The sequence below is a fragment of the Pandoraea apista genome (genome assembly GCF_001465595.2).
GTDB classification, from domain to species: Bacteria; Pseudomonadota; Gammaproteobacteria; order Burkholderiales; family Burkholderiaceae; genus Pandoraea; species Pandoraea apista.
Window position 1 is genome coordinate 5,282,575 of record NZ_CP013481.2, and the last position, 211,393, is coordinate 5,493,967.

General features: G+C 63.5%; 169 protein-coding genes, 2 tRNA genes and 5 pseudogenes (1 of these 176 cut by a window edge). 84 read left to right on the forward strand and 92 right to left on the reverse strand.

The window, feature by feature from the left end:
• The 13 genes from AT395_RS23930 to gatC all read right to left on the reverse strand — a co-directional run.
• Nucleotides 1-498: the 5' end (the start) of a GspE/PulE family protein gene (locus tag AT395_RS23930; RefSeq protein ID WP_042113908.1), read on the reverse strand. The gene continues 1,221 nt to the left of window position 1, outside the view; 498 of the gene's 1,719 nt are visible here — the first part of the coding sequence; it begins with the start codon at nt 496-498; its stop codon lies beyond the left edge, outside the window.
• 4 nt (nt 499-502) lie between these two features.
• A complete protein-coding gene (locus AT395_RS23935; RefSeq protein WP_042113906.1) occupies nt 503-946 on the reverse strand; it encodes a hypothetical protein in 444 nt (147 codons plus the stop codon).
• Nucleotides 936-2,291 carry a type 4b pilus protein PilO2 gene (gene pilO2, locus AT395_RS23940; protein WP_048628497.1) on the reverse strand — a complete coding sequence of 452 codons (1,356 nt, stop codon included), beginning with the start codon at nt 2,289-2,291 and terminating at the stop codon, nt 936-938. Before pilO2 ends, AT395_RS23935 begins: the two co-directional genes overlap by 11 nt.
• Nucleotide 2,292: 1 nt before the next feature.
• On the reverse strand, nt 2,293-4,053 hold the full coding sequence (locus AT395_RS23945; RefSeq protein ID WP_048628496.1) for a secretin N-terminal domain-containing protein: 1,761 nt from the start codon (nt 4,051-4,053) through the stop codon (nt 2,293-2,295).
• Nucleotides 4,054-4,105: 52 nt separating this feature from the next.
• On the reverse strand, nt 4,106-4,624 hold the full coding sequence (locus AT395_RS23950) for a toxin co-regulated pilus biosynthesis Q family protein (RefSeq protein WP_167370752.1): 519 nt from the start codon (nt 4,622-4,624) through the stop codon (nt 4,106-4,108).
• Between the two features lie 86 nt (nt 4,625-4,710).
• Nucleotides 4,711-5,358, reverse strand: coding sequence for a type 4 pilus major pilin (locus AT395_RS23955; protein WP_162597708.1), 648 nt, complete (start codon nt 5,356-5,358; stop codon nt 4,711-4,713).
• Nucleotides 5,359-5,833: 475 nt separating this feature from the next.
• Nucleotides 5,834-8,992, reverse strand: a complete 3,159-nt coding sequence (locus tag AT395_RS23960; RefSeq protein WP_082117736.1) for an efflux RND transporter permease subunit — start codon at nt 8,990-8,992, stop codon at nt 5,834-5,836.
• On the reverse strand, nt 8,989-10,221 hold the full coding sequence (locus tag AT395_RS23965; RefSeq protein ID WP_072632907.1) for an efflux RND transporter periplasmic adaptor subunit: 1,233 nt from the start codon (nt 10,219-10,221) through the stop codon (nt 8,989-8,991). Before AT395_RS23965 ends, AT395_RS23960 begins: the two co-directional genes overlap by 4 nt.
• A gap of 147 nt (nt 10,222-10,368) precedes the next feature.
• Nucleotides 10,369-11,175, reverse strand: coding sequence for a polyphosphate kinase 2 family protein (locus AT395_RS23970; RefSeq protein ID WP_042113903.1), 807 nt, complete (start codon nt 11,173-11,175; stop codon nt 10,369-10,371).
• A 139-nt stretch (nt 11,176-11,314) separates the two neighbouring features.
• Nucleotides 11,315-12,787 carry an Asp-tRNA(Asn)/Glu-tRNA(Gln) amidotransferase subunit GatB gene (gatB, locus tag AT395_RS23975; RefSeq protein ID WP_172417089.1) on the reverse strand — a complete coding sequence of 491 codons (1,473 nt, stop codon included), beginning with the start codon at nt 12,785-12,787 and terminating at the stop codon, nt 11,315-11,317.
• 116 nt (nt 12,788-12,903) lie between these two features.
• Entirely contained in the window at nt 12,904-13,386 is a 483-nt protein-coding gene (locus AT395_RS23980) for a hypothetical protein (RefSeq protein ID WP_042117665.1), read from the reverse strand.
• Between the two features lie 23 nt (nt 13,387-13,409).
• Nucleotides 13,410-14,900 (reverse strand): Asp-tRNA(Asn)/Glu-tRNA(Gln) amidotransferase subunit GatA, encoded by a 1,491-nt coding sequence (gene gatA, locus AT395_RS23985; protein ID WP_094067910.1) that lies wholly within the window; start codon nt 14,898-14,900, stop codon nt 13,410-13,412.
• Nucleotides 14,901-15,003: 103 nt separating this feature from the next.
• Nucleotides 15,004-15,303 (reverse strand): Asp-tRNA(Asn)/Glu-tRNA(Gln) amidotransferase subunit GatC, encoded by a 300-nt coding sequence (gene gatC / locus AT395_RS23990; RefSeq protein ID WP_042113901.1) that lies wholly within the window; start codon nt 15,301-15,303, stop codon nt 15,004-15,006.
• A gap of 550 nt (nt 15,304-15,853) precedes the next feature.
• Here gatC and AT395_RS23995 point away from each other — a divergent pair.
• From AT395_RS23995 to rodA, 5 genes are all read left to right on the forward strand, one after another.
• Nucleotides 15,854-16,897 carry a rod shape-determining protein gene (locus AT395_RS23995; RefSeq protein ID WP_010805637.1) on the forward strand — a complete coding sequence of 348 codons (1,044 nt, stop codon included), beginning with the start codon at nt 15,854-15,856 and terminating at the stop codon, nt 16,895-16,897.
• 184 nt (nt 16,898-17,081) lie between these two features.
• Entirely contained in the window at nt 17,082-18,050 is a 969-nt protein-coding gene (gene mreC, locus AT395_RS24000; protein WP_042113900.1) for a rod shape-determining protein MreC, read from the forward strand.
• A 9-nt stretch (nt 18,051-18,059) separates the two neighbouring features.
• Nucleotides 18,060-18,572: a rod shape-determining protein MreD gene (mreD, locus tag AT395_RS24005; RefSeq protein ID WP_010805639.1), complete on the forward strand. Its 513-nt coding sequence runs from the start codon at nt 18,060-18,062 to the stop codon at nt 18,570-18,572.
• A 52-nt stretch (nt 18,573-18,624) separates the two neighbouring features.
• Nucleotides 18,625-20,826 (forward strand): penicillin-binding protein 2, encoded by a 2,202-nt coding sequence (mrdA, locus tag AT395_RS24010; RefSeq protein WP_048628494.1) that lies wholly within the window; start codon nt 18,625-18,627, stop codon nt 20,824-20,826.
• Nucleotides 20,826-21,974, forward strand: a complete 1,149-nt coding sequence (gene rodA, locus AT395_RS24015; RefSeq protein WP_042113896.1) for a rod shape-determining protein RodA — start codon at nt 20,826-20,828, stop codon at nt 21,972-21,974. The genes mrdA and rodA overlap by 1 nt, the downstream gene beginning before the upstream one ends.
• 96 nt (nt 21,975-22,070) lie before the next feature.
• Here rodA and AT395_RS24020 read toward each other — a convergent pair whose 3' ends face one another.
• From AT395_RS24020 to def, 15 genes and pseudogenes are all read right to left on the reverse strand, one after another.
• Entirely contained in the window at nt 22,071-22,790 is a 720-nt protein-coding gene (locus tag AT395_RS24020; protein ID WP_042113893.1) for a tetratricopeptide repeat protein, read from the reverse strand.
• A gap of 147 nt (nt 22,791-22,937) precedes the next feature.
• Nucleotides 22,938-23,360, reverse strand: a complete 423-nt coding sequence (locus AT395_RS24025; RefSeq protein WP_042113892.1) for a DsrE family protein — start codon at nt 23,358-23,360, stop codon at nt 22,938-22,940.
• A 364-nt stretch (nt 23,361-23,724) separates the two neighbouring features.
• Entirely contained in the window at nt 23,725-24,168 is a 444-nt protein-coding gene (gene queD, locus AT395_RS24030; protein WP_042113890.1) for a 6-carboxytetrahydropterin synthase QueD, read from the reverse strand.
• Nucleotides 24,169-24,177: 9 nt separating this feature from the next.
• Nucleotides 24,178-24,813 (reverse strand): 7-carboxy-7-deazaguanine synthase, encoded by a 636-nt coding sequence (gene queE, locus AT395_RS24035; protein WP_042113888.1) that lies wholly within the window; start codon nt 24,811-24,813, stop codon nt 24,178-24,180.
• Nucleotides 24,814-24,835: 22 nt separating this feature from the next.
• Entirely contained in the window at nt 24,836-25,573 is a 738-nt protein-coding gene (gene queC / locus AT395_RS24040; RefSeq protein ID WP_042113886.1) for a 7-cyano-7-deazaguanine synthase QueC, read from the reverse strand.
• 210 nt (nt 25,574-25,783) lie between these two features.
• A tRNA-Phe gene (locus tag AT395_RS24045) sits at nt 25,784-25,859 on the reverse strand.
• Between the two features lie 107 nt (nt 25,860-25,966).
• Nucleotides 25,967-26,155 (reverse strand): annotated as a pseudogene (esaR, locus tag AT395_RS26415) (response regulator transcription factor EsaR); the annotation flags it as partial.
• A gap of 185 nt (nt 26,156-26,340) precedes the next feature.
• A pseudogene (gene esaR, locus AT395_RS26420) lies at nt 26,341-26,707 on the reverse strand (response regulator transcription factor EsaR); the annotation flags it as partial.
• Nucleotides 26,708-28,999, reverse strand: a complete 2,292-nt coding sequence (locus AT395_RS24055; RefSeq protein ID WP_269147747.1) for a sensor histidine kinase — start codon at nt 28,997-28,999, stop codon at nt 26,708-26,710.
• Between the two features lie 298 nt (nt 29,000-29,297).
• Nucleotides 29,298-29,885 (reverse strand): annotated as a pseudogene (locus AT395_RS24060) (DUF4390 domain-containing protein); the annotation flags it as partial.
• Complete coding sequence (gene rsmB, locus AT395_RS24065) at nt 29,882-31,195, reverse strand: 16S rRNA (cytosine(967)-C(5))-methyltransferase RsmB (RefSeq protein WP_052765465.1); 1,314 nt, start codon at nt 31,193-31,195, stop codon at nt 29,882-29,884. The pseudogene AT395_RS24060 and the gene rsmB, both read right to left, overlap by 4 nt.
• A 173-nt stretch (nt 31,196-31,368) precedes the next feature.
• Nucleotides 31,369-32,229 (reverse strand): zinc metalloprotease HtpX, encoded by an 861-nt coding sequence (htpX, locus tag AT395_RS24070; protein ID WP_042113882.1) that lies wholly within the window; start codon nt 32,227-32,229, stop codon nt 31,369-31,371.
• A gap of 210 nt (nt 32,230-32,439) precedes the next feature.
• The gene (fmt, locus tag AT395_RS24075) at nt 32,440-33,423 is read right to left on the reverse strand and encodes a methionyl-tRNA formyltransferase (RefSeq protein ID WP_048628493.1); all 984 of its coding nucleotides are present in this window, start codon (nt 33,421-33,423) and stop codon (nt 32,440-32,442) included.
• A 30-nt stretch (nt 33,424-33,453) separates the two neighbouring features.
• Nucleotides 33,454-35,214, reverse strand: coding sequence for an ArnT family glycosyltransferase (locus AT395_RS24080; protein ID WP_048628492.1), 1,761 nt, complete (start codon nt 35,212-35,214; stop codon nt 33,454-33,456).
• A 142-nt stretch (nt 35,215-35,356) separates the two neighbouring features.
• Complete coding sequence (gene def, locus AT395_RS24085; protein WP_039370642.1) at nt 35,357-35,860, reverse strand: peptide deformylase; 504 nt, start codon at nt 35,858-35,860, stop codon at nt 35,357-35,359.
• Between the two features lie 129 nt (nt 35,861-35,989).
• Between def and dprA the strand changes: the two genes are divergently transcribed.
• The 3 genes from dprA to AT395_RS24100 all read left to right on the forward strand — a co-directional run bounded on the left by dprA (nt 35,990) and on the right by AT395_RS24100 (nt 40,909).
• Nucleotides 35,990-37,483, forward strand: a complete 1,494-nt coding sequence (dprA, locus tag AT395_RS24090) for a DNA-processing protein DprA (protein WP_231606095.1) — start codon at nt 35,990-35,992, stop codon at nt 37,481-37,483.
• A 101-nt stretch (nt 37,484-37,584) separates the two neighbouring features.
• The gene (locus AT395_RS24095; RefSeq protein ID WP_042113880.1) at nt 37,585-37,974 is read left to right on the forward strand and encodes a thioredoxin family protein; all 390 of its coding nucleotides are present in this window, start codon (nt 37,585-37,587) and stop codon (nt 37,972-37,974) included.
• 226 nt (nt 37,975-38,200) lie between these two features.
• Nucleotides 38,201-40,909: a DNA topoisomerase III gene (locus tag AT395_RS24100; protein WP_042113879.1), complete on the forward strand. Its 2,709-nt coding sequence runs from the start codon at nt 38,201-38,203 to the stop codon at nt 40,907-40,909.
• A 100-nt stretch (nt 40,910-41,009) separates the two neighbouring features.
• Here the strand turns inward: AT395_RS24100 and AT395_RS24105 are convergent, their stop codons facing one another.
• Nucleotides 41,010-41,978: a LysR family transcriptional regulator gene (locus tag AT395_RS24105; protein WP_052765462.1), complete on the reverse strand. Its 969-nt coding sequence runs from the start codon at nt 41,976-41,978 to the stop codon at nt 41,010-41,012.
• Here AT395_RS24105 and AT395_RS25760 point away from each other — a divergent pair.
• Both AT395_RS25760 and hemN read left to right on the forward strand, forming a co-directional pair.
• Nucleotides 41,977-42,153: a hypothetical protein gene (locus tag AT395_RS25760; RefSeq protein ID WP_156181587.1), complete on the forward strand. Its 177-nt coding sequence runs from the start codon at nt 41,977-41,979 to the stop codon at nt 42,151-42,153. The two genes, AT395_RS24105 and AT395_RS25760, sit on opposite strands and share 2 nt — an antisense overlap.
• A gap of 248 nt (nt 42,154-42,401) precedes the next feature.
• Nucleotides 42,402-43,946, forward strand: a complete 1,545-nt coding sequence (hemN, locus tag AT395_RS24110) for an oxygen-independent coproporphyrinogen III oxidase (RefSeq protein ID WP_231586168.1) — start codon at nt 42,402-42,404, stop codon at nt 43,944-43,946.
• A gap of 95 nt (nt 43,947-44,041) precedes the next feature.
• On the opposite strand, the gene AT395_RS24115 is transcribed toward hemN, so the two are convergent.
• Together AT395_RS24115 and AT395_RS24120 are read right to left on the reverse strand one after the other, a co-directional pair.
• Entirely contained in the window at nt 44,042-44,239 is a 198-nt protein-coding gene (locus AT395_RS24115; protein WP_048628483.1) for a YbdD/YjiX family protein, read from the reverse strand.
• A gap of 16 nt (nt 44,240-44,255) precedes the next feature.
• The gene (locus AT395_RS24120) at nt 44,256-46,322 is read right to left on the reverse strand and encodes a carbon starvation CstA family protein (protein WP_042113878.1); all 2,067 of its coding nucleotides are present in this window, start codon (nt 46,320-46,322) and stop codon (nt 44,256-44,258) included.
• Nucleotides 46,323-46,707: 385 nt separating this feature from the next.
• On the opposite strand from AT395_RS24120, the gene AT395_RS24125 reads away from it, so the two are divergent.
• A complete protein-coding gene (locus AT395_RS24125; protein WP_042113876.1) occupies nt 46,708-48,093 on the forward strand; it encodes a cache domain-containing protein in 1,386 nt (461 codons plus the stop codon).
• Nucleotides 48,090-48,722: a response regulator gene (locus tag AT395_RS24130; protein ID WP_042113874.1), complete on the forward strand. Its 633-nt coding sequence runs from the start codon at nt 48,090-48,092 to the stop codon at nt 48,720-48,722. Before AT395_RS24125 ends, AT395_RS24130 begins: the two co-directional genes overlap by 4 nt.
• A gap of 30 nt (nt 48,723-48,752) precedes the next feature.
• Here the strand turns inward: AT395_RS24130 and AT395_RS25765 are convergent, their stop codons facing one another.
• Nucleotides 48,753-48,932 (reverse strand): hypothetical protein, encoded by a 180-nt coding sequence (locus tag AT395_RS25765; RefSeq protein ID WP_048628482.1) that lies wholly within the window; start codon nt 48,930-48,932, stop codon nt 48,753-48,755.
• 260 nt (nt 48,933-49,192) lie between these two features.
• A complete protein-coding gene (locus AT395_RS24135; RefSeq protein ID WP_231606094.1) occupies nt 49,193-51,079 on the reverse strand; it encodes a phosphoenolpyruvate carboxykinase (GTP) in 1,887 nt (628 codons plus the stop codon).
• 559 nt (nt 51,080-51,638) lie between these two features.
• Here AT395_RS24135 and AT395_RS24140 point away from each other — a divergent pair.
• Complete coding sequence (locus tag AT395_RS24140; protein ID WP_042113870.1) at nt 51,639-52,649, forward strand: D-2-hydroxyacid dehydrogenase family protein; 1,011 nt, start codon at nt 51,639-51,641, stop codon at nt 52,647-52,649.
• Nucleotides 52,650-52,679: 30 nt separating this feature from the next.
• Here AT395_RS24140 and AT395_RS24145 read toward each other — a convergent pair whose 3' ends face one another.
• The 3 genes from AT395_RS24145 to AT395_RS24155 form a co-directional block, all read right to left on the reverse strand.
• A complete protein-coding gene (locus AT395_RS24145) occupies nt 52,680-53,549 on the reverse strand; it encodes a patatin-like phospholipase family protein (protein WP_048628481.1) in 870 nt (289 codons plus the stop codon).
• Nucleotides 53,550-53,604: 55 nt separating this feature from the next.
• Nucleotides 53,605-54,006, reverse strand: coding sequence for a PaaI family thioesterase (locus AT395_RS24150; protein WP_042113866.1), 402 nt, complete (start codon nt 54,004-54,006; stop codon nt 53,605-53,607).
• Between the two features lie 111 nt (nt 54,007-54,117).
• Nucleotides 54,118-54,705: a hypothetical protein gene (locus AT395_RS24155; RefSeq protein ID WP_042113864.1), complete on the reverse strand. Its 588-nt coding sequence runs from the start codon at nt 54,703-54,705 to the stop codon at nt 54,118-54,120.
• Nucleotides 54,706-55,090: 385 nt separating this feature from the next.
• Here AT395_RS24155 and AT395_RS24160 point away from each other — a divergent pair, with 385 nt between their 5' ends.
• Nucleotides 55,091-55,498 (forward strand): DoxX family protein, encoded by a 408-nt coding sequence (locus AT395_RS24160; RefSeq protein ID WP_042113861.1) that lies wholly within the window; start codon nt 55,091-55,093, stop codon nt 55,496-55,498.
• A 230-nt stretch (nt 55,499-55,728) separates the two neighbouring features.
• Nucleotides 55,729-56,289 carry a Spy/CpxP family protein refolding chaperone gene (locus tag AT395_RS24165; RefSeq protein ID WP_042113858.1) on the forward strand — a complete coding sequence of 187 codons (561 nt, stop codon included), beginning with the start codon at nt 55,729-55,731 and terminating at the stop codon, nt 56,287-56,289.
• Nucleotides 56,290-56,413: 124 nt separating this feature from the next.
• On the opposite strand, the gene AT395_RS24170 is transcribed toward AT395_RS24165, so the two are convergent.
• Entirely contained in the window at nt 56,414-57,100 is a 687-nt protein-coding gene (locus AT395_RS24170) for a Fe2+-dependent dioxygenase (protein WP_042117652.1), read from the reverse strand.
• A 151-nt stretch (nt 57,101-57,251) separates the two neighbouring features.
• Nucleotides 57,252-59,486: a TonB-dependent receptor gene (locus AT395_RS24175; RefSeq protein WP_048628480.1), complete on the reverse strand. Its 2,235-nt coding sequence runs from the start codon at nt 59,484-59,486 to the stop codon at nt 57,252-57,254.
• Nucleotides 59,487-60,188: 702 nt separating this feature from the next.
• Between AT395_RS24175 and AT395_RS24180 the strand changes: the two genes are divergently transcribed.
• The 4 genes from AT395_RS24180 to AT395_RS24195 all read left to right on the forward strand — a co-directional run bounded on the left by AT395_RS24180 (nt 60,189) and on the right by AT395_RS24195 (nt 67,095).
• Nucleotides 60,189-61,145, forward strand: a complete 957-nt coding sequence (locus tag AT395_RS24180) for an aliphatic sulfonate ABC transporter substrate-binding protein (protein ID WP_042113853.1) — start codon at nt 60,189-60,191, stop codon at nt 61,143-61,145.
• Between the two features lie 343 nt (nt 61,146-61,488).
• On the forward strand, nt 61,489-65,250 hold the full coding sequence (locus AT395_RS24185) for a BTAD domain-containing putative transcriptional regulator (RefSeq protein ID WP_042113850.1): 3,762 nt from the start codon (nt 61,489-61,491) through the stop codon (nt 65,248-65,250).
• 141 nt (nt 65,251-65,391) lie between these two features.
• On the forward strand, nt 65,392-65,961 hold the full coding sequence (locus AT395_RS24190; protein ID WP_048628479.1) for a molybdopterin-dependent oxidoreductase: 570 nt from the start codon (nt 65,392-65,394) through the stop codon (nt 65,959-65,961).
• A gap of 63 nt (nt 65,962-66,024) precedes the next feature.
• Nucleotides 66,025-67,095 (forward strand): agmatine deiminase family protein, encoded by a 1,071-nt coding sequence (locus AT395_RS24195; protein WP_072632909.1) that lies wholly within the window; start codon nt 66,025-66,027, stop codon nt 67,093-67,095.
• Nucleotides 67,096-67,396: 301 nt separating this feature from the next.
• Here the strand turns inward: AT395_RS24195 and AT395_RS24200 are convergent.
• A pseudogene (locus AT395_RS24200) lies at nt 67,397-68,209 on the reverse strand (FadR/GntR family transcriptional regulator); the annotation flags it as partial.
• 274 nt (nt 68,210-68,483) lie between these two features.
• Here AT395_RS24200 and AT395_RS24205 point away from each other — a divergent pair.
• From AT395_RS24205 to AT395_RS24235, 7 genes are all read left to right on the forward strand, one after another.
• Nucleotides 68,484-69,689 (forward strand): ABC transporter substrate-binding protein, encoded by a 1,206-nt coding sequence (locus tag AT395_RS24205; protein ID WP_042113846.1) that lies wholly within the window; start codon nt 68,484-68,486, stop codon nt 69,687-69,689.
• Between the two features lie 140 nt (nt 69,690-69,829).
• Nucleotides 69,830-70,687, forward strand: coding sequence for a branched-chain amino acid ABC transporter permease (locus AT395_RS24210; RefSeq protein ID WP_010806700.1), 858 nt, complete (start codon nt 69,830-69,832; stop codon nt 70,685-70,687).
• Nucleotides 70,687-71,676: a branched-chain amino acid ABC transporter permease gene (locus AT395_RS24215; protein ID WP_125347457.1), complete on the forward strand. Its 990-nt coding sequence runs from the start codon at nt 70,687-70,689 to the stop codon at nt 71,674-71,676. Before AT395_RS24210 ends, AT395_RS24215 begins: the two co-directional genes overlap by 1 nt.
• Complete coding sequence (locus tag AT395_RS24220; RefSeq protein ID WP_042113842.1) at nt 71,673-72,449, forward strand: ABC transporter ATP-binding protein; 777 nt, start codon at nt 71,673-71,675, stop codon at nt 72,447-72,449. Before AT395_RS24215 ends, AT395_RS24220 begins: the two co-directional genes overlap by 4 nt.
• Nucleotides 72,446-73,147 carry an ABC transporter ATP-binding protein gene (locus AT395_RS24225; protein WP_042113840.1) on the forward strand — a complete coding sequence of 234 codons (702 nt, stop codon included), beginning with the start codon at nt 72,446-72,448 and terminating at the stop codon, nt 73,145-73,147. Before AT395_RS24220 ends, AT395_RS24225 begins: the two co-directional genes overlap by 4 nt.
• Before the next feature lie 118 nt (nt 73,148-73,265).
• The gene (locus AT395_RS24230; RefSeq protein WP_042113838.1) at nt 73,266-74,528 is read left to right on the forward strand and encodes a Zn-dependent hydrolase; all 1,263 of its coding nucleotides are present in this window, start codon (nt 73,266-73,268) and stop codon (nt 74,526-74,528) included.
• Entirely contained in the window at nt 74,525-76,030 is a 1,506-nt protein-coding gene (locus AT395_RS24235) for a M81 family metallopeptidase (RefSeq protein WP_048628475.1), read from the forward strand. Before AT395_RS24230 ends, AT395_RS24235 begins: the two co-directional genes overlap by 4 nt.
• A 62-nt stretch (nt 76,031-76,092) precedes the next feature.
• On the opposite strand, the gene AT395_RS24240 is transcribed toward AT395_RS24235, so the two are convergent.
• Complete coding sequence (locus AT395_RS24240) at nt 76,093-77,403, reverse strand: MFS transporter (RefSeq protein ID WP_197088111.1); 1,311 nt, start codon at nt 77,401-77,403, stop codon at nt 76,093-76,095.
• Entirely contained in the window at nt 77,400-78,590 is a 1,191-nt protein-coding gene (locus AT395_RS24245) for a M20 aminoacylase family protein (RefSeq protein WP_042113835.1), read from the reverse strand. Before AT395_RS24245 ends, AT395_RS24240 begins: the two co-directional genes overlap by 4 nt.
• A 266-nt stretch (nt 78,591-78,856) precedes the next feature.
• Here AT395_RS24245 and AT395_RS24250 point away from each other — a divergent pair, with 266 nt between their 5' ends.
• The 3 genes from AT395_RS24250 to AT395_RS24260 all read left to right on the forward strand — a co-directional run bounded on the left by AT395_RS24250 (nt 78,857) and on the right by AT395_RS24260 (nt 82,007).
• A complete protein-coding gene (locus tag AT395_RS24250; protein ID WP_042113834.1) occupies nt 78,857-79,777 on the forward strand; it encodes a LysR family transcriptional regulator in 921 nt (306 codons plus the stop codon).
• An 87-nt stretch (nt 79,778-79,864) separates the two neighbouring features.
• Entirely contained in the window at nt 79,865-81,277 is a 1,413-nt protein-coding gene (locus AT395_RS24255; RefSeq protein WP_042113833.1) for a TAXI family TRAP transporter solute-binding subunit, read from the forward strand.
• A 133-nt stretch (nt 81,278-81,410) separates the two neighbouring features.
• Nucleotides 81,411-82,007: a GNAT family N-acetyltransferase gene (locus AT395_RS24260; RefSeq protein ID WP_082117731.1), complete on the forward strand. Its 597-nt coding sequence runs from the start codon at nt 81,411-81,413 to the stop codon at nt 82,005-82,007.
• Between the two features lie 13 nt (nt 82,008-82,020).
• On the opposite strand, the gene AT395_RS24265 is transcribed toward AT395_RS24260, so the two are convergent.
• The 10 genes from AT395_RS24265 to AT395_RS24310 form a co-directional block, all read right to left on the reverse strand.
• Nucleotides 82,021-82,758, reverse strand: coding sequence for a glutathione S-transferase (locus tag AT395_RS24265; protein WP_048628474.1), 738 nt, complete (start codon nt 82,756-82,758; stop codon nt 82,021-82,023).
• Nucleotides 82,759-82,773: 15 nt separating this feature from the next.
• On the reverse strand, nt 82,774-83,817 hold the full coding sequence (locus AT395_RS24270) for a response regulator (protein ID WP_042113828.1): 1,044 nt from the start codon (nt 83,815-83,817) through the stop codon (nt 82,774-82,776).
• A gap of 13 nt (nt 83,818-83,830) precedes the next feature.
• Nucleotides 83,831-84,838, reverse strand: coding sequence for a chemotaxis response regulator protein-glutamate methylesterase (cheB, locus tag AT395_RS24275; protein ID WP_042113827.1), 1,008 nt, complete (start codon nt 84,836-84,838; stop codon nt 83,831-83,833).
• Nucleotides 84,835-87,213 (reverse strand): hybrid sensor histidine kinase/response regulator, encoded by a 2,379-nt coding sequence (locus AT395_RS24280; RefSeq protein ID WP_048628473.1) that lies wholly within the window; start codon nt 87,211-87,213, stop codon nt 84,835-84,837. Before AT395_RS24280 ends, cheB begins: the two co-directional genes overlap by 4 nt.
• Nucleotides 87,210-87,863 (reverse strand): chemotaxis protein CheW, encoded by a 654-nt coding sequence (locus AT395_RS24285; RefSeq protein WP_048628472.1) that lies wholly within the window; start codon nt 87,861-87,863, stop codon nt 87,210-87,212. Before AT395_RS24285 ends, AT395_RS24280 begins: the two co-directional genes overlap by 4 nt.
• Nucleotides 87,860-89,314, reverse strand: coding sequence for a CheR family methyltransferase (locus AT395_RS24290; RefSeq protein WP_058375262.1), 1,455 nt, complete (start codon nt 89,312-89,314; stop codon nt 87,860-87,862). Before AT395_RS24290 ends, AT395_RS24285 begins: the two co-directional genes overlap by 4 nt.
• Nucleotides 89,311-89,799, reverse strand: a complete 489-nt coding sequence (locus AT395_RS24295; RefSeq protein ID WP_042113820.1) for a chemotaxis protein CheW — start codon at nt 89,797-89,799, stop codon at nt 89,311-89,313. Before AT395_RS24295 ends, AT395_RS24290 begins: the two co-directional genes overlap by 4 nt.
• 38 nt (nt 89,800-89,837) lie before the next feature.
• Nucleotides 89,838-91,487, reverse strand: coding sequence for a methyl-accepting chemotaxis protein (locus tag AT395_RS24300; RefSeq protein WP_048628490.1), 1,650 nt, complete (start codon nt 91,485-91,487; stop codon nt 89,838-89,840).
• A 175-nt stretch (nt 91,488-91,662) separates the two neighbouring features.
• Nucleotides 91,663-92,505, reverse strand: coding sequence for a beta-keto acid cleavage family enzyme (locus AT395_RS24305; protein ID WP_048628470.1), 843 nt, complete (start codon nt 92,503-92,505; stop codon nt 91,663-91,665).
• Nucleotides 92,502-93,845, reverse strand: coding sequence for an aspartate aminotransferase family protein (locus tag AT395_RS24310; protein WP_048628469.1), 1,344 nt, complete (start codon nt 93,843-93,845; stop codon nt 92,502-92,504). Before AT395_RS24310 ends, AT395_RS24305 begins: the two co-directional genes overlap by 4 nt.
• A gap of 261 nt (nt 93,846-94,106) precedes the next feature.
• On the opposite strand from AT395_RS24310, the gene AT395_RS24315 reads away from it, so the two are divergent.
• Both AT395_RS24315 and AT395_RS24320 read left to right on the forward strand, forming a co-directional pair.
• Complete coding sequence (locus AT395_RS24315; protein ID WP_042117641.1) at nt 94,107-95,027, forward strand: MurR/RpiR family transcriptional regulator; 921 nt, start codon at nt 94,107-94,109, stop codon at nt 95,025-95,027.
• Nucleotides 95,028-95,213: 186 nt separating this feature from the next.
• Nucleotides 95,214-95,627: a hypothetical protein gene (locus tag AT395_RS24320; RefSeq protein WP_042113817.1), complete on the forward strand. Its 414-nt coding sequence runs from the start codon at nt 95,214-95,216 to the stop codon at nt 95,625-95,627.
• 106 nt (nt 95,628-95,733) lie between these two features.
• Here the strand turns inward: AT395_RS24320 and AT395_RS24325 are convergent, their stop codons facing one another.
• Nucleotides 95,734-96,966, reverse strand: a complete 1,233-nt coding sequence (locus tag AT395_RS24325) for an MFS transporter (RefSeq protein ID WP_042113815.1) — start codon at nt 96,964-96,966, stop codon at nt 95,734-95,736.
• Nucleotides 96,967-97,374: 408 nt separating this feature from the next.
• Here AT395_RS24325 and AT395_RS24330 point away from each other — a divergent pair, with 408 nt between their 5' ends.
• The 3 genes from AT395_RS24330 to AT395_RS24340 all read left to right on the forward strand — a co-directional run bounded on the left by AT395_RS24330 (nt 97,375) and on the right by AT395_RS24340 (nt 100,479).
• Nucleotides 97,375-99,015 carry an EAL domain-containing protein gene (locus AT395_RS24330; RefSeq protein ID WP_042113813.1) on the forward strand — a complete coding sequence of 547 codons (1,641 nt, stop codon included), beginning with the start codon at nt 97,375-97,377 and terminating at the stop codon, nt 99,013-99,015.
• A gap of 79 nt (nt 99,016-99,094) precedes the next feature.
• Nucleotides 99,095-99,439 (forward strand): hypothetical protein, encoded by a 345-nt coding sequence (locus tag AT395_RS25770; protein WP_125338789.1) that lies wholly within the window; start codon nt 99,095-99,097, stop codon nt 99,437-99,439.
• A gap of 236 nt (nt 99,440-99,675) precedes the next feature.
• Complete coding sequence (locus AT395_RS24340; RefSeq protein WP_224787324.1) at nt 99,676-100,479, forward strand: TOBE domain-containing protein; 804 nt, start codon at nt 99,676-99,678, stop codon at nt 100,477-100,479.
• Nucleotides 100,480-100,539: 60 nt separating this feature from the next.
• Here AT395_RS24340 and AT395_RS24345 read toward each other — a convergent pair whose 3' ends face one another.
• Nucleotides 100,540-101,733: an MFS transporter gene (locus AT395_RS24345; protein ID WP_048628467.1), complete on the reverse strand. Its 1,194-nt coding sequence runs from the start codon at nt 101,731-101,733 to the stop codon at nt 100,540-100,542.
• Nucleotides 101,734-101,912: 179 nt separating this feature from the next.
• Here AT395_RS24345 and AT395_RS24350 point away from each other — a divergent pair, with 179 nt between their 5' ends.
• A complete protein-coding gene (locus AT395_RS24350) occupies nt 101,913-102,821 on the forward strand; it encodes a LysR family transcriptional regulator (RefSeq protein ID WP_042113805.1) in 909 nt (302 codons plus the stop codon).
• A gap of 22 nt (nt 102,822-102,843) precedes the next feature.
• Here the strand turns inward: AT395_RS24350 and AT395_RS24355 are convergent, their stop codons facing one another.
• Nucleotides 102,844-104,196, reverse strand: coding sequence for an MFS transporter (locus tag AT395_RS24355; protein ID WP_082164725.1), 1,353 nt, complete (start codon nt 104,194-104,196; stop codon nt 102,844-102,846).
• A gap of 238 nt (nt 104,197-104,434) precedes the next feature.
• On the opposite strand from AT395_RS24355, the gene AT395_RS24360 reads away from it, so the two are divergent.
• Nucleotides 104,435-105,328: a LysR family transcriptional regulator gene (locus tag AT395_RS24360; RefSeq protein ID WP_042113804.1), complete on the forward strand. Its 894-nt coding sequence runs from the start codon at nt 104,435-104,437 to the stop codon at nt 105,326-105,328.
• Between the two features lie 49 nt (nt 105,329-105,377).
• The gene (locus AT395_RS24365) at nt 105,378-105,752 is read left to right on the forward strand and encodes a hypothetical protein (protein WP_042113802.1); all 375 of its coding nucleotides are present in this window, start codon (nt 105,378-105,380) and stop codon (nt 105,750-105,752) included.
• Between the two features lie 71 nt (nt 105,753-105,823).
• Here the strand turns inward: AT395_RS24365 and AT395_RS24370 are convergent, their stop codons facing one another.
• A complete protein-coding gene (locus AT395_RS24370) occupies nt 105,824-106,177 on the reverse strand; it encodes a DUF2288 domain-containing protein (protein ID WP_042113800.1) in 354 nt (117 codons plus the stop codon).
• 192 nt (nt 106,178-106,369) lie between these two features.
• On the opposite strand from AT395_RS24370, the gene AT395_RS24375 reads away from it, so the two are divergent.
• On the forward strand, nt 106,370-106,792 hold the full coding sequence (locus tag AT395_RS24375) for a hypothetical protein (RefSeq protein WP_042113799.1): 423 nt from the start codon (nt 106,370-106,372) through the stop codon (nt 106,790-106,792).
• A gap of 107 nt (nt 106,793-106,899) precedes the next feature.
• On the opposite strand, the gene AT395_RS24380 is transcribed toward AT395_RS24375, so the two are convergent.
• From AT395_RS24380 to pepE, 3 genes are all read right to left on the reverse strand, one after another.
• Nucleotides 106,900-107,811, reverse strand: coding sequence for a DMT family transporter (locus AT395_RS24380; RefSeq protein ID WP_048628466.1), 912 nt, complete (start codon nt 107,809-107,811; stop codon nt 106,900-106,902).
• Nucleotides 107,812-107,850: 39 nt separating this feature from the next.
• A complete protein-coding gene (locus AT395_RS24385; RefSeq protein ID WP_048628465.1) occupies nt 107,851-108,825 on the reverse strand; it encodes a fatty acid desaturase family protein in 975 nt (324 codons plus the stop codon).
• Between the two features lie 232 nt (nt 108,826-109,057).
• The gene (gene pepE, locus AT395_RS24390; protein ID WP_048628464.1) at nt 109,058-109,771 is read right to left on the reverse strand and encodes a dipeptidase PepE; all 714 of its coding nucleotides are present in this window, start codon (nt 109,769-109,771) and stop codon (nt 109,058-109,060) included.
• Between the two features lie 461 nt (nt 109,772-110,232).
• Between pepE and AT395_RS24395 the strand changes: the two genes are divergently transcribed.
• The 4 genes from AT395_RS24395 to AT395_RS24410 all read left to right on the forward strand — a co-directional run bounded on the left by AT395_RS24395 (nt 110,233) and on the right by AT395_RS24410 (nt 116,381).
• On the forward strand, nt 110,233-112,413 hold the full coding sequence (locus tag AT395_RS24395; protein ID WP_048628463.1) for a malate synthase G: 2,181 nt from the start codon (nt 110,233-110,235) through the stop codon (nt 112,411-112,413).
• Between the two features lie 123 nt (nt 112,414-112,536).
• A complete protein-coding gene (locus AT395_RS24400) occupies nt 112,537-113,814 on the forward strand; it encodes a DUF445 domain-containing protein (protein WP_048628462.1) in 1,278 nt (425 codons plus the stop codon).
• 254 nt (nt 113,815-114,068) lie between these two features.
• A complete protein-coding gene (locus AT395_RS24405) occupies nt 114,069-115,199 on the forward strand; it encodes a porin (RefSeq protein WP_042113791.1) in 1,131 nt (376 codons plus the stop codon).
• Between the two features lie 51 nt (nt 115,200-115,250).
• The gene (locus AT395_RS24410) at nt 115,251-116,381 is read left to right on the forward strand and encodes a nucleoside hydrolase (RefSeq protein ID WP_042117636.1); all 1,131 of its coding nucleotides are present in this window, start codon (nt 115,251-115,253) and stop codon (nt 116,379-116,381) included.
• Between the two features lie 143 nt (nt 116,382-116,524).
• Here the strand turns inward: AT395_RS24410 and AT395_RS24415 are convergent, their stop codons facing one another.
• Complete coding sequence (locus AT395_RS24415) at nt 116,525-117,577, reverse strand: LysR family transcriptional regulator (protein ID WP_082164724.1); 1,053 nt, start codon at nt 117,575-117,577, stop codon at nt 116,525-116,527.
• Nucleotides 117,578-117,831: 254 nt separating this feature from the next.
• Between AT395_RS24415 and AT395_RS24420 the strand changes: the two genes are divergently transcribed.
• Together AT395_RS24420 and AT395_RS24425 are read left to right on the forward strand one after the other, a co-directional pair.
• Nucleotides 117,832-119,187, forward strand: a complete 1,356-nt coding sequence (locus AT395_RS24420) for an NCS2 family permease (protein ID WP_042117633.1) — start codon at nt 117,832-117,834, stop codon at nt 119,185-119,187.
• A gap of 64 nt (nt 119,188-119,251) precedes the next feature.
• Nucleotides 119,252-120,361, forward strand: coding sequence for an adenosine deaminase family protein (locus tag AT395_RS24425; protein WP_048628461.1), 1,110 nt, complete (start codon nt 119,252-119,254; stop codon nt 120,359-120,361).
• A 158-nt stretch (nt 120,362-120,519) separates the two neighbouring features.
• Here the strand turns inward: AT395_RS24425 and AT395_RS24430 are convergent, their stop codons facing one another.
• On the reverse strand, nt 120,520-120,834 hold the full coding sequence (locus AT395_RS24430; RefSeq protein WP_042113787.1) for a DUF4148 domain-containing protein: 315 nt from the start codon (nt 120,832-120,834) through the stop codon (nt 120,520-120,522).
• A 787-nt stretch (nt 120,835-121,621) separates the two neighbouring features.
• Between AT395_RS24430 and AT395_RS24435 the strand changes: the two genes are divergently transcribed.
• Nucleotides 121,622-121,867, forward strand: a complete 246-nt coding sequence (locus AT395_RS24435) for a hypothetical protein (protein WP_042113785.1) — start codon at nt 121,622-121,624, stop codon at nt 121,865-121,867.
• 453 nt (nt 121,868-122,320) lie between these two features.
• On the opposite strand, the gene psrA is transcribed toward AT395_RS24435, so the two are convergent.
• A complete protein-coding gene (psrA, locus tag AT395_RS24445; RefSeq protein WP_048628460.1) occupies nt 122,321-123,418 on the reverse strand; it encodes an iron-containing alcohol dehydrogenase PsrA in 1,098 nt (365 codons plus the stop codon).
• A 149-nt stretch (nt 123,419-123,567) separates the two neighbouring features.
• Between psrA and AT395_RS24450 the strand changes: the two genes are divergently transcribed.
• Nucleotides 123,568-124,431, forward strand: a complete 864-nt coding sequence (locus AT395_RS24450) for a LysR substrate-binding domain-containing protein (protein ID WP_048628459.1) — start codon at nt 123,568-123,570, stop codon at nt 124,429-124,431.
• Between the two features lie 119 nt (nt 124,432-124,550).
• Here AT395_RS24450 and AT395_RS24455 read toward each other — a convergent pair whose 3' ends face one another.
• Nucleotides 124,551-125,402, reverse strand: coding sequence for an undecaprenyl-diphosphate phosphatase (locus AT395_RS24455; protein WP_042113782.1), 852 nt, complete (start codon nt 125,400-125,402; stop codon nt 124,551-124,553).
• A gap of 159 nt (nt 125,403-125,561) precedes the next feature.
• The gene (locus tag AT395_RS24460; protein ID WP_048628488.1) at nt 125,562-126,896 is read right to left on the reverse strand and encodes an O-acetylhomoserine aminocarboxypropyltransferase/cysteine synthase family protein; all 1,335 of its coding nucleotides are present in this window, start codon (nt 126,894-126,896) and stop codon (nt 125,562-125,564) included.
• Nucleotides 126,897-127,130: 234 nt separating this feature from the next.
• Between AT395_RS24460 and AT395_RS24465 the strand changes: the two genes are divergently transcribed.
• Nucleotides 127,131-128,105 (forward strand): dienelactone hydrolase family protein, encoded by a 975-nt coding sequence (locus AT395_RS24465; RefSeq protein WP_082164727.1) that lies wholly within the window; start codon nt 127,131-127,133, stop codon nt 128,103-128,105.
• Nucleotides 128,106-128,561: 456 nt separating this feature from the next.
• On the opposite strand, the gene AT395_RS24470 is transcribed toward AT395_RS24465, so the two are convergent.
• The gene (locus AT395_RS24470; protein ID WP_072632911.1) at nt 128,562-128,864 is read right to left on the reverse strand and encodes a DUF4148 domain-containing protein; all 303 of its coding nucleotides are present in this window, start codon (nt 128,862-128,864) and stop codon (nt 128,562-128,564) included.
• A 351-nt stretch (nt 128,865-129,215) separates the two neighbouring features.
• Entirely contained in the window at nt 129,216-135,146 is a 5,931-nt protein-coding gene (uvrA, locus tag AT395_RS24475) for an excinuclease ABC subunit UvrA (protein ID WP_048628458.1), read from the reverse strand.
• Nucleotides 135,147-135,497: 351 nt separating this feature from the next.
• On the opposite strand from uvrA, the gene AT395_RS24480 reads away from it, so the two are divergent.
• From AT395_RS24480 to AT395_RS24495, 4 genes are all read left to right on the forward strand, one after another.
• On the forward strand, nt 135,498-136,031 hold the full coding sequence (locus AT395_RS24480) for a sigma-70 family RNA polymerase sigma factor (RefSeq protein WP_048628486.1): 534 nt from the start codon (nt 135,498-135,500) through the stop codon (nt 136,029-136,031).
• The gene (locus tag AT395_RS24485; RefSeq protein ID WP_048628457.1) at nt 136,028-137,140 is read left to right on the forward strand and encodes a FecR domain-containing protein; all 1,113 of its coding nucleotides are present in this window, start codon (nt 136,028-136,030) and stop codon (nt 137,138-137,140) included. The genes AT395_RS24480 and AT395_RS24485 overlap by 4 nt, the downstream gene beginning before the upstream one ends.
• A gap of 114 nt (nt 137,141-137,254) precedes the next feature.
• Nucleotides 137,255-139,753, forward strand: coding sequence for a TonB-dependent siderophore receptor (locus AT395_RS24490; protein ID WP_048628456.1), 2,499 nt, complete (start codon nt 137,255-137,257; stop codon nt 139,751-139,753).
• Between the two features lie 103 nt (nt 139,754-139,856).
• Nucleotides 139,857-141,527: an SH3 domain-containing C40 family peptidase gene (locus AT395_RS24495; RefSeq protein ID WP_053086340.1), complete on the forward strand. Its 1,671-nt coding sequence runs from the start codon at nt 139,857-139,859 to the stop codon at nt 141,525-141,527.
• 22 nt (nt 141,528-141,549) lie between these two features.
• Here the strand turns inward: AT395_RS24495 and AT395_RS24500 are convergent, their stop codons facing one another.
• From AT395_RS24500 to AT395_RS24510, 3 genes are all read right to left on the reverse strand, one after another.
• Nucleotides 141,550-142,782 (reverse strand): NAD(P)/FAD-dependent oxidoreductase, encoded by a 1,233-nt coding sequence (locus tag AT395_RS24500; RefSeq protein WP_048628455.1) that lies wholly within the window; start codon nt 142,780-142,782, stop codon nt 141,550-141,552.
• A gap of 136 nt (nt 142,783-142,918) precedes the next feature.
• A complete protein-coding gene (locus tag AT395_RS24505; protein WP_042113777.1) occupies nt 142,919-143,272 on the reverse strand; it encodes a RidA family protein in 354 nt (117 codons plus the stop codon).
• 87 nt (nt 143,273-143,359) lie between these two features.
• A complete protein-coding gene (locus tag AT395_RS24510; RefSeq protein WP_048628454.1) occupies nt 143,360-144,019 on the reverse strand; it encodes a TetR/AcrR family transcriptional regulator in 660 nt (219 codons plus the stop codon).
• A 156-nt stretch (nt 144,020-144,175) separates the two neighbouring features.
• Between AT395_RS24510 and AT395_RS24515 the strand changes: the two genes are divergently transcribed.
• From AT395_RS24515 to AT395_RS24530, 4 genes are all read left to right on the forward strand, one after another.
• Nucleotides 144,176-145,468 carry an NAD(P)/FAD-dependent oxidoreductase gene (locus AT395_RS24515; RefSeq protein WP_048628453.1) on the forward strand — a complete coding sequence of 431 codons (1,293 nt, stop codon included), beginning with the start codon at nt 144,176-144,178 and terminating at the stop codon, nt 145,466-145,468.
• Between the two features lie 101 nt (nt 145,469-145,569).
• Entirely contained in the window at nt 145,570-145,938 is a 369-nt protein-coding gene (locus AT395_RS24520) for a DUF3331 domain-containing protein (RefSeq protein ID WP_162597706.1), read from the forward strand.
• 299 nt (nt 145,939-146,237) lie between these two features.
• A complete protein-coding gene (blaPNC, locus tag AT395_RS24525; protein WP_053086338.1) occupies nt 146,238-147,467 on the forward strand; it encodes a PNC family class C beta-lactamase in 1,230 nt (409 codons plus the stop codon).
• A gap of 117 nt (nt 147,468-147,584) precedes the next feature.
• Nucleotides 147,585-148,499 carry an alpha/beta hydrolase gene (locus AT395_RS24530; protein ID WP_197090686.1) on the forward strand — a complete coding sequence of 305 codons (915 nt, stop codon included), beginning with the start codon at nt 147,585-147,587 and terminating at the stop codon, nt 148,497-148,499.
• A gap of 59 nt (nt 148,500-148,558) precedes the next feature.
• On the opposite strand, the gene metC is transcribed toward AT395_RS24530, so the two are convergent.
• The 7 genes from metC to AT395_RS24565 all read right to left on the reverse strand — a co-directional run bounded on the left by metC (nt 148,559) and on the right by AT395_RS24565 (nt 155,327).
• Nucleotides 148,559-149,749 (reverse strand): cystathionine beta-lyase, encoded by a 1,191-nt coding sequence (metC, locus tag AT395_RS24535; RefSeq protein ID WP_048628451.1) that lies wholly within the window; start codon nt 149,747-149,749, stop codon nt 148,559-148,561.
• An 89-nt stretch (nt 149,750-149,838) separates the two neighbouring features.
• Nucleotides 149,839-151,440, reverse strand: a complete 1,602-nt coding sequence (locus tag AT395_RS24540) for a rhodanese-like domain-containing protein (RefSeq protein ID WP_048628426.1) — start codon at nt 151,438-151,440, stop codon at nt 149,839-149,841.
• A gap of 157 nt (nt 151,441-151,597) precedes the next feature.
• Nucleotides 151,598-152,194 (reverse strand): cysteine dioxygenase family protein, encoded by a 597-nt coding sequence (locus AT395_RS24545; RefSeq protein ID WP_042113767.1) that lies wholly within the window; start codon nt 152,192-152,194, stop codon nt 151,598-151,600.
• 100 nt (nt 152,195-152,294) lie between these two features.
• A complete protein-coding gene (locus tag AT395_RS24550) occupies nt 152,295-153,062 on the reverse strand; it encodes an amino acid ABC transporter ATP-binding protein (RefSeq protein WP_042117619.1) in 768 nt (255 codons plus the stop codon).
• Nucleotides 153,063-153,097: 35 nt separating this feature from the next.
• Nucleotides 153,098-153,790, reverse strand: coding sequence for an amino acid ABC transporter permease (locus AT395_RS24555; protein WP_042113765.1), 693 nt, complete (start codon nt 153,788-153,790; stop codon nt 153,098-153,100).
• 4 nt (nt 153,791-153,794) lie between these two features.
• Entirely contained in the window at nt 153,795-154,487 is a 693-nt protein-coding gene (locus tag AT395_RS24560) for an amino acid ABC transporter permease (RefSeq protein ID WP_042113763.1), read from the reverse strand.
• Between the two features lie 15 nt (nt 154,488-154,502).
• A complete protein-coding gene (locus AT395_RS24565; protein WP_042113762.1) occupies nt 154,503-155,327 on the reverse strand; it encodes a transporter substrate-binding domain-containing protein in 825 nt (274 codons plus the stop codon).
• A 199-nt stretch (nt 155,328-155,526) separates the two neighbouring features.
• Between AT395_RS24565 and AT395_RS24570 the strand changes: the two genes are divergently transcribed.
• A complete protein-coding gene (locus AT395_RS24570; RefSeq protein ID WP_042113761.1) occupies nt 155,527-156,405 on the forward strand; it encodes a LysR substrate-binding domain-containing protein in 879 nt (292 codons plus the stop codon).
• A gap of 83 nt (nt 156,406-156,488) precedes the next feature.
• Here the strand turns inward: AT395_RS24570 and AT395_RS24575 are convergent, their stop codons facing one another.
• From AT395_RS24575 to AT395_RS24585, 3 genes are all read right to left on the reverse strand, one after another.
• Nucleotides 156,489-157,061, reverse strand: coding sequence for a DUF1993 domain-containing protein (locus AT395_RS24575; protein WP_042113760.1), 573 nt, complete (start codon nt 157,059-157,061; stop codon nt 156,489-156,491).
• Between the two features lie 89 nt (nt 157,062-157,150).
• A complete protein-coding gene (locus AT395_RS24580) occupies nt 157,151-158,011 on the reverse strand; it encodes a class I SAM-dependent methyltransferase (protein WP_048628450.1) in 861 nt (286 codons plus the stop codon).
• A 186-nt stretch (nt 158,012-158,197) separates the two neighbouring features.
• Complete coding sequence (locus AT395_RS24585) at nt 158,198-159,061, reverse strand: nickel/cobalt efflux protein RcnA (protein WP_048628425.1); 864 nt, start codon at nt 159,059-159,061, stop codon at nt 158,198-158,200.
• A 109-nt stretch (nt 159,062-159,170) separates the two neighbouring features.
• Between AT395_RS24585 and AT395_RS24590 the strand changes: the two genes are divergently transcribed.
• The 7 genes from AT395_RS24590 (at nt 159,171) to AT395_RS24620 (ending at nt 165,735) form a co-directional block, all read left to right on the forward strand.
• Nucleotides 159,171-159,440 carry a metal/formaldehyde-sensitive transcriptional repressor gene (locus AT395_RS24590; protein WP_048628424.1) on the forward strand — a complete coding sequence of 90 codons (270 nt, stop codon included), beginning with the start codon at nt 159,171-159,173 and terminating at the stop codon, nt 159,438-159,440.
• A gap of 32 nt (nt 159,441-159,472) precedes the next feature.
• A complete protein-coding gene (locus AT395_RS24595; RefSeq protein ID WP_042113756.1) occupies nt 159,473-160,675 on the forward strand; it encodes a hypothetical protein in 1,203 nt (400 codons plus the stop codon).
• A gap of 13 nt (nt 160,676-160,688) precedes the next feature.
• Nucleotides 160,689-161,318, forward strand: a complete 630-nt coding sequence (locus AT395_RS24600; RefSeq protein ID WP_048628423.1) for an ABC transporter ATP-binding protein — start codon at nt 160,689-160,691, stop codon at nt 161,316-161,318.
• A gap of 77 nt (nt 161,319-161,395) precedes the next feature.
• On the forward strand, nt 161,396-161,860 hold the full coding sequence (locus AT395_RS24605) for a low affinity iron permease family protein (protein ID WP_042113753.1): 465 nt from the start codon (nt 161,396-161,398) through the stop codon (nt 161,858-161,860).
• 130 nt (nt 161,861-161,990) lie between these two features.
• Nucleotides 161,991-163,403: an MFS transporter gene (locus AT395_RS24610; protein ID WP_082164718.1), complete on the forward strand. Its 1,413-nt coding sequence runs from the start codon at nt 161,991-161,993 to the stop codon at nt 163,401-163,403.
• A 237-nt stretch (nt 163,404-163,640) separates the two neighbouring features.
• Nucleotides 163,641-165,527, forward strand: a complete 1,887-nt coding sequence (locus AT395_RS24615; RefSeq protein WP_042113752.1) for a methyl-accepting chemotaxis protein — start codon at nt 163,641-163,643, stop codon at nt 165,525-165,527.
• A gap of 123 nt (nt 165,528-165,650) precedes the next feature.
• A tRNA-Leu gene (locus AT395_RS24620) sits at nt 165,651-165,735 on the forward strand.
• A gap of 152 nt (nt 165,736-165,887) precedes the next feature.
• Here the strand turns inward: AT395_RS24620 and AT395_RS24625 are convergent.
• The gene (locus AT395_RS24625) at nt 165,888-166,742 is read right to left on the reverse strand and encodes a GNAT family N-acetyltransferase (protein WP_048628422.1); all 855 of its coding nucleotides are present in this window, start codon (nt 166,740-166,742) and stop codon (nt 165,888-165,890) included.
• Between the two features lie 300 nt (nt 166,743-167,042).
• Between AT395_RS24625 and AT395_RS24630 the strand changes: the two genes are divergently transcribed.
• The 4 genes from AT395_RS24630 to AT395_RS24645 all read left to right on the forward strand — a co-directional run bounded on the left by AT395_RS24630 (nt 167,043) and on the right by AT395_RS24645 (nt 170,486).
• On the forward strand, nt 167,043-167,699 hold the full coding sequence (locus AT395_RS24630) for a hypothetical protein (RefSeq protein ID WP_072632912.1): 657 nt from the start codon (nt 167,043-167,045) through the stop codon (nt 167,697-167,699).
• Between the two features lie 512 nt (nt 167,700-168,211).
• The gene (locus AT395_RS24635) at nt 168,212-168,679 is read left to right on the forward strand and encodes a hypothetical protein (protein ID WP_042113747.1); all 468 of its coding nucleotides are present in this window, start codon (nt 168,212-168,214) and stop codon (nt 168,677-168,679) included.
• 150 nt (nt 168,680-168,829) lie between these two features.
• The gene (locus AT395_RS24640; protein ID WP_082164717.1) at nt 168,830-169,825 is read left to right on the forward strand and encodes an amidohydrolase family protein; all 996 of its coding nucleotides are present in this window, start codon (nt 168,830-168,832) and stop codon (nt 169,823-169,825) included.
• A gap of 271 nt (nt 169,826-170,096) precedes the next feature.
• Nucleotides 170,097-170,486 carry a single-stranded DNA-binding protein gene (locus AT395_RS24645; RefSeq protein WP_048628420.1) on the forward strand — a complete coding sequence of 130 codons (390 nt, stop codon included), beginning with the start codon at nt 170,097-170,099 and terminating at the stop codon, nt 170,484-170,486.
• Nucleotides 170,487-170,493: 7 nt separating this feature from the next.
• On the opposite strand, the gene AT395_RS24650 is transcribed toward AT395_RS24645, so the two are convergent.
• The 4 genes from AT395_RS24650 to AT395_RS24665 are packed head-to-tail and all read right to left on the reverse strand — an operon-like array spanning nt 170,494 to nt 176,811.
• Nucleotides 170,494-172,134: a gamma-glutamyltransferase family protein gene (locus AT395_RS24650; protein ID WP_048628419.1), complete on the reverse strand. Its 1,641-nt coding sequence runs from the start codon at nt 172,132-172,134 to the stop codon at nt 170,494-170,496.
• Nucleotides 172,131-174,728, reverse strand: coding sequence for a branched-chain amino acid ABC transporter ATP-binding protein/permease (locus AT395_RS24655; RefSeq protein WP_048628418.1), 2,598 nt, complete (start codon nt 174,726-174,728; stop codon nt 172,131-172,133). The genes AT395_RS24650 and AT395_RS24655 overlap by 4 nt, the downstream gene beginning before the upstream one ends.
• Nucleotides 174,725-175,603 (reverse strand): branched-chain amino acid ABC transporter permease, encoded by an 879-nt coding sequence (locus tag AT395_RS24660; RefSeq protein ID WP_048628417.1) that lies wholly within the window; start codon nt 175,601-175,603, stop codon nt 174,725-174,727. The genes AT395_RS24655 and AT395_RS24660 overlap by 4 nt, the downstream gene beginning before the upstream one ends.
• Before the next feature lie 56 nt (nt 175,604-175,659).
• Complete coding sequence (locus AT395_RS24665) at nt 175,660-176,811, reverse strand: ABC transporter substrate-binding protein (protein WP_042117615.1); 1,152 nt, start codon at nt 176,809-176,811, stop codon at nt 175,660-175,662.
• A gap of 475 nt (nt 176,812-177,286) precedes the next feature.
• Here AT395_RS24665 and AT395_RS24670 point away from each other — a divergent pair, with 475 nt between their 5' ends.
• From AT395_RS24670 to AT395_RS24680, 3 genes are all read left to right on the forward strand, one after another.
• Nucleotides 177,287-178,264: a polysaccharide deacetylase family protein gene (locus tag AT395_RS24670; protein ID WP_048628416.1), complete on the forward strand. Its 978-nt coding sequence runs from the start codon at nt 177,287-177,289 to the stop codon at nt 178,262-178,264.
• Between the two features lie 239 nt (nt 178,265-178,503).
• On the forward strand, nt 178,504-179,238 hold the full coding sequence (locus tag AT395_RS24675; RefSeq protein ID WP_048628448.1) for a GntR family transcriptional regulator: 735 nt from the start codon (nt 178,504-178,506) through the stop codon (nt 179,236-179,238).
• A gap of 9 nt (nt 179,239-179,247) precedes the next feature.
• On the forward strand, nt 179,248-179,883 hold the full coding sequence (locus AT395_RS24680) for a flavin reductase family protein (protein ID WP_042113738.1): 636 nt from the start codon (nt 179,248-179,250) through the stop codon (nt 179,881-179,883).
• Nucleotides 179,884-180,150: 267 nt separating this feature from the next.
• On the opposite strand, the gene AT395_RS24685 is transcribed toward AT395_RS24680, so the two are convergent.
• Both AT395_RS24685 and AT395_RS24690 read right to left on the reverse strand, forming a co-directional pair.
• Entirely contained in the window at nt 180,151-181,485 is a 1,335-nt protein-coding gene (locus tag AT395_RS24685; RefSeq protein ID WP_082117717.1) for an MFS transporter, read from the reverse strand.
• A 130-nt stretch (nt 181,486-181,615) separates the two neighbouring features.
• A complete protein-coding gene (locus tag AT395_RS24690) occupies nt 181,616-182,497 on the reverse strand; it encodes an isocitrate lyase/PEP mutase family protein (RefSeq protein ID WP_042113736.1) in 882 nt (293 codons plus the stop codon).
• A 255-nt stretch (nt 182,498-182,752) separates the two neighbouring features.
• Here AT395_RS24690 and prpR point away from each other — a divergent pair, with 255 nt between their 5' ends.
• Complete coding sequence (prpR, locus tag AT395_RS24695) at nt 182,753-184,765, forward strand: propionate catabolism operon regulatory protein PrpR (protein ID WP_048628415.1); 2,013 nt, start codon at nt 182,753-182,755, stop codon at nt 184,763-184,765.
• 32 nt (nt 184,766-184,797) lie between these two features.
• Here prpR and gdhA read toward each other — a convergent pair whose 3' ends face one another.
• A complete protein-coding gene (gdhA, locus tag AT395_RS24700) occupies nt 184,798-186,141 on the reverse strand; it encodes an NADP-specific glutamate dehydrogenase (protein WP_042113733.1) in 1,344 nt (447 codons plus the stop codon).
• Nucleotides 186,142-186,552: 411 nt separating this feature from the next.
• On the opposite strand from gdhA, the gene AT395_RS24705 reads away from it, so the two are divergent.
• The 7 genes from AT395_RS24705 (at nt 186,553) to AT395_RS24735 (ending at nt 193,633) form a co-directional block, all read left to right on the forward strand.
• Nucleotides 186,553-187,848 (forward strand): MFS transporter, encoded by a 1,296-nt coding sequence (locus tag AT395_RS24705; RefSeq protein WP_042113730.1) that lies wholly within the window; start codon nt 186,553-186,555, stop codon nt 187,846-187,848.
• Between the two features lie 219 nt (nt 187,849-188,067).
• Entirely contained in the window at nt 188,068-188,979 is a 912-nt protein-coding gene (locus tag AT395_RS24710; protein WP_048628414.1) for a LysR substrate-binding domain-containing protein, read from the forward strand.
• Nucleotides 188,980-189,047: 68 nt separating this feature from the next.
• A complete protein-coding gene (locus AT395_RS24715) occupies nt 189,048-190,376 on the forward strand; it encodes an LLM class flavin-dependent oxidoreductase (RefSeq protein ID WP_048628413.1) in 1,329 nt (442 codons plus the stop codon).
• 78 nt (nt 190,377-190,454) lie between these two features.
• The gene (locus tag AT395_RS24720; protein ID WP_048628412.1) at nt 190,455-190,955 is read left to right on the forward strand and encodes a flavin reductase family protein; all 501 of its coding nucleotides are present in this window, start codon (nt 190,455-190,457) and stop codon (nt 190,953-190,955) included.
• 178 nt (nt 190,956-191,133) lie between these two features.
• Nucleotides 191,134-191,832 carry a helix-turn-helix domain-containing protein gene (locus tag AT395_RS24725; RefSeq protein ID WP_082164715.1) on the forward strand — a complete coding sequence of 233 codons (699 nt, stop codon included), beginning with the start codon at nt 191,134-191,136 and terminating at the stop codon, nt 191,830-191,832.
• Nucleotides 191,833-191,892: 60 nt separating this feature from the next.
• Nucleotides 191,893-193,164 carry an NAD(P)/FAD-dependent oxidoreductase gene (locus AT395_RS24730; protein ID WP_042113724.1) on the forward strand — a complete coding sequence of 424 codons (1,272 nt, stop codon included), beginning with the start codon at nt 191,893-191,895 and terminating at the stop codon, nt 193,162-193,164.
• 103 nt (nt 193,165-193,267) lie between these two features.
• On the forward strand, nt 193,268-193,633 hold the full coding sequence (locus AT395_RS24735; protein ID WP_048628410.1) for a cupin domain-containing protein: 366 nt from the start codon (nt 193,268-193,270) through the stop codon (nt 193,631-193,633).
• 130 nt (nt 193,634-193,763) lie between these two features.
• On the opposite strand, the gene AT395_RS24740 is transcribed toward AT395_RS24735, so the two are convergent.
• Nucleotides 193,764-194,774 carry a quinone oxidoreductase family protein gene (locus tag AT395_RS24740; RefSeq protein ID WP_048628409.1) on the reverse strand — a complete coding sequence of 337 codons (1,011 nt, stop codon included), beginning with the start codon at nt 194,772-194,774 and terminating at the stop codon, nt 193,764-193,766.
• A gap of 78 nt (nt 194,775-194,852) precedes the next feature.
• On the opposite strand from AT395_RS24740, the gene AT395_RS24745 reads away from it, so the two are divergent.
• On the forward strand, nt 194,853-195,785 hold the full coding sequence (locus AT395_RS24745; protein ID WP_082164713.1) for a LysR family transcriptional regulator: 933 nt from the start codon (nt 194,853-194,855) through the stop codon (nt 195,783-195,785).
• Here AT395_RS24745 and AT395_RS24750 read toward each other — a convergent pair.
• Nucleotides 195,782-197,395 carry an amino acid permease gene (locus tag AT395_RS24750; RefSeq protein ID WP_376738406.1) on the reverse strand — a complete coding sequence of 538 codons (1,614 nt, stop codon included), beginning with the start codon at nt 197,393-197,395 and terminating at the stop codon, nt 195,782-195,784. The genes AT395_RS24745 and AT395_RS24750 overlap by 4 nt on opposite strands.
• Before the next feature lie 194 nt (nt 197,396-197,589).
• On the reverse strand, nt 197,590-198,363 hold the full coding sequence (locus tag AT395_RS24755; RefSeq protein WP_042113714.1) for an IclR family transcriptional regulator: 774 nt from the start codon (nt 198,361-198,363) through the stop codon (nt 197,590-197,592).
• Nucleotides 198,364-198,593: 230 nt separating this feature from the next.
• Between AT395_RS24755 and AT395_RS24760 the strand changes: the two genes are divergently transcribed.
• The 5 genes and pseudogenes from AT395_RS24760 to AT395_RS24780 all read left to right on the forward strand — a co-directional run bounded on the left by AT395_RS24760 (nt 198,594) and on the right by AT395_RS24780 (nt 205,528).
• Nucleotides 198,594-200,615, forward strand: coding sequence for a hydantoinase/oxoprolinase family protein (locus AT395_RS24760; RefSeq protein ID WP_048628447.1), 2,022 nt, complete (start codon nt 198,594-198,596; stop codon nt 200,613-200,615).
• 2 nt (nt 200,616-200,617) lie between these two features.
• Nucleotides 200,618-202,246 carry a hydantoinase B/oxoprolinase family protein gene (locus tag AT395_RS24765; RefSeq protein WP_048628406.1) on the forward strand — a complete coding sequence of 543 codons (1,629 nt, stop codon included), beginning with the start codon at nt 200,618-200,620 and terminating at the stop codon, nt 202,244-202,246.
• A 26-nt stretch (nt 202,247-202,272) separates the two neighbouring features.
• Nucleotides 202,273-203,529: an ABC transporter substrate-binding protein gene (locus tag AT395_RS24770; RefSeq protein ID WP_048628405.1), complete on the forward strand. Its 1,257-nt coding sequence runs from the start codon at nt 202,273-202,275 to the stop codon at nt 203,527-203,529.
• A 127-nt stretch (nt 203,530-203,656) separates the two neighbouring features.
• Nucleotides 203,657-204,088, forward strand: a pseudogene (locus AT395_RS24775) (ATP-binding cassette domain-containing protein); the annotation flags it as partial.
• Nucleotides 204,089-204,148: 60 nt separating this feature from the next.
• Entirely contained in the window at nt 204,149-205,528 is a 1,380-nt protein-coding gene (locus AT395_RS24780; RefSeq protein ID WP_082164712.1) for an NAD(P)/FAD-dependent oxidoreductase, read from the forward strand.
• Between the two features lie 301 nt (nt 205,529-205,829).
• Here the strand turns inward: AT395_RS24780 and gyrB are convergent, their stop codons facing one another.
• The 3 genes from gyrB to dnaA form a co-directional block, all read right to left on the reverse strand.
• Complete coding sequence (gyrB, locus tag AT395_RS24785) at nt 205,830-208,307, reverse strand: DNA topoisomerase (ATP-hydrolyzing) subunit B (protein WP_048628404.1); 2,478 nt, start codon at nt 208,305-208,307, stop codon at nt 205,830-205,832.
• 179 nt (nt 208,308-208,486) lie between these two features.
• Nucleotides 208,487-209,593 (reverse strand): DNA polymerase III subunit beta, encoded by a 1,107-nt coding sequence (gene dnaN, locus AT395_RS24790; RefSeq protein WP_042113692.1) that lies wholly within the window; start codon nt 209,591-209,593, stop codon nt 208,487-208,489.
• 240 nt (nt 209,594-209,833) lie between these two features.
• Complete coding sequence (dnaA, locus tag AT395_RS24795) at nt 209,834-211,393, reverse strand: chromosomal replication initiator protein DnaA (RefSeq protein WP_042113690.1); 1,560 nt, start codon at nt 211,391-211,393, stop codon at nt 209,834-209,836.

A 211,393-nucleotide genomic window follows, 5' to 3' on the forward strand; every position in this document is an offset into this window, starting at 1 on the left:
CATGCGCACATGCACATGCTGCCCCTCACGAAATTCGAAGTGAACGTCGGAAGCCTTCGCATCGATCGCGCGCTCGATGATCAGATCGAAGTTCCGATATGCCCCGGTACGTTGCTCGTCGGTCCGGGTGCCGGTGCCGGTCTGCTGTTGCAAGCGCGACTGCATGAGCAGAATCTCTTCCGTCGTGCCGACGTAAATTCCTTCAAGATCCAGCCGATGCGTCGCGCGCACCGCCTGCTCGAACCGCACCAGAAGATCGGAGCCCTGCATGCGCACGAATGTCGTGTGTTCGAGCAAGACCAGAAAGAGCCGCGGTTTCGGAGCAACGAGTACGAGCGAACCGTTTTCCGCGCCAGCCAGCGTGATGCCGAGATCCTGACGCCATCCCTGCATCTGAATATCGTCGACGCGAAGGTCCGAGATAGGCCGCGCCACCGTCCCGCTGCGAGAATTGACCCGCGAGAGCGCCGCCTGGAAATGGTCAGAGATCTTCGCCATTGCATCACCCCGGTGAACCGGGTCTCGGGCGGCCCGCCTGCGCGCCACCCGACGTCGACGCACCCATCGCGTTGGGCAACAGCAGGCGCTGCGATTTGCCGCTTCGCGACACGTCCACAAAATCGCTGCCGATCTTCACCACCCGCCAATCGCCGAACTGGTCGCCGTCGCTCACGCTGTAGCCAAAGCGGCCATCGACACGCAGATAGGCCACGGTGGTGTTCTCAACGCCGTGGATGAACATCAATTCCGGTAACACGTCGGGCGCGGCGCTGATCGTGGCAGCCGACGCCGGGGTGTCGGAGGCAATCGCCGCCTGCGACGACTTGAGATGCGCACGGGCAAACGCGTCGATCGTTTCTGCGGCATGCCCGGGCGTGACCAACATTGATGACGACGCCACCACGGCCGTCGCAATCCATGCCGTCCGGCGGAGCTTAATGGACATAGTAGGTTCCTTGAGCGGAGAAGACGGGTTTGGTGTCGTCGATCACGACTGTCAACTCGTGCAACGACATGTTGCCTGCGCGCATCATCAGACCGGCCACCGAATCGACGAACGCCAGATGACCGGCAATCTTCCATTCCCCTTTCGCAATCGGCGGCGGCACGTCGCTGCGCGCAGTCACCGCCTGCGGTGCCTGAACCAGCGGCTTGGGCATCGACAACGAAATGTCCATGCCATAGTCGCCAAGCGATTGCAGCCGCGCCCCCGCCGTGCGAAGGAACTGTGTGCGCGGCACAGGTGTCACGCGAGCGTCGCCGTCATCGGTCTCGTCTTCGTTGTCGGCGAGTCCGCCTGTGTTCGCCGCAACGAGCATCGCTTCCGCCGGTGCCGGTTCCGGCGGAACGGTGTCGGCGGGTGTCATGTCTTCGCGTGCATGATCGAGATCGACGATCTGGGCGTTCGGCCGTTGCGAGAGCAGCAAATCGAACGTACCGCCCTCCAGACGACGCCACTGGATTTCGCAACGATTGTCTCTGCACTCGATGGACACCGGACGCCATCCACCCGCGCTCGCGGGCAGCGACTGCACCGCGTGTTGCACACGCCGGGCGTACGACGCCCCCGTCGAGAAAGGCTCGGCAGCAATAGCGCGGGCGAGTGCAAGCCGGTAAGCCTCCACCGGGTCGACCTGGTTGGCCGCCGCGAGCTTGGCTTGCTGCCGCTCCTCATACCAATCCCATCCCCACCAACCGGCCATGAAGATGAGCGAGAGCGTGACAAACACGATCGCGGCAATCTTCAGTTTCCGTGCCGGTAACGGCTTGCGTACGACTTGCAAACGCGCGTCGCTCGGCGACTCCTTATGAGCGTGCGCCGCGATATCGTTGAGCGTAAGCGTCACATCGGCGCCGCTGCCATTCAGTGGCGCCACGCCTGCGATCTGAATCCCGCCCTCGATCTCCGCAGCCCATTGCTCCAGTCTGACCCCCAACTCCACCGTGGGTACGATCAGATCCAGTTCTGGTCGACGATCGCGCAACGTGACGAAGACCATGGCGGTCGAGTCATCGGGATCGGGATGCACGAAAGCCACGTTCGGCGCGTCGATCATCTCCCCGAGCAGCGCGCCCAGCGCATATAACTCGGGGGCGCTCTGCCCGTTGATCGAGGGGGCCAGCGAGAACAACCCCACGGTGCGTGTGCCGGCAGCATCGTCGGCCACAGCGTAGTACGAGGCGTCGCGGCTCCGGGCGAGCCCGCGAATCTCCGTGGGTTCCTTCTGCAAGCCGATCAATGTCTCCCACTGCGCGCCGACGACAAGCCGGTTGGACAATATGCGTGTCATATCACACGCCCTCGGTCAGTTCCGGCGAAATCAGGATGACGACTTCCTTAACCTGCTGGCGCGCCTCCTTGGTACCGCCCTGGTAATTGAAGAGGCCATCGCGATCGGTCGAATTGTCGCGCCGGCGGAAGCCGCTCAGCACCAGCGTATCGCCCGACTTGAGCGACGCCCGCTGCATGGTCTGTATCGACGCCGTGATCGGCAACTGCATGAACGTGCCGACGCCGAGCCCGTCATCGGAACCCGATCGTTCGTCCTTTTTGCCCACGCCGACCTTCACGCCATCGGCGCCGAGTTCCGCCTTTACATCCGGGCCACCGCCGCTTCCTTCCCCGTTAGTGCCGCTCGGCGCTTCCTTGCCGGTGCGCAGATTGATCTTGTCGAGCTTCTTCAGGTCGGACATATCGATCTGTACCTGCAACATCACGCTCCGATTGTCCATCAGCGTGGGCAGCAGGTTCATCACGAAACCCGTGGTCAGCACCGATTGCTCGGCAGTCACGAGCGCTTGCCCGCCGTAGTTGCCGGGCGTCATCTTCGTTTGCGCGACAAAGCCCTGATTCTGGGTGACGGCGACCGGCGCCGGTTGATTGTTCAGCGTGACCACCGTAGTGTCGATCACCGTGCTTACACGGCCTTGCTGACTGAGTGCGCGGATGAATGCAGCGGACCCCCGGAATCTGCCGCTTTCGATCTTGCTGAGTTGCAAGCCGCCTTTACGGGTCATGAGCGCACCACCCGCCGCAGGACCGGCCATGCCCAACGTGATACCGCTCGCCGCCTGATACACCAGATCCCAGTCGACACCCGCGGCAGAATTCTCTTCCAGCGCCACGGAGTACACCTGCACCCGCAACTTGACCTGGCGGCCGAGTACAGCGTTTTCCGCGTCGATGTAGCTCGCCACGCGCTCGATGACATCGGCCGTATCGCTGACGACCAGCGAACTCGTCACCACGGACGGCGTCACGCGCCCCCCTTCGGAGAGCATGTCTTTCACCGTGAGAACGAGGTCCGACCAGTAGTCGAGTTCGGACTCCACACTCACGTTGGCGTCGGCATTAAAGCTCAGGTCGACACCCCCCGCCGAACTGCCTGCCCCGCCGCCGCCTGCCGCACCTCGGTTGGCCTTCATCTGCGAGGCCTTGCCCACCGACGCCGAATACGACGAACTGCCCGGCATCATCTTGATCTGGAACGTGCGTGTGACGTAGCGCGCGAAATGCACCACACCGTCGCGATAGCTCCAGTGCGTGCCGGAGCGGTGAGCAATGGTGTCGAGCAGCCCGGAGAGCGTGCCCGAGTATTGCAGCGGCACGGTCGGCTCGCCCGTGTCGGAACAGTTCAACTGGAAGAGGTTGGCGGGACCGCGGCTGCGACCGGGGCCGGGGCTGCCGCCACTCCCGCCTGCGCCGGCCACGCACGACACGTCCGACGCCATGCGCACCGTCAGGCCATTGGCGCGTGCCACTTGAGCGAGCACGATGGACATCGGCAACGGCGCGCCGGTGGCGAATCGCACGTTGCGCTTGAAAAATTCGGGCAACGCTATCGACGCGTTGATGGGTACGGAGCGCTTCGCGAGCCACGCGCCATCCACATGCTCGATGGCGCGAATCGGTGCTGCCGAATAGGTGTCGAACGCCGACTGGCCTTCCGTCTGCGCATTCGATACGTTGGCATCGGTCTGGCTCAGCATGCCTGGCGTGCCGCACGCCGTCAGAAACGTTGTGGCGCACAACACGCCAAGTCGCTTTCTCATGGATTACCGCTTCCGTCATGGTGGCCGCGCCCGGGGGGATGCGCAGCGCTCGTTATTGTGTTGCGTGAACGACGCGCAACACGCGATTGGCCTCGTAGACTTTCACGCGAATGGGCGCATCGGTGTTCTGCAGCGAGACGACGATCTGCTCGACGATACCGAGAAAGTCGCCCCTGAAGGTGGCCGGATACTCGATAGGAAAGTCACGTTCGATTTCCCACGCGAGTTGCCAGCCGTGCCCTTCCAGATAGCGCTGAAGCGCCACGGAAACGCGGCCATCGCCAGGCGACACGAACAACTCGAGAAGGTCTCGAACCGCTTCCTGCGCAGGCGCTTCCGCTGGCAGTGCCGCTTGCGACAGCGCCTCCGGCGTCGTCACGTCGACCGGCGTTAGCGGTTCCAGCGCACTCGCAGGATCCTGTGGCTGTGGCGTTGCGGCCGCGGCAGCCACGGCACCGCCGGACATCAACGGCTTATGCCTGACGAAGGCGACCTCGATGTCCGACGACCGGTCTGGCGCCTGCGCCTTCTCCAGCGAGAAAGCCGGACTCGACCAAACGGTTGACACCACGGCCGCCGTTAGCATCCTTTTGATGCGCATCTTTTCCTCACGTCGAATTCAATGCCGAATTGCCGGATGGGGGTTCGATCACGGGATCAGGCGCCGCCGATGGTGAACTCGATATTCGCCTTGGTCATGTCGTTCTGCCCGGGGGCACCATCAGCCGCGCTGACCGCTGCTGACGACCGGCACGCGGTTGCCAGATTGTTCATGTCAAAGGGCGTTTTCATGGTTTTCAACTCGGTGCTGTTCACCTTGACCGTGGCGAAGCTTGGATGCATCGAGGAAAGGAGCTTCTGACATTGCTCGCTAGGCAAATCCGTTGATTTGACCCTGATCCCGAATGTCGGCATGTCTGTCCCGCCGCTCTTAATCACCTCTGGAGTGACCGTTCCGCCGAATCGATTGAGATAGGTGTCAGTGACCCCGATTCTCTGCATCGAACCGAAGATCCCAAGATCGTGCATATTCGCTATCTGGGTCTGGGAATTTAACTGCCCCGACATCACCGCGTTTTGCACCGAAACCACCGCCATCTGCCAGTCCTTGATTTCCTGATTCACTCGCACCGAGTTCATTAGTCGCGGCACCCCGACCATCGCACCGGCCATGATCAGGCCCATCACGGCAACGGCCACAGACAGTTCCACCAGCGTCACGCCGCGCTGACGGCGCTTGTTCAAACGACTGACCATTCCGTTTTTCATCTGCACGAGTGCACCCCCGCTGACTTGCATATCCATATCCCTCATCCTGAGCAATTCGTTTGAAAAGTTCGCACGGCGAAGTGAAGTCTCCCCAAAGCCGCGACAGGGGCGATTTATGCCTGAACAATCGGCACCCCGGTATCGAGTGCTATCCGTGCTTTTCGCAAATTGACAATTGCGAGGGGCATGAAACCACCCATTGGCACGCCAATTCCGACAAAGGGTTATGTATTGCCAAAGTGCGGTTCGATGCGCGCAATGACCTGCCGAACAAGGGGGGATGCGGATCACCGAGAATCGGTGCCGTCATGCGGATCGTTGCGATCATAGGACTCAGCCTAACCGCAACGAGGGTATTCACAACGTCGTTGGCCGACGCCTCTATTCAGCGATTTCACAAGGCACATTGCATGCCTTTCGTACGCGGATTGGATGGCCGCGTGCAACCCCGAAGGCAGGAGCGGCGCGAATCGATCGCCCCGCCTGCCTCCGGTGTCAGACCATCAAAACGTCAGTGCGCCGTCCCCGTTTGAGGGCCGTCAACACGTGCAGCGCCGTGCCCGCCGGCGCCACTGCGATCCGTCTCGGGGCTGTCGTTCGCCGCCTTGTCCCCGGGCAGCACGAGCGGTCCCTTGCCGGCGAAGCGGTCAAGGTAGAGATAGATCACCGGCGTGATGTAGAGCGTGATGACCTGCGAGAACAGCAAGCCGCCGACCACCGCCAGACCGAGCGGTTGACGCAACTCCGCGCCTGCGCCGAGACCCAGCGCAATCGGCAACGCACCCATGAGTGCCGCAAGCGTCGTCATCATGATCGGACGGAAGCGCAACGCGCATGCCTGACGAATGGCCTCGGTGGGTGTCATGCCGCCGTTGCGCTGGGCGTCGAGCGCGAAGTCGATCATCATGATCGCGTTCTTCTTCACGATCCCGATAAGCATCAGCACGCCGATCACGGCAATCAGCGACAGATCCATGCCGAACAGACGCAGCGTAATCAGCGCCCCGACCGCCGCCGACGGCAAACCCGCGAGAATCGTGATCGGATGGATGTAGCTCTCGTACAGCACCCCAAGCAGCACGTAGATCACGAGCAACGCGCCGACCAGCAGCACGATCTGGCTCGACTGCGACTTCTGGAATGCGGCTGCATCACCGCCCCAGCTCGTGATAATGCTCGCCGGGAAACCCAGTTGCTGCTGGAAACCCACGATCTTTTGCGACGCGTCGCCCAGTGCTGCGCCCGGCGCAAGGTTGAACGACAGCGTCACCGCTTGCAACTGGCCCTGATGGTTCACCGACACCGGCCCCATCTTGCGCTCGACGGTCGCCACCGCCGAGAGCGGCACCAGTGCGCCGCCCTTGCCGCGAACGTAGATCTTGTCGAACGCGCCTTCGTCGCGGCGGTCGTTGTCGTCGGCCTGCAAAATGACCTGATAGCTGTCGCTCGGCGTGTAGATCGTCGACACCTGACGCTCGCCGAACGCGCTGTACAACGCGCTGCGAATATCGCCAATGGCCACGCCAAGCGTATTCGCCTTGTCGCGGTCGATGGTGAGTTGCGCTTGCAGCCCTTTCATCTGCGCGTCGGTCGTCACGTCGCGGAAAATCGGGTCGGCGCGCATGAGGTTCATCAGCCGGTCGGACCATAACTGCATCTCACCCGGCTTCACGCTCTGCATCACGTACTGATAACGACTCTTGCTCTGCTTGCCGCCCAGTTGCAGGTTCTGCACCGGATTGAAGTAGACGTTGAGCCCGGGCACCTGCTTCACGTCGCGGCGCAGCACTTCGAGCACTTCGCTCATGTGCGGGCGCTCGCCGTGTGGCTTCAGGTTGATGAACATGCGGCCCTGATTGCTGTCGCTGGCCGACACGATCACTGTCTCCACCGCCGGGTTCGCGCGGATGATGTCTCCCGCCTGACGCAGCAGCGCAGACATGGCCGTGAACGAAATATCCTGCGCGCCTTCGGCCGTGACCTGCACCTGCCCGATGTCTTCGCTCGGGAAGAAGCCCTTCGGAATCGTGGCAAACAGCACGCCCGTGGCGACAAACGTGGCGGCCGCCGCGCCCATCACCCATTGGCGATGCGCGAGGCACCAATCGACACTGCGCACGTAGCCGTTCTGCACCCACACGAAACCGTCTTCGAACCACTGCGTGGCGCGCATTCCCAGTCCTTCGTCCTGCTCGTGCCGGAGATAGCGGCTGCACAGCATGGGAATCAACGTGAGCGAGACGGCCGCCGATACCAGAATCGCCAGCGACACCACCACGGCGAACTCGTGGAACATCAACCCGATGACCCCTGGCATGAAGAAGATCGGGATGAACACGGCCACCAGCGAAATCGAGATCGACAGAATGGTGAAGCCCATTTCACGTGATCCGACCAGCGCCGCGCGCAAAGGCGGCACGCCGTTCTCGATGTGACGCACGATGTTCTCGAGCATCACGATGGCGTCGTCCACGACCAGCCCTACCGCGAGCGTAATGCCCAGCAGCGAGATATTGTCGATGGAGTACCCCATGCCCTTCATGAGCGCGACCGTGCCGATCAGCGACACCGGCAGCGACATCACCGGAATCAGCGTGGCCGCCAGACGGCGCAGGAACAGAAAGATCACCAGCGTGACGAGAATCACCGTGAGACCGAGCGTGAATTGCACGTCGTCGATCGATTCGCGAATCGACACCGAGCGGTCGTTAAGCAGCTTGACCTGAATCGACTGCGGCATCTGCTCCGCCAGACGCGGCAGCGCCGCCTTGACCTGATCCACGGTGGCCACGGTGTTCGCGTTGGGCTGACGCAGCACCGCGAGCACGATCGAGCGCTCGCCGTTGACCCAACTGCCGGTCTTGACCGACTCCACGCTGTCTTGCACCTCGGCCACGTCGCGCAGATACACCGGGTTGCCGTTCACGCTCGCAATGATGAGATTCGCGAACTGCTCGGCCTTCGTCATCTGGCGATTGGCCTCGATGGTCAGCGTCTGACGATTGCCGTCGAGTGTGCCGACCGGGCTGTTGGCATTCGCCGAAGCCAGTGCACGCGCCACGTCGTCGAGCGTGAGCTTGCGGGCGGCCAGCGCGTCGGGACGCGCCTTCACGCGCACCGCAAAGCGCTTCTGCCCGAAGATCAGCACCTGCGCCACGCCGGGCAGCGTGGAAAGCGTGGGAGACACGAGGTTTTCCGCGTAGTCGTCGAGTTCGGCCAGCGACATCGACGGCGAATTCATCGCGAGGAACAGAATCGGCGCGTCGGCCGGGTTCACCTTGCGGTATGACGGCGGCGTGGTCATCTCCACTGGCAGCTTGCGCTGTGCGCGGAACAACGCGGCCTGCACGTCGACGGCGGCCGCATCGATATCCCGGTCGCTGTCGAATTCGATGATGATCGACGTGGTGCCCTGCGTATTGGTCGAGCTGATGACCGCCACGCCGGCAATCGTCGAGAACTGCTTTTCCATCGGCGCGGCCACCGACGCCGCCATCGTCTCCGGACTCGCGCCCGGCAAGGTGGCGGTGACCTGAATCACCGGCGAGTTGTAGCTGGGCAGGGCGGAAATCGGAATCTGGCCGTAGGCGATCAAGCCGGCAACGACTGCCGCCACGCACAGCAGGATCGTCATGACCGGCCGGCGGATACAGAGTTCTGAGAGGTTCATGGCGCTTTCCCCGCGGCGCCGTCGCGCGCCGCCACGACCGTCACCGCGTTGCCCGGACGCAGGTTCTCCGCGCCTTCCTGCACCACGCGCGCGCCTGCGGGCACGCCTTCGACGACCGCGAGCCTGGCTTCCACATAGCCGACCTTCACGGGCTTCGCGCTCACTCGGCCGTCGGCACCGATGACATAGACGAACTTGCCGTCGGGGCCGGTCTGCACCGCCTGCGGCGGCACTACGCTGGCCTGCTTGAGTACGCGGCCGATCACCGCGACGTTCAGATACATGCCGGGCCACAGCTTCGCATCGCGGTTGTCGTAAGCGGCTTTCAGGCGAATCGTGCCCGTTTGCGAGTCCACGGCGTTATCGATGAAGCTGAGTTGGCCCGTGGCCGTCATGCCGGTTGTGCCGAGCGTGGCCGTCACGGCAACCGGGCCGCCCGCGCGCGCAGCCTGCAACTCGGCCAGTGCACCTTCCGGCAACGTGAAGCTGATATCGATCGGATCGAGTTGGGTAATGCTCACGAGCGCCGCCCCGCCCGGCGTGACGAGACTGCCGGGATGAACGTTGATCGCTCCGGTACGGCCGTCGATGCCGGCCCGAATCTGGTTGTAGTCGACCGCGACCTGACTGGCCGAAATCGCGGCCCGGTCCGCGGCGACCTGTGCGCTCAGACTGTCTACGCTGCTTTGCGCGGTATCGAGCGCACTTTGCGAGACGAAATGCTCGGCGATCAGCTGCCGGGTGCGCGCGAGCGTGCGACGAGCGTTGGCGAGATCGGCTTCGTCCTTCGCCAGTTGCGCCTGCACCTTCTTGAGGTTGGCTTCGTCCATACGCGCATCGAGCGAGAACAGCAACTGCCCGGCTTTGACGAAATCGCCTTCCTTGATATGCACCTGTCGGATCGTGCTGGAAATCTGCGGACGCACCTCGATGGTCTGACGCGCCGTGACCGTGCCGTTGGCGATGAGCCGCACAGGCACGTCGCGCACCTCGACGGTGGCGGCCGTTACCGAGGGAGCCACCGTCGCCTTCGCCGGCTTCTCTGCCCCGCGAGAGCGCAGCCACACGCCAGCCCCGGCAACCACCGCGACTGCCAGCACGGCGGTGATCCAGCGGCGCGAGCGCGCCGTACCCCGTGGTGTTCCGTCTGCGCCACTCTGGGTGGCCGTCTGATGCCCGCGGGCGGCAGCGTCCCCCGGCGTATGCCGGCGGGCGTTCTCGTCACTCATCTTCTTCCCCGTTTCCCCATGCGACGCCCGTTGCCCGGCAAACCCCCGTTCGCCCGGCCGCGCCTGTTTCTTCTGTCAAAACGGCCGTGGATACCCACGGCCGTTCACGTCATGCTCTTTTTTCTTCGAATGCCATGCGGCACTGCGTCATTCCACCTTCATGCCCGCGAGTTCGGGCCTGCCGGGCGGATACGACAGCTTCAGTTCGCTCAGCGCCTGCACCAGCAACTCGGCCACCATCAGATTACGGTGGCGTTTTGAGTCGGAAGGCACGATATACCACGGCGCATCTTCCGTCGAGGTGGCCGATAACGCCGCCTCGTAGGCCTTCGTGTATTGCGGCCAGAAACTGCGTTCCTTGAGATCGTTCAGCTCGAATTTCCAGTGTTTGTTCGGATCGTCGATACGTTCCTGAAGCCGTTTGCGCTGCTCCTCCGCCGAGATATGGAGGAAGCACTTGATGATGTGCGTGTTGTTGTCCGCCAGCAGGCGTTCGAAGTTGTTGATGTGCGCGTAGCGGCGCTTGCATTCGTCGTCGTCGATCCAGTCGTGCACGCGCGTAATGAGCACGTCTTCGTAATGGCTGCGATTGAAGATGACCAGCTCGCCTGCCGCGGGCACCACCATGTGCACACGCCACAGAAAGTCGCGCGCCAGCTCCATGGGCGTGGGCGACTTGAAGTTGGCCACGCGAATGCCCAACGGGTCAACGTTCTGGAACACCGCGCGAATGGTGCCGTCCTTGCCGCTGGTATCCATGCCCTGCAACACGAGCAGGACCCGATGCTTGCTGTTGGCGTGCAGAATGGTCTGCAACTCGTCGAGCTTGAGCGCCAGTTCGGCCATGCGCGCCTTGTCGTCGTCCTTGCTGTCGCCGGAAAATGGCTTGTCGGCCGGATCGTAGTCCGACAGGTCGAGCTTCTTGCCCAGCGGTACCCGGTATTTCTCGAACATCGCAACTCCTCGTGGCAGGCTATGCGGCAGTATCGCGCAATTTGCGGGGAGGGCAAAAAAAGCGCGGCGCCGAACCGGCTACCGCGCTTTTTGTTTGATACTTCGGGAGTGCCGCGATGCGCGGCAGTCTCCACCCTCGTCAGGCGCCGAGCTTCTTCTTGAGCAACTCGTTGACCTGCGCCGGGTTGGCCTTACCCTTGGTTGCCTTCATCGCCTGACCGACCAGTGCGTTGAACGCTTTCTCCTTGCCGGCGCGGAACTCTTCGACGGACTTGGCGTTGGCGGCCAGTACTTCGTCGATGATCTTCTCGATCGCGCCCGTGTCGGTGATCTGCCTGAGCCCCTTCGCTTCGATGATGCGGTCTGCCGCGCCGTCGTCGGTGGCACGCTCTTCCCACATCAATTGGAAGACTTCCTTCGCAATCTTGTTGGAAATCGTGTTGTCGGCGATACGCGCCAGCAGACCCGCAAGCTGGGCGCTCGATACCGGGCTTTCGGCAATGCCGATGTCTTCGCGGTTGAGCAGCGACGACAGTTCGCCCATGATCCAGTTGGCGGCCGGCTTGGCGCTTGCCTTGCCCGCCTTCGCGACCACGGCTTCGAAGTACGCGGCCTGAGCTTTCGACTGCGTGAGCACGGCGGCGTCGTACTCGGACAGCCCGTACGACTCGACAAAGCGCGCCTGCATGCCGGCGGGCAGTTCGGGCAGCGCGGCGCGCACGCGCTCGACCCACTCGCTGTCGATCACAAGCGGCATCAGATCCGGATCCGGGAAGTAACGGTAGTCGTGCGCATCTTCCTTGCTGCGCATCGAACGCGTTTCCTTCTTGTCCGGATCGTACAAACGGGTTTCCTGCACCACTGTGCCGCCGTCTTCGATCAGTTCGATCTGACGGCGCACTTCGTACTGAATCGCCTCTTCGAGGAAGCGGAACGAGTTCAGGTTCTTGATCTCGGCGCGCGTGCCGAATTCCTTCTGACCGACCGGACGCACGGACACGTTGGCGTCGCACCGGAACGAGCCTTCCTGCATGTTGCCGTCGCAAATGCCAAGCCACACCACCAGCCCGTGCAAAGCCTTCGCGTAGGCCACGGCCTCGGCCGCGCTACGCATGTCGGGTTCGGTCACGATCTCGAGCAGCGGCGTGCCGGCGCGGTTCAGGTCGATGCCGGTCATGCCAGCGAAGTCTTCGTGCAGCGACTTGCCTGCGTCTTCCTCAAGGTGGGCACGCGTGAGCGTAACGACCTTTTCATACGCTTCGCGGCCGGTGCGGGCATCCGCTTCGACCTGAATCTTCAGCGTGCCGCCCTGCACCACCGGAATTTCGTACTGACTGATCTGATAGCCCTTCGGCAGATCAGGGTAGAAGTAATTCTTGCGCGCGAAGATGCTGCGCGGCGCAATCGTTGCCCCGATGGCCAGACCAAACTCGATCGCGCGCTCGACCGCACCGCGATTGAGCACCGGCAACACGCCCGGCAGCGCCAGATCCACGGGACAGGCCTGCGTGTTGGGGGCCGCGCCGAACTGCGTCGATGCGCCCGAGAAAATCTTGGAAGCGGTGGAGAGCTGTGTGTGCGTCTCCAGACCAATAACGACTTCCCATTGCATAAGGTTCACCCTGTCTCAACTTGTCGGCATGGCGTATTCGCCCTGCCCTTGCCGCCGGTCGCCCCCCGCTGGGGTGACGCTCCGGCCTGTTCCTGTTCGCCCGAATGTTCCGGCGCTTATCTGCGTGTGTCCGCCGCGCAAATGCCCGAGTGCGGATCGAAACTCACCGGCCAGGCGTTCTCGTAGATGCCCGGCGTGCAATACGCCTCGCAGTTCGCATGCCCGATAGTCACGTTGCCCGGGTCCTGCCAGATGAGCAGCTTGCAACTCCCGCTGTTCGCCCGCAGCTCAATGCTCGGGCGCCACTGCGTCTGGTGAAAATCCGCCAGATTGAAGTGGCAGCTCCCGCGCTGGCCGACCCACAAACGCCAGTCAAGCGTCTGCACCTGATTGGCCGACACCTTGAGCGTAGCCTGTTCGCGAAAACCGTCCTCATCCGTCTGCGAGCAATAGCCCGACAGATTGATCTCGCGGTACGCGATCGGCGTAGGCCGCCCGAACGGCAGACTGCACGACGCCAACGTGAGCACCATGCCGGCAAGCGCCAGCCCCCTGAAGGTCAGGGCAGCCATGCGCGAGCCACCGGGGGCGAGAGACATCACCACGCGCGGGCGGCTCATGATCAGACGCCCGACGGCGCGCGCTGATGCCAGTCGGTCGCACGCTGGAACGCGTCGGCCACTTGCAGCAGGCGGGCTTCGTCGAAATAGTTGCCGATCAGTTGCAAGCCGACCGGACGCGCATCGCGGCCCGGCCCGACCGGCAGGCTCATGCCCGGCAGACCGGCCAGACTGACCGACAGCGTATAGATATCCGCGAGATACATCTGCACCGGATCGGCGCTCTTCTCGCCAAGGTTCCACGCGACCGACGGGGCCACCGGGCCCATGATCACGTCGCATTGCGAGAACGCGTTCTGGAAGTCCTGTGCAATCAGGCGGCGAATCTTTTGTGCTTGCAGATAGTAGGCGTCGTAGTAACCGTGCGAAAGCACGTACGTACCCACGAGAATGCGGCGCTTGACCTCGGTGCCGAAGCCTTCGGCACGCGACTTCTTGTACATGTCGAGCAGATCGCGATACTCGGCGGCGCGGTGACCGAAACGCACGCCGTCGAAACGCGACAGGTTCGACGAGGCTTCGGCCGGGGCCAGCACGTAGTACACCGGGATCGACAGTTCCGTCTTGGGCAGCGACACCGGCACACGCACCGCGCCAAGCTTTTCGAACTCGCGCAAGGCGTTGTCGACAGCTTCGCGCACATCGGCGTCGAGACCTTCGCCGAAGTATTCGGCCGGCAGACCGATGCGCAGACCGGCCAGCGGCTTGTCTGCCGTGGCGCCGTCGAGCGGCTTGCCCAGACCGCGTGCGAAGTCTTCGTCGGCGCGCTCGAGGCTGGTCGAGTCGCGCGCGTCGAAGCCCGCCATACCGTTCAGCATCCACGCGCAATCCGCCGCGCTGTGACCGAACGGGCCGCCCTGATCGAGCGACGAAGCAAACGCGATCATGCCGTAACGCGACACGCGGCCGTACGTCGGCTTGATACCGGTCACGCCGCAGAATGCGGCGGGCTGACGGATCGAGCCGCCAGTGTCGGTGCCGGTAGCCACCGGCGCGAGACGCGCGGCCACTGCCGCGGCCGAACCACCCGACGAACCGCCGGGCACGGCGCGCGTGTCCCATGGGTTCTTCACCGGGCCGTAAAACGAGTTCTCGTTCGACGAGCCCATCGCGAACTCGTCCATGTTGGTCTTGCCCAGCGTGACCATGCCGGCGTCTGCCAGACGCTCGACCACGGCGGCGTCGTACGGGCTCACGTAGTTCTCGAGCATGCGCGAGCCGGCCGTGCTGCGCCAGTGGCGCGTGACGAATACGTCTTTATGTGCGACGGGAATGCCCAGCAGGGGCTGGTTCGCGCCATCGCCGGCGGCAATGCGAGCGTCGGCGGCACGCGCCTGCGCGAGGCTCGCCTCGGCGTCGACGTGCACAAACGCGTTCAGGTCGGCAGCGGCGGCAATGCGCGCCAGATAGTGCTGCGTCAGCTCGACGCTCGAGACACGCTTGGCGTCGAGCGCGGCGCGCAAATCCTGCAAGTGAATCAGATCTTGTTCCATGGTGGCTGCTGTGTAGCGCTTGAGGGAATGAGGTGCGCCGGTGGCGCGCGACGATACGTTGCGCGAGCGCCGGCCGGGCCGGACGCCGGGCAACGCGCCGGACTCATTCGATGACCTTCGGCACCAGATAGAGGCCGTCCTGCACGGCGGGGGCCGGACGCTGATTGGCGTCGCGGTCGACCAGTTCCGTCACGACATCGGTACGCAGCCGCTGGGCAACTGCCTGAATTTGCTCGATCGGATGCGCAAGCGGGGCAACGCCCTTCGTATCGACCGACTGCATCTGCTCGACGAGCGCGAAGAAGCCGTTCAGCTCCTTTTCCATGTGAGCCGCCTCGTCATCGGCCAGCTCGAGACGCGCGAGATGAGCGATACGTTTGACGTCTGAGAGATTCAAAGCCATGAAGAAATCCCGAAAAAATGCGCATTGGGGAGCAGCCGGATGCATACATGACGCCAATATTAGGGACAGAATGCGGAGAATGCGCGGATGAGGTCGGACTCGTCTGCTGTTTTACTCCGTGCACCGGGCTGCGCAGGAGGGCTGGCGCGCCGTGCCACAAGGCTCTCGGCCCAAACGCCGAGGGTGTCGAATGTGGTGTCAACGTGCTCGTTTTTCCTGCAAAACCTGCGAAATTATAAGGTATCATTGCGCATTAAATTTGCGTCGGAGCGTGTTTTTGCACCCTTCGCCGCTGTCGCGCAGGTGGGCCACGGTGAGTCCGGGGGGTGCGACAGACGATCGCGCAGTCCATTGGAAGACCCTGACGCGACGGATTTATAACGGCAGCCCCGCCTCCTGCCCGGTACAGCATTCCTCGGTTTGTCCGCATGTTTCGCGAGCCGCCGCGTGGCGCCTGGCGATTTTTTTGCGAACAGTCCGGAACCCAGATGACAGGCAGCCGTCCCAGTCACATCCATTGGGACGGCCTCACGCAAACACAGGATTTTGCATGTTCGGTTTTCTTCGCAGCTATTTCTCCAACGACCTGGCCATTGACCTGGGCACGGCCAACACCCTCATTTACATGCGCGGCAAGGGCGTCGTTCTCGACGAACCGTCGGTAGTCGCCATTCGCCAGGAAGGTGGCCCGAGCGGCAAGAAGACGATTCAAGCCGTTGGCAAGGAAGCCAAGCAGATGCTTGGCAAGGTGCCGGGCAACATCGAGGCTATCCGCCCGATGAAGGACGGCGTGATCGCCGACTTCACGGTGACGGAGCAGATGATCAAGCAGTTCATCAAGATGGCGCACGAGTCGCGCCTGTTCTCGCCGTCGCCGCGCATCATCATTTGCGTGCCGTGCGGATCGACCCAGGTGGAGCGCCGCGCCATCAAGGAAGCCGCACACGGTGCCGGCGCCTCGCAGGTGTACCTGATTGAAGAACCGATGGCCGCCGCCATCGGCGCCGGTCTGCCGGTCTCGGAAGCCACGGGCTCGATGGTCGTCGACATTGGCGGGGGCACGACCGAAGTGGGCGTGATCTCGCTGGGCGGTATCGTCTATAAGGGTTCGGTGCGCGTCGGTGGCGACAAGTTCGACGAAGCCATCGTCAACTACATCCGCCGCAATTACGGCATGCTGATCGGCGAGCAGACCGCCGAAGCGATCAAAAAAGAAATCGGTTCCGCCTTCCCGGGTTCGGAAGTCAAGGAAATGGAAGTGAAGGGCCGCAACCTCTCCGAAGGGATTCCGCGCGCCTTTACCATTTCGAGCAACGAAATCCTCGAAGCGCTGACCGATCCGCTCAACCAGATCGTGTCGTCGGTGAAGATCGCGCTGGAACAGACCCCGCCGGAACTGGGGGCCGATATCGCCGAGCGTGGCATGATGCTCACGGGCGGCGGCGCGCTGCTGCGCGATCTGGATCGCCTGCTCGCGGAAGAAACCGGCCTGCCGGTGCTCGTGGCCGAAGACCCGCTGACCTGCGTGGTGCGCGGTTCGGGCATGGCGCTCGAGCGCATGGACAAGCTCGGCAGCATCTTCTCCTACGAGTAAGCCAACGTGCGTGGTTTGTCGTCCGGCGCGGCGGGGCAATCCCTTCCACACCTCGCCCGGAACGGCACACCACGCAGCAAGACCACGCGCACGGAACCTGCCGTCATGCGGTTCCGTCGCACCCGACTGACACCATTCGCGCACCGCAGCGGCTCGCTGCGCGTGCTTCCCTGAAGGGCCCACCATGCAGTACAGTCCGCCGCCACTGTTCAAACAGGGACCGTCGGCGTTGGCCCGGCTGATCTGTTTCGTTGCGCTCGCCATCGGCCTGCTCGTGGTCGACTCGCACTACAACACGCTGGAACGGGTTCGGGCCGTTGTCGGCACCGCGCTCTATCCGGTGCAACGCATGATGCTGTTACCTCGCGACGCCATTCTCGGCGTGGCGGGCTTCTTCTCGACCGAATCGCAACTCACGGGCGAGAACCGCACGCTTCGCGAACAAAATCTCGAACTCTCCGTGCAGGCCCAGCGCAACAACCAGTTGGTCGCCGAGAACGAACATCTGCGTCAGATGCTCGCGCTGCGCGAGCGCCTGCCCGTGCCCAGCATTCCCGCCGAAATCGAATACGACACCCGCGACCCGTTCACGCAGCGCGTGGTCATCGATCGCGGCACGAAACACGGCGTAAAACTCGGTGCGCCGGTCGTCACGGAACAGGGCCTGCTTGGTCAGGTCTCACGAGTATTCCTGCTGCAAAGCGAAGTCACGCTGCTCACCGACAAGGAGCAGGCGGTGCCCGTGCAGGTCACGCGCAGCGGCGTGCATAGCGTGATCTACGGCGGACTGCGCGGCGACGTGCTCGACCTGCGGTTCATTCCGCTGTCGGCCGACGTCAAGGTGGGCGACGAGATCGCCACCAGCGGTCTTGACGGCATTTACCCCGCTGGCCTGCCCGTGGCCCGTATTACCAAGGTCGATCGCGTCTCGGATACCGCGTTCGCGCGCATTCTCTGCCAACCGGTGGCCAATCTGCGCAGCCAGCGTCAGGTGCTGGTGTTGCAATACACCACGCCGCTCGCGCTGCATCCGGACGCCGCCGCCGATCTCGCACGCGCCTCCGATCCGTCGGCAAGCGGCGAAAAGCCCGGCCAGAAGGGCGCCACGCGTGCCGATCCGAAGCACGCGCCGGCTGTCCGAAAGGGTCATTGAGGAATCGACATGTCACGACCGCAATACATTCTGCTGCCGGTCAATCCGTACTTCATCGCGCTCAGTCTCGTGGTGGCGTTTCTGGTGAACCTGATGCCCTGGGGTCATGCCCCGGCCATGCCCGACTTCGTGGCGCTCGTGCTGATGTTCTGGAACATTCACCAGCCGCGCAAGGTGGGCATGGGCGTGGCGTTTCTCGTCGGGCTGCTCATGGACGTGCACAACGCCGGCCTGCTCGGCGAGCACGCGCTCGCTTACACGCTGTTGTCGTACGGGGCGATCATGATTCACCGCCGCGTGCTGTTCTTCACACTGCTCGGGCAAGCGCTGACGGTCCTGCCGCTGCTGCTGCTCGCCCACGTGGTACCGTTCATTATTCGTCTGGCGACCGGCGCGGCATTTCCGGGCTGGTGGCCGCTCGCGGCAAGCTTCGTCGAAGCCTTGCTCTGGCCGGTGATCAGTATTTTGCTGTTGGCGCCTCAGAAACGCGCCGTCGACCGCGACGACACGCGTCCGATCTGATGGGCCCCACGCCCGTACGATCGCGCCACCGAGCCCTGCCCGCCCAGCCAGCATGACCGAGTTCAAGAATCCCCAGCAACAACTGCAGACGTTTCATCTGCGGGTGACGGCGGCTGCGCTTTTCGTGCTGATCTGCTTCAGCCTGCTCGCGGTGCGTTTCGTCTATCTGCAGGTCTTCCGTCACAATCAGTACGCGCTGCAAGCCGACGAAAATCGCGTTTCGCTTGCCCCGATCGTGCCCAACCGGGGCGTGATCATGGATCGCAACGGCGTGGTGCTCGCGCGCAACTACTCCGCGTACACGCTGGAAATCACGCCCTCGAAAATCGGCCGGCCGCTCGAAGACCTCATCACTGATTTGTCCGACGTGATCGAGATCACGCCGCGCGACCGCGCCCGCTTCAAGAAGCTCATGGACGACAGCAAGAGCTTCGAGAGCCTGCCGATCCGTACGCGCCTGACCGACGAGGAAGTCGCCCGCTTTACCGCCCAGCGCTTCCGGTTCCCCGGCGTGGATGTGCACGCCCGTCTGTTCCGTCAGTACCCGCTCGGCGAGACGGCCGCGCACGTGATCGGCTACATCGGCCGAATCTCGCAACGCGATCGGCAGCGCATCGAAGCGATGAGCGACGAGAACGACAGCGATAGCGCCAAATACGACATTCGCCGCGACGTGAATAACTACAAGGGCACCGACTACATCGGGAAGATCGGTGTCGAGCAGAGTTACGAGACCCAGCTTCACGGCATCACCGGTTTCGAGGAAATCGAAGTGACCGCGGGCGGCCGTCCGGTGCGCACGATCTCGCGCACGCCCGCCACGCCGGGCGACAACCTCGTGCTGTCCATCGACATCAAGCTTCAGCAGGTGGCCGAGCAGGCCTTTGCCGGACGCCGTGGCGCCGTCGTCGCCATCGAGCCGAAGACGGGCGATGTGCTTGCGTTCGTCTCGGCGCCGAGCTTCGATCCGAACATGTTCGTCGAAGGCATCGATCAGCAGAACTGGGACGCCCTGAACAACTCGCCCGACCGCCCGCTGCTCAACCGGCCGCTGCGCGGCACCTACCCGATCGGCTCGACGTACAAGCCCTTCATGGCGCTCGCCGCACTTGAACTCGGCAAGCGCACGACCAACTGGGGCTTCCAGGATACGGGCTCGTTCACGCTGGGCAACCACACGTTCCGCAACGACGTTCGCAACGGTCAGGGCTGGATCGACATGTATCGCTCGATCGTGGTGTCGAACGACACGTATTACTACATGCTCGCGCACGACCTCGGCGTGAACGCCATTCACGATTTCATGGCGCCGCTCGGCTTCGGCCAGTTGACGGGCATCGATATCGAAGGCGAAGCGCGCGGCATTCTGCCGTCGACCGAATGGAAGCGCAAGGCGTACAAGAAGCCCGCGCAGCAGAAGTGGTACGACGGCGAAACGATCAGTCTGGGTATCGGTCAGGGTTACAACTCGTTCACGATTCTGCAACTCGCGCACGCCACGGCCACGCTGGCCAATAACGGCGTGGTGATGAAGCCCCACCTGGTCAAGGCCGTCGAAGACCCGGTCTCGCACGCGCGTCAGTTGACCGTGCCGCACGAGAGCGCGCGGCTGCCGTACAAGCAGGCGGACATTGACTTCGTCAAACGCGCCATGGTGGGTGTGATCAAGGAAGGTACAGGCCGTCAGGCGTTCGCAGGGGCGCCGTACGAAGCGGGCGGCAAGACCGGTACGGCGCAGGTCTACTCGCTCGGCAAGAACGAGAAGTACAACCACAATGCGATTCCCGAGTTCAAGCGCGACCACGCGTTATTCATTGCCTTCGCGCCCGCCGACGACCCGAAGATCGCCATTGCGCTGATCGTCGAGAATGCCGGTTGGGGTGGCGCACAGGCTGGTCCGGTCGCGCGCCGTCTGCTCGACTACTATCTCATCGACGAACCGAAGGAGCGCGCTGCGGAAGCGGCAGCGTTGCAGGCGTCGGCATCTGCGCCGGGCGTGTCTGCCGCCCCCGACGCCCCGCCCGCCAGCGCCGCCGACCTCGGCAGCCGGACCGCCGGCGCCCCCGCGAGCGTGGCGCGTATGCCGCCTGCCGCGGCAACCGCTGCAGCACCGGGGGCGCCAGTCGCTCCGGCAGCACCGGCAACGCCCAAGCCCGCCCCGCAGCGTCAACCGGCTGTCAGCCCGACCGTCGCCGACGAGGCCCGCCACCGCGCCGCGATCCGCGCACAAGGCGCGCAAGGAGGAACGCCATGATGGCGCTCGACAAACATACGTGGAAAGAGCAGGTCAAGCGCCTGTTCGTCGGCTTCGACAAGCCACTGGCACTGATCGTCTTCCTGCTCCTGTGTGTGGGATTGGTCACGCTCTACAGCGCCAGTATCGACGTGCCCGGCCGCGTCGAAGACCAGATCCGCAACATCGTGCTCACGTTCATGCTGATGTGGGTGCTGGCGATGATGCCAACGCAAACGCTGATGAAGTTCGCCGTGCCCCTCTACACGGCGGGTGTCGCGCTGCTCATTGCGGTGGCGATGTTCGGGCTCACGAAGAAAGGCGCGAAGCGCTGGCTGAACGTCGGCATGGTGATCCAGCCGTCCGAGATCATGAAGATCGCCATGCCGCTGATGCTCGCGTGGTATTTCCAGAAGCGCGAAGGCAACATCCGCTGGTTCGATTACCTGGCGGCACTCGCGCTGCTCGGTGTGCCGGTCGGGCTTATCGCGAAGCAGCCCGACCTTGGCACGGGCCTGCTCGTGGCGGCGGCGGGCCTCTATGTGATCTATCTGGCCGGCCTGTCGTGGAAGCTCATTCTTCCGGTGCTCATCGCCGGCGTGCTCGGCATTGGTACGATCCTCGCACTCGAAGACAAGATCTGTCAGCCGGATGTCGAATGGCACATCCTGCACGACTATCAGAAGCACCGCGTGTGCACGCTGCTGGACCCGACGACGGACCCGCTCGGCAAGGGCTTTCACACGATTCAATCGGTGATCGCTATCGGCTCGGGCGGAACCATGGGCAAGGGCTGGCTCAAGGGCACGCAGGCTCACCTCGAGTTCATTCCTGAAAAGCACACCGACTTCATCTTCGCCGTGTTCGCAGAAGAATTCGGGCTGATCGGCGAAGGCGTTCTGCTGGTACTGTATCTGTTGCTGGTAGCGCGCGGGCTGATGATCGCGGCGTCTGGCGCGACCCTGTTCGGGCGGCTGCTGGCCGGGTCCGTCACGATGATCTTCTTCACCTACGCCTTCGTGAACATGGGGATGGTGAGCGGCATTCTGCCAGTGGTCGGCGTGCCGCTGCCGTTCATGAGCTACGGCGGTACCGCGTTGGTGACGCTCGGCCTCGGGGTCGGCATTCTGATGAGTGTCGCGCGCGAGAAGCGGCTGATGCAAAGCTGACGGCGCGCTGATATCGCAGCGCCGCAGCACCACACCACAGCACCAAACAATGACGGCAGGGCCAGCGCCCTGCCGTCATTGTTTTTGGGCATGGCCTTAGCGAGTCGGCGCCGGGGCGGGAGACGACGGCTGCGCGCGCTCCCGATTCATGGCGTCAAGCTTGCCTTGTGCCGCGACATCGCCCTGCGCAGCGGCCTTTTCGTACCACAGGCGCGCTCGTTCGAGATCGGGGGTCACTACCCCATAGCCGCGTTCGTAATAGCTCGCCACGATGTACTGCGACGGCAGATCGCCACCGCGCGCCGCCTTCTCGTACCAGCCGAATGCTGCCTTGTAATCTTTGGGGACACCGCGCCCGATGAAGTACTCGTTGGCAATGGCTGCCTGCGCTTGCACATGTCCTTGCCGGGCCGCCTTCTCGTACCAGAGATTGGCCTGCGGAATCGACTTGCCGACGACGTAGCCGTCGTCGAACATCTTGCCGTAGACGTATTGCGCTTGCGTCATGCCCGCGTTCGCGGCACGCTCCAGCCAATGCACGGCGCCGTCCGGATCGGGCGTGCCGCCTTCGCCGTTGAGCAGCATCATCGCGTAGTCGAACTGCGCCAGACGATTGCCCTGTTCGGCCGCCCGGCGGAATTCCTCGAGCGCCTGCGATTGCTGCCCCGCTTCATAGTGATGCACGGCCTGATCGGTCAGTGTCTGCGCGGGGGCCTGAGCGGCTGCCACCGCGTAGGGGATCGGCTGGCACGCCACACCGGCGAGCGTGACGGCGAAACCGGCAAGCAGCCGGCGCATGGCGAAAGACGGCGACATGACAAACCTCCGGGGGCGGGCTTGCGCCTATTGTGCGCCAAATGAAAAAGACTCGCCCGTGCCGCTCGTATCCGGCGTCTTTCAGACGTCCATGAATGAAAAACCCCGGCACTCGGCCGGGGTTTTTTATTGCAGAGCGTCGCCGGCTTACGGCTTGATGTACGCGTAGCCCTTCTGCTGCAAGCGCGTGAGTTCGACCACGCCGGAGGGCGTGAAATCGGCGTCGAGCACAAACTGATCTTTCTTCAGATTGCGCTGCTTGAGCGTGATCTCACACACCTCGAACTTGACGCCACGCGCATGCAGCGCCGAGATCAGCGGTCCGACAGTCGCAGCATCCTTGTAGCTCTCCATCAGGAAATCGACCCCTTGCGAATGAGCGACGACCACGACGTCGGTATCCGGCGCAGTATCGAGCTGATTGCGAACATTGCGCAATGCGGCCAGCGCCTGATGCTCGGCGTCGTTGATGTGATACACGACCTTGTCGCGCGCGAACGCCGACGTGGCAGGCAGAGCAAATGCCGAAAGCAGGAATGCGGCCAGCAAGCCGCGCAGCAGCGTCTTCATGTGTGGAGTCCCCTGTGATTTACGTTGCGCCAGCCGCATCATAGCGCGTTGGCACGCAGGAGGCAGGGTCGAAAGGCACTGGCCCACTCAGCCTCAGACAGCCGAATCCGGATAGCCTTGCGCGACATCCACTCGACACTCGGCGGGCTATATGGCGGCGGAGAGTCCGCGGTGGGCGCGCCCGGAAGCGGGTGATGAGGGGGGTTGTCGATTGCCGAATACGGCGGCGGGGCGTCAGAATTCGTCCCGCAGCAGGCAGCATCCCAGTCAATTCGAGTGACGTCGCCACAATTCCGCTGGCGGCGCGAACAAATGCCGTACTGCCGACACATGCCGACACAACGACCGACACTGACACCGAGACTTATGCCGTGACTTCCGACCAGCAATTCGGTGTCTCGTACAGGCGCAAGCGCACCAGCCGCAGGTCGTGACCGTAGTGTGAGTCAAAGACACTGCTCAGCTTGTCGAAGGCCGCAGCGGCCAGATTCTCGACAGTCGGCACGCGATCGAAGATCACCGTCTTGTGATCGGGCATCGTCTCAAGGAAGTTTCGCACGGCCGTGTCGCCTTCGTAGACGAGAAACGCGTGATCCCACACCGAGACGAGGTGTTCGTTGGCAAGCGCCTTCACGTCGGCGAAGTCCATCACCATGCCGTTATCGGACGCACCGCTCTCGCGGCTCACCTCGCCCGCGAGCGTGATCTCGAGCACGTAGCGATGCCCGTGCAGGTTGCGGCACTGGCTTCGGTGATCGGGAATGCGGTGGCCCGCATCGAATTCGAGTTTCCGGGTAATCGTAATCACGGCAACGGCTCAGGGAATATTCAGATATTTGTGCGTCTGCATCGACAGCGACCAGCGCGGGTGCGATTTGCAGTAATCGATCGCCAGCTTCGTATTGGTGTCGCGCAGCGGGCCATCCATCGGCTGGAGATAGAAGTGCTGGAAATCGAGCGCTTCGTAATCGGCCAGACGCTGACGATCCTGGGGCACCACCACCTTCAACTCGTCGCCGCGCGTGACCACCATCTCCGCATCGGCTTTCGGGCTTACGCACACCCAGTCGATGCCTTCGGGAATGGCTTGTGTACCGTTGGTCTCGACGGCAATGCGAAAACCCTCGGCGTGCAGCGCCTCGATGAGCGGGGCGTCGAGTTGGAGCAGCGGCTCGCCGCCAGTGCACACGACGAACCGGTGCGCACGGTCGCCCTGCGGCCACAACGCCACGATCTGCGCGACAAGATCGGCCGGCGTGCGGTATTTGCCACCATTTTCGCCGTCGGTGCCGACAAAGTCGGTGTCGCAGAACTGGCAGACGGCGTCAGCACGGTCCTCTTCGCGACCGGTCCACAGGTTGCACCCTGCGAACCGGCAGAACACCGCCGGGCGGCCGGCATTCGCGCCCTCGCCCTGCAAGGTGTAGAAGATTTCCTTGACTGCGTACGTCATGATTCTCTCGATAGTCGAAGCATCAGGCCGCGCCGCGATCCTGATCGTTACTGCGTGCGCGCCACTGCTCGTAGCCGCGCTGGCGCAACTGGCACGCCGGACACTCGCCGCAACCGTAGCCCCACGGATGGAGCACGCTGCGCTCGCCCAGATAGCACGTGTGTGTGTCTTCGCGCACGGTCTCGACGAGCAACTCCCCGCCCAGATCCTGCGCCATCTGCCATGTGTCGGCCTTGTCGATCCACATGAGCGGAGTCTCGACGACAAAGCGCTGATCCATACCCAGATTGAGCGCGACCTGCAGCGCCTTCATGGTGTCGTCGCGACAGTCGGGGTAGCCCGAAAAATCGGTCTCGCACATCCCGCCGACCAGTACGCGCAAACCGCGCCGATACGCAATAGTCGCACCAATCGTCAGAAACAGCAGATTCCGGCCGGGCACGAAGGTATTGGGCAGATTATTTGCCGCCATCGCAATCGTGGTATCTCGCGTGAGCGAAGTCTCGCTGATCTGACCCAGGATCGACAGATCGATCATGTGGTCGTCGCCCAGGCGCGGCGCCCACTGCGGGAAACGCTCACGCAGCTTGGCCAATACGTCGGTGCGGCACTCAAGCTCCACGCCGTGACGCTGGCCGTAATCGAAGCCCAGCGTCTCGACGCGCGCATAGCGCGACAGCGCCCACGCGAGGCAGGTGGTCGAATCCTGTCCACCGGAGAACAGAACCAAAGCGGAATCGGTGCTTGTCGTCATGATCATGCGCTAGCAGTATCGCCCTCGCCGTCAGGGCGACGGGGGCCGGGGCACGCGCCTGCGGCCACCTCTCGGGCAGCCCGCGTGCGGGATATGTCACGCGATTTTGAACCGCGCCGGCCCGCGTCGCTATCGCCGGGACGTGATACCCATCATCGGGCAGCGTTTTCGTTCAAACGCAAAAAGGGCTTGCGATGTGCGCAAGCCCTTCGAATTTGGTGGCCTGGGTCGGAATCGAACCAACGACACGCGGATTTTCAATCCGCTGCTCTACCAACTGAGCTACCGGGCCAAGAGAAAAGCGATTATAGAGACTGCAGACGCTTTATGCAAGCCCTATATCGAAAAAATCCGCAGGAAAGCGGCATCGCAGCGCGCCGGCGCGCGCGGCACCCGCCCTCAGGTCTTGCTCTTGGACAGTTCCACGCCCAGTTGCTTGAGCTTGCGATACAAGTGCGTGCGTTCCAGCCCGGTTTTCTCGGCAACACGCGTCATGCTGCCGTGCTCCTTGGCCAGATGGTAAGCGAAGTAGGCACGCTCGAAAGCATCGCGCGCCTCGCGCAGCGGCACGTCGAAGGAGATATCCGCAGACATGCCCGTACCGGACGCCCCCGCGGCGCCCTCGGCGTCATGGCTGCTCAGCGATGCGTGATGCGTGGCTGCGCCGTTCAGGCCAGCGCCGGCATGGCGTGTTTCGCTCTCGCCGAAAACGCCGGTGTCGAGCGCATCGTCGTCGGCATCGAACACGCTCGCCGCGCCGCCCGACGGGTCGCGTTTGCCGCGTGCGAGACCCTGTTCCACCGCCTGCAACAGCTTTTGCAGGGCGATGGGCTTTTCGAGGAAATTGAGCGCACCGATCTTGGTCGCCTCGACGGCGGTGTCGATCGTCGCGTGGCCCGACATCATGATCACAGGCATGGTCAGCAACTGCTGTGCCGCCCATTCCTTGAGCAACGTCACGCCGTCGGTATCGGGCATCCAGATATCGAGCAGCACGAGGTCAGGCGTGTGCGTGGCGCGGAACGCACGCGCTTCCTGCGCGTTCTCCGCCACCTCCACGACATGCCCTTCGTCGCTCAGAATCTCCGAGAGCAGCTCCCGGATCCCCATTTCGTCGTCCACCACCAAAATGGTTGCCATTTACGCTACCTTCGTGTGTTCTGCCGGCTTGATGCTCGGCAGGTCCTGGTCGTCAGCCAATTGAGTAAACAAGATCGAAATCTGTGCGCCTGCACTGCCTTCGCCCTCGGGTAATGACCGGTTGCGAATGTCGATGCGTGCCTGATGCTCGTCGATGATCTTCTTGACCATCGCCAGCCCCAGCCCGGTGCCCTTCGACTTGGTCGTCACGTAAGGCTCGAATGCGCGGGTCAGAATGCGGGCCGGAAAGCCTGGCCCGTTGTCCGTAATCGTCAGACGCACCGCAGTGCGCTTCGGTTCGCCGGGATGCACATCCGATCCTGCGTATTCTACTGTCTTCGTTTCCACCGTGATAAGAGGGTTTTCGGTTCCGCTCACCGCATCTTGAGCATTCTGCAGCAGATTATGAATAACCTGACGCAATTGCGTCGAGTCACCGCGAATCTCCGGCAGTTCCGCATCGAGATACGGACGAATCGCCCCTCGCCCTTCGTCCACACCGTATAACGTCAACACCTCGCCGATCAACTCATTGAGTTGCAGCGGTTGCATGACCGCCGGCGGCAGGCGCGCGTAATCACGGAAATCGTCGACCATGCGCTTCATCGCGGCCACCTGATTGACGATCGTGGTCGCACCCCGGCGCAGCACTTCGGCATCGGCAGGCGGCAACTTGTCCGACAATTTCATCTGCAATCGCTCGGCCGACAACTGAATCGGCGTCAGCGGGTTCTTGATTTCATGCGCCAGCCGCCGCGCCACTTCGGCCCACGCGACCGAGCGCTGCGCCGAAATCACGTCGCTGATGTCGTCGAACACCACGACATAACCGCCGCCCGCCCGAGTCGGCACCCCAGCCACCGCGAGCATCGGCTCGGGCAAATGCGAGCCGCGCACGAGAAGCGTAACCGCATCGGTCTCGCCCGGCAGTGTCAGGCCGATCTGCTGTTGCCAATGTCCGCCCGGCCCGAGATCGGCATTGGCGTCGCGATCGGCGAAGGCACGGCGCAACGTCTCGCCGAACTCCACCAGCGCCGGAATATGGGCCGGCGACCGATTCAATTCGCCCTGAAAACTCTGCTTGAAGATGCGTTCGGCACCGGCATTGGCCGTCGTCAGACGGAAATCCCGGTCGAAGACGAACACCCCGGCCGTCAGACTCGACAGAATACTCTCCAGGTGAGCCTTCGAACTTTCGAGCGCGAGGCGGTTGCGCTCGACCGTCGCACGCGCGTCCGACAACTGGCGCGTCATCGCATTGAATGCCTGCGTGAGGAAACCAAGTTCGTCGTTGGTGCGTACCTCCCCCTTGGGCGACAGATCGCCCGCCGCGACTTCCTGCGTGCCACGCGCCAGCAGGAAGAGCGGCCGCGCAAGCTGATTCCCGAGCGCCAGCGCGAGCATCATGGCAACGAACGTTGCGAGGAACAGCGACAGCGTAAGCGTGCCGATATACATCTTGCGCAAACCGGTACGGCCCAACGCCTTTTCCTGATATTCGCGATACGCGTTCTGCACCGCCTCGGCATTCTGCGCGAGATTGGCCGGCACCAGTTGCGTGACTTGCAGGAAGCGCTCCTCGTCCTGCAATGACGACGAATAGCTCGACGGAATACGTATCACTACCCGCCAGCGCAGTTGATCGCCCCCCTGATGCTTGTCGTAGCCCTCGCTGCCTCCCTCGATGGACGTGTAGCCGCGCGATTGCGAGCGCGCCTGACGCAGCATGAGCGGCGTTGGCAGATCGGGCACGAGGGCATTGAAGTTGCCCGACGCCGAGGCGAGCACGCGTCCGTTGCCGTCGACGATCGTGGCGTCCTGCAAGCCGAACTGGTCACGCATGCGCAGCAACGTCAGCGTGCCGCCCTTGTCTGCGCTCGACGTCAGACTATCGGCAACGAGCTGCGCCTTCGCGCTCAGATCCGACAGACCGTTATTCAGGATGGCACGACCGAGTTCGAGCCCCGAATCGAGCGCAGTCTCCACGCGCACGTCGAACCACGATTCGATACTGCGCGAGACGAACTGCAACGACACCAGATAGATGATACCGCCCGGCAACACGCCGACCAGTGCAAAAAAGATCGCGAGCTTGGCCAGCAAACGCGTGCCGAAACGTCGCTGGCGCAGCCGCACCAGAATGATCCAGACCAGCGCGCCGACGATGAAAATGAAGATGATCGCCACCGCAATGTTCGCGGTGTAGAGCAGCGAATAATAGCGATCGAAGAACTCGGTATTGGCCGACGCAAGCGCGAGCAGGCAGAACAGCCCGATGGCGACCAGCGCCATCGTGACGATCAGCGTGCGAATGACGATGTGCTTGAGCAGGCCGCCGCCGTTATTTGACACGGGCAGCTCCGGGTGGCAACGCCGCACTGAAGGCCAGCGGCAGATTGCCCGTCAGACGGGGCGAAGTGTTCGCAGTGCCAAGGGTTCCCGAGGCCGCCACGGCCAACCCCGTGATGCCTGCGCTTGCAGGTGTGCTGGCAGGTGCGGCTGCCGCCGCGCCCGAGGCGCCCGGCGCGACGGAAGACGTTGCAACAACGGGCGACGCGGACAAGCTGGCCGCAGCCGGCGGCGATGTCGGTGAGAACATGAAGCGAGCCCATTCCGAACTGAGATTCCAGTCGCGGTTGTTCACGGCATCGATCTGGAACGGCTTGGGCATGAGGGCATTGTCGAGGCGCATGCGCACCGATGCCTGATATTGGGTGCCCGGTTTGGCAACCCCTTTGTCGATGACACGCCAGCCGCTGACGTTGCGCACGAGTGCAAGCGCGTCGCGCAACGAGGTGAAGCCGAGTTGCAGCCCGCCACTGTTGTTGTTGCCGTTATTGCTCGAGACCCGATATTGACGCGTGAGCGGCTGGAACCAGAGCCGCACGCTCTGCGAAGTGGACACGACCTTTTCGTCGAACCAGTACCAGCGTGAGCGCGTGAGTTCGAAGTCGGTCGTGAAATAAAGAGAGATGCCGCGATTGACCGCGTCTTCAAGGCTGCTGTTGAGTTCGAAGGCGAAGCGCGCGTCGAGCGACCAGCCACCCTCGGATGGCTCAAGTCGGGCTTCGCGGACTTGAATTTCGTTTTCGGCGCGCGCAGGCGCTGCGAAGCCGAGCGCAAAAACGCACAGCAGCAGCGGCAGCAAACTGGCCAGGAGCCGTTGGGAGAAAGTCACCGTTTCTGGAAGCGAGCGTAGTAGAAGCCGTCATGGGCGCCGCCAGGGGTCATTAGCAATTGCCCGGGAGCGTCCAATCGTACCGCATCTGTGCGAACACGTTCAAACCATTGCGCTTGCGCTTCGTTTTCCGCCGGGAAGACGGAACACGTTGCATAAATCAGTTCGCCGCCCACGGCCAGGGTCTCCCAGAGCGCCAGCAAAATGCGCTGCTGCTCCGCCACCAGGGCCGCGATGTCGGCCTCGCGGCGCAGCCAGCGAATATCCGGGTGACGCCGCACGATGCCGGCCGCCGAACAAGGCACGTCCGCCAAAATGCGGTCGAACGGCACACCGTCCCAGCCGCCACCCGACCACTTCGACGGGGCACCGGCATCGCCGATGCGCACGTCGGCGCTCAACCCCAGACGCTCGAGGTTCTCGTAGATGCGTGGCACTCGCGTGCGATCCGACTCCAGCGCAACGACTTCGACGTCTGCCATTTCCAGCAGATGACCGGTCTTGCCGCCGGGGGCCGCACAAGCGTCCAGCACCCGCATGCCCGGGCGCGGGTTCTCGCCCAGCACCAGCGGGGCCGCCAGTTGCGCGCCCGCATCCTGCACCGACACCCAGCCATCGGCGAATCCCGGCAGCCGGTCCACCGGCACAGCCTGCGCAAGACGCAACGCCACCGGGCCGATGACCTCCGCCGCCATCCCCTCCTGCATCAGGCGCGCCTGCATGTCGGCCACGCTGGTGCGGCGCGTGTTCACGCGCAGCGTCATCGGGCCACGGCTATCGCCCGCAGCAAGCAACGTCTCCCATTGATCCGGATAAGCCCGGCGCACCGTCTCGATCCACCAGGTGGGGTAGTTCCAGCGTGCTTCGGGCTGTCTGGCAATCTCCGCCAGCAGGGTATCGCGCTCGCGCAGATAGCGACGCAGCACGGCGTTGGCCAGTCCCTTCGCCGCGACGGTGCGGCGCTGTGCGGCAATCGCCTCGACGGCCTGATCGACGACGGTAAATTCGGTGTACGCAGCATCCTCAGGGTCGTCTTGCAGCAAGGCAAGGGCACACAACAGGATGTCGCGCACGCGGGCTTGCAGCGCGGGTTTGACCAGCAACGCGAGCAACGCGCGGCTGCTGCCGAGGCGGCGCACGGCGCGGTAGGCCAGATCTTGTGCTGCGGCACGGGCGGTCGGCACGCTTTGCGCGGTGGCCTGCGCCAGCGCTTGCGGCAACGCGGTGCCCTTCTGGACGGATTCGAGCGCCTGCGCGGCACGTTGCAGCGCGTAGGCCAGGGATTCGGAGGGCAGACTCGGTTGCGGCATGGGCTTTCTACAAACGAACATGCCCGCGCGACGGCGGGCATGGGAGGCTATCGGACGGCTGTCGGGCGACAGGATAGCAGACTGGCGACGCTTGCCCGAGCACACCCCCGGGCGAGCGGCCAGGCCTCACCTCGGCGAGGTCAGTCCTCACTTCCGGAGCATCGTTAGCGCGTTCAGGCGGGATACTGCCCGGTGCGCGCCATCTCCATCAAGCGCGCAATGCGCTCTTCGGTCGCCGGGTGCGTCGAGAACAGATTGGCGATGGCGCCGCCGGACAGCGGATTCATAATCATCATCTGTGCCGTGGCGGGATGCTGCTCGGCCGCCTCGAAAGGAATACCCTGCGCGTAGCGGTGGATCTTGTCGAGCGCCGCCGCGAGCGCCTGCGGGTCGCCGGAGATTTCCGCACCGCCCCGGTCTGCCTCGAACTCCCGGGCACGCGAAATCGCCATCTGAATCAGCGACGCCGCCAGCGGCGCAAGAATCGCCACGGCAATGCTCGCGATCGGATTGGCCGGACGGCCGTTCTGGTCACGTCCGCCGAAGAACATCGCGAAGTTGGCGAGCGCCGAAATGGCACCGGCCATTGTCGCGGAGATGGTCGAGATGAGAATGTCGCGATGCTTCACATGCGCCAGTTCGTGCGCCATCACGCCGCGCAGTTCCCGATCGGAGAGCACGCGCAGAATGCCCGTCGTGGCAGCCACGGCGGCATTCTCCGGATTGCGGCCGGTCGCAAACGCATTCGGGGAGTCTTCGTTGATCAGGTACACCTTCGGCATCGGCAGCCCGGCCCGCTGCGACAGTTCGCGCACCATGTTGTAGAACTGCGGTGCACTCGTCTCGTCGACTTGCTGCGCGTTGTACATGCGCAGCACCATCTTGTCCGAGAACCAGTACGAAAAGAAATTCATCGCGAGCGCGAACGCCAGCGCGAGCATCATGCCCTGCTTGCCGCCGATCATGCCGCCCACCACCATGAACAACGCGGTGATGGCCGCCATCAGCAGGGTGGTCTTCATCCAATTGAACATGGTGTTCTCCTCTGCAAATCTTGCTGACCCGAGGAGCCACGCACTTTGCGTGTCCTCGGGCGTTAGATGGTGCCGGACGTCGAAAATTCAACGTCTGCGCCGCCAGCTTAGATACTTTTCTGACGTTTGCCTGCGTTTCCTGCCAATTCACCGACGTTTTGCGTCTTTGTCATGCGGTTTCGATGGCGGGCCCGTGGACATGAGCGGCCGTTACTTCGCCTGCGGTTCGGCGTTCGCGAACACGTCGCCTGGCGTCAGCGCAAATCCGGCGAGAAATTCACGGACCGGCAAACGTTTGCCGCCCGGCTTCTGGCATTCGGTCACACACAATGCGCCATTCCCGCAAGCGACGACGACGGCGTCAGCGCTCACTTCGAGAACGGTGCCCGGCGCCGCCCCCGGCTTGCCCGCCACGGCACTTGCGCGCCACAGCTTGACGGGGGTGTCGTGCACCGTGCCGAGCGCGCCGGGGAACGGGTCGAACGCCCGCACCTGACGCGCCAGCACTTCGGCAGGTTTGCGCCAGTCGAGCACCGCCTCCTGCTTGGCGATCTTCTCGGCGTAGGTCACGCCCTCCTCGGGCTGGGCGACACTTGGCAGATGCCCGTCGCGCGCGAGTTGACGCAATGCGTCGACGATCAGCTTGCCACCCAGCGCCGCCATGCGGTCGTGCAGCACGGCGGTCGTGTCGTCGGGGCCAATGGGTTCGGCCTCGCGCAGAATCATGGCGCCCGTATCGAGGCCGGCATCCATCTGCATGATGGTGATACCGGTCTCGGTGTCGCCCGCCTCGATGGCGCGGTGAATAGGCGCGGCCCCCCGCCAGCGCGGCAGCAGCGACCCGTGAATGTTCAGGCACCCGTAACGCGGCAGATCGAGCACTTCCTGCGGAAGGATCAGGCCGTAGGCGGCCACGACCATGACGTCGGGCGCCAGCGCGCGAAGTTGTTCGATGGCGGCCGCCGCCTCCTCGGGATACTTGCCGTTACGACGCAGCGACGGCGGCTGCGACACCGGCATGCCGTGCGCCAGCGCATAGCGCTTGACCGGACTGGCTTGCAGCTTCATGCCTCGCCCGGCAGGACGATCCGGCTGAGTGAGTACCAACTCGACGGGAAAACCAGCGGCATCGATGGCGGCAAGCGCGGTTTGCGCGAATTCCGGCGTACCGGCGAAGACGATGCGAAGCGTCATGACGAACTTTCTCCTGCTGAACGCTATAACTTACTGGATGACGCCGGTGGCTGCCCCGGTCGAGCCCGCCGAAACGGCCGGCGCGACGAAGGCACGGAAGCGTTCGTTGGTGTCGCCTGCACGACCACCTTGCCAGATCTCGCGCCAGCCTTGGGGGGCAGGAATACGCGCGTTGGCCTTGTCGAGCAGCAGCAGCACGCCGCAGCGCGAGGCCTGTGACAGATCCGGGAGCTGCACCGGACGCACATCGATGAAATAGTCGAGCATCGCGCGCTCCGACTCGCCCACGTTGAACGACCCGATGCAGGCGTTGGTTGCCGAGGCCCCGGCAGGTGCGGCAGGTGCGACATGCGCAAGCGATTCGCGCAGCGCAGCGAACGGCGTGCGGTAGCTGCGCGCCTCGTTGATCCATGGCAGCAACAGCGTCGAGAGCGTTCCCCAGACGAACATCAGCCCCGCGAAACCGAAAACAAGAGCGCCTAGCTCACGGCGATGCACGATGGCCGTTATCCACAGTCCGGCAATGACGAGCGCCGCAAGTACGAGGCCCGGCGAGAAGGGCAGCACGTAGTCAAGCGGCAGCCACTTGCCGATCGGCCCGGCGGCAACGTGTCCGTTGCCAGTCAGTTGCAGCCCCCAGCGCGCCCACAGGAACAGGCCCAGCGCACTCATGAGCACAAGCGCCACGCCCGACCACGTCTTCTCCAGCCAGGCGGGCAGGCGTACACCCGCACCCAGCACGGCGATGGCCGGGAAGAGCGACAGCATATAGATATCGCGAATGGCCGACGAGACCACGAGCGTCAGCACGAACAAGCCCGAATAGAGCCAGAGCATGGCCTGTTCCGGATGCTCGCTCAGGAAGCGCCGCAACCCGCCTTGTCTCAGTTGCGCGACCAAGGCGCCAACGGCGAGCCAGCCGGCGGGAAACGTCAGGCCGATCAGGCTGGTGAGGTCGTTCCAGTACGACTTGCGCTCGCCGCCCAGATGAACGAAGCCGAAGAAGCGGCCGAAGTTGTTGTCCCAGAACCATTCGACGAAAAGCGGCTCGGAGGCATGCCAGAACATTAGCGGCCAAATGACGACCCACGGCAGCGCCGCCAGCACCGCCCAAGCGAGCGCGCTAGCGTAGCGACGCGTGCGATAGGCGGGCAGCACGAGCACGGCCAGCGCGGTCAGCCCCAGCACGCCGGGCACGAGAAGGCCCTTGCTCAGAAAGGCGATGCCCGCGCCGGTACCGAACAGCAATCCCCACAGGCGCGTGGGGTTCTCGGGCCTGGCCAAACGCGCCAGCGCGGCGAGCGCGAGCGCCGCGCCCGCCAGTTGCGGCACGTCGGCGGTGAGTTTATGAATGTTCTCAATGGCGCCGAAGCTCCCCACCATCAACATGGGAGCGAGCCAATTGAAAGTGTCCGGGTTATGCGTGTGGGCCGGGCTGTAAAGACGTTGCGCCAGTCGGCCGACGCAAAGCGCCGCCATCACGAGCCAGGCGAGCACCGCGAGTTGTGCGCCATCGAAGACCGGCAGCACGCCAGATGCCAATCGCGCGAAAAACGCCCCCGTCCAATACATGACGGGCGGCTTCTCCACGAAGGGATCGGCGGCCACATGCGGCACGATCAGGTCGTGGCCACGGAAGAAATTCAGCACCATGCCGACGGAATACGGCTCGTCGGCTTTCCAGGGGTCACGGTCGAAGAGTCCGGCCAGCAGGAAGGCGAACAGAAGTGCGGCGCTCAGCCAATAGATCGTGCGGGTGCGGGAAGACGACGAGGTGATGGCGATAGACATCTCGGCTAACAGTCGGGAGTTGGCCCGACGGCAGACGTTCGAGACGCTCCGTCGCAGCGGCAGAAGACGGGCGAGGGCCCGCGAGCGCTGCAAGTATAGAGGACTTTACCGTGCGCGCCCAAGCCGGGCGTGCCGGCCGGGGTCAGGCGCGCTCGACCTGCTTCTTCATCTTTTGCTTGATACGGTTGCGCTTGAGCGGCGAGAGGTACTCGACGAACACGCGGCCCTTGAGGTGATCCATTTCGTGCTGAATGCACACGGCAAGCAGGCCGTCGGCGTCGAGTTCGAACTTCTCGCCCTTCTCGTTCAGGGCACGCACGCGCACACGATCGGCACGCTCGACTTCATCGTAGATGCCGGGTACCGAGAGGCAGCCCTCTTCGTAGACTTTCTGTTCGTCGCTGCGCCAGACGATCTCGGGGTTGATGAACACGCGCAGTTCGTCGCGCGTTTCCGAGAGATCCATCACGATGACCTGCTCGTGCACGTCGATCTGCGTGGCCGCGAGGCCGATGCCGGGGGCGTCGTACATGGTCTCGGCCATGTCCTTGACGAGTTGGCGGATCCGGTCGTCGACCTGGGCGACCGGCTTGGCCACCTTGTGCAGACGCGGATCGGGATATTGAAGAATTGTCAGTAATGCCATGATGAAAACGGGAATTCGCCGCATTGCCTTGAGGAGGGCCGCGAACGCACAATCTTGCGATGGAGACTGCGTCGCGAGGCTCGCGCCGCAGCCGATGCCAACCTTGGCCCCCCGGTCAATGCTTACCGGATGATGAAAAATTTTAGCATAGCGCCCCTGCCGGCGCTGGCGGCCGGCGATACACCGCTCGCCCGAGACGCCCGCGCCGACGCCGATTTCTGCGTCCTTCCCAGTGTCCTCGCCAACGTCGCTTCCGTCGCTTCCGTCGCTTCCGTCGCGTCCGTCGCCCCCGACGACTGCCCTGCCGACATCACTTCCGACGAACGCCTCCCCGCGGCCTCCGATGGAAAGCAGGTCGGTGCCGATCCCACGGAAATCAAGGACTGGCTGCGTTTGTGCCACACGCCCGGCGTGCCGCCCGTTGCCACACGACGTCTGCTGACGGTCTTCGGTCTGCCGGATGCGGTCTTTCGTGCGTCGCGCAGCGACCTCTCCCGCGTCCTGCCCCACGATCTCGTCGCCCGGCTGCTGGCGCCGGTCGGCACCGATCTTGCCGCGCTGATTGCCCGCACCCTCGACTGGGCCCGCCGCCCGGGATGCACCGTGGTGACATTGTCCGAGGCGGCCTATCCACGCGCGCTTCTGGCCCTCGGCGATGCGCCTCCCCTCCTGTATTGCCGGGGCGACATCGGCTTGCCAAACCGGGCGGGCGATAGGGCAGTGGCGCTCGTCGGCAGTCGTCGTGCCACACCGCAAGGGCGCGACAACGCGCGCCACTTCGCGCGTGCGCTGGGTGGCGCAGGCGTGACCGTCGTGTCGGGACTGGCGGCCGGTATCGACGCTGCCGCGCACGAAGGCGCGCTGGAGACGGCGGGACGCACCTGTGCGGTCGTTGGCACCGGGGCCGACATCGTCTACCCCGCGCGCCACGGTGCGCTCGCCGAGCGCATTGCCGAGCGGGGTCTGTTGCTGTCCGCGTTCCCCATCGGCACGCCGCCCCGGCCGGATCATTTTCCGCGCCGCAACCGGCTGATTGCGGCGTTGGCGAGGTGCACAGTGGTCGTGGAAGCGGCCACGCAATCCGGGTCGCTCATCACGGCGCGTCTGGCGGGCGAGTTGGGCCGCGACGTACTGGCCATTCCCGGTTCGATCCACGCGCCGCAAAGCCGGGGTTGTCACACGTTGATCCGGGATGGCGCCACGCTCGCCACCTCGCCCGATGATGTCTTCGAGGCGTTAGGGATGGCACCGCCTGCCGCGACAATCAGCGCACACCCCCAGGGCGACGGCCTCTCGCCGCGCGCCGGCAAACAACGACACGCGCTGCCAAGCCCGCGGTCGGCCATTGTGCCCGATGGCCTGTCCGACACGTCCGACGGGAACGCTCTCAGCGTACCGACTGTCCATGTCACCGTGACCTCGCCTGCCAGCATGCCGGCGGGCACGACAGCGATCCTGGAGGCACTGGGTTATGATCCCGTCAGCGCAGACACCCTCTGCGCACGCACCGGCATGGAAGTCCCCGAAGTCCTTGCCCATCTGAGCACACTCGAACTCCATGGCCGGATCGCCCGCCTGCCCGGCGGCCGTTTTGTCCGGCTGACAGCGTCGGCCATACGCTAGCGGAACACCGGTTGGCCGAAGGCGGGTTCTATTCCGGCAAGTCCCGGGAATCGCCGGCAACCGCGCTCCCCCAATACCGAGATACCGATAACTCCGACACCATGCCCGTTTTCGATCCCGTCGCCGACCGTTCTGCGCTGGCTGCCGCGCTGGCCGATGGCAACACGCGCCTCGTGGCTTGTCTTTGCGCGGCGTGGTGCGGCACCTGCCGCGAATACGCGCAAACGTTCGAGCAACTGGCAGCCAGCCATCCCGCGTTGTGCTTCGTCTGGGTGGACATTGAGACCCATGCCGACTGGCTGGACGATCACGACATCGAGAACTTCCCTACCGTGCTGGTTCAGGACGCGTCGCAGCCGACTCGACAGGCGCGTTTCTTCGGCCCGGTATTGCCTGCCATCGGCATTCTCGAGCGTATGCTCGACGCCCGCGTGCTGGGCGACGCCACCGTCGTCGCCCCCGCCCTGCGCGAGCACCTCCTTGCCGGATAACGCCAGCCGGAACCGCACGACGGGAACGCCTGGCACGGTACGGCGGCGCGCCGTAGCCCTCGCACTGCCCCACCGGCCCCACGCTTGCCGCCGGCCTGCGACGCGCTTATGATGTGCCGCTTTCAGGCACGCCTTGTGCCCGATCCGACGGCAACGCCGGATTGGCTATATGTTATAAAGCCAACGAATGTCGCTTGGCGACACCTCCTCAACATTACCTAACGTCATGTCAAAAGCTCTGATCATTGCCGAGAAACCGTCCGTCGCGAATGACATCGCGCGGGCGCTGGGCGGCTTTACCAAGCATGACGAGTACTTCGAGAACGACGATTATGTCGTCTCCTCGGCGGTTGGCCACCTCGTCGAAATCGGCGCGCCGGAAGACTATGAAGTCAAACGCGGCAAGTGGAGCTTCGCCAACCTTCCCGTGATTCCCCCCCATTTCGACCTCAAGCCGATCGCCAAGAGCGAGTCGCGCCTGAAGGTGCTCACTCGCCTCATCAAGCGCAAGGACATCGATGTCCTGATCAACGCCTGTGACGCGGGGCGCGAAGGGGAACTGATCTTCCGCCTGATCGCGCAGCATGCGAAGGCGAAGCAGCCGGTCAAGCGTCTGTGGCTGCAATCGATGACGCCGCAGTCGATCCGCGACGGCTTCAAGCGCCTGCGCACCGACGACGACATGTTGCCGCTGGCCGACGCCGCGCGCAGCCGTGCCGAAGCCGACTGGCTGGTAGGGATCAACGGCACGCGCGCCATGACCGCCTTCAACAGCAAGGGCGGCGGCTTCTTCCTGACGACGGTCGGTCGCGTGCAAACGCCGACGCTGTCGATCGTGGTGGAGCGCGAAGAGAAGATTCGCAAGTTCGTGTCGCGCGACTACTGGGAAGTGAAGGCCGAGTTCGTCGCCTCGGCCGGCTTCTACGAGGGCCGCTGGTTCGACCCGAGCTTCAAGCGCAACGAATTCGATCCGGAGCAGCGCGATTCGCGCCTCTGGAGCGTGGCGGCAGCCGAATCGGTCGTGGCCGCCGTGCGCGGCAAGCACGGCACCGTCACGGAAGAATCGAAGCCGACATCGCAGCTCTCGCCGCTGCTGTTCGACCTCACAAGCCTGCAACGCGAAGCCAACAGCCGTTTCGGCTTTTCCGCGAAGAACACGCTGGGTCTGGCGCAGGCGCTGTATGAAAAGCACAAGGTGCTGACGTACCCGCGTACCGACGCGCGCGCCCTGCCGGAAGACTATCTGGACACCGTCAAAGAGACGATGGCCGTGCTCAAGGAGAGCAACAATTACCACCAGTTCGCCGATCAGGTCCTGAGAAAGGACTGGGTCAAGCCGAACAAGCGGATCTTCGACAACAGCAAGATCAGCGATCACTTTGCCATCATCCCGACGCTGCAGGCGCCGAAGAACCTCTCGGAGCCGGAGCAGAAGCTGTACGACCTCGTGGTCAAGCGCTTCCTGGCGGTGTTCTTCCCGGCAGCCGAGTCGCTGGTGACGACACGCATCACGGAAGTGGTCGGTCACCACTTCAAGACCGAAGGCAAGGTGCTGGTCAACGCCGGTTGGCTCGCCATCTACGGCAAGGAAGGCGCGGGCGACGGGAAAGACAGCAAGGACGGCAAGGAAGAGCAGCCGAACCTCGTGCCCGTCGCGAAGGACGAGAAGGTCGGCGTGGACAAGGTCGAAGCCGTTGGCCTGCAGACCAAGCCCCCCGCACGCTACAGCGAAGCCACGCTGCTCTCCGCCATGGAAGGCGCGGGCAAGCTGGTCGAAGACGGCGAGCTGCGCGAGGCGATGGCCGGCAAGGGGCTGGGCACACCGGCCACGCGCGCCGCGATCATCGAAGGCTTGCTGACGGAAAAGTACCTGGTGCGCGAAGGCCGCGAGTTGCATCCCACGGCCAAGGCATTCCAGTTGATGACGCTCCTGCGCGGCCTCGGCGTGGATGAACTCACGTTGCCCGAACTCACGGGCGAGTGGGAAGCCAAACTCTCGCAGATCGAGCGCGGCGGCCTCAAGCGTGACGAGTTCATGCACGAAATCGCACAAATGACGCAAACCATCGTCAAGCGTGCGAAAGAATACGACTCGGACACGATCCCCGGCGACTATGCAACGCTCACCACACCGTGCCCGCATTGCGGCGGCGTGGTGAAAGAGAACTACCGCCGTTTTGCGTGTACGAATTGCAGCTTCTCGATCTCGAAGATCCCGGGCGGACGTCAGTTCGAAATCCCGGAAGTCGAAGAGTTGCTCAAGAACAAGACGATCGGACCGCTGTCGGGCTTCCGGAGCAAGATGGGACGCCCGTTCTCGGCCATTCTCAAGCTCTCGCCCGATGACGAGATGGGCTACAAGCTCGAGTTCGACTTCGGTCAGGACAACGGCGACGAAGACGGAGAAGCGCCAGACTTCACGGGACATGAGCCGGTCGGCAAGTGTCCGAAGTGTGGCGGGCGCGTGTTCGAGCACGGCATGCGGTATGTCTGCGAGAACGCGGTCGCGAACCCGAAGACCTGCGACTTCACGTCCGGCAAGGTGATTCTCCAGCAGGAAATCACGCGTGAGCAGATTCACAAGCTGCTGACCGAGGGCAAGACGGATCTGTTGACGAACTTCAAGTCGTCGCGCACGGGCCGTACGTTCAAGGCCTATCTGGCCAAGCAGAAGGACGGCACGATCGGCTTCGAATTCGAGGCGAAAGCCCCGAAGAAGACTGCCGCGAAGGCGGGCGACGCCGAAGGCGACGAGAAGGCCGCACCGGCGCGCAAGACGGCTGCGAAGACCGCTGCCAAGGCACCGGCAAAGAAGGCGCCTGCGAAGAAGGCCGCCGCCAAGAAGACGACGGCGAAGGCCAAAACGGACGCGACACCGGCCGCCGGTGCATCGGACGATGCCGCCGCTTTCGACGAAGACGACGCACCGTTCTAAGCGGGTTGAGCATCGCATTGCCCCGCACGTCCCGGGGCAATGAAAAACGGCCACTCCCTCACGGGCGTGGCCGTTTTGCCATCTGGCGGTGCAAACTCAATCAGACCTGAATTTCGGCGTTCGGCGTGGTCGGCGACGGGAGCTTGGGCGGCACCCAGCGTTCGGCAGCAGAAATACCTTCGTTCTGACGGAAATATTCGACCGTCAGATCGATGAAACCACGCGTCTTGGCCGACAGGTACTTACGGCTTGGGTAGACGAGCGAGACATCGACCGGTGTTTGCGAGAAGTTGCGCAGCAACGCAACGAGATCGCCGTCACGAACATCGTTACCGACGAGATACGACGGCAGGAATGCAATGCCGTGTCCGAGCAGCACCGACTGGCGCAGCAATGCCGTGTTGTTGCAAATGAACTTGTTCTGCACCCGCACGCGCACTTCGCCGTCCGGGCCGGAGAACACGCGGTCGTCGCTCCAGAAGTCGTTGGGCAGGCCCAGCACGCCGTGCTCGCCCAGTTCCTGCGGCGTCACCGGCTCGCCATGTTCGGCAATATAAGCGGGCGATGCGCACAGCATCACGCGCGTTTCGGCGAGCACACGCGAGATCAGGCTTTCGCTGTTGATCATGCGGGTCAACAAAATGCCGCAGTCGTAGCCTTCTTCCACCAGATCGATCGCGCGATCGGTCAGCGTAAGGTCGACCACCACCTTCGGGTGCATCTCCTGATATTTCTTGACCAGCGGGGCGAGGTTTCGCAAACCGAAGGAGACTGGCGCTACCACCTTCAAGGTGCCCTTCGGATCACGCGATGCGCTGGAGATGAGGGCATCGGCCTCGTCGACTTCGTCGAGAATTTGCCGGCAGCGTTCGAGATACACCTGCCCGGCGCCGGTCAGCGACAGGCTGCGCGTGGTGCGGTTGAGAAGACGAACGCCGAGATGCGATTCCAGTTCCGCGACGTGGCGCGTGACCACGGCGGCGGACAGATCCATCTGGGCAGCCGTACGGGCAAAACTCCCGTTGTCGGCCACTTTGACGAAAACGCGCATCGATTGCAGTCGGTCCATGTTCTTTCCAATCGTGATGTGCCGCGTCGTTCAGGCGATGACGAGTATGGGCGAACCGGTGATTCACCGGCACTGTAGATACCCGCAGGCACCGGCCGGACGCCACCCCGAACCGATTCGGGAGAGCCGCGCGCGTGCCGCCAAGGGTGTCGACACGGCGGGGGGACTTCAATAAGCCGCTAGCTTACCGTAGACGGCCAAAAATTGCTTGACGCGGCAACGATTTGAGCACGCGACCTGCGTAGCAAATACGCACCATCGTCATGCCATCTGCGCCAAACGTCACCGTTCAATCCTCTTCATCGGCGAACACGCTTGCCGCGCTCGGATTCCCGACTGCCAGCGGAAGGTTTGATGCAGGTCAGGGCGCCGCGTTCACCACAAGGCTACAGTCGAATATCACCTATCGTTACAAGCTTCGTCATGAGCCCCCTCCCCCTTTCATCGACGCCTTGTGCCAACCTCACGGCGACTGGCGAATCGCGCACCGGTTCGCGCTGCCCTGGCTGCACCTCGCGCGCGCCGACTGACGGCCACGGACAATCGCAGTGCGCGGCCCCCCCGACACGCCAACCGGCCCCCGCCACCCCGACGGCCCCCATTCACTTCGACGCACGGCTCCTCGCCCGATATGACGTCAACGGGCCGCGTTACACATCGTATCCGACAGCGCTGCAATTCCGCGACGACTTCGACATCAGCGACTACGCGCGCGCGGCGGCCCAATCCAAACGCACTGGCAAGCCACTCTCGCTCTACCTGCACGTGCCGTTCTGCGACACCGTATGCTTCTACTGCGCATGCACTAAAGTCGTGACTCACAATCGCGCTCACGCCGATGCCTATGTCGAGCGGTTGCACGCGGAGATTACGCGTCAAGCGGCGCTGCTCGGAGCGGGTCGCACGCTCGCGCAGATGCATTGGGGCGGCGGCACGCCCACCTTCCTCTCGCTGGAGCAGATCACCTCGCTCATCGACGCCATCGGCCGTCAGTTCGTGATGACCTCCGACGACAGTGCCGAATACTCCATCGAGATCGATCCCCGCAGCGCGGGCCCGGCATCGATTCGCGCCTTGCGTGCGCTGGGATTCAATCGCCTGTCCATCGGCGTGCAGGATTTCGATCCCCGCGTTCAGGAAGCCATCCACCGCGTACAACCGCGTGCGCTGGTCGAAGCCACGCTCGACGCCGCGAGGCGCTGTGGCTTCCGGTCGGTCAACTTCGACTTGATCTACGGCTTGCCGCATCAGACCCCCGAGTCGTTCTCCAACACGTTGGATGCCGTGATCGAAATGGCGCCGGAGCGCCTGTCGGTGTTTAGCTACGCGCACCTGCCGCAGCAGTTCAAAATGCAGCGTTGCCTGCCCGACAATCTGCCGGATGGTCCGCAAAAGCTGGCACTCTTGCAGACGATCATCGCCCGGCTGACGGCCGCGGGCTATGTCTATATCGGCATGGACCACTTCGCCCGGCCGGACGACGAACTGGCGCGCGCCCAAGCCGCCGGCACGCTGCATCGCAACTTTCAGGGGTATAGCACGCGCGCGGATTGCGACCTCGTCGGCGTCGGCATGTCGGCCATTGGCCGCGTGGGCGACAGCTACGCGCAAAACGCCAAAACGCTGAAGACCTACTACGAAGCCATCGACGCAGGCGGCCTCGCGATCACTCGCGGCGTGCGCCTCGATGAAGACGACCACATCCGGCGTGATGTCATTACGCGGGTGATGTGCGATATGTCGCTGAACTTCGCGTCCATCGAGCGAGCGTACGGCATCGATTTCGTGGCCTACTTTGCGACAGAACTGGGCGAGTTGGCCGATCTGGCAGCCGACGGGCTCGTAGCCATCGACGCTCACGGGTTGCGCATCCTGCCAGCGGGGCGTTTGCTGGTACGTGTCGTGGCGCAGGTTTTCGACGGTTACCGCCGCAGCGCCGCAAACGCTCGCTGTGCGAAGGTCATGTAGCCGCCACGTCGTTACCGCCGCAAAAAGAAACGCCCGGTGGATATCCCACCGGGCGTTTTCATTGCCGCTGGACAGACTGCAATGCTCTCGAGGCACTAGCAGCAGCGTCCGCCGCTTTTGCCACCGTAACGCGCCTCCTGCCGCTCGCGGAAGAAGGCCTCATAACTCATAGCCTCCTGATCCGGGTGCGTGGCACGCATGTGCGCCACGTACGTCTCGTAGTCGGGCAAGCCGACCATCAGGCGCATGGCCTGTCCGAGATACCGGCCGACCCTACCGACTTCATCGAGCATGGCGGTCTCCCGGGCCTCAGACCTGACGTCCCGCCGGCATCGGCTCGAACGGCGTTTCACGAGCTGTCGGCTTGTTGGCCCGGCGCGCCTCGAGGATGGTGCGCAGGCCGAAGAACGCCACCGCCACCACCACGAACATGAAGACACCGGCGAGCGTGGCATCCACGTAATCGTTGAACACGATCTGCTGCATCTGCGCCACCGACTTGGCCGGCGCGAGCAGCTTGCCGTCGGCGAGCGCCGCCTGATACTTCGCTGCGTGGGCGAGGAAGCCGACCTTCGGGTCCGGATCGAACATCTTCTGCCATCCGGCCGTGAGCGTGCAGGCGAGCAGCCACAGGGTCGGCAGGATCGTCACCCAGGCGAAGCGCTCACGCTTGAGCTTGAAGAGCACGCAGGTTGCGAGAATCAGCGCAATCGCCGCCAGCATCTGGTTGGAGATACCGAACAGTGGCCACAGCGTGTTGATGCCACCCAGCGGATCGACCACACCCTGATAGAGGAAGTAACCCCACGCCGCGACGCAAAGCGCCGTAGCAATCAGATTGGCCGGCAGCGACTCGGTACGCTTGAGCGACGGCACAAATGTGCCGAGCAAGTCCTGGAGCATGAAGCGGCCTGCGCGCGTGCCGGCATCAACGGCCGTCAGAATGAACAGTGCCTCGAACAGAATCGCGAAGTGGTACCAGAACGCCATCATCGCTTCGCCGCCCACGACCTGATGCAGGATGTGGGCCATGCCGACGGCCAGCGTCGGTGCGCCACCGGCACGGGAAATGATCGTGTTCTCGCCGACGGCGTGAGCGGTGGCGCTCAGCACCTCGGGCGTAATGGAGAAGCCCCAGCCCGAGACCACTTGCGCCACGGCTTCCGGCGTCGTGCCGATCACGGCGGCCGGGCTGTTCATCGCGAAGTACACGCCCGGGTCGATCACAGATGCAGCGACCAGCGCCATGATGGCCACGAACGATTCCATCAGCATGCCGCCGTAGCCGATGAAGCGCGCGTTGACTTCGTTATCGAGCAGCTTGGGCGTGGTGCCCGACGAGATCAGCGCGTGGAAGCCGGAGACGGCACCGCACGCGATCGTGATGAAAAGGAACGGGAACAGCTTGCCCGACCAGACCGGGCCGCTGCCGTCGACAAACTGCGTGAGCGCAGGCATCTTCAGCTCGGGCGCGACCACCAGAATACCGATGGCGAGCGCCAGAATCGTGCCAATCTTCAGGAACGTCGACAGATAATCGCGCGGCGCGAGCAGCAGCCACACCGGCAACACGGACGCGACGAAGCCGTAGCCGATCAGCATCCAGGTGAGTTGCTTGCCGTCGAACGTGAACAGTGGCGCGAGCGCGGCGCTATCGTGCACGCTCTGACCGAAGTAGATCGCGGCCATGAGCATTACAAAGCCGATGATCGATACTTCGCCTATGCGGCCCGGGCGAATGAAGCGCGTGTAGATGCCCATGAAGAGCGCGATCGGAATCGTCAGCCCGACGGTAAACGTGCCCCACGGCGAGCCCGTGAGCGCCTTGACCACGATCAGCGCCAGCACCGCGAGAATGATGATCATGATGAGGAACGCGCCGAACAATGCGATCACGCCGGGGATCATGCCGAGTTCGGACTTCACGAGATCGCCAAGCGAACGGCCGTCGCGACGCGTGGAGATGAACAGCACCATGAAGTCCTGCACCGCGCCGGCAAACACCACCCCGGCTAGAATCCACAGCATGCCCGGCAGATAGCCCATCTGCGCGGCGAGCACGGGGCCCACGAGCGGCCCCGCACCGGCAATCGCGGCGAAATGGTGACCGAACAACACGTAGCGGTTGGTCGGCACGTAGTCGAGCCCGTCGTTGTGACGCCAGGCCGGTGTCATGCGCGAGCCATCGAGCTGCGCCACTCGCGTGGCGATGAACTTGCTGTAGAAGCGATAAGCGATCAGATAAACGCAGATAGCTGCGATCACGATCCAGAGTGCGCTGACGGTTTCGCCGCGCGAGAGTGCCACCGTACCCAGCGCGCACGCGCCGACGATGGCGACCGCTGCCCAGGGCAGTTGTTGCCAGATGCGATTCATTGTCTCTCCTCGGAACTGCCTCCTGTGGGCAGCAACCCGGGACGGCGCCATTGCAGCGCTGTCCCGCCTCTTGGTGCGGCGTCATCGAGACGCCTCGAAACGTGGCTCACTGCGAACACCCCTCTTTCGGGGGTCTGCGCACAGCGAGAGCCGGTGACATTGCGCGAAGACGCCGCATGCGGACATACGGGCATTCGAACCTGCGCAACACTTGCGAGATGCTTGCGAGACGCACGCAAGCGGCGCTGGGCAGCCCCGGCCACGATTCGGCGTGTAGTATTGGCGTTTGCCCATCGCGCCACAAGCGCGAAACTACGCAGGACCGCTACGTGCTACTACGTAGCGCGATGCTGTAAAACACGGCATTGCTGGCTTTTCGAATGTCATGAATCTCCGACAGAAATTTTTCGTTCTGGCCTTGTTGCCGGTCGCATTGGCGATGGTCGCCATTGCGCTGGCCGTGCGACACCAAGGCAATGAGCTTTCGCGCGCGCAGCACGACGCCGTGCAGACCACGTCGCTGGCCAACAAGCGGGCCGAGCTGCTGCATTACGTGGGTCTTGCACGCAACGCCATCGAGCCGTTGTATGACGGCCCCGACACCCCCGCCGCTCGCGAACAGGCCCTCGCCACCCTTGCACGCATGGAGTTCGGCAAAGACGGCTACTTCTTCGTCTACGACCTCGAAGGCCGCAGCCTGATGCACCCGCGTCAGCCCGAACTTGTCGGCCACAATCTTTGGTCACTCAAGGATGAGTCGGGGGCCCCCACGATTCAACGCCTGATCGCCGCGGCACGCGCCGGTGGTGGCTACGTGCAGTACGCGTGGGAGAAGCCGTCTCTCCAGCAAATGACCCCGAAGCTGGGTTACGTGATCGCTCTGCCGCGCTGGAACTGGATGATCGGCACCGGCATCTATCTCGACGATGTCGAAGCCACGCTGCGTGAGTCTGACGACCGGGCGCAGTCGAACATCGACCGCACGCTGATCTGGATCACGCTCATCGCGTCGTCCTGCCTGGCCATCGTGGGCCTGTGCGGACTTGTCGTGAACATCACCGAGCTCAAGACCGCCGACGCGAAGCTGCGTCAACTGGCGCGGCAGGTTGTGGAGTCGCAGGAACTGGAGCGATCACGTATCTCGCGCGAGTTGCACGACGGCATTAGCCAGCTCCTCGTGTCGGTCAAGCTGCTGCTGGAGTCGGCGTCGATGCGCCTGCCGGGCTCACCCGCCGCGGCCAGCACCACACTCGGTGTCGCCATCGACCGGTTAAACGGTACGCTCGGCGAAGTCCGACGTATCTCGCAGGCGTTGCGCCCGGCCATGCTCGACGATCTCGGTCTGGCGGCCGCCATCGATCAGCTCGCGCGGGAGTTCGGTTCGCACGCCGGTCTGCCTGTCGAGATGAGCGTCGAAGGCGAGGCGCCTGTGCTGGACGACAATATCAAGACAATGCTCTACCGCATCGCCCAGGAGGCGCTGACCAACATCGAGCGCCATGCGCAGGCTTCGCGTGTCTCGATCCTGCTGATCTTCAAATCCGACGGCATTCATTTGTCGATTGCCGACGACGGACGCGGTTTCGACGTATCCGACGTGCACCACGATCCTCGCCATGGCATTGGCCTGCGCAATATGCGCGAGCGTCTCGATGCCGTGGGCGGTGTGCTGGGTATTCAGTCGTGGCCTGGCCTCACCACCATCAGCGCGTGGGTGCCCCTCACGCCTGCCGCCGTAAAAGCGGCGCTTCGTGCAACATCACGCAAATGACGCAAGCTCCCCCTATCCGATTGCTGCTGATCGACGATCACCCGCTTGTCCGCGACGGACTACGCGCCCGTTTCGATGCCTCTCCCAATCTTCAAGTCGTGGGAGAAGCGGGCAACGCGCAGGAAGCGCTCACGCGCGCCAAGACATCGTCACCAGATCTCGCGTTGATGGACATCAGCATGCGCGGCACGAACGGCATCGAACTGACGGCGCAATTTCGCGAGCAGTTTCCGCACATCGCCGTGTTGATTCTTTCGATGCACGACAACGCCGAGTACGTGCGTCAGGCGGTGCGGGCCGGCGCGCGCGGCTACGTGCTCAAAGACGCCCCGGCGCACGAAATCGTGACCGCCATCGAACGCGTGGCCCGAGGCGATGCGTACTACAGCGCCGCCATCGCTGCGCGCGTGGTACAGGCGTCGACATCGCACGCGCCCATCGATTCGCTCACGCCCCGCGAACGCGAAATCCTGTCGCGCATTGCCCGAGGCCTGGCCAACAAGCAAATTGCGACGGAGATGGATCTGTCGGTACGGACCGTAGAAACCCATCGACTCAATATCAAGCGAAAGCTCGGCATAGAAGGGCAAGCGGAGTTGATCAAATTCGCGGTGGAGAATCGGTTGTAATACGGCCGCTATCGGCCGCTTCTCACGGGATCAATGCAGAAAGGGGGTTGTATATCTCCACTCCGGCATTGGAAAAATCCCCGGTCTGCGCGCCACGTTGTCCAGAATCGTCAACACTTCCTCCTCAGGTGTTCCGCCATGCAACGCCGCACGCGATCGAATCGATCTCATCATCGGTTCATCCATCCCTTCAATCAGCATCATATGCATCAGCCCCTCCGCGTGTTCATAAACTACATTTGGCGTCCGAATCGAACACTCGAACGACAGGGGAAATGCTAGCACCGGAGCCCTTTCGAAAACCGGCTAAACGCTTGCTCGGCGCAGCTTTCGGAAGGATCACAAGGGAATAAAAAAATCCCACCGAAGTTTCCCTCGGCGGGATCGTTTTACGCACCCCGAGGGTGCTGGCTGCGAGGCTGGCGACGGCGCGCGATCAGCGCATCGCCATGTCAGCCGTCAAACGCGAATCACGACTTCAGACGACGTTCGATATCGGCCTTCGTGTCGAGCAGCGCCTGGGGCAAGTGATGCTTGAGCGTGTCGAACAATTCGGTATGCAGCTTCAGCTCTTCATGCCATGCAGCCGGGTCCATCGACGTCACGTCGTCGAACTGCGCCGGCGTGAACGACAGGCCGTTCCAGTTCAGATCCTCGTAACGCGGCGTGATACCGAACGCGTTCTCCACCCCCTGCGCCGTGCCGTCGATACGGCCGAGCATCCACGCCAGCACACGCATGTTCTCGCCGAAGCCCGGCCACACGAATTTGCCGTCTGCGCCCTTGCGGAACCAGTTCACGCAGTAGATCTTCGGCAGCTTCGCGCCCGCCTTCTCGAGATGCGCGCCGGTGTCGAGCCAGTGCTGGAAGTAGTCGCTCATGTTGTAACCGCAGAACGGCAACATGGCGAACGGGTCGCGTCGCACCACACCCTGCTGGCCTGCCGCCGCTGCGGTCGTCTCCGAGCCCATCGTCGCGGCCATATACACGCCTTCGGTCCAGTCGCGCGCTTCCGTTACCAGCGGCACGGTCGTCGAACGGCGCCCGCCGAAGATAAACGCGTCGATCGCCACACCGGCCGGATTTTCCCAGTCGGCGTCGATCGACGGGCACTGCGAAGCCGGCGCCGTGAAACGTGAGTTCGGATGTGCTGCCTTGCGGCCCGTCGCTTTGGCGCTCTCCGGTGTCCAGTCCTTGCCTTGCCAGTCGATCAGATGCGCGGGCGGCGTATCGGTAAGGCCTTCCCACCACACGTCGCCATCGTCGGTCAGCGCCACGTTGGTGAAAATGACGTTCTCGCCAAGCGTCGCCAGCGCGTTCGGGTTGGTCTTCTCGCTCGTACCCGGAGCCACGCCGAAGAAGCCGGCTTCCGGGTTGATCGCGTACAGACGGCCGTCGCGACCCGGCTTGATCCACGCGATGTCGTCGCCGATGGTTTCGACCTTCCAGCCCTCGAAGCCCTTCGGCGGAATCAACATGGCGAAGTTGGTCTTGCCGCATGCCGACGGGAATGCCGCAGCAACATGGTATTTCTTGCCCTCCGGCGACGTCACGCCGAGGATCAGCATGTGCTCGGCCAGCCAGCCTTCGTCACGCCCCATCTTCGACGCGATGCGCAGCGCAAAGCACTTCTTGCCCAGCAGCGCGTTGCCGCCGTAGCCGGAGCCGTAACTCCAGATCTCACGCGTTTCCGGGAAATGGACGATGTACTTCGTGTCGTTGCACGGCCACGCCACGTCCTTCTCGCCGGCGGCGAGCGGTTTGCCGACCGTATGCACGCACGGTACGAACTCGCCGTCGGTGCCAAGCACGTCGTACACCGCGCGGCCCATGCGCGTCATGATGCGCATGTTCACGGCCACGTATGGCGTGTCGGACAGCTCCACGCCAATGTGGGCGATAGGCGAGCCGAGCGGCCCCATCGAGAACGGCACGACGTACATCGTGCGGCCGCGCATGCAGCCGGTGAACAGGCCGTCGAGCGTGGTGCGCATTTCGCGCGGATCGATCCAATGATTGGTCGGGCCGGCGTCTTCGCGCTTTTCGCTGCAGATGAACGTGCGGTCTTCCACACGCGCCACGTCCGACGGATCGGACAGCGCGAGGAACGAGTTCGGCCGCTTGGCGGGGTTGAGCCGCTTCATCGTGCCGGCGGCCACCATCTGTTCGCACAGACGGTCGTATTCCTCCTGCGAGCCGTCGCACCAGACGACACGCTCGGGCTGGGTGATCGCCGCGATATGCGATACCCAGTCGATCAGCTTGCGGTGACGCACCCAGGTGGGCAGATCACGAGTGGCGACGTTGGACGAGGAGGAGGCGTTGAGCGCACTAGCGCCCACACTGGCTTGCGTCATGGGGGTTGTCTCCATGCAGAGTCGGAAAATCGATGCGGACGACGGGCGTCCGTTGTGCGGGCACCTCGAATCGCCGGGCGGCCCATCCGGTTGGGGATACCGGACGGGCGGAAATGCCCCGGCAATGGCTGCGGGCGCCGGACATCCTGGCGCTCGCGGGCTCGGGCCGCGTGAAGGACGGAGCGTGTTGTGCGACTTTCGGCGCACGCGAGAACACACGCAGGAAGGCAGGGGGCAACACGCGCACCGATTCGTGCGCTTCAAGCGTCTCGTTCACCAGGTCCGACTTGCGTTTGCGGGGTGGATTCGATTTTTTGCCATCGTGTTGAGGCGGTTTCGCCATGGTTGCCAGGACACCTGCCATACTATGCAAAACGAGGCGTCAGCATACCACCGCGCAAATCGCGCCGGTGCTGCGTCGCAACAAGGCCGGCGGGGGATTTGCCCGATAGACGCCGTGCGTGTCATCGACCAGAACACCCGCCAGTGCGGCGGCCTCCGACAATTGTTCCGTCTGCGCAGGGCCTGCCTGTCCGCGCCGATTCGATTACGTTTTGCCATGAAAATTGCCATTCTCGACGACTATCAGGACGCCGTTCGCAAGCTCGACTGCTTCTCCCTGCTGGCCGGTCATGACGTTAAGGTCTTCAACAACACGGTCAAAGGCGTCGGGCAACTCACCGCCCGCGTCGGCGAAGCCGAAGTGCTCGTGCTGATACGCGAACGCACCGCCATCACAGCGCAACTCATCGACAAACTGCCGCGGCTGCGAATCATCAGCCAGACGGGGCGCGCCGGCAATCACATCGACATCGACGCCTGCACCGCCCGTGGCGTGGCTGTGCTCGAAGGCGTGGGCTCGCCCATCGCACCGGCCGAACTCACCTGGGCGCTGATCATGGCCGCCCAGCGCCGCATTCCGCAATACGTCTCCAGTCTCAAGCACGGTGCCTGGCAGCAATCGGGCCTGAAGTCGTCGAGCATGCCGCCGAACTTCGGTCTGGGTCAGGTCCTGCGCGGCCAGACGCTCGGCCTCTGGGGCTACGGCAAGATCGGCCGCCTCGTTGCGGGCTATGGCCGCGCGTTCGGCATGGAGGTCATGGTGTGGGGCCGGGAGGGTTCGCGCGAGGCCGCCGCGGCCGACGGCCTGCGCGTGGCGAACAGCAAGGAAGAACTCTTCACGCAAAGCGATGTGCTGTCGCTGCATCTGCGCCTGAACGACGAGACGCGCCATCTCGTCAAGCTTGAAGATCTGCTGCAAATGAAGCAGACCGCGCTGTTCGTGAACACGAGCCGGGCGGAACTGGTGGAAGAAAACGCGCTCATCACGGCGCTCAATCGCGGTCGTCCGGGCATGGCGGCCATCGATGTCTTCGAGAGCGAGCCGATTCTGCAAGGCAACCCGCTGCTGCGTCTGGAGAATTGCGTGTGCACGCCGCACATTGGCTATGTCGAGCGGGAAAGCTACGAACTGTATTTCCGCGTGGCGTTCCAGAACATCGTCGACTTCCTGAACGGCGACCGCGCCCACGTCGCGAACCCGGCAGCATTGCTCGGTTTCGGCCGCTAATCTCAGCGCATCGTTACACCAGCGCGCCGATCACACCGCCGGGAGGCGAACCGGCTTCATCGTCTCCAGATGGCGCAGGAACGTTTCGCCGTCTTTGCGGCCCAGTGCGTATGCCGGGCCCATCATGTCGGGGCGCGTGTAATCCCAACTGGAAATCGGTACGGGTACGGACGGCTGCACATACAGCCGGTCCTGCCCGGCATGGTGCCGGGTGAAAATCTGCGGACGCGGATAGCATCGCGTAACCAGCACCAGCACCTGACCGGGCGTGGCGTCGAGCGCATCGACTGGCACATTGTCGACCATGCCGCCGTCGAGCACCGCCCGTCCGCCACGTCGGAGAATCGGCGTGAAAGGCGGCGTGCATGACGATTGCAGCATCAGATCGGCCAGCGCTTCGGTGGACCGGCAATCCTGCGCACGCACGAATTCGGGCGTAAAACCGAGTCGCCGGGCGAGCGTCGGATGCAGGGTACGGCGAATATGCTTATCGATGTTGTACGCCATCAGCCCCGCCACGGTGGCCGTACGCGGCCCGAGCCAGCGCGGGATGTGCGACACGCCCACCCGAATCTCCGGTCCCGCGGCAAGTTTGTCGAGTTGGCCGTCATAGATGTCGAGCAACGCCTGCCGATAGATACGGTAATGCGGAAACACCCGCTCACGGCGCAGCAGGTTGCCCCAGTACGCGTTCTTGCGGTTGCTCGAAAGCGCCTGCCGGTAATAGTCCATCACCCAGTCCGACGCGCGCATTTGCAGCATGCACGCCGTGGCCGCCCCGGCCGATATCCCGGTGATAACGCGGGGGCGCAGCGGCACCTCGCGCACCACCCGCTCCCAGAATCCGGCCTGCCACCAGCAGCGGTTACCGCCCCCGGCGAATACGATCTGATCGAACACCTGTCTCTCCCTCGTTGGTATCGGCCTATCGGCGCTGAACGCCGCGCCGGCACGTTCAAAGCAGTGCGTAGGTGGTCGTGGCGTGCACGGCCATCTTGCCCGACGCATCGAGAATCTCGATCTCGCCGAACACCAGATTCTTGCCGCGACGCAAAATCCGCGCCACCACGCGCAAATCGCCCTCGGTCACCGGACGCATGAACTGCGTGTTCAGCGTAACGGTCGTCATGGGCTGAAAGCCCCCGAGTGCCGCCGAGAGCGCCACCACCATGGCGGTGTCGGCCACCGCCATGAACACCTGCCCGCAGATGACACCGCCACCGTGTTTGAACGCCGCGTCGAACGGCAATCGCAGTTCGCTTTGTTCCGGTCCGGTCGCCTCGACTTGCAAATTGAGTTGCCGCACCCACGGCGAGACGAGTTCGTCGAGCATCTTCTGCGCTTGCACCAGCTCCATCCTGAGCCTCCTCCAACGTTGTGGTGACGCCGATGATAGCCCCAAAACAACAGCGCCACCCGGCAAAGGGTGGCGCTGAGGTCATGCCCGTGATCTGCTGTCAGCGGCGACTCATCCGTTCGTCTTGTCGTGATGAATCCGCTGGCTCTGATGGTTTTCGCGGTGCTGGATACCGGCTTGCTCGCCGTTGCTCACATGACCGTTCCCGGCTGCACGCGCTTCGGCGGCGTCGACATGGGCCTGACCGCGCTCAAGGCTGCCGACCTGACGATTATTCAACGTACCGGCCGCTTGCCCCTGCGCGATACGCTTTTCCTGATTGACGTTGCGCTGCACATCGGCCTGCATGCGCTCCGAGGACTTCGAGGTGGGATTCGCCACCCGGCCGTTATGCTTGAGCTGATCGATCTTCGCGCTCTCCTTGTTCTGCGCGTTGGCAATTCGCGCCTTCTCGGCGGCCGTGTCCCCCGTGCGATCGGCGTGCGCTTGCATACGGTCGATTTTCGCCTCGCCCTTCTCGAGGCTCGACGCTTCCTTGGTCGTGAGCTGACCGCTCTTCAGCCCGTTCTCGATGCGCTGTTGCTGATTGATATCGCGCGCCGTCTCGGTACTGGTGCTTTGCGCAAATGCCTGCGAGGCGAACACACCGCCGAGCGCAACGGTCACGGCGCTCAGAATCAGAGTTTTACGAACGTTCATGATGGAATCCTTATTGACTTGGGCTGTGCTTTCGAAATATCCGAACGCGATGAGATAGATACGTGTTCGGGGAACCTGCGGGATCGGAACCGTTGGGGGAATTGCCAGCGAATGTCCGTGTCCTTATGCGGATTAACGAAGCGCGCCCAAGCTGCGCCGACAGCCTTCGTGTAACCGGGTAGTCCGAAAAGTAACGGCTTGTAATCTCCATACCGAGCCCGGCCCAAGCTATGCCGTTGAAATCGTTCAGACAGTCGCAGACAGCGCCGTAACGATTTGATACAGTGGTGCCCATTTGGCCGGTACGCCCTGCCACGGCAGCGTGCCACCCCGTTACCTGTCGGTACCTATACGCGAACACGCGAGTCAAGAAGGAGCCTTCACTATGCAGAGCACCAAAGACGATCTCGGCAAACTGATCTTGCGCCTCACCCTCGGCATCCTCCTGCTGTTTCACGGCGTCAGCAAAGTGATCAACGGCGTGGGCTTCATCGAGGGCATGATCACGTCACATGGCCTGCCGAGCTTTCTCGCCTACGGCGCCTACCTGGGCGAAGTGCTCGCCCCGGTGCTGCTGATTCTCGGCGTGCTCACCCGTCTGGGTGGCCTGCTGGTCGTGGCCAACATGCTCGTTGCCTTCTCGCTGGTTCATCTGAGCCAACTGGGCGACCTCTCGAAGACTGGCGGATGGGCGCTGGAGCTGCAAGGCTTCTATCTGCTCACCGGCCTGTGCGTGATTCTCTTCGGTGCCGGCCGCTACAGCGTGTCCGGCGGCCGCGGCGCCTGGGACTGATCGGCGCCCCAGTCCGGCAAGCGGGCGTCGCGCGCATTGCAGCGTTGATAGTCCTGACGGCCCGCCCTTGTCGACAACCGGCGAGGGCGGGCCGAGTCGTTTCGGAATGTTGCATACGCGGGCATTGGTAATGCGGGGTAATACGGCAGTTGCACTTTGCAACCTGTTCGGCGTAGCGGTGACTTACTCTGAAACTGCCAATTCCGGCAGTATCAACAGGAGTCAACACCATGCGCAAACTGAAGATCGCCGCCGCGTCGGCAGTCCTCGTCGCCACCTCGATGCTCGGCGTCGCCCATGCCGCAGACGCCACTGCGCCGGCCACGGGTCCGCACGCCGCAATGCACCATATGCGCGGCGACCACGGTCCCTGGGGGCTCGGTGACATTCGCAAGCTGCACGATCAGTTGAAGCTCGACGCGCAGCAAGAGCAAGCCTGGCAGCAGGCCGTAAATACGTCGAAGCAGAACCGCGACGCCATGCGTAAGAACGGCGAGCAGTTCCGTCAGATGATCGCTCAGGCGAAGGATCAACAAGTCCTCGACCTGTCCGGCATGCGCGCCGCGCGCGAGAAGGTATTCGATCAGAACCGCCAGCTTCGCAGCCAGACGGAAGATGCTTGGCTGAACGTGTACAACGGGCTGAACAACGATCAGAAGACCATTGTGAGCAACGCTATCAAGGCGCGCTGGGCCAAAATGAAGGCCTGGCACGAGAAGGCGATGCAGCGTCGCAGCCAGATGCACAAAGGCGCACCGGCAGCGCAAACACCGGCCGGTCAGGCTCAATAAGCGCGAGGCCAGCGCCGCCGGGGAAAATTGCCCGGCTTGTCGTGAAACGCCCGGTCCCTGCAACCATGCAGGGCCGGGCGTTTTTTATCGCGGCGCTGGGCTTGGCAGATGCGCATCCCAGCGATCAGGTCTCGCTCCAGAGGCGCAGCAAGTTGTGATAAGTGCCGACCAGCGTGCGGCGCGCGGTCTCGTCCGCGTCCGTTGCGTTGAGCCGCTGAATCGCGTTGTCCATGTCGAACAGCAGCGTGCGTTGCGTGTCGTCTCTCACGAGGCTCTGCACCCAGAAGAAGCACCCGACCCGCGCGCCGCGGGTGATGGGGTTCACACGATGCAGACTGGTCGCCGGATACAGAACCATCTCGCCTGCCGCCAGCTTCACCTGATGCGCCCCGTATTGATCTTCGATCACCAGTTCGCCGCCGTCGTATTCGTCAGGGGAAGCGAGAAAGAGGGTGGCCGAAATGTCGGTGCGAATGCGCATACCGCTGCCCGGCTGCAAACGGATCGCGCCATCAACGTGATTGCCGAAATGCATGCCCTCGCCGTAGCGGTTGAACATTGGTGCGTAGACCTTGTTCGGCAATGCGGCGCTGATGAATAACGGATGGCGTTCGAGCGCGCCGAGAATCACGTCGCCCAACTCGCGGGCAACGGCCGAACGCTCGTCGATCTGTTGATTCTGTTTGACGGGGGCACCCGAATAGCCCGCCGTGGCGAGTCCGTCGACCCAGGCGTCGCCCGCGTTGTCGAGTTTGGCGCGAACCCAGCGAACCTGATCGCTGCTGAGGATATTCGGAATTCGGAGCAACATGGGCGGCATCTCTCGAAAAGGCGTACGGCGCGAGCGCGGCGGTACCACAGTCAGGCCCGCTCGCGCCTCGTATTGTGCGGTATTTTGCGAAGCGCGATGGCGTGCCGTACGAGCGCTCGCTCGGCGGCCGCGCCGTGTGCGCCCCCTCCCGTCAGAAGCGATACGTGCCCGTGAGCAGCGCCGTGCGACCGATACCCGGCGCGGCGCGCCCGCCGTCGGACGGAATCAGTGCGTCGAAGTAGTTCTTGTTGAACACGTTGAGCAGGTTGAAGCGGATGTCGTACTTCGGCTGATGGTAGGCAATGGTGGCGTCCCAGCGAGTGTAGCCGCCCACGCGAATCAGATTCGTGTTGGCCGCATAGCGCATCGACATGTAGTTCATGCCGCCGCCCACTTCCCAGTGGCCCAGCGTGTAAGTCGACCATAGCGTAAGCGAATGACGCGGCGTGTTCGCAAGCACGTTGCCCTGCGTACCGTCGTTCGCTTGCACGACCTGCGAGTTCAGGAGCATGTAGCCCCCCATCAGCTGCCAGTTCGACGTGATGTGGCCCGTGGCGCTCACTTCCGCCCCGCGAATGCGCACCTTGCCTGCGTCCGTGTACTCGCCGGAGGTGCCCGTCTGCGTGCGCGAATTGTTTTGCGTGACCTGGAACAGCGCGGTGTTGATCGACAGATTGTCGTCGAACAGATTCCACTTGCTGCCGACTTCGAACGACTGGTTCGTCTCGGGCGGCAACGCCTGCGTGTTGTTGGTGACGGTGAGCGTTTCGAGCGACGGGTTGAACGACGTGCCGTAGGAGAAGTAGTACGACTGCGCCTCGCTCGGCTGATAGATCACACCAGTGCGCACGCTGGTGTAGTTGACGGTTTGTGTCGCGTAACCCGGCGCGTTGATGGTGTTCGATAGCTGCGCTTTATATCGGTCCCAGCGCAAACCGCCCACGATCTTCCACTGCTTGTTCAACTCGATGGTGTCGTTCGCGTAGAACGCCACCGTCTCCGCCGAGCCCTGCGCCAGATTGCCGACGCTGGTGGTCACGTTCGGCAGATTCGAGTAGTACGCCGTACTGTCGGCCGGAATCCAGCCAAGCATGCCCGACGCCTGGCCCGCGCCGGTGCGCAAATACGCCTGGTTCTCGTAGGTGTCGCGCCCAAGTTCCGCGCCGGCGATCAGCGTGTGCTTAAACGGCCCCGTCGAGAACGTTTTCACCACGTCGGTCTGGTTGAACAGCGACGTGTCGGTGATTTTCCGGTCATGACTCTGCAACTGCACCCAGAGCTGGTCGAGCGAATACGACGGAATGCCCGCCGTGGCGCCAGTGGGCAGCGTGGTGAAGCCCCCCGTGCCGTTAGGCACGCCCACCGCGTGCGACGACGTTTCAACAGCGTCGATGACGTAGCGGCTGTATTGCGTCTGGTTCGAGATCTTCAGGCTGTCGTCGACCTTGTGCTCGATCTTCGCCGAGAAACTCGTCACGTCCTGCACCGTGCGATCGGTCGTCAGACCGTAGAACTGATTCCTCGAGATCGGCAATGGGTGGCCGTTATACCCGACGGTGCCGTAATCCGGCATGTCGCGGTTATGTTCAATCAGCGCCGAGAGCGTGATCTGCGTGGGCGTACCGATGCCCAGCTTGAGGGTCGGCGCAACACCCCAGTCCTGATTGTTCATGACGTCGCGCGTGGTGTGAATGTCCTGCGCAAAGCCATTGATCCGGAAGGCGGCGGTGTCCGAGAGCGGATGGTTGAAGTCGAACGAGCCGCGATACCGGTCGTTCGTGCCCACGGTGCCGGAGACTTCGTTGAGCGGCTTGAGATTCGCCTGCTTGCTCACCTGATTGATCACGCCGCCGGTCGAACCGCGACCGAACAGCATTGACGAAGGGCCTTCCAGCACTTCGATGGAGTCGAGATAGAACGTGTCGCGATAGTACTGGCCGCGATCGCGGAACCCGTCGAGATAGATGTCGGTGCGCGCCGAGAAGCCGCGCAAGTTGATGTTGTTGCCGATCTGCCCGCCCTCTGCGCCACCGATGGTGATGGCCGGCGAATTGCGCAGTGCGTCGGCAAACGAAGTCGCGCCCTGCGCCTGCATCACGGCCTTGTCGATGACCGTGACCGACTGCGGAATGTCGCGAATCGCCGTGGGAATCTTGCCGCCGACGGTCGACATGTCACGCTGATACTCGTCGCGAATCGACGTGCCGGATACCTCCGTCTGCGGCAGCGCAGCGGGTGGCGTAGCGGCCGGTGCCGCGCTTTGCTGCGCGCCCTGAGGTTGCGCCGTGTCCATGCTCTGCGCCACCGCAGGCGAGGCGTAGGTGACGGCGAGCGGCGTGGCGAAGAGCGCCATCATTGCCAGGGCGAGCGGCTTGCGTTGCATCATGATCGGTTTTGAAATGCTTCGTTATCGGACTCAGAAGTGAGGTCTGAGACATGCGGAACTCACGCCGACGAACGACGCCCCGGAACATTCGCTGCCTTGTCGTGCCCGGTCGTCACTCTCGACATGGGCCGCGAATATAAATAGGAATGATTTTCATTACAAGACACCGAATTTACGGTAACCCACTGAAATTCATAAGATTTTTGTAACACGCCGTAATACAACGGCACCAATTCGGTGCGTTGGATCGGTAAGGTGATGAAAGCACGACGATTGCTTCGTCGACACTGAATCGGTATTCGCGCCCAACGACGATTCAATACAAGGGTTTTCCCTATAGTCACCGGCGCAACGGTTGCGCAACTTTTGAGCAAATCGGGGCTCTTTTGCGGGCGCCGTCGGTTTCGACTGGCGAGACTGGCAACCCGGCCTGCATCATATCGATATGACGTCTGCCTCCCTATGCAAAGACGAATCGCTTATTGGCGCGGGTGACGGACATCGCGATACAAGAGGATTTCACTAGCTGACGCGGCGCTTGCGACGCGTCTTCACCGCCATCACGGCCGTTACAGCCAACCCTCTTGCCTCGCCATGCCCCGTCAGATCGATTCCCGCCAGACCGCTCAGGCGCGTCACGCCTCCGAGACCGCCCCACAACATCCGCAGCGCCGCCGCTTTCTTCGGCGCGCCGGTACGGCGATGCTGGCTGGCGGCGCCATTCATACCTTCGGCGCAGCGGGTGCATTGGCGCTCAGCGACAAGGCCCGCGCCGCCGCCACGCCGATTACGTTGCGCATCGGCTATCAGAAATCGTCGACACTCATCGTGCTCGCCAAGGCGCGCGGCACGCTGGCGCAGGCACTTGCACCGCTCAACGTCTCGCTCACATGGCATGAGTTCACGAGCGGGCTGCCGCTGCTCGAGGCGCTGAACGTCGGAAGCATCGACTTCTCGGCCGACGTGGCCGACACAGTGCCGGTGTTCGCGCAGGCTGCGGGGGCGCGCATCGCCTATGTCGCCCGCGAAACGCCGTCGCCCGACGCCGAAGCGATCCTCGTGCCGCAAAACTCACCGATCAAAACGCTGGCGGATCTCAAGGGCAAGCGCATTGCCGTCACCAAGGGCGCCGGCGTGCATTACCTGCTGATCGCGGCATTGCAAAGCGTCGGTTTGCGTATCAACGACGTGCAACCCGCTTACCTCACTCCGGCCGACGGACGTGCCGCGTTCGCCAGCGGCAACGTTGACGCCTGGGTAACGTGGGACCCGTTCCTGGCGAGTGTGGAGCGTCAGGACAAGGTACGCACGCTAACGAGCGCGAGGGGCCTCGCAGGCTACCAACGCTATTACCTTGCAACGCCCGCGTTCGCCCGCGATCACGACACCGTGCTTCGCGAGGTTTATCGGACATTGCGCGAGACAGGACAATGGGTACGCGCCAACCCGCGCGACGCCGCGGCGCAGCTCGCCCCCATTTGGGGGCTGGACGCCACGACGGTCGAGGCCGCCAATAAGCGGCGCAGCTACGACGTACAGCCGGTGGTGCGCGACGCCCTTGCCGAGCAGCAGCGCATTGCCGACGTCTTCACGCAGGCGGGGCTGCTGCCCAGGCGGGTCGACGCCGCTGACGCCACCCTCTGGCAGCCGCCTGGCTGAGCGGCGGACCGGGCGGCAGATTCGGTGGCTTGATCAGGAGAACGGCCGATCGGGCAGGAAAGCGCCACCATGGCGTAATTCCCACAATATCGTGCGAATCTCTCAGGTATTCCCGACGGAATTCATACACATGTTTATACTTCGGCATGTAATACCTGAAGCATTCGGCCGGAGCCCCCCCGGAACGGCCTTGGCGTCTCGCCAGATTGCCGACTAGGCGCCGACGGCAGCGTTTGCTGCCTTCCGGAAGCGTCGGTCTGGCTTGACGACATCATGAAATTCGCGACGCCGGTGCAACACCCGAAAGTGTGCGCCGGTGATGCCTATTCGCCGTCCAGGGACAATGCAAGCCACCAGATCGCTCTACCTGCTGGGTCCGATGCGGGTCGAACAAGGCAAACAGGCCTGCGCCGTGAAGTACACGAAAGCGCGCGGGCTGTTGGCCTATCTCGCCCTGCAACCGGGCTATCACACGCGCGGCGCGCTCGCCGACCTGTTCTGGCCGGATGAAGACGGCCAGGGCGGTCGCGACAAACTCAAGCGCATGCTCTTTCACCTGCGCGATACGCTCGGCGACGAACTTTTCGAGTCCGATCGTCAGGTCGTGCGCCTGCGTCCCGAAACAGGCCTGTGGATCGACGCGCACGTTTTCGCGAGCATGATCGAACAGGCGAATCGCACGCTCGACGGCGTTACGGGACTCGATCTGGCGGCCAACCTCCAGCATCTCGCCGACGCCGTAGCCCTTTACCAGGGCCCCTTCCTGCACGGCCTGTCGGTCCGCGACACCCCCGATCTCGAACAATGGATCGAGCTGCAACGCGAGGAATACCAGCGCCGCCGTGTCTTTGGCGAGCGGCTGCTCGCGGACGGTTACGCCCGCTTGGGCGACCTCGATCAGGCGCTGGCTCACGCGCGACAGCTCGTGGCGCTCGCGCCGTTCGACGAATCGGGCTGGCATTGCCTGCTCGCGCTGCTGTTGCGAGCCGGGCGTCGCGATGAAGCCGAAACCGAATACCGCCGCCTGTGCGATGTGCTGCGCGAAGAGCTCGGGGAGATGCCCGGTGCCGCCCTCACGCAGTTGCTCGAAACACCTCCCGCGCGCATGGAACAACGCGCCACGGGGCCCGAGCGTCGCCAACTGACGGTCGTGGCCATTGAATTCGCGCCCAACGGCATCGACGATCCCGATCAGCTCGTAGGCATGATGCGTCCGCCCCTCGTGCAGTGCGAAACGATCCTGCGCCAGTCGTGGGGTTACACGATGCGCACACCGACAGGTGGCCTGCTCGGCTATTTCGGCTATCCCACCGCACTGGAGGGCGCCGGCCGGCACGCGGTCGAAGCTGCCATGCGTTGCGTGCAGGCAAGCACGGCGCGCGTGGGCATCGGTGCGGGCGTTCACACTGGACTCGTCATCAGTTCGGTCGCCGACGACAGCCCCGACACGGGCGGACGCGTCTCACGATCCGCCACGCAACTGGCCGACATGGCGCTCCCCGGCGAAGTCGTCATCTGCGACGCCACGCAACGCCTCATCGGCGTTGCCATCGCGACCACGCCTCACGGCACGGTGCGCGAGCGCCATGCGAATCGAGATATCTCGGTATTCCGCGTCAATCCCGACCCGACGCCGGAGCGCCGGTCGCGCCGCCGCGCAGCCATGCTCTTCGGCCGCGATGCGGTACTGGCCGAACTGTCCTGCGCTCACTCGGCCATGCGCGACGCCAGCACCGCTCAGGGCATGCTTGCGCTGGTGATCGGCGAGGCCGGTATTGGCAAGTCGGCGCTCGTGCGTCACTTCATTGAGACACGCGGACTGCGTGCGATCGATCTGGCCTGCGCACAAGACGGCGCGGGCACGCCTTTCCATCCGATCGCCCGCTGGCTGCGCACGCAGTCCGCCGCCGACGCCTCGCAACTCCCGCAACCCGCCCTGCTCGCTCATCGGCGTCTGCGCGCGTTGTTCGACATGCACGCCGACGGCAATGTGCCGCACGCGTGGAAGCAGGCCGTGCTCGACGAAGCGCCTGCGCTGCTCGCCGCGCTGCTGCCCGATGGCGGCGTACTCATGCTCGACGACGCTCACTGGGCCGATCCGTCTACGCAGGAATTGCTCGCGCTCATGGCCGAGAATCCGCCGGCCGGCCGTCTGTTGATCGTCTGCGCCCGCCCCGAGTTCGAGTTGCCCTGGCATCACACGGCGAGCTTGCGCCGCATCGATCTGGCACCGCTCGACGCGGGCGCAGCCGCCTCCATCGTGCGCGCCGCGACACCGCGAGTTGCCCTGCCGGCGGCCATGCGCGAGCGCATCGTGCATCTCGCCGAGGGGGTCCCGCTGTTCCTGCAAGAGCTGGCACGCGCCACCGCCGCGCAACAAGGCGGACGTGGCCCCGCTGGCGTCATGCCGATGCCGGCCAGCCTTCAGGAATTGATGATGGCGCGCATCGACGCCGCAGGCAGCGCCAAGCCGGTGGCTCACTTTGCGTCGTGCCTCGGCCCCGAGTTTCAGGCCGACGTACTCGCCGTCGCGAGCGGACGTTCGATGACCCTGGTCGAGCGCGCGCTCGACACGCTGGTCGCCTGCGCCCTCGTGCAACGTCAGGACAACGGCCGTTACGTCTTCCGTCACGCGCTGCTGCACAAAGCCGCGTACGACGCGCAACCGCAGGAGCGCCGTCAGGATGCCCACCGGCGGATTGCGCTCGCCATGCGCGAGCACGACGCGTTGGCCGTGCAGACCGAGCCCGAAGTGCTCGCCTGGCATTTCCGGCAGGCCGACGAGCCGGAAGCGGCGATCGAGCACTACCGTCTTGCCGGCGAATACGCCACGGGCCGCCAGGCCTTCCGTGAAGCGTGTGCCCACTACCAAAGCGCACTGGACGTCTTGCGACAAACGGGCTCCAGTACCCAGATTGCGCAGCAGGAATTGGCACTGCGCATGGCGCTTGGCGTGCCGCTCGTCGCTTTGCACGGGTACGGCTCGGAGCCGGCGCGTCACAACTTTGAAACGGCGCTCGCCCTCGCACAGCCGATGGGCGACGACATCGCGTTGTTCCCGGTCTATTGGGGACTTTGGCTCGGCTCCAGTTCGTGGAGCGACTTCGACCGCAGTGTCGAGCTGGCGCGCAAACTCATCCTCATCGCGGAACAGGCCGATGCCGCACCGCTGCTCGCGCACGCGTACTACGCGCTGGGCAACAGCCTGTGCTGCTACGGCGACTTCGGCGGCGCAGTGACTGCCCTGGAGACCGGCCTCTCGTATTACCGGCCCGAACACGCCGATACCGGGCTTGGGGAAGACGCCCGCATCACGGGGCTGTCGTTCCTCTCGTGGGCCTACTGGTTCACCGGCCGCCACGACGCATCGCTGGCCGCCAGCGAAGAAGCGCTGGCGATGGGACGCCAGCAAGGCCGTCGCTACTCTTTCTCGTTCGCCCTCGTGTTTGCGGCTTTGTTGCGACGATTGCGCCGCGAAGTCGCACCCGCCGAGGCACTGGCGAGCGAAGCATCCGAAGTGGCAATGGAGACGGGCGTGGCACTCTGGGCGCTCGCCGGACAAACGATTCGCGGCTGGGCACTCGCCTCTCGCGGCGACGTGAGTGGCCTGGAGCGCATTACCGACAGCGTGGGCAGGCTGAGCGAAATCATGGGCGGAGTCGAAGGCATTTTCTTCGGTCTGCTCGTGGAAGCCTGCGCGGGCACTGGTGACATCGCGCTCGGGCTGCACGCCGCCGAGCGTGGTGCGCATGTGGCGGCGCGTCGCAGCGACGCCCACTGGCAAGCCGAGTTCCTGCGGCAGAAGGGCGACTTCCTGCGCGCCGGTCATCATCCCGACGACGCAGTACGCCCCTGGCTCGAGCAAGCATTGCAGATCGCAAGGGCGCAGGCTTCGCCAATGCTCACGTTGCGCGCTGCGCTCAGCTTGCTGCGGCTGAGTGGCGGCAACGCGCCGGGCGACGACGAACGGGTACGGCTGCTGCGCGAGGCGCTCGACGCGCTCAAGGGCGGTGAAACGCTCGCCGACGTGCAGGAAGCGCGCGCCATGATTGCCAACCTGTCGGCACCGCAGCCCGCGCGACATACCGCCCGTTACGGAAGCTGATCGGGCGTAAGGCGTAACGGCACGCCGCTGCCTGTGCGGGGTCCGTTCAAGCCCCGCAAATAGGCGCTATCAGGCACGTCGTATGTCCGCTGGAGGCCCGGCCGCTATATTGAAGCGACCGGTGCCCCCAACCTATCCGACATGCCCCTCAACCCTATGCGTATGCCCGCCGGCGCTTCGCCGGACATTCGACTAAGCGCCAACGGCGCGTCGCTCACGCGGGTGAGCCCTGCCCCCGAGACACCGGCCCCGCTCGTCTCTCGCGAAGTCGTCGTCTCGGGCTGCGTCAATCGCCGTCATTCCTTCGATCTCTGTTCGCTCATGCGTCTGCCGACCCAACTGACCGGGCCGCTCGACGTCGTCTGTCTGTCAGGCCGGACGGTACGAAGCGCGAGCGATTACAAAGGCGTACGGCTGACCGCGCTGCTCGACATTGCGCGCCTGCGTCTGCCGCAGGCGCGCGACTTCACGCGGGCATTCGTGCTGGCACAGGGAGCCGACGGCTATACCGTCATGTTTTCGTGGCATGAGTTGTACAACACGCCCGTCGGCGTCGGCGCGCTCGTTGTCTATGAGCGCGACGGCCTGCCACTGAGCGACGACGAAGGAGGCATCGGCCTAATTTCGACGTGCGACCTGCGCGTGGCGCTACGCCAGGTACGAGCACTCAAGCGGCTTACCGTCCATTTGGCCGATCCGGCGCCGATTTGACCGTGTTCGCGAGCGCCGTGCGCCACCTACACTGGTGGCACTCTTTTCACGGTAACGCGAATCATGACGGCATCTCACCACGATTTTGGCGCGACAGGGGCTAAAGCCACGGGCCGCTGGCGCATGCCGCCGGAGTGGCATCCGCACGCTGCCTGCTGGATGGCCTGGCCGAGCCACACGGTCGTGTCGGGTGCGCGACGGCATGAAGTGATTCCGGAACTCGGCGCCATCGCACACGCGATCGCGAAGTTCGAGCCGCTACGCGTTGCCGTCGCCCCTGCCGACATGGAGGAAGCACTGCGGTTTCTGCCCGTCAGCGCCACGCTCCACCTCATGCCCGTGGACGATCACTGGATGCGCGACACCGGCCCGACCTTCGTGTTCGACGACGCCATGACGGCGCACGCGGTGCGCTGGAACTTCAACGGCTGGGGACAGAAGTTGCGGCCGATGCCCGACGCCGATCCGCACGTGGCGGAACGTGTCGGCCGGGCGCTCGGCACCGGTAGCTCGTCAGTGCCGCTGGTGGCCGAAGGGGGCGCACTGCATGTGGATGGCGAAGGCACGTTACTCGTCACGCAAACGTCAATACTCAACGACAACCGCAATCCCGGGATGACACGCCGTGAGGCCGAAGCGGTATTTCGTCACTGGCTGGGCGTGACGCACATCGTGTGGCTGCCGGGCTCGTCGCTCGACGTGATCACCGACGGCCATGTCGACGGTTCCGCGTGCTTCGTGCGACCCGGTGTGCTGCTCGCTACTGGTGCGCAAGGCGACGACGAATGGGCGCGCGAAACACGGGAGAATCTTCGTGCGCTAAAACTCGCACGCGACGCCTGCGGAAGATCTTTCGAGATCGGATTGCTGCCAACGCCCGACTTCGACGCCCTGCCCGCCAACGTGGCCGGCGATCCCGATTTCGCGCCGGTATATGTCAACTTCTATCTGCCTAACGAGGGCGTCGTGATGGCGGCGTTCGGCGATCCCGCGGCCGATGCGCATGCGCACGATATCGTGAAGCGTGCGTTCCCCGACCGCCATGTGGTGCAGTTACCGCTTCGCGGCATCGCGCGTCGCGGTGGCGGCATTCACTGCTGCACGCAGCAGCAGCCGGCCGCCGCACGGCGTTGAGGAGGCGGGCCGGCCAACGCCGCCCGACTTAGTTCGACGTCTCCCGACGCTTGCGAGAGGCCGGCGCCTTCGTCTTCGCCGTCGCCGTCTTCACCTTCGCCATCTTCCCCGCGCCTGCCGCCACGCTCGTCTTCGACTTCGCGGGCGCCTTCGCGGCGGTCTTACCGGCCGCCGTCTCGACACGCTTGCCCTCACCTGCCGACTTGCGCGCAGCGCGCTTCGGCGGCGCGATCTCGGCGGGTGGCGATACCTTCACCGCAACCGACTTTCGACGCGATGTCTGCGGCGCTCCGGCGCCGAGCTGTGAGCGCACGCGCTGCTGCATGTCGGCAATGTCCGAATCGAGAATCAGACGCCCGCGCAGCTTCCCGTTCATCCGCTTGATGTAGGTGCGCGCCTCCTGCATGTGGAACTGCATGAGTTCTCGCACGCGTTGTACGTCGCCGGCGCGCGCGGCATCGGTAATCTCGCGATGGATATTGACGTTGGCCGTGCCGAACTTCTCATGCTCGCGGCGCGGTGTCTCGTTACCGAACACGATCAACTGACGAATCATCTCGTTGACGAGTTCGCAGGTGAAACGCAGAAAGCTGTTGGGATTGGCGGCCGCGAGAATATCGTGAAAATCGACATCGGCCTGACGCTGACGCAGCAACTCGCGCCGATCGTGCGACGCCGGACTGCAACACGCCATGTTGTGTTCCAGTGCTTCGAAGTCGGCCTCGGTCAGATGCGGCACTGCACCTGCGGCCAGTTCCGGTTCGAGCAACTGACGCACCGTGTAGATGTCGTCAATGCTCACTTCCTTGAAGAAGAGATAGTTTTGCATGAGCTGGAACGTGCGCTCGAGCGGCACCTCCACCACCATGCCGCCACCCGAAGGCCCGGTGCTCACCTTGATAAGCCCTTGCACCTCAAGCGACTTGAGTGCTTCCCGAATGGTGCTCTTCGACACCCCGAACATCTGCTGCAACTCCACCTCACGCGGCAAACGATCGCCGGGCAACAGGTTGCCCTCGGTAATCAAACGCTTGATGGCTTCGGCAACGAGATCGCCGCGTTTTTGCTGTTTGATTTCCAACGGCTCTCGCACCAGTTGCGCATCCAATGCCATGTAGCGCCTCAAAAGGGTCTTTGTTCACTCGATTTTCGGAGCGTGCCGCCTCGGAATTTTTTCCGATTGACACTCCAAAGCATTATACCTACGATCAAATCCATCCTATTTATCATTATAAATATGACGGATAGGGATAAGGCCCCGGACGTTGCAATTCGTTACCGTCAGGTCGCTGCCCCGGATCGCTGTCTTCAGGCCCGGGGCCGGTCAGCATGTGACGCGCTGCGCGTTGGCACCCCATGAACGATTGCTCTCTTCGCTGGAGACCCAATTGAATCGTCGTGAACTGTTGAAGCTCGCCGCTGCGGCGTCTCTGCCTGGCTCCCTATTCTCCGCTCGCGACGTGTTCGCGCAAAGCACCGGCGCCATTCAATTGGCGTGTCCGGTGCCGATGTCGGGACCGTTCGCCGCCAATGGCAAATTCGCCGATCTCGGCATGAAACTCATCGTCGAGCAGTACGGCAAAGTGCTGGGCCGCCCGCTCGCCTACACGACCCTCGACACGGAAGGCAAACCCGCCACGGCCATCCGCCGCGTGCAGGAGATCGCCCAACAAAAGGGCGCACGTTTTTTCGCCGGCGGCATTCTGTCGTCAGAAGCCCTGGCGATGGGCAAGGAAGCCGAGAAGGCCGGCGGCATCTTCATCACCACGGCCGGCGCCGACGAAATCACGGGCAAGGACTGTAACAACGCCACGTTCCGCTGGTCGGTGCCGACCTTCGGCGCCATCGAGCAAACGGTGCGTCCGCTGATCGAATCGATGCCCAAGGCCAAGCGCTGGTACACGATCACGCCGCAATACGTGTTCGGCGACGGCCTGCTCACTGCTGCGAAGAACATCTTCAAAGAGAAGGGCATCGAGCACGTTGGCAACAGCTATCACTCGCTATCGGAGAAAGAGTTCTCCGGCTATCTCACGAACGCGGCCGCCGCCAAGCCCGACGTGCTGCTGATCCTGAACTTCGGTTCGCAATCGTCCGACACGTTGCGTCAGGCGGTGAGCTTCGGCATGAAGAAGAACTGCACGATCCTGATGGCGTGGGCATCGGGTCTGGAGCAGTTCGAGACCCTGGGCGCCGACCTGTGCGAGGGGGTGTACTTCGGCGCGCAATACTGGCACGCGGTGGCCTCGCCGCTGAACCTCGATCTGGTCAAGCGCACGCAAGACCGTTTCAAGCAGAACCCGAACTACAGTCTCGCAGGCTCGTACATCTGCACCAAGCTCATGCTCGACGCCATGGTCAAGGCGGGCAGCGCCGACCCGAAGGCGGTGATCGCTGCGATGGAAGGCATGAAGTACGATGGCCTCACAGGACCGGAAGAGATTCGCAAGGGCGACCATCAGGTGCTCAAGAACTACTATCTGCTCAAGGGCAAGGCCAAGTCGAAGATGAAGAACGCCGACGACTACGCCGACATCGTCAGCGCCGGGAAATCGTTCCTGCCGCTCGATAAGACCGAGTGCAAGATGGTCTGACGACGACGGGCATCGCCGTCGCTGTCTGAAGTGTCGCTCGCGGGGACGCCTTGCCGTCCCCGCATGTGTCGTCTGTGCCGCGCGGCGAAAGCCGGGCGGCGCACGGTGCTCCACGTCCACTCAAGCTCTCCGGGACGCGCATGAACGTCTATTTGTTGCAAGTCATCAATGGCGTCGGGATCGGGATGTTGTACTTCCTGCTCGCCGTCGGCCTGTCGATCATCTTCGGCCTGCTGCGCTTTGTGAACTTCGCGCACGGCGCCTTCTATCTTCTCGGTGCTTATTTCTGCTATCAGGCGCTGCAATGGGGTCTGTCGTTCTGGCTCGCGCTGATCGTCTGTCCGATTGTCGTAGGCGCACTCGCGTGGATCGCCGAAAAAGTGCTGCTCTCGCATATCTACGAGAAGGCACACGAATTCCATATCCTCGTCACCGTCGGCCTTGCACTGGTCGTGCAGGAACTGGTCATCATCGTCTGGGGGCCGCTGGGCGATAACGTCGCGGTGCCCGAGGTGCTCGACGGCGTGGTGATGTGGGGCAGCTTCATCTATCCGAAATACCGGCTCTTTCTCATCGGCTTCACCGCCGTGTTCGCCGCTGTGCTGTGGTGGTTGCTCGAAGGCACGCGTCTGGGCAGCGCGGTACGCGCGGGCAGCGAATCGTCGGAAATGGTGTCGCTACTCGGTATCAACGTGTTCCGCGTGTTCAGTCTTGCCTTCGCGCTCGGTGCGGGCACGGCTGCACTCGCGGGTGTGCTGGCAGCCCCTGTGCGCGGCGTTGAACCGTTCATGGGCATCGAGGCGCTGGGCATTGCCTTCGTGGTGGTCGTCATCGGCGGCATGGGCAGTTTCGCCGGCGCGCTCGTGGGCGGTCTCGTGATCGGTATCGTGCAAAGTCTGATGAGCACGATCTGGCCGGAAGGCGCACGTCTGATGATCTATGTGGCGATGGCAGCCGTGCTGCTCATGCGTCCGCACGGCCTGCTCGGGAGAGGATGATGCTGGTACGTTACCGTTTTTGGCTGCTCGCCGCCGCCGTCACGCTGATTCTGCCGGTCACGCTGTCGTCGGGCACGCTCGCGACCGAAGTACTCGTCTATGCGCTCGCCGTGCTCGGTTGCAATCTCCTGCTCGGCTACACGGGGCTGCTCTCGTTCGGTCAAGGCATCTTCTTCGGCCTGGGCAGCTACACGCTGGGCATCATGCTCACGCGCACGGCGTTGCCCATGCCGCTCGCCATTGTCATCTCGATCGTGCTGGGCGCCGTGATCGCCGCCGTGGTCGGCAGCTTTGCGATCCGGCAAAAGGGCACCTACTTCGTGATGCTGACCCTCGCCTGTGCGCAGATGTTCTACTTCCTCGCCTACACCGCGACGGAATGGACCGGCGGCGACAACGGTCTGCTCGACATTCCGCGCAAGTCGCTCGCGATCGGCGGCAAGACACTGATTCCGCTCGAGACACCGTGGCAGTACTACACCTTTGTCGCCGTCATTTTTCTGATCGTCTTTGCCGTGCTGCTGCGGGTGGCTGACTCGGTGTTCGGACGCACGCTACTCGCCATTCGCGACAACGAAACCCGTGCCGCCGCCATCGGCTATCACGTGAAGACGTTCAAGCTCGTGGCGTTCGCCATCTCGGGGGCGGTCACGGCGCTCGCCGGTGCACTGCATGCGCTGATGACGGGCATCGCGCCGCTATCCAACATCGAGTACCACACGAGCGAGATGATCCTCGTGATGACGGTCATCGGCGGCACGGGCAACCTGTTCGCATCGGTGTTGGGCGCAGCGTTCTACGTGCTTGCCGCCGACTGGCTCTCCACGCTCTGGCCGCGCTGGCTGCTATTGCTCGGTCTGTTGCTCATTGCCGTGAGTCTGTTTATGCACCGCGGCCTGTGGGGCGTGGGGGAATCGCTGTGGTACCGGATCACCGGTAAGCGCGGCAACGCCAACGGCAAACTGGATACGCAGGGAGATGCAACATGAGCAACGCCCCTAACGTGCTTATCGAAGCCAGCGGCGTCGTCAAACGCTATGGCAAGTTCACCGCGTTGCACGGCGTGGATTTGCGCGTGGCGCCACGCACTGTGCACTCCGTCATCGGCCCGAACGGCGCCGGCAAGACCACGCTGTTTCACATGCTCACCGGCACGGTGCCGGTCTCGGGCGGGCGCATCGTGTTCGACGGCCACGACGTGACGACCGAAGCCGATTACCGGCGTGTGCAGCGCGGCATTGCCCGTTCGTTTCAGGTCACGGCGCTCTTCCAGAACCTCTCCGTACGCGAGAATCTGCGCCTCGCCGCACTGGGGGTCACGCCGCGTCACGCGCTCTCGTGCTGGCGCAAGGCCGACGGCCCGCGCGCGTGCGCCGCCGTCGTCGACGATGTGCTCACACGGCTCGCCCTCACGCGTCACGCCGACACCGCTGCGGGTGCGCTTTCGCACGGACAGCAACGCCGCCTCGAAGTCGGCATGGCGCTCGCGGCGCGTCCCAAGGCGATTTTTCTCGACGAACCGACGTCCGGCATGGGCATCGACGATCTCGACGATATGAAGCAGCTCATTCGCGGCCTGCGCGACGACCACACGGTGGTGCTCATCGAGCACAACATGAACATCGTGATGGACATCTCCGACACGATCACCGTCATGCAGCAAGGCCGCGTGCTGGTCGAAGGCAAGCCGGACGCGATCCGTGCCGACGATCGCGTGCGCGCCGCCTATCTCGGCAACATGATTACCGGAGGCCGCGCATGATTCTCGACGTCTCAGGCGTTCACAGTTATTACGGCAAGAGCCACATTCTGCAAGGCGTGACGTTAAGTGTCGGCGACGGCGAACTCGTCACGCTGCTAGGCCGCAACGGCGCGGGCAAATCGACCACGCTCAAGACAATCGCGGGTGTGGTGACACCGAGGGCAGGCAGCATTGCTTTCCTGGGCAAGCCTGTTGCCGGACAACCCGCGCACCGGATCGCGGCAAAGGGCGTGTGCTTCGTGCCCGAGCATCGCGGCATCTTCAAATTGCTCACGGTCGAAGAGAATCTCAAGCTCGGCGCGCGACGCGATTCGCCGTGGCAGCTCGCCGACATCTACCGCATCTTTCCGCGCCTTCAGGAGCGCCGCAAGAACGGCGGCGCGCAACTGTCCGGCGGCGAACAGCAGATGCTCGCGATCGGCCGGGCGCTGATGAACCATCCGCGCCTGCTCATGCTCGACGAGCCGGTCGAAGGTCTGGCGCCGGTGATCGTCGAGGAAATCGTGGCGCAATTGAAACTCATCAAGCAGGCGGGCGTGGCCATCCTGCTCGTCGAACAGAATCTGGAAGTCTGCACGCAGCTCGCCGACCGGCATTACATTGTCGAGCAGGGCGTGATCGTGTACGGCGCGGATAACGCTGCGTTTCTCGCCGACGAGGTGGTCAAGGACCGCTATCTCGGCGTGGGCGTGGCGTGAGCCTTTCGCCGCTCATTCTCCCGACGCGCCTCGTCAAGCCGCTAGGCGAGCGCGCCATTCTGCCAATGCATGCGTCGTACGTGAACTACGCCGCGCATGCCCTGAAGGACTCGTGAACATGGAACGTCTCGATCAACCGGCTGCCGCAGTGCGCGTCGACGGCGCGCGCCTGTGGAATAGCCTCATGCAACTCGCACAAATCGGCGCGACCGCGAAGGGCGGCGTCTGCCGCCTGGCGCTGACCGATCTCGACCGGCAGGGCCGCGATCTGTTCGTGGCGTGGGCGAAGGAGATCGGCTGCACGGTGCGTATCGACGCAATCGGCAACATCTTCGCGCGCCGCGCCGGACGTAACGACACCTTGCCTCCCGTTATGACCGGCAGTCATATCGACACCCAGCCAACCGGCGGCAAGTTCGACGGCAACTACGGTGTGCTCGCCGGGCTGGAAGTGCTGCGCACGTTGAACGACAACGCTATCGTGACCGAAGCGCCGCTCGAGGTCGCGGTGTGGACCAACGAGGAAGGGTCGCGCTTCGTGCCCGTGATGATGGGCTCGGGTGTCTACGCCGGCGCCTTCACGCTCGATCACGCGCTCGCACAGAAGGACCACGACGGCGTGAGTGTCGCCGAGGCCTTGCGCAACATCGGCTATGCCGGGACCGAGCCGGCCGTGGGTCGTCCGGGGGCCGTCGGTGCGTATTTCGAAGCACACATCGAACAGGGGCCGGTGCTCGAAGCTCATGGGACGACCATCGGCGTCGTGCAAGGCGCGTTGGGACAACGCTGGTACGACGTCACTGTCACCGGCATGGAGGCGCACGCGGGCCCCACCCCGATGGAACTGCGCCGCGACGCGCTGCTCGCCGCCGCACAACTGATTCAGGCGGTGAATCGCATCGCCTGCGAACACGCGCCGCATGCGCGCGGCACGGTCGGCTGGGTCGACAACTATCCGAATTCGCGCAACGTCATTCCGGGACGCGTCAAACTCTCCGTCGATCTGCGCGCGGCCGACGACGCCACGCTCGACGCCCTGAACGCCAAACTGCGCGCCGAATGCGCCGCGCTGAGCACCAGGGGCATCGACATCGCCATCGAGCAGGTCGTGTACTTTCCGCCGCAGCCTTTTGCGCCTGAACTCGTTGACGCGATTCGCGACGGCGCGAAGGCGCTCGGCCTGTCGTCGATGGATGCCATCAGCGGCGCCGGGCACGATGCGGTGTATCTCGCGCGCGTAGCGCCGACGGCCATGATCTTCGTGCCGTGCAAGGACGGCATCAGCCACAACGAAATCGAAGACGCCGATCCGGCGCATCTCGAAGCCGGTTGCAACGTGCTGCTGCAAGCCATGCTGCAACGCGCGGGAGGTGCCGCATGAAAGTCATGATCGCGCGGATGAATCACGAGACGAACACGTTCTCGCCGGTGCCCACGCCGCTCGAAGCCTTCGGCAATGACGGGCCCACGTACGACGAGGCCGCCTATCGCGACAACAAGGGCATGCGCACGGCCATGGCCGCATTCATCGATCTGGCCGAAGCGGCAGGCGCCGAAATGGTAACGCCCGTGTCCGCCGGGGCGAACCCGAGCGGTCCGGTGGCCGCACGCGCCTATGACGAACTATGCCGCCGGATCGTGGCGGCAGCCACCGGTGTCGACGCGATCCTGCTCGATCTGCACGGAGCGATGGTCGCCGAGAACAGCAACGACGGCGAAGGCGATCTGCTCGAACGAGTGCGCGCCGCCGCGCCGGACACACCGATTGCCGTGGCGCTCGATCTGCATGCCAACGTCACGCAGAAGATCGTGGCGAACGCCGATATCGTCGTGGGCTTCAAGACTTATCCGCACGTCGATATGTACGAAACCGGCGAACACGCCGGCCGTCTTCTCTTCGACATGCTCGCGGGTAAGCGCCGCCCCAGAGTCGTGTGGCAACAGCCCCCGCTCATGGTGCATTCGCTGCGCAGCACCAGTCATGGCGGCGCGATGAAGCGCGCCCTCGACGCCGCCCGGCGCGCCGAAGCCGAGGCGGGCGTTGCCGCAGTGTCGGTGTTCTCCGGCTTCTCGCTCGCCGACATTCCGGCGCCGTGCCTCAGCGTCGTGGTCACGGCGGAAGACGACGGCGAGGCGGGCGTCGCGCGCGCGCAGGCCGTAGCCGACCGAATTGCGTCACAGGCGTGGGACGAGCGCGACGGCTTCGTCTATCGCAGCGCGCCGCTCGCCGAGTCGATTGCCGAAGCCAGGCGCCTGGCCGAAGACGCCGGCAAGCCGGTGCTGCTGCTCGATCACAGCGACAACTGCATGTCGGGCGGCACCTGCGACACGATGGATGTACTCGAAGCCGCGCTTGCGGGCGGGCTGACGGGCATTGGCGTCGGGCCGCTGTGCGATCCGGAAGCGGTGGCCACGCTGATCGCCGCAGGCGAGGACGCCGAGGTCACGCTGGCGCTCGGCAACAAACGGCCGCTGTCGCAATTGGGCATCGTCAAGACACCGCCGGTACTCACGGGCATCGTGCGCAAGGTCAGCGACGGCGAATATGTCGTGACCGGGCCGACGTACACCGGCCAGCGCTGCTACATGGGCCGCACGGTGCTGTTCGATATCGGACCGGCGCGCATTGTGGTGACGGAGCGCACGCACGAGCCGTGGGACCATGGCGTGTTCACCTGCGTCGGTCTCGACCCGCGCAACGAACGCTTCCTGCTACTCAAGTCGCGCATGTATTGCCGACCGGTGTTCGTGCCGATCTCGGCAGGACTCGTGGAATGCGACAGCGATGGCGTCACCAGCTCGAACTACGCACTGTTCCCGTTCTCGCGCGTGAAGCGTCCGGTGTATCCGCTCGATCCCAACGCGACGTTCGTGCGTTCATAAGGAAAAAGGCGACGACGGATACCGTCGTCGCCTTTGCGACATCGCCCGACATCCATCGGCGCTTAGTCTTCGAGTGCCTTGTTACCGGTTTCCTCGAACATCGACACAGCGACGAGCGAGATGACCACGCAGGCGATCATGTACCACGCCGGCGCCATCTTGTTGCCGGTCGCGCGGATCAGCCAGCCGGCGACAAGCTGCGCGGTGCCGCCGAACACCGACACGGCAATCGCGTACGCGCTCGACATGTAGCCCGCACGCAGATGCTTCGGGAAATTCTCCGGCATCAGCGCATAAGCCGGGGCCGACCCCATCGTATAGCAGAGCATCAGCACGATCAGCGCAGCCAGCACGACCGGCAGCGACGGGAAGTGCGTCATGATCCAGAACGCCGGATACAGCAGCACGATCAGCCCCACGCGGCCGATGATCGTCAGCGGCTTGCGACGGCCCATCTTGTCCGACCACGCGCCGTAGATCGGACACATCACGAGCGAGATCGTGCTGGCGGCAACGCCCGCGAGCATCGACATCTTCGGCGGCAGACCCAGATACTGAATGCAGTACGTGGGCATGTAATACATCATCACGTACGTCGACACCGACATCCCCATGATCGAGAAGATCGTGAGGAACCAGTTGCGCACGTACAGGCCATGCTTGGGATCGTTGCGACCGGCAACGGTCTTCGGCTTCGGCGGCTCTTCCTGAATGTGACGGCGCAGGTAAATACCGACCGGCGCGATCAGCGTGCCCAGCAGAAACGGAATACGCCAGCCCCAGCTGTGCATGGTCTCGTCGGAGAGCAGGAAGCCGAGGCTCGCGGCCAGACCCGAGCCGAGCAGGGCGGCTGCGCCCTGACTCGCCAATTGCCAACTGGCGCGGAAGCCGCGGCTTTTCGCGCCGCCCATTTCCAGCAGCGTGGCCGTTGCCGCACCGAACTCGCCGCCCTGTGCGAAGCCTTGCAGCAAACGTGCGCCGACGATCAGCAATGGCGCGGCCAGACCGATCTGCGCGTATGTCGGCGCGAGACCGATGGCCACCGAGCCGAGCGCCATGAGGCCGATGGTGAGCGTGAGCGCCGGTTTGCGGCCCGCACGGTCGGCATAGCGGCCAATCACGATACCGCCGAGCGGGCGCATCACGAAGCCCACGGCGAACACCGCGAACGCCAGCAGCGACGACGTAATGGGATCGTCCGCCGGGAAGAACTGCTTGCCGATGGTCAGCGCGAAGTAGCTGTAGACCGTGAAGTCGAAGAATTCCAGCAGGTTGCCGATAACGGCGGCGAAGACAATCTTGCGCTGCTGCGCAGGGCTCATCTGCGACGGCTGCGCGCCGTCGGCGGGGAACGATTGCGTTGCGATGCTCATGCGCGATCCTTGCTGAGAAAGCGTTCGACCAGACGCGTCCAGAAAGCGGCCCCGATGGTCAGATTGTCGTCGTTGAAGTCGTACTTGGCGTTGTGCAGCATCGGCCGGCCTTCGCCGTTACCCAGACGAATGAAGCAACCCGGCACCTTCTGCAGGTAATAGGCGAAGTCTTCGCTGCCCGCGATCGGCGGGAACGGCGAGATGATGTGCTCGGCACCGACCAGTTCTTCGGCCACGCTGCGCGCGAATTCCGTTTCTGCCTCGGTGTTCACCAGCACCGGATAGCCCCGGATGTACTCGATGTCGGCGCTCGCGCCGTAGCCTTCCGCGTGCGAGGTCACCAGCGCGCGGATGCGCTCTTCGAGCGTAGCGCGCACCTTCGGAGAGAACGAGCGCACGCTCATTTCCAGCGTGGCGTCTTCGGGGATCACGTTCGGTGCGAAACCGGCATGGAACGTGCCGACGGTCACCACCGCCGCTTCGGTCGGATCGATGTTGCGCGCGACCACGGTTTGCAGCGCCATCACAAGGCTGCTGCCGATCACCACCGGATCGACGGCGAGGTGCGGACGCGCCGCATGACCGCCACGACCGTGAATGCGGATCTTCACGGTGTCGCATGCGGCCATCAGCGGGCCCGAGCGAAAACCGAACGTACCGGTCGCCACGCCCGGATGATTGTGCAGACCGAAGATCGCTTCGCACGGGAAGCGCTCGAACAGGCCGTCGGCAATCATCTGCTCGGCGCCGCTGTTCGAACCGGCTTCTTCCGCCGGCTGGAAAATCAGATGCACGGTGCCGTCGAAATTGCGCGTCTTTGCAAGATGTTGCGCCGCGCCAAGCAGCACGGTCGTGTGACCGTCGTGACCGCAGGCGTGCATCTTGCCGTCGTGTACGCTGGCGTAGGCCAGCCCGGTCTGCTCGTGAATCGGCAGCGCATCCATGTCGGCGCGCACGCCTACGGTGCGCGCACTCGTGCCCACGGTGAGCGAGGCGACCACGCCGTGACCGCCAACGTTGCGCGTGACCTGATACCCCCAGCTCTCGAGCTTCTCCGCCACGTAACGCGACGTGTCGACCTCCTCGTAAGACAGCTCGGGGTGTTGGTGAATATGGTGACGAATGTCGGCCAATTGCTCGCGGGCATCGGCCAGATCGCCGACTTCGCAATAGCGAATCTCGCTCATCGGGGGCTCCTCTTTTTTCGAATAACGCGGAGTATTGCATCGACGAAAATCCCCACCCATGACGCAAACCACGTCAGAATGTTGCTTTCAAGTCAACAATCGACCTCGGAGCGACGCCAGGAAGATGCCAGCACCGACCGCAGAAATCATCGTCGATTCAACGACTTGACTGGGTCTTCCGGCACCTTCGGGCGTCCGGCGGCCATCACCCGATCAATGCTGAACCCGACAGGCGGATTTCGTTCGAGCACAACAGTGAGGCAAACATGACAAACGCGTCGTGGGTGGACGACATTGGCGAGCGTCCCCTCAAATACCTCGCCGAAATTGCCGCGACAGGTGGCGTGCGCATGGCCGCCGAAGCGCTCGGCGTGAATCCGTCCGTGGTCAGCCGCCAGATTGCGGCGCTCGAACGGCGGTTGCGCTTTCCGCTGATCGAGCGGCGTGGGCGCAACGTCAGCGTGACCGAGATCGGTCAAGTGCTCATCGACTATTACCGCGACGGCCAACGCCGTCAGCGCGACCTGTCGGCACGGCTCGAGGAATACCGGCATCTGAAGCGCGGCCGGGTCGCCATCGGGGTCGGGGAGGGGTTCATCGGCCGCCTGATTGCGCAGGCATTGCAGCGCTTCTCGATGAGCTATCCGGATATCCTCGTCGAGATCCGCTCCGGTCCCACGCCCGTGGTGCTCTCGCTCGTGCGAGACGATGTCGTCGATATCGGTCTGTGCGCGCGCTCGGCCGACGATCCCGCCATGCGCATTCATCCGTTCGCCCCCAAAGCGCTGTGCGCGGTGGTCGCACCCACGCACCGCTTCGCCCGCATGACAAGCGTGCCGCCCTCGGAACTGGCGCACGAACGGCTCATCTTCATGACCGAGGCGCATGGTGTGCAGCAATTCGTGCACTCGGTGCTTGACACCGCGCGGCTGAATCTGACCCCGGCCTATCGCGTCGATCTGTTCAATACCGCGCAGACGCTCGCTGCGGCGGGCCTTGGTGTGGCCTTCATGTCGGCAATTACCGCGCGACGCGGCATCGAACTCGGCGAGTTGGTGGCCGTGCCCATCGATCATCCGATCGCGACGGGGTTCTCCAGCCAGATGATGACGCGCGTTGGCCGTCGCCTGTCGCCCGCCGCCGACCACCTCTGGAAACAACTCGCCCAAAGCCTCTCACACCGCTGACCTGACCACGTCACGATAGCCGTTGCCGCCGAGTGCTGACGCAGATGGCGTATGATCGGCCGGGTGTTGGATATTCCTGCCTGTTAGATGACGACCGACTCGAACCAACCTGCCCACCGGCGACTCCGTGCGCGCTTCGTCGCGATCTCCTGGCGCGATCTTGCCGTGTCCTTCGGCCCTGTCGTGCTCGTCTCGATTGCGGCAATCTGGCTTGCCGTATGGCTGGTGAAGCCGGCGCCGCCGCGCACCGTGACCCTCAGTGCCGGCCCGGAAGGCAGCTCCTTCTGGAACGCCGCGCAACGCTACAAGACTATCCTCGCGCGCGACGGCATCACCCTTAACGTGCTGACTTCCGAAGGTTCGCGGCAAAATGTCGAGCGGCTTGCCGACGAGAAGCAGAACGTCGACCTCGGACTGGTGCAAGGCGGCGTGTCGCAAGGCATCGACGTCGACGGCCTCGTGTCGCTCGGCAGCGTGTTCTATGCGCCGATCTCCGTGTTCTATCGCGGCGCGCGCGTCACCAAGCTGTCTGACTTGGCGGGCAAGCGCATCGCCATCGGCCGCGAGGGCAGCGGCGCGCGCGCGCTGTCGCTCACGCTGCTCAAGGCGAACGGCATCGAGCCCGGCGGCGCCACGACCCTCACGGCGTACGACGGGCAGGAGGCTGCGCAGGCGCTGATCGACGGCCGTGTCGACGCCGCCATGCTCACCGGCGACACCGCCACCGGCCCGACGATGGGCAAGTTGATTCGCACCGCCGGCGTGCATTTGATGGACTTCGCACAGGCCGACGCCTACACACGCCGCTTCACCTATCTGAATCAGCTCACGTTGCCGCGCGGGGTCTTCGATCTCGGGCGCAATCTCCCGGCGCAACCGGTGCATGTCATCAGCCCGACGGTCGAGCTGGTCGCGCGCGACAGCCTGCATCCGGCCCTGTCGGACCTGTTGATCGAAGCCGCGAAAGAGGTGCACGGCAAGGCGAATGTGTTGCAGCGCGCCGGAGAATTCCCGTCGGCACAGGTGCACGAATTCCCGATCTCCGACGACGCTGCGCGTTACTACCAGTCGGGCAAGGGCTTTCTTTACCGTCATCTGCCGTTCTGGATCGCCAGTCTCGCCGATCGCATCGTTGTCTTGCTGGTGCCGATCATCGTGGTCCTGATTCCGGCTTTCCGGCTGGTGCCGTCGCTGTATAGCTGGCGGGTGAAATCGCGGCTGTATCGCTGGTACGGTGCGCTGATCGCACTGGAACGCGAAGCCCTGGCCGACGATGCGCACACCGAATACCGGAACCTGCGCCATCGGCTCGACGCCATCGAAGCGGCGGTCAATCGCCTGAAGATTCCGCTGGCCTATGCGGATCAGTTCTACGTGCTGCGCGAACACATCGGCTTCGTGCGTCACCGGCTCGACGCGATGAATGCCGAGTCAAACGCCGCCGGCGACGCGCCGCCCGCCGACGGCAAGCGCGGCGAGGAAGTCGTGCGAGGCGCTTGAGCATCTCAAAGCGGTGCTTATGCAATTCATAATCCGCACCAGCTTTTCTTATGGACGGCCGAGGCGCAAACTGCTGACAGTGCTGGACCGGAACGCCGGTCCATTGTGAAACTCAACGTTCTGCGCCGCCCGTATGCCGCCGTCCTCCTCCTCTCATTCCTCCGCGCCCGCAGCATCGCAAGGCGTCGGCGTCGAACCGGCACGCAGCGCGTGCACGGTGCGCGCCGTGCGCGACGACGACCTGCCCGCCATCACGGCCATCTACGCCCATCACGTGCGCACGGGCTCCGCGTCGTTCGAGGAAGTGCCACCCGAGGAAGCGGAGATGCGTGCACGTTGCGCAAAGGTGCTCGATGCCGGGTTGCCGTATCTCGTCGCCGAACGCGACGGCAAGCTGCTCGGCTACGCATACGCCACGCATTACCGGCCGCGATCGGCCTATCGGTTCACGCTCGAAGACTCGGTGTACATCGCCGCCGACGCGACAGGACAGGGCGTGGGCCGTGCACTGTTGCTCGCACTCATCGCCCGCTGCGAAGCGGGGCCGTGGCGGCAACTGATTGCGAACGTCGGCGATAGCGGCAACGCAGCGTCGCTCGCTCTGCACGCCGCATGTGGTTTCGAGCGGGCTGGCGTGCTCAGGTCCGTCGGCTTCAAGTTCGGCCGCTGGGTCGACACCGTACTCATGCAACGCCCGCTCAACGCGGGCCACACGACACTGCCCGAGTGACCCGGTCACGCCGTCAAAACGGCGAGGCGCGATCCAGTTCCTTGTAGTGGCGGAAGATGCCGGTGGTGTTGAACGCAATGCGTCGAGACGACTTCAGATATGCGGCGATGCGCGGCTGGCGGGCCACGGCATCGTGCACGGCCTGAGAACGGGGAAACGCCTTGGCGAATCCCGACATTGCGCGCGGAAAGGCGTAATGCAAGCCCTCGATAACCTGAAACAGCGAGAGGTCCGCGTAAGACATTGCGCCTTCGGAAAGCCAGCCACCGGCGTGCGGGTTGTTCGCCAGTACACGTTCGAAATATCCGAAGAATTTCGGCAGACGGTAATCGATCAGATCCGCCGTGCGCTTGCGCGCTTCCGCCCGCTGATTGCTGTAATAGAGACGGCTCGCGATGGGATGATGGCCGTCGTGCACTTCGGCCACGAGATCGGCCAGTGTGAGCTGCAACTGGTTGACCCAGCGGCGCGCGCGGGGTGACTCGCCCACGAGGCCGAGACGCGGCCCGAGGTAGGCCAGAATGTTCGCCGTCTGTCCGATCAGTTCGTCGCCCACGCGCAGGAAGGGCGGCGCATAGGGCGGGTCCGGGCATGCGGGGTTATCCATCGTGTGCAGCAGGCCGTCCATGCCCTGACCGGGCCGCTTGCCCTGCACGATCTCCACATAGGGCGTGCCGGTGGCCTCGAAGGCGAGGCGGACAAACTCGCCGCGCCCTTGCAGGCCCGGCCAATAGAACAGCTCGAAGGTCATATCCCCTCCTCAGGCTCAGGAAGCGCCCGGCTGCATCTCCACGCGATTCTTGCCCTGTTGTTTAGCGCGGTAGAGCGCCAGATCGGCAGACTCGATCAGCGAGGTCGACGCCATGTGCGTGCGCGGCACCAACGCGGCGCCACCGAGACTGATCGTCACGTGGCGGCCGTTGGCCGATCCCACATGCGGAATCGCCATCGCGTCGATCTGCGCGCGTACTTTTTCCGCGATAACGGCCGCGCCGCTCGCCGACGTATTCGGCAACACCATCACGAATTCCTCGCCGCCGAAACGCGCAGCAAGATCGGCCGGACGCGACGCCGCATCGGCAATCGTGCTGGCCACGCGACGCAGCACGTCGTCGCCGGCAATGTGGCCATACGTATCGTTATAGATCTTGAAGTTGTCGACGTCGATCATCAGCAACGCCATCTCGCGCTGTTCGCGCAACGCGCGACGCCACTCCGCACCGAAGTACTCGTCGAAATAGCGACGGTTCGCCAGCCCGGTGAGACCGTCGGAATGCGTAAGCCGCTGCAACTCCAGATTCGTTTCGAGCAGTTGTTGCTGACTCTCGCGCAGCGCGCGATACGCTTCGTCGCGCTGAAGCAGATTCATGTACGAGCGCGAGTGATAACGAATGCGGGCCACCAGTTCGATCGTGTCGGGCAGCTTGACCAGATAGTCGTTCGCGCCCGCCGAGAACGCTTCGCGCTTGACCGTCGACTCTTCCTTCGTCGAGAGCACAATGATCGGAATGTCTCGCGTGAGCGGGCTGGCACGGTACTGCCGCACCAGCGACAGACCGTCGGTACCCGGCATCACGAGATCCTGCAGGATCACCGTCGGACGTGTCTGCTCTGCCACGCGCAAGGCGTCTTCGGGATTCGCGCAATAGTGGAAATCGATATTCGGCTCGCCAGCCAACGCGCGCCGGATCGCTTCGCCGACCATGGCCTGATCGTCGACGAGCAACACCATCGCCGAAGAATCGTTCAGGCTGCTCACGGCACCGAGCGTTTGCTCCGCCGGTTTCGTTTGGCGCGGGGTTGTCGTCATGATTTGCTTCCTGTCATACAGTGCCAAACAACGCCACCAGTTGTGGCGCAATGGTCGGTAGTGCGAGAATCTCCGAGGCCGCACCCGCTTCGGCTGCCGCTTTGGGCATGCCGTACACGGCGCTCGTTGCGCGATCCTGCGCAATCGTAATAAAGCCATGCGCACGCATGGCCCCAAGTCCGGACGCGCCATCGCGCCCCATACCCGTGAGCAAAACGCCCACTGCGCGCGAACGCCAGTGTTCGGCCACGCTTTGCAGGAAAACGTCGATGGACGGCCGATACACGGCCTCCTTCGGTTCGTCGGTGTACGCACAGCGGCCGCTCGCGTCGACACGCAAATGACGATTGCCGCCCGCGAGCAGCACCACACCCGCCACGGGTCGCTCGCCCGCCTGCGCCAGACGCACCGTGAGCGGTGTCTGCTGATCGAGCCAGGTCGCCATGCCGGGCGCAAACGCATCGTCCACATGCTGTACGACGACCACGCCCGCCGCGAAGTTTTCGGGCAGGCGTCCAAGCAGTGTGGCGAGCGCAGCCGGGCCGCCGGCGGACGCCCCGATGGCGACCAGCGCGTCGGTGCTCTTGGCGGCGACGCGTGCGACCACGGGTTGCGGTGCACGCGCATCGGCCTGCAGCGCGGCCACGGCGTCGATCTTCGCGAGCAACGCCGACGCCGGACGCGCCAGATCTGTTCCCCCCAGCACCGGGGTGTCGACCGCGTCGAGCGCACCCGCGCCCATCGCATCGAACACAAGGCTCGCATGATGGCCGACATCCGACGTCACGATCAGAATCGGGCAGGGCGTGCGGCGCATGATCTCGCGCGTGGCGGCCACGCCATCCATTACCGGCATGACCAGATCCATCAACACGATGTCCGGCGGCACCGGTGCGCACATCGTCACGGCCTGCGCGCCGTCGTGTGCGACCCACGCCACCTCGAATCCCGGGCGTTGCGCGAGTGTGCGGCGCAACGCTTCGACAGCGATGATCGAATCGTTCACGATTCCGATTTTCATGCCCCAGACTCCCCGATAAGATCCGCGACGGCACGCAGCAGCGTGTCGTCGTGGAAGCTGCCTTTCGCGAGGTAATAATCTGCACCGGCGTCGAGTCCGCGCTGGCGGTCTTCCTCGCGATCTTTGTATGAAACGATCATGACCGGCAAATCGGCAGTGCGTGCGTCGCGCTTGATAAGCGTGACCAGTTCAATGCCGTCCAGGCGCGGCATATCCACATCGGTAATCACCATGTCGAACGTTTCGCTGCGCACGGCGTTCCAGCCATCCATACCGTCGACGGCAACGCTCACGTCGTAGCCACGGGCAGCGAGCAATTTGCGTTCGAGTTCGCGCACGGTCAGGGAATCGTCGACAACCAGCACGCGCTTGCGGCCACGCCCGCTCGCCTGTGCGGCGCGCATGGGCCGCCGTTCGAGCGACCCCATTTCGACAGCCTTCGCAATTGAGCGCACCAGATCGGCCGTGTCGATGATGAGCAGCGGCGAACCGTCTTCCGTGAGAGCGCCCGCCGCAATGTTCGGTACCTTGCCCAATCGCGTATCGAGCGGTTGCACAACCAGCATTCGCTCGCCGAGGAATTTATCGACGGCCAGACCGTAGCGCGTGTCGCCCTCGCCGAACACGACCACCGGCTGATCGCCCGCCGCCGAGACCGGTTCGATGCCACACAGCACCTGCTGCGCGCTCACGAGCCCGATCTGTTTGCCGTCCAGTGTAAAGTGCGGACGCCCTTCGAGCATGTCGATGCTCTCCTGCGGCAGCGCCAGCGTGCGCGACAGGCTCGCCAGCGGCAGCGCGTAGGGCTCGCCGTCGATCTCCACGAGCAGGCTGCGCACCACCGACAGGGTCAGCGGCAATTGGAGCGTGAATTTCGTGCCGCGACCTGGCGCGTGCTCGATACGCACCGTGCCGCGCACCAACGCCACCATGGCGCGCACCGCATCAAGGCCGACCCCCCGGCCCGAAACCTCCGTGACCGTATCGCGCAGCGTGAAGCCGGGCAGCATCAGGAATTCGAGCAACTCGTTGTCGTCGAGCCGTTGCGCGGTGTCTTGCGCGACCAGTCCGCGCGCGATGACCGCCTGACGCACGCGTTCGAGATCGATGCCCGCGCCGTCGTCGGCCACGCTCACGAGCAGCAGACCGGCGCTGTGTCGCGCGCTGAGTGTGATCACGCCCTCGGCAGGTTTGCCCGCCGCCGCGCGCTCGGCCGGACTCTCCAGACCGTGGTCGACAGCGTTGCGCAGCAAATGGCCCAACGGTGCTTCGAGCTGATCGAGAATGTCTCGGTCGACCTGCGTGTCGGCCCCCCGAATTTCCAGCCGCGCCGGTTTGCCAAGGGAGCGTCCCAGATCGCGCACCATCCGCGCGAATCCCCCAAGCCGGTCGTCGAGCGGACGCATGCGGCATGCCAGCGCTTCGTCGTAAAGCCGCTGCGACAGTTGCGTCGAGCGGCGGTCGAACTGGTCCAACTCGTGGATCTGTTCGGCCAGCAGGGTGCCGCCCACGCCGAGGGCGCGCCGCAGGTCGGCCAATGCCGTGAGCAGTTGCTGACGATCTTCGTCGGACCGGTCCGCGGCTTGCGCAAGCGCCGAACTGACGCGATCGAGCGCCTCGCCCGCTTCGTGTTGATGACGCTTGAGCCGCTGTAGCGATTGCGCAAACGGCTGCGACCAGCGCGAAGCCACCAGCGCCTCGCTCGACAGCCGCAACAGCCGGTTCAGACTGTCGGCCGATACGCGCAGTGCTCGGGAAGCGTTGTCTGCGCCTGCGTCGTCATCTTGCGCGTTGGATCCGAGGGGACTGTCGTGCACGTCGCGCGACGTGGACGCGCGCGTCGTGAGCGGCGGCGCCTGCTCCGCTGCGGACTCGGTGGCTGTCTGCGCCGTCTGCGCGCCATAGCTGGCGTAGTCGAATGCCGCCGGCTCGTCGGGCTGCGCAACGTTGGGCGTGGTATCGCCCGTGAGTGTGGCGAGTTGTTCGGTGAGCGCGGCAACGAAGGTGTCGATCTCCGCTTTGCCCGCGCCCTGCGCCCAGCCCGCATCGCGCCCCGGCGGATGCGCCAGCCGCATGAGCAGATCCACGCCTTGCAACAGGCGGTCGATGGTTGCGACGTCAAGGACAAGCGCGCCGCGTTGCGCAGCAACGAAGGCATCTTCGAGCACATGGGCGAGCGAGACGCCGGCCTCTACGCCGACGATACGCGCGGCGCCCTTGAGCGAGTGCGCCGCGCGCATGCACGCTTCGAGACGCGATGCGTCGGCCGGGGCACGTTCGAGCGCCAGCAGTCCGTCGCCGAGAATTTGCGCCTGTGCTTCCGTCTCCATGCGGAACAAGTCGAGCAACGTGGCGTTTTGCAGATCGTCGCTCATGCGAGACTCCGATCGAACGCCGCACCTACGCGCAACGGATCGAGCACCCCAACGACATGCTCGTGCCAGCGCAATACCGCGACGGCGAAACCGTCGGTCGCGCCCAACGTTGTGGCAGGGGCCGATCCGATGGCCGTTCGGGCAGGCGTGACGATACCGTGCACTTCCGTCACGGGAAACGCACTCAAATGATGACCATGACGCAATGCCAGCAGACGCGAGGTACTCGCGCGAAGCGTATTCGACGGTGAGAGCTGCGATTGCGGCGCCGGTTGCACACCGAGCAATTCCCCCAACGACAGGCACGGCACAAGGGCGCCGCGCAGATTGACCAGCCCCAGCAGCGCACGATGGCGATGCCCGGGCACCGAGTGCCACGCGCGCATTGGCGCCACTTCCTCGATGGTCGAAGCAGGCAATGCCAGCCACTCGTCGGCCAGACGGAACAGCAGCAACGAGGGGCCGCGCGCCGTTTCCTCTTCTCCGGGAACGGCACGCCACGGCGCAGGATCGACAGGCATCACCGGCAACCGGTCGAGCAGTTCCGCAGCCTGCCGGTGCAAGGCATGCGGGTCAACGTTCAGCCTGAGATTCGGATTGCGCTCGCCGGACACGGGACCGGCCTCACGCGCGGTTTCGCGATTTGTCATCGATGTCGGGTCCCGTCGCGATGCGCATGGTCATGAGGGTCGGTGGCACTGGCCCCTTGTGCACGCTGCGCCCGTCCGGCGCGTTCCAGCAAGCGTTTTGCCCCTGCGGCGTCGCCGCGTGCGTCGAGCTGCGCCGCGCAATGCACGAGCGCTTCGTAATGCCCCGGATCGAGATAGAGCGCACGACGGTAGTGAATCAGCGCCCCTTGGGCGTCACCGCGAGCGTCGTCGACGAGTCCAAGCAAGTACTCCGCCTGCGCGTTGGCACGGTCCGTCGCAAGTACATGGCGACACAGCGCCACGGCACGGACGAAATCGCCTGCATCGGCAGCGACCCTCGCCTGTTCAAGCTGCTGGCGAATGTCGGCGGTGGCAGCGGTGGTGGCGGTGGCGGCACGCGGTGCGACGAGCGGCGGCGGCGGAGGTGTCGGCGGCAACGGTGCGAAAGCGCGTGCGGGACCGGCAGGGACGTGCGCCACGTGAAACGCCTGCGTGCGCCGATGCGCCGTCGCGTCGACCGTGCTCGCCGGCAATACCGGGCTGAAGGCGTCGAGCGTGCCCGCGACGTGCGATGCCCCGAGGGGCGACATGCCGGCGGGCGCGGGCGCCACGTCGCTCACCGGCCCGGTCACGCGGAATGAAAACGCCTGCACATGGCCGGTCGTCGTCATGCCGTTGCTGGTCAACGTGCCGCCCTCGGCGGGTCCGGCGAAGAGGGTCGCACCCATGCGCATGAGCCGCTCGAGCGCGGCGATCGCGCGACGCTGTCCTTCGCGGTCGAAATAAATCAGCACGTTGCGAAAGAACACGAAGTCAAACGTGCCCAGCCGGTCGACGAGCGACGCATCGAACAGATTGCCCGAATGCCAGCGCACCTGCGTGCGCAGCGCGTCGACGACGCGATAGCTGTCGTCTTCCTTAGTGAAATAGCGCTCGCGGAACTGCATCGATGCCGGCGGCCCGCGAAACGAATTGCGGCCGTACACCCCTTCGCGCGCCACGGCAAGCGCCCGCTCGCTGATGTCGAGCGCGTCGACGCTGAACTCGTGGGCGGCAAAACCTGCGTCGAACATCGTCATGGCGATGGAATACGGTTCCTCGCCGGTCGCACAGGGCAGGCTCAGCAGTCGCAATGCCTGCGTCTGCCGTATCGTCCCGCTTCGCGCGGCGCGCTCGTCAAGCGCCATTTGCGCCAGCGCCCTGAACGCTTCGCGGTGACGGAAGAACCACGTCTCGGGCACCACCACCGCTTCGATCAACGCCTGAAGCTCTTCCGCCGATTGCTGCAATCGTTGCCAGTACAGCGAGTACGAGGGGGCCTCTCCCAACTCGGGCGAAAGCGCAGCAAGGCGGGCGCGCACGGCGCGCTCGATGGCGTTCGCGCCGAGTGTCTGTGCGTCGAGGCCCATGGTGTCGCGCAGCAGGCGCTCGATGTCGCGCACGGGGCTCATGACGACGCCTCCGGCATCTCGGTCAGCACCTCGCGTGCGGCGTCGAACAACAGGGCGCGCGCCTCGTCGGTGAGCAATTGATCGACCCGCACCCACTGCACGAGTCCATCGTCGGTATCGAGCACGGGACCGAGATAGCGGCCTTCCGGCAAATCGATGCCGCTCGCCTGGAACGCCGAAGCCTCGGCGCGCAGCGTGTCGGTGGCACGCTCGACGAGCACGCCAAGGCGGCGCGCGTCCGGGCCGGGCGCCGGGTAATGCACGAGCACCAGCCGCGTGGACCGGCGCTCGGGCGCACCCGCGCCGGTCGCCAGCCGCGTCAGATCGATGACGGGGACCGGTTCGCCACGATAACTGAACGCACCCGCCACCCAGGCCGGGGCGGCGGGCAGGCGCTTGAGCGCGAGCCACGGCAGCACCTCGGCCACATGACTGGCCTCGATGACGTAATGATCGGTCGCGATGGCGAAACGCAGGAACAACATGGCGATGTCCGCGAATGACGAAAAGGCGGTGCGCTACTTCACACCAGCCCCGAGGGCGGCAGCGTCTGTACCTTGAAGCGCGACACGCCGCTCTTCAGGCCATTGGCAACATGATTGAGTTCTTCGATGGCCTGACTCGACTGCTGGAGTGACTCGGCTGTCTGCTGCGCCGCCTCGGAGAGCTGCACCAGCGCCTGATTGATCTGCTCGGCACCGGTCGCCTGCGCCTGCATGCCCTCGCTGACGACCTGAAAGCGCGGCGGCAGCGTCTGCACCTGCGCAATGATCTGGGCGAGCTGATCGCCGACCTGACGCATCTCGTCCATGCCGCGACGCACTTCCTCGGCAAACTTGTCCATGCCCATGACACCGGCCGACACCGCCGACTGGATCTCCTTGATCATCTGTTCGATGTCGTAGGTCGCCACGGCCGTCTGATCGGCCAGACGCCGGATCTCGGTCGCCACCACGGCGAAGCCGCGTCCGTACTCGCCCGCCTTCTCGGCCTCGATGGCCGCGTTCAGCGACAGCAGGTTGGTCTGGTCGGCCACCTTCGTGATCGTGGTAACGACCTGATTGATGTTGCCGGCCTTCTCGTTGAGGATGCCCAGCTTGCCGTTGACCGAGCCCGCGGCTTCCATGACGTGACGCATCGCGTCTTCCATGCGCGTGAGGCCGACGTGGCCGGTGCCCGCGAGCGACGCGGCCTGATCGGCCACCCCCGCCACTTCGGTCATGGTGCGCGCCAGATCGCGCGACGTGGCGAAGATCTCGCGCGACGTCGCGCCGATTTCCGTTGTCGTGGCCGCCGTCTCCGACGCCGTGGCCTGCTGCTGACGCGAGGTCGCAGCAATCTCGGTCACCGATGTCGTGACCTGCAACGCCGACTTCTGCGCCTGCCCGACGAGGCCCGTCAGTTCGTCCGTCATCCGGTTGAAGCCGGACTCCAGTGCGCCGAATTCGTCACGGCGTGCGAGGTCGAGACGCTTGGTCAGATCGCCCGAGCGCATGATCTCGAGAATTTGCATCACGCTCGCGAGCGGCACGCTGATCGCACGGAACAGCAGCCAGCCGCACAACACCGCGCACCCCAGTGCCACCGCCAGCGTAATGAGCAACGTCGCCTTGGCCGCCGTCACGGCCTCGGCAATGTTGTGCGTCGATTCGTCGGCAAAGGTCTTGTTGGTGTCAACCAGCCGCTGGATCGCGGTACGGCCGCGCCCCCATTCGGGGAAGAGCTGATCCGAGAGCATCGAGCGCGCCGCCGCCATCTGTCCGTCGGCGACAAGCTTGAGCACCTGATTGCTGATGCGGCCGTATTGCTGGCGAACACCCCGCACCTCGTCGTACTGCACACGATCGACGGCGCGGTTGACGGTCGTACCGTAGTCCTTGATCCAGCCGTCGATGCGGGTATCGGCACTGCGAAGGCTATCGAGATCGAGGGAGCGGGCCTTGTCGTTGTCGTCGATGGCCACGACCTGCTGGAGCAACTGATAGCTCTCGAACCAGGCGCCGCGCAACATCGTGCTGTAGTAGAGCCCCGGTGTGGAATCGGTCTCCACACTGTGCGCCTCTTGTTCGATGGCAGCCAGCCGCGTGTAAGCGACGCCCGCCATGAGCGCCATCAAGGCCAGAATCAGGCCGAAACTGGCCAGAATGCGATGTCGGATCGACCAGTGTTTCACGCCGCGCTCCCGTTCGTTGTTCACGCCCGGTGCCGGGGAGGGCGACGCGGGCCTCTTTGAGGTTACGCCGATTCTATTACAGCGGCCCGGCCGGACAACGCCGGTCAGGCCATGTATTTGGGTTTATTTCTGAATTCGGCGGTCCTGCCGGCGTGAACGAGATCCGGGCGTGCGCTCAGCAGGTGAGGGCGCGCAAGGCGTCCGCCGTCATGGGCGCGAGGGCGAGCGGGGTTGCCGCTGACGTGAGCGCACCGAGCGACGCCGCGTTGTCCGGCGAAACGCTGCCGTCCGGCAGATACAGATTGTTTTCGAAACCGATGCGGGCGTGGCCGCCCTGCAACACGGCAGCCAGCGCGCATTCCGCCTCACGCGGCCCGAAGGCGCACATCGCCCATGGGGTTTCGGTCGAGGCCTCGCCCAGCGTCTGCGCACCGGCCTGCCATGCCCAGAGGAACGGCAACAGATCCGAGGGCGACGACAACTGGCCCTTGCTGTACCGGCCCAGCACGAACAGCACCCAGTGACGGCCCGGACGGATCGCGCCGCTGGCACGCAAACGCCAGTAATGCGCCACGTCCTCGGTGTCGTAAAGAATGTACTGCGCGGTGATGTTTTCCTGCCAGAGCCACGCGAAGAACGCCTCTGCCGCCGGGGCGTGAGCCGCGTCCGGCATCACTTCACGCAACGCGACCGAAATCGCCTCGGGGTGCAGGGCATGCACGGTGGCGATCTGCTGTGCGGGCGAGTAGATGCCGACCGCCTCGGTCGTCACCTGCAACACCAGTTCGCGGCCAACGGCTCGCTGCACGGCATCGATGCCGGCCCTGTAGTCCGCCACTTCGAGGCTGTGCGTGCCATCGGCCTTTCGCACATGCAGATGGATCATCGCCGCGCCGGCACTCAGGCACGCTTTGGCGCACGCGCCGAGTGCTTCCGGCGTCATGGGCAGCGCGCGATGATCGACGTGCGTGCGACGGGCGCCGTTGGGGGCGACCGCCAGCGCAAACGATCGCGTCATGCGGCACCTCCGGCTTTCACGCCGGTCACGTCGGCCACGGCCAGCGCCAGGCGCTCGACAATACGGTCGATGTCTTCCGGTTGGCAGATGAACGGCGGCGCAATCAGCGCATGGTCGCCGTGTACGCCGTCGACCGTTCCCCCCATCGGATAGATCAGCAGGCCACGCGCCTTGGCGGCGGCCTTCAGGCGCGCGTGCGTCTTGTCGGCCGTGGGCAGCGTCTGCCGGGTTGCCCGGTCCGCCACGAACTCGACGCCGACGAAGAGTCCCCGGCCGCGCACGTCGCCCACGTTCGGGTGGTCGGCGAAGACTTCGCGCAACCGGGCACGCAGTTGTTCGCCACGGGCTTGCACGTTCTCCAGCAGATTCTCTTCCGCAATGGTGCGCTGCACGGCCAGTGCCGCCGCGCAGGCCATGGCGTGGCCCAGATAGGTATGCCCGTGCTGAAAGAAGCCCGACCCGCCGACCACGGCATCGTAAATTTTGTCGGAGCACAGCATCGCCCCAATGGGCTGATAGCCCGCGCCCAGCCCCTTGGCAATGACCAGAATGTCGGGCACCACGCCATCTTCCTCACAAGCGAACAGGTAACCCGTGCGGCCCATGCCCGACATCACCTCGTCGAGCAACAGCAGTACGCCGTACTTGTCGCACACCGCGCGAATGCGCTTGAAGTAGTCGCCCACCGGCGGCACGGCGCCGGCCGTGGCGCCCACGACCGTCTCGGCCACGAACGCGATCACCGTGTCGCCGCCAAGTTCGAGAATCTTCGCTTCGAGTTCGTCGGCCAGACGCTGCACATAAGCCGCATCGCTCTCGCCTTCGAAACGCTCGCGATAGGCGAAACACGGCGAAACGTGATGCGCCGGTACCAACAGCGGGAGGAACGGCTCGCGGCGCCAGGCGTTGCCCCCAATGGCCAGTGCGCCGAGCGTGTTGCCGTGGTAGCTCTGGCGTCGCGCAATGAAGTACTGGCGCTGTGGCTGCCCGATCTCGACAAAGTACTGGCGCGCCAGCTTGAGCGCCGCCTCCACGCCTTCGGACCCGCCACTGACGAAATACACATGATTCAGATCGCCGGGCGCGCTCGCGGCCAGCATGTCGGCCAGATGCTCGGCAACCTCGGTCGTGAAGAACGACGTGTGCGCGTATGCCAACTGCGCTGCTTGCTGCTGCATTGCCTCGATCACGCGCGGATGACCATGCCCAAGACACGACACCGCCGCGCCGCCGCAAGCGTCGAGATAATGCTTGCCGGTGCTGTCGATCAGCTCGATTCCCTGACCGCCGACCGCGACGGGCAACGTTTGGCGCGGATTACGGTGAAACACATGAGTCATGCCTGAACCCCTGACGGAAAGATGGTGCGTCGCGCGATGGCGCCGGCCACCGTCATGCGAACAATGTTGCTGAGTGTAGGCGCATCTCCACTTGTTTGCAACATATGTTTCATGTGTTTTATCGTCGCAACACTTCGCGCAATCCCATTACCACACTCAATGTTTCGATGCAGCCCACGGGGCTCAGGGAAAGGGCGTGCGCGGCCGGGGCATTTCATGCAACAATCGTTACATTATTTCGTCGCCGTGTTGCCATCCCCAATGACAGAAGCCACCGCGCTGCCGCAAACGCTCGAACAACTCAACACGCAGTTGCGCGAGCGTTACCCGCATCTCAGCCCGCAATTCCAGGCGGGCGCGCGTTTCCTGCTCGATCATCCGCAGCGTGTGCCGATCAGTTCCATGCGCGCGATTGCCGCCGAGGCCGGCGTGCAACCCGCGACGTTCGTGCGGCTCGCGCAGCATCTCGGCTTCGACGGCTGGCATGGTTTGCGCGAACTCTTTCTCGAATCGATCCGGCTCGGGCCGCAACCGTATGCGAGCCGCGCGCGTCAGGTGATTCGCGAAGGCGATGCTGCGCGCATGGTGCCCGAGATGTTCCGCGTGCAGCACAACAACCTCGATCTGACGGAAGCGGGCGCAAACGCATCGCTGGGTGCGGCCGTCGATCTGCTCGCCAATGCGGGGACCGTGCATGTGGCCGGCTTTCGCGCCTGCTTCCCCATCGCGTTCACGTTCCAGTATGTCTATCGGCTGTTCCGGCCCACGGTGCATCTGATTCGCGGCGAGGCGGGCACGTTGGAGATGGAATTGCGCGCGCTCTCGGCACGCGACGTGGTTGTCGTGATCAGCTTCGCGCCGTATTCGAACGAAGCGCTGATCGTGGCGCGCGCCGCACGGGCCGCCGGTGCGCGCGTGCTTGCGCTCACCGATTCCACCGTCTCGCCGCTCGCCCTCGACGCCGACGTGACCGTGCTCTTCTCGCATGAGAGTCCGTCGTTCTTCCCGTCGATCACGGCAGGCATTGCGGTAGTGGAGACACTGGTGGAGATGCTGCTCGCCCGCAAGGGCCGCGGCGCAGTGCGCGCGCTGGAACTGGCCGAGGACCAGTTGCATGGCACCGGCGCTTACGTCAGCCCGGCCGGCGGTGCGGGCGGCGGACGCGTCAAACCGGACGCGTGAGGAACGGAAGATGTGCGCCTGCGGGCGGGCCGGGGTCCTACCGGTCGCCCCCCATGACTCGCCGGGATGACGCCGCTCCCGGTTTCTTTTATGATCGATGGGCTTCCTGCGGCCGAACCGTCGGCACAAGACCCGACACGGCCACGCGCAGGCCCCGTCCCCTGTCGACACTCTCAAGGACTCCGAATGTCGCATACTCATTTGTCGCTTGCCCGCTCGATCGCGCTTGGCACGGCGCTGGTCATCGGCGCCAGCATGGCCGCTCCCGCGATTGCCGCCTCCAATCTCATGTTCATGAGCAACTCGCCGCTGGCCTACATGAAAAAGGCCGATAACGAGTCGCTCGCCAAGGCCGCCAACGAGGTCCTGTCCACCAAGCAGGACAACGAAACCGTCGAGTGGACCAATAAGGGCACGCGCAATTCCGTGGCGATCACGGCCCAACTCACGCCGACCAACACCCAGAAGGACGCCACCAAGACCTGCCGCGACCTGATCGTGCTGCTCGGCGCGAAGGGGCAGGAAGTCACCCTCAAGCTGCCCGCGTGCAAGCAGGGCGACGCCGGCCGCTGGGAACTGCAAAAGCGCGCCGCGCCGTAAATCCGTCCGCTGTCGCAGCGTCGGACAAAAAAAGCCGGCCCGAGGGCCGGCTTTTTTCATGGCGCCGCCGGTGCACCCGCACCGGCGAATCCTGCCTATGGCAACGTCAGGCCGCCGCCGTCTTCTTGCCTTCGACGTCCGGCAGCAGAATCGTCACGATCCCCAGCAACGGCAAATAAGCGCATACGTGGTAGACGAAGTCGATGCTCGTCGAGTCGGCGAGTTGCCCCAGCACGGCGGCACCCACGCCCCCCATGCCGAACGCGAAGCCGAAAAACAGCCCCGACACGGTGCCGACCTTGCCCGGAATCAGCTCCTGCGCGTAGACGAGAATCGCCGAGAACGCCGAGGCGAGAATCAGGCCGATCGCCACCGTCAGAACGCCGGTCCAGAAGAGGTTGGCGTACGGCAGCATCAGCGTGAAGGGGGCCGCGCCGAGGATCGAACCCCAGATCACATACTTGCGACCGATCTTGTCGCCCAGCGGGCCGCCGATCATCGTGCCAGCCGCCACAGCGAACAGGAACACGAACAGATGCACCTGTGCGCTTTGCACCGATACGTGGAACTTGCTGATCAGGTAGAACGTGAAGTAGCTGCTGATGCTCGCGAGATAGAAGTACTTCGAGAAGATCAACACCAGCAGAATGCCGATGGCAAACATCACCTTCCCGCGCGTCAGATGCGCGTGGCCGCTGCGGCGGGCCGCCGGTTTGCCCTTGCTCGCGGCGCGCTGCACGGCGTACCAGCGGCTCACCTGGAACAGCACGACGATCGCCACAAGCGCCGCCACGGAAAACCACGCCACGCTGCCGCGGCCGTGCGGCGCAATGATCAGCGCAGCGAGTAACGGGCCGAGCGACGAGCCGACGTTACCGCCCACCTGAAAGAACGATTGCGCCATGCCGTGGCGCCCGCCGGAGGCCATACGCGCCACGCGCGACGACTCCGGATGAAACACCGACGAGCCCATACCGACCAGCGCCGCCGCGACCAGCAACACGCCGAAGTTCGGCGCCACGGCCAGCAGCAGCAGACCCACGAGCGTAAAACCCATACCCACCGGCAGCGAATACGGCTTCGGATGCTTGTCGGTATATAGCCCCACGACCGGTTGCAGCAGCGATGCGGTGATCTGATACGTCAGGGTGATCAGGCCGACCTGACCGAAACTCAGGTCAAAGCTCGCTTTGAGCAGCGGATAGATGGCGAGGATCAACGACTGAATCATGTCGTTGAGCAAGTGAGAGAAGCTGATGGCAGACAGCACGCGGAACGCTGTGCCCTGCGCTGCCGGGGCTGGAGCGCCGGAAAGGGAGGTTGCAGGTTGACTCGACATGGGATGGAGGATTTACGTCAAAGGCTTTCGAAAACGCACGCTTTCCGTCAGCTTTCATGCAGATATGCGCGAAAGTTGGGATTTATCCCATTTTTGGCCGGAAATTGAATAAGTGAAGTGTAGAGCATGCGTAAATCGTCGTTACGCCAAGTTTTGTCGCGATTGCGCCATCCCAGCCCGCCGCTGCATGCGTCGGAGAAGTCGGCAAAAACGCGCTCGGCAGGTGGTCTCGGATCTGGCCCCTGATATACCACTGCCGGACCAATCCCCCTTTGTTCACATGGGTTTGTGCGGGTTTATCGGGCGTTGGTCGCCGCCAGGGATTCGTGTAGAGTCAATTGGCGAGTTGTGCCATGCAATACCCAGCACACGCACGGGCCCTTCTCCTTCCTTGGTTGGCGGCAAAACATGATTCAACACTCCAGAGTCGTGCAATGGCTGGTGACCGGGCTTGTGGTGACGGCTGCACTGCTTGTCGTGCTTCTGTTCGGCTGGTTGCGCGTGGTCAACGCGTCGCAAGGGATCTTGCAGGAAGAGGCCGAACGTCAACGCGATGCCCTCGAGCGCATTGTTGACCGTGCCGACACCACGCTTCAGGGTTCGACCGCCTGGGTCGGGCGCAACTGCAACGAGGTCAGCAGCGCCCTTCAGGCCGAAGGCACGCTTAGCCCCTACTTTCGCTCCATCTGGCTCGTCTCTCACGGGAAGATGTATTGCTCGTCGGTACTTCGCAGCAACGAGGCCATCGACATGCCGTTGCCGAACGAACTGGTGCCGTTGCTCGCGGGAGCGCGTGCCGTCTTCGTACCCAGTACACCTTATGTCCACGATGCCCCCGCTTTGGCGTTGTTCGTTCCTACCTCCGCCACCGACGGCGTGCTGGGATTCATCGACGGGGTGTACCTGAGCGAGTCGTTGCATAGTGTGAAGAACAGCGATCTCGAATGGACGGCGATGACCATCGGGAAACTGTCGCTGACCTCCGAGGGCTCAAAGCTGGAATCTGCGGCGACGGCAACGCGCGGCGCGCAGATGACGCTCGCCTCGGAACTCTTCACGACCTCGCTGGCGGGCAGCCCGTCCTTGACCCGCTGGCTGATTGCCAACTACGCCCCCATCTATCTGTCGTTCGGCGCCGTCATCGCGATCCTGCTCGGCATTCTGACCTTCCGCCATCTCAGCGCCTCGCAATTCATGCTCCGGCAGATCGCCCTCGGCATCAAGCGCAACGAATTCAAGGTGTATTACCAGCCGGTGATGGAACTGGCGACGGGACGTTGCACCGGTGCCGAAGCGTTGGTGCGCTGGCATCATCCGGTGGCCGGTCTGGTTCGTCCCGATGCTTTCATCCCCATCGCGGAAGGCAATGGCCTGATCATCGAACTCACGCGCTCACTGCTGAAGATCATTCGCAACGACGTTTCGAAAGGAGCGTTACCGCAGGGCTTCCACATTGCGATCAATCTCGCCGAGCGGCACTTGCGGGACAACACCATCGTGCAGGATATCGAACGAATTTACGGCTCGCTCAACGACACGTACCCGCTCGTTGCCGAGATCACCGAACGTTATGTGATCCGCGACTCGACGACAGCGCGCAACGTGATGGCGGAACTTCAACGCCGCGGCATCGAGACGGCCCTCGACGACTTCGGCGCCGAGAACAACTCCATTGGCTACCTGAAGCAGTACGACTTCAACTACCTGAAGATCGACAAGGAGTTCCTGCCCGTTACCGAAGACGATGTGGTCACGCGCAATATCTGCGATTCCATCATCAATCTGGCAGAGCGAATGGGGATGATGATCGTTGCGGAAGGTGTCGAGAGCGAGATGCAGGCGAATTATCTGCGCGAGCGCAATGTCACTTATGCGCAGGGATATCTGTTCGCGCGGCCGATCTCGTTCGATGAATTGGTGCCGTTTGCGATTGCCCATGCGGGCGCGGGGCTAACCACCGTGAAACAGTTTTCTGCGGCCGTCACCCCCATCGCCCCGGCCGCCCCCGTCACGCCAATCGCACCGGTCACGCAACACAAGGCGGTTTGAACACGACGAGCCCCCGTACGACGAAAAACGCCCGGCCGGTGAAAATGGCCGGCCGGACGTTTTGCCTGACGTAACTGCAATGAAGTCAGAAGACCAACTGCGGCATGTTGCTGCGCGGTGCGGGCGTGGCAGCAGCCCGCGTGCTGGCCCTCATTTCGGCACGCAGCAACCACAATCGCTGCGCGACAAAACTTCTGAAGCGCATTTCACCCGCGGAGAAAGAGATTTGCATCTGATGTCGCTTGCCGTTGGGCAGCGTGCGAACCAGACGATAGTATCGAGCCCCGTCAACCGTTTCCTTGATATTCCTGACGCGCATCATTTCACCCCGTTTCTGTTGTGTCAGGTGAGTGGGCACTTCGGCAAACGTCGCATTCCCGGTCGACGTGCATCAAACCTGGACTGCGGCCTGACGCGACACTGACCGGCACTGGGGGGGCATGCGGCGAAATCCAATGTAGAGGAGAAACGTCCCCCATTCGTCCCCCAAATGGATGACCGAAGCACGCTCCGTTGGTGCGCCGCAACACTTCTCCGTCCAGCGTCGGTTTTCGCTGGTTCACCCGCCCTCTACAATGCGGCCACCCGCTGAGTTTGATCGAAAAAATCATTATGGTTTCCGAACCTTCTTCAATGCCGGACGGCGTTTTACACAACGAAATGAATGATGCTCTGCAAGTGAGCGGTTCGCTCTGGCTACATCGTGGTAACTCGTCACTCGGTGGTCAGGCCCGGATCGCCCTGCTCGAACAGATTGCCGCGCACGGGTCGATCACTGCGGCGGCGAAGGCGGCCGGCATGAGCTACAAGGCGGCATGGGATGCCGTGGACGCGATGAATCAGCTTGCCGGTGAACCGCTGGTGGCGCGCAGCACCGGCGGTCGTGGGGGCGGCGGCACGCGCCTCACGCCACGCGGCGCGAAGCTCGTGGCCGCCTTTCGGGCGGTGGAAGTGGCGCAACGGCAGTTTCTCGCGCGCGTGGCCACCGATCTCGAGCATTTCGACGAACAGTGGCCCGTAATCGCGCGACTTGGTCTGCAAACGAGCGCCCGCAATCAGTTGCACGGCAGCATCACCGGCATTCGACGTTGCGGCGTGAACGACGAGGTCACGCTCACCTTGCCCGGCGGAGAAGCGATCACCGCATCGCTCACGCACCACAGCACCCAGACGCTGGGACTTGCCATAGGCGGCGATGCGTTTGCACTCATCAAGGCGCCGTGGATCGATATCGCGCGCGGCGCAGATCTCGCAGGACTGCCAACCGCCAACAGGCTGTCGGGTACGGTAGACGCCATTACCGACGACGCCGGACAGGCCGAGGTGATACTGGCGTTGCCCGGCGGCACCCGGCTTGCGGCCGTCATGCCACATGACACGCTCACGGCTCGCGGACTGACGGTGGGGGTGGGCGCTACGGCTGCGTTCGCGGCCGTCAGTGTGATTGTGGGCGTGATGGCCTGACGGCCTAGCAGACCCGATGGAGCGATGACCCGACGCGCACGCGTCAGGCCATCCAGGGCATTACAGCGCAGGGGTTTCGCAATTTGGTGCGAGTTGCTGCCTCGCGTCGCGACGATCCAGACGCAGGCTCAGCACCGCAACACCCACGCCGATCAGCGGCACGAGCGCCGCCACCCAGGGCACCGCTACCAAACCCGGGCCGTGGTCGATGACGAAACCACCGAGCCACGCGCCAATGGCATTGCCAAGGTTGAACGCGGCAATGTTGAAGCTCGATGCGAGGCTTTCACCCGCCCCGGAAGCCTTTTCCATCACCCACAGTTGCAGCGGGGCGACCGTGGCGAACGCTACTGCGCCGAGCAGGGCCACGAACACAATGGCCAGCCAGTGCGAGTGCAATGCGAACGTCATCAAGCCGAGAACCACGGACAACGCCAGCAAGCTACCCAACACCGTCGGCACCACGCGACGATCCGCGAGTTTGCCGCCGAGCAGATTGCCCACGACCAGCCCCCCGCCGAAGATCAGCAGAATCGGCGAGACAGCACTCTCGGCAAAGCCGGTGACTTCGGTAAGCAGCGGTGCGATGTACGTAAATACGCCGAACACGCCCACCCAGCCAAGCACCGTCGTGAGCAAGCCGAGCAACACCGGCCGCCGTGCCAGCGCACGCAGATCGGCACGCCAGTCGCCCGCATCTTTCGGCGCAGGGATCTTCGGCACAAACCAGGCAATCACGAGCAAAGCGAGCGCGCCAATGACGGTGACCGCCCAGAAGCTCGCGCGCCAGCCGTAGTGCTGGCCCAGCCACGTGCCGAACGGCACCCCCAGAATGTTCGCAACGGTCAGGCCGGTGAACATCACGGCGATGGCCGACGCGCGGCGCTCACGCGGCACCAGACCGGTCGCCACAACCGAGCCGACACCGAAGAACGTACCGTGGGCGAACGACGTCAGCACACGGGCCGCCATCAGCGCGCCGTAGCTGGGCGCCAGTGCACACGCAGCGTTACCGATAGTGAAGATCGCCATGAGCACCAGCAACACGGTCTTGCGCGGCCAGCGAGCGGTGGCGGTCGTCATGAGCGGGGCACCAACGACGACACCCAGCGCGTAACCGGAAATAAGCAGGCCCGCGGCCGCGATCGAGACACCGAAATCGGCACCGACGTTGAGCAGCAGACCCATGATGACAAACTCCGTCACGCCAATGCCGAAGGCACCGGCGGTCAGGGCGTAGAGGGCAATGGGCACGAAAAACTCCTGTCTGAATATCGGGACAGGTCGCGCCGTGAGGGTGACGGCTGCGACCGATGTGCGGAATATAGACGCCCTTGCATTGATGAAATAGACTGCGCAAAGGAAAATAATTTGTGACTTGATGTCACAGATTCGCACAAAGCCGGTCGTAGCAAGGGTCAGGGGAACATCCGATGGGTCGACAGGACGTCAATCGCTCAGGCGATATGGAAGTTTTCACGCGCGTGGTGGAGCTGGGCGGTTTCTCGGCGGCGGCGCGCGCGTTGCACATGACGCCGTCTGCCGTGAGCAAGCTGATTGCCCGGCTCGAGTCGCGTCTGGGTGCGCGCCTGTTCAATCGTTCGACGCGCCGTCTGCAACTCACCCCCGAAGGCACCTCGTTTCACGAGCGCGCATTGCGCGTGCTGGCCGACATCGAGGCCGCCGAGCGCGAAGCGGCGGCGGGGGCGGTGCCGCGTGGCCTGCTGCGCGTGAATTCGAGTGTGCCGATCGGCTCGCTCTACCTGCTGCCGGTCATCCCCGCGTTTCTGGCGAAGTACCCCGAGATCCGCCTCGATCTCACACTCACCGATACGGTCGTCGACCTGCTGGAGCAACGTGCCGACGTGGCCGTTCGTGCGGGTCCGCTACGCGACTCGCGGTTGGTGGCCCGTAAGCTGGGCGAGAGTCGGGTGCATGTGGTGGCGTCGCCCGAGTATCTTGCGCGTAACGGCCCGCTGCGCTCGCCCGCCGACCTGATTCATCACAACGTCATGGCTTTCAATTTCGACCGTCAGGTGCAGGGCTGGCCCTTTCTCGACGGCGCGGGTGGCATCACGCACTATCCGCAGATCGGCAACATGGTCGTAAGCGATGGCGACACCATGCGCAAGCTCGCGATCGAGGGGTTGGGGCTCGCACGTCACTCGCGTTATCACGTCGATGCCGATCTGCGTGCAGGACGCCTGGTCACGGTACTTGAAGACTACAACCCCGGCGATCTGGAACCGGTGCACGCGGTGTATGTCGGGCAGGGCGGCCACTTGCCCGCGCGCGTACGCGCGTTTCTCGACTTTCTCGTGGCCAACATCCACCTGCCCTGATACTGCTTGAACGCGTTGACGTTCAAGCAACGGCCCGGTCGCGATGGGACCAGACGAACAGCGGCCACGCCAGCGCGGCGCACAGCAGGCCACCGGTCCACACCAGCCCCCAGCCGCCCATCAGGAGCAACCACGGGATGGTCAACGGCGTAAGGAACATCGTCAGGAAGACGCCGGTGTTGCCGATACCCAGCGCCGTTCCGGCACGCGAGGCACCCGCAAGCGTAGCCAACTCCGTGAACGCGACACCGTGCCACGCCGACGCCACGATACCCCCGGCAATCAGCAACGCGATCACCCACGGCGTGCCGTGTGCCATCCATTCGGGGCGATGGGCGAGCGCGGTCACGAGCAGCGCGAGCAACGCGAACACCCCGCCCACGACAATTGTGCACACCCGCAGATATGCCGGACGATTGCGACGCCTATCGGTGAAGCGTCCGCTCCACACACGCGTGATCGCGGCCCCCGTCTGCACAGCACCCAGGGTGAAAGAGATTGTCGCCACGCTGACATGGGCAAAATCATGCAAGAACACCGTGCCGAACGTCAGCACCGCGACCTGCGGCATCGCCAGCACTGCCATGCCCAGCGCCGTGCTCAGCAGACGCGCATCGCGCAACGGCGTATAGCTCGCAGCCGGTCGCCCTCCCGAGGCACTCGCCGTGCGGGCTGCCGTGCTCGCGGTTTCGTGGGGTTCCTCCGGCGGTTCGAGCAGCCACAGCCACGCCATGAAGGCTGCGGCGATACACGCAACCGCCAATTCGAAGTAGACCGCGCTGAAACCGAAATGCAACGCCGTGCCCGGCAACACCAGTGCGCCGATACCGCCCCCCATCGGCACGGCGCATTGCCGCACGCTCATCGCCAGACCCTGCTCGCTGTCGTGAAACCAGCGCATGACCGCCCGGCCACTCGATCCGTTTACACTGCCGCCCAGTACGCCGATGGCCAGCATGCCGGCCGCGAGCATCGGCATCGACGGCACGTAGTGCTTCGTCGGAACACCCCATAGCGCGAGGCAAACGAGTGCCGCCGCCGTCACCATCAGCCCAACGAGCAGCACCCGCCGGTCGCCCCAGCGGTCGGTGAGCATGCCCCACGGCAACTCGGAAACGGCGATACCCAAACCGATCATGCCAAGCACGATGCCGAGGTCGCCGTTGGCGAGCGCATACGCGCTGCGCATCTGCACGGCCGTGGCGGGAATGCCCCCCATGGCCGCAGCAAAGCTGCAATTGGCCGCGACGCCGACCCCCAATACCTTCCAACGATGATTGCGTCCGAGGCCGAGCGCGACAGAAGACGGCGCCAGCGCGGGCGGCGCCTGATTAACGGTAGCGGAAGCCGGGACGGTACATAGACGTTCATTCATGTGTGACACGGTGCGCGGCCCGCGGGCACGCGTCTCAGAGCGGAGAAATGGCGGCGTCCCGTCACGCGTCAGGCTGCGGTTCAACACGTTTCAGGGCGCCATGCTCCGCATCGTACGGATAGACAATCCATCGGGAAAGCGGGAAAATTCGATGACTTATATCGTGTTTCCCGGATTATCATCAGGCGCAGCGATGCGTCGCGGGTGCCGGCGACGCGATGTCTTCCCGAGAGCCGCCATGAACGCCCGTGCCTTCGATCTCACGCAGTTGCGTACCTTTATCGCCATTCACGACGCCGGCAGCATCTCCGCGGCGGCGGAGCAGATCTTTCTGTCGCAATCGACCGTGAGCGAACAGCTCAAGAAACTCGAAGAGCGGGCGGGGCAACCGCTACTCGTGCGCTCGCGCAAAGGCATGCGCCCGACACCGGCCGGCACGCGATTGCTCGCGTATGCCCGTCAGATCTCCGCGCTGTCCGAAGCGGCATTCGAAGACCTGCAAGGCGTGCTGCTCGACGGCGAGTTGCGCATCGCCATCACGGATTACTACCGTCCTCACGATGTCGGCCGTGTGCTCAAACGGTTCACAAGCCTGTACCCGCGACTGCGCCTGCATGTCAGTGCGATGCAAAGCGCGCAGATCGAGCGCACCGCGCTGACCGGCGAGCACTTCGACGTGGGTTTGGCGTTACGCCTGATGAACGAGGATGTCGGCCGGGGCGCCAAGGCGCTGGGCTACCGCACGCCGGGCACACTGGTACGCCGCGAACGCCTCGTATGGGCCATGTCGTCAACGCTCGCCGAGCCCATCGGCGAGCCGTTGCCGCTGGTTACGCTGCCGCCCTCGTGTGCGCTGCAAAGCCTGGTGCTTAGCGTGCTCGAGCGGCACAAGGTGCCTTACCGCGTCTCTCACTCGGCAGCGGGGGTGGCCGGCATGCAACTGGCGCTCGGGGCCGGGCTGGGCATCTCGTGTCTGAACGAATCGGCGCTCACGTCCGATCTCATCGTATGCCCGGCGTCGCTCGGTCTGCCGCCACTGCCGCGTGCCGAGTTCCACCTGCTGCCCGGCCGCGCCGACGAAACCGACCTGATCCGGCACGCGCGCAATGCGCTGCTGCGGCTCTTCGCGTGATACCTTTGCCCCCTGATCCCGATTTTGCCCGCTCATTGCGGTTGCCGTTATGCCGGAAGCCACACCGATTCGTCTGAATTTCAACACCCGCCGCGCGCTGCTGTTCGCGCTGACGGCCGAGCGTCTGTCGGCGTTCTATGAGCACGGGCAGTGGATGACGGACAAGCAGGGCGCCACCCTCGCACAGATGTGGCTGTCGCGCTCGAAGCTGCAATTGCCGCTCGACGAGCGGCGTCTGCTCTCGACGCTGAGCGACGATTTCGCGCGCGAGCTGGCCGGCACGCTGTCTCGCGAAGCCGGCCTGTACACCGCGCATGAAATGATGGAATCGCTCGACGCAGACTACGCATACGCGTCCGTCGTCGCGCAAGACCTGCTGGAAGATTGCACGCGACGCCTCGTCGAGGCAGGCGTTACCGACTGATACGGACGCACGACGGATCGTGCGTGCCGCGCGCCGTCGCCACGCAAGCGAAAGGTAGCAACACTTGGTCGTCAGGCGACGATGCCACGCTCCTGCACCAGCACCCACGGCGCCACAACGACCGCCCACAGCTCCGGCGTGCGCTGAGCATAGTCGCTCGCGTGGTCCGCTTGCATGCGTTGCACCATCCCCGCTGACAGCCATTGCGACACGGTGTCCTTGTCGTCGTTGGCGAGCGCTTCGGCAACCGACACAAGGTCGACACCGGGGGCAACGTAAAGCAGCACGCCGCGCGCAAAGAACGATTCCAGATCCTTCCAGTCGATCTTGGCAGTTTCACTCAGCAGGCGTACGTAGACCTCGCTCGGTCCTGACGCTGCGTTTTGAAGGGGTGGATCTGATTTGTCGGGCTTGGGTGAATCCATGACAGCAAGGCTCCGTGGCAGCGCAGACCAAAACACGGCGGCGCGCGGGAAAGCGTAAATATCGAAAACCCGCATTGTAATGCGCCCCGGCGTGCTTGACGGTGGTAGCATCGGAACCCCACGTATAGCGTCGGTGTCGCAGTGACATGACACGGCCGCTGCGTGGTGGCTAACGTTTTACCGAGGAACCGCATGTCCAAACAAAAAACCGATCCCAAGCTGGAACAAGCCCTGACGCGCGGCGATCTCGCCATGCGCCAGATCAACTCTGCCCGTGCAACCGCGTTGTTGCGCGCGCTTGGCGAGATGATCGTGGCAGCGTCGGCAACGATCGGCGTCGAAGCGGTGGTAGACGTGCCGAACGGCGACAAGGTCTACGATCCGGAAGACGGTGTGTGGCCGCAGGCACTCGTACTGTCGTTCGACGGCCCTATCGACGAAGCCGACGAGGAAGAGCTGCGTACCGTGCAGTTGATCGCCGACAAGCATCCGGAGACGTTCCAGGTGGTGTGGCATCGTGCCGATGGCAAGATGGGCCGCCATGAAGCGCGCCCGCTCGCGATGGTCGCCTTCCTGACCGACGTAGAGGTGCCTTGGCTCGACGACGACGCCTGATGCCGCATTGAACTGACGGCACGAGAGGCGGCGTCATCGCCGCCTCTCGCGGCAAGTGTCGGCCCACCGCCGCCCGAGGCACACGCCCGGGCGGCGGTTTCGTTTGATCACTCGGCTGTCGCCCTCATCAAATCGGGGGCCGGCCGATGCCAGACGGCAATCAAAAGTCCTGCCGCAATCAAACCCGCCCCGAGCAGTCCCGCAACGCTCAATCGGTCGCCGAACAGCAAAAACGCAAAACCCGTGGCAAATAGCGGATCACTGGTCTCGATGATCTGCACTTTGCTGGCTTGCCCGCGCTCCACCGCTCGCGTCGTGAAATAGAAGCCGCCAATCGTCGGCAGCAAGACAAGCGCGCAGAGGGTCGCCCACATGGCACCGGCGGGGAATGCGAAACCCTCGCTCACCAGCGGCATCAGCAGAAAGAGACTCCCGAATCCGAATAGCCAGACGAGTTGCGGCAATCCCGAGCCGATCCGGAACCCCTTGGAAAGAAAGATGAACAGCGCATAGCCGCACCCGCCCATCAAAGCGAGCACGATGCCGGACAGACTGCCGGCGATGCCGTGCTCGAACAGACTCATCAGGCCGACGCCTGCGACGATTGCAGCGAAGGCGAGAAGCTTCTGTCGCGTTACTTTTTCGCCGAGAAACAGACCGGATAGCGCGATCGTGGCGCCGCCGGCGGCATAAGTCAGAAACGAAACCAGTGGGATGGATGCTTGCGCAAACGCCTTCGTCTCAAAGTAGTAGAGGCCGAAGATGCCCAGCAGCGAAAGGCATGCGAATTGAGGCCAGCGCCGGGTCAGTCTGACGGTTTGCGTGCGTAGCTGCGGGCGACAAGCGCAGAGCGTGCAGACCAACAGGAAAGCCCCGAAGCACTTCCAGAAAGCGATCAGCGCGGGCGTTGCCCCTTGATCGAATCCAACGCGCGTCAACACGCCGATCGTGCCGTTCAGAAGGGCAGCAAACAGCGCGCAGGCCTCGGGGCCGCAGCTTGAGCGAGGTAATAAACGCATTTCCGATAGGTAGTGAACGATTGGATTGAAACGAAGGCGTCAAGCTGCCGGTGGCGTTCTCACGAAGGTAATGAAGGACACGCGGCCATTTCGATCCGACGTAAAGATTCCCCCCCAACGGTCATCCCATTCGGCGAATGCCCTGTCCGCTCTGAGAATCCGGGTCGCGGCGGCGAGGTGCCAATGAGGAACGCCCGGCAGCAGATGATGGGTCAGATGAAACGAATCACCGTGCATACCGATGAAAAGGCGTTCGATCCAAAGCGAATAGCGGTTTCGTGACGTGAAGCGCCACGCGCCGGAGGCGTCCATGAACGGGTAATGCTCCGATAGCTCGCTAAACCATCCAATGACCGGATAGACGAGCACCAGAGGAATCCACCAGAAGAGCATCAGATTGGCCAGCCATCCATGCGCATAGGCGATCGCGGCTATGACCGTGTGAAGCAGCAGAATCAGCCAGGACTCGACCTGCGACGCGTCCGGCCTCAAAGCGAATGACAGACGGTTCAGCCACAGGGATTTGAGGTACCGGATTGTCAATCGACCACAGAGCGCGCTCAGAACGAATCGGCGAAAGAAGTCCGGACCTCTCGGAATCGCGTAGACCCCGGCGCGCTTCAATTCCCTGAAGTCCGGATCGTGAGCCGTGTCGCCTAATCGCGAGTGATGTGCCATCACATGAGAGCGCCGATAAGCCGACAGCGATTGCATGACCGGCCAACCGCAAAACACTCGGCCCGCCAACCGGTTCAACCCTTTGGATTTGAAGAGCGTTCCGTGCGATGCGTCGTGAAACAGACTCGCCAACGCACGCTGCCGAGCCCCGATGATCAGAATCGACAGCGGGTACAGCACCGGGTGGACCTGCAACGACAACCCACATGCCGCAAGCATCCAGGCGTAATCGAAAACGATGGAAACAACCCCGCGATAGTTGTTCCGCACGCACAGTGCTTTGATGCTGCGCTTCTGGTCTGCCGTCAGCGTGAAATTCGTGGACCTCCGTACCATGCTCCCCTCCGTCGATGTTCCGACGACGCAAGCGAGGCACGCCCATCTTCCGTCATCTCATCTCACGCTCCGAGGGGAAAGCGCGCGCACAAATTGATTTCGCATTCTGCCAGCGGAAGTCCCTCAACAGAACGCGATTCGGCGCGAAAAGTCAGATTTCGGAATTTTCGGATGACGGTTCGTTCTCAACGTCATCCGTGGATGCGTGGCGGCACGGCATCCGCCGTACGGATCAGATCGACGCCAGCGCGAACGTGGTACCTGTCGCAATCTTGTCGACAGCGCCGCCCTGCCTGAAGTGCAACGCGTCGAACTCGCCGAGCACTGTCGCGTTCTCGCCCTGCACATGGAGTGCCGTGCCTTCCGGAAGGCCAACCACACGCTCGTCTGGATTGATCGCCAGAAACTCGGCCAGACGTTCCTCGCGCGACTCCCCGTTGTGGCCCGCCGGCTTGCCGCTGATGAAGTGCGGATTCACCTGAAACGGAATCAGGTTGAGCGCTTTGAGTGTGGGCGGCTCCACGATGGGCATGTCATTGGTCGTCCGAATGGTCGGACAGACAACGTTCGCCCCCGCGCTCCATCCCACGTACGGCATGCCGGCGTTCACACGCTCGCGCAGCAAGCCCACGATACCTGCGTTGTACATGCGGTCGAGCAACGCGAATGTGTTGCCGCCTCCCGCCACCACCGCCTCCGCCTGTTCGATCGCCGCGCGCGCGTCCTTGTGGTGATGGATCGATTCGAGCACATAGCCCAACCGGTCGAATGTCGGCTTCACGCGCGCTTCATATTCGTCGTAGCTGAAGGTGATTCCCCCGGCGTAGGGCACGAACAGCACACGCTTCACGCGCCCCCGAAGCACCGCGTGCACCTGATCGTCGGCGTGCGCCAGAAAGCCCTGGTTGCCCTTGCGGGAGCTGCTCATCATCAAGATCTGTTTCACGACTCATGCCTCCTGGGCAGATGTATTCGGGGGACGGCCCACGACGGGCGCATAACGTGCATCTGGTGTCAGCGATGAGTGTACCCGGCGGCTCGGACGACGCCTTGCCCGCACCCACCGAGGGCCACGCCAATTCGCATCGCCGTGCCGCCGTTTCCCATGAAGTGAAACGTCATACCGAATGCTGCAACCGCACACGGAAAATTGCGCTCCGGACGCAAAGCCTTATGGCGTCAGTGTCATATGCCAACCCTTATGCCACCTATAAGCTACGGGGGTGTCACGGCTCGCATTCCCGGGTTTCCGATCGCGCGGAGAAAGATTACACTCAGACTCTTATATAAGACTGCCCCTTATCGTCTGCCCCCTGAAGCGATTTCCGGCGTGCCACCTGTCGGAGCGAGCATCGGGCGGCCTGACGAAATCGCGTCAACCTGGTTTTCAAACTCGAGTACAGCATCATGACTTCCACTTCCCAGCGTGGCGGCCTGAAGGTCGCAGACAATCTGATCGCGTTCATCGAAAAGGAAGCCCTGCCGGGCACCGGTGTCGATGTCGATGCGTTCTGGAAAGGCTTCGACGCCATCGTCCATGACCTCGCCCCGAAGAACCGCGCCCTGCTCGCCGAGCGCGACCGCCTGCAAAGCGAACTCGACAACTGGCACCGCGCCAACCCGGGTCCGATTGCCGACGCCGCCGCCTACCGCGCATTCCTCGAAAAGATCGGTTACCTGCTGCCCGCGCCCGCGAGCGTGAAGACCACTACGGCCAACGTCGACTACGAGATCGCCGAGCAGGCCGGCCCGCAGCTCGTGGTGCCGCTCTCCAACGCCCGCTACGCCCTGAACGCCGCGAACGCGCGCTGGGGCAGCCTGTACGACGCACTCTACGGCACCGACGCCATCCCCGAGACGGACGGTGCCGAGAAGGGCACCGGCTACAACCCGAAGCGCGGCGAACGGGTGATCGCCTTCGCGCGTGGCTTCCTTGATCAGGCCGCCCCGCTGGCCGATGGCTCGCATAAGGACGCCACCGGTTACCACGTCGAGAACGGCAAGCTCGTGATCGTCACCAAAGCTGGCAAGACCGCGTTGGCAACGCCCGCGCAGTTCATCGGCTATCAGGGCGACGCCGCCGCGCCGACGGCCGTGCTGCTCAAGCACAACGGCCTGCACTTCGAGATCCAGTTCGACGCCACGCACCCGATCGGCAAGACCGACGCGGCCCATGTCAAGGACGTGCTCGTCGAAGCCGCCGTCACGACCATCATCGACTGCGAAGACTCGGTCGCCGCCGTGGACGCCGACGACAAGGTCGACCTGTATCGCAACTGGCTCGGCCTGATGCAGGGCACGCTGACGGAAGAAGTGAGCAAGGGCGGCAAGTCGTTCACGCGCCGTCTGAACGCCGACCGTGAATACACCGGCGCCGATGGAAAGCCCGTGAAGCTGCACGGCCGCTCGCTGCTGTTCATCCGCAACGTCGGCCATCTGATGACCAACCCGGCGATCACCGATCGCGAAGGCCGCGAGATTCCGGAAGGCATTCTCGACGGCGTGGTCACCGTGCTCGCCTCCCTGCATGATCGCAAGCATCGACTCAATTCGCGCACCGGCTCGATCTACATCGTCAAGCCGAAAATGCACGGGCCGGCCGAAGTGGCCTTCGCCGACGAACTGTTCGGCCGCATCGAAGACCTGTACAACCTGCCGCGCAACACGCTCAAGATGGGCATCATGGACGAAGAGCGCCGCACCAGCGTGAACCTCTCGGCCTGTATCGCCGCGGCCGCTTCGCGCGTCGCGTTCATCAACACGGGCTTCCTCGATCGCACGGGCGATGAAATGCACACCGCGATGGAAGCCGGTCCGATGATGCGCAAGGGCGACATGAAGTCGTCGGCATGGATCACGGCTTACGAGAAGAGCAACGTGCTCGTGGGTCTGGCTGCCGGCCTGCGTGGCCGCGCACAGATCGGCAAGGGCATGTGGGCCATGCCGGATCTGATGCACGCCATGCTCGAGCAGAAGATCGCACATCCGAAGGCCGGAGCGAACACTGCCTGGGTGCCGTCGCCGACTGCCGCCACGCTGCACGCACTGCACTATCACATGGTCGACGTGCAGGCCGTGCAGCAGGAACTCGAAAAGATCGATTACGCCAAAGAGCGCGACGCGCTGCTCACGGGTCTGCTGACGGTGCCGGTCGTGGCCAAGGCCGAGTGGAGCGCCGACGAGATCCGCAAGGAAATCGAAAACAACGCGCAAGGCATTCTGGGCTACGTCGTTCGCTGGATCGATCAGGGTGTCGGCTGCTCGAAGGTGCCGGACATCAACGATATCGGCCTGATGGAAGACCGCGCCACGCTGCGTATTTCGAGCCAGCATCTGGCGAACTGGCTGCGTCATGGCGTGATCACGCGCGAGCAGGTCGAAGAAACGCTCAAGCGCATGGCCGCTGTGGTCGACAAGCAGAACGCCGGCGACAAGCTTTATCGACCGATGGCGCCGAACTTCGACGACTCGCTGGCATTCAAGGCCGCCAGCGCGCTCGTGTTCGAAGGTCTGACGCAGCCCAACGGCTACACCGAGCCGTTGCTGCACAAGTACCGTCTCGAACTGAAGGCGAAGCAACGCGGGTAAATGGTCTGAGGCCGTCGTCTCGGAAGATCGACCCTCGATAGGTCAGGCGGCATCGGACTTATCATCGGACGCCCGACGGGGTAACCTGTCGGGCGTCTTTGTATTTCCAGGAACCCGCCGCGCATGGATCCCGCACTCGCCCTGCAACGCGCCGAACGGCGTGCCCTGTCCTTTCTTCTGGTCGCGCTGGCGATCTTCATCGGCACGCTCTTCATGCCGGAGCACTTCCTCACCGGCTGGATTCGCGCGGCGGCGGAAGCGGCGATGGTCGGCGGACTCGCCGACTGGTTTGCCGTCGAAGCGCTGTTCCGGCGCATTCCGATCCCCGGGCTCTCGCGGCACACGAACATCCTGATTCGCAAAAAGGACGCCCTCGGCGAGGGTCTCGCCCGCTTCGTGCGCGAGAAGTTTCTCGACACCCCCTCCGTTGTGCGGCTCATCCAGCAACAGAATCCGGCAGACGTTGTCTCGCACTGGCTCGGCTCGCACGAGAACACGCGTCAGTTGAGCGCCGTGCTGGTGAAGGTGGCGGGCGGGGTACTCGACGTGATGGACGAGCGCAACGTGCAGGCCTTCATCCGTCGCGCGCTCGACACGATGATCGACCGGCTCGACCTGTCGCAATCGGCGGCCGCGATTCTCGACACGCTCACCCGCGACGGCCGTCATCAGGCCCTGCTCGATGAAACGCTCGACTATCTCGTCGAACTGCTCAACGAACCGCAAACTCGGGAGTTCATTTCGGCGCGCATCGTCGACTGGCTCAAGACCGATCATCCGAAGAAGGAAAAAGTGCTGCCGTCGGAGTGGCTGGGCAATAAGGGCTCTGACATGATCTCGGCGGCCGTCACGCGCCTGCTTGCGCAAATGGAAGCCGACGAATCGCATCAACTCCGTCAGGCGTTCGATCGCGCAGTGGCGGGATTGATCGAGCGGCTGAAACACGACGCCGAGTTCCAGACGAAGCTCGAGACGTTCAAGACCCAGCTCAAGGGCGATACGGCGCTGAATGCTTACGTCGGCAGCCTATGGAACGAGTGGCGCAGCTGGGTAAAACGCGATCTCGCACGCGACGATTCAGTGATCGGCGCCAAGATCACCGCCGCAGCGGCGTGGATCGGTCAGGAACTGGCGCGCAGCGAATCGCTTCGCAAAGCACTCGACGCCCAATTGCTCGATGCCGCCGAGCGCATGGCGCCGGGCTTTGCCGACTTCGTGACGGATCACATCCGCGCAACGGTACATGGCTGGAACGCCGAACATCTGTCGCAGCAGATTCGCTTGAGCGTGGGGCAGGATCTGCAATACATCCGCATCAACGGCACCCTTGTCGGCGGATTGATCGGCGCGGTGCTGTATCTGATCGCCCAAGCGCCGGCACTGCTCGCGCGCGCTCACTGACGATCCCCCGCAGACGCCGGCTGTCGGAGCGGTGTCTGCCCGGCGCAACGCCAATGGTGCGACACAACACTCGTCTGGCATTCGGCACCCCAAGACACCACGCGGCTTCCCCGCTTATATCGATTCAATTTATCGATATATAAAAAATCAAAATTATATTTATACAACCTCGTTCCCTATAGTTCGGTCCCAGCCGCGCCGTCTCTCGCAAGCGCGCAGATGGTTTCCGAATTCCTTAGAGAACGCCACACCTCATGAAGACCACGATTCTGGCCCGTTTGGGCCTTGCCGGCGCATTCGCCGCAATGGGCCTCGCCGCTACCACCGCACATGCGCAGAGCAACGTCACCATTTACGGCCTGATTTCGGGCGGCGTGGGTTACGTGAGTAATCAGGGTGGCAACAAGACGTGGCAGGCGCTCTCGGGCACCAACCAGAATCCGCGCTGGGGTTTCCGCGGTTCGGAAGACCTGGGTAACGGCACCAAGGCCATCTTCACGCTCGAAGCCGGCTTCAACATCATGAACGGCACGGGCGCCCAGAACGGCCGCGCCTTCGGCCGTCAGTCGTTCGTCGGCCTGTCGGACAACTCGTGGGGTACGTTCACGCTCGGTCGTCAGTACGACACCATCCACGATTACGTCGGCCCGATCATCATTTCGAGCAACGGCGTGAACATTGGCGATAACGACAACGGGTACAACGATATCCGCATGCAGAACTCGGTGAAGTGGGTGAGCCCGACGGTGGGCGGCTTCCACGGCACGGCGCAATACGGCTTCTCGAACTCGGCCACGGGCTTTCGCAACAACAACGCCTACAGCTTCGGCCTCGGCTACAAGTACGCCGACTTCGACTGGAATGCGGCCTACGCGCAGTACAACAACCCGTACAGCGGCACGAACAACGACGGCGCCATCGCCAACGATTACGCCAGCTCGCTGCTGATCTTCTCGAAGAGCGCCACGCGTGCGAACGTCTTCGCGAGCCAGCAACGTATCTTCGCCACGGGCGGCTTCTATCGCTGGGGCCCGGCGCTCATCGGCGCCATGTTCTCCGACGTGCGCTACACGTACCTCGACGCGTCGCACCTGCATTTGCAGAACTACAACCTGACGCTGAACTACAACGTCACCCCGGCCCTCGTGCTCGGCGCCGCGTACGGTTTCACGTCGGGCAAGTACGATGTGATCAATACACGTCCGCAATGGCATCAGGTGAACCTGCAAGCCGACTACTGGCTGTCGAAGCGCACGGACGTTGCGCTCACGCTCAACGCCCAGCAGGCCGCCGGCGACGCGCAATACGCGCAGCTCTTCGGCTACGCAGCGTCGAGCACCAAGCGCCAGATGGCCGTGACGCTGGGCATGCGTCACACGTTCTGACGCGCGCGGACGCGCCGTCTTCCTCAATGCATGCCTAGCAAGTTCGACATCATGACCCATCTGAACGAACTGAACACACCGGCCGACGCGGGGGCCTCGCGCCATCGCAATCGTCGCAACTTCCTGCGCACGTCGCTCGCCGCCTCGCTTGCCACACTGGGCGCGACGGGGGCGGGCAGCGCGCTTGCGGACCTCACGTCGACCGAAGGCGCCGCTCGTCTGGCGGCCGACAACACGGCGCGCCGCACGGTCGTCATCGACTGCGATCCGGGTCAGGACGATGCGATTGCCATCCTCTTTGCGCTGGGTGCGCACGACCAGATCGACCTGAAAGCGCTTACCGCCGTGGGCGGCAACGTGCCGTTGAATCTGACCGAGCGCAACGCGCGCATCGTGCGCGACTGGGCGGACAAGACCCACACCCTGCCGGTCTACGCCGGCTGCCCGAAGCCGCTCATGCGCGAGCTGATCACCGCTGCGAACGTGCACGGCCGCACCGGGCTCGACGGCGTGACGCTGCACGAGCCGCGTGGCCCGCTCGCGCCGCAGCATGCCGTGACATATCTGATCGACACGCTGCGCGCCGCAGCGCCGGGCAGCGTCACGCTCGTGGCGCTCGGCCCGTTGACCAACATCGCCACCGCGCTGAGCGCTGCGCCGGAAGGCGCCAGAGCGCTGCGCGAAATCGTGTTGATGGGAGGCGCGTGGTTCGAGCGCGGCAACATCACGCCGGCAGCGGAATTCAACATCTATGTCGATCCGGAAGCCGCGAGCATTGTGCTCGGTGCAGGCGTACCCGTGACCGTGCTGCCGCGCGACGTCTGCGTGAAGGCGCCGATCACGCCGCAGCGCGTTGCGCCGTTCCGTGCGCTGAAGAATCGGTGCGGTCCGATCGTAGCGGACATTCTCGCGGCGGAAGTGGCGTATCAGAAGGGACGTCGCGGCGTGGAATCGGCGCCGATGTACGACCCGTGCACCATCGGCTATCTCGTCGACCCGACGATGTTCGGTGGCCGCCGTGTGAACGTTGCCGTGGAAACGACGGGCCAGTTGACGCTGGGCGAGACGGTCGTGGACTGGAACGGCCGCTCGAAGCGTGCTGTAAACGCCACGTGGATCACCGATGTGGACGCCGACCGCTTCTACGAGACGTTGCTCGCCCGTATCGCGCGTTTGCCTTAAGCCGTTGGCATCGCGACATCCGGACGGCATGACGGCATGAGCGCGCGGCGCCGGCATATGCACAACGCGGTGGCCCCGGAACGGCCGCCGCGTTTTCGCATGACGGGCGTCACGCGGGCAATCGCGTGACGATTCGACGGCAATCACGTAGCGAGATGCCTTGCGATCCACTCGCGGCACGCACTGACCTGCGGACCACGCTCCTTGCCTTCGAGCGACATCAACGCCACGGTGCGCGTGACACGCGGCGCGGTGACTTCAAGGGCAACGAGCGCCGGATCGTGCAGATGCAGCGTATAGAGCCGGGGCAGGATCGCGAGCGCGAGTCCGCTGCGCACCAGCGCGTAGAGCGGTTCGGTGTACTCCATGCGGTACTTCGGTTCGAGCCGCAGATTTTGCGAGCCGCCCGTGCGTTGCAGGGAATCGCTGACGTTACCGCGCACGAACACCGCGAGATCGCGCTCGGTGAGCTGCACCCAGGTGACGGATGCCGCCGAGGCGAGCGGATCGTCTCGACGCGCCACGAGCACGATCTCATCGTCGAACAGATCGTCGCAACGAAAACCGTCGGCGCTGGCGGCATGTCCGGCTTCGTCGGCATCGTCGCGAACGCCGACGCCGAGATCGATCTCACCGCGTGCGAGGGCCGCCACGAGTTCGCTGTTCGGCAAATCGGAGAGTGCAAAACGCACATTGGGATACGCCTCGCGCAGCGTGCCGAGCACTGGCAGCAGACGCGCCGCAACCGACGGAATGAAGCCAATGCGCACCGTCTGGGCTTGCAGCGCGAAGGTGCTCGACATGTCGTCGAATGTGCCACGCGCGGCGTTGAGCAGACGTTCAGCGAGCGGCAGGATGGTCGAGCCGGCTTCGGTCAGCGTCAAGCGATGCGCCGAGCGCTCGAACAGCCGGCCGCCGAGCAGGAATTCGATCTGACGAATCGCCGCCGTGAGCGCCGGCTGCGTGACCGAGAGCGCCTGCGCCGCCTGCGTGAAGCTGCGCGAGTGCGCGAGCGCCACGAAGTACTGCACCTGCCGCAACGTGAGCGCCGGCAGCGGCGGCACCTGGGGAACGGCGGCACTCGCATTCGAGGAACCCGGCAGTGCGGTGGCGGTGGCGGTGGCGGTGGCCTTGGAGGACTTCGGGCCGCCAGCACTGGCCGCGGCGTGCTCGGTACGTCGGGACGAACTCGCCATAGCGGGCTCCTGTAATGGCGTCCTGACGAGACGGCAGGACACAGCAGTATCGCGAGACCGTTTCAAGCGTTGGACTTCCTGACACGCTGGGAATCCACAGCCTTCGCGAAGAATAGATTTGAATTATCGAATCATAAGTAATTTCATTTTTTATTTATAGTCGCACGCACGTAAAGTGCCACGCAAAGACCCACTATTCTTGGCTTATGCAGACTTCTACTCCTGAGCGCGACACGGCGCGCCCCGCGGCTTCCGTGGCTTCCGAGCGATCCCCGGGCCAGACTGCCACGGTCCCGGGCGGCTGGCTCGAGCGCCGCTTCGCCATCGCCGGACGGGGCTCCAGCGTGCGCACCGAAGTTCTGGCCGGCATCACCACATTTCTCGCTGCCGCCTATCTGCTGGTCGTCATTCCGTCGCTGCTCGCCACGGGCGGCATGGATCGCGGCGCGGCCACCACGGCCGTCATGCTGGTCTTCGTGCTGTTCTCGGTGCTGATGGGTTTCTACGCGAACCTGCCGTTCGTCGTCGGACCGGGCATCGGCGGGTCGGTCATCGTGGGTGTGACGCTCGCCGCTACCGAACACGTGGCCTGGCAGACCGGCATCGCCATCGCCTTCCTGTCCGGCGTGTTGTTCCTTTTGCTGACGGTGATCGGCGCACGCAGTGTGGTGGCACGCCTGATTCCCACGGCCATCAAGCTCGGTCTGGGGGCGTCCATCGGCTTGTTCATTGCAGTGCTCGGCGTGCGCAATGCGGGCATGGTCGTGGCCAACGCCAAGACCAATGCGTTTGCGCTGGGCGACTTCAGCAAGCCGGGCACGATCGTCGCACTGATCGGCCTGGGCACCGCCGTGCTGCTGCAAGGCCGCAAGGTCCCGGGCGCCATTCTCTGGTCGATTCTGGTCGCGGCGGTGGCCGGTGTGCCGCTGGGTGTGACCAGGTTGCCCGAGTCGTTCATCTCGCTGCCGCACAGCATTGCGCCGGTGGCATTTCAACTCGACTTGCGCAGTGCGCTGACGATTGCGTCGCTGCCGTATCTGTTCGCCTTCTTCGCTGCCGAGTTCTTCTCGACGCTGGGGACTACGCTCGCGGTCGGTGGCAAGGCGGGGTTGCTCGACGAGCACGGCAACATGGAGAACATCAACCGTCCGTTTCTTGTCGATTCCATTGCCGCGACAGGCGGTGCATTGCTGGGCATTCCCGCGCTGACGGCGCTGGTCGAGTCGGCGGCGGGTGTCGAAGCCGGGGGCCGCACCGGTCTCACGTCGATTGCCGCTGCCGTGATGTTCGCGCTGATGTGCTTCTTCGTGCCGGTTGCGCTGGCCATTCCGAAGGAAGCCACGGCGCCCGCGCTGATCCTGATCGGCCTGTCGATGTTCAGCACGATCCGCCATGTGCCGTTCGACGATTTCAGCGACGCGTTCCCCGTGCTGGCGATGGTGTTGCTCACACTGCTCTCGAACAGCTTCGGCACCGGTATTGCGGGCGGTTTGTTGTGCTACGTGCTGGTCAAGGCGCTGATGGGCCGCTTCAAGGAATTGCCGTGGGGACTGTATGTGCTGGCGCTGCCGCTGGCGTATTACTTCTGGACAGTCGTGGGACGCCATTGAGCGGCACGCCGCTCGCCCGGCAGATGCCCCGTCTGCCGGTGTATTCAAGAGAAGACTAGACGTGATGACAGAGACACCGGGCCACGTGCCCGCCGCACGCACCGGCGTGCAGATTCAGGAGGCGCATCGCACGTTCTTCCACGCGATGCCGAAAGTTGAATTGCATTGCCATTTGTTGGGCGCGGTGCGTCACGACACGTTCGTGGCGCTTGCGCAGAAGTCGAACGCGCCGCTCGCCCGGGCGGAGATCGACGCCTTTTACACGCGCGGGGAGAAGCCCGTCGGGGTGTTGCGCGTGCTGCGCGCGCTCGATGAGCACCTGCTGAGCACACCCGACGATCTGCATCGCATCGCCTACGAATACCTGGCCGACGCCGCGGCGCACAACGTACGCTACAGCGAGTTCTTCTGGAACCCGACGGGCACTGTGCGCACCTCCGGCATTCCCTACGCGAGCGCCCAAGACGCCATCGTTGCCGCCATTCACGATGCCGGGCGCGATCACGGCATCGTTGGCCGTCTCGTACCGAGTATCGACCGGGAAGCCGATCCGCGCGAAGCCGTCGAGATGGTGGAGTGGATGCGCGAGCATCGTGCCGACGAAGTCATCGGCATCGGTATCGACTATCGCGAGAACGACCGGCCGCCCGAACTGTTCTGGAAGGCGTATCGCAATGCGCGTCTGGCGGGATTCAAGACCACGGCGCATGCGGGCGAATTCGGCATGCCCTGGACGAATGTCGAAACGGCCGTCGAACTGCTCAAGTGCGACCGCATCGATCACGGCTACACGGTTGTCGACGCCCCGGACTTCGCGCGCGAATGCGCCGAGCGCGGCATCGTCTTCACGGTAGTGCCGACCAACTCGTATTACCTGCGCACACTCACGCCGGAACGCTGGGCGGAGGATCACCCGATTCGCCGCATGCCGGGCCTCGGCCTCAAGCTGCATCCGAACACCGACGACCCGACGCTGCACAAGGTCAATCCCGCACAGGCGTGGGAGCTGATGTACAGCCACTTCGGCTTCTCGCTCGACGAGTTGCGCGGCTTCATGCACAACGGCCTCGACGGCGCATGGATCGACGACAGCACACGCCGTGAGTGGCGCCGGAGCTTCGCGGCGGAATTCGACACAGCGCGCGATACGCTCACCCGGACGCTGGCGGCCTGACGCCTCTGCAACCGCGCTTTTCCTTGGTCTCACCCGACCTTAAGCCGCCTTCGGGCGGCTTTTTTTCGGGCCGCGTTCACGCATTCCGCGAACGCAAAAAAGCCGGCCTGGGCGGGCCGGCAGCGTCGCATCGCTTGGGGTCGATGCGTCAGCGCAACTTACGAGCGGTTGTCCTGATCGAGCAGGTTGCGTCCGGTCAGTTGAGCACGCACGTCGGCGCGCGTCAGCGAATCGGCCGGCGCAGCCTTTTGTGCTTGTGCAGCCGCAATCAGCGGCGTGCCGGTTTCGACCTGATTCAGTTGACCGTTGGCGCTGGCTTGCGCCAGTTCGCTACGCACTTCGGCGCGAGAGACCTGACTTTGCGCAGCGACTTGCAGGTCGGAAACGTTGTTGTCGTAACGCGCATCAGCGAAAGCCGAGGCCGATACGAACGAAGCGGCGGCGACAACGGCGGCAAGGATACGGGTGTTCATGGTGAGACTCCTGTCATTAGTTGATAACGTCTTGATCAGCTAGCGTTCGGGGCATCGGCAGCAGAGGTGTCGGAAGACGCTTCGTTTTGCTGCGTTGCGGTGTCCGTCGCGTTGGCATGGATGAATCTTAGGGAAAACCCGTGGTTTTTTCGCAACTGAGCGTCTACAAAACGCAACCGATCGTCCGATTCGAAAAAACTATTGAAAATCAACCGGTTAATGCCGATAAAACAGCTAAATGGCACATGCATGGCACGCACCGGGCAGCGATTCGACGGGAAATGCCGCGCTGTGCAATAGCTTGTTTGTTCGGATGGGGTTTATTGCAGGGTGTGACAGCAGTAGAGTGACAACATCAAGTCAGCCGGCATCGTGAGTCGCCAGGTGCGCCGCACCGCGAACGAGTCCGGTTCGTACAGGAGCAATACCATGGCTGCCCTCGGCTCTTTCCTCCTTCTGGCGTGCGCCTCGCTGCTCACCGCGTCTTATCTTCGCAGCCGTGCCGAGCGCACGCGCCGTCAGCAGGCGCGGGTGACGCGTCGCTGATCCGGCCGCCCCGGCCAACGTTTCCGCACACGTTTCCCACGCTTCCATTGAGTCGGTTGGGTCGCGCATTCTTGTTGATTTGCGCGACAAATCGACGAATCGGCGTCTCCGACGTTTCATTATTTCGTTTTCAGCAATGCGTCCTTCCTCGGGATCGCATTTTTCTCCTTCGCACGCGAGCGTAGATTGGCGGCAATGACGGCGCCCACGGTGGACGTCTCGCCAGACAGGAGAAATGAAAATGAAACAAGTTCTGATCGCTTCGGCCTTGGTTGCCGCATGTCTCACGGCAGGTGCCGCTAGCGCCGCCGAGAATTCGCAATCGGCGGCTCAGCCGCAGCAAAGCCAGCAACAAGCGCAAGCTCAGGTGCAGACGCAAGCCCAGCCGGGCCCTGTGGCCGCCGCAGCGCAAACGTCGACGGTTGCACCGGTGTATGAAGTGCCGGGCCGCGTGAACCGCGCCGGTTCGATCTACTTCGGTCAGTAAGTCGTCGCAAAAAAACGGCAAGCCGGGGAGCCATCCGCCGGCCTGCCGTGCGCCCGGTTCACCGGGACCGCTCCTTCCCGTTTTTCACGCCGTTTCTCCCGTTTCTCCCGCCCCTCCCGACGCCCTCCGGCCTTCTTAATAGGTCCCAATAGGTCCGCTTCATCGCCGCCGTACACACGGCAGACAGGCACCCCACCACCAGCACATAGACGGCGTTCCACCATGGCCGATGTCCGCCGTATTCGAGCAGCGTTGCCGCCCACACCGGTGAGAACCTGTTCCACTGCGCCTTCTGTTGATGCGCCGGGCGTTTGTCTCCTGGATGTCTCGATGCCACGCGGACATCGGTTCGTCACGCGGCTGTTTTTGATAATGGGTGCTGCGGGGACCGCGGGTAACACGCGAAAACACGCATGCGCGCAAACGCACGCGATCACGGCGGCGGCCTGTCGGTCAGACCACCGCGCCAATGAAGTTGCGCCCTCTCGGACCCTCGAGCGCGGCGGCGATCATGGCATTGGATTCGGGCTCGGTCACGCCATACGCCGCGAATTCGGTGGCCACGCCCAAGCCGTTGAGAAACACGGTGAGCTTGTCCGGCGCATTCGCAATATCGCCGTCGAACACCCGCGCCAGCACCGCATCGCGATCGGCACGGCGGCCAATGGCCAGCCGCATCACCTCCGGCAATGTGAACGAACACGCAATGCCGTGCGGCAAGCCGTGACGAATCGTCATGTCGTAAGAAATCGAATGGGCCAGCGCGGTCTTCGTGTTCGAGAACGCCATGCCCGCCTGCAACGCAGCGAGCGCCGCCTGAGCCCGTAGATCCTCGTCGTCGAGCGACGCCATGAGCCTTGGCAGCACGCGCATCATGTCGCGCGCCGCGCTCACGGCGAAGGTGTCGGAGATCGGATTGGCGTTCACGTTCCAGATCGCTTCCAGCGCATGCGAGAGGGCGTCCAGACCGCTTTGCAACGTGACGGCACGCGGCAGAGAGCGCGTCAGGCGCGGATCGACGATGGCCGCCTCCGGCCACGTTTCGGGCAGATGCAGCGAGTATTTCTTGCGCTTCACGTGGCGATCCCACAGCGTGGCCCACGGCGTGACTTCGCTGCCGGTCCCCGCCGTCGTGGGCACGGTAATCAGGCGCTTCGTACGCGCAGGCCGGAAGGTCACGCCGGCATCGAGCGCGTCGACAAGCGTGGCGAAGCGGTCGTCGTCACCCGCCACCATCAGCAGCTTGGCCGTGTCGAGCGCGCTGCCGCCGCCCAACGCCACGATCACTTCGCATTGCCCGTAGCGTCGCCAGAAGTCTCCGTACATCGGTGCGAGTTCGCGCACGTCCGGATTCGGACTGACCTGATCGATCACTCCGGCGAGGCGATGTCCGAGCAGCGCTTCGATCTGCCCGGTCATGCCCAGCGCGCGGGCTTCGGGCATGGTGACCAGCACCGCGCGGCGATTGCCGACCCGCTCTGGCAAGTGGGCGAGAGCGCCGGCGCCGAAGTGAACGTCGACCGGGTTGTGGAAACGTGAACGTGCAGTCATGGTGAGGAGAGTGCCGCCGCGCCCGCAGGCGTTGCGATCGGTTGACGAAGATTGAGCTGGATTATGGTGAGCGCCGTCCTATACTTCCAATTCACATTTTTTGTTCGATGTATTGATAAAACCTATATCTCGTCACCGGAGCGTCATCGATGCGGATTACTCAATTGCGTTCGTTCCACGCGGTAGCGCGCCACGGCAGCGTGACGCGCGCCGCACAAGCGCTGCATGTGAGTCAACCCACGATGACCACGCAAATTCGTGCGTTGGAAGAGACCTACGGCGTAGAACTGTTCTACCGGCACGGGCGCGGGCTGACGCTCACCCCGACGGGCAAGGCGCTATACGCCGTGAGTCTGCGCATCTTCGCCGACGAGGCCGAAGCGCTGGGTCTGCTCAAGGAGCATGGCGGGTTACGCACAGGAGAGTTGCGTCTGGGGGCTGTTGGCCCCCATCACGTCATGGAGATCGTGGCCGCCTTCCAGCCGCGCTACCCCGGCATGCGCATTTCGATGCGTCCGGGCAATTCGGAAGAGATGATCGAGAGTCTGCTGGCGTATCGCACCGACGTGGCGGTGCTCGCGCGCTACTACGACGACGCACGGCTGCATGTCGTGCCTTATCGCACGCATCCGGTCGTGCTGCTGGTACCGCGCGCGCATCCGTTGGCGCGGCGGCACAGCGTGAAGCTCGCCGAGTTGGCCAACGTACCGATGCTCATGCGCGAGCCGGGATCGACCACGCGTCACGCCTTCGAAGTCGCGTTGCAGGCTGCCGGCGTCACGCCGACGGTCGCCATGGAGATCGGCAGCCGCGAAGCCATTCGCGAGGCGGTGATGCTGGGACTGGGAATTGCCGCAGTGTCGGCACGTGAGCACACCCCCGACGAACGGCTGGCCACGGTGTCGATCAGCGATGCGCGCGTGGAGACAACGACCGTCGTGGTGTGTCTGGCGGAACGGCGCGAGTCGCGCGCGATTGCGGCGTTTCTGGAGGTGGTGGCGGGGTTGGTGTGATGCCTGAGGCCCAACGCAGAGGCAATGCGAGGGCAGCGCCCGACGGGCTGCCCTCGACGCTGACGCACGATCCGCGTGTTTCGCCTTAGTTGCCTACACCGCCTTATCCGCGGTGTCCGTTACAGATATTGGCTTGCCGCCAGCACGACGGCCGAGGCCACAAGACAGTAGATGCCGAACAGATACCAGCGGCCATGTTCGAGCCAGCGCGACAGCCAGCGCAGGGCCACCAGACCGGCGAGGAAGCTGAACACCATCCCCACGAGACTCGGCGTGAGCACCGTCATGTAGTGGCCCGAGAAGGTTTGTGCGCCACCCGACTTGTACAGACGGTAAGCCTCTTTGACGATCACCGGCGGCGTCAGCACTACAGCCAGCGCGAAGCTGAATTCCTCGACACGCACCTTATCGAGCCCGCGCAGCATGCCGGTCGAGATGGTCGAGCCCGAGCGCGAAAACCCACGGAAGGGCAGGCAGACACCCTGTACCGCGCCGATCCAGGCGGAGTCTGCACCGCGCATCGGCCGGTCGCCCATCGGCGCACGCCGCATGCCGGAGATCAGAATCAGAATCCCCGCCATCGCGAGACCGGCCGAAATGATGTACATGTTGCCGAACAGATGCTCGATCTCGGAATGCTGAGTCCCTCGCATCAACACCTTCTCGATGAAGAACATCAGCGCCAGCCCGATCACGCCAGTGAAGGCCGTTGCGATAATCACCTGCTTGGCGTTGTGAATGAAGTCGTACTTCGACGAGAAATAACGTTCGCGCCACGACTTCCAGAAATAAACGATGACGGCGAGCATCGTGCCGGTGTGGAGCATGACCAGCAACAGCGTCATCTCGGGTGCCGACGGGTCGAGCCCCATGAGCTTCTCGGCCATGATGACGTGTGCCGAACTCGACACGGGGAGCAACTCGGCCACGCCCTGCACAATGGCGAGCACGAGCACTTGCAGATAATCCATGCGTAATCCTTGTGAAATGGGCAAGGACAGTACGCCGGGATCGTGACATTTTCGTGACAGTCACATGACGCCGGCACCGGTTGCCTGCCCTCAACCGGCTGCCGCGAATGATACCTCGTCAGAGTTGGCAGGAAATGAGGTCTTGGATCCGCAGGCGGATCAGGCCGCCAGACGGCCCAGCGCCTGATCGAGATCCGCCAGCAGATCGTCGATATGCTCGATGCCGATCGACAAACGCACTGTCTCTTCGCTCACCCCGGCCTTGCGCAGTTCGTCCGGCGAGAGCTGACGGTGCGTGGTCGATGCCGGGTGCGTAGCGAGCGACTTGGCGTCGCCGATGTTGACGAGGCGCGTGAAGAGTTGCAGCGCGTCCTGAAACGCGGCGCCCGCCGGTCGTCCACCTTTGACACCGAAGGTCAGAATGCCCGGGCCGCGTCCGGACAGGTAGCGTTCCACGAGGGCATGGTCCGGATGCTCGGGCAGCCCCGCGTAGTTCACCCATTCCACCTTCGGATGCGTCTTCAGGAACTGCGCGACCTTCAGCGCGTTCTCGGTAATGCGGTCAAGACGCAGGGCCAGCGTTTCGATGCCTTGCAGGATCTGGAACGCATTGAAGGGCGAGATGGCGGCGCCGGTATTACGCAGCGGTACCACGCGGGCGCGTCCGATATACGCCGCCGGTCCGAATGCCTCGGTGTACACCACGCCGTGATAACTCACATCCGGCTCGTTCAGGCGTTTGAATCGCACCTTGTGATCGGCCCACGGGAATTTTCCGGAGTCGACGATGGCGCCCCCCAGACTCGTGCCGTGACCGCCCAGATACTTTGTGAGCGAATGCACGACGATATCTGCGCCGTGCTCGAAGGGACGCAGCAGATAGGGCGACGGCACCGTGTTGTCGATGATGAGCGGAATACCGTGACGGTGCGCGATCTCTGCCAGCTTCGCGATATCGGTGATGTTGCCCAGCGGATTGCCGACCGACTCGGCGAAGATCGCCTTGGTGTTCGCATCGATGAGCGGCTCGAAGGATTCCGGCTCGCGCGGATCGGCAAAGCGCGTGGTAATGCCCGAGAGCGGCAGCGTGTGTGCCAGGAGGTTGTAGGTGCCGCCGTACAACGTGCTCGCGGCCACAATGTTGTCGCCCGCCTCGGCAATCGTCTGAATGGCGTAAGTGACGGCCGCCTGCCCGGACGCCAACGCCAGCGCTGCCACACCGCCTTCGAGCGCCGCAACGCGCTGTTCAAGCACGTCCTGCGTGGGGTTCATGATGCGCGTGTAGATGTTGCCCGGCACCTTGAGGTCGAAAAGATCGGCGCCGTGCTGCGTATCGTCGAAGGCGTAGGCCACCGTCTGGTAGATCGGCACGGCCACGGCGCGCGTGGTCGGGTCAGGGCGATAGCCACCATGCACGGCGAGCGTCTCGAGACGCCACCGAGGGGCTTGCGGCGAGGCTTGGGTTTTGTCGGTCTTGGCTGCGTTGTCGGTCATGTCGAATGTCTCCGGATAAACATGCCATTTCATTGGCGAAGCGATTTTGTTAGGTATCCAATGGCATTCTAATCGGTGGCCGGATTCGGACTTATCTCCGATGGGAAGATGCTTAGCGACACGCGGCGCGCAACCATTCGTAATATGACGCGCAACACGGGCGCTATCGGGTGTATGTCCGGCTGGCTATACTCGTTCGCACATGTCGCGGCGACTTACGGGAGACGCATTGCCATGACCGTCAGCTTCAGAGGTCTTACGGAACTTACGAATCTTTCGGGTCGCGTATCAGACCGCCTCTCTCACGATTTCCCCCATCGTTTTGCACGACGCGCGACGTCGTCACTAGCCGTCGCGCTCGTCTGCCTGTCGTTCGGATGGCTCGGCAACGCGTTCGCACAGGAGAAAGTGAGCCTCCCGTCGCTGGACACGGACAGCCGCGGCGCGCCGGTGATGATCGACGCCTACCTGTTCCGCGCGTCCAATGCCACGGGCCCCACACCCGCAGTCGTGTTCATGCATGGCTGCAACGGTATGTTCACGCGCAAAGGCAAGATCGACAGCCGCGAACTCGACTGGGCACATCGGCTCAACGCACAGGGGTACGCGGTGCTGGCCGTGGACAGCTTCACCTCGCGCGCGCAGCCCAGCGAGTGTGCCCGGGGCGGGCCGGTGCGGCCGTCGGTGGAGCGACCCCGTGATGCCTACGGGGCGTTGCGCTACTTGCAAAGCTTGCCTGGCATCCAGCCGGATCGTATTGCGTTGATGGGCTGGTCGCACGGTGGCGGTACGGTTTTGTTCTCCATCGGCCCGGCGAGTCCCGGACGAGTGCGGGATGCCAAACCGGCGCCGGACTTTGTCGCGGCCATTGCGTTCTATCCCGGCTGGTGCAACGCGAAGGCGCAGGGTCCCGACTGGTCGACGCACATTCCGTTGCTGCTGCTCACCGGCGCCGACGACGTCTGGTCGAAGCCCGCCCCTTGCGACGCCTTCGTGCAAGAGGCAACGGCACATGGCGCACCGATCACTTTCCACCTATACCCGGGTGCCGTACACGACTTCGACTATCCGAATCTGCCCGTGCGCAGCCGACCGGAATTCACCAATCCGCGCACCCACGTCGTGCCGATCACGGGCACCCAGCCGGAAGCACGAGACGATGCCATTGCGCGCGTGACGGCATTTCTTGCGAAGGCATTCGGGAAGTAATTCGCTGCGCAATCAGGTAAGGTTTCGGCGGCTTCGCGCAGAGATGTCCGCCTGGCGGTCGTTTCCGCCGGATACGACGAAACTTACCCACCGGAAATCCACAGCTTGATCACAGAAAAACCATGGATCTCCACAGGAAATCCACTGACTTGTCCCCGGGTTACGCAAGGGATATCCACTGGTTATCCCAAAGCGTTAGACGACTTTTCCCCTGACTATCCACCGGCTATCCCCTTGTCGTCCACAGGCTTGCCCACAGGGGTATCACAGCTTGCACACAGGGTTATCGACAGACTTGTCCACAGTCGTTGCGCGAACGAAATCGACGCACAAAACAAAATCGGCCGCTAAAAATTGCGGCCGATTTGTCATCGGAGACTGCTACCCGGAGTCGCGATACGCCCTAGCGGCGCTGGCTCACGGGGGTACAGCAAGTGCAGCGACAAGTCGCGGGATTTAGCTACCGAAGTACGTGCTGCCGGCCTGCGCAATGCTATCGACCGAACCCGAGGTGACAACGGCAGTTGCGCCGCCGACCTTGCCAACCGCCTTCGGATAGACCGAATCGTGTTGTTGCAGCAGACCGGCTTGCTGGGCTTGCGCGAGGTCTTCGCGGACCTGTACGCGTGTCAGCACGCTGGTTTGGGGGACCCACGAAAATTCCGACGGACCGTCGAAAGCGTCGCTGGCAAAAGCCGAGCCGGCAGACACAGCCAACATGGCGGAAACCAGGGCAGAGGTAATAAGAGTGCGTTTCATGGTGTTTTCTCCTGTCTGTTTGAGCCGGCGATGTTCAATTCATCGTCGACAGTTGCAGTCTATTGCCACCATCAATCGCAATAAAGTCGATAGTTGTCTATTTTGAATTTCTTTTTTTGAAATAATAAGAGCGAAAAATTGCCGCCACACAAAATGAAAGTGTGCACACACTTCAATTGGGAACTTTGCAGGCGCTGTGCTATGGGAGGGTGCATAGAGGGACGAGAGAAAAATATACGGCGCCGTATACAAAATGCCTTCCCGCCAAAGGAAAACGGGACGCCATCAGGCGTCCCGCAGATGGCCCGTGTTGCGCGAGCCGAGGGGTGGATCGACCGGGGAGGCGTCCGGCTACTTCGCCGTGGCAGCTTCCTCCGACGTCGCTGTCGATGCCGTCAAGGCCGCGGAGTGCGCGAGCACCGGTTTGAGCGCAATACCGGTATGACTTGCGGCGACCTCGGTCAGCGCATCGGGTGAGGTTGCCGCCACCACGGCCCCACCGTTCTTGCCGCCTTCCGGCCCCATGTCGACGATCCAGTCGGCTTCGGCAATCACGTCGAGGTTGTGCTCGATGACCACGACGGTATGCCCGCCATTCACCAACCGGTGCAAGACATTGATAAGTCGCGCCACGTCAGCCATGTGAAGACCGACGGTCGGTTCGTCAAGCACGTAAAGGGTGTGCGGCGATTTCTGCCCGCGACGCGTGACGTCGTCACGCACCTTGGTCAACTCCGTCACCAGCTTGATACGCTGCGCTTCGCCACCCGACAGCGTCGGCGATGGCTGACCCAGCGTGAGGTAGCCGAGCCCAACGTCCTGCATCAGTTGCAACGGATGCGCGATGCTTGGCATAGACGCAAAGAACTCGACGGCTTCGTCCACTTCCATCGTCAGCACGTCGCCGATGCTCTTGCCGCGCCAGGTGACAGCCAACGTCTCGGCGTTGAAGCGCTGACCGTGACAGACATCGCAAAGCACCTTCACGTCGGCAAGGAAACTCATGCCGATGGTGCGCACGCCTTGCCCTTCGCACGCGGGACAACGCCCCTCGCCCGTATTGAACGAGAAGCGCGACGCCGCGTAACCCCGCGCTCGGGCTTCCAGCGTATCGGCAAACAAACGCCGAATCGTGTCCCAGAAGCCGATGTACGTGGCTGGACACGAGCGCGGTGTTTTGCCGATGGGCGTCTGATCGACTTCGAGCACACGATCGATCGTCTCCCAGCCGGTCACCGACTCGCAGCCGTGCCACGCGTGAACCACCGGACGGCGCGGCTCTGCGGCGGCCTCCGAGGTCGCACGCGGCTTGCCGTCTGCCTTCACGGCGTGACGCACCGTGCCTTTGCGGGCACGGCGCTCGGCCGGTGACGACAACACCGAGCGTCCCACCGCATCGAGCAGATTCGTCATCAGCACATCGCGTGCGAGCGTCGATTTGCCCGACCCCGAAACACCGGTAATCGCAGTGAGCCGCGATAACGGCAACGACGCCGTCACATGCTTCAGGTTATGCAGCGTCGCCCCATGCACCGTCAGCCAGTTCGGCGGTACTGCCTCGACACCCTTGGCGGGTGCGATCACCTCGCGGCGCGGTTGAATCGGATGCAGCAACGGATGCGCCAGGAACTTGCCGGTAAGCGACTCGGGATGCGCCGCCAGATCGGCCACGCTACCCTGAGCCACGAGCGTACCGCCGCGCTTGCCTGCGCCCGGGCCGATATCGATGATGTGGTCCGCACGGCGAATCGTGTCCTCGTCGTGTTCGACCACGACCAGCGTGTTGCCCTGATCGCCCAGCTTTCGCAACGCGCCGAGCAGAATGCCGTTATCGCGCGGGTGCAAACCGATGGTCGGCTCGTCCAGCACATAGCAAACGCCTTGCAGGTTGCTGCCCAGTTGCGCCGCCAGACGAATGCGCTGCGACTCGCCCCCAGAGAGCGTCGGCGCTGCGCGGTCCAGCGTGAGGTAGCCGAGCCCGACTTCCTCCAGAAATTCCAGCCTCCCCTGAATCTCGCTGATCAGATCGCGCGCAATGCTTGCGTCGCGGCCGCGAAGTTCGAGTCGCTGAATCCATTCGCGCACGTCGCTCACGGTCCACTGGGCGACGTCGGAGATCGCGTGTTCGTCGAACGTCACAGCGCGAGCGACCGTATTGAGGCGCGCGCCGTGACAGTCCGGACACGGCTGATCGCCCACGCCTTCCGGCTCCTGCTCTTCCGACGGCAGCGAATGCTCGCGCCCCCGATTGTCCTGATTGAGTACGGTGTCGTCGAAGGCTTCGCGCTGTTCACGCGTGAGCGCAAGACCTGTACCCACGCACGTCGAACACCAGCCATGCTTGCTGTTGAACGAGAACATGCGAGGATCGAGATCGGGATAACTCGTGCCGCACACCGGGCACGCACGCTTGACCGAGAACACCTCGATCTCGCCCACGCCTTCGCCCGGCTGTTCGTTGGCCATCGTGTCGCCAAGCCCGTCGAGCGGCGCAAGCAAATGCATGACGCCCTTGCCCAATTCGAGCGCCGCCGCCAGCAACGTGCGCAGCAGCCCTTCGTTCTCGGGTGTGATCACCACATCGCCCACCGGCAGTTCGATGGTGTGTTCGCGGAATCGGTCGAGCTTCGGCCAAGGGTCGACCGACAGGAACACGCCATCCACACGCAAATGCGAATGTCCGCGTGCCTTGGCCCACTTCGCCAGATCGGTATAGATCCCCTTGCGGCCCACCACCAGCGGGGCGAGCAACCCCACATGCTGGCCGCGACGGTCGCGCATCAATTGCGCGACGATCGAATCCGGACTCTGCGCCGTGACAGGCGCGCCGTCATGGATACAGTGCTGAATGCCAAGCTTGACGTACAGCAGACGCAGGAAGTGCCAGACCTCTGTGGTGGTTGCAACGGTACTCTTGCGCCCGCCGCGCGACAGGCGCTGTTCGATGGCGACGGTCGGCGGAATACCGTACACGGCATCGACTTCCGGGCGCCCTGCGGGCTGCACGATGGATCGCGCATAGGCATTGAGCGATTCGAGATAGCGACGCTGCCCTTCATTGAAGAGAATGTCGAACGCGAGCGTCGACTTGCCCGACCCCGAAACGCCGGTAATCACGCTGAACTTACCGCGCGGAATCGCCACGTCGAGCGACTTCAGATTGTGCTCGCGGGCATTGATGATACGAATGTCGTCGCCCCCTGCCGGCTTGCGGTGCGCGCGTGCAGCGCGTAGCGCGGTTTGCAACGGCATGCCCGGATCGCCTGCGGATTTGGCCACCGCCACGGCCTGCCCCGGCGCGACCACCGTGCGTTCGTATTCGGCCAGGGCGCGACCGGTATGCGACCCTTCACACGCGACCACCTGCGCAAGCGTGCCCGCACACAGCACTTCGCCGCCCCCTTCGCCGCCTTCCGGGCCGAGGTCGATGATCCAGTCCGCAGCGCGCACCACATCGAGGTTGTGTTCGATAACGAGCAGCGAATTACCGCCGTCGAGCAACTTGCCGAACGCGCGCATGAGCTTGGCAATGTCGTCGAAGTGCAGCCCGGTCGTCGGCTCGTCGAAAATGAAGAGACGGCCGCGATGCGCGACCTTCTGTCCGCTCGCGGTCTTCTTCTGCGCGGCTTCCGCGAGGAAACCCGCCAGCTTCAGGCGCTGGGCCTCGCCGCCCGAGAGCGTCGGCACCGGCTGCCCCAGCTTCACATACTCCAGACCCACATCCACGATTGGCTGAAGGACACGCAGCACGTCGCGATCCGACGAGAACAGTTTGACAGCCTCGTTGACCGTCAGCTCGAGCACATCAGACACGCTCAATTCGCGCATCGCCTCACCCGGCACGGCGCGCTGAATCTTCACATCGAGCACTTCGGCGCGATAGCGCTTGCCGTCGCAATCCGGGCAACGCAGATACACATCGCTCAGGAACTGCATTTCAACGTGTTCGAAGCCCGAACCGCCGCAGGTCGGGCAACGTCCATTGCCGGAATTGAAGCTGAAGGTGCTCGCGGTGTAGCCGCGTTGCAGCGCCACCGGCTCGGCAGCGAACAGCTTGCGAATCTCGTCGAACGCGCCGACATAGCTCGCCGGATTCGAGCGCGCCGTCTTGCCGATGGGCGACTGATCGACGAACACCACGCCCGACAGTTGTTCGGCGCCGAGAAGTTCATCGTGTGCGCCCGGCGCTTCGGTCGGGTCGCCAAAGTGACGCGCCAATGCCGGATTCAGCACGTCCTGCACCAGCGTCGATTTGCCGGAGCCGGACACACCGGTCACACACACGAGCCGGCCGAGCGGAATCTCGACGTTGACATGCTTGAGGTTGTGCTCGCGAACACCGCTCAGCGTCAGACGCGGCGTGTCGGCCTCGACCGGGCGTGCGCGCCAGTTCGAGGCGTTCGCCACATGCTTGCGCCCGCCCAGGTAACTGCCGGTCAGCGTGTCGGCATGACGCACTTCCTCGGGCGTGCCGTCAAAAACAATCTGCCCGCCGCGCTCGCCCGGCCCGGGCCCCATGTCGATAACCCGATCGGCGGCAAGCATGACCGCCGGGTCATGCTCGACCACGACGAGCGTATTGCCGGCATCGCGCAGACGATGCATTGCGGCAACGATCCGGTCCATGTCGCGCGGATGCAGGCCGATACTCGGCTCGTCGAGCACGAAGAGCGTGTTGACGAGCGACGTGCCAAGCGCCGTCGTCAGATTGATACGTTGTACTTCGCCACCCGAGAGCGTGCGGCTCTGGCGATCGAGCGTGAGATAGCCGATGCCGACATCGCACAGATACTTCAGACGCGTGCCGACTTCTTCCTGCAACAGTTTGAGGGCGTCGTCGAGCAGGCTTGAGGGCAGGGTGAGCGAATCGAAGAACTGACGCACACGCGAAATCGGCATGAGCATCAGGTCGTGCATGGTGAGGCCCGGCAATGCTTCGAGTTGCTCGCGCGACCACGACACGCCGCGCGGCATGAAGCGCTGGGCAGGTGGCAGCACGGCGTCGGCGTTCTCTTTCGAGCCCAGACGCCACAGCAAGCCCTCAGTCTTCAGGCGAGCGCCGCCACACGTCTCGCACGTGGTGTAGCTGCGGTACTTCGAGAGCAGCACGCGAATGTGCATCTTGTACGCCTTCGACTCCAGATAGCCGAAGAAGCGGCGAATGCCGTACCACTGCTTGTTCCACTCGCCTTTCCAGTCGGCATCGCCTTCGATGACCCACTCGCGATGCTCGGGCGAGAGTTTCGACCAGGGGGTGTCGCGCGGAATACCGGCTTTGCCGGCGTACTCGAGCAGGTCGTCCTGAATCTCTTTCCACGCAGGCGTCTGAATGGTCTTGACCGCACCACCGCGCAACGTCTTGCGCTCGTCGGGAATCACCAGACCGAGATCGACACCGATCACCCGGCCGAAACCGCGACAGGCTTCGCATGCGCCATAGGCGGAGTTGAACGAGAAGAGCGCCGGTTGCGGGTCGGCGTAATGCAGATCGCTGTCGGGACAGTGCAGATCCTGCGAGTAGCGCCAGATGTCGGGCTCGCCTTCGTCGGCCAGCACGTAGACGTTCACGCGGCCGCGGCCGCGCTTGAGCGACGACTCGATGGCTTCCATCGCGCGCACTTTCTCGGTGTTCTGCAAGCGGAACCGGTCGGCGACGACATCGAGCACCTTGCGCGAGCCTTCCGCCGTTGTGACTTCACGTTCGGCCTGCACGCGCGTATAGCCGGATGCCGAGAGCCATTGCTCGACCTCATCCGCCGTCACGCTGCCCGGCAGTTCGACCGGGAAGGTGACGACCAGACGCGGATCGCCGTTGGCAGTGCGGGCCATCAGGTCGGCGTAGATGGTCTCGGGCGTGTCGTGACGCACCGGTTGCGCCGTCTCGCGATCAAACAGCGCCGCCGCGCGGGCGAACAGCAGTTTGAGGTGATCGTTGAGTTCGGTCATCGTGCCGACCGTCGAGCGCGAGCTGCGCACCGGGTTCGTCTGATCGATGGCGATGGCCGGCGGCACCCCTTCCACATGATCGACCTGCGGACGATCCATGCGGTCGAGGAACTGGCGGGCGTACGCACTGAAGGTTTCGACGTAGCGCCGCTGGCCCTCGGCAAACAGCGTGTCGAAGACGAGGCTCGACTTGCCGGAACCGGATGGACCGGTCACGACCGTCATCTCGCCGGTCTGCAGATCGACGTCGAGGTTCTTGAGATTGTGCTGGCGAGCGCCGCGAATGCGAATGGCGTGGCTGGCCGACGGGTCGGATTTCGGGGATGACTTGTCCACTTGGTATCAGGGCCGCTTGATTGACAATGAACAGCGTGAAGATAAACAGCGTGACGTCTGACAGCGCGCAAGCGCGCCTCGGGGGAACTACTCTATCAGGCCGGTACGACAGTCGCTGGCAGCATTCGCGCTTCGCTCGGCATGCAGCGATTGTACTGTATGTTTGTACAGCATTGTCGATTCCCCCCATTGCCGGTGTTCCTAATGCGAACGCGCCCCCCGCGCCCCGATTTGTTTCCTGTTCGTCACCGCCCGATACGCACATGATATGATGCGAATGATTATCATTAACCTCAAAACCTGCTAGATCAGCGAAGGTTGCGTGGTTTACGCAGCCGAGCCAGAACCATGATGCGTGACGACACCGGGGGACGCAAAAACGACGCACGCGCCGACGCGTCCGGCGTGGCTACGCTCTATCACGATCACCACGGCTGGCTGCGCAACTGGTTACAACGGAAGCTCGGCAATCATGGCGACGCTGCCGATCTCGCGCACGACACCTTCGTGCGGCTGCTCAGCAAGGACACCCTCGTCTGTCCGCGCGAGCCCCGGGCGTTTCTCACCGTCGTGGCGCAAGGATTGGTCGCCAATCTGCATCGCCGTCGCAAGATCGAAGCGGCGTATCTCGATGCCCTCGCGGCACAACCCGAGGCCGTCGCGCCCGATCCGGAAACGCGCGCAATCCTGCTCCAGACACTCATCGACATCGACCGGCGCCTCGACGGCTTGCCGCCCGTTGTCCGGCGCGTCTTCCTGATGTCGCAACTCGACGGCATTGCGCAGCGCGATATCGCCGAGGCCGTCGGCCTTTCCATCGCCACCGTGCAGCGTCACATCGTCAAGGCGCTGCACGCCTGTTGTTTCGGGAATCCCGCCGCATGAGTACCGACATGCTTCCTGCGCACACCACGGGCGGCCCCTCGCCAACGCTACCGGAATCGGTCACGCTCGCCGCGACCGAGTGGTTCGTGCGCCTGCAAGCGAGCAAGGCAGGCGACACCGACGCCAACGTTCGCGCCACCACCGTGGCCGCATGGCAGCGCTGGTATGACGCCGACGCCCGGCACGCGCTCGCGTGGCAGCGTCTGGTCGACTTCGGCGACCATTTGCGAACGCTGCCGCCCCTCGTCGCGCACCGTACGCTCGTGCAAGCGCAGACGAATCCGGGCAGGCGACGCGTGCTCAGCCTCATTGCGTTTGCCGGCGTAGCCGGCGCCGTGTGGTCTGCCAGCGACTCCAACGCCGTGCGCGCCTGGCGAGCCGACGTCAGTACGGGCGTCGGCGAGCGTCGAACGATTCAGTTGGCAGACGGCACCACGCTCGCACTGAATACCGACTCCGCCGTCGACGTCAGTCTCTCGCAGAACACCCGCCGCCTGCGGCTGGTGCGCGGCGAGATTGCCATCACGACCGGCGCCGATGCCGATCACGGCCATCGCCCGTTCTTCGTCGACACCCCGCAAGGCAGTCTTCAGGCGCTCGGCACCCGCTTCACCGTGCGCCGTCACGACGACAGCGCTTCGGTCACGGTGCTCGAAGGCGCCGTGCGCATCGCGCCCGCAAAGGCACCGAACGCCGCCATCGTGCTCACGGCAGGACAGGGCGCGACTTTCGATGCCACCGCGTTGCGCTCGCGCTTCGCCGACGCTGGCGCCGCCAATGCCGCCGCTGCGTGGACGCAAGGCATGCTTGTCGTGCACGCCATGCCGCTCGGCGACTTCCTTGCCGAACTCGGCCGCTACCGCCGGGGGCATCTCGGGTGTGCGCCCGAAATCGCCGGCCTGCCTGTGTCGGGGATCTATCCCATCGACGACACCGACCGCGTACTCGACATGCTCTCTCGCGCGCTGCCGGTCGACGTGCAGCGCTACACGCGCTGGTTCGTGCGCGTGCAGCCCGGCGCAGATAAAAGCCACACCAGCAGTACGAACGATGCATCAGGGCACACGCGAACGTATCAGGCCGTAGGCGGCGACCGCCCGCACACCTGAGCGCATCGCAGAAGAGAATTTTGACGTCGGATGAGGGGTTTTCGAATCTCGCGGGGCATAGACAGGAATGCCCATTTCGATGTTTCGATGCCTCACAGAAAGGAATCCGCCGTCATGTTTTCTCACGTCAGCCACACGCCAGCGCGTGCCGCACGTGCGCGCACGCACGTGCGCGCCGAAACCGCCAGCACTCGCCGGGCCGTCACGTTGGCCGCCAGCACACTGTTCGCCCTGAGCGCCTTCGCCGCGCTGAGCGCCCACGCCCAGTCTTCCGCCACCGGCAACGCCGCCCCTGCCACGGCCGCGCGCGCCGCGCAAGCGCTGCACATTCCGGCCGGATCGCTGCAACAGGGCCTCGTCGCCTTCGCCCAGCAGACCGGCCTGATGATTTCCTACGACGCCGCCCAGATCGCCGATAAACGCACCGCCGGCGTCTCGGGCACGTACACGCCGTCGCTCGCGCTGGCGATCCTGATCGAGGGCACCGGCCTGCAAGCGTCCGGCCAACCCAACGGCGGTTACATCGTCGCGCCCGGCCCGAAGGCGGCCGCCGGTGACGCCATCGCCCTGCCGCAGACCAACGTGAACGCCCGCGCCGAGCGCGACATCGCGCGCGGGCCGGTCGTGGGTTACGTCGCGCAACGCAGCGACACGGCCACCAAGTCCGACACGTCGATCATGACGACTTCGCAATCGATCAGTGTGATCCCGCGCGATCAGATGAACGATCAGGCGGTGCAAACCGTGACCGACGCGCTCAAGTACGCCGCCGGCGTCAACGCCGACCCGTACGGCAGCGACACGCGCGCCGACTGGTTCTACATTCGCGGCTTCAACGCCGACGTCTATTGGGACGGCCTGCGCGTGCCACAGATCGCCAACCGTCCAGGCAGCTATGCCGCCATTCGTGTCGATCCGTACACGTTGGAACGCGTGGAAGTGCTGCGTGGCCCGAGTTCGATCCTCTATGGCGCGGGCAACCTCGGCGGTCTCGTCAATCTGGTAAGCAAAGCACCCAGCGCCGAGCCGTATCGCGAAATCGGCGTCGACTACGGCACCTTCGATCGGCGCCAGTTGCGTGTCGACATGACAGGGCCTGCCAACGAAGACGGCACCCTGCTGTACCGCATCACGGGTCTGGGGCGCCTCTCGAATTCGCAGACCGATAACGTGAGTGACGACCGGATCATGCTCCAGCCGTCGATCACCTGGCGTCCGAATGCGCAAACGAGCTTCACCTGGTTCGTCAACTACATGCAGGACAGCATGGGCTCGTCGGTCAGCTACGGCCCGGCGCTGGGCATGGTGACCCCCTCGCGTTGGGGCCGCATCGATCGCGACCTGCTCACCGGCGACCCGGCATTCGACCGCTATCGCAAAACGCAGGTCGCCACGGGCTACCGCTTCGAGCATCGTCTGAGCGACACCCTGCAATGGCGTTCCACCGCGCGCTTCACGCACATGGATCTCGACTACAAGTCGATCTACGGCACGGCGCTGCTGGCCGATCAGCGCACGTTGCAGCGCACCGCCTATCAGGCCGCGCCGATTCTGAACGGCTGGCAGCTCGATAACAACGTGCAGTACGACACCAGGACCGGCCCCGTTGCGCACAAGGTGGTCGGTGGCGTCGACTTCCAGACGCAGCGCTTTCTGAATCGCGTGTGGACGGGCACCGCGCCGTCGCTCGATCTCTACGCACCGGTCTACGGCGTGAAGGGCGTGCTGCCCGCCAACCCAACGACCAGCACCGACCAGACGCAAACGCAACTCGGCCTGTATTTGCAGGATCAGATGCGCTGGGACCGCTGGTATCTCACACTGGGGGGACGCGAAGACTTCACGTGGTCGACAACCGACAACAACATGAACAAGACCTCGGTAAAGCAAACGCCGAACAAGTTCACCTGGCGTGCGGGTCTGCTGTACGAGTCGGCCATCGGGCTGTCGCCGTACTTCAGCTATTCGACGTCGTTCCTGCCCACGCTCTCGACCAACCTCGCGGGCGATCCGCTCAAGCCCACGACGGGCCAGCAATACGAAATCGGGCTCAAGTACCAGCCGGTGAACACCAACGCGATCTTCACCGCGTCGCTGTTCAACCTGACACAACAGAATGTCTCGACCGCCGACCCGGCCAACACGCGCAACACGCTCCAGACGGGCGAAGTGCGCTCGCGCGGCGCGGAGCTCGAAGCGCGCGTGAGCCTGACCAACAAGCTCAACGTGGTGGCGAGCTACACGTATCAGGACGTCGAAGTCACGCGCAGCAATAACGCCGATCTGGGGAAGCGCCCGTATGGCGTGCCGCGCAACATGGCGTCGTTCTGGGCCGACTACAACTTCGGCAATGTCGGCGACGTAAAGCTCGGCGCAGGCGCAGGCGTGCGCTATCTGGGCCAGACGGCGGGCGACACGGCCAACTCGTTCTCGGTGCCCGGTGTCACGCTCGTCGACGCATCGCTGCACGCCGACATCGGCTGGCGCTGGCGTCTGCAACTCAACGCGACCAACCTGTTCGACCGTACCTACGTTGCGGGCTGCAACACCACCGTGCAGTGCTACTACGGCACCGGCCGTACAGTGCTCGGCAGCGTGACGGCGCGCTGGTAAAGCGCACTGGCGGACCCGGGGCGTTCGCGTGCGGCGAACGCCCCGGGATGGCGCCCGGATCGATGGAGTAGCATGGCGGCATCCGGGCTCTCTTTCGCACGACATGGGTGCAAACCTTCCAGCGCGCAGCGTGATGCCGCGCGCGACCTCGCTCGTTACCACGAGCCACTCATCGGCCAGCGCGCGCCATCGCACGGCCCTCTTCGCTTCGCTCCTGCCGCTCGTGTTGCTCGCTGCCTGTGCGGGCGCACCGCAAAGCCCCACGGCGCCACCGCCGTCGGCTGCAACGGCGATACGCTACAACATCAGCCGCTTCCCCATCGAGCATTACGATCAGGACGTCGATCACTGGATTCGGCCTGACGCTCCCGGCTACGATCAGCCGTTACTCTCCGCGAAAGAACAAAGCCGCCGCTTCGAGGCGTTTCGTGCGCGCTACTTCGGCACCGCGCCGCGCGACCCGTCGCCGTGGAACGGTGCATGGCTCTCGGCATCGCTGCTCAACGCCGCCGGTGCACAACAGATCGCCGATTCGCAAGGCCGTCGCGTGAGACGCTTCGATAACGGCGCGCCCGGCGTACGTACGACCTATGGCGAGAATTTCCAGCCGCACACGACCGCGTGGAATCGCGCCATCGAAGCCAACATGGCGCTGGCGCAACTCAACGCCGATCACGCAGGGTGGCAATACGATCCGCGCCGTCGCGGCATCACTGTAGACAACGCGCTGGTGCGCCAGCTACCGACCGCCGATCCGGCGTTTTACGATTTCCGTCAGGCTGGCGAGGGGTATCCGTTCGACGCGCTGCAAGACTCGGCGCTGCGGCCCGGCACACCGGTGTACACGCTCGCGCGCAGCGCCGACGGCGCGTGGCTGCTCGTCTATTCGCCCGATCTGATCGGTTGGGTGGATGCCCGCACGGTAGCGTCGGTCGACGAGCGGTTCGTCGCAACCTGGCGCAACGCGGCACAGCGCAGTCTCGGCGCCATCGTGCGCGCCGACGTTGCGTTGACCGATACGCCGCCTGGCGGCCAGGGTGACATCGGGCATCTCGGGGATACCGCGCCCGTGTATCGCACCTTCGCCCCCATCGGCACAGTGCTGCCGCTAATGGTCTCGCGCGACGCGCGCCCAGTTGCGATGTTCCCCGTTGCCGACATTCACCGGCGTGCGCAGATCCGCACCACAGGGCTCGACTCCTCGACCATCGTGCCGATGCCGTGGACGCTGACGCCGCGCCACATGGCACAAGTGATGAAACAGCAAATCGGGCGGCCCTACGGTTGGGGCAACACGCTGTTCTACAACGACTGCTCGGCGGAGACCCGCAGCCTTTTCGCGCCGTTCGGTGTCTGGCTGCCGCGTCATTCGTCGGATCAGTTGCGCGCAGGGAAACGCACCGATCTGCGCGCCGCCGATATCGATACGCGACTGCGCACACTGGCCGAACGCGGCCGTCCACTGATGACACTGATTCACATCAACGGGCACATCATGTTGTATCTGGGCAATGCCCAGCGCGACGGGGCAAGCGTGCCGATGACGTATCAGAACGTGTGGGGGCTGTCACCGGCGGACAACAGCCGCCGCAACGTCATTGGCGGCTCGGTGATCCTGCCGCTGCTGAAGACTTATCCGGAAGATCCGGAAGTCCGTTCGCTCGCGGGCAAACCGTTGTTCGAGATCAGTGTGATCGGCGACGAAAGCCCCGACGCAAATGCAGACGCCGAGCGTGCTCCGAGCACCGATTCGTCGGAGGAGATGCCCCAATAGGGGCGTCGCAGACTTCAGATATTCAGAATCGCAGCGCGCCGAAGGGCTCGGGATCGACGACCGGCGGTTCGCCGGTCATCATCTCGGCCACGAGCCGGCCCGTGATGGGGCCGAGCGTCAGACCGTGATGCGCGTGACCGAACGCAAACCACAGATCGCGATGACGCGGGGCCGGACCAATGATTGGCATCATGTCCGGCGTGCAGGGACGTCGCCCGAGCCACGGCTCGGCATCGACTCGCTCGCCGAGCGGAAACGTCTCGCGTGCGAGCGGCTCCACGGCGGCCAGTTGCACCGGCGTAGGCGGCGTGTCGCGCAGCCCGAGTTCCACGCCGGTGGTGAGCCGGATACCGCGCGTCATCGGCGTAATGAGGAAACCGTGTTCGGCATCGAGTACCGGTTGATTCAGCCGGGCGCCTTCTTGCGCGCGGTAGTGCATGTGATAGCCGCGCTTGACCGCGAGTGGCAGACGGTAGCCCAGCGCCGCCGTCACCGTATCCGCCCACGGACCGAGCGCCACGACCGCGCGGCGCGCGTCGATACGGCCCGCCTGCGTCTGCACCGACCATTGCGGCTGCAAAGTCGTGGCGTCGCCGTTGAACACCTGCCCGCCCAGCGATTCGAAGTAACGGGCATAAGCCGCCACCAGCGCCCCCGGGTCGCTCACGGAGTCCGACGCCGTGTAACGCAATCCTCCCACGAGCGCGCGGGTGAGGGCAGGTTCGTCCTCGCGCAGACGCGCCGCATCGAGTCGCTCGAACGGCACGCCATACTCCTCGCGCCAGCGCTCGGCATCGCGCTGTGCGGCATTCATCGCCGCAGCGGTACGAAAGACCTTGACCCAACCGCCCTCGCGTAGCAGATCCCCCGCACCGGACGCCGCGATGAGTTCGCGGTGCTCCGTCACGCAATGCGCGATGAGCGTGCTGTAGTGACGCGCGATCTCCGCGTGCCGCTTCGGGGCCGAGTGGTACCAGTAGCGCGCGAGGAAAGGCACGATCGTCGCCATCGCCGATACGTGATAACGCACGTCCGGCGAGCGATTGCCCGCGTAGCGCAGCAGCGTGCCGATGTCTCGTGGAAAGGCGTACGGATACACGCCCTCGCGCTGAATCAGTCCCGCGTTGCCGAACGAGGTTTCGTTGCCCGGCGACTTGCGGTCCACGAGTGCGACCGACATGCCGCGCCGTTGCAAATGCACGGCGACAGACACACCAACGATACCGGCACCGAGCACGAGCGCGTCGAACGTCATAAGCGTTGCGTCAGAAAGGGAGAAGAGGGGGCGAGGCGCACTGGAAGACGGCGCAGGCTCGCGTGCAATACGGACCCAAAGACGATACCGACGATGCGTATTACGGCGAGCCCAATCAACTGCACCGGCGACGCGATTACGCCAGCGCGGTCACGGCGATTTCGACTTCGAGACCGGCGCGCATGAGCGGCGATTGCACGCAGGCACGCGTCGGTGCATGGCCTTCCGGCACCCAGGCGTCCCACACGGCGTTGAATTCGGCGAAATGCTTGGCGTCGGACAACCAGATGTTGGCCGTGAGCAGACGCGACTTGTCGACACCGGCTTGCGCCAGCAACGAATCGATACGGGTGAGGATCTCGGTGGTCTGCTGCGTGACCGACACGTTGGCGGTATCGGGCACCTGACCGGCCAGATACACCACGCCGTTGGCGATCACGATCTGGCTCATGCGAGCGTTGGTATGCAGACGCTTGATTTCGTTCGACATAGGGGGGCACCGTAAAAGGAAACGGGCCGGGAGTCGGCCCGGGTGCCGCTATCTTATACGACGCTTACGCCACCCTTCATCGGCGGATCACTGCCGAATGAGCGCCATGGCGCAATCGAGCACGGTGCGCTTGAGATCGGCCATGCCTTCGGGGGGCAGGAACGGGCCCATCATGTGGCGATACGACACCGTCTTGCTAATGGCGGACGTGAGCATGAAGAACATCACGTCGGCGTCCTCCACGGGACGTTGCTGCGCTTCGAGCCAATCGGCCACGAGCGGCACCATTGCGTCGCGATAGGGACGCACGAGCCGCTGCGTGAGAATGTCGAGCCGCTCGCCTTCTTCGGTCGCGGCGGTCGAGAAGAACATGCCGACATCCGGATTCTCGAATACCACTTCCACGAATACGCGCACCGCCTGCTCAATACGCTCGGCAGGTGGCAGCGGTGCGTGTTGCAGGGCATCGGTCTGCTCGATGAGCGTGCGCGTGAGCGCGGCGATCTGGTCGACGACGGCGACCCACAGCGCTTCTTTCGAGCCGAAGTGGTGCGAGATCAGCGCGGCGTCGACACCCGACGCCTCCGCGATCTGGCGCACGCTGCTCGCATAGAACCCTCGTTGCGCGAAGATGCGCCGGGCGTTGAGTAGCAACGCATCGGCACCATGCGTGCAATCGCACGTAGGGCGCCCACGGGTGCGTTTTCGGGGCGGAGCGGCTTGCGAGACAGCTTTGTCTGGAGTCATTGAACGATGGGGTGGTCGAATTCGCGACAGCAATGCGCCAAGTCTACCCGACCCGAACGCGCCTGCCTGCCCAGACGATTGCTATTTGACACGCTGGGGCCACGGTCGCTATTATGCGCTTATTCATCACTTGTTGAATTTGACATTTCCCCCCAAATGTCTCGCGCAAACCGAATCGTGATTGTCGGTGGCGGTATCGCCGGCCTGAAGCTGGCAACGCGTCTGGGCCGTACGCTCGGGCGTGCCGGCGCTGCGCGCGTGACACTTGTCGACAGTCATCCCACCCATCTTTGGAAGCCCATGCTGCATACCGTGGCAGCCGGCACGCGCGATGTCACCCACACACAGGTGACGTATCTGGCCCATGCGTGCAGCAACGGCTTCGCGTATCAGGCGGGGCGCCTGTGCGGACTGGACCGGGTACGCCGGGAGATTGTGCTCGGGGAGATGGAAACGCCTGACGGCACGCCGCTACTCGGCGAGCGCCGTGTGCCGTACGACACGCTGGTGCTCGCGCTGGGTTCGCAGGCCGACGATGCCCGTTTGCCCGGCGTGCGCGATGTCTGTCATTTCATCGACAGTCAGCCGCAGGCCGAGGCGTTTCATGCCGCGTTGCACTGCGAGGCGTTACGCAGCGCCGTGAGCGACGACGCGTTGCGTGTCGTGATCGCGGGCGGCGGCACCACGGGTGTGGAGTTGGCGGCCGAACTGAGCCGCACGTTTGCGCTGGCCGCCGGTTACGGCGATCCGCAGATTTGCGAGCGTCTTAAGCTCACGCTGGTCGAGAGCGGCCCGCGTTTGCTGGGGGCATTTCCGCCGGACGTGTCGGCGGCGTCGCAGGCGCAGCTGGAGCGTCTGGGGTTTCGCGTGCTGACGGACACCCGCATCGTGTGTGCGGATCGCGACGGCTTCTATCGCGACGACGGCGAGTTGATTCCCGGCGATCTGCTGGTGTGGGCGGCGGGTGTGAAAGCCCCCGACTGCCTGAAGGACATTGGCGGTCTGACGACCAACGAAGCCGATCAGATCGTGGTGCGCAATACGATGCAAACGGCGCAGGACGAACGGATTTTCGCGATCGGCGACTGCGCATCGCTCACCCCTGCGCCAGGTGAGAGCGCGTTGCCTCCCACGGCTCAGGTGGCGACACAACAGGCGGCGCATCTTGGCCGTCATCTTGGTGCGTGGCTTGAAGGCCGCGCCATTCCGCCGTTCGCCTATCGCGATCCTGGCGCGTTGGTATCGCTGTCTGACTACAACGCGTTCGGCACGCTCGGCCGATTCGGTTTCTTTAAAGGTGGCATCGTGCGCGGACAGTTTGCGCAGTGGAGCCACGCCATGTTGTACCGACGTCATCAGCATGCACTGCACGGGTTCGCCCGCGCGACCGTCATGCTTGGCGCGGAAAAACTCGGCGGCCTTCGCGGGCCGCGCATCCGGCTGGCCTGACCATGCGAAGCGACCGAACCAATTGCCCCAACCGAAGCGGCAGCAGCCGCGCCCCGGGAACCTCCCCGACGGCCCGTGCCCCGCGCACGTCACGCAGCGCCTTGCACACTCAGGGTGTCTGGCAGCACACCGTAGCGATGCTCGATGCCGAGCCCGTCGTGTGCCAGCCGGTGATCCCTTACACGCGACGCGCGCCCATCGTCCGGGTGCTGGAGATCTCCAGCGAGTTGACCATCACCGTGTCGTGGAACGACGCGATGGGGGGCAACTACGGTGCGCAGATCTGGCGCATCCGCAAGGCGCATCATCCGGGCGTTTGTGCGCTGACGGGCGAGACGATCGACGTTGGCGACTTCGTCTACCGTCCGCTGTTCGGTGACGTACCCCCGCTGAATGCCGATGCCATGATCTCGGCCGAGGCCATCCGCATCATGCGCGAAGCCCACAGCCGCGAACTCGAACCGGCCTAAGACGACGACGAATCCCCCCGCGCTGAAAAGTTACCCCCCCGACCCCCCGTTTGATTTCAGCGTGTTGCCGCTCCCCGAGAGCGGCTTTTTTGTCTCGACACGTTAAGTCGCGTTACGTATAACGGATTTGGCGCCGGTATCCGACGCTTCGTTGCGTGTGTTACATCGGTTACCTCGAACGGTATCCGGCACGCAGCGCTTTGGGTTTACGCTTCGGCGATGGCTTACCGCATCCACCGGAACGCCGAGGGGGCAACCGCCCTTGACGCGTCCTACGCCTCACACGGAGACGACCATCGATGACCAAACCCTATCTCACGCTTTGCGCCACGCTTGCGGCGGCGACTGCCATTGGCTGGATGGCGTTCAACGCACGCAGTTACGCCGCCGGACCCGATGCTGACGCAACCGCCGATCCGCGGCAGGCGGAAATCAAGTTGCTCGTCGACAACACCATCACGCCGCTCATGGCCCGGCAGAACGTGCCGGGCATGGCCGTTGGCATCGTCTTCGACGGACACACCTACGTCTTCGACTATGGCGTAGCGGACAAAGCCGCCAAGCGGCCCGTCACGCCCGACACGCTCTTTGAAATCGGCTCCGTCAGCAAAACGTTCACCGCTACGCTCGCCGCCTACGCGCAAGCGACTGGCGCACTGTCGCTCAACGACAAGACCCGCCGTTTCGTGCCTGAACTCGCCGGCACGCCGTTCGGTGACGTGACGCTCGTAAATCTCGGCACGCACACCACCGGTGGCATGCCGCTTCAGGCGCCGGACGATATCCGCGACACCGACCAGATGCTTCAGTACCTGAAGACATGGAAACCGGCGCAGCCCACCGGCACCGTGCGCACCTATTCCAATGTGAGTATCGGCGCACTGGGCTGGATAACAGCGCGCGCCATGCACGGCGACTTCTCCACGCTCGTCACCGAACATGTCTTCAAGCCGCTGGACCTGACGCATACCTTTATCCGTGTGCCGAAAGATCAACAGGCAAACTACGCGTGGGGATACGGCAAGGACGGCAAGCCGATTCGCGTCTCACCGGGTGTGTTCGAGCAGGAAGCCTACGGCGTAAAGACCACCGCGAGCGACTTGCTGCGATTCGTGCAGGCAAACCTCGGCACACCGGCACGCGATAACGCGCTGCAACAGGCCATCCTCGCCACGCACACCGGCTACTTTTTCGACAAGCCAATGACGCAGGACCTGATCTGGGAACAGTATCCGTATCCCGTCAGCGTCGATGCATTACTCGAAGGCAACTCGAACCACATGGCGTACGAGCCAACGCCCGCACATGAACTTTCGCCGCCCATGGCGCCGGCGTCCGTCGTCTGGATCAACAAGACCGGATCGACGAATGGTTTCGGTGCTTACGTTGCCTTCGTGCCGTCGAAACAGATGGGCATCGTGTTGCTGGCGAACAAGAACTACCCGATGGACGAACGTATTCGCGCAGCGCATCACATTCTGACGACACTTGACGGCGGCACGCGCGCCACCGGCGCGTCACGAGAGTGATATCGTCCGGAGTGTTCTGATGTCGGCCTCGCCATTACGCCAATGAGGAAGTCCGCGCTACCGCTCGCCCTGAGTGTTGCCACCGCCGTCGCGACGTCATCCGTCGCGGCCGCAACAATGTCGACGGAGATTCAGGCGCCGGGTCCGAAGGGCTTGCAAGCGCCGCTCGCAGGCACTTTCGAAGCCCCGGCCGACAGCCGTGCAACGGTACTCATCGTGCCCGGCTCGGGCCCCACGGATCGAGATGGCAACAATCCGCTCGGCGTGAGGGCGGCGCCTTATCGGCGCCTCGCCGACGGACTTGCGCAACGCCGCATCGGCAGCGTACGCATCGACAAACGAGGGATGTTCGGAAGCGGCAAAGCCGTGCCCGACCCGAATGCCGTCACCGTCGACGACTACGTGCAAGACACGCTAGCCTGGATCGACACGATTCGCTCGAAGACAGGCGCGCGCTGCGTCTGGCTATTGGGGCACAGCGAAGGCGGGGTGATCGCGCTCGCCACGGCGGCACGCCATCCCGATTCCCTTTGCGGTCTGATTCTCATCTCGACGCCAGGGCGTGCGCTCGGCGACGTACTGAGCGAACAGCTTCACGCCAACCCGGCGAACGCCGCCATTGCCGACGCGGGCGACGCCGCCATTCGCTCGCTCATGCAAGGGCATCGTGTGGACCCGTCCACCCTGCCGGTGCCGCTCGCCCCGTTGTTCAACCCGGCGGTGCAGGGCTTTCTCATGAGTCTGTTCGCGCAGAACCCCGCCACGCTGATCGCGCAAGTGAAAGCGCCGGTGCTGATCATGCAGGGCGAGCGCGATTTACAAGTCAGTACCGAAGACGCGCAACGGCTCAGACAAGCGCAACCCGCCGCCACTCTCGCACTGCTACCCGACACCAATCACGTTCTGAAGACGGTGACGACCGACGATCGCGACGCGAATATCCGCACCTATGGCGACGCCTCGTTGCCGCTCGCGCCGGGCGTGGTCGAGACCATTGCCCGATTCATCGACGAGAATTCGAGCGCACCGTAACGCACCGATGTGTTGGCGAGTGGGCGTGTTGGCGCGCCAACACAGCCCTCACACTCGTACTACTTCCCGAAGACCTGCTCCAGCGCCGCCGCCATATCGTCGATCAGATCCTGCGGATCTTCCAGACCGATATGCAGACGCACGATCGGTCCGGCCGCTGTCCAGTCCTCGCATGTGCGCGTGCCGGCAACGTTCGTGACCGTCGCCAGACTCTCGAAGCCGCCCCACGATGCACCGATGCCGAACAGCGCCAGCGCGTCGACGAAACGATCCGCTTGCGCCGTGGTGGCATTCGAGAACTCGAACGAGATCAGGCCGTTTGTGCCGAGGCAATCGCGCTGCCACAACGCATGCCCCGGGTGCGTCGGCAGTGCCGGACAGAACACGCGAGCAACGTCGGGAAGGCTTTCGAGCCAGTGCGCGATCTCCAGCGCATGACGCTCGTGCATCTGCAAACGCGCCGCCAGCGTGCGTGTGCCGCGCAGCACGAGGTACGCGTCGTCGGGACTCACCGCCACGCCCTGTGCGTCGGCCATGGTGGAGAGCGTCTGCCAGACCGCCTGTGTGGTGGTGACGGTCCCCATCATGACGTCCGAGTGCCCGCTCAGGTATTTTGTCGCGGCCATGATCGAAATATCGGCCCCCAGCATGAGCGGACGGCACTGCACGCCGGAGCCCCACGTGTTGTCGGCTACCAGCAGCGCACCGTGACGATGCGCCAGCTCGGCCAGCGCCGGAATGTCGCACATCTCGTAGACGAGCGAGCCGGGCGATTCCACATAAATCAATTTGGTGCGCGCGGTGAAGTGCTCATCCGCGTTGCTGCCATCGGCGCGGAAGTAGGTGACGTGCACACCCCACGGCTTGAGAAACGTCTCCACAAAGTGTCGCAACGGCTGATACACACAGTCGGAGATCAGCACGTGATCGCCCGGGCGCACATAGGCGAGAAACACCATCGAGATCGCCGCGAGCCCGGTCGGGAAAAGCCGCGTGCGATAGCCGCCCTCCAGATCGGCAACGACATCTTCCAGCGCGAAGCCGGTCGGGTTGCCGCGTGCGCCATAGGTGAACATACGCTCGGTGCCGCGACGGCGGCGAGCGTCGTTCATGTCGTCCATCGAGTCGAATAACACGGTAGACGCGCGCACCACAGGCGGATTGACGGCGCGGCCGCCGACGACAGTGGTGTGCGTACCGCCCTTGACCAGGCGGGTGGCGAGACGTTTAGGAGTCGATTGTCGGGACATGATCGGGGGGCGTGGCTGATAACGATTCGAGCGATTCGGAACGGGTGTTGTGGCGTGCGCAACGAACAGGCGCACGCCCACGACAGAGCTTACTTCGCAGCGGCCGGTGCACCAATACGGAAAGCCCCGCGCTCCTGCTCGTCGAGCTGCGCGAGCAGACCCGTCTCCCACGCTAGATATTGACGCGCCGCCGCCTTGTTGCCGTCGTGGCGGTCGTGAACGAAGAACAGGTAATCGATGCATTCAGCATCCGGCGGCAAATCGGGCGTGCTCTCGACCGCATAACCGGCCGCGGCCCATGCCTTGAAGCCGCCCGCGAGCACCGAGATCGTACGCGGATCGCCCGCGTTCTCGCGGCGCCAGTCGGCCGCAAACAGTTCCGCGATACCGCGCTCCTCCGCGACGAGCACGATGTCACGCGACGCCGGCAGATTCGGCAGACGGGGACGAATCGCCCACTGCGCGCCCGCGATATGCTCGCGCCGGAAATTCATGCTCGGACGCACATCGATCACGATAGCGCTGTCATTCGTCAGCGCGGCCGCGAGGGTGGCCGCATCGATCTCGGGCAACGTCGGCTCAACCCCCGGCGCACGCACCGGCAGCGACGCGCCACTGGCCAGTCCGTCGCGCAGCACGTAGGCGTCGTGGCCCAACTGACGCAACCAACTGGCAACGATCGGCGCGCGTACGCCGTCGTTATCGAACAGCACCACGCGGGCGTGACGCACGCCCACATACTGATCCGTCGCCTGAATCAACTGACCGCCGGGGGTATGCTGCGCACCCGGCAACGTGCCGGCGGCAAACTCTTCCGGCGTGCGCACGTCACACAGGAACAGCGAGCGCGACGGGTCCGATGCCCACGCGGCGAACGTCGACGCGTCCACCTCCGGCACGGCGAAACGCTCGGCCAGCGCGCCGCTCGCTTCGCGCATCTGCGCGAGGCTCGACGGTGTCACCGTATCGGGATAGCGGCGTGTGCTGCCATGCTCGAGCGGCAGGTCTTCCAGGTACCAGCCCTGCGTGCCGTTCTCCAGCGCCATCACCGGGTTGGGAATGCCGAGATTGATGAGGGTCTGAGCGCCGATGATGCTTCGCGTGCGTCCGGCGCAGTTCACGACGATAGGCGTCGTGGGGTTCGGCACCAGTTCGCGGATGCGATAGCCGAGTTCGCCGTTCGGACAGCAGATCGATGTGGGGATCGTCATCTTCAGATACTCGCTCACGGGACGTCCGTCGAGGATCACCAGATCGTCGCCGCGCTCGCGCATTGCCGCGAGTTCGCGTGCTGTCACGCGCGGCGTGTGATACGCCATCTCCACCAGTTCGCCGAACGTTTTCGACGGTACGTTGACCCCGGCGAACAGCGTGAAGCCGGCCTGTTGCCAGGCATGGGTGCCGCCTTCGAGCACGTACACATCGGTGTAGCCCAGGGCAGCCAGACGTTGCGCCGCCAGCACGGCGACACTCGCGTCGGTGTCGTAGAGCACCACGCGCGCATCGCGACGCGGGGCCAGCCGCACGATATCGAGTTCGAGGCGGCTGTAGGGCAGCGTCACGCCGTAGAAGAGGTGCGCCTCGCCGTACTGGCCGTGCTCGCGCACGTCGAACACGGCGATCTCGGCGCCATCGTGCAGCCATTCCTTGAGGCGGGCGGACGGCACAAATTGAGGAGTGAACGAGGTCATAGCGTTGCGTCGTTGTCAGGTTTCGCCCGGCCGTTGCCAAAGCGTAGGGATGAGCTAACCCGCACCGCCCGCCGGGGCGATGTGATACGGGTGGCGCGAAACAGGTTCGCGCGCTCAGGGAATTCGCCGCCGGTCTCGCCCGGCGGTCACTGCGGGATCAGCGGCGGGTTTTCACGCCGATGTCCATCACTTGATACGTGCCCTTGGCAAGGTCAAAGGTGATGCGCTCGGTCAGCGTTTCCAGCGCACGGCCATACATGTGCAGGTGGCGAATCGGGGCGTCGCCCTTGATCTCGACGGCGTGAATGTCTTCCGAGGCCAGCGCAATGCCATGGCCCGGATCGACCACGACGGTGTCGCTCACTTCGAGCGTACCGACACCCGGCGTCTTGCCGTCGTCCGTGCGACGGTAGACGTAGTTGTATTCCACGCCATCGACAGCGGCGATGCAGGCCCACGTCGTGTGGTTGTGCGGCGTAATCTTCTTGCCCGGGCGCATGACATTCAGATACAGCGCGTAGGTCTTGTCGGCATCTTCGTGAATCAGATAGCGCGCTTGCAATTCCCCGTCGCCCGGCGGCGGGAAATCGGCCTCGCTCCACAACGCACTGCGCGCGGCAAGCGATTTGACCTGATCGAGCACCGCAGCCAGTGCGGGGCGCGTTTCGCCTTCGGGCGCCAATGCGGCCTTCATGGCGTTGATTGCGTCGCTGACGGCGGCCTGACGTTGTTCCGAAACTGAGGACGTGGACATGATGAGAGTCTTCTCCGTAGTGCTTTTGTTTTGCGAGGTACCCGGGCAGGGCGCTATCGTGTGTTGTGTGAGGCTGAGTAGCCTGTCTATGCGGTTATCGTCAGGCAGGCACCACTTCGCGCGGCACACCGATCATCGGCGACGGACGCAGCACGTCCTGAAGGAAGCGCTGTGCGCGCGCATGCTTCGGCTGGCTGAAGAACTCCGCGGGCGGCGAGTCTTCGAGCAACTCGCCCTGATCCATGAACCAGACGCGACTTGAAACGTCGCGCGCAAACCCCATTTCGTGCGTGACGATCATCATCGTCAGCCCGTCGTCGGCCAGCGAACGCATGACTTGCAGCACCTCCTGCACCATCTCCGGATCGAGTGCACTCGTCGGCTCGTCGAACAGCATGAGCGGCGGTTTCATGGCGAGCGCGCGCGCAATCGCCACGCGCTGCTGCTGACCGCCCGAGAGATTCGCGGGCATGGCGTCGATCTTGTGCGCGAGACCGACTTTGGCGAGCAGCGTCTGCGCTTGAGCCACGGCTTCGTCGCGCGACATGCCCAGCACTTTCGTCGGGCCGAGAATCAGGTTCTGCCGTACCGACAGGTTCTGAAACAGGTTGAAACTCTGGAACACGAAGCCGATGCGAGCGCGCAACTGATTGAGCTTCACGTCGCGCGCGGTGACATCTTTGCCTTCGAAGAGGATACGTCCCTTCTGAATGGCTTCGAGCCGCGTGACGGTGCGAATCAGCGTCGACTTTCCCGAGCCCGACGGTCCGCACACGACAACGACTTCGCCGCGTCCGATGGTGGCGTTGATGCCCTTGAGGACATGATGTTCGCCGTAGAACTTATCGACATTCTCGAATGCGAGCATGCTCATGGTCGCGTTCTCCTTCTTGAATCCTGTGCTCACGCCAACCCCGCGCGTTGACGGGCGATGCGACGTTCAAGCCAGCCTGCGAAGCGCGAAATGGCGAAGCACAACACGAAATAGAAAGCTGCGAGCACGAGGAACGTCTGCAGCGGCTTGGTCAGCACGATCGTATTGACCTGTGCGGCCGAGTACGTCAGCTCGGGCACCCCGATCACATACGCCAGCGATGTCGCCTTGATGATCGACACGAACTGATTGACGATGGACGGCAGCATGTTGGCGAGCGCCTGCGGCAATTGCACGTAACGCATGCTTTGCAGCCACGACAGCCCGTTAGAACGCGCCGCCTCCATCTGTCCGCGCGGCAGGCCCTCGAGACCGGCCCGCACGATCTGCGACAGGAAAGCGCTCTCGTAGACGATGATCGCGCACACGGCCGTAGTGAATGCCGACACCTCGGCGCCCACCAGCAAGGGCACGGCGAAATACGCCCAGAAGATGATCATCAGCAGCGGAATACCGCGTACGAGTCGTGTCCAGATACCGGCCACACGACGCATCCAGCGCCACGGCGAGACCTGCGCCAGACCGATTGCGACCGAAATCGGGAACGAAATCACCAGCCCGAGCGCCGAGAGAATGAGCGTAATTGCCACGCCGCCGAGCGGGCCGTTGGGCCAGCTCCCGACGAGGAATAGCGCGAGATAGTCATGCAGAATCTCGTACATCGTCTCAGACTCCCGAGGGCGCCGTACGGCGTTTGGCGAAGTGCTCGGAGAGCGCCATCAAGGCCAGCGTGCCAATCAGATACAGGATCGTGGCCACCAGAAACACGTCGAATGTGCGGAAGGTCAGGTTATCGATCTGACGCGTGCGATACAGCAGTTCATGAACGCCGATCGCCATCGCAAGCGAGCTGTTCTTGAACAGCAGCAGCGCCTGGTTGAGCAACGCGGGCAGCGCCACACGAATACCCTGCGGCAGAATCACGTAGCGGAACGACTGCAAATACGTGAGACCGATGGACCACGCGGCTTCTTGTTGCGTGTTCGGAATCGCACGCAACCCCGAGCGCAGGTCTTCCGAGATGAACGCGCCGGCATTGAGCGACAGCGCGATCGTTGCGAAGAAGAACTCGGTGTTGCCGGCGTTGATCCAGTCGCGCAGGCCCTCGGGCAGCAATTGCGGCACACCGAAGTACCACACCAGGATCTGCACCAGCACCGGCACGTTGCGGTGGTATTCCACCACCACGATCACGAAGCCCTTGAAGAGTTTGACCGGCAACGCGCGCAACGTGGTGAGCGTCACGCCCACCACGATGGACAACAGGCCCGAGACCACGAACAGCCGGAGCGTGGTCAGCACGCCGTCGCGAAAGAGCTTCAGGTAGCCGTCTTCGAGCAAAAACGAGAGATCGAACATTGCGCGTCGTCTCGCTTACTGTACCTTGATAGGTTCGACCTTGTAGTCGCGCGTGAACTTGTAGACGGACTTGCTGCCGAGCCACTTGTCGAAGCTCTCCTGCAAGCCGTTCGACTTGTCGTAGTCGACCAGGATCTTGTTCACGGCGGCGAGCAGCGCGGGTTCGTTCTTGTTCATCACCACACCCCAACGCTCTTCAAAGACCGGTTTGGTGAGCAAACGATACTGCTGGCCTCCCTTGGCGGCCGCTTCGTTGGCAAAGCGCGCCAGAATCAGTTGGCCCGCCACGAGCCCTTCGACCTTGCCCTGTTGCAGCGCGAGGAACGCCGACGAGATGTCGTGGAAGGTCAGCAGATTCGAATCGGGCAGGCGCGTGACCGACACCGCTGCCGAACTGGAGCCCTCCGACGCGGCGATCTTCTTGCCCGCGAGCTGATCGAGCGTTTGCAGCGGCGAGTCGGCGCGCACCAGCACGCGGATCGGGGCAACGAAATACTGGTCGCTGAAATCGACCTGCGCAGCGCGAGCGGGCATCCACGCCACGGCGGCGGCCAGCACGTCGACGCGGCGCGTCTTGAGTTCGGGAATACGGGCGTCGGTCGACAAGGCGCGATGTTCGAGCTTCACGCCCAGCCCCTTGGCGATCGCGTTGCACACGTCGACATCGAAGCCGACGATCTTGCGCGTGGCGGCATCGGGGAACGCATACGGTTCGCTGGCGTTTTGCGTGCCGCAAACGAGCGTGCCGCGCGCCTTGATGTCAGCCAATTGGTCGGCGTGCGCGATGCCCGTCATGGCGAAGGTCGCGAACAGCGCGGCTGCAAGGTGTCGTTGCCACATGATCCTGAGTCTCCTTGAGTTCGACCTGGGGGGTGAATCGATTAGCGGGGGACCGGTCGGTGCCGGCAATCCACCCTTTATGCCCCGGTCACATAAATATTGCTTGAGTGTCAGGCAGGTTATCGACCAAAATTCCCAAGAACAATTTAATTTTTATCTCAGAAACATTAGCGTCCCTGAAGTATCCACCCAAACAGTCATGCGAAACCTCGACATCGATCTGCTGCGGACTTTCGTGGCGATTGCGCAGCACGAAACCTTCGCGGCGGCGGCCACGCGCGTCGGTCGCACGCAGTCCGCCATCACGCAGCAAATGCAGCGACTAGAGCAGGAAATGGGGTGTGCACTGTTCGAAAAGCAGGGGCGGCAGAAGACCATGACGGCCGACGGCGTGCGGCTCGTGGCTTACGCAAACAAAATTCTCGCGCTCAACGATCAGGCGGTGCAGGTCATGCAAACGCGCGGCCCGGCGGAGAAGCTGCGTATCGGCTCGCCACACGATGTGGCCGACTCGATCCTGCCCAGCATGTTGCGCCGGCTGTCGAAGCTCTCGGCGGAGTTGCAGTTGGAGATCATCGTCGGACGCAGCCCGCACCTGATGGATGCGCTGCGCGACAAGGAACTGGATCTGGCGATCTCGACCCGTTACGACGAAGGCTTCCCGGGGATCAAGCTTCGCACCTCGCCGATGGTGTGGATCTGCGCCGACGACTTCATCTTCAACTCGGCCGCCCCCGTGCCGCTGGTGATGGCCGACGAGTTGAGCCTGTTCCGGCGGCTGTCGATCGAGCGCCTGAACGCGGCGGGCATCGCGTGGCGTACGAGCTTCATCTCGCCCACGCTCACCGGCATCAAGGCGGCGATCAGCGCGGGCCTCGGGGTCACGGCGCGCACAACCGAGTTGCTCGATGCGAACATGCGCGTGCTCTCGGAAGCCGACGGTCTGCCACGCCTGCCCGACGTGGCGTTCTATCTCTACGTGCAGCCGACATGCACCAGTCAGGTACTGCGCGAATTGTTCGAATCGACGGAACACATCGCCACACGCTTCGGCCCGCCGTTTCTGATGGGCGAGTAGTCGGGCATTACGCGACGCGATGCCGGCGAGTCATCGACGTCCAGTCGAGGGTCCATCGGCAATGGCTCGCGTAACGCGCGAGGTCAGCCCTTTGGCGCAGTTCCCGGACGCAGATATTTGACCACATGCGCGACGTAGTCGGCCTTCCCCAGTTCCACGCCATGCTGGCGCAGAATCCCGTACGCGGTATTGGTATGGAAGTAGAACTGCGCGAGCAACCAGTCGCGCGCGTACTGCTCGCCGGTCATGTCGAACACCACACCGTTGGGCAACGCCAGCGAGATATCGATGTACTCACCGGCATCGAGCGCGTTAGCGGGAAGCGCGTCGAGAAACGCGATGGCGTCGGCAAGACACGCCTTCGCTTCGGCAAACGTGCCGGGGCGTTGCTCGGCATTCCAGCCTTCGCGCTGCACGGCGAGCACGGCTTCCGGAATCGGCTCGCTACGCAGCCGGTACGCAGGCTCCATCGCCTGGTAGCACACGAAGCGCACCTGCGCGGCCAGCGGGTACATGTCGGGCGCGAGACGCAACGTCATCAGCGCATCGGGATCCTTGCCCTTGGATTTTTCGTATGCCGCCGCCTTGTCCAGCCACGCCGACAAACCGCGCAGCATGTGCGACAAAGAGGGGATGAGAAGTTCGGTCAGCGTCATGCCAGTACTCCGTTATTTTGTATTTTGTGGAAACTTCGCGACGCAGCATATCGCGATCGCGGCGGTCTCGCACAGCAGGCGGCGAGTACTCACGTCGTGGCGATAAGCAATTCCTCGGCGTTTGACGGCGGGCGCAATCCGTCGTCCCGGTGCGCGAAATAGCGCTCGGTCAGCGCCGCCGCCGAGACATGTTCTGCATGCCTGAAGCCATTCTCCCTGGCGAACGTCATCATTTCCTCCGGTGTGAAGAAGCTGATAAACGGCGTGCCGCTCGCCCGCGCCCCTTTCTCCGCCATTTCGAGGCCGGGACGCACCTCGGGATCGGCCATCTCCAGCGGCAGCAGAAACGTCATCGCCAACGTGGAGCCGGGCGCAAACGACGACACCTCGCGCAACGTCGACGCATTCGCCTCGCGCGTCAGATACATGCTCACGCCGGTGGACACAATCACCGCCGGCCGGGCGGCGTCGAAGCCGTGCTGCAAGAGGGCATCGCGCCACGATTGGCCAGCTTCGAAATCCACCGGCACGAAATGCAGCCAGTCCTGCACGCCATACCCCAACGCGATGAGCCTGTCATGCTTCCAGCGTTGCGGCCCCGGGCGATCGACTTCGAAGATCGTGAGCGATGTGGCGAGTTCGGGGTGTCGCTGCGCAAAGCTGTCGAGGCCCGCGCCAAGAATCACGTACTGGGTGACACCCTCTCGCATTTGCGCCAGCACGAGGTCTTCGATGAAGCGCGCGCGCGCAACGATGGACGCGCGAAACGGCCGTGTGAACGCCGGATTCATGTCGCCACGCTCACGCCAGTCGTCCGGTGGTTCAAGCAGCTTCAGGCCTACGTTGTCGGCGAGAATGTGCGGCGCGGCGTCGAGTTCGAGATGCAGCGCGCGCCACAGCGCAACGCGCGCGGCGGTGCTGTCGGGAGCGATGTCTTTGGGGTCGGTCATGATGCCCACCTGACGAATCGGTAAGTGATACGGCGATTTTTGCACAGCCCCGGCGAGCGTGCCGGGCAATCGCTCACGATGGGCGATAGCGTTCCGTCGTGAAGTCGATGCACGCGCATCAACGTGCCGCACGCCAGTTCCGCGCGAATGGACACATCACTTGTTCGGTCATATGCACCGGTCAGATCAAACTGCGAAGAGAAGTTGTGCCGCGCCTTGATAGCCGACGTACAGGCCGACCAGAACGATCAGCCCACCCGAAAAGTAGGGCGCCTTGCGCGCGAACTCGCCGAAGCCGCTCCACCGGCGCGACATGTGCCGAACGCTCAGCGCCGCCAGCGTGCCGGACGCGACCATCGTGATCGCCAGACCCATGCTGAAACACAGCACGAGCCCAGCGCCCAGCGCAAAACGCTTGAGTTGCAGGCACAGCAGCAAGACAGTGATCGAGGCCGGGCACGGCACCAGGCCTCCCGTCAGGCCGAATACGACGATCTGACCGGTCGTGACGTCGCGCCCCGTGAAGCGCTTTCGGATATCGCGGGCATGCGCGCGCTCGTGAGCGTCTCGATAGCCCTCGCAAGACAGGTCGATGGCACGCGCGTGCTGAGCCTGTGATGCGTGCGCATGGTCGTGATCGTGGCTGTGGCTGTGGCTGTGGCTGTGGCTGTGGCTGTGGCTGTGGCTGTGCTCATGGTCATGCGCCCGCGTGTTGTCGCGCCATGTCCGCCACAGCATCCAGCCTGCGACAGCCAGAATCAAGGCGCCCGAGGCGAGCTGGAAGTACGGCTCGAAGGCGCCGGTATCCCAGTTGCGTCCGAAATACATCCCGGCCAATGCAACCAGCCACACCACGGCGGTATGCGACGCCGTCGCCGACAAACCCAGCAGAACGGCCTGTCCCACCGTGCCGCGAATGGCGACGATGAACGCCGCCATCATCGTCTTGGAATGCCCTGGTTCCAACCCGTGCAGGGCGCCGAGCAAGATGGCGCTGGGGATGAATAGCCAGGCGTTGCCTTGCTGAAGCAGCGTCGAGAACTCAGTCATGAGGCAATGCTCGATCGGTCGAATGTTGAACCCGGAATATACTACCCCCCAGTATATTCGTGTTAACATTTTTCACCCGTTGACGTCACAGCCAGGAGCGCGCCAGACCGTGCATACCATTCGAGACAAGAGCAAACTGCTGGCACGTGTGCGTCGCATTCAAGGACAGGCGCAGGCATTGGAGCGTCAATTGAATGAAGAGAGCGACTGTGTCGAGATCCTCCAGCAGATCGCCGCCATTCGCGGCGCGGTCAACGGTCTGATGGGCGCTGTCATCGAAGGTCATCTCGTCGATCACCTTGTCAACGAGCCCGGACAGGCAAACCGGGAAGCCGAGCTGGCGCCGGTGCTTCATGTCATCAAGGCTTATCTGAAATAACTGCCCCCAACTGATTGCCGGAGTAGCACGTGATGCTGTCCCTTCGTTTGCGCTGGTATGCCCTGGAAACGTCGCGAGTCTTGCGCAGGCATTGGCAAGTGCTTTGCCTGACGCTCATGCTGGTGCTCCCGTCGATGCCGGTTTTTGCGCAGGCGCGAATACTCGGGGCGCCAGTGCTCGCTGCACTCGCTCCCGCGCGCAGCGCCGAGTGGCAATTCCTTTGGGTACACGCGCTCGAAGCCGTTGGCGTGCTGTGGGTCCTCGCTCAGCGACGCGCCATCTCCGGCGGCGCCTTCGCCACTTTCGTCCGATCGTTGCCCATTCCCGCATGGCGTCGGCGTGGTGTCGATGCGGCGCTCGTCGCGCTCGCAAGCACACCGCTATTGCTCAGCGTTGCAGCGGCATTCGTCGCGCTGGCGTTCACGCCTGATAACGGTAGCCATTACCTCTACGTGCTTGATCTGACGCTTATCACCCTCGGCGCACAATTGGCCGCGCTGAACCGGCAACTGCGAAGCGCCGCGCCCCTTGTCATGGCCAACATGTTGCTAGTAGCAGGGTTACAAACGTCGGGTTCGCTATCGCTGTCGATGCTCGCCGGCGCGCTGGGCATTTCGGTGTGGACGTTGAGTCGTGCACCTGCCGTTTCGGCGGCGCACCGAGGGCGCTCCGTCGCATGGCGCGTCCCTTCCATGGCGACGGGCTCGCATGGTTTGCGTCGCTTGCTGCCTGCCGTTGGGCGGGTGCAGATCGGGATTCTGCGCGCGCATGCGAGCACGGTCGCCGCCCGGGCAATGCTGATGGCCGCGACGGCTGCATCTACGTGCTATCTGTCCGCACTCTGGGATTTCGACGTCCGGGCGACGGGGCTCGTTGTCATCACACAGGCGGTGATACTCGTCGTCGCCGCCCTGCATTTTCGCGAGTTGCGTCAGGCTCACCTCAGGGCAGCACACTTCACGCGCTCGCTGCCCATCCGCCCCCTCCGGCAAACACTCGCCGACATCGCGACGGTACTCTGTATCGCGGCGCCGTTTGGGGTCGCCGGTCCCCTCTCTCTCGTGATGAACGACGCGATGTCGAGCTGGCAAGCGTCGTCACTCTTACTCGCCGGCGCGCCGCTCGTGGCACTGCTGCACTTGCCGCAGCGATGGGTTCCACGGCAGTCCGTGTTGCTTGGCGCAACCCTTGCCGCGCTGTGGGTCGCCACCGTCTGGCAATACTTCGTTCACTGATTTCCGTTCACTCATGCTCCGCTTCGAGAATCTCACCAAACGCTTCGGCACCCGTACCCTCTTCGAGAACCTGCACTTCGATGCCCAGGCGGGTTGCGTGGCGCTGAGCGACGAAAACGGCAGCGGCAAATCCACTTTGCTCGGCATGCTGGCGGGCACCCTCGAAGCAGACGATGGCGACATCTGGCTCGACGGGCATTCCTTGCGAGACGCGCCGCTGGCCGCGAAGGCCGCGCTCGCCTATGTCCCCGACGATTGCCTCGCGTACCCGTTTCAGACAGGGCGCGCGCTACTTGATCTCGTGGCGTCCGCCAAGAAGACGAGGGTTGACGCCAGCGTGCTCGACCTGGCCCACCGCTTCGGATTGGCACCGCACATGGAGAAGCGCTTCGAGCAGATGTCGCTGGGCACACGCCGCAAATTCTTCCTGAGCGCCACCTTGATCGGCGCGCCGCGCGTGATCATCGCGGACGAACCCGGCAACGGTCTCGACGCCGCCGCACGCGCGGTCCTCATCGACTTGTTCACCACGCTGGGCAAAGACCGGTGCGTCTTCTTTTCCAGCCACGACCCGGAGCTCACGCGCGCCTGTCACGCCACCACGGTCGGCTTCGCCGACCTCGGCCAGCGCCCCGCTAGCTGAGACCATCGCGCTTCGCATACGCTGCACGGCATACCTGTGCCATCATCCGTCTATCGTTTCGATCACGGGAGACGGTTATGAGCGGCAAATGGTTTTCGAAGTTCTCGAGCTACCTTTCCACCATCACCGGCCGGCCGATTTCGTTCGTGCTGGCCGTCGCACTGGTCCTGATCTGGGCGGCGACCGGCCCGCTATTCCATTACAGCGATACGTGGCAGTTGGTCATCAACACCTCAACTACCATCGTCACGTTTCTGATGGTCTTCCTCATTCAGAACACGCAGAACCGCGACACGGCGGCCATGCAGATCAAACTCGACGAGTTGATCCGCGCGATGGAAGGCGCCCACAACGCGCTGCTCGATCTGGAAGAACTCGATGAGAAGGAACTGACCCGCTTCCGCAAGCGGTACGAAAGCCTTGCCGAGGCGGCGCGCGTTGCGTTGAAAAAGGGCGATGTCGATACGGATTCCCCGTTCGTCGGCGGCGACGACGGCATCGCTCACGGCAACGCGCATAAAGATGACAAGGACAAGTCGTGATGCCCGGCGTCATTCATCGCGCCCTCCCCCCGCCACGCCATGCCATACCGCGACAGTTCATCATGCGTCGAAACATTCCCTTAACAGTCGCCCCTAGACTCTGGCCATCGTCGTCACCGGCTGGAAATCGATGGATACCGACTGCACAGTGCCCGGCAATGAGCGCGCCGCCCCCTTGCTATACGACGTATCCGACGCGAAACGGATACTAAACGCGACGTGCATCAGCTATGTCGTCGTTCTGCTCGATACGTCGATCGTCAACGTGGCGCTTGAACCGCTCGCGCTTGCCTTCGACGTGCAACTGACCGGGCTGCAATGGGTGGTGAGCGCCTACACGCTGATGTTCGCGAGCCTGCTACTCACCGGTGGCACCCTCGGAGACCGATGGGGTGCAAAGCGGGGCTATCTCGCCGGTCTCATGATCTTCATGATGGCGTCGCTGGGTTGCGCGCTCGCGCTTTCGCCGTCGATGCTCGTTGCTGCGCGCGCGCTTCAGGGCATTGGCGCCGCGCTGCTCGTACCGTGCTCGCTCAAGCTCATTCATCAGGCGACCCCCGATCCCGCCGAGCGTGCGCGAGCCATCGGGCGATGGGTCGGATTGGGCGGCGTGGCACTTGCCGCCGGTCCGCTCGTTGGAGGTGCGCTGATTCACTGGCTAGGGTGGCGCAGCATCTTCTTTGTGAACGTCCCGGTCTGCCTCGTTGGCATGACGATGGCATGGAGGATCGCCGCCGCGCGGCGAACGCCATCCAGCGCCCATCGTGTCGATCTGGCCGGGCTGCTGGCGGGCATGGTCGCTCTGGCCACGCTGATCGGCGTGCTCATCGAGGGCCGCATTCTCGGCTGGACATCTGCGTGGATCGTCGGCGGTACCGTCGTATCGGTTCTCGCATGGTTTGCGCTCGTGCACATCGAGGCGCGCCATCCCTGTCCGATGCTGCCGTTGCCGATGTTCCGAAGCGGTGTGTTCACCGGTTCGACGGCCGCATCGATGGCGTCTGCTTTTGTGTTCTACGGTCTGCTGTTTGTCGTGAGCCTGCACTTCCAGCAGATGCGCGGATACCGCCCACTGGAAACCGGCATGGCGCTGCTGCCGATGACCGCCATGGTCGCCGTCGGCAGTTTGTTGGCGGGGCGCCTTTTGGATCGATTCGGCCCGCTATGGCCGATGCTTTGGGCGTTCGCCGCTTACGCCGCCGGAGCACTCGGGCTGGCATTCGTCACGGCCAATGTGCCGTATGCATTTGCGGTATTGCCAATGCTTGCCATCGGAGCGGCGTCCGGCATTGTTTCGCCCATTGCAACAGCACCCGCCTTGCAGACGGTCGCCCCGTCGCGGGCAGGCGTGGCAGCGGCCGTGCTGAACACCGCGAGACAAGCGGGCGCCGCGCTCGGTGTCGCCATCTTCGGTTCGCTCGTGGGCGTCATGCCGGCAACGGAAGCTGGCCTGCGTCCCGCACTGGCACTGGCTGCCGGGGTCAGTCTTGCCGTGGTGCCGGTGTGGCGGCTGGCGTTGCGCCGACAGGGCGAGGCTTCGTGAGAACGGCGTAGGCAGCCGAGCCAGCAGGGGGCGGGAAGGGGGATCGAAAAGCCGATACGGGGCCGTTGAAACACGACGCATGTGCATTGATCTGTGCTCATTAAAGTTACTGTCCCGGCGCGCCGTAAGCGCAGAGAGTAGAGCAGCAATGTCTCGATGCGATGGCACCGGCAGTACCGCCTGAGCGGTCAATCCCCCCACTCAACGGCTCGCGCGCGAGCCTACCGATGAAAGCCCATGAAAGTCACTTCGTTGCGAACCCGGATTCTGCTCATTGCCTGCCTCACGGTGGTGGGCGCCCTGATTCTCTCTGGCATCACGACCTACGTGATCGTGCGCGACAGCATGATGTCGAGCATTGCGCACACGCTCTCGGCCGTTGCCAACGGCAATGCCAGCGCCATCGAGCGCTGGTCGGCCGACAAGGCGCAGGCGGTCGTGGCGACGTCGCAGGTCGTCGAGAAGGGAGACCCGGCCGGGCTGGTGAAGCTCATGGGCAAGACCAACGATTTCCCGATCACGAGCATCGGCTGGTCGGACAAGACCTTCTTCTCGACCGCGCCCACCCCGGCGGACTACGATCCTACCGCCCGGCCCTGGTACAAAAGCGCGGTCGCCGCAGGCAAGCTGACCGTCACCAAGCCGTATGGCGATTCGTCGACGGGTATTCCTTACGTGGCCTTCACCGCGCCGCTCGTGCGTGACGGCCAGACCACCGGCGCCATCAGCGGCGCCGTGGCGCTCACCGGCGTGCAGGACATCATCAAGGCGGTGCACCCCACGCCGTCGAGCCTCGCGCTGGTCGTGGCGAGCGACGGGCAGGTGATTGCCCACCCGGACAACAAGTTCTCTCTCAAGCCGTCGACGGAAGTCGCCGCCGCGCTTACCGCCGATTCGTTGCCGGGCATGGCCGCCGACGGCGCCGCACCGGTCGCCATGGAACTCGCCGGCGCGCCGAAGTTGCTCAAGGCCAAGCGCATTCCGGGTACGGACTGGTATCTCGTGGTCGCCCTCGACCGCGCGGAAGCCACTGCCGGCCTGACCCATGTGCTGGGCGCGACGGTCATCACGCTGATCGTGCTGACGCTGATCTCGCTGGCGATTGCCTCGATCTTCACGTCGCGCGCCTTCAAGCGCCTGTCGACCGTGCGCGACGCCATGGACACCATCGGTTCGGGCGACGGCGACATGACGCAACGCCTCGACGTCGTCGGTCACGACGAAGTGGCGCAAATCTCGAAGTCGTTCAATGCGTTCGTCGACAAGATCAGTTCGGTGATGCTCGATGTACGCGCCGGGGTGTCGTCGATGACATCGGCCACCAGCGAGATCGAGATGGGCAATCGCGATCTGTCGCAGCGCACGGAAGCGTCGGCGGGGTCGTTGCAGGAAACGTCGTCTGCGCTCACCGAACTGACCTCCAGCGTCAAGCAGACGGCCGACACCGCCGAGCACGCCACGCGTCTGGCTAACGACGCGAGCGCCGCTGCTGCGCGCGGGGGTCAGGTCGTAACCGATGCGGTCGGCACGATGGCGGCGATCACGCAGTCGTCGGAGCGCATCACGGAGATCATCGGCGTGATCGACGGCATTGCGTTCCAGACCAACATTCTTGCGCTCAACGCCGCGGTGGAAGCCGCACGCGCGGGCGAGCAGGGACGCGGTTTCGCCGTGGTGGCGGGCGAGGTGCGCACGCTGGCCCAGCGCAGCGCCGCCGCGGCGCAGGAAATCAAGGCCCTCATCGAGACGTCGGTACACAACGTGAAGAGCGGCACGGAGCGCGTGCAGGCGGCAGGCACGACGATGAACGAGATCGTCGATGGGATTACGCGCGTGCAGCGTCTGGTAAGCGAGATCCACGGCGCGATGACCGAGCAGAGCGCGGGGATCAGCCAGATCGACCGCTCAGTCTCGGAAATGGACCAGGCGACGCAGCAGAACGCGGCACTGGTGGAGGAGTCTGCTGCTGCGTCGGCGATGTTGAGCGAGCAGGCCCGCATGCTCGCCGAAACCGTGGCGCGCTTCCGTCTGCGCGAAGGGCATCGCAGCGACTCGCACGGCGTTGGCGCGCCGCAATCGCCGTCGCTGTCGGTAGTCGGATCGGCGCGGCGCCTGGCCGCCTGAGGGCTGAGCCGGCATTGGGCGAGGGCGATATTGTGTACGGGAAATGGGCTTCGCAGCCATCGGGGCGCTTCGTGCGCGGAGCATTCACAAAATCCGAATTTCCCGTTACAATCGCCGTCCCTTGCCCAGGTGGCGGAATTGGTAGACGCACTATCTTGAGGGGGTAGCGCCGAGAGGCGTGCGGGTTCGAGTCCCGCCCTGGGCACCACAAGCGCTATGTTCATTAGCGCTTCTTCAGCGACTTGGCGTAATTTTGGCGTAGCCGCCCGCAGTCCGCCTATCTGTGCGCAGGTTGGCTAAATCGACTCCGGCCGCGCGGCTTGCCCGCCACCCCAGCGCCGACATGCCGTCAGCAGCCCTTCACTTTGCGTCCGATGGTTTGGAGTAGGGCTTCATAAACGTTGCCTTTGTGTAAGCCAGTCTGAAACCGGCCCGCTCCGTGTTTCGCGCACTTACGTTTTGCGCCCGCGCGGTAATGCTTGCCAAGGTGCAACCCGCCTCCCGCGCCGCAGACAATCTCGCGCGGATCAACGCAAGTTGAATACCTCGGCCACGATAGGCAGGGTGCGTGCTGGCAATGTAGAGATGCGCGATCTTACCCATTGGACTGGCAATAACGCTCATCCCTGCGGTACCCGCAATGTGCCCGTCGAGCGTGGCGGCAAAGCGCGTGGTATCCGTTCGTGCGGCAGCGATCAGGGCAAGCGCTTCCAGGAGGGCTCGCGGCCGGGGCTTCGCCTGCATTTCGAATCCCGCCACGGAATGCGAGACAAACGTGTTCGCCGCAACGGATCGGCCGGTCGCGATCTCTATGCCGTCGGGCGGCAGAATTTCAACGTCATCGTCCCTCAGTTCACGGACATAAGTATTGCTGAACGCGTTGACCACGTATCCGCGCGCCGATAAAACAGCAAGCGTGGAAGGGGTGGCGTGGGGGCACACGTCGATCTCGACATCGAGCGCTCGCGCATGGTATTGCGCCTCAAGTTGCTCGATCGCTTCATCGCTGACCGCGACGCCCATACCAAGACCGGTAACGTGATTCAGTTTCCGTCCAAAGGCAGGGTCGGTGAACGCGGCGATCCCCCCGCAGACGTTAAATGTGCAAACGTCTTTTCGCTTCGTGATGTCACGCAACGTTGCCACCTGTTGAGCTAAATGCTGCGCCTCAACAAATTCCAAAGTGTGGGCGATTTCAGGGCCAGTCAGAATCATTGCGATCGCATCCGGGAAAGTCTGAAGCTCCGATGTTCGCCCCGCGGGCGCATGTGTACGGCGATGTAATGCGCTGAAATATACAGATCGTGGGCATCCACCATTTGGTGGATGCTGCTCACAACAACGGTTGTCTATATTTTGCTTGAAGCGCGCGCGTCCTGTCTGGCAAAGGCAGCCCAGACCGCTACGAAAGCAAGCGTCACGGCACGCAATACGTGCCCGATAGCCGTCCAGCCAATGCACGAAAGGAAATTACGGCCCCAGTTATCCAGCGCTTGAATTCGGAGAATCGATATCGTGAGAATCTCAAAACTGCTGCCAAGTCCCCGCACGCGCGAATGGCACGAGATTGCGCGCTACGTGGCCATTGTCATTGCCTTCGGCACGACGAGTTTGAGTGCGAACGCGGAATTCTATGCGTGGCGCGTCGGGACAACAAGTTACCGGACGGGCACTGCGCAAATGGAGTACCAAGTCGTATGGTCGGTCGGGCAAAACCGAGACCAGGCGATTCAGAATCTGAACAAGACGACATGGATCGGGCCGCCGGTAGCACGAGTCGGCGGAGGGCAGACGCTGGACGAACTCACGAAGTGCCAAACGGCCGGGTACTTTGCCGTGATTCTGACAAGCCAGGCGCCGGCTGGAGCATGTGGAAAGTCCAGCAGAGCGGCTGCCTATAAGGCAGCGTTGAAGTCTTGCCAAAGCAAAGCCGATTGCACCTTCACCGCAAGCCCGAACCTTCAGATTATTTCTGGATTCGATTCCGGTAAATATGCGGGTCCGAACCTTGCACCCAATCAGCAAATGAGCTTCCGATATCTGGGCGAACGCGTGGAAGAATGCGGGTTCAGTTTTATGACCGGGCGCAATGATCAATGCAGGGACACGACAAGCGGTAGTGCGGTAGTAACACCGTTCGATCCCCAGAGTTTCTTAGCAAAATACAAATAGCCGTACGAGAGCACGCTCGCTTCTGTCTGGAGGGCTCATGCCACGACCCGCATGGAAGTCGTTATTCGCCGCCGTGTTTTTTCTTCCCGGCACGGTGTTCTGCGCAGAGGCATCGCACTCCGCAAGCTGCGAGGAGACATATTTGAAAGTCCCGTGTGATAACCACGGTGCATACACCTGCCGTCAAAAGTACCGCGAGTTAGCCTCGTGTCAGCAGGCCGAGCGCCGCGAACGCGAAGAGAAGCAACGGCAAGCAAAAGCGAAATCCGCAGATGCGAACGAACAGGCGGTGCAACTTGTTAACAAAGCCAACAGCAAATTGCGAACCCCGTCCGGGGACCACGCACCGGCAGGAGTCGTCTCTCCACGGTTGAACGATCACACCAGTGCCCCGCGAGAAGGCGGCCAATCGTTCTAGTGCGGATGTCGCCGATCGCGCAGCGTTGGCTGTCCTCCACGCGTACCTCGAAACTGGAACGCCGCAAGTCATTTAATTTTGGAGCCCATGTCACATGAATGCACATCTGTTGCGAATATTAGCCGCGTTGATTCTGGTTGCCGGATTCGGCTTGTCCAGCCAAGCTTGGGCCGGGGTCACTTACGGCGTCGATGACGCGCGCATTCTTTCGCAGATGGATCAAGGTTGCACCAGCCCCAACTGCGAAAGAAATTCCATTCTTCCCATCACGAACAGTACGGGTGAAGCGGCTGTATGCATTCAGCCCGGCACCGAAAGTGCGAGCTATACGTACACCGGCTCGAACCAATTGGTACTCGTCTACGGTTATCACAACGCCTGCGGATTCGTCTCCTTCGTCTGGGTCAAGCATCAGGGGCAATGGCATAACGCCGGCCTGGCACAGCCGCGTCAGAATGTTGCCGTAGGAATCGTTTTTGACACGCCGCAAGGCAACCCGCCCAACGTCATCATGTTTTGCCGTACTGCCGGGGCGCCACGCGACGATCTGCATTGCCAGTGAAAATACGTGATGCACTAATTGCTATTTGACGTCATCGGACAACCTTGTTTATCGCCGCTCTTGTGAGCGGTTTTTTGCCCGTTGCGAGCATTCCTGAATTCGGATTTGCTGTTTTCACAGGCATAGAACGACGAATCTCCGGGAGTCCATATGCCCAATATGCCCAGACGCGCTTTGCTTACCCTGCTGTTGTGGACCTCTGCGGTCTGCGCGCAAACACCGGCCTGTGTCGGGTCTGCCGCTCCCCCCTATCAAGGGCCGCTCTTTGACGCGATGGCGCAGACCGACCAGTGGCTTGACATCGACTCCGCAGTGGCGACTGCGAAACGCAACGGCGTAACCGGCATTGCGCTGTTCGCCCGTGTGCATAAGAAGCAGGACGGGCGCTCGCTGGTTAATCACGCGGCCGAGAAAAACCCGGGCTTCATCCTTGTGGGCGCGCCCAAGCTGTTCGACATGCGCGGCGACCTGGATAACAGTTACGTATCCGACGTCTTGAAAGGCGTCGACGCGCACCGATACGCGTTCGTCGGCGAGATTCTGTACACCCACGGAGACAAATCTGGCGGCGAGGTCACCGCCAGCGGGGAGCGCTATATCGACCCCACCCGCGCCGGTACTTCCAAGCTCATCAGCGGTTTGCAGGGCAAGTCGGTACCCGTGATGACGCATTGGGAGGTCTACGACTGGGAGCGCGACCGGCCGTTGTTCGACAAGCTTTACAGCACCTACCCGGATCAGGTCTTCGTCTGGCCGCACCTGGGATTCGCCGACGCCCAGCAAGCCACGGCAATGCTCTCCGCCCATCCAAACGTCTGGGCGACACTATCGAAGAAGGAAAAGGCGGGCGAGAATCTTGCCGACAGCGACAAGGAAGACGATATTGGTCCTCCCGTCATCGATGCTTGCGGCGTACTGCAACCCGATTGGAAGGCGATCATGATCCGCTTCCAAGACCGGCTGCTGTTCGCGACCGACGCGCATAAAGCCGGTCGCTGGTCACGCTACGCCGATATCGTCACTCGCTGGCGCGCGATCCTGGGACAACTGCCGCCGGACGTCGCCGAGGAAATTGCTTACCGGAATGCAGCGAAGCTGTACGGCGTCACGCCCGGCTCGGCAACACCGGCCCAAGCGCTGCACTGAGCCGTTACCCAACCGGAAAAGCAATGCGGGAATAATCTCGCCCTGACAACACCAAGTATCATCCGGGCATGTACCGGAGATATTCGGAAACCCGCGACGGCGCCACGCTTCGCGGGCTTTTTATTTTCCGCCGCCTCCGGTCGATCTTCATGACGGCCCACGAAACATCGGGCAACATGAAGGCACTTCAGACTCGTCCCCGTTCCGTTGCGGCGAGTCCCACACACAGCATTGCGCGATTCGCTCAGCCGAATCGCCCGGGAGAATTACGATGATTGACGGCCTGATCGGCGGCAAACTGTACGGCAAGGCTGCACAGCGCACTGGACAAAACGGACACCCCTTCGTTACCGCGAAGGTTCGCGCAACGGGCGGAGACGGCGATGGCGATGCGATCTTCGTCAATGTGATTGCCTTCAGCGAGACAGCCATCAATGCGCTGCTGGCGCTCGAAGACGGCGATAGCGTGTCGATATCCGGCTCGCTCACGCCGAAGGTGTGGACCGACCGCAATGGCGAAACGCGTCCCGCGCTCGATATGGTCGCCACGCTCGTGATGACCGCGTATCAGGTCAAGCACAAACGGGCCACGACCCGGGGCGACGCCAGCCCCGCGCACGACGCGGACGCGGACATTGACGACGGCGACAGCCCCCACTGATATCCCGTCAGACGGCCAACGCCGCGCCATCGCTGCGCGGATCGTGGGCGCCCGTCGCCCATCCGTCGGCAGCTATCGCAATCACCCCCGCCTGCCCCGCCAGCGGGCTGTGGCTCGGCAATGCCGCCAGGGCATGGCCGCGCTGCGTCAGAGCGGCGAACACGTCGTCTCCCGCATCGCGCTCCAGCTTCAGATTGTCCCGGCTGTCGGAAAAGGTACGGCCAAGCAGAAAGCGCGGTTGCGAGAGCGCTTCGTACGGATTCAGACCGTAGTCGATCAGCCGCGTCAGCAGGGCACATAGCGTCTGCGGCTGACCGTCCGCCCCTTGCGTGCCGTACAGCAGGCGAGGGCGGCCGCCCTCCAGATAGATGCCGGGATTGAGCGTATGGAACGGCCGCTTACCTGGCATCAACGCATTGGGATGTGCACTGCCCAGCGGTCGGAACGCCGCCCCACGGTTGTGCCACAGCACCCCCGTATCGCCCGCCATCACACCACTTCCCCAATCGAAGTAGATCGTTTGCAACACACTGACGGCGCGCCCGGCGACGTCCGTCGCGGCGAAGTACACCGTGTCGCCCTCGCGAAAGCGATGCGGCCAGTCGAGCGCAGCATGGTCGTCGATGCGCGTCGCGGCCGCCGTCAAGTGTGCGTCGGACAACATCTCAGCCACCGGCACGTCGGCATATTCCGGGTCCGCCACGAAACGGTCGCGATCGATGAACGCCTGTTTCACCGCCTCGACAAGCCGGTGGTAATACGTTGCGCTCCCATGCGCGCAATCGCGCAGCCCCAGTCGCGCGAGTATCCCCATGATTTGCAGTGTGGTCACCCCTTGCGTCGGAGGGGGCAAGGTCGCCAGCACGCCGTCGCCGTAGGGCATTGTCAGTGCGGGCGACACGTGCACGCGCGTGGCGGCAAGGTCGTCTTGCGTAATCGGTGAACCGGCAGCTTGCAGGCCCTTCGCCATACGCGAGGCCAATTCGCCTTCGTAGAAGTCGCGCGCGCCGCCATCGGCCAGCCGCCGGAGTGTTTGCGCCAGCGCCGGTTGACGAAACCGTTCGCCCGAAACCGGTGCGCGCCCACCCGGCAGGAATGTTTGCGCGAAGCCGTGCCACGTCGCCGCGTCGCCCATCTCGCTTGCGCGATACGCATACCAGAAGTCTTGCGAACGACTCACAGCAAAACCGTCTTCGGCGGCAGCAACAGCCGGTGCGAGCAGCGACGCCCAAGACAAGGTGCCACCCCACGTATCGCGGCTCACACGATAGGCCGCCTCCCACGCCGCGACCGTCGCCGCCGTAGTCAGCGCAGAGGTGGGCCCGCGCATGGCGATCGCCGCGCCGTCGAGCAATGCCGAGGGAAGCCGCCGTGCCGCTTGTCCAATGCCTGAAACCGCGAGTGGCGACGCGTCGCCTTGCGCCCCGTCGGCAATCAACCAGAAACCGTCACCGCCAAGGCCAGTGAAGTGCGGCATCGTGACGCACAACATGGCCGCGATCGCGATGGCGGCTTCGATCGCGTTGCCGCCTTGTTGCAGCACAGTGCGGCCTGCCGCGCTCGCCAACGCATGCGGACTGGTGACCAATCCGGCGCGCCCGCCGGCCAGCCCCGCTGCCGCAGCGCCGGCAACATCTCGCGCCGTCATGCGGCAGCTCCTGCCTCGTACTGACCGCCGAGATAGGCCGCCGCCAGACGCGCATCGCCCGCCAACTCGCTCGCAGATCCACTCGCACTCACGCGTCCCTCTTCCAGCACGTAGCCGCGATCGGCAATGGACAACGCCATCGCCGCCATCTGGTCGACGAGCAACATCGACAGCGACTCACGCCGCAAAGCGTCGAGCGACGCAAACAACTCCGCGATGACCTTCGGGGCCAGTCCCAGCGACGGCTCGTCGAGCAACAGCACACGCGGCGCCGACATCAATGCGCGCGCAATCGCAAGCATCTGTTGCTCGCCGCCGGAGAGCAAACCGGCGCGTTGATGTTGCCGCTGCCGCAAGCGCGGGTAGCGTGCAAACATCTGATCGATGCGTTTATCGAGCGTCGCCCGTGGCAGACGTCCACACGGAAACGCCCCAAGCCGCAAGTTGTCGAGCACCGACAATTCCGCGAACACCTGCCGCCCCTCCGGCACCAGCACGACCCCCAATGCGGCGATCTTCGCGGCATCCAGCCGGGATAGATCGCGCCCGTCGAAGGTGATGCCTCCGCTGACCGGACGATGCAACCCCGCGAGTGAGCGCATCAGTGTCGACTTGCCGGCACCATTAGCACCGAGTAGCGCGACCAGTTCGCCCTCGCGCACCTGAATCGATATGTCGTGCAGCACCGGCGCGGCACCGTATCCCGCGGTGAGTTTGCCCACGCCCAGCACCTCAGACGTTGTTGCAACGTCGCGCTCGATCGGTTTGCCCACGTCCGCCGTCGATGCGCCAAGATAAGCCTGGCGAACACGCTCGTCGTGGCGAATCGCCGCGGGCGAACCCTGCGCAAGGAAGCGTCCCGCGTCGATCACGACAATGCCATCCGATACCCCCATCACCAGCGACATATCGTGTTCCACCAGTCCGACCGCCACACCGCTATCGGCGATCTCGCGCAGGAGCTTGCCGAGTTGCGCTTTGTCTTGCGTCGATAGTCCTGCCGCCGGCTCGTCGAGCAACAGCACGGCCGGACGCGTTGCCAACGCGCGAGCGATCTCTACCAAACGGCGGTCGACGTGTGCAAGGTCCGCGGCCATCAGTTCCACATCGCCGTGATAGCCACAGGCGCGTAGCAGGGCGGTTGCGGCGTCGCGGCGCGCCTTGCTGCGCATGCGGGCAACGCCGAGCAAGCCGCCGAGTCTTCCCGCACTCAGCGCGAGCGTCACGTTATCCAGCACGCTCATGCCGCCGAACAATTGCGACGTCTGGTAGGTACGCGCCACCCCGTGCCGTGCGCTGTCGCACGCGCCGCGCGCTGCGAGCATGTCGCCACCGAGCGCACGCGTGCCCGCCTGCGGACGATAGAAACCCGACAGCATGTTGAGAACGGTCGACTTGCCCGCGCCGTTCGGTCCGATCAGACTCGTCACCCGTGCGGCAGGCAGCTCGAACGACAGATCGCTCACCGCTTTCACGCCGCCGAACGTCATGGCGAGGCCACGTGCGGCAAGGCTCTTGCGCTGCGCCTGAGCCAGCACTGGCAGCGCAAGCGGCGCGTTCGCGTCGACACCGGCGTCTCTCGACGAAGCGCCGCGGCGCGAGTTCCACCAAGCGCTCAACACGCCAATCACGCCGTTCGGCGCGCCCCACAATACAACGAGCAACAACACGCCGAAGCAAAGCAGGCGCAGGTTCTCGAGGCTCGCCAGCAACTCCGGCAGCAGCCCGACGACTACCGCGCCGACAAGCGGCCCGGCAATCGTGCCGGCGCCGCCGATCATCACGACCAGCACGAACAGCAACGACTGGAGGAATGAAAACATGCCCGGCGTGACCATGCCTTGCAACGGCGCGAACAGGCCGCCCGCCAATCCGGCGAGCGCTGCCGAGAATGCGAAGGCCACCGCTTTGACGACCAGCGGATTGACACCGATCGACGATGCCGCCGTCTCGCTGTCGCGCACCGCACGCATGGCCGCCCCCCATGCGCCGCGGGAAATGCGCGCATAAATCAGCAGCGCCACGCCCAGCACGGCAAGGGCCGCTACGGCCACCACGCGCTCGCTTCCGGCAATGCCGAAGATGCCCGGAGGCATCACCCCCATCAAGCCGTTCTGTCCACCGGTCAGCGCACGCCACTCTACGGCGCCATGTTCGACCATGAAGCCAAACGCAATCGTCACCATGGCGAGTCCCGGTCCGCGCACCCGCAGCGCGGGCAGCGCCAGCAGACCGCCAGTCAGCGCGGCGATCACGCCGCCCACGAGCCACGCGGGCCAGAACGGCCACCCCGCCTGTGTCGTCAGAATGGCCACGGCGTAGGCGCCTATGGCGTAGAAGCCCACGTGGCCGAACGACACTTGTCCGGTCAATCCGAGCAGGAGATTCAGGCCCACGCCGCAGATCGCGAGCAACGCCACACCCGCGATCACCACGACAAAATAGCCGTTCACCACACAGGCGGCGCCGGCCATCGCCAGCAGTGCCGCCGCAAGACTCGCCGTCAGCGCAATGCCGTCACGGGCTCGCGTGGCCGCTCCACCGGACGCCGCCGCCGAAGCCTGCGGCCCGAGCCGCACAGGAATGTCGCTCATACCTTACGTACCTCCGCGCGACCGAACATGCCGTCCGGACGCATCGCCAGCAACACAATGACCAGTCCGAACGTAATGATTTGCGTGTAGCTCGACCCCAGCGTCGCGGTAATCATCGCTTCGGTTACGCCGAACAGCAGACCGGCAACCATCACGCCCCACGCACTGGACAGTCCGCCAAGAATTGCCACGGCAAACGCCTTGAGGCCGAACACCGTCCCCATGTCGGCCTGAACATTGAACAGCGGCGCGATCAGCACGCCGGCAACCCCTGCGAGCAGCGTCGACACCGCAAATGCGGCGGCAATGGTGCGTTGAATCGGGATCCCCATGAGTCTTGCGGCGTCGCGGTTTTGCACGACGGCGAGCATGGCCACCCCCCAGCGCGAGCGTCGCAGCACGTAGTGCAACACCCCCGCGAGCGCAAGGCCGACCACCGGGATCAACAGTTGCAGCGGATAAACGCCGAGTCCCGCGTCGCCGATCTGCAACGAGCTTTGCGCCAGCGACGACGGCAGGCTTCGCGGCTCGGTCCCGAAGCTGAGCATGACCACGTTGTCCAGCACGATACCGAGCGCCACGGTCGCCATCAGCCACGCGCTGGACCCGCGCCGAACAAAGGGTTGCACCGCGAGCCGCTCCACAACCAGACCGTAGACGGCGCACAGCACAAGGGCAGCGACGACCGCCAGCGGCATCGGCCAGCCGAGCGTCTGCGCGAACGTGTACGCCAGCACGGCGCCCAGCATCATCGAGCTACCCTGCGCGAAGTTGACCGTCGCACTCACCGCAAAGGTCAGATGAAAGCCGAGTGCCATGAGGCCGTACATACTGCCGAGCCCCAGGCCGGCGACGAGCGCCGAGATCCATTGCATGAGAAGTCCTCCGGGATGCCGCCACGCGACATCCCTCAATACCGGTGACGTGTGATTTACTTCGCCGCGACCTTCGCGCCTGCGGCGGACACCGGGACAATGCGGTTATCGATGAATTGCGCCCACACATAATCCTGGGCGGACAGCGCGTCATGTTGCTGGTCGGTGAACGGCTTCACGTACGTCTTGATGAGGCCTTCATAGCGATCAATCTTGTAGAAACCACCGCGAATCGCATCGCCGTTCGTCGAACCCGCCTTGTCGATGGCAAGTGCGGTCAGACGCATGGCGTCGTAAGCGTTCGCCACCCCCACGGCCGGGGTAATGTCGTCCACGCCCTTCACGTCGGAATATTTCGCTTTTAGCGCGGCAACGACACGCGCGCTCACCGGCGATGTCGCGCCGAAGAAGCTATATGTCTGCACGAAATGCACGGCCTTGGCGTTAGGGCCGGCCAACTCGGTGAAGCGTCCGCCCGCCGGGCCCCAGTGCGACACGATAGGCACCTTCCACCCCATGCGGTCGAGCGACTTCACCACCTGCGCCGACGGTCCGACGTTGCCGACCATCAGCAATGTGTCGGCCCCGGCGGCCTTGAGACGGCCGAGCTGCGGCGTAATGTCCACGTCGTTCGCTTCGAATTTCTCCACGCCGGCGGGCTTCATGCCTTTCGCCGCCAACGCGGCCACGATGCCCTTCTCGTTCGATTCCCCCCAAGGATTGTTCACGAGAATCAGACCGAGCTTCTTCGCGCCGAAGGTCTCCTGAGCGTGAGCCACCATGGCGCTGTCGACGATTTCATCGACCGCCGACACGCGAAACACATAGTTCGGATTAGCGCCATTGCGAGTGATCGGTGTGCCCGCTGCCCACGGGCCCATGAACGGCACCTTCTCCTGATTGGCGATGGGCACGATCGCCATCGACACCGGCGTGTCGAGCCCGCCGAACAGCACCGCGACCTTGTCTTTGTAAATCAGCTCGCGCGCCGCAAGCACGCCTTTGGCCGGATTGCCTTCGTCGTCGCGACGCACCAGTTCGAGCTTGCGACCGCCGAGCACGCCACCGCTCGCGTTTATCTCGTCGATGGCTATCGTCATGCCGCGCGTAAGCGCCTCTCCGGCACGCGCCGATTGCCCCGAGAGCGCGGTAACGAGTCCGATCTTGATCGTGTCCGCCGCGTAGCTCGAGACACTGACGAACGACATACCGGCTGCCGCCAGCGCAAGCGCACCGGCGCAGAGCCAACGCCGGCGAGATGAGGCCGACGCCGCCGTCGTGTCGTGGGCGCAAGCGGCGTTGGAACGTACAGATGCAGACATGAGCAATCTCCGTGAGGAAGCTTCAGAAGCGAATCGAGAGCGGACCAATCCCGGTCCCGGTGCCGGGACATTGCCCGGACATGTCCCCGCCGTACGCAAGAGGCGTGCCACGTTGTCAACAATTCCTCCGAATCGCCCCGCACGAAACGCAGTGCAATGTGTTGACGATCTGGCATTGAAATTGCGAACGATTGGTTGTGACGTTCGTTGACGATATGTTCTGCGCCAACTCGGAACGCGCCCGCACGGTCGCGGTGCGCAAATGTTTCAAGTCGGCTCACGACGTGAAAGCGAACGATGAACGAATGGCCCCTGACAGTGAGCACGCCTTGCGAGCCCCGCGAGGCAAAGACGACACCCGATGACTTCTGCCCTGACGCTTCCGGAACACGACGACTGCGCGAACACCGATACCCGCTTCGGCGCACTTCGCACGCACGACCGCTTCGACTATCTGCCGATCACGGCGCGCGACACCTATCGCTGGCCCAACGGCGCCCGCCTTGCCGTCTACCTTGGCTTCAATCTGGAGCATTTCGCTTTCGGTGAAGGACTGGGCGCGACCCTGGGCCCGCTCTCGCCGCAGCCCGACGTGCTCAACTTCAGTTGGCGCGAATATGGCAATCGCGTGGGAGCGTGGCGTTGTCTCGACTTATTCGACGATCTATCGATGCCAGCCGGCGTCGTCGTGAATACGTCGCTGCTGGATCACTGCCCTTCGCTCGTGCACGCTTGCGTGGCGCGTGGCGACGAGTTGATCGGACACGGACATACGAACGCGCATCGGCAGAGCGACTTCGAGTTTGCGCATGAGCACGACCTGCTGGCCCATTGCCGGGAGCGCCTGACGTCGGAAGCGGGATATGCGCCGGCGGGATGGCTATCGCCGTGGATATCGGAGACGCATCACACGCCGGATCTGCTCGCGCGCACAGGCTATCGCTACACACTGAACTGGTGTCACGACGACCGGCCGGTGCGCATGCGCACCGCGCACGGCACGTTGTGGTCGGTGCCGTATCCGCAGGAGGTGAACGACATTCCGATGATCGTCGGCCGTCACCTCGACGGTGTGGCCTTCGCCGACATGATTGCCGACCAGTTCGACGAGATGTACGCGCAGGCGGAACATCCAACGCGTGCCCAGCCGCTGGTCATGGGGATCGCCTTGCATCCGTATCTCGTCGGACAACCGTATCGCCTGCGCCATCTGCGTCGCGTGCTTACGCCCATCGCCGAGGCGGCGCGTCGAGGCGAGATCTGGCTCGCCACGCCGGGAAATATTGCGTCGCATGTCGCGGCCGTGAGCGCGACGCAACCCGACGCCGTCATGGGGTAAGGTGCGACATGACGCTCAAGCTGCATTGCCTGGCGTGCCCCGACTGTTCCTCTTCGACCTTATTTCCGTCGTCGCCTATGCCTGCCGACAAACCGACACCTCCTTCGCGCCGCACCGCCGGAAAATCCGCGCGGGCGGCATCCGCAACCGCGCTTTCGGTATCCGCGAACGATACAGAATCTCGCTTGCTGTCCCTGCATACCCCCGCTACGCAGGGCCTCGGCGACGAGAGCGCCGAAATGCGAATCGAGACGCATATCTATCGCACCATCGTCGATGGCGTGCTTGCGCATCGGCTTACCCCTGGCACGAAACTGCCGGAGCCTGAGTTGTGCCAACTCTTCGACGTGGGGCGTGCGGTGGTGCGCCGCGTGCTGGAGCGTCTGGCGCATGACGGCATCGTCACGTTGCGCCCCAACAAAGGGGCGGTGATCGCCGAGCCGACCCCCGAAGAAACCCGCGAGATCTTTGAAGCACGTCGCGCATTAGAACGCGCGCTGGTCGAACTGGCGGTCGCCCATGTGACCGACGACGATCTCGCGATGTTGCGCCGTCAACTCGACGCCGAGCACGCGGCGATGCATCGCTTCGATCAGCCGTCATGGGCGCGTCTCGCAAGCGATTTTCATTTGCGTGTCGCGGCGCTGGCCGGCAATGCGGTGCTGTTGCGCTATCTCACCGAACTGATCTCGCGTTGCTCGCTGATCGTCGGGTTATATGAGCCCCCGGGCTATGCCCCTTGCGAGCATGACGAACACACGGCCATCGTCGAATGCATCGCGCGGCGCGACGCTCCGGGCGCCATTGCCCGCATGCAGTCGCACCTCGAAGAACTTGAGCGGCGCATCGAGACAACCCGCATGCGCGGCCAGAAGAGTCTCGCATCGCTGCTCGGATTGCCGGAGGTGACATCGCCGGAAGACGTCGCACCACCGTCAAACGCCGTCAAACGCGAGCGCCGCCGGAAAAGCTGAGGACATGGCATGGAAATCGACTTCCGCGAAATCACGGCGTACCAGCGCTACAAACTGATGGCGAGTCTGATCGTGCCGCGTCCGATTGCGCTGGTCACGACGATCAACGAGGGTGGCGCCATCAACGCCGCGCCGTTCTCGATGTTCAACATGCTCGGCGAAGAACCGCCCATCGTGATGCTATCCATCAACCGGCGCGACGACGACTCGCTCAAGGACACTGCCGCCAATATTCTGCGCAGCCGCGAATATGTGGTGCATCTGACTGACGAAGCGATGACGGCGCGCATGCATGTGTGTGGCGACCGGTTACCTCCCAGCGAGAGCGAGTTGACGCACGCAGGACTCACACCGGTGGCAAGCAGTCTCGTCGCACCACCCCGCATTGCGGAAGCCCCGGTCGCGTTTGAATGCACGCTCTGGGAAACGCTGGAAACGCCGAGCCGTCATATCTTCATCGGACGCGTTGAGCGCATGCACGCCCGCGACGAACTGATCGATACCGAGCAATGGCGTGTCCGGTTGCAGAACTACTTTCCTGTGGGGCGTTTCGGTGCGAGCTTCTACGTCGATACCCGCAACCGATTCTCGCTGGAGCAAGCGTGCGGCCAACCCACGCTCAGCACGGCCGTCGACGAGATGTAGCGAGACGAACGGCGTGCGCGTCATCATGTCGAGATATCGGTGGCGGCACTCGGCCAGAAGCCGAGTGTCGCGGGAGTGGATGAAGCCATCATTTCGATTCGTTCCTTTCCGGTGAATGACATCCGGATCACGTTGTCCGGAAACCAAAAAGAAACGCCCCCCCGGCAGACCGGGAGGGCGTTCGAATCAGGATCTGATCGTATCGTCGCGTCCGCGCAAAGGCAACGCAATTTGCGGCGAGATTTTTGCGCGCGTTTCCGTCGGTATTCAGTCGAAACGTCGGCCGCGCGTCTCAGGCATCTTCAGATAGACGACGAGCGAGATGGCCGCGCAGATCGTAACGTACCAATAGAAGTACGACTCGTGACCGCTCGCCTTGAAGCGCAACGCCACGAACTCCGTCGTGCCGCCGAGAATCGCCGTGGTCAGCGCATACGGGAAACCGACCGCCAATGCCCGGATGCGCGGCGGGAACAACTCCGTCTTCGCCAGCATGTGCACCGACGTGAAGCCCGAGAGCATTACCAGCCCGGCGAACGACAACGCGAACGCCACCACCGGATCTTTCGTGTGACTGAGTGCGGTGAAGAGCGGCACGGAGAACAGCGTGGTGCTCACACCGAAGATCATCAGCACCTTGCGGCGGCCAATCACGTCCGACAACAACCCGAACAACGGTTGCAGCGGCATGTAGAGCAGCAGGGCCAGCGTGGAGACGAACGTCGACGACTCTTTCGACAAGCCGACCGAATTCACCAGGAACTTCTGCATGTAGACGGTGAACGTATAGAACGCCACCGTGCCGCCGATGGTGATGCCGATCGCCAGCAGGATCTGACGCCAGTGCCCGAGCACTTCGCGGGCAATCGACGTCTCGCGCTTCTTCGCGCTATCGACGAACGCCTCGCTCTCCGTCACGTTGCGACGCATGTACAGCGCAAACAGCGCCAGCACACCACCGAGTACAAATGGGATACGCCACCCCCAATGTTCGATCTGCTCCGAGGTGAGCAATACGCGCTGCATCAGCAGCATCAGGCCGAGCGCGACGAGTTGTCCGGCAACCACGCTCACTTGCAGGAAACCGAGGTAGAAGCCTTTGCGATGCTCAGGGGCGACTTCGCTCAGGTACGTCGCGCTGGTGCCGTACTCGCCGCCCATCGAAAGACCTTGCAGCAAACGCGCCGCAATCAGCACCATCGGCGCGAAGATGCCGATGGTCGCGTAGCCGGGGGTAAGCGCAATCATCATTGAGCCAACGCTCATCGCGAGCACCGATCCCGTAAGGGCCGCCTTGCGGCCTCGCCGGTCGGCGTATAGCCCGATGAGCCAGCTGCCCAGCGGACGCGCAACATAGCCCACCGCCGCAATCGCTGCGGTATTCATCAGTTGGACGGTCGGGTTGTCGCCGGGAAAGAACGCCTTGGCGAAGTAGATCGAGAAGATGCTGTACGCGAGAAAGTCGTACCACTCGATCAGGTTGCCCGCGAGGCCGCCGACGATGGAACCGATCTTGACCGGCGCACGCGCGCCGGAAGCCGTGTGCGTCGAGCGCGATGTTTGTGGAGCGCGGGCGGCAAGGGAATCCGAGGGGGGCGTCAAAATCTGTCTCCAACACTTGTTGTTTGTTGCAGTCGTGCAGTGATGCCGTGCTGCTGGAAATGCAAGCGACGCCGCGAACGGCCGGCGTCGCTGTCATGCGTATTCAAGGGAATCGGTTCGCGCCGCGTGCTCAGTCGGCCGCGTACTTTTTGTCGAGCGCGTCGTAGAAGGGCTTGTTCACCAGACGCTGACGTTCCGCGAAGGGCACGACAAGCGACGGATCTTCGTCCAGACGCCCGCTGTCGCGCAGCGTACCCAGCGCCTTTTGCATGCCGAGCACGGCGCTTTGCAGCGCGGCGTTCGCATAGAGCACAATGCCGTAGCCCAACTCGGCCAGACGCGGTTGCGATTGCGTCGGTGTCTTCCCGCCAATCACGATGTTGATCAACTGCGGACGATCGAACAGCGCCGGCAGGCGTTCGATATCGGCGAGCGTTTCCGTCGCTTCGATGAACAGAATGTCCGCGCCAGCGTCAATGAAGCGGCGTCCGCGCTCGATAGCGGCTTCGATACCTTCGACGGCCGCTGCGTCGGTACGCGCGATGATTTGCAGATTGGCGTCTTCACGCGCATCGACCGCCGCACGGATCTTGCCGACCATCTCGTCGGCACCAATCACCGCCTTGCCGTTGAAGTGACCGCACTTCTTGGGCAGCACCTGATCTTCGAACTGGATGGCGTCGGCGCCGCTGCGCTCAAGCACGCGCACCGTATGACGCACGTTGAGCGCATTGCCGAAACCGGTGTCGGCATCGACGATGATCGGCAGCGACACGGCGTCGCGCACCCGCGCAGTGTGCTCGGCCATCTCGGCGAGGCCCACGAACGCGAGGTCGGGCAGGCCCAACGACATATTGGTGACGCCCGCGCCGGTGAGGTACAGCGCTTCGAATCCGGCGTCTTCGATCACGCGGGCCGAGAGGGCGTTGAAGGCGCCGGGCACGAGCAGCCCCTGGCGGGCCTCGACCTTGCGGCGGAAATTGGCGCGACGTTGCGCGGTTGCAGTGGTCATGGCGTTTGTCTCCGTAACGGCGGTATGGGGATATCGGTAAATGGGTCTACCGTTTGCAATCTGCGTGCCAGTCGCCACGACACTTGAGAACGCGACACAAAGGCTTGTCAAATCATGGGCTTGCGCTGAGCGGCCCGTTTTCTGTGGATGTGGCAGAATCGGCAAACAGAAAATGAAACGTTTCATGAAACGCTTTTGAAACACTCATGAAACGGTGCGCCATGCGTTTCATCAGTGCCGTACGGAGACATCGACATGCCCCCCAGCCTTTCCGGCGACGCGCCAACGCGCCCGGCCGCCTCTGCACCGTCCGATCCCCGCGCGCGCCGTCCGGGCATCGCACTGGTGAGCATCAGCCGGTTGCAAACCCTGTGCGAGACCGTCGCGCCGCGTTACACCGACCGTGCGCGCTTTTACTCCGTGCGCGAGGGCTACGGTGCTGCCGTTGCAGCGTTGCAGTCCTATGTGGAATCCGGGGCTGTCGACGTTGTGCTGGCGGCCGGATCGAACGGCGCCTATTTGCGCGAAAATCTGTCGGTGCCGGTCGTCACCGTTAAGGTCAACGGCTTCGACGTGCTGAGTGCCATTACGCGCGCGACCACAACGTGGCCGGATCAGCCGCTTGGCCTCGTGCTTCACGAGACGGTATCGCGCGAGCTGGACGATCTCGGTCAGTTACTGAAGATTCAGCTTCGGCAACGCGCTTACCGTTCCGTCGACGAGGTGAAGGCGGCCGTCGACACGCTGGCGGCGCAGGGATGCAAGGTCATCATCGGTCCCGGCATGGCGTGCGATCTGGCGCAGGAGGCTGGGCTCGAACACGTCTTCCTGTATTCGCTCGGTGCGGTGGAAGAAGCCTTCGAGCGATCGGTCGAACTGGCGCGCGTGAGCCGCGAGAAGGAGTCGAAGCGCATGCGTTTGAACACCATCGTGGCGCATATGCGCGATGGGGTCGCGGCCTTCGATGAAAACGGGCAACTGGAAGCGGTGAATCCCGCGATGTTTTCGCTGCTGGACATCGACGCCGAGCGCGTCGCAACGCCAGGCGCACGGCAATTCGAATTGACGCGAAAGCTCGGGCCGATGTTGCGCGAATTGTCGGAGGGCGGTTTGGCCATCGAGGAGCGCCTTGCACATATCGACGCCCGCGCCTTCATCATGAGTTGCGTGCCGATCTACGAGCACGGCATGCGCTCGGGTGCGGTGGTCACGGTTCAGGACGCTCAGATGGCGCAGCGCATCGACCGGTCGTTGCGCACAACGCAGCGGCCCAGACATCTGGTCGCGAAACATGAGTTGGCCGAGTTGGTCGGCGATTCTCCGCAGATCGAGAAGGTGAGACGGCTGGCACGCGCCGGTGCCGCGCACGACGCAACGGTGCTGCTGAGCGGTGAGAGCGGGACAGGCAAGGAACTGGTTGCGCAGGGCATACACAATGCGAGTGCGCGGCGTGGCAATCCGTTCGTCGCCTTCAACTGTGCCGCCCTCCCCGAGGGGCTGATCGAGAGCGAATTGTTCGGCCACGACGAGGGGGCGTTTACCGGCGCGCGGCGCGGGGGCAAGGCAGGATTGTTCGAGATCGCGCACACCGGCACCATTTTTCTCGACGAGATCGGCGAGATGCCCGCCGCATTGCAGAGCCGGTTGCTGCGGGTGTTGCAGGAGCGCGAGGTGATGCGGCTGGGATCGGGGCGTCCGGTGCCGATCGATGTTCGCGTAATCGCGGCGACGCATCGCGATCTCAACGCGCTGGTCGCAGAAGGGCGCTTTCGCGCGGATCTGTATTTCCGGTTGAACCTGTTGCAGGTGACACTGCCAGCGTTGCGCGAGCGCCGCGAGGATATTCGCCGGCTCGCACAAACACTGCTGTCGAGAAACGCCGCGCAGTACGGGCTGGATGCTCGTGCGTCGAAGCCGATTCTCAAAGTCCTCTCACCGCTGTTCGATCACTACGACTGGCCCGGCAATGTGCGTGAGCTGGAGAATCTGCTGGCGCGTGCCGCGATTTATCTGGATAGCGACGTCGCGCGCCATGCGCAGACCCTGCATGAGGTGTTTCCGGAGTTGTTGCGGGTCTCAGCGCGTAAGCCACAGCCTGCGCAGCCTCCTGTCGACGAGAGCGCATCTGCCGCCCCCGTTACCCCAGCGGCAGCGCTCGCCGCGCTGCAAGCCGCTGGCGGCAATCGTGCCGCCGCCAGCCGGGCGCTAGGTATCAGCCGGACAACGTTCTGGCGACTGATGAAGTCCGTCGACCCATCTCGGAAGTGAGTGCCGCGACGGCACACACAAAAATCCGAAGACTAGATCACGCCTTGGGCGAGCATGGCATCGGCAACCTTCACGAAACCGGCAACGTTCGCGCCGTTCACGTAGCTGACCGAGCCGTCGGCGCGACGGCCGTGTTGCAGGCAGACCTCGTGGATACTGCGCATGATGTCGTGCAGCCGCGCATCGACTTCTTCACGCGGCCACGAAATGCGCATGGCGTTCTGGCTCATCTCCAGCCCGGAGGTGGCCACGCCGCCCGCGTTGCTCGCCTTGCCCGGCGCGTACAAAATGCCGTGGCTTTCGAAGCGTTTGGCGGCCTCGTTGGTCGACGGCATGTTGGCCCCTTCCGCCACGCAAATCACGCCATTCCTGATGAGCGTTGCGGCATCGTCGGCATCCAGTTCGTTCTGCGTGGCGCAAGGCAACGCCACGTCCACGGGGACGTGCCAGGGTCGCTGGCCGGGCAGGAATTCAAGTCCGGCGCGTTTTGCGTAATCGCTGACGCGACCGTAGTGATGGTTCTTCACATCCATCAGCTCGGCGAGCTTTTCGGTGGTGAAGCCCGCGTCATCGACAACCGTACCGCTGGAGTCGGAGACGGTAACGACCTTGGCGCCAAGTGCCATCGCTTTCTCCACTGCGTACTGCGCCACGTTGCCCGAGCCCGACACGCTTACCCGCAATCCGTCGAAACTGCGGCCGGTCTGCTTGAGCATTTCCTCGGCGAAGTACACCGTGCCGTAACCGGTGGCCTCCGGACGAATCAACGAGCCGCCGAACGACAGGCCCTTGCCCGTGAACACGCAGTCGGCGCGGTTCGAGAGCTTCTTCATCATGCCGGCCATGAAGCCGACTTCGCGGCCTCCCACGCCAATATCACCCGCAGGCACATCCGTGTCGCTGCCGACATGGCGGAACAGTTCGCTCACGAACGCCTGACAGAACCGCATGACTTCGCCTGGGCTCTTGCCCTTCGGGTCGAAGTCTGAGCCGCCTTTGCCGCCGCCCATGGGCAACGTCGTCAGCGCGTTCTTGAACGTCTGCTCGAACGCGAGGAATTTCAGAATCGAAAGGTTGACCGACGGGTGGAAGCGCAAGCCCCCTTTGTACGGGCCAATGGCAGAACTGTGCTGAATGCGGTAGCCGCGGTTGACCTGAACGTCACCGTGATCGTTGACCCACGACACACGGAACATAACGATGCGCTCGGGTTCGACCAGACGGTCGAGCAAACCATGCTCGGCGTATTTCTGATGCTGCGATATGAACGGCCACAGGCTTTCCATCACCTCCGTGACCGCTTGCAGGAATTCCGGTTGGCCGGGGTTGCGCTCGGCGGTGGAGCGCAGAAAATCGTCAAGTGATTGATATTTCATCTCGGATGCCCATCAATGGTGCTTATTCTTGTGAAGAGCCTGCATTTTGCACCATTTAGGATCACGAGCTAATCAAAAAAGAAATGTGGATGGACGCGGCCGGCATTCCCTTGCCAATCACATCGCGCGCAACGCCCTCTCTCGCTATGTCGTGAGCCCTTCCTTCGGCTTTGGGTTCTTCGAGACGTTCGCCGACCGTCGGCACATGTCTCGGCGCCGGACAGTATTCACGCTCGTCCGGCCAAAAGGCCCCCTTGTCAGCCGGCTTCAAAATAATTTCAATTGGAAAGAAATTTCATCGAAATTCACCCGAAAATTTCACATAGGTGAAATCTCTAATATCGACACCGAATTCGGCTGCTCAGAATGCAGGCTCAGGTCACTGTGACGTCTCGCTCTGGAAGGTCGTATATGGACACCACCAAAACCGGCAGTTTTCCGGCACCGAAGGCCCGCAAGGGCAGCCGGACCCGCGACGTGATCGCGGCGAACTTCGGCACGTTTTTTGAGTGGTTCGATCTTCTGGTGTACGCGATGTTCGCGATCACCATCTCCAAGCTGTTCTTCCCGCAGGGCGATCCGCAGTCGGCATTGCTGTTCAGCCTGATGACCTTCGCGAGTTCGTTCCTGATCCGGCCGGTCGGTGCGGTGGTGCTGGGCATCATGGCCGACAAGGTGGGACGCCGCGCCACGCTGAGCTTCGCGGCAATGCTGATGCTCGCCGGCACGGTCTTGATCGCCGTGTCGCCAACCTACGATTCGATTGGTGTCTGGGCGCCGGTGATCCTCGTCACGGGCCGCCTGCTGCAGGGCTTCTCGGTAGGTGGGGAGTTCGGCACGGCGAACTCGTACCTGACGGAGCAGAGCGCGTCGCGAAAGGCTTTTTTTGCGAGCTTGCAGTTCTCGGCGTCGGGCCTCGCGGTGCTCGCCGCGTCGCTGTTCGCATACTTCTGCAACCATTCGCTCACGCAAGACCAGATCAACGCATGGGGCTGGCGTCTGCCGTTCCTGTTCGGTTGTCTGATCGGCCCGGTCGGACTGTACATTCGGTCGAAGATCGATGAAACCGCCGACTTCGAGAAGGTCAAACATGCGGGGGCTACGGTGCAGAACCCGCTCGCGGAGACGTTCAAGTCACACAAGCGCTTCGTGCTGATCGGCGCGGTGGTTGCGGCCGCAGGCGTGGTCGCCAGCTTCCTGAACCTCTACATGCCGACGTTCGCGATCAATAACCTGGGCCTGACCAAGGACGACGCGTTCATCGCCTCAATCTGCAGCGGGGTCGTATGCACGCTGGTGCCAATGCTTGGCGGCATTACGGCTGACCGTCTCGGCACCGTCAAGGTCATGCGCACGGCCCTGATCGTCGGCGTGATTCTGGTCTTCCCGCTATTCCAGATGCTGACACGCTCGCCTTCGCTGCTGACGCTTGCCGTCTTCCAGTGCACGCTGTCGTTCGTGTTCTACAGCTTCTATTACTCGCCGATCGGATCGCTGCTCTCCCAGTTGTTCCCGACGTCCTGCCGCACAACGGGCGTGTCGATCGCCTATGTCATCGCGCAAACGTTCTTTGGCGGCATCACGCCGTTGGTGGTCGGCTTCATGGTCAAGACCACGGGTAGCGTAATGGCCCCGGCGTATTACATCGTGATCATTGCCGTGTTTGCCCTGATCGCGCTGCATGCGAGCCGCAAGCACGTGAAGTAACGGCTTGGCGCCAGACGTCAGGCGCCATTTAGCGCCGCTGATAAGGAGTCACGCCCGGCAGCCCCAGGAGGGTCTGCCGGGCTTTTCAATTTTGGCACCGGCGGCATGGCGCCCTTCGTATGCAGTTTTTGCAATGCCTCCCCTTATTGATGTCATTGCCTGCACGGCGCGCCTGCACCAAGATGATTTCACGCGCCCGCGTCCCCTCTGGAGTTCACGATGAACATTCGACAACTCGAAGCCTTCCGCGCCACGGTAACGGCCGGCACCGTCAATGGGGCGGCGGAAATGCTTGGGACCTCGCAGTCCACCGTCAGCCGCCTGATCGGACACCTCGAACGCTCGCTGGCGCTGACATTGTTCGATCGCGCCAACGGCCGGCTGGTGCCGACTCCGGAAGGGCATTTGATCTTCGAGCAGGCCGAGCATGCGTACCGGTCCTACGCCCGTATTCAGGAGCTTGCGGCAGACGTGCGGCAAAACCGAGTGGGACAGATCGCCATCTCGTGCATGCCGGCGCTGGGCCTTGGCTTTCTGCCGGGCGTCATCAAGGCGTTCTGCGAAAAGTATCCCGGCGTGAGCGTCTCGCTGGAGATCCAGTCGTCGGCACGCGTGGAAGACTGGATCGCCGCGCAGCAAACCGATTTTGGCCTGGCCGAGCTACCGTTCTCACGGGCGGATGTCGCCGTCGACGAGTTTTGCCGCGTGCCTTACTACGCGATCGTGCCGCCGGGGCACCCGCTGGCGGCACGGCGTGAGTTGCAGCCGCTCGATTTCGACGGCATGCCGTTCATCTCGATGACCAGCGTCTGCCAGGTGCGCCATCACGTGGATCAGTTTTTCGACGCACACGGCGTGCGCCGCGTGACGCATCTGGAAACGTCTTACCTGCAAGCCGTCTGCGAGTTTGTGCATCTCGGCATGGGCGTTGCGCTGGCCGATCCGTTCACGGTGCATGCCAACTTCGGTCGCGTCGAAGCGCGGATGATGTCGCCCTCGCTCGACTTTGGCGTGGGCCTGCTATATCCGCGGCATCGACCGCTCTCGAAGGTGTGCCGCACCTTCATCACGTTCCTGCGCGAGTACCGCGACCGCTGTTTTGCCGAGGTCGCGGCGCGCTGCAACGACTAACGGCGCCCTCCGGGCCTTTTTCTTCTTCCCGCCCCTCGACCCCCTAATCACCCGCGAAGAAACCCACCATGACGACTGATCGCAAAATGAAACTCGGCCTGTCGATGCGCTACCTCGGCTATCACGTCGCCGCGTGGCGCCACCCCGAGGTACCGGCGGACGGTGCGCTCGACTACCGATACTTCCTGGCAAATGCGCAGAAGGCAGAGGCGGCCAAGTTCGACATGATCTTCTTCGCCGACGGGCTCGGCATCCGTGCGCAGGACAATCCGCGCGGCGCGCTGGCCCGCGACATGCGCAACGCCGAGCTGGAGCCGCTGACGTTGCTGGCCGCGATTGCTGCAAATACCTCGCATATCGGGCTGGTCGCTACGGCGTCGACGACTTACAACGAGCCATTTCACGTTGCACGAAAATTCGCCTCGATCGATCACATCAGCGGCGGACGTGCCGGCTGGAACGTCGTGACGTCGTGGTCTAACGAAGAAGCCCGGAATTTCGGCCGCGACGAGCACCTGGGCTATGAAGAGCGCTACGAACGCGCCGATGAGTTTGTCGAGGTCGTGAAATCGCTCTGGCAAAGCTGGGAAGACGACGCCTTCGTGCGCGACAAGGCCAGCGGGGTGTTCTACGACGAACGCAAGCTGCATGTGCCTAACCACGCGGGCAAGCACTTTCAGGTACGCGGCCCGCTGAACTCGGCGCGCACGCCGCAAGGGCGGCCGCTGATCGTGCAGGCGGGGGCCTCGGAGGCAGGGCGGGCGCTGGCGGCGCGCGAGGCCGATCTCGTCTACAGCAACTCGCACAACCTCGCGCACGCCCAGGCGTATTACCGCGACTTGAAGGCCCGGCTCGCGGCACACGGACGTGCGCCGGACGATTTGCTGATCATGCCGGGGCTCACTCCCTTTGTGGGTCGCACGCGTCAGGAGGCGCAGGACAAATTCGACCAGTTGCAGGAATTGATCGACCCGATCAGCGGCCTGGCGAGCCTGTACGACGCGCTGGGCGACCTGTCCGGCTATCCGGTCGATGGGCCGGTGCCGCAGATCGAGGCGGGCGGCAGCATTCGTAGCATCGCCGAGAATCTGCTGGCCATGGCGCGCAGCGAGAATCTCACGATCCGCCAGCTATACCAGCGTGTGGCGGCGACCTACACCGTGCGCATGGTGATCGGCACGCCGGCCGACATTGCCGACCAGATGGAGGCGTGGTTCCGGAACGAAGCCGCCGACGGATTCAACATCTGCCCGGCGACACTGCCGCATGGCATTGACGACATGGTCGAACTGGTTGTGCCCGAATTGCGCCGCCGAGGGCTGTTCCGCACCGAATACGACGGCACGACGCTGCGCGCAAACCTTGGTCTCAAGCCGTTGACGTTCCGGCAGGACTGAGCGCCAGGACAGCGCCGCAAAACCTCACCGGGGCGGTTGCGGCAAGCCGCCAATCCACGACACAGGCAGTCCGACATCATGATATCCACCGTGCAGGTTCCCGATTTTCAGCAGGCGATGGCAACGTTCCCCGGCGGCATCACCGCCGTCACAACACGCAGCGTCGACGGCCCTATCGGCATGATCGCCACCGCCGTATGCAGCGTCTCGGCCGAGCCACCGTCGATTCTTGTCTGTGTGCACAAGAGCGCGTCGGTGCACGATGCCATTCTCGACGCCGGTTGCTTCGCCGTGAATCTTCTATCTACCGGCCACCGCGAACTGGTCGCCCGCTTTGCACAGCAGCAGGGCGCGGAGCGTTTCGAGCCACATCTGTGGGCACCGCTCAAAACTGGCGCGCCGACCCTCGCCGGGGCCGCACTCACGCTCGATTGCACGTTGCTCGACACGCACGACGGCTACTCCCACACGATCATCGTAGGCGCCGTGGCTGCCACGAAGATCAATCGCAGCGCCGATACCGGCTGCCTGCTCTGGCACGGCCGCACTTTCGCACGCAGCAGCCCGCTGACAGCATGAAGGCGTGACGATATCGCGTTCCAGGCCGTTGCCAACCTGTGGCGATGACGTCAAAAGCGGGCCTTTCCGAATTGACGCTATATCGAAATCACTCTAAGCTTTTTGAAGTGATATTGAAATTCGTCGAGCGTACGTTTCATGCGCCCCCGCCCCGTTGCGTCCCCGATTCCTTTTCGCCATGTCATCGAAGCCGAAAGCCGTCAGTCCCCAACCCTTGAGCGCACGCTCAGCGCAGACCCCCGACGCTGCCGGGCGTCTGGCAGAAGATTCGCCCGACGATCCTGCGGTACAGGCCAGCGACAAGGAGCTCGGCATGCGCCTGCGCGCCATGCGCACCGAGCGCAAGTTCACGCTGAAGGATCTGGCCGCGCGCACCAACATGTCGATCGGCATGCTAAGCCAGATCGAGCGCGGCGTGAGTTCGCCGTCGATGCGCTCGCTGCGTCAGTTGTGCCATGCGCTGGGCGTGGACGGGGCTGCGTTGTTCACGTCGGCCCCGGCACAGGCAGAAGATGCGCCGAGCACGACCGAGCCCAGTGAGTTCGTGGTGTGGGCAAACCAGCGCAAGCCCCTGCGGTTAGCGGGTTCGGGGGTGACCAAATCGCGCATCACGCCGTCGAACTGTGCGTCGCTCGAGGCATTCATGATGGAGCTTGAGCCGGGCGCAGCCTCCGACTCGAATCTATTGGTACAAGCCGGCGACAAGGTGGGATACGTGCTTGCCGGGAAATTGCGCGTGTTCATCGACGACACCACGTTAGTGCTCGGTCCCGGCGACACCTACGGCTTCACGGGCAACCGGCCATATCGCTGGGAAAACGCGTGGGACGAGCCCACGGTGTTCATGGTCGTGAACAGTAACCACTTCTACGTGTGAACGTGGCGACTGCTGCGCAAATCTCTTCGCTTACTGTTTCCTATTGTCGATGGGTGATTTATGGCTAGTGTTCTCCCCAAACAGGTCGATGTCGCAATCATCGGCGCGGGCATCATCGGAATAAGCACAGCATGGGCGCTGGCGAAAGCCGGTCTTCGCGTGGCGGTGTTTGAAAAGGGTGTCATTGCGGGCGAACAATCGTCGCGCAACTGGGGCTGGATTCGCACGGTCGGGCGCGATCACAAGGAGTTGCCGCTCGCCATGCAGGCTATCGACTTGTGGAAAGAGATTCAGGCCCGGCATGATGTCGGCTATCGCCAGACCGGCGTGGCGTATCTGGCCGAGTCCGACGCGGACATGGCCGGCTATCGCAAGTGGCTCGACAAAGCGTTGCCGCTGGGTGTGCCGGCGCAATTGCTGAACCGCGAGCAACTGCCGGAGTTGTTCAACACACCGTCGGCGCGTGGCTGGATCGGCGCACTGCATTGTCCCGTGGACGGCGTGGCCGAGCCCGATCGTGCTACCAAGGCGATTGCGGCGCTGGCCGTGGCCGAGGGTGCGCAAGTGTTCGAGCAGACTGCCGTGCGTTGTCTCGACCGGCAGGGGGGACGCGCAAGTGGTGTCGTAACCGAGCAGGGCCGCGTAGCTGCCGATGCCGTGGTGTTGGCCGGTGGCGCCTGGTCGCGCCTGTTCTGCGGCAATACGGGGGTGGACTTCCCGCAGTTGAAAGTGCACGCCTCGGTTTTGCGAACCACACCCATGGACGCCGGGCTGGATCTCGCCGTCAACGGGAAAGACTTCACGTGCCGCAAGCGTGCCGATGGCGGATATTCGGTGTCGCAACTTGGCGCATCGGTCGCCGACCTCACACCCGACAGCATTCGGCTGTGCCGCCAGTTCTTCCCGGCGTGGCTCTCGGAAAAGAAGTACCTGAAACTGCGTGTCGGCAAACGCTTTCTCGACGAATTGATGATGCCTACGCGCTTTGGCGCCGAAGGTCCCACGCCGTTCGAAGCGCATCGCACGCTCGATCCGTCCCCCGGGATGAAATCGATCGGTGTAGCGCTCGATAAGCTCAAGCAAGCGTTCCCGGCATTTGGACCAGCGCAGATCGCGCACGCATGGGCCGGCTTTATCGACGTGACGCCCGATGCGATTCCTGTGATCTCTGGCGTCGACGATGTGCCGGGATTCTTCCTTGCCTCCGGCTTTTCGGGTCATGGCTTCGGCATCGGTCCGGCCGCAGGTGCGCTGATGGCCGACCTCGTGCAAGGCAACACGCCGCGGGTAGATCCCTACGCCTTCCGCCTGTCGAAGTACACCAGACATTGAATCCAGCGCGCTGAGACAAGAGGCGGTCAGTTCGACTGTGCCGCGTTCTTCTCAAGTTACACTTTCTTTTAGTAGTCCTTTTTAATTGAGATAGAGGTGAGTTGTGGCCGATAGTCATTCGCGTCTGGTGCGCTTTAGCGCGGGGCCCTTGCAGAATCCAGAGATCGGCAAGCCGCGCCGTCCAATGGAAGGCGATACCGTATTTCGCAGCATGATCGGTTTCGAGGGCAACGGCGGCCGGGCGTCGTCCGGCATCTGGGAAAGCACGGCGGGCAAGTTCCGGGCGGACACCACCGGATACATCGAGTTCGGCTACATCCTGGAAGGCGATTGCCGCGTAGTCGACCCTGACGGCACGGTACATGCCCTGCGAGCCGGCGACCCGTTCGTGATGCCAGAAGGCTACAAGGGGCACTGGGAGGTCGACGCCTTCGTGAAGAAGGTCTGGTTCGTCTCGCTGACGGATTGAACGTGCTTGCCGGGCCACGCGCGATGTTCGGCGTTGGCCCGTTGTCATGCATTACCGGGCGCGGCGCGTCAAACAAGGTTGTGCCGCTCGCTTGTCTCGACGCACCGCGTTCTCGGCAGCCGTCTCCCGATCAGGGACGCAGGAGTATCGAGCCGCTCGTTTCCCCCCTTTCGAGACGTCGCTGCGCTTCGGCTGCCTGCGCGAGAGGCAGCACGGTACCGATCTTGGCCTTGAGTCCTTTTCGCAAGCGCTCGAACGTGGCCAGTCCCCCTTCGCGATAGCGAACCGGATCGGACACGAAGCGAAAGACGCTGGGGCGAGACAGTGAAATCGAGCGGGCGGGACCGAGCAAAGACAGGTCGATGGGAGCCGGGTCGCCGCTCACCTGACCCACGCTGGCGACCACGCCGAACGGGCGAACCGTGCCCAAAGTCTCGACGAGTGTGGTCCCGCCAATTCCGTCGATGGCGTAGTCGACGCCACGGCCGTCGGTCATCGACAATATCGCGGCGCCGAAATCTTGTTCTCGATAGAGAATCACCTCGTCCAGACCATGCGCTTTCGCCAATTCGGCCTTTGCGGTCGAACCGACCGTGCCGATGACACGCGCGCCCAGCGCTTTGGCCCACTGCACCATGACCAGACCGAGTCCGCCGGCGGCCGCGTGAATCAGCACTGTGTCGCCAGCCTTGATGGGGTAGACATAGGCGCTCAGCATGTGAGCGGTAATTCCGCGCAACAGGAGGCTGGCGGCGACATCGTCGTCAATGTCGTCGGGCAGCGGAATCACCCGATCGGCGGCGAGATTTCGCGCACTCGCATAGCTTCCGGCCGGCAGGCCAGCGTACGCAACGCGTTGCCCCGGGTGCAGCGATTCGACACCCGGCCCCACGGCTTCGACGACACCCGACGCTTCGACACCCAGCACTGCGGGCAGCGCTGGCAGCGCATAGCGGCCGGTGCGGTGATAGATGTCCACAAAGTTGACGCCGATTGCCGTGTGGCGAATCTGAACCTCGCCGGCGGCGGGAGCGGGCAGTGCCGCTTCGCCGACTTTCAATTGCGAGACGTTACCGTACTCTGCCAACGCTACCTGAACCACGGGGCGTGAGGAGGCATGGGGTGCGGGGCTGGAAGTCATACTGTTCTCCGGTTGATTGTTCTGGCAAGCTCATGTTGCTCCGATAAAATTCACCCAACAATTCCGGATAAATCGGCAATGAGTGTGCAAAAAAACACAGGACGAATGCCCTTGGAAAGCGCGCGCCTCCAATGGGACGACATCCGATATTTCCTTGAACTGGCCCGCGTCGGGAGCCTCTCGGGAGCGGCACGGCAACTGAGCGTTGAACATTCGACGGTTGCACGGCGAGTCGAAGCCCTGGAACAGTCGTTGGGGGTCAGGCTGTTCGATCGGCTGCCGAAGGGTTGGTCGCTCACACCGGAAGGGGAAACGTTGGCGAAGCAGGCCGCGCGTCTCGACGACGAAGCGCAAGCCTTTTCGCGGGCGGCCGTGGGCGTATCGTCGCTGAAGGGCACCGTGCGCCTGTCGGCTCCGCCAGTGCTGGCGAGCCACCTTCTGGTGCCTCGGCTGGCCGACATACGAGCGCGGTGGTCCAACATCGATCTGGAGGTGATAGGGGAGTCGCGCGACGCGAATCTGGCGCGCGGCGAAGCCGATCTCGCCATTCGTCTGTCGAGACCCACCGCGCCGGGCCTGGTCGCGCGGTGTATCGGGAAGATGGGGTATGGCCTTTACGCTGCCGACGGCTATACGGCGCGGCCACCGTCGGAATGGGAGTTCCTCGGCTATGACGAGAGCCTCGATCAAGTGCCGCAGCAGCGTTGGCTCAATCAAACGGCGGGAGACCGCCGCTTTGTCTTTCGGAGTAACGATCTGGCCGCGTTACTCCATGCGGCCCGGGCAGGGTTGGGGATTGCAGCGCTCCCGACGTTTCTCGCCGCACAGGACCCTGGCTTGTGCTTGCTAACGGATCACACTTGCTCGACCGTGCGACAGCTTTGGCTCGTCATGCACCCGGATGTCAAACGCTCGCCACGTGTCCGGCTCATCGCCGATCTGCTTGTCGAGCTGGTCAGCCGGACCCCGGAGCTATCGCTGGAAGCGCCGGAGGGGCTGCGCGCGCTCTAGGCAATTTCGGGTGCCGATGTGTTTATCGGCGGGGCTTCCGGCGGGCGCTTCTGCGCGATCGGGAATTGCATGTCGCGGTAGCGCACGAAGTGCGACCCGCGTACAAGTTTGTAGCCTGCCCAGATCAGCAGGAATAGCGGGATACCGATATAGGTCGCGACCACGCCGCCCCAATCGATCCTGTCGTGCAGGAACGCCTGATAGTTCTGGCCGAGGGTGATGATCAGGCAGAGCACGAAGGCGAAGATCGGGCCAAACGGGAAGTACGGCGAGACGTAGGGCAGATCGGCCAGCTGGTGGCCACGTTTGACGTAGCCGCGGCGGAACCGGTAGTGACTGATCGCGATGCCCAGCCACGCGATGAAGCCTGTCATACCTGACGTGTTGAGCAGCCAGATGTAGACGGCGTTGGGACTGAACACGAAGGTGAAGAAGCACAGGGCTGCGACGGCGGCCGTTGCCAGCAGTGCCCAGAGCGGCACGCCGTTGCGCGAAATGCGGCCGAAAACGCGAGGTGCCTTGCCATCGCGGGCCAGGCTGTAGAGCATGCGTGTCGCTGCGTACATGCCCGAGTTACCCGCCGAAAGCACGGAGGTCAGCACCACCGCGTTCATGACGGATGCGGCTCCCAGGAGCCCGGCTCGCTCGAAGATCAGAGCGAAAGGGCTGACGCTGATGTCGGTCACATCGTTACGTAGCAGATGGGGATCGGTGTACGGAATCAGCAGGCCAATCACCAGAATTGCCGCGACGTAGAAGAGCAGGATACGCCAGAAAACCTGACGCACGGCGCGCGGGAGATTGCGTGCAGGGTCCTTCGATTCGCCTGCGGCGATGCCGATGAGTTCGGTGCCCTGAAACGAAAAACCCACCACCATCGCCACACCGATCAGCGCCGCGAAACCGCCGGCGAACGGTGCGTCGCCGACCGTCCAGTTGGCGACGCCGCCGCTTTCTCCGCCGCGAATGATGCCTAACAGCATCATCACGCCCATTGCCACGAAGGCCAGCACGGCGAACACCTTGATCAGCGCAAACCAGAATTCGGCTTCGCCGAAACCGCGCGCCGACAATGCGTTGAGTCCGAAGGTGATGGCGAGAAACAATGCGCTCCAGTAGACGCCCGGCACGCTTGGGAACCAGTAAGCCATGACCAGTTGGGCCGCCACGAGATCGACGGCGACGGTCACGGCCCAGTTGTACCAGTAGTTCCATCCCAGCGCGAAACCGAAGCCTTCGTCCACGTAGCGCGCGCCGTAGGTCGAGAACGAGCCGGACACCGGCATGGCGGCTGCCAGTTCCCCCAGGCTGGTCATCAGAAAGTAGACCATGAGGCCGATCAATACGTAACCGAGCAGTGCGCCGCCGGGCCCTGCCTGCGCAATGGTGGCGCCGGAGGCCACGAACAAGCCAGTCCCGATGGACCCACCCACCGCGATCATTGTCAGGTGGCGCGCCGACAAGGTGCGACGCAACTCACTCGGGGCCGGTGCCCCCGCCTCGCCACCGTCGCGGTGCTGTTCGTGTTTGGGTCGTGCCAACGTCGTGTTCCTTAAGTGAAAAATGTGCAGGAAGAAAAGCAAAAAGGAAAAAGAAAAGGCCTTAAACATGAAGGCCTTTTGCGATTTCCATCCCGGGGTTCGTTGCCGTAGGGTGCCGCAGTCAATGCGACCATGTGATCAGAAAAATCAATGGGTTACCACCGTGATCGCCAATGGCCGCATATGGTAACACTACGGTTCTTGCGACTGACCGATAGCAGCGCCAGAGTCGTTGCGCTCGGTCATGTTGTCGCGCTCGCAGGTCAATGCGCACGTACGGCGTTCGTAATGGCGCCCGCACATTCGCGCACCATTGCTCCCAACTTGCCTGTCACTTCCTCACGCGTCCAGCGACTGCTGGGCGCCACGATGTGTACTGCGGCGATGGCTCGGCCGTGCTTGTTGTACACAGGCGCGCCCACGTTCATATGCCCCAGCATGTACTCCTCGAAGTTCATCGAGAAGCCGCGCGCACGGCTTTCGACAATCTGCGCGAAGATCGTCTCCGGGTCGAGCAGCGTCGCCGGGGTGAGCGGCTTGATTTCCGACTCGCGCAACAGTGTGCGAGCTTCCTCATCGGGCAAACCGGCGAGATAGGCCCGACCCGCCGAGGTGCAATACATCGGCATGCGACTGCCGATCGCCATGTGCGCGACGATGGGCTTGCGACTCGTAAACGACGCGACGTAGACCATGTTCGTACCGCACGGCTCCGTGAGCGCCACGGTTTCGTCGCATGTGCTGTTCATCGCGGAGAGAAACGGATTGGCACTCTCGATCAGCGGATTCGCAGCAACGTAATTGCAGCCGATCTCCATCACCTTGTTGGCCAGTTCGTACCGTCGCGTGTACGGGTCCTTGGTCACGTACCCCAGCGTGTCGAGTGTGAACACGATGCGCTGTGCCGAGCTGCGTGTGATGCCCACCGCCTCTGCGATTTGCGCGAGGCTCATCTGACGATTGCGCGCGCCAAACGCCGCCAGGATCGCCAATCCCTTGTCTACAGACTGGTTGAACATCGGTGAATCCTTGCCCATTGCGCGGCTCCTTTCGTTACAAATAAATCGCTTATCGATTATTGATAGGCGTTTACCGAATCTTGATGTGTGAATACACTGAAATCAACCGCTTTATGAATTGATTGTATCGCATATCGATTATCAATGCGCGCATTGGCGGTCATCGAGTCGGCGTCTTCCCGTATCGATTGACGGGGACGTTGTTCACCATCGAAAGCCGTCCCGAAGTTGGGACGAAGGGAACGCCAATGAAAGTCGGAGTTGAAGTGGGGGGGACGTTCACGGATCTGGTCGCACATGACGATGGCCGGATTCGCGTCATCAAGGTGCCCAGCACCCCGGCCTCGCCGGATATCGGGGTGCTCGACGCCCTTCGTATGGCGGGCATCGATTTCGCCACGATCGAGGACTTCGCGCACGGTTCGACCGTTGCCACTAATGCCGTGCTCGAGCGCAAGGGCGGCAAGGTCGCTTTCGTCGCGACGCAGGGGTTCCGCGACATCCTGTTCCTGCAACGTCACGATCGAAAGCATATCTACGACCTTTTCTACAAGAAGCCGTCGCCGCCGGTGCAGCGTCGCGCCTGCTTTGAAGCCAAAGAGCGAATCCTGACCGACGGGAGCGTCGACACGGCACTCGACGAAGCGCGCTTTCGCAGCGAAGTGCTTCCGCAACTGGAGCAGGGCGCCTACGACGCCGTCGCCATCTGCCTGCTCAACGCGTACCGCAATCCGGCCCACGAGCTGCGTCTGGCCGAACTGATTCGCGCCGCGTTGCCGAATGTGACGGTGACCTGCTCGCATCAGGTGGCTTGCGAGTTCCGCGAATACGAGCGTGCCAGCACAGCCACGCTCTCCGCTTTCGTACAGCCGGTCATTGCCGGCTATCTGGGTCGCCTGACTCAGGCGCTAGAGCGCGAGGGCTTTCGCGGCCGCTTCTCCGTCATGCAGTCGAACGGCGGCCGTTTGCCTGCCGACGCCATGCGAGAGAACGCCATCAGCGCACTATTCTCGGGGCCGGCCGCTGGCGTGGTCGGCGCCGTGCGCCAGGTCGTGCGTTCCGGTTATCGCAACGTCATCACCTTCGACATGGGCGGCACCAGCTCGGATGTATGTCTCGTGCAAGATAGCAAGCCTACGCTCGCGTCCGAAACCGAGATCGACGGCCTGCCGGTGCGTACGCCTGTCCTCGACATCGTCACGGTCGGCGCCGGTGGCGGCAGCTTGATCTGGATCGACGACGGCGGCATGTTGCGTGTCGGTCCGAAGAGCGCCGGCGCTCAGCCGGGACCCGCCTGTTACGGCCGCGGCGGCACCGAACCGACCATTACGGACGCTCACGTGGTGCTTGGCACGGTGCGGGCGGAAGCATTTCTCGGCGGCCAAATGGCCCTCGATGTGGCCGCCGCGCATCGCGCCTTCGATCAGTTAGCAGCGCACTTTGGTCTGTCGGTCGAGGCAGTCGCCCACAATGCCGTTCGCCTGGCCAACGCCAACATCGTTCGCGCCATCCAGCTCGTGTCGACCGAACGAGGCCGCGACCCGCGTGACTACGTGCTCGTGCCGTTCGGCGGTGCGGGCCCGATGCAGGCCGCTCAGATTGCCGAAGATCTCGGCATCGGCACGGTAGTGGCGCCGCCGAACCCCGGGGTGACGTCGGCCCACGGCCTGCTGGCGTCCGATTTCATCAAGTACGAAACGCAAACGTACCGCGTGCAGGTTGCAGACGACACCTGCGACCAGTTGCGCGAGCGCTTCGCCAGGATGAAAGCGGATCTTCAAGCGCAATTCGAGCAGATGGCGTTCGACCAGCCGCTGGAATTCAGCTTCACGCTTGAAATGCGCTACGTCGGGCAGGCCTTCGAAGTGCCGATCGAACTCGACGCCGCGGCGCTCGCCGCACTTGAGCGTAAGTCGCTGAGCGAGCACTTCACCGAAGCACACGAGCGAATCTACTTCCATGCGGACAAGACGGGGCGTCCGATCGAGGTCGTGGCGCTGCGTGTCGGCGCCACGCTGGTCACGCCTCACGTCAGCGCAACCGCAAGTGTCACGGGCAATCTGGACGCCGCACCGGGTGAACCCGCACTTTACGACGGCCGAAACTGGACGCCATGCCGCCGTCGCACGGTCGCAGCGCTGGGTGCAGACGGCGCGGCGTTGGCCGGCCCGGCGGTGCTGGAGGACTACACCACCACCGTACTCGTGCCGGCGGGCTGGCAGGCCAGCGTGGACACGCAATCCAACCTGATTCTCTCCAAGGGGGTTTGACGATGCCTGTCAATCCGTTCGACAACGCCATCATCAGTCAGAGCGTGCTGGCCGCCGCCCGTGAGATGGGCGTGAAGCTGATCCGTTCCGCTTACTCGACCATTCTGCGCGAAGCGAGCGACGGCTCAGCCGCCATCAGCAACCGGCAAGGCGATATCGTTGCACAAGCCGAATTGATTCCGATCCAGCTCGGCCCGATCGGCATCACGCTGAAACAGTGTCTGGCGCGTTTTCCCGTGGAGACGATTACGCCGGACGATTTCATGATCACCAACGATCCGTATTCTGGCGGCCAACATCTTCCGGATGTCTACATCTTCTGCCCGATTTTCTACGGTGAGCGCCTGATCGGATTTTCGGCAAGCGTCGCGCATCAGATCGACTTCGGCGGCGGTGCGCCCGGCCTCGACCCCGGGGCCACGGATATTTATCAGGAAGGCTTGCGCCTGCCGCCGACCAAGTGGTCGCAAAGCCGCGACTGGAACGGCGGACCGCTGGAACAACTGGTGCGGGCCAATATCCGCGTGCCGGATCTGACCATCGGCGACATGAATGCCATGTTCGCCGCTAACGCGATCGCTGCCGCGCGCGTCGCCCAGCTTTGCGACAAATACGGTGCAGACACCGTGACCGAAGTGATGGCCGAAATGGTGAACTACTCGGAACGACGTTTCCGTGCTGCCATCGCGCAATTGCCCGACGGCGTGTACTACGGGGAAGACGTGATCGATGACGACGGTGTGACCGACGAGCCGCTGCTCATCAAGGTCAAGGTCGAAGTGCGCGGGGACGCCATCGACATCGACTTCACCGGTAGCAACCCGCAGGTGCGGCGCAACTTGAACTCGCCGTTCTCCTGCACGGTGTCGGCGGCAGTCACATGCGTCAAATCGGTTCTGACGTCACCGGATATTCCCTTCAACGACGGCATTCTGCGGGCGGTTCGAATCAGCGCGCCGTACGGCTCAATTCTGAATCCGGCGCCGCCTTCGCCGGTGCGGGCGCGGCTGGAGGCCAACTACCGGATCTATAACGCCATCATGCGAGCGCTCGCGCCGGTCGCACCGGAGAAGGTGATTGCAACGGGCTTCGATACGCTGACCGCCGCCTGTTTCTCCTTACAGCGTGACGAGAGTTTTAGCGTGTATCTGGAAATTTTCGGCGGCGGCTACGGCGGCTCGCAACACGGCGATGGATGCGATGCGGTCGACTCGCCGCTGTCGAACTGCGCCAATACGCCAGTCGAAGCGCTGGATATGGAATACGACTTCTTCCGCCTGGAGCGCTACACGTTGGAGCCTGACTCGTTCGGTATTGGGAAATATCGGGGCGGCGCGGGGTTCAGCCGGGAGTACAGCGTGCTCAAGGACGGCGTGGTCTTTGCGATCTATGCCGACCGTCACCGGTACGCACCGCAGGGACTATTCGGCGGCGAGGCCGGCGAGCGGGGCTACTGCGAACTCACACGCAACGGTGTGACGGAGCGCATTGCGTCGAAATCCATGGTCACGCTCAATCGCGGCGACCGCGTCAAGGTCTACATGGGCGGTGGCGGCGGCTATGGCGATGCTGCGGAGCGTCCGCGCTCGCTGCGCGAAGCCGATATCGAAGACGGCATGGTCACTCAGTGAGTCCACACACAACGGAGGGCATGACAATGAAAGTGCATTTGACCGGGAAACGTCGCCTGAGCAGCCTGTGCATCGCCACGGTGACGGCCATGGCGGCCATGATCGCGTCGGGCGTCGCCCATGCCGGCATCGAGGGCAATACCGTCAAGATCGGCTTGCTCACCGACATGAGCGGGGCCTTCTCGCAGTTCTCCGGGCAAGGCTCGGTCGTTGCCGCTCAAATGGCCATCGACGACTGCCTCGCCAAGGAATGCAAGGGCCTGAAGATCCAGCTCCTCACGGCGGATCACCAGAACAAGACCGATATTGCGCTCTCCAAGGCGCGTGAGTGGGCAGACGTCGAACACGTGGATGCCTACGCCGACATGGTCAACTCGGCCGTTGCGCTGGCCATGGAAAATCTGGCGGTGCAAAAGAAGAAGATCGCTCTGTTTGTCGGCGGTCCGCTCAGCATCACCAACGAGAACTGTCAGCCCGAGTACGCGGTGCAGTGGATGTGGGATACCTACTCGCAAACTGCCGCAGCGATCAAGGGGCTGGCCAAGCCCAAACAGGCTTGGTACTTCGTGACGGTCGATTACGCCTACGGCCTGGCCGCCACAACGGAGGCACGCAAACAGCTCGACGCAATCGGCGCACAAACGGTCGGCGAGTCCAAGCATCCGCTCAATACCAGCGACATGTCTTCGCAGATCATCGCAGCCCAGCAGTCGAAGGCCGATGTCGTGGCGTTCGCGAACTCTGGCGCCGACGCGGCCAACGCGATCAAGACCGCCAGCGAGTTCCAGCTTGGCGCGAAGAAACAACTGGCCGCGTTTTTCCCGACCGTCTACGAAATCAAGGGCATCGGGCTCTCGCAGGCGCAGGGTCTCCAGTTTCCGGAGAGCTTCTATTGGGACCTGGACGACGGCACCCGCAGCTTCAGCAAACGCTTCATGGACCGGTACAAGAAGGGACCGCCGTCGCTCACGCACGCCGGCGTGTATTCGTCCGTCTACCACTATCTCAAGGCAGTCGTTGCCGCCGACTCGAAGGACCCGGCACTCGTCATGCGCAAAATGCACGAGCTTCCCATTAAGGATGACGTGGTGCGCAACGCGACCCTGCGTGCCGATGGCCGCATGATCCACGACTACTACTACTTCAAGGTGAAGTCGCCGAAGGAGTCGAAAGGGCCGTGGGATCTGTACACCCTGCAAAAGGTGCTTCCGGGCGAGCAGGTGTTCCTGCCGGCATCGCAAAGCCAGTGCCCGGCGCTCAAGAAGAGCACGGCGTCGCGCTGATCGATTCCTGTCAGGGATAGGCCCCGCGCGCCAGACGCGGGGCACCTTGCGCGTTTGGCGTGAGGAGCCCGCGCTAGGCCCGGTTTTGCCGACCGACTGTCACGCAATTCATTTTCCGGTGAGCGGTATGCCTCACGAAGACCCGATTCTGCGAACTCACGCGCTGACCAAATCCTTCAAGGGATTCTCAGCAGTAACCGACGTCAACCTCGAAGTCCGGCGCGGCTCCCTCCACGCGCTGATCGGCCCGAACGGCGCCGGCAAGACGACGTGCTTCAATCTGCTGACCAAGTTCCTGACGCCGAGCACCGGCAGCATCGTCTTCAACGGCATAGATATCACGCGCGAGAAGCCCGCCCAGATCGCGCGCCGGGGCGTCATCCGTTCACTCCAGATCTCGGCGGTCTTTCCGCATCTCACCGCGCGCCAGAACGTGCGTGTCGCGTTGCAACGGCGGTCGGGCATGAGTTGGCAGTTCTGGCGCAGCGCACGCGCCCTCGATGCCCTCGATGCCCTCGACGCCCTCGATGCGCGTGCGCACGCGAGTGCCGCCGAATCCGAATCATGAAGCGCTGCGTCTCGCGGCAGGCACCCCCACCTCACACTCAGGAGAAAGCGCATGACGGCACGCGAGCATGCACGTCTGGCCGCCCATGACGCGGTGACTGCCAACACCGGCCTGCGCAGCGATGCCGCCGACAATGGCGCGCGGCGCCGCGACGCAGGTCCGACCGGCGCGTTCCCGTCACTCTGGTCGGCCACCGCGACGCCCGCATTGGAGACGCCCCCGCTCCACGCGTCGCGACGCGTGGACGTGGCGGTGATCGGCGGCGGGTTCACAGGGGTTTCGGCTGCGCTTCATCTGGCTGAAGCTGGCGTCGACGTTTGTGTGCTCGACGCCGGTGAGCCCGGATGGGGCGCGTCGGGGCGAAATGGCGGTCAGGTGATTCCGGGGCTCAAGCATGATCCGGATGCGCTCATGAAGTGCTTTCCGGGGGAGCAGGGCGTCGCGCTCGTCGACATGATTGGCGGGGCGGCCGACGTCGTCTTCGACCTGATTGCGCGCTACGGCATCGACTGCGACGCACGGCGCGAAGGCTGGATACAGCCTGCGCATTCTGCCGCGATGCTGGCGGCCCAAAGCATCCGCGTCGCGCAATGGCACACGCTCGGGGCCCCCGTCGAGATGCTTGATCGTGATGCCGTGACATCACGCATCGGTAGCCCCATCTACCAGGGCGGCTGGATCGACCGGCGCGCGGGCAGCCTGCATCCGCTGAATTATCTGCGAGGCCTGGTACGCGCAGCGACCGGGCAAGGTGCGACGATTCACGGGAACACACGGGTGACCGGTCTGCGAGCGGTGGCGGGGCGCTGGCAGGTAAGCACGTCGTCAGGCCATACGCTCGACGCGGCGCGTGTGCTGATCGCGACCAACGGATATACCGGCGACCTATGGCCCGGGCTGCGCCGTACCTTAATTGCTGCAAACAGCTTCATTGTCGCTACGGCACCGTTGCCGGAGCACATTGCGGCCACTGTACTGCCAGGCGGCGAAGTTGCCTCCGATGCGCGGCGCCTGTTGCTGTACTTTCGCAAGGACGCAGCGGGCCGATTGCTGCTCGGCGGCCGCGGCTCGTTCTCGGACCCCAACTCGCCGAGCGCATGGCAGCATCTCGAGCGCGCACTGGTTCGTCTGTTTCCGCAGACGCAGGGCGTGCCCATCGAGTATCGCTGGGCGGGGCGTGTGGCGGTGACACCGGACGCGATGCCGCACGTTCACACGCCAGCCCCCGGTCTGACGATCTCACTCGGCTACAACGGCCGCGGTATCGCCATGGCGACTACGCTCGGGCGTGAACTGGCAGGACACCTGGCCGGGCGCTCGGCATTGCGCTTCCCGGTTACGCCCATCCGGCCGATTCCCTTCCATAGCTTGCAGCGCCTGTATTTTTCAGCTGCGGTTAACTGGTATCGCGTGCTCGATCGGTTGAGTTGAATTGTAGTGGTCAACCTTTTCCGGACACGGCGTTGAGTTTCTCGTCAGCTACCGCCAGAACCAAGCAGGTGAAAGAAATTGGCTCGAAGCAAAGCCGCAGAGCCCTTAGCGAAAAAGCCCTGTAAATCATAGATCTACAGGGCTTTCGCATTTGGTGGCAATTCAGGGACTCGAACCCTGAACCTGCGGATTATCATTCCGCGGCCGCACTCTCATAGAGCATGGTGCTCAACGCGTAGGTCAGTCGCAAAACTGTGGCGCCAGTCGCACTTTCTCTGGCGCCCTACGGCTACACAACCAATCAAACGTCGATATTCCCTGCACGCAGCGCGTTCGACTCGATGAATGCGCGGCGCGGTTCCACGTCGTCACCCATCAGCGTGGTGAAGATGCCGTCTGCCGCAATCGCATCTTCGATCTGCACACGCAACAGGCGGCGCATTGTCGGGTCCATCGTGGTCTCCCACAACTGTTCCGCGTTCATTTCGCCCAGACCCTTGTAGCGCTGCTTCGAGACCTTGCTCTCCGCATCGGCCATCAGCCACTTCATCGCCGACTTGAAGTTCGTCACCGTCTGCGAACGCTCGCCACGCTTGATCGTGGCGCCTTCGCCAATCAAACCCTTGAACGTCTCGGCCGTCTTCTGCAACTGCGCATAGTCCGCCGTTTGCAAGAAGTCCTGATCGATCACCGTCACTTTCACGTTGCCGTGGTGGCGACGCTCCACACGCAACGACGGCACCGGTTCGGCATTCTCGACGTCTTCCATCACCGCCGTGATCGTGATCTCCGGCGCAAGCGGATCGTTGCTCAGTGCCGCTTCAAGCGCCTTGGCCGACGCCTGGGCCGACGCCTCGGTGTCGAGATTGATCTCGACGCCTTCGGTCACCGCCGTCAGTACCGACGACTCGTAAATGCGGCTCAGACGCTCGATCACGCCATCGGACAACTGGTAGCTGCGCGTCAGCTCGCCCAATGCATCGCCCGAAATCGGCGCGGCACCGGTCGTCGGCGTCAGCTCGGCATTGTTCAGCGCAAGCTTCAGCATGTACTGCCCCAGCTCACTCTCGTCCTTGATGTATCGCTCGTCCTTGTTGTGCTTGATCTTGTACAGCGGCGGTTGCGCGATGTACACGTAGCCACGCTCGATCAGCTCCGGCACCTGACGGTACAGGAACGTCAGCAACAGCGTACGGATGTGCGCGCCGTCCACGTCAGCATCGGTCATGATGATGATGCGGTGATAACGCAGCTTGTCGATGTTGTAGTCGTCCTTGCCGATACCGCAACCCAGCGCGGTAATCAGCGTCACGATCTGCTCGCTCGAAATCAGCTTGTCGAAACGCGCCTTCTCAACGTTCAGCACCTTGCCGCGCAGCGGCAAAATCGCCTGGAACTTACGGTCGCGACCCTGCTTCGCCGAACCGCCTGCCGAGTCGCCCTCGACCACGTAGATCTCGCACAGCGCCGGGTCCTTCTCCTGGCAATCCGCCAGCTTGCCCGGCAGGCCAACGCCATCGAGCACGCCCTTACGACGCGTCATTTCACGCGCCTTACGCGCCGCGTCGCGCGCACGCGCCGCCTCCACGATCTTGCCGCAGATGATCTTCGCGTCGTTCGGCGTTTCCTGCAAAAACTCTTCCAGCGCCTTCGCCACGTATTCTTCCACCGGCGCACGCACTTCCGACGACACCAGCTTGTCCTTCGTCTGCGACGAGAACTTCGGCTCCGGCACCTTCACCGACAACACGCACGTAAGACCTTCGCGCATGTCGTCGCCAGTGGTCTCGACCTTGGCCTTCTTCGCCAGTTCGTTCTCGTCGATGTACTTGTTGATGATGCGGGTCATCGCCGCACGCAGCCCGGTCAAGTGCGAGCCACCGTCACGCTGCGGAATGTTGTTCGTGAAACACAGCACCGTTTCGTTGTAGCTGTCGTTCCACTGCATGGCGACTTCCACGCCGATACCGTCGCGCTCGCCCGTGACGTGGAAGATTGTCGGGTGCAGCACCGACTTCGACTTGTTGATGTATTCAACAAAGCCCTTCACGCCGCCGCCGAATGCGAAATCGTCTTCCTTGCCCGTGCGTTGATCCGTCAGACGAATCCGAACACCGTTGTTCAGGAAGGACAGCTCGCGCATGCGCTTGGCGAGAATGTCGTAGTGGAATTCGACCTTGCCGAAGATCGTTTCGTCGGCCAGGAAGTGCACTTCGGTACCACGCTTGTCGGTATCGCCCAGCAGCTTCAGCGGCGACGTCTCGACCCCGTCCACGATTTCCAGCTCGCGGTTCTGCGGCACGCCACGGTGGAATTCCATGAAGTGCTTCTTGCCGTCACGGCGCACGGTCAGCTTCAGGTACGTGGAGAGCGCGTTCACGCACGACACGCCCACGCCGTGCAGACCGCCGGACACCTTGTAGCTGTTCTGGTCGAACTTGCCGCCCGCGTGCAACTCGGTCATCACGATTTCCGCAGCGCTACGCTTCGGCTCGTGCTTGTCGTCGAATTTGATGCCCGTGGGAATGCCGCGACCGTTGTCCGTCACGGAAATGGAATTGTCCGCGTGAATGATCACGTGGATGTCATCGCAGTAACCCGCAAGCGCTTCGTCGATCGAGTTGTCCAGCACCTCGAATACCAGGTGATGCAGGCCCGTGCCGTCCGACGTGTCGCCAATGTACATGCCGGGACGCTTGCGCACAGCCTCCAGACCTTCGAGGATCTGGATGGAGGCTGCACCATAGCCGCTATCGGCCTGCTTTTGCTGTTCGCTCATGACAATCTTCCGGTTACTGCGTCAATAACTGACGAATTACTGCTTCATGACCCGCCACCTCCGCGCGCTTTTGGCGCTGCAAAGGCAGGCTTATCCCGCAAAAGGATAATTCTCTAGAAACGCCAAAGGGGCGCTCGGCCCCTTCGCGCATATGACGGCGCGTATGGCGGAATATCCGCTCAAATGCGCATCGGCATGACGACGTACTTGAATTCGTCGTTGTCCGGCAAGGTGATCAGGGCGCTCGAGTTCGCATCGCCCAGACTCACCTTCACCTGTTCGACCTTGAGGTTCGACAGCACGTCGAGCAGGTACGTCACGTTAAAGCCGATATCCACCGACTCACCCGTGTAATCGATTTCGAGTTCTTCCTGCGCTTCTTCGGTTTCCGCGTTGTTCGCGCTGATCTTCAGCAGGTTCTCGCTCACCAGGAAACGCACACCCTTGAACTTGTCCGAAGTCACGATGGCCGCACGCTGCAACGAGCGATGCAACTCTTCGCGGCTGATGACGAAGCTCTTGTTGTAACCCTTCGGAATCACGCGATTGAAGTCGGGGAACTTGCCCTCGACCAGCTTCGACACCAGCTCGATCTTCGCAAAAGTGAATTTGACCTGGCTCGGCGCCACGTCGATCTTCACCTTGTCGTCGATGTCCTCGAGCAGACGCTGCAACTCGAGAATCGTCTTGCGCGGGATGATGACTTCCTGACGCGCAAAATTCTCACCCTCGATCGTGGTGTTGCAATACGCCAGACGGTGACCGTCCGTTGCCACCGCTTCGATCTTCGCGCCCTCGACCACGAGGAGCATGCCGTTCAGGTAGTAACGGATGTCCTGCTGCGCCATCGCGAAATGCACCATCGCCAGCAATTGACGCAGGGCGCGCTGCGGCAGCTCGAAGCTCGCGGCGTACTCCTTCGCCGCAGCCACGGTCGGGAAATCTTCGGCCGCCAGTGTCAGCAACTGGAAACGGCTCTTGCCCGCCTGCACCGTCAGACGCTTATCCGACAGCGAGAGCGCCACTTCGGCGTCCGGCATGTTGCGCAGGATGTCGAGCAGCTTGCGGGCAGCCACGGTCGTCGCCACATCGTCGGCGCCGGCACCGTAATCGGCGGTAGTCGTGATCTGCAATTCAAGATCGGTCGACAGGAAGGAAATGTCCTGTCCTTGCTTGCGAATGAGCAAATTGGCCAGAATCGGCAACGTATGGCGACGCTCGACGATGCCACTCACAATTTGCAGCGGCCGCAGCAGATTGTCTCGTTGAGTTTTGACCAATTGCATATTTATCCTTCGTAGTAACTGTTAACGGGTATCAGTTTCTGCTGAAAACCCGAAGATTCCCTTATCAATCAATCGCTTGTGGAAGGGATAACAGGGCGGAAAACGCTGTGGACGAACAGGGGACGCATTGTGCGCCGATCCGCTATTGTGCCCGAAAACGCCAGTTCCCCCCAAACCGCACCCAGCTTATCCACAGGGATGCAGGCAACCCCGCCCGCCACCCTGAGTTTTCGCCGGTTTTTACCCCTTGAGCGTCTGCTCCAGTACGTGCAACTCGTGATTGAGCTGCGCGTCCTTGCCTCGCTCTTCCGCAATCTTGCGTACCGCGTGCAGCACCGTCGTATGGTCGCGTCCACCGAACAGTTCGCCGATTTCCGGCAGACTCTTCTGTGTCAGTTCCTTTGCCAGATACATTGCAATCTGACGCGGCCTCGCAATATTGGCAGGCCGCTTTTTCGAATACATGTCGGCGACCTTGATATTGTAAAAATCAGCCACCGTCTTTTGAATGTTTTCGACAGAAATCTGACGATTCTGAACCGTCAGCAGATCTTTCAGCGCTTCCTTCGTCAGTTCGATGGTGATTTCTCGACCATGGAACTTCGAGTACGCGAGAATCTTGCGCAGTGCGCCTTCGAGCTCACGCACGTTCGAGCGCAAATGCTTGCCGACGAAGAATGCGACGTCTTCCGACAGGCCCACCCCCTCGGCCTGCGCCTTCTTGATAAGAATCGCTACCCGCATTTCCAGCTCGGGCGGCTCGATGGCCACCGTCAGCCCGGAATCGAAACGCGAAATCAGGCGATCGTCGATTCCGGTGATCTCCTTCGGGTACGTATCGCTAGTGATGATCACCTGCGCACGGTTCGCGATGAGCGCCTCGAACGCATAGAAGAATTCTTCCTGCGTACGGCTCTTGCCCGAAAAGAACTGAATATCGTCGATCAGCAGCAGGTCGAGCGAGTGGTAATAGCGCTTGAATTCATCGAATGCCTTGCGCTGGTATGCCTTGACCACGTCGGACACGTACTGCTCGGCGTGGATGTACCGAATGCGCGGATTCTGCTTTTCCGCCAGCAACTGGTTGCCGATGGCGTGGATCAAGTGAGTCTTACCCAGACCGACGCCGCCGTACAGGAACAACGGGTTATACGACGTGCCCGGATTGTTCGCGACCTGAATCGCCGCGGCACGGGCGAGCTGGTTCGACTTACCCGTCACGAAATTATCGAAGGTCAACACGGGGTTGAGCTTTGAGCGCTCGTAGATCGACTCGACTTCGCCCAACTGCACCGGCTCTTGGGGCGTGACCCGCCAATTTCGGCGCACCGCCTCGGCTTCGCTCGCTTCCAGATCGGGACGCTCGCCGTCGAGCGACGCCGCCTCGGCCCCATTCCCGCCATTCCCGCCATGTCCACCATGCGCGCCAGCCACCGCCGCCTGTGCGGCCGCCGACGCCGGATTGGCACGCGCGACGCTGGCCGGCACCGGTGCGGCGCTCGGCGCGGGCGCCGGGGAGGGGGCAGGGGTCGACGACGGTACCCGCATGCCGGCCTTCGGATCAAGCACGAACGTCACCTCGATCGGTGCGTTCCAGTAGTCCGCCGCCATACTCTGGATTCGCCCGGAGAACTGGCTCTTCACCCAATCCAGCTTGAAGCGGTTGGGGGCGCCAATCTTGAGCGTGCGCGCCTGTTCATCGAAGTCGAGCGGCGCCAGCGGTTTGATCCAGGTGCGGAATTGCTGGGGCGTCAGCTCTTGTTCGAGACGGGTCGCGCAGTGTTGCCAGAAGTCGTTCAT

Excerpts from the sequence above, each read along its gene's own strand:
- AT395_RS23935 (WP_042113906.1), bottom strand. The coding sequence starts at position 946 with ATGTCCATTAAGCTCCGCCGGACGGCATGGATTGCGACGGCCGTGGTG.
- pilO2 (WP_048628497.1), bottom strand. The coding sequence starts at position 2,291 with ATGACACGCATATTGTCCAACCGGCTTGTCGTCGGCGCGCAGTGGGAG.
- AT395_RS23945 (WP_048628496.1), bottom strand. The coding sequence starts at position 4,053 with ATGAGAAAGCGACTTGGCGTGTTGTGCGCCACAACGTTTCTGACGGCG.
- AT395_RS23955 (WP_162597708.1), bottom strand. The coding sequence starts at position 5,358 with ATGGATATGCAAGTCAGCGGGGGTGCACTCGTGCAGATGAAAAACGGA.
- AT395_RS23960 (WP_082117736.1), bottom strand. The coding sequence starts at position 8,992 with ATGAACCTCTCAGAACTCTGTATCCGCCGGCCGGTCATGACGATCCTG.
- AT395_RS23965 (WP_072632907.1), bottom strand. The coding sequence starts at position 10,221 with ATGAGTGACGAGAACGCCCGCCGGCATACGCCGGGGGACGCTGCCGCC.
- AT395_RS23970 (WP_042113903.1), bottom strand. The coding sequence starts at position 11,175 with ATGTTCGAGAAATACCGGGTACCGCTGGGCAAGAAGCTCGACCTGTCG.
- gatB (WP_172417089.1), bottom strand. The coding sequence starts at position 12,787 with ATGCAATGGGAAGTCGTTATTGGTCTGGAGACGCACACACAGCTCTCC.
- AT395_RS23980 (WP_042117665.1), bottom strand. The coding sequence starts at position 13,386 with ATGTCTCTCGCCCCCGGTGGCTCGCGCATGGCTGCCCTGACCTTCAGG.
- gatA (WP_094067910.1), bottom strand. The coding sequence starts at position 14,900 with ATGGAACAAGATCTGATTCACTTGCAGGATTTGCGCGCCGCGCTCGAC.
- gatC (WP_042113901.1), bottom strand. The coding sequence starts at position 15,303 with ATGGCTTTGAATCTCTCAGACGTCAAACGTATCGCTCATCTCGCGCGT.
- AT395_RS23995 (WP_010805637.1), top strand. The coding sequence starts at position 15,854 with ATGTTCGGTTTTCTTCGCAGCTATTTCTCCAACGACCTGGCCATTGAC.
- mreC (WP_042113900.1), top strand. The coding sequence starts at position 17,082 with ATGCAGTACAGTCCGCCGCCACTGTTCAAACAGGGACCGTCGGCGTTG.
- mreD (WP_010805639.1), top strand. The coding sequence starts at position 18,060 with ATGTCACGACCGCAATACATTCTGCTGCCGGTCAATCCGTACTTCATC.
- mrdA (WP_048628494.1), top strand. The coding sequence starts at position 18,625 with ATGACCGAGTTCAAGAATCCCCAGCAACAACTGCAGACGTTTCATCTG.
- rodA (WP_042113896.1), top strand. The coding sequence starts at position 20,826 with ATGGCGCTCGACAAACATACGTGGAAAGAGCAGGTCAAGCGCCTGTTC.
- AT395_RS24020 (WP_042113893.1), bottom strand. The coding sequence starts at position 22,790 with ATGTCGCCGTCTTTCGCCATGCGCCGGCTGCTTGCCGGTTTCGCCGTC.
- AT395_RS24025 (WP_042113892.1), bottom strand. The coding sequence starts at position 23,360 with ATGAAGACGCTGCTGCGCGGCTTGCTGGCCGCATTCCTGCTTTCGGCA.
- queE (WP_042113888.1), bottom strand. The coding sequence starts at position 24,813 with ATGACGTACGCAGTCAAGGAAATCTTCTACACCTTGCAGGGCGAGGGC.
- queC (WP_042113886.1), bottom strand. The coding sequence starts at position 25,573 with ATGATCATGACGACAAGCACCGATTCCGCTTTGGTTCTGTTCTCCGGT.
- AT395_RS24055 (WP_269147747.1), bottom strand. The coding sequence starts at position 28,999 with ATGGCGCTGGTCGCCATCGGGCTGTTCTGCCTGCTCGCGCTTGCGTCG.
- rsmB (WP_052765465.1), bottom strand. The coding sequence starts at position 31,195 with ATGCCGCAACCGAGTCTGCCCTCCGAATCCCTGGCCTACGCGCTGCAA.
- htpX (WP_042113882.1), bottom strand. The coding sequence starts at position 32,229 with ATGTTCAATTGGATGAAGACCACCCTGCTGATGGCGGCCATCACCGCG.
- fmt (WP_048628493.1), bottom strand. The coding sequence starts at position 33,423 with ATGACGCTTCGCATCGTCTTCGCCGGTACGCCGGAATTCGCGCAAACC.
- AT395_RS24080 (WP_048628492.1), bottom strand. The coding sequence starts at position 35,214 with ATGTCTATCGCCATCACCTCGTCGTCTTCCCGCACCCGCACGATCTAT.
- def (WP_039370642.1), bottom strand. The coding sequence starts at position 35,860 with ATGGCATTACTGACAATTCTTCAATATCCCGATCCGCGTCTGCACAAG.
- dprA (WP_231606095.1), top strand. The coding sequence starts at position 35,990 with ATGATGAAAAATTTTAGCATAGCGCCCCTGCCGGCGCTGGCGGCCGGC.
- AT395_RS24095 (WP_042113880.1), top strand. The coding sequence starts at position 37,585 with ATGCCCGTTTTCGATCCCGTCGCCGACCGTTCTGCGCTGGCTGCCGCG.
- AT395_RS24100 (WP_042113879.1), top strand. The coding sequence starts at position 38,201 with ATGTCAAAAGCTCTGATCATTGCCGAGAAACCGTCCGTCGCGAATGAC.
- AT395_RS25760 (WP_156181587.1), top strand. The coding sequence starts at position 41,977 with ATGTTCTTTCCAATCGTGATGTGCCGCGTCGTTCAGGCGATGACGAGT.
- AT395_RS24105 (WP_052765462.1), bottom strand. The coding sequence starts at position 41,978 with ATGGACCGACTGCAATCGATGCGCGTTTTCGTCAAAGTGGCCGACAAC.
- hemN (WP_231586168.1), top strand. The coding sequence starts at position 42,402 with ATGAGCCCCCTCCCCCTTTCATCGACGCCTTGTGCCAACCTCACGGCG.
- AT395_RS24115 (WP_048628483.1), bottom strand. The coding sequence starts at position 44,239 with ATGCTCGATGAAGTCGGTAGGGTCGGCCGGTATCTCGGACAGGCCATG.
- AT395_RS24120 (WP_042113878.1), bottom strand. The coding sequence starts at position 46,322 with ATGAATCGCATCTGGCAACAACTGCCCTGGGCAGCGGTCGCCATCGTC.
- AT395_RS24125 (WP_042113876.1), top strand. The coding sequence starts at position 46,708 with ATGAATCTCCGACAGAAATTTTTCGTTCTGGCCTTGTTGCCGGTCGCA.
- AT395_RS24130 (WP_042113874.1), top strand. The coding sequence starts at position 48,090 with ATGACGCAAGCTCCCCCTATCCGATTGCTGCTGATCGACGATCACCCG.
- AT395_RS25765 (WP_048628482.1), bottom strand. The coding sequence starts at position 48,932 with ATGCATATGATGCTGATTGAAGGGATGGATGAACCGATGATGAGATCG.
- AT395_RS24135 (WP_231606094.1), bottom strand. The coding sequence starts at position 51,079 with ATGACGCAAGCCAGTGTGGGCGCTAGTGCGCTCAACGCCTCCTCCTCG.
- AT395_RS24140 (WP_042113870.1), top strand. The coding sequence starts at position 51,639 with ATGAAAATTGCCATTCTCGACGACTATCAGGACGCCGTTCGCAAGCTC.
- AT395_RS24150 (WP_042113866.1), bottom strand. The coding sequence starts at position 54,006 with ATGGAGCTGGTGCAAGCGCAGAAGATGCTCGACGAACTCGTCTCGCCG.
- AT395_RS24155 (WP_042113864.1), bottom strand. The coding sequence starts at position 54,705 with ATGAACGTTCGTAAAACTCTGATTCTGAGCGCCGTGACCGTTGCGCTC.
- AT395_RS24160 (WP_042113861.1), top strand. The coding sequence starts at position 55,091 with ATGCAGAGCACCAAAGACGATCTCGGCAAACTGATCTTGCGCCTCACC.
- AT395_RS24165 (WP_042113858.1), top strand. The coding sequence starts at position 55,729 with ATGCGCAAACTGAAGATCGCCGCCGCGTCGGCAGTCCTCGTCGCCACC.
- AT395_RS24170 (WP_042117652.1), bottom strand. The coding sequence starts at position 57,100 with ATGTTGCTCCGAATTCCGAATATCCTCAGCAGCGATCAGGTTCGCTGG.
- AT395_RS24175 (WP_048628480.1), bottom strand. The coding sequence starts at position 59,486 with ATGATGCAACGCAAGCCGCTCGCCCTGGCAATGATGGCGCTCTTCGCC.
- AT395_RS24180 (WP_042113853.1), top strand. The coding sequence starts at position 60,189 with ATGCTGGCTGGCGGCGCCATTCATACCTTCGGCGCAGCGGGTGCATTG.
- AT395_RS24185 (WP_042113850.1), top strand. The coding sequence starts at position 61,489 with ATGCAAGCCACCAGATCGCTCTACCTGCTGGGTCCGATGCGGGTCGAA.
- AT395_RS24190 (WP_048628479.1), top strand. The coding sequence starts at position 65,392 with ATGCCCCTCAACCCTATGCGTATGCCCGCCGGCGCTTCGCCGGACATT.
- AT395_RS24195 (WP_072632909.1), top strand. The coding sequence starts at position 66,025 with ATGACGGCATCTCACCACGATTTTGGCGCGACAGGGGCTAAAGCCACG.
- AT395_RS24210 (WP_010806700.1), top strand. The coding sequence starts at position 69,830 with ATGAACGTCTATTTGTTGCAAGTCATCAATGGCGTCGGGATCGGGATG.
- AT395_RS24215 (WP_125347457.1), top strand. The coding sequence starts at position 70,687 with ATGCTGGTACGTTACCGTTTTTGGCTGCTCGCCGCCGCCGTCACGCTG.
- AT395_RS24220 (WP_042113842.1), top strand. The coding sequence starts at position 71,673 with ATGAGCAACGCCCCTAACGTGCTTATCGAAGCCAGCGGCGTCGTCAAA.
- AT395_RS24225 (WP_042113840.1), top strand. The coding sequence starts at position 72,446 with ATGATTCTCGACGTCTCAGGCGTTCACAGTTATTACGGCAAGAGCCAC.
- AT395_RS24230 (WP_042113838.1), top strand. The coding sequence starts at position 73,266 with ATGGAACGTCTCGATCAACCGGCTGCCGCAGTGCGCGTCGACGGCGCG.
- AT395_RS24235 (WP_048628475.1), top strand. The coding sequence starts at position 74,525 with ATGAAAGTCATGATCGCGCGGATGAATCACGAGACGAACACGTTCTCG.
- AT395_RS24240 (WP_197088111.1), bottom strand. The coding sequence starts at position 77,403 with ATGAGCATCGCAACGCAATCGTTCCCCGCCGACGGCGCGCAGCCGTCG.
- AT395_RS24245 (WP_042113835.1), bottom strand. The coding sequence starts at position 78,590 with ATGAGCGAGATTCGCTATTGCGAAGTCGGCGATCTGGCCGATGCCCGC.
- AT395_RS24250 (WP_042113834.1), top strand. The coding sequence starts at position 78,857 with ATGACAAACGCGTCGTGGGTGGACGACATTGGCGAGCGTCCCCTCAAA.
- AT395_RS24255 (WP_042113833.1), top strand. The coding sequence starts at position 79,865 with ATGACGACCGACTCGAACCAACCTGCCCACCGGCGACTCCGTGCGCGC.
- AT395_RS24260 (WP_082117731.1), top strand. The coding sequence starts at position 81,411 with ATGCCGCCGTCCTCCTCCTCTCATTCCTCCGCGCCCGCAGCATCGCAA.
- AT395_RS24265 (WP_048628474.1), bottom strand. The coding sequence starts at position 82,758 with ATGACCTTCGAGCTGTTCTATTGGCCGGGCCTGCAAGGGCGCGGCGAG.
- AT395_RS24270 (WP_042113828.1), bottom strand. The coding sequence starts at position 83,817 with ATGACGACAACCCCGCGCCAAACGAAACCGGCGGAGCAAACGCTCGGT.
- cheB (WP_042113827.1), bottom strand. The coding sequence starts at position 84,838 with ATGAAAATCGGAATCGTGAACGATTCGATCATCGCTGTCGAAGCGTTG.
- AT395_RS24280 (WP_048628473.1), bottom strand. The coding sequence starts at position 87,213 with ATGAGCGACGATCTGCAAAACGCCACGTTGCTCGACTTGTTCCGCATG.
- AT395_RS24285 (WP_048628472.1), bottom strand. The coding sequence starts at position 87,863 with ATGACAAATCGCGAAACCGCGCGTGAGGCCGGTCCCGTGTCCGGCGAG.
- AT395_RS24290 (WP_058375262.1), bottom strand. The coding sequence starts at position 89,314 with ATGAGCCCCGTGCGCGACATCGAGCGCCTGCTGCGCGACACCATGGGC.
- AT395_RS24295 (WP_042113820.1), bottom strand. The coding sequence starts at position 89,799 with ATGTTGTTCCTGCGTTTCGCCATCGCGACCGATCATTACGTCATCGAG.
- AT395_RS24305 (WP_048628470.1), bottom strand. The coding sequence starts at position 92,505 with ATGACGCGATCGTTTGCGCTGGCGGTCGCCCCCAACGGCGCCCGTCGC.
- AT395_RS24310 (WP_048628469.1), bottom strand. The coding sequence starts at position 93,845 with ATGACTCATGTGTTTCACCGTAATCCGCGCCAAACGTTGCCCGTCGCG.
- AT395_RS24315 (WP_042117641.1), top strand. The coding sequence starts at position 94,107 with ATGACAGAAGCCACCGCGCTGCCGCAAACGCTCGAACAACTCAACACG.
- AT395_RS24320 (WP_042113817.1), top strand. The coding sequence starts at position 95,214 with ATGTCGCATACTCATTTGTCGCTTGCCCGCTCGATCGCGCTTGGCACG.
- AT395_RS24325 (WP_042113815.1), bottom strand. The coding sequence starts at position 96,966 with ATGTCGAGTCAACCTGCAACCTCCCTTTCCGGCGCTCCAGCCCCGGCA.
- AT395_RS24330 (WP_042113813.1), top strand. The coding sequence starts at position 97,375 with ATGATTCAACACTCCAGAGTCGTGCAATGGCTGGTGACCGGGCTTGTG.
- AT395_RS25770 (WP_125338789.1), top strand. The coding sequence starts at position 99,095 with ATGAAGTCAGAAGACCAACTGCGGCATGTTGCTGCGCGGTGCGGGCGT.
- AT395_RS24340 (WP_224787324.1), top strand. The coding sequence starts at position 99,676 with ATGAATGATGCTCTGCAAGTGAGCGGTTCGCTCTGGCTACATCGTGGT.
- AT395_RS24350 (WP_042113805.1), top strand. The coding sequence starts at position 101,913 with ATGGGTCGACAGGACGTCAATCGCTCAGGCGATATGGAAGTTTTCACG.
- AT395_RS24355 (WP_082164725.1), bottom strand. The coding sequence starts at position 104,196 with ATGAATGAACGTCTATGTACCGTCCCGGCTTCCGCTACCGTTAATCAG.
- AT395_RS24360 (WP_042113804.1), top strand. The coding sequence starts at position 104,435 with ATGAACGCCCGTGCCTTCGATCTCACGCAGTTGCGTACCTTTATCGCC.
- AT395_RS24365 (WP_042113802.1), top strand. The coding sequence starts at position 105,378 with ATGCCGGAAGCCACACCGATTCGTCTGAATTTCAACACCCGCCGCGCG.
- AT395_RS24370 (WP_042113800.1), bottom strand. The coding sequence starts at position 106,177 with ATGGATTCACCCAAGCCCGACAAATCAGATCCACCCCTTCAAAACGCA.
- AT395_RS24375 (WP_042113799.1), top strand. The coding sequence starts at position 106,370 with ATGTCCAAACAAAAAACCGATCCCAAGCTGGAACAAGCCCTGACGCGC.
- AT395_RS24380 (WP_048628466.1), bottom strand. The coding sequence starts at position 107,811 with ATGCGTTTATTACCTCGCTCAAGCTGCGGCCCCGAGGCCTGCGCGCTG.
- AT395_RS24385 (WP_048628465.1), bottom strand. The coding sequence starts at position 108,825 with ATGGTACGGAGGTCCACGAATTTCACGCTGACGGCAGACCAGAAGCGC.
- AT395_RS24395 (WP_048628463.1), top strand. The coding sequence starts at position 110,233 with ATGACTTCCACTTCCCAGCGTGGCGGCCTGAAGGTCGCAGACAATCTG.
- AT395_RS24400 (WP_048628462.1), top strand. The coding sequence starts at position 112,537 with ATGGATCCCGCACTCGCCCTGCAACGCGCCGAACGGCGTGCCCTGTCC.
- AT395_RS24405 (WP_042113791.1), top strand. The coding sequence starts at position 114,069 with ATGAAGACCACGATTCTGGCCCGTTTGGGCCTTGCCGGCGCATTCGCC.
- AT395_RS24410 (WP_042117636.1), top strand. The coding sequence starts at position 115,251 with ATGACCCATCTGAACGAACTGAACACACCGGCCGACGCGGGGGCCTCG.
- AT395_RS24415 (WP_082164724.1), bottom strand. The coding sequence starts at position 117,577 with ATGGCGAGTTCGTCCCGACGTACCGAGCACGCCGCGGCCAGTGCTGGC.
- AT395_RS24425 (WP_048628461.1), top strand. The coding sequence starts at position 119,252 with ATGACAGAGACACCGGGCCACGTGCCCGCCGCACGCACCGGCGTGCAG.
- AT395_RS24430 (WP_042113787.1), bottom strand. The coding sequence starts at position 120,834 with ATGAACACCCGTATCCTTGCCGCCGTTGTCGCCGCCGCTTCGTTCGTA.
- AT395_RS24435 (WP_042113785.1), top strand. The coding sequence starts at position 121,622 with ATGAAACAAGTTCTGATCGCTTCGGCCTTGGTTGCCGCATGTCTCACG.
- psrA (WP_048628460.1), bottom strand. The coding sequence starts at position 123,418 with ATGACTGCACGTTCACGTTTCCACAACCCGGTCGACGTTCACTTCGGC.
- AT395_RS24450 (WP_048628459.1), top strand. The coding sequence starts at position 123,568 with ATGCGGATTACTCAATTGCGTTCGTTCCACGCGGTAGCGCGCCACGGC.
- AT395_RS24455 (WP_042113782.1), bottom strand. The coding sequence starts at position 125,402 with ATGGATTATCTGCAAGTGCTCGTGCTCGCCATTGTGCAGGGCGTGGCC.
- AT395_RS24460 (WP_048628488.1), bottom strand. The coding sequence starts at position 126,896 with ATGACCGACAACGCAGCCAAGACCGACAAAACCCAAGCCTCGCCGCAA.
- AT395_RS24465 (WP_082164727.1), top strand. The coding sequence starts at position 127,131 with ATGACCGTCAGCTTCAGAGGTCTTACGGAACTTACGAATCTTTCGGGT.
- AT395_RS24470 (WP_072632911.1), bottom strand. The coding sequence starts at position 128,864 with ATGAAACGCACTCTTATTACCTCTGCCCTGGTTTCCGCCATGTTGGCT.
- AT395_RS24480 (WP_048628486.1), top strand. The coding sequence starts at position 135,498 with ATGCGTGACGACACCGGGGGACGCAAAAACGACGCACGCGCCGACGCG.
- AT395_RS24485 (WP_048628457.1), top strand. The coding sequence starts at position 136,028 with ATGAGTACCGACATGCTTCCTGCGCACACCACGGGCGGCCCCTCGCCA.
- AT395_RS24490 (WP_048628456.1), top strand. The coding sequence starts at position 137,255 with ATGTTTTCTCACGTCAGCCACACGCCAGCGCGTGCCGCACGTGCGCGC.
- AT395_RS24495 (WP_053086340.1), top strand. The coding sequence starts at position 139,857 with ATGGGTGCAAACCTTCCAGCGCGCAGCGTGATGCCGCGCGCGACCTCG.
- AT395_RS24500 (WP_048628455.1), bottom strand. The coding sequence starts at position 142,782 with ATGACGTTCGACGCGCTCGTGCTCGGTGCCGGTATCGTTGGTGTGTCT.
- AT395_RS24505 (WP_042113777.1), bottom strand. The coding sequence starts at position 143,272 with ATGTCGAACGAAATCAAGCGTCTGCATACCAACGCTCGCATGAGCCAG.
- AT395_RS24510 (WP_048628454.1), bottom strand. The coding sequence starts at position 144,019 with ATGACTCCAGACAAAGCTGTCTCGCAAGCCGCTCCGCCCCGAAAACGC.
- AT395_RS24515 (WP_048628453.1), top strand. The coding sequence starts at position 144,176 with ATGTCTCGCGCAAACCGAATCGTGATTGTCGGTGGCGGTATCGCCGGC.
- blaPNC (WP_053086338.1), top strand. The coding sequence starts at position 146,238 with ATGACCAAACCCTATCTCACGCTTTGCGCCACGCTTGCGGCGGCGACT.
- AT395_RS24530 (WP_197090686.1), top strand. The coding sequence starts at position 147,585 with ATGTCGACGGAGATTCAGGCGCCGGGTCCGAAGGGCTTGCAAGCGCCG.
- metC (WP_048628451.1), bottom strand. The coding sequence starts at position 149,749 with ATGTCCCGACAATCGACTCCTAAACGTCTCGCCACCCGCCTGGTCAAG.
- AT395_RS24540 (WP_048628426.1), bottom strand. The coding sequence starts at position 151,440 with ATGACCTCGTTCACTCCTCAATTTGTGCCGTCCGCCCGCCTCAAGGAA.
- AT395_RS24545 (WP_042113767.1), bottom strand. The coding sequence starts at position 152,194 with ATGTCCACGTCCTCAGTTTCGGAACAACGTCAGGCCGCCGTCAGCGAC.
- AT395_RS24550 (WP_042117619.1), bottom strand. The coding sequence starts at position 153,062 with ATGCTCGCATTCGAGAATGTCGATAAGTTCTACGGCGAACATCATGTC.
- AT395_RS24555 (WP_042113765.1), bottom strand. The coding sequence starts at position 153,790 with ATGTACGAGATTCTGCATGACTATCTCGCGCTATTCCTCGTCGGGAGC.
- AT395_RS24560 (WP_042113763.1), bottom strand. The coding sequence starts at position 154,487 with ATGTTCGATCTCTCGTTTTTGCTCGAAGACGGCTACCTGAAGCTCTTT.
- AT395_RS24565 (WP_042113762.1), bottom strand. The coding sequence starts at position 155,327 with ATGTGGCAACGACACCTTGCAGCCGCGCTGTTCGCGACCTTCGCCATG.
- AT395_RS24570 (WP_042113761.1), top strand. The coding sequence starts at position 155,527 with ATGCGAAACCTCGACATCGATCTGCTGCGGACTTTCGTGGCGATTGCG.
- AT395_RS24575 (WP_042113760.1), bottom strand. The coding sequence starts at position 157,061 with ATGACGCTGACCGAACTTCTCATCCCCTCTTTGTCGCACATGCTGCGC.
- AT395_RS24580 (WP_048628450.1), bottom strand. The coding sequence starts at position 158,011 with ATGACCGACCCCAAAGACATCGCTCCCGACAGCACCGCCGCGCGCGTT.
- AT395_RS24585 (WP_048628425.1), bottom strand. The coding sequence starts at position 159,061 with ATGACTGAGTTCTCGACGCTGCTTCAGCAAGGCAACGCCTGGCTATTC.
- AT395_RS24595 (WP_042113756.1), top strand. The coding sequence starts at position 159,473 with ATGCTGTCCCTTCGTTTGCGCTGGTATGCCCTGGAAACGTCGCGAGTC.
- AT395_RS24600 (WP_048628423.1), top strand. The coding sequence starts at position 160,689 with ATGCTCCGCTTCGAGAATCTCACCAAACGCTTCGGCACCCGTACCCTC.
- AT395_RS24605 (WP_042113753.1), top strand. The coding sequence starts at position 161,396 with ATGAGCGGCAAATGGTTTTCGAAGTTCTCGAGCTACCTTTCCACCATC.
- AT395_RS24610 (WP_082164718.1), top strand. The coding sequence starts at position 161,991 with ATGGATACCGACTGCACAGTGCCCGGCAATGAGCGCGCCGCCCCCTTG.
- AT395_RS24615 (WP_042113752.1), top strand. The coding sequence starts at position 163,641 with ATGAAAGTCACTTCGTTGCGAACCCGGATTCTGCTCATTGCCTGCCTC.
- AT395_RS24625 (WP_048628422.1), bottom strand. The coding sequence starts at position 166,742 with ATGATTCTGACTGGCCCTGAAATCGCCCACACTTTGGAATTTGTTGAG.
- AT395_RS24635 (WP_042113747.1), top strand. The coding sequence starts at position 168,212 with ATGAATGCACATCTGTTGCGAATATTAGCCGCGTTGATTCTGGTTGCC.
- AT395_RS24640 (WP_082164717.1), top strand. The coding sequence starts at position 168,830 with ATGCCCAATATGCCCAGACGCGCTTTGCTTACCCTGCTGTTGTGGACC.
- AT395_RS24645 (WP_048628420.1), top strand. The coding sequence starts at position 170,097 with ATGATTGACGGCCTGATCGGCGGCAAACTGTACGGCAAGGCTGCACAG.
- AT395_RS24650 (WP_048628419.1), bottom strand. The coding sequence starts at position 172,134 with ATGACGGCGCGAGATGTTGCCGGCGCTGCGGCAGCGGGGCTGGCCGGC.
- AT395_RS24655 (WP_048628418.1), bottom strand. The coding sequence starts at position 174,728 with ATGAGCGACATTCCTGTGCGGCTCGGGCCGCAGGCTTCGGCGGCGGCG.
- AT395_RS24660 (WP_048628417.1), bottom strand. The coding sequence starts at position 175,603 with ATGCAATGGATCTCGGCGCTCGTCGCCGGCCTGGGGCTCGGCAGTATG.
- AT395_RS24665 (WP_042117615.1), bottom strand. The coding sequence starts at position 176,811 with ATGTCGTTCGTCAGTGTCTCGAGCTACGCGGCGGACACGATCAAGATC.
- AT395_RS24670 (WP_048628416.1), top strand. The coding sequence starts at position 177,287 with ATGACTTCTGCCCTGACGCTTCCGGAACACGACGACTGCGCGAACACC.
- AT395_RS24675 (WP_048628448.1), top strand. The coding sequence starts at position 178,504 with ATGCGAATCGAGACGCATATCTATCGCACCATCGTCGATGGCGTGCTT.
- AT395_RS24680 (WP_042113738.1), top strand. The coding sequence starts at position 179,248 with ATGGAAATCGACTTCCGCGAAATCACGGCGTACCAGCGCTACAAACTG.
- AT395_RS24690 (WP_042113736.1), bottom strand. The coding sequence starts at position 182,497 with ATGACCACTGCAACCGCGCAACGTCGCGCCAATTTCCGCCGCAAGGTC.
- prpR (WP_048628415.1), top strand. The coding sequence starts at position 182,753 with ATGCCCCCCAGCCTTTCCGGCGACGCGCCAACGCGCCCGGCCGCCTCT.
- gdhA (WP_042113733.1), bottom strand. The coding sequence starts at position 186,141 with ATGAAATATCAATCACTTGACGATTTTCTGCGCTCCACCGCCGAGCGC.
- AT395_RS24705 (WP_042113730.1), top strand. The coding sequence starts at position 186,553 with ATGGACACCACCAAAACCGGCAGTTTTCCGGCACCGAAGGCCCGCAAG.
- AT395_RS24710 (WP_048628414.1), top strand. The coding sequence starts at position 188,068 with ATGAACATTCGACAACTCGAAGCCTTCCGCGCCACGGTAACGGCCGGC.
- AT395_RS24715 (WP_048628413.1), top strand. The coding sequence starts at position 189,048 with ATGACGACTGATCGCAAAATGAAACTCGGCCTGTCGATGCGCTACCTC.
- AT395_RS24720 (WP_048628412.1), top strand. The coding sequence starts at position 190,455 with ATGATATCCACCGTGCAGGTTCCCGATTTTCAGCAGGCGATGGCAACG.
- AT395_RS24725 (WP_082164715.1), top strand. The coding sequence starts at position 191,134 with ATGTCATCGAAGCCGAAAGCCGTCAGTCCCCAACCCTTGAGCGCACGC.
- AT395_RS24730 (WP_042113724.1), top strand. The coding sequence starts at position 191,893 with ATGGCTAGTGTTCTCCCCAAACAGGTCGATGTCGCAATCATCGGCGCG.
- AT395_RS24740 (WP_048628409.1), bottom strand. The coding sequence starts at position 194,774 with ATGACTTCCAGCCCCGCACCCCATGCCTCCTCACGCCCCGTGGTTCAG.
- AT395_RS24745 (WP_082164713.1), top strand. The coding sequence starts at position 194,853 with ATGAGTGTGCAAAAAAACACAGGACGAATGCCCTTGGAAAGCGCGCGC.
- AT395_RS24750 (WP_376738406.1), bottom strand. The coding sequence starts at position 197,395 with ATGTTTAAGGCCTTTTCTTTTTCCTTTTTGCTTTTCTTCCTGCACATT.
- AT395_RS24755 (WP_042113714.1), bottom strand. The coding sequence starts at position 198,363 with ATGGGCAAGGATTCACCGATGTTCAACCAGTCTGTAGACAAGGGATTG.
- AT395_RS24760 (WP_048628447.1), top strand. The coding sequence starts at position 198,594 with ATGAAAGTCGGAGTTGAAGTGGGGGGGACGTTCACGGATCTGGTCGCA.
- AT395_RS24765 (WP_048628406.1), top strand. The coding sequence starts at position 200,618 with ATGCCTGTCAATCCGTTCGACAACGCCATCATCAGTCAGAGCGTGCTG.
- AT395_RS24770 (WP_048628405.1), top strand. The coding sequence starts at position 202,273 with ATGAAAGTGCATTTGACCGGGAAACGTCGCCTGAGCAGCCTGTGCATC.
- AT395_RS24780 (WP_082164712.1), top strand. The coding sequence starts at position 204,149 with ATGACGGCACGCGAGCATGCACGTCTGGCCGCCCATGACGCGGTGACT.
- gyrB (WP_048628404.1), bottom strand. The coding sequence starts at position 208,307 with ATGAGCGAACAGCAAAAGCAGGCCGATAGCGGCTATGGTGCAGCCTCC.
- dnaN (WP_042113692.1), bottom strand. The coding sequence starts at position 209,593 with ATGCAATTGGTCAAAACTCAACGAGACAATCTGCTGCGGCCGCTGCAA.
- dnaA (WP_042113690.1), bottom strand. The coding sequence starts at position 211,393 with ATGAACGACTTCTGGCAACACTGCGCGACCCGTCTCGAACAAGAGCTG.